At 71.7% G+C, this 216202-nt stretch carries 187 protein-coding genes and 1 riboswitch; of the genes, 106 read left to right on the top strand and 81 right to left on the bottom strand.

Annotated features, from left to right (window positions below):
- The first annotated feature begins 706 nt into the window (after nucleotides 1-706).
- Genes Acy02nite_RS03615 through Acy02nite_RS03600 form a run of 4 tightly spaced genes read left to right on the top strand, consistent with a single transcriptional unit; the run spans nucleotide 707 to nucleotide 3574 of the window.
- Complete coding sequence (locus Acy02nite_RS03615; protein ID WP_203738324.1) at nucleotides 707-1213, top strand: hypothetical protein; 507 nt, start codon at nucleotides 707-709, stop codon at nucleotides 1211-1213.
- On the top strand, nucleotides 1201-2085 hold the full coding sequence (locus tag Acy02nite_RS03610; protein ID WP_203738323.1) for an SCO6745 family protein: 885 nt from the start codon (nucleotides 1201-1203) through the stop codon (nucleotides 2083-2085). The genes Acy02nite_RS03615 and Acy02nite_RS03610 overlap by 13 nt, the downstream gene beginning before the upstream one ends.
- A gap of 48 nt (nucleotides 2086-2133) precedes the next feature.
- Nucleotides 2134-2907, top strand: a complete 774-nt coding sequence (locus Acy02nite_RS03605; protein WP_203738322.1) for a hypothetical protein — start codon at nucleotides 2134-2136, stop codon at nucleotides 2905-2907.
- A 55-nt stretch (nucleotides 2908-2962) separates the two neighbouring features.
- Nucleotides 2963-3574, top strand: coding sequence for a hypothetical protein (locus tag Acy02nite_RS03600; RefSeq protein WP_203738321.1), 612 nt, complete (start codon nucleotides 2963-2965; stop codon nucleotides 3572-3574).
- 1 nt (nucleotide 3575) lies between these two features.
- Here Acy02nite_RS03600 and Acy02nite_RS03595 read toward each other — a convergent pair whose 3' ends face one another.
- From Acy02nite_RS03595 to Acy02nite_RS03565, 7 genes are read right to left on the bottom strand one after another with little or no spacing between them, the layout of a single operon-like run.
- Complete coding sequence (locus Acy02nite_RS03595) at nucleotides 3576-4703, bottom strand: ABC transporter substrate-binding protein (RefSeq protein ID WP_203738320.1); 1128 nt, start codon at nucleotides 4701-4703, stop codon at nucleotides 3576-3578.
- A 13-nt stretch (nucleotides 4704-4716) separates the two neighbouring features.
- Nucleotides 4717-5472: an ABC transporter permease gene (locus Acy02nite_RS03590; protein ID WP_203738319.1), complete on the bottom strand. Its 756-nt coding sequence runs from the start codon at nucleotides 5470-5472 to the stop codon at nucleotides 4717-4719.
- Complete coding sequence (locus tag Acy02nite_RS03585; protein WP_203738318.1) at nucleotides 5469-6215, bottom strand: ABC transporter ATP-binding protein; 747 nt, start codon at nucleotides 6213-6215, stop codon at nucleotides 5469-5471. The genes Acy02nite_RS03590 and Acy02nite_RS03585 overlap by 4 nt, the downstream gene beginning before the upstream one ends.
- Complete coding sequence (locus Acy02nite_RS03580) at nucleotides 6212-7054, bottom strand: ABC transporter permease (RefSeq protein ID WP_203738317.1); 843 nt, start codon at nucleotides 7052-7054, stop codon at nucleotides 6212-6214. The genes Acy02nite_RS03585 and Acy02nite_RS03580 overlap by 4 nt, the downstream gene beginning before the upstream one ends.
- A complete protein-coding gene (locus tag Acy02nite_RS03575; protein WP_203738316.1) occupies nucleotides 7051-8046 on the bottom strand; it encodes a TIGR03842 family LLM class F420-dependent oxidoreductase in 996 nt (331 codons plus the stop codon). Before Acy02nite_RS03575 ends, Acy02nite_RS03580 begins: the two co-directional genes overlap by 4 nt.
- 11 nt (nucleotides 8047-8057) lie before the next feature.
- Nucleotides 8058-9458 (bottom strand): dihydropyrimidinase, encoded by a 1401-nt coding sequence (hydA, locus tag Acy02nite_RS03570; RefSeq protein WP_203738315.1) that lies wholly within the window; start codon nucleotides 9456-9458, stop codon nucleotides 8058-8060.
- Nucleotides 9455-10297 (bottom strand): nitrilase-related carbon-nitrogen hydrolase, encoded by an 843-nt coding sequence (locus tag Acy02nite_RS03565; RefSeq protein ID WP_203738314.1) that lies wholly within the window; start codon nucleotides 10295-10297, stop codon nucleotides 9455-9457. Before Acy02nite_RS03565 ends, hydA begins: the two co-directional genes overlap by 4 nt.
- Before the next feature lie 200 nt (nucleotides 10298-10497).
- On the opposite strand from Acy02nite_RS03565, the gene Acy02nite_RS03560 reads away from it, so the two are divergent.
- The 7 genes from Acy02nite_RS03560 (at nucleotide 10498) to Acy02nite_RS03530 (ending at nucleotide 19671) form a co-directional block, all read left to right on the top strand.
- Nucleotides 10498-11862 carry an aminotransferase-like domain-containing protein gene (locus Acy02nite_RS03560; protein WP_203738313.1) on the top strand — a complete coding sequence of 455 codons (1365 nt, stop codon included), beginning with the start codon at nucleotides 10498-10500 and terminating at the stop codon, nucleotides 11860-11862.
- A 10-nt stretch (nucleotides 11863-11872) separates the two neighbouring features.
- Nucleotides 11873-13168, top strand: a complete 1296-nt coding sequence (locus Acy02nite_RS03555) for an aspartate aminotransferase family protein (RefSeq protein WP_425548206.1) — start codon at nucleotides 11873-11875, stop codon at nucleotides 13166-13168.
- 149 nt (nucleotides 13169-13317) lie between these two features.
- Nucleotides 13318-14223 carry a sugar phosphate isomerase/epimerase family protein gene (locus Acy02nite_RS03550; protein WP_203738311.1) on the top strand — a complete coding sequence of 302 codons (906 nt, stop codon included), beginning with the start codon at nucleotides 13318-13320 and terminating at the stop codon, nucleotides 14221-14223.
- Nucleotides 14223-16295 carry a PQQ-dependent sugar dehydrogenase gene (locus Acy02nite_RS03545; RefSeq protein ID WP_203738310.1) on the top strand — a complete coding sequence of 691 codons (2073 nt, stop codon included), beginning with the start codon at nucleotides 14223-14225 and terminating at the stop codon, nucleotides 16293-16295. Before Acy02nite_RS03550 ends, Acy02nite_RS03545 begins: the two co-directional genes overlap by 1 nt.
- A gap of 66 nt (nucleotides 16296-16361) precedes the next feature.
- The gene (locus Acy02nite_RS03540) at nucleotides 16362-17792 is read left to right on the top strand and encodes a hypothetical protein (protein WP_203738309.1); all 1431 of its coding nucleotides are present in this window, start codon (nucleotides 16362-16364) and stop codon (nucleotides 17790-17792) included.
- 286 nt (nucleotides 17793-18078) lie between these two features.
- On the top strand, nucleotides 18079-19350 hold the full coding sequence (locus Acy02nite_RS03535; RefSeq protein WP_203738308.1) for an inorganic phosphate transporter: 1272 nt from the start codon (nucleotides 18079-18081) through the stop codon (nucleotides 19348-19350).
- Between the two features lie 12 nt (nucleotides 19351-19362).
- The gene (locus Acy02nite_RS03530) at nucleotides 19363-19671 is read left to right on the top strand and encodes a hypothetical protein (RefSeq protein ID WP_203738307.1); all 309 of its coding nucleotides are present in this window, start codon (nucleotides 19363-19365) and stop codon (nucleotides 19669-19671) included.
- A 413-nt stretch (nucleotides 19672-20084) separates the two neighbouring features.
- On the opposite strand, the gene Acy02nite_RS03525 is transcribed toward Acy02nite_RS03530, so the two are convergent.
- Together Acy02nite_RS03525 and Acy02nite_RS03520 are read right to left on the bottom strand one after the other, a co-directional pair.
- Nucleotides 20085-21188 (bottom strand): glycerophosphodiester phosphodiesterase, encoded by a 1104-nt coding sequence (locus Acy02nite_RS03525; protein ID WP_203738306.1) that lies wholly within the window; start codon nucleotides 21186-21188, stop codon nucleotides 20085-20087.
- Nucleotides 21189-21332: 144 nt separating this feature from the next.
- On the bottom strand, nucleotides 21333-23921 hold the full coding sequence (locus Acy02nite_RS03520; protein WP_203738305.1) for a DUF6493 family protein: 2589 nt from the start codon (nucleotides 23919-23921) through the stop codon (nucleotides 21333-21335).
- A 66-nt stretch (nucleotides 23922-23987) separates the two neighbouring features.
- Between Acy02nite_RS03520 and Acy02nite_RS03515 the strand changes: the two genes are divergently transcribed.
- From Acy02nite_RS03515 to Acy02nite_RS03505, 3 genes are all read left to right on the top strand, one after another.
- Complete coding sequence (locus tag Acy02nite_RS03515; protein ID WP_203738304.1) at nucleotides 23988-25088, top strand: sensor histidine kinase; 1101 nt, start codon at nucleotides 23988-23990, stop codon at nucleotides 25086-25088.
- Nucleotides 25085-25735, top strand: a complete 651-nt coding sequence (locus Acy02nite_RS03510; RefSeq protein ID WP_203738303.1) for a response regulator — start codon at nucleotides 25085-25087, stop codon at nucleotides 25733-25735. Before Acy02nite_RS03515 ends, Acy02nite_RS03510 begins: the two co-directional genes overlap by 4 nt.
- 96 nt (nucleotides 25736-25831) lie before the next feature.
- Nucleotides 25832-26491, top strand: coding sequence for a DUF2306 domain-containing protein (locus Acy02nite_RS03505; protein WP_203738302.1), 660 nt, complete (start codon nucleotides 25832-25834; stop codon nucleotides 26489-26491).
- A 71-nt stretch (nucleotides 26492-26562) separates the two neighbouring features.
- Here Acy02nite_RS03505 and Acy02nite_RS03500 read toward each other — a convergent pair whose 3' ends face one another.
- Complete coding sequence (locus Acy02nite_RS03500) at nucleotides 26563-29496, bottom strand: glycine--tRNA ligase (RefSeq protein WP_203738301.1); 2934 nt, start codon at nucleotides 29494-29496, stop codon at nucleotides 26563-26565.
- 257 nt (nucleotides 29497-29753) lie between these two features.
- Here Acy02nite_RS03500 and Acy02nite_RS03495 point away from each other — a divergent pair, with 257 nt between their 5' ends.
- On the top strand, nucleotides 29754-30896 hold the full coding sequence (locus Acy02nite_RS03495; RefSeq protein ID WP_203738300.1) for an acyl-CoA dehydrogenase family protein: 1143 nt from the start codon (nucleotides 29754-29756) through the stop codon (nucleotides 30894-30896).
- Nucleotides 30897-31651: 755 nt separating this feature from the next.
- Here Acy02nite_RS03495 and Acy02nite_RS03490 read toward each other — a convergent pair.
- Together Acy02nite_RS03490 and Acy02nite_RS03485 are read right to left on the bottom strand one after the other, a co-directional pair.
- Nucleotides 31652-32332, bottom strand: coding sequence for an HAD family hydrolase (locus tag Acy02nite_RS03490; protein WP_203738299.1), 681 nt, complete (start codon nucleotides 32330-32332; stop codon nucleotides 31652-31654).
- 85 nt (nucleotides 32333-32417) lie between these two features.
- Nucleotides 32418-32930, bottom strand: coding sequence for a hypothetical protein (locus Acy02nite_RS03485; protein WP_203738298.1), 513 nt, complete (start codon nucleotides 32928-32930; stop codon nucleotides 32418-32420).
- A gap of 147 nt (nucleotides 32931-33077) precedes the next feature.
- On the opposite strand from Acy02nite_RS03485, the gene Acy02nite_RS03480 reads away from it, so the two are divergent.
- The 3 genes from Acy02nite_RS03480 to Acy02nite_RS03470 all read left to right on the top strand — a co-directional run bounded on the left by Acy02nite_RS03480 (nucleotide 33078) and on the right by Acy02nite_RS03470 (nucleotide 37490).
- Nucleotides 33078-34601 (top strand): sensor domain-containing diguanylate cyclase, encoded by a 1524-nt coding sequence (locus Acy02nite_RS03480; RefSeq protein ID WP_203738297.1) that lies wholly within the window; start codon nucleotides 33078-33080, stop codon nucleotides 34599-34601.
- A 186-nt stretch (nucleotides 34602-34787) separates the two neighbouring features.
- Nucleotides 34788-36560, top strand: a complete 1773-nt coding sequence (locus Acy02nite_RS03475) for a glycoside hydrolase family 6 protein (RefSeq protein WP_203738296.1) — start codon at nucleotides 34788-34790, stop codon at nucleotides 36558-36560.
- Nucleotides 36561-36749: 189 nt separating this feature from the next.
- A complete protein-coding gene (locus Acy02nite_RS03470) occupies nucleotides 36750-37490 on the top strand; it encodes a PP2C family protein-serine/threonine phosphatase (protein ID WP_239174152.1) in 741 nt (246 codons plus the stop codon).
- A 327-nt stretch (nucleotides 37491-37817) separates the two neighbouring features.
- On the opposite strand, the gene Acy02nite_RS03465 is transcribed toward Acy02nite_RS03470, so the two are convergent.
- Together Acy02nite_RS03465 and Acy02nite_RS03460 are read right to left on the bottom strand one after the other, a co-directional pair.
- On the bottom strand, nucleotides 37818-38411 hold the full coding sequence (locus Acy02nite_RS03465) for a DUF3455 domain-containing protein (protein WP_203738294.1): 594 nt from the start codon (nucleotides 38409-38411) through the stop codon (nucleotides 37818-37820).
- A gap of 113 nt (nucleotides 38412-38524) precedes the next feature.
- Nucleotides 38525-39322 (bottom strand): hypothetical protein, encoded by a 798-nt coding sequence (locus Acy02nite_RS03460; protein WP_203738293.1) that lies wholly within the window; start codon nucleotides 39320-39322, stop codon nucleotides 38525-38527.
- A gap of 376 nt (nucleotides 39323-39698) precedes the next feature.
- Here Acy02nite_RS03460 and Acy02nite_RS03455 point away from each other — a divergent pair, with 376 nt between their 5' ends.
- Nucleotides 39699-41462, top strand: a complete 1764-nt coding sequence (locus Acy02nite_RS03455; protein ID WP_203738292.1) for a translation initiation factor III — start codon at nucleotides 39699-39701, stop codon at nucleotides 41460-41462.
- On the top strand, nucleotides 41459-42937 hold the full coding sequence (locus Acy02nite_RS03450) for an NADH-quinone oxidoreductase subunit NuoF family protein (RefSeq protein ID WP_203738291.1): 1479 nt from the start codon (nucleotides 41459-41461) through the stop codon (nucleotides 42935-42937). Before Acy02nite_RS03455 ends, Acy02nite_RS03450 begins: the two co-directional genes overlap by 4 nt.
- Nucleotides 42938-43040: 103 nt before the next feature.
- On the opposite strand, the gene Acy02nite_RS03445 is transcribed toward Acy02nite_RS03450, so the two are convergent.
- Together Acy02nite_RS03445 and Acy02nite_RS03440 are read right to left on the bottom strand one after the other, a co-directional pair.
- Nucleotides 43041-43313 (bottom strand): hypothetical protein, encoded by a 273-nt coding sequence (locus Acy02nite_RS03445; RefSeq protein WP_203738290.1) that lies wholly within the window; start codon nucleotides 43311-43313, stop codon nucleotides 43041-43043.
- Nucleotides 43314-43323: 10 nt separating this feature from the next.
- Entirely contained in the window at nucleotides 43324-43581 is a 258-nt protein-coding gene (locus Acy02nite_RS03440) for a PspC domain-containing protein (RefSeq protein WP_203738289.1), read from the bottom strand.
- 225 nt (nucleotides 43582-43806) lie between these two features.
- Between Acy02nite_RS03440 and Acy02nite_RS03435 the strand changes: the two genes are divergently transcribed.
- Entirely contained in the window at nucleotides 43807-45651 is a 1845-nt protein-coding gene (locus Acy02nite_RS03435; protein WP_203738288.1) for a serine/threonine protein kinase, read from the top strand.
- Nucleotides 45652-45694: 43 nt separating this feature from the next.
- Here Acy02nite_RS03435 and Acy02nite_RS03430 read toward each other — a convergent pair whose 3' ends face one another.
- Nucleotides 45695-48166, bottom strand: coding sequence for a Tex family protein (locus tag Acy02nite_RS03430; protein ID WP_203738287.1), 2472 nt, complete (start codon nucleotides 48164-48166; stop codon nucleotides 45695-45697).
- Between the two features lie 234 nt (nucleotides 48167-48400).
- On the opposite strand from Acy02nite_RS03430, the gene Acy02nite_RS03425 reads away from it, so the two are divergent.
- The 3 genes from Acy02nite_RS03425 to Acy02nite_RS03415 all read left to right on the top strand — a co-directional run bounded on the left by Acy02nite_RS03425 (nucleotide 48401) and on the right by Acy02nite_RS03415 (nucleotide 52100).
- Complete coding sequence (locus Acy02nite_RS03425) at nucleotides 48401-49120, top strand: PP2C family protein-serine/threonine phosphatase (protein ID WP_203738286.1); 720 nt, start codon at nucleotides 48401-48403, stop codon at nucleotides 49118-49120.
- A 36-nt stretch (nucleotides 49121-49156) separates the two neighbouring features.
- Complete coding sequence (locus Acy02nite_RS03420; protein ID WP_203738285.1) at nucleotides 49157-51448, top strand: discoidin domain-containing protein; 2292 nt, start codon at nucleotides 49157-49159, stop codon at nucleotides 51446-51448.
- Nucleotides 51449-51560: 112 nt separating this feature from the next.
- Nucleotides 51561-52100 (top strand): GNAT family N-acetyltransferase, encoded by a 540-nt coding sequence (locus tag Acy02nite_RS03415; protein WP_239174161.1) that lies wholly within the window; start codon nucleotides 51561-51563, stop codon nucleotides 52098-52100.
- Nucleotides 52101-52386: 286 nt separating this feature from the next.
- Here Acy02nite_RS03415 and glgB read toward each other — a convergent pair whose 3' ends face one another.
- From glgB to Acy02nite_RS03390, 5 genes are all read right to left on the bottom strand, one after another.
- Nucleotides 52387-54537, bottom strand: a complete 2151-nt coding sequence (gene glgB / locus Acy02nite_RS03410; protein WP_239174150.1) for a 1,4-alpha-glucan branching protein GlgB — start codon at nucleotides 54535-54537, stop codon at nucleotides 52387-52389.
- Between the two features lie 24 nt (nucleotides 54538-54561).
- Nucleotides 54562-55875 (bottom strand): maltokinase N-terminal cap-like domain-containing protein, encoded by a 1314-nt coding sequence (locus Acy02nite_RS03405; protein ID WP_203738283.1) that lies wholly within the window; start codon nucleotides 55873-55875, stop codon nucleotides 54562-54564.
- On the bottom strand, nucleotides 55872-57629 hold the full coding sequence (gene treS / locus Acy02nite_RS03400) for a maltose alpha-D-glucosyltransferase (RefSeq protein WP_203738282.1): 1758 nt from the start codon (nucleotides 57627-57629) through the stop codon (nucleotides 55872-55874). Before treS ends, Acy02nite_RS03405 begins: the two co-directional genes overlap by 4 nt.
- Before the next feature lie 11 nt (nucleotides 57630-57640).
- Complete coding sequence (locus tag Acy02nite_RS03395; protein WP_203738281.1) at nucleotides 57641-59605, bottom strand: alpha-1,4-glucan--maltose-1-phosphate maltosyltransferase; 1965 nt, start codon at nucleotides 59603-59605, stop codon at nucleotides 57641-57643.
- A gap of 153 nt (nucleotides 59606-59758) precedes the next feature.
- Nucleotides 59759-60520, bottom strand: coding sequence for a spermidine synthase (locus Acy02nite_RS03390; protein ID WP_203738280.1), 762 nt, complete (start codon nucleotides 60518-60520; stop codon nucleotides 59759-59761).
- A gap of 94 nt (nucleotides 60521-60614) precedes the next feature.
- On the opposite strand from Acy02nite_RS03390, the gene Acy02nite_RS03385 reads away from it, so the two are divergent.
- Nucleotides 60615-61229 carry a hypothetical protein gene (locus tag Acy02nite_RS03385; protein ID WP_203738279.1) on the top strand — a complete coding sequence of 205 codons (615 nt, stop codon included), beginning with the start codon at nucleotides 60615-60617 and terminating at the stop codon, nucleotides 61227-61229.
- Nucleotides 61230-61479: 250 nt separating this feature from the next.
- Here Acy02nite_RS03385 and Acy02nite_RS03380 read toward each other — a convergent pair whose 3' ends face one another.
- Together Acy02nite_RS03380 and ppgK are read right to left on the bottom strand one after the other, a co-directional pair.
- Nucleotides 61480-61947, bottom strand: a complete 468-nt coding sequence (locus Acy02nite_RS03380; RefSeq protein ID WP_203738278.1) for a PPOX class F420-dependent oxidoreductase — start codon at nucleotides 61945-61947, stop codon at nucleotides 61480-61482.
- Nucleotides 61947-62789, bottom strand: coding sequence for a polyphosphate--glucose phosphotransferase (ppgK, locus tag Acy02nite_RS03375; RefSeq protein WP_203738277.1), 843 nt, complete (start codon nucleotides 62787-62789; stop codon nucleotides 61947-61949). The genes Acy02nite_RS03380 and ppgK overlap by 1 nt, the downstream gene beginning before the upstream one ends.
- Nucleotides 62790-63119: 330 nt before the next feature.
- Between ppgK and Acy02nite_RS03370 the strand changes: the two genes are divergently transcribed.
- Nucleotides 63120-63908, top strand: coding sequence for an RNA polymerase sigma factor SigF (locus Acy02nite_RS03370; RefSeq protein WP_203738276.1), 789 nt, complete (start codon nucleotides 63120-63122; stop codon nucleotides 63906-63908).
- Between the two features lie 742 nt (nucleotides 63909-64650).
- Here Acy02nite_RS03370 and Acy02nite_RS03365 read toward each other — a convergent pair.
- Both Acy02nite_RS03365 and Acy02nite_RS03360 read right to left on the bottom strand, forming a co-directional pair.
- Nucleotides 64651-65235: a YflT domain-containing protein gene (locus tag Acy02nite_RS03365; RefSeq protein ID WP_203738275.1), complete on the bottom strand. Its 585-nt coding sequence runs from the start codon at nucleotides 65233-65235 to the stop codon at nucleotides 64651-64653.
- Nucleotides 65232-66137 (bottom strand): phosphatase PAP2 family protein, encoded by a 906-nt coding sequence (locus Acy02nite_RS03360; RefSeq protein WP_203738274.1) that lies wholly within the window; start codon nucleotides 66135-66137, stop codon nucleotides 65232-65234. Before Acy02nite_RS03360 ends, Acy02nite_RS03365 begins: the two co-directional genes overlap by 4 nt.
- A gap of 164 nt (nucleotides 66138-66301) precedes the next feature.
- Between Acy02nite_RS03360 and gsmA the strand changes: the two genes are divergently transcribed.
- Together gsmA and Acy02nite_RS03350 are read left to right on the top strand one after the other, a co-directional pair.
- Nucleotides 66302-67444 carry a sporangiospore maturation cell wall hydrolase GsmA gene (gene gsmA / locus Acy02nite_RS03355; RefSeq protein ID WP_203738273.1) on the top strand — a complete coding sequence of 381 codons (1143 nt, stop codon included), beginning with the start codon at nucleotides 66302-66304 and terminating at the stop codon, nucleotides 67442-67444.
- Between the two features lie 61 nt (nucleotides 67445-67505).
- Nucleotides 67506-69824: an ATP-binding protein gene (locus tag Acy02nite_RS03350; protein ID WP_203738272.1), complete on the top strand. Its 2319-nt coding sequence runs from the start codon at nucleotides 67506-67508 to the stop codon at nucleotides 69822-69824.
- 9 nt (nucleotides 69825-69833) lie between these two features.
- Here the strand turns inward: Acy02nite_RS03350 and Acy02nite_RS03345 are convergent, their stop codons facing one another.
- Nucleotides 69834-70214: a response regulator gene (locus Acy02nite_RS03345; RefSeq protein WP_203738271.1), complete on the bottom strand. Its 381-nt coding sequence runs from the start codon at nucleotides 70212-70214 to the stop codon at nucleotides 69834-69836.
- Nucleotides 70215-70336: 122 nt separating this feature from the next.
- On the opposite strand from Acy02nite_RS03345, the gene Acy02nite_RS03340 reads away from it, so the two are divergent.
- The 4 genes from Acy02nite_RS03340 (at nucleotide 70337) to Acy02nite_RS03325 (ending at nucleotide 76606) form a co-directional block, all read left to right on the top strand.
- Nucleotides 70337-71386 carry an LCP family protein gene (locus tag Acy02nite_RS03340; RefSeq protein WP_203738270.1) on the top strand — a complete coding sequence of 350 codons (1050 nt, stop codon included), beginning with the start codon at nucleotides 70337-70339 and terminating at the stop codon, nucleotides 71384-71386.
- 59 nt (nucleotides 71387-71445) lie between these two features.
- Nucleotides 71446-75360, top strand: coding sequence for an ATP-dependent RNA helicase HrpA (gene hrpA / locus Acy02nite_RS03335; RefSeq protein WP_203738269.1), 3915 nt, complete (start codon nucleotides 71446-71448; stop codon nucleotides 75358-75360).
- Between the two features lie 83 nt (nucleotides 75361-75443).
- Entirely contained in the window at nucleotides 75444-75809 is a 366-nt protein-coding gene (locus tag Acy02nite_RS03330) for a DUF6401 family natural product biosynthesis protein (protein WP_203738268.1), read from the top strand.
- A gap of 98 nt (nucleotides 75810-75907) precedes the next feature.
- A complete protein-coding gene (locus Acy02nite_RS03325) occupies nucleotides 75908-76606 on the top strand; it encodes a LamG-like jellyroll fold domain-containing protein (protein WP_239174148.1) in 699 nt (232 codons plus the stop codon).
- A gap of 403 nt (nucleotides 76607-77009) precedes the next feature.
- On the opposite strand, the gene Acy02nite_RS03320 is transcribed toward Acy02nite_RS03325, so the two are convergent.
- The 6 genes from Acy02nite_RS03320 to Acy02nite_RS03300 all read right to left on the bottom strand — a co-directional run bounded on the left by Acy02nite_RS03320 (nucleotide 77010) and on the right by Acy02nite_RS03300 (nucleotide 84243).
- Nucleotides 77010-78059, bottom strand: coding sequence for a cobalamin B12-binding domain-containing protein (locus Acy02nite_RS03320; RefSeq protein ID WP_203738266.1), 1050 nt, complete (start codon nucleotides 78057-78059; stop codon nucleotides 77010-77012).
- Nucleotides 78060-78075: 16 nt separating this feature from the next.
- Nucleotides 78076-79758 carry a PP2C family protein-serine/threonine phosphatase gene (locus Acy02nite_RS03315; RefSeq protein ID WP_239174146.1) on the bottom strand — a complete coding sequence of 561 codons (1683 nt, stop codon included), beginning with the start codon at nucleotides 79756-79758 and terminating at the stop codon, nucleotides 78076-78078.
- A gap of 96 nt (nucleotides 79759-79854) precedes the next feature.
- The gene (locus tag Acy02nite_RS03310) at nucleotides 79855-80628 is read right to left on the bottom strand and encodes an exodeoxyribonuclease III (RefSeq protein ID WP_203738265.1); all 774 of its coding nucleotides are present in this window, start codon (nucleotides 80626-80628) and stop codon (nucleotides 79855-79857) included.
- A gap of 7 nt (nucleotides 80629-80635) precedes the next feature.
- Nucleotides 80636-80761, bottom strand: a complete 126-nt coding sequence (locus Acy02nite_RS47130; RefSeq protein ID WP_264653230.1) for a hypothetical protein — start codon at nucleotides 80759-80761, stop codon at nucleotides 80636-80638.
- A 283-nt stretch (nucleotides 80762-81044) separates the two neighbouring features.
- The gene (locus Acy02nite_RS03305) at nucleotides 81045-83375 is read right to left on the bottom strand and encodes a putative bifunctional diguanylate cyclase/phosphodiesterase (protein ID WP_203738264.1); all 2331 of its coding nucleotides are present in this window, start codon (nucleotides 83373-83375) and stop codon (nucleotides 81045-81047) included.
- 40 nt (nucleotides 83376-83415) lie between these two features.
- The gene (locus Acy02nite_RS03300) at nucleotides 83416-84243 is read right to left on the bottom strand and encodes a universal stress protein (protein ID WP_203738263.1); all 828 of its coding nucleotides are present in this window, start codon (nucleotides 84241-84243) and stop codon (nucleotides 83416-83418) included.
- A 183-nt stretch (nucleotides 84244-84426) separates the two neighbouring features.
- On the opposite strand from Acy02nite_RS03300, the gene Acy02nite_RS03295 reads away from it, so the two are divergent.
- From Acy02nite_RS03295 to Acy02nite_RS03265, 7 genes are all read left to right on the top strand, one after another.
- Complete coding sequence (locus tag Acy02nite_RS03295; protein WP_203738262.1) at nucleotides 84427-85710, top strand: citrate synthase; 1284 nt, start codon at nucleotides 84427-84429, stop codon at nucleotides 85708-85710.
- A gap of 170 nt (nucleotides 85711-85880) precedes the next feature.
- Nucleotides 85881-86189, top strand: a complete 309-nt coding sequence (locus Acy02nite_RS03290; RefSeq protein WP_203738261.1) for an ArsR/SmtB family transcription factor — start codon at nucleotides 85881-85883, stop codon at nucleotides 86187-86189.
- The gene (locus Acy02nite_RS03285) at nucleotides 86186-86692 is read left to right on the top strand and encodes an SRPBCC domain-containing protein (protein WP_203738260.1); all 507 of its coding nucleotides are present in this window, start codon (nucleotides 86186-86188) and stop codon (nucleotides 86690-86692) included. The genes Acy02nite_RS03290 and Acy02nite_RS03285 overlap by 4 nt, the downstream gene beginning before the upstream one ends.
- Before the next feature lie 649 nt (nucleotides 86693-87341).
- A riboswitch (cobalamin riboswitch) is annotated at nucleotides 87342-87453 on the top strand.
- A 9-nt stretch (nucleotides 87454-87462) separates the two neighbouring features.
- Complete coding sequence (locus tag Acy02nite_RS03280; RefSeq protein ID WP_425548179.1) at nucleotides 87463-89718, top strand: VWA domain-containing protein; 2256 nt, start codon at nucleotides 87463-87465, stop codon at nucleotides 89716-89718.
- 160 nt (nucleotides 89719-89878) lie between these two features.
- Entirely contained in the window at nucleotides 89879-90478 is a 600-nt protein-coding gene (gene cobO / locus Acy02nite_RS03275) for a cob(I)yrinic acid a,c-diamide adenosyltransferase (protein ID WP_203738258.1), read from the top strand.
- Entirely contained in the window at nucleotides 90472-91827 is a 1356-nt protein-coding gene (locus tag Acy02nite_RS03270) for a cobyrinic acid a,c-diamide synthase CobB (RefSeq protein WP_203738257.1), read from the top strand. Before cobO ends, Acy02nite_RS03270 begins: the two co-directional genes overlap by 7 nt.
- An 11-nt stretch (nucleotides 91828-91838) precedes the next feature.
- Entirely contained in the window at nucleotides 91839-92213 is a 375-nt protein-coding gene (locus tag Acy02nite_RS03265) for a cobalamin biosynthesis protein (protein WP_203738256.1), read from the top strand.
- A gap of 297 nt (nucleotides 92214-92510) precedes the next feature.
- On the opposite strand, the gene Acy02nite_RS03260 is transcribed toward Acy02nite_RS03265, so the two are convergent.
- From Acy02nite_RS03260 to Acy02nite_RS03250, 3 genes are all read right to left on the bottom strand, one after another.
- A complete protein-coding gene (locus Acy02nite_RS03260; protein ID WP_203738255.1) occupies nucleotides 92511-93989 on the bottom strand; it encodes a glutamate-cysteine ligase family protein in 1479 nt (492 codons plus the stop codon).
- A 186-nt stretch (nucleotides 93990-94175) separates the two neighbouring features.
- Nucleotides 94176-94697 carry a hypothetical protein gene (locus Acy02nite_RS03255; RefSeq protein WP_203738254.1) on the bottom strand — a complete coding sequence of 174 codons (522 nt, stop codon included), beginning with the start codon at nucleotides 94695-94697 and terminating at the stop codon, nucleotides 94176-94178.
- 3207 nt (nucleotides 94698-97904) lie between these two features.
- Entirely contained in the window at nucleotides 97905-98642 is a 738-nt protein-coding gene (locus tag Acy02nite_RS03250; RefSeq protein ID WP_203738253.1) for an ATP-binding protein, read from the bottom strand.
- Between the two features lie 172 nt (nucleotides 98643-98814).
- On the opposite strand from Acy02nite_RS03250, the gene secA2 reads away from it, so the two are divergent.
- The 5 genes from secA2 to Acy02nite_RS03225 all read left to right on the top strand — a co-directional run bounded on the left by secA2 (nucleotide 98815) and on the right by Acy02nite_RS03225 (nucleotide 104339).
- Entirely contained in the window at nucleotides 98815-101106 is a 2292-nt protein-coding gene (secA2, locus tag Acy02nite_RS03245) for an accessory Sec system translocase SecA2 (protein ID WP_203738252.1), read from the top strand.
- Nucleotides 101107-101482: 376 nt separating this feature from the next.
- A complete protein-coding gene (locus Acy02nite_RS03240) occupies nucleotides 101483-101944 on the top strand; it encodes a winged helix-turn-helix domain-containing protein (RefSeq protein ID WP_203738251.1) in 462 nt (153 codons plus the stop codon).
- A 163-nt stretch (nucleotides 101945-102107) separates the two neighbouring features.
- Nucleotides 102108-102740: a nucleoside/nucleotide kinase family protein gene (locus Acy02nite_RS03235; protein ID WP_203738250.1), complete on the top strand. Its 633-nt coding sequence runs from the start codon at nucleotides 102108-102110 to the stop codon at nucleotides 102738-102740.
- Between the two features lie 187 nt (nucleotides 102741-102927).
- Nucleotides 102928-103350 carry a TraR/DksA family transcriptional regulator gene (locus Acy02nite_RS03230; protein WP_203738249.1) on the top strand — a complete coding sequence of 141 codons (423 nt, stop codon included), beginning with the start codon at nucleotides 102928-102930 and terminating at the stop codon, nucleotides 103348-103350.
- 95 nt (nucleotides 103351-103445) lie between these two features.
- Nucleotides 103446-104339, top strand: a complete 894-nt coding sequence (locus Acy02nite_RS03225; protein WP_203738248.1) for a DUF72 domain-containing protein — start codon at nucleotides 103446-103448, stop codon at nucleotides 104337-104339.
- Nucleotides 104340-104368: 29 nt separating this feature from the next.
- On the opposite strand, the gene Acy02nite_RS03220 is transcribed toward Acy02nite_RS03225, so the two are convergent.
- Nucleotides 104369-105199 (bottom strand): DUF72 domain-containing protein, encoded by an 831-nt coding sequence (locus tag Acy02nite_RS03220; RefSeq protein WP_239174144.1) that lies wholly within the window; start codon nucleotides 105197-105199, stop codon nucleotides 104369-104371.
- A gap of 329 nt (nucleotides 105200-105528) precedes the next feature.
- Here Acy02nite_RS03220 and Acy02nite_RS03215 point away from each other — a divergent pair, with 329 nt between their 5' ends.
- The 3 genes from Acy02nite_RS03215 to Acy02nite_RS03205 all read left to right on the top strand — a co-directional run bounded on the left by Acy02nite_RS03215 (nucleotide 105529) and on the right by Acy02nite_RS03205 (nucleotide 106910).
- A complete protein-coding gene (locus tag Acy02nite_RS03215; protein WP_203738247.1) occupies nucleotides 105529-106122 on the top strand; it encodes a hypothetical protein in 594 nt (197 codons plus the stop codon).
- A 120-nt stretch (nucleotides 106123-106242) separates the two neighbouring features.
- Nucleotides 106243-106431, top strand: coding sequence for a hypothetical protein (locus Acy02nite_RS03210; protein WP_203738246.1), 189 nt, complete (start codon nucleotides 106243-106245; stop codon nucleotides 106429-106431).
- 308 nt (nucleotides 106432-106739) lie between these two features.
- Nucleotides 106740-106910 (top strand): hypothetical protein, encoded by a 171-nt coding sequence (locus Acy02nite_RS03205; protein ID WP_203738245.1) that lies wholly within the window; start codon nucleotides 106740-106742, stop codon nucleotides 106908-106910.
- Between the two features lie 25 nt (nucleotides 106911-106935).
- Here Acy02nite_RS03205 and Acy02nite_RS03200 read toward each other — a convergent pair whose 3' ends face one another.
- The 5 genes from Acy02nite_RS03200 to Acy02nite_RS03180 all read right to left on the bottom strand — a co-directional run bounded on the left by Acy02nite_RS03200 (nucleotide 106936) and on the right by Acy02nite_RS03180 (nucleotide 112801).
- Nucleotides 106936-107637, bottom strand: a complete 702-nt coding sequence (locus Acy02nite_RS03200; protein WP_203738244.1) for a hypothetical protein — start codon at nucleotides 107635-107637, stop codon at nucleotides 106936-106938.
- A 112-nt stretch (nucleotides 107638-107749) separates the two neighbouring features.
- Nucleotides 107750-110464 (bottom strand): FtsK/SpoIIIE domain-containing protein, encoded by a 2715-nt coding sequence (locus Acy02nite_RS03195; RefSeq protein WP_203738243.1) that lies wholly within the window; start codon nucleotides 110462-110464, stop codon nucleotides 107750-107752.
- A gap of 42 nt (nucleotides 110465-110506) precedes the next feature.
- On the bottom strand, nucleotides 110507-111433 hold the full coding sequence (locus Acy02nite_RS03190; RefSeq protein ID WP_203738242.1) for a hypothetical protein: 927 nt from the start codon (nucleotides 111431-111433) through the stop codon (nucleotides 110507-110509).
- A gap of 4 nt (nucleotides 111434-111437) precedes the next feature.
- On the bottom strand, nucleotides 111438-111698 hold the full coding sequence (locus Acy02nite_RS03185; protein WP_203738241.1) for a hypothetical protein: 261 nt from the start codon (nucleotides 111696-111698) through the stop codon (nucleotides 111438-111440).
- A gap of 710 nt (nucleotides 111699-112408) precedes the next feature.
- The gene (locus Acy02nite_RS03180) at nucleotides 112409-112801 is read right to left on the bottom strand and encodes a PIN domain-containing protein (RefSeq protein ID WP_203738339.1); all 393 of its coding nucleotides are present in this window, start codon (nucleotides 112799-112801) and stop codon (nucleotides 112409-112411) included.
- Between the two features lie 225 nt (nucleotides 112802-113026).
- On the opposite strand from Acy02nite_RS03180, the gene Acy02nite_RS03175 reads away from it, so the two are divergent.
- From Acy02nite_RS03175 to Acy02nite_RS03165, 3 genes are all read left to right on the top strand, one after another.
- A complete protein-coding gene (locus Acy02nite_RS03175) occupies nucleotides 113027-115627 on the top strand; it encodes an ATP-dependent Clp protease ATP-binding subunit (RefSeq protein WP_203738240.1) in 2601 nt (866 codons plus the stop codon).
- Between the two features lie 131 nt (nucleotides 115628-115758).
- A complete protein-coding gene (locus tag Acy02nite_RS03170; protein ID WP_203738239.1) occupies nucleotides 115759-117006 on the top strand; it encodes an FAD-dependent oxidoreductase in 1248 nt (415 codons plus the stop codon).
- A gap of 8 nt (nucleotides 117007-117014) precedes the next feature.
- Nucleotides 117015-117491 carry a MarR family winged helix-turn-helix transcriptional regulator gene (locus tag Acy02nite_RS03165; protein WP_239174142.1) on the top strand — a complete coding sequence of 159 codons (477 nt, stop codon included), beginning with the start codon at nucleotides 117015-117017 and terminating at the stop codon, nucleotides 117489-117491.
- 481 nt (nucleotides 117492-117972) lie between these two features.
- Here the strand turns inward: Acy02nite_RS03165 and Acy02nite_RS03160 are convergent, their stop codons facing one another.
- Both Acy02nite_RS03160 and Acy02nite_RS03155 read right to left on the bottom strand, forming a co-directional pair.
- A complete protein-coding gene (locus Acy02nite_RS03160) occupies nucleotides 117973-118947 on the bottom strand; it encodes a LysR family transcriptional regulator (RefSeq protein ID WP_203738237.1) in 975 nt (324 codons plus the stop codon).
- Nucleotides 118948-119075: 128 nt separating this feature from the next.
- Nucleotides 119076-119633 (bottom strand): hemerythrin domain-containing protein, encoded by a 558-nt coding sequence (locus Acy02nite_RS03155; RefSeq protein WP_203738236.1) that lies wholly within the window; start codon nucleotides 119631-119633, stop codon nucleotides 119076-119078.
- Between the two features lie 111 nt (nucleotides 119634-119744).
- Between Acy02nite_RS03155 and Acy02nite_RS03150 the strand changes: the two genes are divergently transcribed.
- Both Acy02nite_RS03150 and Acy02nite_RS03145 read left to right on the top strand, forming a co-directional pair.
- Complete coding sequence (locus Acy02nite_RS03150; protein WP_203738235.1) at nucleotides 119745-121052, top strand: M20/M25/M40 family metallo-hydrolase; 1308 nt, start codon at nucleotides 119745-119747, stop codon at nucleotides 121050-121052.
- 22 nt (nucleotides 121053-121074) lie between these two features.
- Nucleotides 121075-121743 (top strand): hypothetical protein, encoded by a 669-nt coding sequence (locus tag Acy02nite_RS03145; RefSeq protein WP_203738234.1) that lies wholly within the window; start codon nucleotides 121075-121077, stop codon nucleotides 121741-121743.
- Between the two features lie 83 nt (nucleotides 121744-121826).
- Here Acy02nite_RS03145 and Acy02nite_RS03140 read toward each other — a convergent pair whose 3' ends face one another.
- Both Acy02nite_RS03140 and Acy02nite_RS03135 read right to left on the bottom strand, forming a co-directional pair.
- On the bottom strand, nucleotides 121827-122018 hold the full coding sequence (locus Acy02nite_RS03140; protein WP_203738233.1) for a DUF5703 family protein: 192 nt from the start codon (nucleotides 122016-122018) through the stop codon (nucleotides 121827-121829).
- 403 nt (nucleotides 122019-122421) lie between these two features.
- Nucleotides 122422-123417: an aldo/keto reductase gene (locus Acy02nite_RS03135; protein WP_203738232.1), complete on the bottom strand. Its 996-nt coding sequence runs from the start codon at nucleotides 123415-123417 to the stop codon at nucleotides 122422-122424.
- Nucleotides 123418-123589: 172 nt separating this feature from the next.
- Here Acy02nite_RS03135 and Acy02nite_RS03130 point away from each other — a divergent pair, with 172 nt between their 5' ends.
- From Acy02nite_RS03130 to Acy02nite_RS03105, 6 genes are all read left to right on the top strand, one after another.
- The gene (locus Acy02nite_RS03130; protein ID WP_203738231.1) at nucleotides 123590-124642 is read left to right on the top strand and encodes an LLM class F420-dependent oxidoreductase; all 1053 of its coding nucleotides are present in this window, start codon (nucleotides 123590-123592) and stop codon (nucleotides 124640-124642) included.
- Nucleotides 124642-125334, top strand: a complete 693-nt coding sequence (locus tag Acy02nite_RS03125; RefSeq protein ID WP_203738230.1) for a histidine phosphatase family protein — start codon at nucleotides 124642-124644, stop codon at nucleotides 125332-125334. The genes Acy02nite_RS03130 and Acy02nite_RS03125 overlap by 1 nt, the downstream gene beginning before the upstream one ends.
- Nucleotides 125335-125443: 109 nt before the next feature.
- Complete coding sequence (locus Acy02nite_RS03120) at nucleotides 125444-126034, top strand: DUF3090 domain-containing protein (protein ID WP_203738229.1); 591 nt, start codon at nucleotides 125444-125446, stop codon at nucleotides 126032-126034.
- Nucleotides 126031-126846: an SCO1664 family protein gene (locus tag Acy02nite_RS03115; RefSeq protein ID WP_203738228.1), complete on the top strand. Its 816-nt coding sequence runs from the start codon at nucleotides 126031-126033 to the stop codon at nucleotides 126844-126846. The genes Acy02nite_RS03120 and Acy02nite_RS03115 overlap by 4 nt, the downstream gene beginning before the upstream one ends.
- A gap of 445 nt (nucleotides 126847-127291) precedes the next feature.
- Nucleotides 127292-128530 carry a cysteine--1-D-myo-inosityl 2-amino-2-deoxy-alpha-D-glucopyranoside ligase gene (mshC, locus tag Acy02nite_RS03110; protein ID WP_203738227.1) on the top strand — a complete coding sequence of 413 codons (1239 nt, stop codon included), beginning with the start codon at nucleotides 127292-127294 and terminating at the stop codon, nucleotides 128528-128530.
- A 281-nt stretch (nucleotides 128531-128811) separates the two neighbouring features.
- Nucleotides 128812-129186 (top strand): hypothetical protein, encoded by a 375-nt coding sequence (locus Acy02nite_RS03105; protein ID WP_203738226.1) that lies wholly within the window; start codon nucleotides 128812-128814, stop codon nucleotides 129184-129186.
- 29 nt (nucleotides 129187-129215) lie between these two features.
- On the opposite strand, the gene Acy02nite_RS03100 is transcribed toward Acy02nite_RS03105, so the two are convergent.
- Nucleotides 129216-129812: a GNAT family N-acetyltransferase gene (locus Acy02nite_RS03100; RefSeq protein WP_203738225.1), complete on the bottom strand. Its 597-nt coding sequence runs from the start codon at nucleotides 129810-129812 to the stop codon at nucleotides 129216-129218.
- Between the two features lie 49 nt (nucleotides 129813-129861).
- On the opposite strand from Acy02nite_RS03100, the gene Acy02nite_RS03095 reads away from it, so the two are divergent.
- Nucleotides 129862-130434: a TetR/AcrR family transcriptional regulator gene (locus tag Acy02nite_RS03095; protein ID WP_203738224.1), complete on the top strand. Its 573-nt coding sequence runs from the start codon at nucleotides 129862-129864 to the stop codon at nucleotides 130432-130434.
- Nucleotides 130435-130528: 94 nt separating this feature from the next.
- Here the strand turns inward: Acy02nite_RS03095 and Acy02nite_RS03090 are convergent, their stop codons facing one another.
- Together Acy02nite_RS03090 and Acy02nite_RS03085 are read right to left on the bottom strand one after the other, a co-directional pair.
- The gene (locus tag Acy02nite_RS03090; RefSeq protein ID WP_203738223.1) at nucleotides 130529-131284 is read right to left on the bottom strand and encodes a response regulator; all 756 of its coding nucleotides are present in this window, start codon (nucleotides 131282-131284) and stop codon (nucleotides 130529-130531) included.
- Nucleotides 131272-132429 carry a sensor histidine kinase gene (locus Acy02nite_RS03085; RefSeq protein WP_203738222.1) on the bottom strand — a complete coding sequence of 386 codons (1158 nt, stop codon included), beginning with the start codon at nucleotides 132427-132429 and terminating at the stop codon, nucleotides 131272-131274. Before Acy02nite_RS03085 ends, Acy02nite_RS03090 begins: the two co-directional genes overlap by 13 nt.
- A 110-nt stretch (nucleotides 132430-132539) precedes the next feature.
- Here Acy02nite_RS03085 and Acy02nite_RS03080 point away from each other — a divergent pair, with 110 nt between their 5' ends.
- Nucleotides 132540-133937 (top strand): alpha/beta fold hydrolase, encoded by a 1398-nt coding sequence (locus tag Acy02nite_RS03080; protein WP_203738221.1) that lies wholly within the window; start codon nucleotides 132540-132542, stop codon nucleotides 133935-133937.
- Between the two features lie 75 nt (nucleotides 133938-134012).
- On the opposite strand, the gene Acy02nite_RS03075 is transcribed toward Acy02nite_RS03080, so the two are convergent.
- Nucleotides 134013-134804, bottom strand: coding sequence for a GntR family transcriptional regulator (locus Acy02nite_RS03075; RefSeq protein ID WP_203738220.1), 792 nt, complete (start codon nucleotides 134802-134804; stop codon nucleotides 134013-134015).
- Nucleotides 134805-135208: 404 nt separating this feature from the next.
- On the opposite strand from Acy02nite_RS03075, the gene Acy02nite_RS03070 reads away from it, so the two are divergent.
- The 3 genes from Acy02nite_RS03070 (at nucleotide 135209) to Acy02nite_RS03060 (ending at nucleotide 136857) form a co-directional block, all read left to right on the top strand.
- Nucleotides 135209-135628 carry a DUF6232 family protein gene (locus Acy02nite_RS03070; RefSeq protein WP_203738219.1) on the top strand — a complete coding sequence of 140 codons (420 nt, stop codon included), beginning with the start codon at nucleotides 135209-135211 and terminating at the stop codon, nucleotides 135626-135628.
- Nucleotides 135629-135695: 67 nt separating this feature from the next.
- Nucleotides 135696-136613, top strand: a complete 918-nt coding sequence (locus Acy02nite_RS03065; RefSeq protein ID WP_203738218.1) for a helix-turn-helix domain-containing protein — start codon at nucleotides 135696-135698, stop codon at nucleotides 136611-136613.
- A gap of 55 nt (nucleotides 136614-136668) precedes the next feature.
- Nucleotides 136669-136857 (top strand): DUF397 domain-containing protein, encoded by a 189-nt coding sequence (locus Acy02nite_RS03060; protein WP_203738217.1) that lies wholly within the window; start codon nucleotides 136669-136671, stop codon nucleotides 136855-136857.
- A 46-nt stretch (nucleotides 136858-136903) separates the two neighbouring features.
- Here the strand turns inward: Acy02nite_RS03060 and Acy02nite_RS03055 are convergent, their stop codons facing one another.
- A complete protein-coding gene (locus Acy02nite_RS03055; protein WP_203738216.1) occupies nucleotides 136904-137773 on the bottom strand; it encodes a PAC2 family protein in 870 nt (289 codons plus the stop codon).
- A 115-nt stretch (nucleotides 137774-137888) separates the two neighbouring features.
- On the opposite strand from Acy02nite_RS03055, the gene Acy02nite_RS03050 reads away from it, so the two are divergent.
- Genes Acy02nite_RS03050 through Acy02nite_RS03040 form a run of 3 tightly spaced genes read left to right on the top strand, consistent with a single transcriptional unit; the run spans nucleotide 137889 to nucleotide 139271 of the window.
- Complete coding sequence (locus Acy02nite_RS03050; RefSeq protein WP_239174140.1) at nucleotides 137889-138443, top strand: hypothetical protein; 555 nt, start codon at nucleotides 137889-137891, stop codon at nucleotides 138441-138443.
- 58 nt (nucleotides 138444-138501) lie between these two features.
- Entirely contained in the window at nucleotides 138502-138831 is a 330-nt protein-coding gene (locus Acy02nite_RS03045) for an ArsR/SmtB family transcription factor (RefSeq protein ID WP_203738215.1), read from the top strand.
- The gene (locus Acy02nite_RS03040) at nucleotides 138828-139271 is read left to right on the top strand and encodes an SRPBCC family protein (RefSeq protein WP_203738214.1); all 444 of its coding nucleotides are present in this window, start codon (nucleotides 138828-138830) and stop codon (nucleotides 139269-139271) included. The genes Acy02nite_RS03045 and Acy02nite_RS03040 overlap by 4 nt, the downstream gene beginning before the upstream one ends.
- Nucleotides 139272-139582: 311 nt before the next feature.
- Here the strand turns inward: Acy02nite_RS03040 and Acy02nite_RS03035 are convergent, their stop codons facing one another.
- Entirely contained in the window at nucleotides 139583-142117 is a 2535-nt protein-coding gene (locus Acy02nite_RS03035; protein ID WP_203738213.1) for an ABC transporter permease, read from the bottom strand.
- Nucleotides 142117-142884, bottom strand: coding sequence for an ABC transporter ATP-binding protein (locus Acy02nite_RS03030; RefSeq protein ID WP_203738212.1), 768 nt, complete (start codon nucleotides 142882-142884; stop codon nucleotides 142117-142119). Before Acy02nite_RS03030 ends, Acy02nite_RS03035 begins: the two co-directional genes overlap by 1 nt.
- Before the next feature lie 216 nt (nucleotides 142885-143100).
- Here Acy02nite_RS03030 and Acy02nite_RS03025 point away from each other — a divergent pair, with 216 nt between their 5' ends.
- Both Acy02nite_RS03025 and Acy02nite_RS03020 read left to right on the top strand, forming a co-directional pair.
- Nucleotides 143101-143793 (top strand): neutral zinc metallopeptidase, encoded by a 693-nt coding sequence (locus tag Acy02nite_RS03025; RefSeq protein ID WP_203738211.1) that lies wholly within the window; start codon nucleotides 143101-143103, stop codon nucleotides 143791-143793.
- Nucleotides 143794-143889: 96 nt separating this feature from the next.
- A complete protein-coding gene (locus Acy02nite_RS03020; RefSeq protein ID WP_264653231.1) occupies nucleotides 143890-144525 on the top strand; it encodes an HAD family hydrolase in 636 nt (211 codons plus the stop codon).
- On the opposite strand, the gene Acy02nite_RS03015 is transcribed toward Acy02nite_RS03020, so the two are convergent.
- From Acy02nite_RS03015 to Acy02nite_RS02995, 5 genes are all read right to left on the bottom strand, one after another.
- Nucleotides 144478-144648: a hypothetical protein gene (locus Acy02nite_RS03015; protein WP_203738210.1), complete on the bottom strand. Its 171-nt coding sequence runs from the start codon at nucleotides 144646-144648 to the stop codon at nucleotides 144478-144480. The two genes, Acy02nite_RS03020 and Acy02nite_RS03015, sit on opposite strands and share 48 nt — an antisense overlap.
- A complete protein-coding gene (locus tag Acy02nite_RS03010; protein ID WP_203738209.1) occupies nucleotides 144648-145544 on the bottom strand; it encodes a DUF4097 family beta strand repeat-containing protein in 897 nt (298 codons plus the stop codon). Before Acy02nite_RS03010 ends, Acy02nite_RS03015 begins: the two co-directional genes overlap by 1 nt.
- 20 nt (nucleotides 145545-145564) lie before the next feature.
- Entirely contained in the window at nucleotides 145565-146134 is a 570-nt protein-coding gene (locus tag Acy02nite_RS03005; RefSeq protein WP_239174138.1) for a hypothetical protein, read from the bottom strand.
- Nucleotides 146135-146191: 57 nt separating this feature from the next.
- Entirely contained in the window at nucleotides 146192-146863 is a 672-nt protein-coding gene (locus Acy02nite_RS03000; protein ID WP_239174137.1) for a LuxR C-terminal-related transcriptional regulator, read from the bottom strand.
- 219 nt (nucleotides 146864-147082) lie between these two features.
- Nucleotides 147083-148387 carry a RecB family exonuclease gene (locus tag Acy02nite_RS02995; protein WP_425548178.1) on the bottom strand — a complete coding sequence of 435 codons (1305 nt, stop codon included), beginning with the start codon at nucleotides 148385-148387 and terminating at the stop codon, nucleotides 147083-147085.
- A gap of 125 nt (nucleotides 148388-148512) precedes the next feature.
- Between Acy02nite_RS02995 and Acy02nite_RS02990 the strand changes: the two genes are divergently transcribed.
- From Acy02nite_RS02990 to Acy02nite_RS02980, 3 genes are all read left to right on the top strand, one after another.
- Nucleotides 148513-149661, top strand: coding sequence for a site-2 protease family protein (locus Acy02nite_RS02990; protein ID WP_425548180.1), 1149 nt, complete (start codon nucleotides 148513-148515; stop codon nucleotides 149659-149661).
- Between the two features lie 78 nt (nucleotides 149662-149739).
- The gene (locus tag Acy02nite_RS02985) at nucleotides 149740-150696 is read left to right on the top strand and encodes a tRNA (adenine-N1)-methyltransferase (RefSeq protein WP_203738206.1); all 957 of its coding nucleotides are present in this window, start codon (nucleotides 149740-149742) and stop codon (nucleotides 150694-150696) included.
- An 80-nt stretch (nucleotides 150697-150776) separates the two neighbouring features.
- Entirely contained in the window at nucleotides 150777-151367 is a 591-nt protein-coding gene (locus tag Acy02nite_RS02980; protein WP_203738205.1) for a hypothetical protein, read from the top strand.
- 40 nt (nucleotides 151368-151407) lie between these two features.
- Here the strand turns inward: Acy02nite_RS02980 and Acy02nite_RS02975 are convergent, their stop codons facing one another.
- A complete protein-coding gene (locus Acy02nite_RS02975) occupies nucleotides 151408-151698 on the bottom strand; it encodes a ferredoxin (RefSeq protein WP_203738204.1) in 291 nt (96 codons plus the stop codon).
- Between the two features lie 174 nt (nucleotides 151699-151872).
- Here Acy02nite_RS02975 and arc point away from each other — a divergent pair, with 174 nt between their 5' ends.
- From arc to Acy02nite_RS02935, 8 genes are all read left to right on the top strand, one after another.
- Entirely contained in the window at nucleotides 151873-153654 is a 1782-nt protein-coding gene (gene arc / locus Acy02nite_RS02970; RefSeq protein ID WP_203738203.1) for a proteasome ATPase, read from the top strand.
- A 61-nt stretch (nucleotides 153655-153715) separates the two neighbouring features.
- On the top strand, nucleotides 153716-154969 hold the full coding sequence (locus Acy02nite_RS02965) for an acyltransferase family protein (protein ID WP_203738202.1): 1254 nt from the start codon (nucleotides 153716-153718) through the stop codon (nucleotides 154967-154969).
- Nucleotides 154970-155017: 48 nt separating this feature from the next.
- The gene (gene dop, locus Acy02nite_RS02960) at nucleotides 155018-156535 is read left to right on the top strand and encodes a depupylase/deamidase Dop (RefSeq protein WP_344819621.1); all 1518 of its coding nucleotides are present in this window, start codon (nucleotides 155018-155020) and stop codon (nucleotides 156533-156535) included.
- An 81-nt stretch (nucleotides 156536-156616) separates the two neighbouring features.
- Nucleotides 156617-156832: a ubiquitin-like protein Pup gene (locus Acy02nite_RS02955; RefSeq protein ID WP_203738201.1), complete on the top strand. Its 216-nt coding sequence runs from the start codon at nucleotides 156617-156619 to the stop codon at nucleotides 156830-156832.
- Between the two features lie 238 nt (nucleotides 156833-157070).
- Entirely contained in the window at nucleotides 157071-157913 is an 843-nt protein-coding gene (prcB, locus tag Acy02nite_RS02950) for a proteasome subunit beta (protein ID WP_203738200.1), read from the top strand.
- A 32-nt stretch (nucleotides 157914-157945) separates the two neighbouring features.
- The gene (gene prcA, locus Acy02nite_RS02945) at nucleotides 157946-158740 is read left to right on the top strand and encodes a proteasome subunit alpha (RefSeq protein ID WP_203738199.1); all 795 of its coding nucleotides are present in this window, start codon (nucleotides 157946-157948) and stop codon (nucleotides 158738-158740) included.
- Nucleotides 158741-159631: 891 nt separating this feature from the next.
- The gene (gene pafA / locus Acy02nite_RS02940; RefSeq protein ID WP_203738198.1) at nucleotides 159632-160990 is read left to right on the top strand and encodes a Pup--protein ligase; all 1359 of its coding nucleotides are present in this window, start codon (nucleotides 159632-159634) and stop codon (nucleotides 160988-160990) included.
- A gap of 27 nt (nucleotides 160991-161017) precedes the next feature.
- Nucleotides 161018-161209, top strand: coding sequence for a hypothetical protein (locus Acy02nite_RS02935; RefSeq protein ID WP_203738197.1), 192 nt, complete (start codon nucleotides 161018-161020; stop codon nucleotides 161207-161209).
- Between the two features lie 382 nt (nucleotides 161210-161591).
- Here the strand turns inward: Acy02nite_RS02935 and Acy02nite_RS02930 are convergent, their stop codons facing one another.
- Nucleotides 161592-162584, bottom strand: a complete 993-nt coding sequence (locus tag Acy02nite_RS02930) for a hypothetical protein (RefSeq protein WP_203738196.1) — start codon at nucleotides 162582-162584, stop codon at nucleotides 161592-161594.
- A gap of 53 nt (nucleotides 162585-162637) precedes the next feature.
- Between Acy02nite_RS02930 and Acy02nite_RS02925 the strand changes: the two genes are divergently transcribed.
- A complete protein-coding gene (locus tag Acy02nite_RS02925) occupies nucleotides 162638-163288 on the top strand; it encodes an O-methyltransferase (RefSeq protein WP_203738195.1) in 651 nt (216 codons plus the stop codon).
- 36 nt (nucleotides 163289-163324) lie between these two features.
- Nucleotides 163325-164764, top strand: a complete 1440-nt coding sequence (locus tag Acy02nite_RS02920; protein WP_239174135.1) for a GGDEF domain-containing protein — start codon at nucleotides 163325-163327, stop codon at nucleotides 164762-164764.
- 13 nt (nucleotides 164765-164777) lie between these two features.
- On the opposite strand, the gene Acy02nite_RS02915 is transcribed toward Acy02nite_RS02920, so the two are convergent.
- Both Acy02nite_RS02915 and Acy02nite_RS02910 read right to left on the bottom strand, forming a co-directional pair.
- Nucleotides 164778-165845, bottom strand: a complete 1068-nt coding sequence (locus Acy02nite_RS02915; RefSeq protein ID WP_203738194.1) for a DUF3866 family protein — start codon at nucleotides 165843-165845, stop codon at nucleotides 164778-164780.
- Nucleotides 165846-165856: 11 nt separating this feature from the next.
- Nucleotides 165857-166864, bottom strand: coding sequence for a cation diffusion facilitator family transporter (locus tag Acy02nite_RS02910; RefSeq protein WP_203738193.1), 1008 nt, complete (start codon nucleotides 166862-166864; stop codon nucleotides 165857-165859).
- Nucleotides 166865-166932: 68 nt separating this feature from the next.
- On the opposite strand from Acy02nite_RS02910, the gene Acy02nite_RS02905 reads away from it, so the two are divergent.
- The 7 genes from Acy02nite_RS02905 (at nucleotide 166933) to Acy02nite_RS02875 (ending at nucleotide 171819) form a co-directional block, all read left to right on the top strand.
- Complete coding sequence (locus Acy02nite_RS02905; RefSeq protein ID WP_203738192.1) at nucleotides 166933-167928, top strand: helix-turn-helix transcriptional regulator; 996 nt, start codon at nucleotides 166933-166935, stop codon at nucleotides 167926-167928.
- Nucleotides 167925-168875 (top strand): helix-turn-helix transcriptional regulator, encoded by a 951-nt coding sequence (locus Acy02nite_RS02900; protein WP_203738191.1) that lies wholly within the window; start codon nucleotides 167925-167927, stop codon nucleotides 168873-168875. Before Acy02nite_RS02905 ends, Acy02nite_RS02900 begins: the two co-directional genes overlap by 4 nt.
- A gap of 30 nt (nucleotides 168876-168905) precedes the next feature.
- Nucleotides 168906-169148 carry a hypothetical protein gene (locus tag Acy02nite_RS02895; protein WP_203738333.1) on the top strand — a complete coding sequence of 81 codons (243 nt, stop codon included), beginning with the start codon at nucleotides 168906-168908 and terminating at the stop codon, nucleotides 169146-169148.
- A 136-nt stretch (nucleotides 169149-169284) separates the two neighbouring features.
- Nucleotides 169285-169662, top strand: a complete 378-nt coding sequence (tatA, locus tag Acy02nite_RS02890) for a Sec-independent protein translocase subunit TatA (RefSeq protein WP_203738190.1) — start codon at nucleotides 169285-169287, stop codon at nucleotides 169660-169662.
- A gap of 9 nt (nucleotides 169663-169671) precedes the next feature.
- Nucleotides 169672-170640 (top strand): twin-arginine translocase subunit TatC, encoded by a 969-nt coding sequence (gene tatC, locus Acy02nite_RS02885; RefSeq protein ID WP_239174133.1) that lies wholly within the window; start codon nucleotides 169672-169674, stop codon nucleotides 170638-170640.
- 36 nt (nucleotides 170641-170676) lie between these two features.
- On the top strand, nucleotides 170677-171576 hold the full coding sequence (locus tag Acy02nite_RS02880; protein ID WP_203738189.1) for a diacylglycerol/lipid kinase family protein: 900 nt from the start codon (nucleotides 170677-170679) through the stop codon (nucleotides 171574-171576).
- Nucleotides 171577-171618: 42 nt separating this feature from the next.
- Nucleotides 171619-171819: a hypothetical protein gene (locus tag Acy02nite_RS02875; protein ID WP_203738188.1), complete on the top strand. Its 201-nt coding sequence runs from the start codon at nucleotides 171619-171621 to the stop codon at nucleotides 171817-171819.
- Nucleotides 171820-171856: 37 nt separating this feature from the next.
- On the opposite strand, the gene Acy02nite_RS02870 is transcribed toward Acy02nite_RS02875, so the two are convergent.
- Nucleotides 171857-172582 (bottom strand): HAD family hydrolase, encoded by a 726-nt coding sequence (locus tag Acy02nite_RS02870; protein WP_239174131.1) that lies wholly within the window; start codon nucleotides 172580-172582, stop codon nucleotides 171857-171859.
- Nucleotides 172583-172668: 86 nt separating this feature from the next.
- Between Acy02nite_RS02870 and Acy02nite_RS02865 the strand changes: the two genes are divergently transcribed.
- The 3 genes from Acy02nite_RS02865 (at nucleotide 172669) to Acy02nite_RS02855 (ending at nucleotide 177181) form a co-directional block, all read left to right on the top strand.
- Nucleotides 172669-175428 carry a DEAD/DEAH box helicase gene (locus Acy02nite_RS02865; RefSeq protein WP_203738187.1) on the top strand — a complete coding sequence of 920 codons (2760 nt, stop codon included), beginning with the start codon at nucleotides 172669-172671 and terminating at the stop codon, nucleotides 175426-175428.
- A 572-nt stretch (nucleotides 175429-176000) separates the two neighbouring features.
- Nucleotides 176001-176831, top strand: coding sequence for an ATP-binding protein (locus tag Acy02nite_RS02860; RefSeq protein WP_203738186.1), 831 nt, complete (start codon nucleotides 176001-176003; stop codon nucleotides 176829-176831).
- Entirely contained in the window at nucleotides 176828-177181 is a 354-nt protein-coding gene (locus Acy02nite_RS02855) for an STAS domain-containing protein (RefSeq protein ID WP_203738185.1), read from the top strand. Before Acy02nite_RS02860 ends, Acy02nite_RS02855 begins: the two co-directional genes overlap by 4 nt.
- Before the next feature lie 93 nt (nucleotides 177182-177274).
- Here the strand turns inward: Acy02nite_RS02855 and Acy02nite_RS02850 are convergent, their stop codons facing one another.
- Both Acy02nite_RS02850 and Acy02nite_RS02845 read right to left on the bottom strand, forming a co-directional pair.
- Nucleotides 177275-177655 (bottom strand): VOC family protein, encoded by a 381-nt coding sequence (locus Acy02nite_RS02850; RefSeq protein ID WP_203738184.1) that lies wholly within the window; start codon nucleotides 177653-177655, stop codon nucleotides 177275-177277.
- Nucleotides 177656-177665: 10 nt separating this feature from the next.
- Nucleotides 177666-179432, bottom strand: a complete 1767-nt coding sequence (locus Acy02nite_RS02845; protein WP_239174129.1) for an AMP-dependent synthetase/ligase — start codon at nucleotides 179430-179432, stop codon at nucleotides 177666-177668.
- A 73-nt stretch (nucleotides 179433-179505) separates the two neighbouring features.
- On the opposite strand from Acy02nite_RS02845, the gene Acy02nite_RS02840 reads away from it, so the two are divergent.
- Nucleotides 179506-180303: an inositol monophosphatase family protein gene (locus Acy02nite_RS02840; protein ID WP_203738183.1), complete on the top strand. Its 798-nt coding sequence runs from the start codon at nucleotides 179506-179508 to the stop codon at nucleotides 180301-180303.
- A gap of 165 nt (nucleotides 180304-180468) precedes the next feature.
- Here the strand turns inward: Acy02nite_RS02840 and Acy02nite_RS02835 are convergent, their stop codons facing one another.
- The 3 genes from Acy02nite_RS02835 to Acy02nite_RS02825 form a co-directional block, all read right to left on the bottom strand.
- On the bottom strand, nucleotides 180469-181848 hold the full coding sequence (locus Acy02nite_RS02835; protein WP_203738182.1) for an MFS transporter: 1380 nt from the start codon (nucleotides 181846-181848) through the stop codon (nucleotides 180469-180471).
- A gap of 186 nt (nucleotides 181849-182034) precedes the next feature.
- Entirely contained in the window at nucleotides 182035-182868 is an 834-nt protein-coding gene (locus Acy02nite_RS02830; RefSeq protein WP_203738181.1) for an alpha/beta fold hydrolase, read from the bottom strand.
- A gap of 103 nt (nucleotides 182869-182971) precedes the next feature.
- A complete protein-coding gene (locus Acy02nite_RS02825; protein WP_203738180.1) occupies nucleotides 182972-185203 on the bottom strand; it encodes an ATP-binding protein in 2232 nt (743 codons plus the stop codon).
- Nucleotides 185204-185323: 120 nt separating this feature from the next.
- On the opposite strand from Acy02nite_RS02825, the gene Acy02nite_RS02820 reads away from it, so the two are divergent.
- Entirely contained in the window at nucleotides 185324-185845 is a 522-nt protein-coding gene (locus tag Acy02nite_RS02820) for a snapalysin family zinc-dependent metalloprotease (protein ID WP_203738179.1), read from the top strand.
- Here Acy02nite_RS02820 and Acy02nite_RS02815 read toward each other — a convergent pair.
- From Acy02nite_RS02815 to Acy02nite_RS02780, 8 genes are all read right to left on the bottom strand, one after another.
- Nucleotides 185826-186473, bottom strand: coding sequence for a double zinc ribbon and FHA domain-containing protein (locus Acy02nite_RS02815; RefSeq protein WP_203738178.1), 648 nt, complete (start codon nucleotides 186471-186473; stop codon nucleotides 185826-185828). The two genes, Acy02nite_RS02820 and Acy02nite_RS02815, sit on opposite strands and share 20 nt — an antisense overlap.
- Nucleotides 186470-187735 carry a vWA domain-containing protein gene (locus Acy02nite_RS02810; protein WP_203738177.1) on the bottom strand — a complete coding sequence of 422 codons (1266 nt, stop codon included), beginning with the start codon at nucleotides 187733-187735 and terminating at the stop codon, nucleotides 186470-186472. Before Acy02nite_RS02810 ends, Acy02nite_RS02815 begins: the two co-directional genes overlap by 4 nt.
- A gap of 10 nt (nucleotides 187736-187745) precedes the next feature.
- Nucleotides 187746-189161 carry a PP2C family protein-serine/threonine phosphatase gene (locus Acy02nite_RS02805; RefSeq protein ID WP_239174127.1) on the bottom strand — a complete coding sequence of 472 codons (1416 nt, stop codon included), beginning with the start codon at nucleotides 189159-189161 and terminating at the stop codon, nucleotides 187746-187748.
- Between the two features lie 16 nt (nucleotides 189162-189177).
- Nucleotides 189178-191538 (bottom strand): serine/threonine-protein kinase, encoded by a 2361-nt coding sequence (locus tag Acy02nite_RS02800; RefSeq protein WP_203738175.1) that lies wholly within the window; start codon nucleotides 191536-191538, stop codon nucleotides 189178-189180.
- Nucleotides 191535-192650: a hypothetical protein gene (locus Acy02nite_RS02795; protein ID WP_239174125.1), complete on the bottom strand. Its 1116-nt coding sequence runs from the start codon at nucleotides 192648-192650 to the stop codon at nucleotides 191535-191537. The genes Acy02nite_RS02800 and Acy02nite_RS02795 overlap by 4 nt, the downstream gene beginning before the upstream one ends.
- Before the next feature lie 62 nt (nucleotides 192651-192712).
- Nucleotides 192713-193678 (bottom strand): glutamate ABC transporter substrate-binding protein, encoded by a 966-nt coding sequence (locus Acy02nite_RS02790; RefSeq protein WP_203738173.1) that lies wholly within the window; start codon nucleotides 193676-193678, stop codon nucleotides 192713-192715.
- A gap of 67 nt (nucleotides 193679-193745) precedes the next feature.
- Complete coding sequence (locus Acy02nite_RS02785) at nucleotides 193746-195056, bottom strand: GlnX family signal transduction membrane protein (protein ID WP_239174123.1); 1311 nt, start codon at nucleotides 195054-195056, stop codon at nucleotides 193746-193748.
- Nucleotides 195057-195411: 355 nt separating this feature from the next.
- Nucleotides 195412-196959, bottom strand: a complete 1548-nt coding sequence (locus Acy02nite_RS02780; RefSeq protein WP_203738172.1) for a long-chain-fatty-acid--CoA ligase — start codon at nucleotides 196957-196959, stop codon at nucleotides 195412-195414.
- A 160-nt stretch (nucleotides 196960-197119) separates the two neighbouring features.
- Between Acy02nite_RS02780 and Acy02nite_RS02775 the strand changes: the two genes are divergently transcribed.
- Nucleotides 197120-198337, top strand: coding sequence for an EAL and HDOD domain-containing protein (locus Acy02nite_RS02775; protein ID WP_239174121.1), 1218 nt, complete (start codon nucleotides 197120-197122; stop codon nucleotides 198335-198337).
- Between the two features lie 95 nt (nucleotides 198338-198432).
- On the opposite strand, the gene Acy02nite_RS02770 is transcribed toward Acy02nite_RS02775, so the two are convergent.
- Nucleotides 198433-200769: an FtsX-like permease family protein gene (locus Acy02nite_RS02770; RefSeq protein WP_203738171.1), complete on the bottom strand. Its 2337-nt coding sequence runs from the start codon at nucleotides 200767-200769 to the stop codon at nucleotides 198433-198435.
- Entirely contained in the window at nucleotides 200766-201485 is a 720-nt protein-coding gene (locus Acy02nite_RS02765; protein WP_203738327.1) for an ABC transporter ATP-binding protein, read from the bottom strand. Before Acy02nite_RS02765 ends, Acy02nite_RS02770 begins: the two co-directional genes overlap by 4 nt.
- A 215-nt stretch (nucleotides 201486-201700) precedes the next feature.
- On the opposite strand from Acy02nite_RS02765, the gene Acy02nite_RS02760 reads away from it, so the two are divergent.
- Together Acy02nite_RS02760 and Acy02nite_RS02755 are read left to right on the top strand one after the other, a co-directional pair.
- A complete protein-coding gene (locus Acy02nite_RS02760; RefSeq protein ID WP_203738170.1) occupies nucleotides 201701-202981 on the top strand; it encodes a sensor histidine kinase in 1281 nt (426 codons plus the stop codon).
- A gap of 49 nt (nucleotides 202982-203030) precedes the next feature.
- Complete coding sequence (locus tag Acy02nite_RS02755) at nucleotides 203031-203705, top strand: response regulator transcription factor (RefSeq protein WP_239174119.1); 675 nt, start codon at nucleotides 203031-203033, stop codon at nucleotides 203703-203705.
- A 172-nt stretch (nucleotides 203706-203877) separates the two neighbouring features.
- On the opposite strand, the gene Acy02nite_RS02750 is transcribed toward Acy02nite_RS02755, so the two are convergent.
- Nucleotides 203878-204516, bottom strand: coding sequence for a peptidase associated/transthyretin-like domain-containing protein (locus Acy02nite_RS02750; protein ID WP_203738169.1), 639 nt, complete (start codon nucleotides 204514-204516; stop codon nucleotides 203878-203880).
- A 69-nt stretch (nucleotides 204517-204585) separates the two neighbouring features.
- Nucleotides 204586-205431 (bottom strand): DUF1028 domain-containing protein, encoded by an 846-nt coding sequence (locus Acy02nite_RS02745; protein WP_203738168.1) that lies wholly within the window; start codon nucleotides 205429-205431, stop codon nucleotides 204586-204588.
- A 155-nt stretch (nucleotides 205432-205586) separates the two neighbouring features.
- On the opposite strand from Acy02nite_RS02745, the gene Acy02nite_RS02740 reads away from it, so the two are divergent.
- From Acy02nite_RS02740 to Acy02nite_RS02730, 3 genes are read left to right on the top strand one after another with little or no spacing between them, the layout of a single operon-like run.
- Nucleotides 205587-205916, top strand: a complete 330-nt coding sequence (locus tag Acy02nite_RS02740; protein WP_203738167.1) for an ArsR/SmtB family transcription factor — start codon at nucleotides 205587-205589, stop codon at nucleotides 205914-205916.
- Nucleotides 205913-206401 (top strand): SRPBCC family protein, encoded by a 489-nt coding sequence (locus Acy02nite_RS02735; RefSeq protein ID WP_203738166.1) that lies wholly within the window; start codon nucleotides 205913-205915, stop codon nucleotides 206399-206401. The genes Acy02nite_RS02740 and Acy02nite_RS02735 overlap by 4 nt, the downstream gene beginning before the upstream one ends.
- Before the next feature lie 21 nt (nucleotides 206402-206422).
- Complete coding sequence (locus Acy02nite_RS02730) at nucleotides 206423-207538, top strand: 5-methyltetrahydropteroyltriglutamate--homocysteine S-methyltransferase (RefSeq protein ID WP_239174117.1); 1116 nt, start codon at nucleotides 206423-206425, stop codon at nucleotides 207536-207538.
- Nucleotides 207539-208046: 508 nt separating this feature from the next.
- On the opposite strand, the gene Acy02nite_RS02725 is transcribed toward Acy02nite_RS02730, so the two are convergent.
- Entirely contained in the window at nucleotides 208047-209510 is a 1464-nt protein-coding gene (locus Acy02nite_RS02725; protein WP_203738164.1) for a GGDEF domain-containing protein, read from the bottom strand.
- Nucleotides 209511-209677: 167 nt separating this feature from the next.
- Between Acy02nite_RS02725 and Acy02nite_RS02720 the strand changes: the two genes are divergently transcribed.
- The 7 genes from Acy02nite_RS02720 (at nucleotide 209678) to Acy02nite_RS02690 (ending at nucleotide 216171) form a co-directional block, all read left to right on the top strand.
- Entirely contained in the window at nucleotides 209678-210148 is a 471-nt protein-coding gene (locus Acy02nite_RS02720; protein ID WP_203738163.1) for a hypothetical protein, read from the top strand.
- 72 nt (nucleotides 210149-210220) lie between these two features.
- Nucleotides 210221-210838 (top strand): MBL fold metallo-hydrolase, encoded by a 618-nt coding sequence (locus Acy02nite_RS02715; protein ID WP_203738162.1) that lies wholly within the window; start codon nucleotides 210221-210223, stop codon nucleotides 210836-210838.
- Between the two features lie 81 nt (nucleotides 210839-210919).
- Complete coding sequence (locus Acy02nite_RS02710) at nucleotides 210920-211936, top strand: LCP family protein (protein ID WP_203738161.1); 1017 nt, start codon at nucleotides 210920-210922, stop codon at nucleotides 211934-211936.
- A 291-nt stretch (nucleotides 211937-212227) separates the two neighbouring features.
- Nucleotides 212228-213595 carry a ferredoxin reductase family protein gene (locus Acy02nite_RS02705; protein WP_203738160.1) on the top strand — a complete coding sequence of 456 codons (1368 nt, stop codon included), beginning with the start codon at nucleotides 212228-212230 and terminating at the stop codon, nucleotides 213593-213595.
- A gap of 10 nt (nucleotides 213596-213605) precedes the next feature.
- A complete protein-coding gene (locus Acy02nite_RS02700; RefSeq protein WP_203738159.1) occupies nucleotides 213606-214016 on the top strand; it encodes an FMN-binding protein in 411 nt (136 codons plus the stop codon).
- Nucleotides 214017-214045: 29 nt separating this feature from the next.
- Nucleotides 214046-214747: a response regulator transcription factor gene (locus Acy02nite_RS02695; RefSeq protein WP_203738158.1), complete on the top strand. Its 702-nt coding sequence runs from the start codon at nucleotides 214046-214048 to the stop codon at nucleotides 214745-214747.
- A complete protein-coding gene (locus tag Acy02nite_RS02690) occupies nucleotides 214744-216171 on the top strand; it encodes a HAMP domain-containing sensor histidine kinase (protein ID WP_239174115.1) in 1428 nt (475 codons plus the stop codon). Before Acy02nite_RS02695 ends, Acy02nite_RS02690 begins: the two co-directional genes overlap by 4 nt.
- Nucleotides 216172-216202 lie beyond the last annotated feature (31 nt).

The raw sequence follows: 216202 nt of genomic DNA, 5'->3' as shown, positions 1-216202 counted from the left end.
CTCAGCCCGCAAGGGCGGCCTCCGTCGCGGCGCACGCTCAGAGCACCAGACCCGTCCACGGGCGTCCGCCGTCCACGGGCGCCCGCTGTCCACGGATGCCCGCTGTCCACGGGTGCCCGCCGTCCACGGATGCCGGCCGTCCATGAGTGCCCGCCGTGCACGGGTGCCCGCCGGCCGGGCGAGTCCCGCCGGCCGGAGCCCGCGAGCTGGGCGGTGGGTGGCGGAGGCAGCGCGACTCACGCTTCCGGCTGGTTCTCATGGGCGTTATTCGGGACGAATAACGCCCATGAGAACCAGCCGGGACCCCCGGGCGCGCTGCGGCCGGGACCACCAGCCCGGTCGCGGACTCCGGCGGCGCAACTCGGCGGCAGACGCACGCGTCGACGGGTTCTCTGCTCCGGCCGGATCACCCGCAGACGCGGGCGTCGACGGGTTCTCTGCTCCGACCGGGATCGCGGCTGATGATGTGTCCGGCGGCCTATCCGTCGGTGAGCGGGGTCGGCGCGATCACCCACGGGACCCGCCGGTGGGGTTTCTGCCCTGACCGTGCCCCGCCGGGGAGATCGCCCTGGAGGGTTTCGCGTTCTGGGCCGGCCACGGCCCTGCGAAGCCCGCAAGGGTCCCCGCGGGAGCAGCGGACCTCGACCACGGCGGACGTGGGACAGGAAGAACTCGATCGTGATCGTGGGCCGATAAGGTACCTGCGATGGACACCGCGGACGACGGCACGAGCACGGCGGGATCCCTGGCGGCGTGGCTGGCGGGGGTCGCGTTCGCGGACCTGACCGAGGCCGAGGCGACCGGGCGGATCGTCGACGCGATCGAGGAGTGGGCCGGCTCGCAGGGCTGGCGGGTCTACCGGCGGGCGCCCAGCGTCTTCCCGTTGCCGGCGCCGCTGCGGGGCAGCTCGGTGCTCGACGTCGCGTGTGCCCGTCCGGCCGGCGCCGCTCCCGTCGCGATCGAGGTGGACCGGTCGGATCGTCAGCGCACTGTCGACAAGCTGCTCGCCGAGGCGGCCGCGGGGCGGGTCGCGATCTGGGTCCGGTGGGGCGCGGGGCCGTTCCCGCCACCGCCGCTGCCGGTGCACATGGTGACCAGGGAGGCGGCGCGGCGTGCGGGCAGGTGGCATACCGTGTCGGAGCGGCCCGCCCCGGAGCACTCCGGCGCCCCGCCCGTCGTCGCCGAGGTCGAGGAGCTGCCGTGGGAACCGTGACCGAGAGCCCGTCCCGCCTGGCCTGGCGGGTCACCGAGCCGCTGCACGCCCTGGTCTACCTGGTGCCGGAGGCGTCGGAGGTCTACGCGCGGCTCGGGCTCGACCCGATGGCGGGCTACTTCGCGGCGCGCGGCGCGGCGTTCGGCGAGGCCGGTCCGGCGCTGGTGGCCGCCACGTTCTACAACTTCAACCCGGCGATGGTCGCCCGGGCGCTGCCCGCGGCCTGGCGGGTCGTCACCCCCGAGCAGATGATCGCGGCCCGGCTGGAGATCGCCGGCGAGGCGCTGACCCGCGCGCTGGGTGCCGGGGTCGTGACGTCCCGGGAGGTCGCCGAGGCGGCCGAGCTGGCCCGCACCGCGGCGCTGGACGCGGCGGCGATGCCGCACGGGCGGCCGCTCTTCGCCGCGCACACGGAGCTGCCCTGGCCGGACGAGCCGCACCTGCGACTCTTCCACGCGCAGACGCTGCTGCGCGAGTTCCGGGGCGACGGGCACATCGCGGCCCTGCTGGAGGCCGGGATCAGTGGGCTGGAGTCGATCGTCCTGCACGTCGCGACCGGTGCGATCGACGGGCGGTTCCTGAAGATCACGCGAGGCTGGAGCGATGCCGAGTGGGCAGCGGCGGCCGAGGGGCTGCGGTCGCGGGGCCTGATGGCCGGGGACGAGCTCTCCGAGGAGGGCCGGCGGGTCCGCGAGTCGCTGGAGGCGGCGACCGACAGGCTGGCCGAGCCGGCGTACCGGGCTCTCGGTGAGCGGGGCTGTCTGCGGCTGGCCGAGCTGACCCGGCCGCTGAGTCGCACCGTCGTGAAGGCCGGCATGATGAACCCGGCCGCCCTGACCGAGGCCGCGAGTGAGCGCCAGCACGCAGGGTGATGCTCGAATCACTTGTCGTAACGTAGCTGGCAGGTCACGCTTGGTAGCGTGATTCGACAGCAGCGGCACCCGGCATCGTGGTGGGACCAGTTCCAGCAGGCCTCGGAGAAGTTCGATCTCGCCATCCTCACCGAGCATCTGGGCGACGAGATCGTCCCCAAGATCTCCTCGCCGCTGCTGCGCCGGGAGGCGGAGATCGCCCTGGAGGTGATGGTCCGCCACCTGAGCAAGCCGGCCAGCGAGGAGCTGGCGGAGCGGGCCCGCAAGGCCGTCGAGCGGATGATCGCGACGGTGGCCCGGCTCGAGGAGCGGTCCGGTGAGGGGTTCGAGCTGCGTGAGGTGCATGCCCTGATCCACCTGCTGGAGGGCAAGACCGGCGACGCGGCGCACGAGGCCGAGGAGTTCGTGAAGACCCAGGCGATCCTGCGGTGCTTCGTCGGCGCGCTGCGGCTGGAGCGCTTCGACAGCAACCTCGCGGTGAAACTGCTCGCGGCGGGTCAGGAGCCGGTGACGGCGCTGCACTCCGGCCAGGTGATCGGGAAGTATGCGTGGTGGCCCAGCTGGCTCCTCAAGGTCGTGACCGAGCGTGCGCTGGCCGGGCGGCTCGACGCCGAGACGGTGGCCGCCCTCGATCGCTGTGCGTATGCGGAGCTGAGCCCGGCCCAGGCGCGCATCGCCAAGCGCCTGCTCGACGGCGAGGAGGCGTTGATCGACGCGTCAGCGGTCCGGCTGGAAGGCCTGGGTGAGGCGCACGCCGCGGAGAAACTGCGCAACGGGGACCTCGCGACGGTGGCGCTGGCCGCGCGGCTGATCCCGATCTAGGCCGTGCCCTGGACCTGCTGTAACACGTCGGAAACAGGGGACCTAGGCTCAGCGGGTGACATTGCTCGACGTGGTGGGGTGGGCCGGCTCGGCTCTGCTCGTGTGGTCGCTCCTGCAGGCCAGGCTGTTGCGCCTGCGGGCGTTGAACCTGGCCGGCTGCTTGGTGCTGATCGGCTTCAACGCGGCGCTCGGGGTCTGGCCGATGGTCGGGCTGAACGTGGTGCTCACGATCATCAACGTCTGGTATCTGTGGCGGATGCTGGTGACCCGGCACGACGACAAGGCGTACCAGGTGGTCGAGGTGCGCCCCGACGACGAGTTCCTGGGGCACACGCTGCGGCTGCACCACGACGACATCGTGCGCTTCAACCCCGGGTTCACCGGGATCGCGCCGGGCGCTGCCGCGTTCCTCGTGGTCAACGGGGACGAGGTGGTCGGTGTCGTGGTGTTCCGCGGGGACGGCGACGGGGTGGCCCGGGTCGAGCTCGACTACGTCACCCAGCGCTATCGGGACTTCACGCCGGGGGAGTTCGTCTACCGGCAGAGCCGGTACTTCGCCGACCGCGGGTGCCACACCGTGATCACGCCGCCCGGGATGCGGGCGCCGTACTACGACCGTCTCGGCTTCCGGCGCGAGGGCGAGTCGTACGTGATGGAGCTGGTCTGACTCAGGCGCCGCCCTCGGTGAGGGTGACCGTGGCCGGCTGGAAGCTCGTGCCGTTCACGTCGACGCCGTCGGCCTTGGCCTTGTCGATCGCCTGCTTGATGTAGTCGTTGGTGTAGGCGAGGCCTTCGGGCGCCTTCTTCAGCACGGTGTCTCCGGTCTGGTTCTTGGTGGTCAGCGAGATGTCGACGGTCTGCTTCCAGGCCGTCTCGTCGACCACACCGACCCCGCCGGGCGCCGGCCACACCAGCTTGTTGACCTCGTTCATCTGCCACAGCTGGTGGCTCTTGCCGAGCTTGGAGCCCTTGGCGACGACCAGGTCACGGCATTTCTCGGCGTTGTCGCGGCAGAACGCCCAGCCCTTGATCGTGGCGGTCAGGAACTTCACGGTCTGCTGCTGGTACGCCGGGTCGCTGAGCTTTTCGGTGTTCGCCCACACCGCGTCCTGCAGCATCGACGATCCCTCGGTCTTCCAGTCGAGGATCGAGAAGTCGTCGGCGGTGTAGAGCTTGCCGGTCGCCGGGTTCTTCGCCTCCAGGAGCTGCGCGTACTCGTTGTAGCTCATCGCCTGGGCGGCGTCGATCTCCTTCTTCAGCAGCGCCTGCATGTCGAACTGCTGCTGGACCAGCGTCACGTCCTTGCCGGGGTCGATGCCGGCCTTGGTCATGCCGGCGAACAGCTCGAACTCGTTGCCGAAGCCCCAGTTGCCCACCTTCTTGCCCTTGAGGTCGGCCGCGGTCCTGATCCCGCTGTCCTTCCAGGCGACCTGGTACGTGCCGGAGCGCGCGAAGATCTGCCCGACGTCGGTGATCCCGGCGCCCTGCTCGCGGGAGGCCAGGGCTTTCGGCACCCAGGCCACCGCGTAGTCGGCCTTGCCCTGCGCGAGCACGGTCTGCGGCACGATGTCGACGCCACCCTCGAGCAGCTGCACGTCGAGGCCCTGCTCTTTGTAGAAGCCCTGGTCGGCGGCGGCGATGTAACCGGCGAACTGGGCCTGGTAGAACCACTGCAACTGCAGCTTGATCGGGGTCAGGGCGCCGTTCGCGCCGGGGGCCGGGGTGCTGGGGGTGTCGGCGGTGCCGCAGGCGGCGAGGGCGAGAAGGGAGGCGACGGCTATGCGGGAGATCTTCAATGCGGACTCCTGACTAGCTGATCAAACTTCGTTTCCAGGGCATGGTCAGTCGCTCCAGCAGGAGCGTGACCAGGTAGAAGGTCAAACCCAGAAGGCAGGCCCCGACAACGAAGGCCCAGGCCCGGGGGTACGCCGTGAAAGCGGCCGCCGAGGTGATCCGTGACCCGAGCCCGTCCTGGAGCCCGCCGAAGTACTCGGCCACGACGGCCGCGATCACGGCGAGGGACGACGCCTGCCGCAACCCGGTGAACAGGTGGGACAACGCGCCCGGCAGCCGCACCTTGACCGCGAAGGTCCAGCCGCTCGCGGCGTACGTCCGCATCAGCTCTTGATGGGTGGGGTCGATCTCGCGCAGGCCGCGCAGCGTGTTCAGGAAGACCGGGAAGAACACCACGATCGCCGTGACGAGCCGGCGCGGGATGCTGCTGGTCGACTCGAACATGTTGTTGAGGACCGGGGCGAGCGCGATGATCGGCAGCGCGTTGACCAGCGCCGCAAACGGCACCGAGACCTCGCCGAGGGCGGTGAACCGGCTGGCCGCGAGCGCCGCCAGGATTGCGGCGACGGTCCCGGCGATCAGGCCGATCAGCGCGTTGGCGCCGCTGGCCAGGGCCGCGTCCCAGACGTTGCCGCGCTGCTCGGCGAGCTGCGCCCCGATCGCCGAGGGAGCCGGGAGGATGAACGGCGCCACCCGCCCGAGCTTCACGAACAGCTCCCAGAGGATCAGCGCGAGGATGCCGGTGATCAGCGGCGGCAGCAGGCGCCTCATCCGCGCAGCGCCTTCCGCACCTCGGTGATCTTGTCGAAGAACGCCGGGGACTGCCGGCCGGCGTCGTCGCGGGACGGCAGCTCGACCTCGATCGAGGCGGTGATCCGGCCGGGGCGGGCGGACATCACCACGACCCGGTCGGAAAGGAACACCGCCTCGGAGATCGAATGTGTGACGAAGACTGTGCTGGTTCCCGTCTTGGCGCAGATCGACAACAGCTCGGACTGCAGGCGTTCCCGGGTCATCTCGTCGAGCGCCCCGAACGGCTCGTCCATCAGCAGCAGCGGCGGCTGGACGGCCAGGGCGCGGGCGATCGCGACGCGCTGCTGCATGCCACCGGAGAGCTGACCGGGGTAGTGGCCGGCGAAGTCGGCGAGCCCGACCAGCGTCAGCATCTCCTCGGCGCGGGCCTTGCGCTCGGCTTTTCCGATGCCGCGCAGTTCGAGGGGGAGTTCGACGTTCTTGCGGACGGTGCGCCACTCGAAGAGGCCGGCCTGCTGGAAGGCGAGGCCGTACGCCTGCTCGCGTCGTGCCTGCCCGGCGGGTTTCCCGGCGACCGTCACGGTGCCGGTGGACGGCTCGATCAGGTCGGCGATCAGCCGGAGCAGGGTGCTCTTGCCGCAGCCGGACGGCCCGATCAGCGACACGAACTCCCCGTCGCCGACGGTGAGATCCACATCGGACAGCGCCTGAGTCCCCGTGTTGAAGACCTTCGACACTCCCGAGATGTCGACCGCGCTCATAGCGTCACCACCTCCACGTGGCGGCGGTGGCGCATCAGCGGCACCTCCAGCAGACTGACGGCGCCCGCCACGAGCAGGCCGAGCAGCGCCGCTCCGAGCATGGCCGTGTAGACCTTGGCGGGATCCGAGGTGGCCTCCCGGGAGTACTCGATGATCAGCCGGCCGATCCCGCCACGGGTGCCGGTGGAGATCTCGCCGACCACCGCCCCGACGACGGCGGCCGCCCCGGCCAGGCGCAGCGCCGGGAACAGGTACGGCAGCGCCGCCGGGAACCGGAGTTTGACCAGCGTGCGCCACCAACCGGCGGCGTAGCTGCGCATCAGCTCCGCGCCGCTCGCGGACGGCGACTGCAGACCGCGCAGCATGCCGACCGCGATCGGGAAGAACGCCAGGTACGCCGCGATCACGGCCACTGTCGCCCAGGCCGGCATGATGCTGCCGCCCCAGCCGGCCACCAGCGGCGCGAGCGCCACCAGCGGCACGGTCTGGGACAGGATCACGTACGGCAGCAGCCCGCGCTCGACGATCCGGAACCGTTGCATGGCCATGGCCAGGAGCAGCCCGACCACGGCGCCCGCCACGAACCCGGCGGCGGTGATGCCGAGCGTGAACAGGCAGGCGCGCAGCACCACCAGCCACACCGGGTCACCGCCGGCCAGCTCCGGACGGCCGAGACGTTGCGCGACGGTCCACAGGTGCGGCATGGACAGGTCGTCGGCGCGCGGCAGGATCCGTACCCCGAACAGCACCGTCCCGTCGGGACTGCCGACCGCCTTGTAGCCCTCCCACAGCGCGACCGCCACGATCAGGCCGGCCAGGATCGCGAGCGCGCGCCTCATGCGAACGCCGGGATGATCTTCTCGCCGTACGTGGCGAGGGTGTTCTCCTTGTCGTCGTGCTGCAGATACACCGCGAACTGGTCGACGCCGAGCGACTTCAGTTCCTCCAGGCGCTTGAGGTGCTGTGAGGCCGGGCCGAGGACGCAGAACCGGTCGACGATCTCGTCCGGCACGAACGTGGTGTGGCTGTTGCCGGCCCGCCCGTGCTCGGCGTAGTCGTAGCTCTGCCGTGCCTTGATGTAGTCGGTCAGCGCCTGCGGGACCGCCCCTGACGAGCCATACCGCGCGACGATGTCGGCGACGTGATTGCCGACCATGCCGCCGAACCAGCGGGTCTGTTCGCGCTGGTGAGCGAGGTCGTCGCCGACGTAGGCGGGGGCGGCCACGCAGAACTTGATGGCATCCGGGTCCCGTTTGGACAGAACCGCGGCTTTCCGGACCGCCTTGATCATCCACTCCGCGATGTCCGGGTCGGCGAGCTGAAGGATGTATCCGTCGCCCACCTCACCGGTGACGGCGAGCGCCTTCGGCCCGTACGCCGCGACCCACACCTCCAGGCGGCTCTGGGCGGCCCAGGCGAGCTGGATCTCCTGACCGCGAACGGTCACCTTCTCGCCGTTGCCGAGCCCCTTGATCGCCAGCACGCTCTCGCGCAGCTGACCCAGGGTCTGCGGGGTGAGCCCCAGAACGCGCAACGCGGAGTCACCCCGGCCGATGCCGCACACGGTCCGGTTGCCGTACATCTCGTTGAGGGTCGCGAAGGTCGACGCCGTGACGGTCCAGTCCCGGGTGCCCGGGTTCGTCACCATCGGCCCGACGACGATCCGCTCGGTGGCGCCGAGGATCGCCGAGTAGACGACGTACGGCTCCTGCCAGAGCACGTGCGAGTCGAACGTCCAGAAGTGACTGAAGCCGGCGGCCTCCGCCTTCTTCGCCCAGTCCACCAGCGCGAGGGCCGGTGGGTCGTTCTGCAGAACCACTCCGATGTCCATGTGCGCCCGCCTCAGACCAGGTAGTCCGAGAGCCCGCGCGGCACGTACTTCCCGCGCCCCGGACGGCCGGTGTACTCGCCGTTGCGCGAGATCACCTCGCCGCGGGAGATGACGGTGTCGACCTTGCCGTCGATCTCCCAGCCCTCCCACGCGGAGTAGTCCATGTTCATGTGGTGCGTCTCGACGCTGATCCGGGTGCGCCCGTCCGGGTCGTAGAGCACGATGTCGGCGTCCGAGCCGGGCGCGATGATGCCCTTGCGCGGGTACATGCCGAACATCCGGGCCGGCGTGGTCGCGATCGTCTCCACCCAGCGGGCCAGGGACAGCTTGCCCTCGACCACGCCCTGATAGAGCAGGTCGACGCGGTGCTCGACGCTGCCGATGCCGTTCGGGATCTTGGAGAAGTCGCCGATCCCCATCTCCTTCTGGTCCTTCATGCAGAACGGGCAGTGGTCGGTCGACACCACCGACAGATCGTTGGTGCGCAGGCCCTGCCACAGGTCGGCGCGGTGACTCTCCTTGCCGCTGCGCAGCGGGGTCGAGCAGACCCACTTGGCGCCGTCGAAGCCGGGCGCGCCGAGCTGGTCCTCCAGGGTCAGGTAGAGGTACTGCGGGCAGGTCTCGGCGAACACGTTGCGGCCCAGGTCGCGGGCGTTACGGACCTGTTCCAGGGCCTTCGACGCGCTCAGGTGCACGATGTAGAGCGGACAGTCCGCGGCGACACTGGCCAGCCAGATGGCCCGGCTGGTGGCCTCCGCCTCCAACTCCTGCGGGCGGGTCAGCCCGTGGAAGACGGGATCCGTCTCCCCACGCTCGAGAGCCTGCTTCACCAGTACGTCGATGGCCGGCCCGTTCTCGGCATGCATCATGATCATGGCGCCGTTGTCGCGGGCCTTCTGCATCGCGCGCAGGATCTGCCCGTCGTCGGAGTAGAAGACGCCCGGGTACGCCATGAACAGCTTGAAGCTGGTGATCCCCTCGCTCGCCACGAGCTGGTCCATGGCCTTGAGCGACTCGTCGTCGACCCCGCCGACGATCATGTGGAAGCCGTAGTCGATGTGGCACTGATCGGCCGTCTTGCCGTGCCACGCGGCCAGCCCGTCCTGCACCACCTCGCCGTACCGCTGGATGGCGAAGTCGATGATCGTCGTGGTGCCGCCGATCGCCGCGGCCTTCGTGCCGGTGTCGAACGTGTCGCTGGCCTCGGTGCCGCCGAACGGCATCTGCATGTGGGTGTGCGCGTCGATCGCGCCCGGGATCACGTACTTCCCGGTCGCGTCGATCACCTCGGGACCCTCCGGCGCGCTGCCGGGCGCGAAGAGCGCCACGATCCTCTCGCCGTCGATCAGCACATCCGCGGGCGCGGCACCGGTCGGCGAGACGACCGTCCCGCCCTTGATCAGGGTGCTCATGGCTGGACCAGGCGGTCGTAGGAGTCCGGCCGGCGGTCGCGGTAGAACTGCCAGCGGTCGCGCACCGTCTTGAGCAGGCTCAGGTCCAGGTCACGCACGATCAGCTCGGGGTGGTGGGTGTCCGCGACGTCGCCGACGAACTTGCCCTCCGGGTCCACGAAGTACGTCTGCCCGTAGAAGTCGTTGTCGCCCAGCTCCTCGACCCCGACCCGGTTGATCGCGCCGATGAAGTACTCGTTCGCGACCGCGCTCGCCGGCTGCTCCAGCTGCCAGAGGTACGACGACAGGCCGCGGCTGGTGGCCGACGGGTTGAAGACGATCTGCGCCCCGTTCAGGCCCAGCGCCCGCCAGCCCTCCGGGAAGTGCCGGTCGTAGCAGATGTAGACCCCGACCCGGCCGACCGCGGTGTCGAACACCGGGTAGCCGAGGTTGCCGGGACGGAAGTAGAACTTCTCCCAGAAGCCCTTGACCTGCGGGATGTGGTTCTTCCGGTACTTGCCGAGGTACCTGCCGTCGGCGTCCACCACCGCGGCGGTGTTGTAGAGCACGCCCTCCTGCTCCTGCTCGTACATCGGCAGGACCATCACCATGCCGAGCTCGGCGGCGAGTGCCTGGAAACGCTCGGTCGTCGGGCCGGGGATCGACTCGGCGTACTCGTAGAACTGGGCGTCCTGCACCTGGCAGAAATACGGCCCGTAGAACAGCTCCTGGAAGCAGATCACTTTTGCGCCCTGGGCGGCGGCGTCACGGGCGTAATCCTCGTGCGCCTTGATCATCGATTCCTTGTCGCCCGTCCAATTCGTTTGGACGAGGGCGGCGCGGACGACTCCGGTCGTCATTTGCGGCCCCTCTCATTCGATCTTTCTCGGATGGCCAGCACGCGCAGTGCGCCAGGACGGCGCCTGTGATCGTGTGTCTACTCCCCGCAGTAACCGCAGCGCTAGACCTTGCTTCGTAGCGCCTGATGCCGTAGGACCTTAACGACACACATTCGAGCGAACAATTGCTGATACGTAACCGATTGTTTCGGAGAGGTAATTTGCTTCCGCTGATCACGGGGGCGGTCGAGGACCGCAGCGCCCGGGGAATCGCCGCGGCCGTGAGCCGTTTGATCACCGCCGGCCGATTGCCGGCGGGCGAGCGGCTGCCCACCGTGCGCGCCGTGGCCGGGTCACTGCGGGTGAGCCCGACGACGGTCAGTGAGGCCTGGCGCAACCTCACCCTCGCCGGGGCGATCCAGACCAGGGGCAGATCCGGCACGTACGTCGCCGGCCCGTCCCCGCCGCGGTTCACCCGGCTCGGCCGGCCGCCCGTCACCCTCGCGCTCGACCTGTCCACCGGAGTGCCCGACCCGGCGCTGCTGCCCGACCTGAGTGACGCGTTGCGCCGGGCCGGCGACGGTCGCTGGGCCGGCAGCTACCTCGACGAACCGGTCCTGCCCGGGCTGGAGGAGGTGCTGCGCGAACGGTGGCCGTTCCCGCCGGAGAGGCTGACGGTGGTCGACGGCGCCCTCGACGCGCTGGACCGGATCGTCGCCGCGACCCTGCGGTACGGCGACCACGTGCTCGTCGAGAATCCCACCTTCCCGCCCCTGCTCGACCTGCTCCAGGCCGCCGGCGCGACGGTGCACGGGGTCCCGCTCGACGAGTCCGGGATGGACCCCGTGGTGCTGCGCCGGCTGGTGGCCGAGCGGCGGCCCGCGGCGCTGTTCCTGCAGCCCCGGGCGCAGAACCCGACCGGTGTCAGCATGACCACGAAACGGGCCGCGGCGATCGCCCGGATCCTGCGGGACGCCCCGCACGTGCTGGTCGTCGAGGACGACCACGCCGGGGACATCGCGAGCGCGCCGCCGATCAGCCTGGGCTCCTACCTGCCCCGCCGGGTCGTGCACGTGGCCGGCTTCTCCAAGTCGCACGGGCCGGATCTGCGGCTCGCCGCGATCGGCGGCCCGGCCACCGTGGTCGAGCAGGTGATCGAACGGCGGCTGATCGGGCCGGGCTGGACCAGCCGGCTCCTCCAGGGCGTCCTGCTGGACCTGCTGACCTCGCCGGAGGTCGCGGACCGGATCGCGGCGGCCCGCAACGCCTACGCCGAGCGACGGATCACGCTGCTCGCCGCGCTCGCCGAGCGCGGCGTGACGGCCTCCGCGGCCGACGGCATCAACCTGTGGATGTCCGTTCCCGATCAGCAGAACGCGATGGTGACGCTGGCCGCGCACGGCATCGGGGCCGCGCCCGGAGCGCCGTTCCTGGTCACCCCGCTCGGCACCGACCACCTGCGGATCACCGCGGGGCTGGTCGCCGGCGGCCACGACGACCTGGCCGGTGCCCTGGCGTCGGCCGCCGTCCAACTCGGCCGGGGCAGCGGGCCCCGGGGCCGCGGCCACCCCCGCGGACTGATGTGAGGTGAGTGCGATGTCCCTGCTGGACCGTCATCGAGCTGTCATGCCGGCCTGGATGCCGGTGTACTACGGCGACGACGCGCTGGAGATCGTCTCCGGCTCCGGCCGCCGGGTCACCGACGCGAACGGCCGCTCCTACCTGGACTTCTTCGGCGGCGTGCTGACCACCATGATCGGTTACGACATCGCCGAGATCAGCGACGCGGTCCGGGCGCAGGTCGCCACCGGCGTCGCGCACACGTCCACGCTCTACCTGATCCGCCGGCAGGTCGAGCTGGCCGAGAAGATCGCCCGGGTCTCCGGCATCCCCGACGCGCGCGTCTTCTTCACCAACTCCGGGTCCGAGGCCAACGAGTCCGCGCTGCTCTTCGCCACGAACGCGCGCCGCTCGAACCAGATCCTCGCGATCAAGAGCGGTTACCACGGGCGCACCTTCGCGACGATGGCCGTCACCGGGCACCGCAGCTGGTCGTCGAGCTCGCTCAGCCCGCTCGTCGTGCACTGGCTCGCCGCGCCCGACCGGCTGCGCGGGCGCATGGCCGGGATGTCCGACGGCGATCTGCTCGACGCGGCCGTCGACGACCTGCGGGAGGTGCTCGCGACGGTCACCGCCGGTGACGTGGCCGGGCTGATCGCGGAGCCGATCCAGGGCGTCGGCGGGTTCGTTTCCGGGCCCGACGGGCTGCTCGGGGCGTACCGGAAAGTCCTCGCCGAACACGGCATCCTGCTCATCGCCGACGAGGTGCAGACCGGCTGGGGCCGGACCGGCGACCACTTCTGGGGCCATCAGGCGCACGGCGTCGTCCCGGATCTGATCACGTTCGCGAAGGGCATCGGCAACGGGTTCGCGCTCGGTGGCGTGGTCGGCCGGGCCGAGATCATGAACGCGGTGCCGGCCACCAGCTTCTCCACGTTCGGGGGCAACCCGGTCAGCGCGGCGGCCGGGAACGCGGTGCTGGACTACGTCCTCTCGCACGACCTGCAGGAGAACGCCCGCCGCGTCGGAGCGCTGCTGATCGAAGGACTGCGCAATCTGCCGTACGGCATCCTGGCCGACGTCCGTGGCCGCGGCCTGATGATCGGGCTCGAGTTCGTCCGCTCCGGCACCACCGAGCCCGACCCGGCGGTGACGACCCGCGTCTTCGACCTGTGCCGGCGCAACGGTCTGCTGGTCGGCAAGGGCGGCCTCTACGGCAACGTGCTGCGCATGGGGCCACCCCTGACCCTGACCGAGCCCGAGGCCCGCGAAGGCCTCGCCATCCTGACCGACGCGATAGCGACCGCCGACGCCGAGTCCCGCATCGCCTGACCCCGCCGCCGGCCGCGGTGGGCGCTTCAGTTTTGTCGTCGGCTCGCGAACTTTCGCTCGTTCTGAAGAAACTTGGCTTCACGGCGGACGAAACCTCTGGGTAACGTCGCTCAGGCATCCATCTCGATGTATCGATTGAGGGGGCCGCAATGAAGCCGTCACTCAGCCGCCGCCAACTTCTCGGCGCTGCCGCCGCTGCGGGCGCCGCCACGACCATCACCGTTCCGTCCGCGGCCACCGCGCACGGGGGCGGCACGCTGCACCGGGTTCCGAGGGACCAGATCAGCGTGCAGCTCTACACGCTGCGCGACCAGCTCGCCGTCAACCTGGAGGCGAGCCTCGCCGAGCTCGCCGCGATCGGTTACACCCGGGTCGAGCACGCCGGATTCGTCGGCCGCACCGCCGCGCAGTTCCGCGCCGCCCTGGACGCGGCCGGCCTGCGCGCCACCTCCGGCCACGCCGGCATCCCGCAGCCGTTCGCCGCCGCCACCTGGCAGCGGACGCTGGAGGACGCCGCGATCGTCGGCAACAGGTTCATCGTCCACCCGTTCTTCGGGCAGGGCGCCACCGGGCCGGTCCGGGACGCGGCCGTCTACCGCGCGTTCGCCCGCGACCTGAACAAGGCCGGTGAGCTGGCCCGGCGCGCGGGGCTCAGCTTCGGATACCACAACCATCAGGCCGAGTTCCTCCGGCAGGACGGCACGAAACTGACCGGGTTCGACATCCTCACCCGGGAGACCGACCCGCGCCTGGTGCACCTGGAGGTGGACCTGTTCTGGGCGTTCCGCGGGGCGCACGACCCGGTGGACCTGATCGCCGAGCACCACGGGCGGATCAAGCAGGTGCACGTCAAGGATCTGAACGTGGCCGGCAGTTTCGCCGACCCCGGTGACGGTTTGATCGACTTCGGGCGGATCTTCGCACGGTCGCGCGAGGCCGGCCTGGTCGAGTACATCGTGGAGCGTGACGACGCCGGCACGCCGCCACGGACTCCGGCGGATGCCCTGGTCACGGCTCGGCGCGGATACGCGTACCTAGCAGGCCTGAGATTCTGATGTCGTCCTTCGGTGCAAGACTGATCAGCCTTGCCGGGATCGCCGTGCTGGCCACCCCGGCCGTGGCCGTGGCCCATCCGGGTCACGAGTTGCCGCCGTCCTCCGACTTCCAGAAGGTCACCCTCGACGACTTCCCGGGCGAGCCGATCGCGCTCGCCGTGCTGCCCGACCGGCGGGTGCTGCACACCGCCCGCTCCGGCGAGGTCCGCATCCACGAGCCGTCCACCGGCCGTAACGTCCTGGCCGCGAAGATCCCCGTCTATCTGCACGACGAGGAGGGTGTCCAGGGCGTCGCGATCGACCCGGACTTCCCGCACAACAACTGGGTCTACCTCTACTATTCGCCGGTTCTGAACACGCCCGTCGACGACCCGGCGACGCCGGCCGTGAACGAGGGCGACGCGCCGTCGGAGGGCACGGCTGCCGACTTCGCGCCGTTCAAGGGCGTGATGCGGCTGTCCCGGTTCAAGCTGAGCGGCAACACGCTGCGGCTGAACACCGAGCAGAAGATCATCGAGGTCGCGACCGATCGCGGCATGTGCTGCCACGTCGGCGGCAAGATCGACTTCGACCGGTCCGGGAACCTGTTCCTGTCCACCGGCGACGACACCAACCCGTTCTTCTCCAGTGGATTCGCGCCGCTCGACGAGCGGGCGAACCGCAACCCGGCCTTCGACGCCCAGCGCACCGCCGGGAACACCAACGACCTGCGCGGCAAGCTGTTGCGGATCAAGGCCGGCCGCAACGGCGGCTACACGGTTCCGCGCGGCAACCTGTTCCGGCCGGGCACGCCGAAGACCCGCCCCGAGATCTACGCGATGGGGCTGCGCAACCCGTTCCGGTTCACGCTCTCGCCGACGTCGGACACGGTCTACCTGGCCGATTACTCGCCGGACGCACGGACCGCCGACCCGGCGCGCGGCCCGGCCGGGCACGGGCGCTGGATGGCGATCGACAGACCGGCCAACTACGGCTGGCCGTACTGCGTGGCGCCGGACATGCCCTACGTCGACTACGACTTCGCCACCGGGGTGTCGGGCGCGCCGTTCGACTGCGCCGCGCCGGTGAACGATTCGCCGCACAACACCGGCCTGCGCCGGCTGCCCCCGGTGGAGAAGGCCGAGATCATCTACTCGTACGGCGTCAGCTCCGCCTGGCCCGAGCTGGGCACGGGCGGCATCGGGCCGATGGGCGGGCCGGCCTACCGGTACGACGCGCGCTCCCGGTCGCCGTTCAAGTGGCCGGCCTCGTTCGACGGGCTGCCGCTGTTCGCCGAGTGGACCCGCGACTACGTCAAGGCGTTCCACCTCGACCGGCGCAACCAGGTCACCCAGATCGACCCGGTGCTGCCGGAGATCGTCTTCGACAACCCGATGGACCTGGAGTTCGGGCCGGACGGGGCACTCTACGTCCTCGAGTACGGCGACGGGTACTTCAGCGAGAACCCGGACGCGCAGCTGGCCCGGATCGACTACGTCCGCGGGAACCGGACGCCGATCCCGCGGGCCAGCGCCAACCCCGGCAACGGGCAGGCGCCGCTGACCGTGCAGTTCTCCAGCGCGGGCACGGTGGACCCGGACGGGGACCCGCTGCGGTACGCCTGGGACTTCGACGCCGACGGGCGGGTCGACTCGACCGCGCCGAACCCGGTCCACACCTACACCGTGAACGGCAACTACCGGCCGGTTCTCAAGGTCACCGACAGCACCGGGCGGTCCGCGTCCGCCGAGGTGATCCTGCCGGTGGGCACCGCCGCGCCGCAGGTCACGTTCGTGACGCCGGTGGCGGGTCAGCCGTTCGCGTTCGGCCAGACCGTGAACTACGAGGTCACGGTCGGCGATGACGCGCCGGTGGACTGCGCGCGGGTGACCGTGACGTACATCCTCGGCCACGATCAGCACGGGCACCCGCTGTCGACGTCCTCGGGCTGCACCGGCTCGATCACCACGTTCGTCGACGCCGGGCACGCCGGAGCCGACAACCTCACGGCGGTGTTCGTCGCGTCCTACACGGACACCGGCACGCCGCCCCAGACGGGTTCCGCCACCGTCGTCCTCACCCCGACCGCCTGACCCCGTCCGTCACTGGGAGGCATCGACCGATGCCTCCCAGTGACATGTATGGCTATCTTGTCCTACATGGACGTGGGAGATCTGACCGAGACCGAACGCCTGGTCTGGGATGCGTTCGCGGTCGGGGAGAGGATCGATCTGGCTGCTCGGCCGGACCGCCGCGTCCGGGCCGAGGTGCTACGGGCCCTGGCGCTCGGCGCCCGGCCGGCCGAGCCCGGCTGCCTGCCGGCGTTGCGGATCGCCGGGGCGGTCGTCACCGGATCGCTGCGGCTGGCCTATGCCGACGTCAGCGTCCCGATCACCATCTGCGACTCCCAGGTCGGGGAGCCGATCCTGATCTACGGCGCCCGGTTGCGCCGGTTGACCCTGAGCGGCTCCGACCTGGCAGGGGTCGAGGCGCAGGGCGTGGTGGTCGAGAGCGGCATCGACCTCACCGGCGCCGTGTCGACCGGTCCGATCACGCTGACCGGCGCGCGCGTCGACGGTGTCCTGCTGCTCGACGGCGCGCGGCTCAGCGGCGGTCCGGTGGCGCTCGACGCCACCCATCTCACGGTGAGCCGGTCGATCCTGGCCCGCAAGGGCTTCGAGTGCCACGGAGAGATCCGTCTCGGTGGGGCCGAGATCGCCGGCTCGGTCCGGTTCGACGGCGCCTTCCTGGACAATCCCGGTGAGTGGGCGATCCAGGCCCAGGGTCTGCGGGTGGGGGCGGTGCTCGACTTCTCCGGCGGCGCCCGGGTGGCGGGCGGCATCCGGCTGAGCAACGCGGTGGTCGCCAGTGTCCTGACGCTGCGCGGCACCGTGCTGACCGAGCCTCGTCGCGGCGAGTCCCTCGACCTGCGCAACCTGGCGGCCGCCGAGGCGATCATGCAGTACGGCGCGCCGGTGCCGGGCCGGGTCGATCTGCGGTACGCCCGCATCGGGCTGCTCCGTGACGACCCGTCGTCCTGGCCGGTCGAGATCAGCCTGGACGGCTTCGGCTACGAGATGATCGCCGGGTCGGCGCGGGTCACGGACCGCCTGCGCTGGCTGCGGCTGGACCCGGGAGGTTACCGGCCGCAGATCTACGCCCGCCTCGCCGCCGTCTACCGGGCAGCGGGGCGGGACGACGACGCCCGCGTCGTGCGGCTGGCGGGCGAGCGCCGGCTCCGCGAGTCGTTGCCGCGGACGGGCCGGCTGTGGGGCTGGTTGCAGGATCTCACCGTGGGCTACGGTTACCGGCCGCGCCGGGCCGGCGCCTGGCTGGTCGCGCTGCTCGGGCTCGGCTGGGCGGTCTTCGCGGCGGTGCCGCCCCGGGCGGCCGAGGCGTCGAAGGCTCCCGAGTTCCACGCCGTCGCCTACGCCGCTGACCTGCTGCTTCCGGTGGTGGACCTGGGGCAGCAGTCCGCCTACCTGCCGCGGGGCTGGACGGCCTGGATCGCGTACCTGCTGATCGGCGCCGGGCTGTTGTTCGCGACGACCGCGGCCACCGGGATCGCCCGCCGGCTGCGCCGCGACTGACCCGGACGCGCGTCAGGCTCCGAATGCCTCAGACCGGACGAAAACGGCACGACGTCAGCGATGCCGGGGAGTTTACACGCCCGACATGATGCCCTGGTTGTCCGAATTGAGGAGTGTCTATTATCCGCGGATTGTTCACCAATCCTTGGTTGACAAGTACGGAGAGTGGCGTTGGAGTTACTCAAAGCGAGGTTTTGGGAAACAACAGGTTAACGAGGGCGGAATCTTATACATGTTGCGTTCGCGCTATGGCAGGGAAGCCTGTTGACCATTCACGATCAGCCGCGTGACAGATACATCCGTGATCCTCGCGCTGGTGGTCGTTACGGCACTCGCCTTCGACTTCACCAACGGGTTCCACGACACGGCGAACGCGATGGCCACCTCCATCGCCACGAAGGCGCTCCGGCCCCGAACGGCCGTGGCCCTCTCCGGTGTTCTCAACCTGATCGGCGCCTTCCTCTCCGTCGAGGTCGCCCTCACCGTGACCAACGCGGTCGTGAAGATCCAGGACAAGTCCGGCGCACCCAAGGCCGAACTGCTTGCCCACGGCGGGTCCGGCCTCCTGCTGATCGTCCTGGCCGGCCTGGTCGGCGGCATCGTCTGGAATCTGCTCACCTGGCTGGTCGGTCTGCCGTCCAGCTCGTCCCACGCGCTCTTCGGCGGCCTGATCGGCGCGACAGTGGCCGGCCTCGGCTGGGCCGGCGTCAACTGGAACGGCGACGGGTCGAAGCTCGACGGCGTGGTCGGCAAGGTGTTGCTGCCCGCCGTGCTGTCCCCGCTGATCGCCGCGCTCGTCGCCGCGGGCGGCACCTGGCTGATCTTCAAGGTCACCAACGGGATCGCGGCCCGGTTCACCGAGCGGGGCTTCAAGTGGGGCCAGATCGGCTCGGCCTCACTGGTCTCGCTCGCCCACGGCACCAACGACGCGCAGAAGACGATGGGCGTCATCACGCTCGCCCTGATCGCCAGCGGCGACTGGAGCGACACCAAGAACATCCCGCTCTGGGTGAAGGTGGCCTGCGCCCTCGCGATCGCGCTCGGCACCTACCTGGGCGGCTGGCGGATCATCCGCACCCTCGGCAAGGGCCTCACCGACATCAACCCGGCGCAGGGCACCGCCGCGCAGTCCGGCGCGGCCGCGGTGATCCTGGCCTCCAGCCAGCTCGGCTTCGCGCTCTCCACCACGCACGTCGCCACCGGCTCGGTGCTCGGCTCCGGCCTCGGCCGGCCCGGCGCGGCGGTGCGCTGGGCGGTCGCCGGGCGGATGGTCGCGGCCTGGCTGATCACGCTTCCCGCGGCCGGCCTGATCGGCGCCGCGATGTGGTGGATCGGTCACCTGATCGGCGGCCTGGCCGGCGCGGTCGTGGTGTTCCTGCTGCTGGTCGCCGCCTCGGTGGCGATGTGGCTGCGCTCGCGTACCCAGCAGGTCTCCGCGGAGAACGTCAACGACGACTGGGACGCCCGCCCGGACGCCCCCGTCGCCGGGCACAGCGCGGACACCGTCCTGGCGGAGTCAGCGGTCACCGAGCCGGCCCCCGTGGCCGCGGCGAACTGAGCGGAGACGATCATGCACAACTTCGGATTCGCGCTGGACGGCGCGTGGCGGGTGCTGGTCGCCGGGCTCGTGCTCGGCGCCGGGCTCCCGGTGTTGTTCGCCCTCGGCATCCGGTCGCTGGCCTGGGGTGCGGGGGAGGCGTCGGTGAACTCCTCGGGCGTCACCGCCGGGACCCGCCGGCCGCTCGGCACCGCGCTCGGCTACCTGCTCTTCGCGATCGTCGTGGCCGGGGTGCTGCTCGGGCTGACGTTCATCGTGGCGTCCGGCTTCGGCAACAAGCTCAGCTTCGAGCACATCTACCCGACGATCGTCCCCAAGTAAGCCCGTCCGGCTCACGCCGGTTCTCGCGCGGCGTCCGCTGTGGCCCGCTCGGGCTGCCGCGTCGCGACGCTCCGGCTGGTTCTCATGGACGTTATGAGGCACGAATAACGTCCATGAGAACCAGCCGGGACCGTCCGGCGCGTGGCGACCGGGACCGGCTGCGGAGGCCGCGCGTGATCCGCGCGGGGCTCGGCCGGCCGGGGGCGCCGGAATGCCGTACGGCGGCATGATCTTGATGGTGAAGGTGCGGCCCGGCGGCGAACCGCCGGGCCGTCTGCGTGCCGGATGAGGAAACGCCGGGCCTCGGGCCGGGATGGGCCTCGGGCGAGGCCGCGTGCCGGGATCGGTCTCAGGGGAGGCCGCGTGCCGGGATCGGTCTCAGGCCAGGCTGCGGGCCAGGACCCGGAATCGGCTCAGGCCAGGCTGCGGGCCAGGACGCCGATGTCGGTCTGGTCGGTGAAGAGGCCGTCGATCCCGGTGCGCAGGAAGGTGATCTGCTCGGCGATCGCCTTGCCGTACGCGGCCGGGTCGGTGCCGGTCCGCAGCTCCGCCGGGAGGAACGTGTTCTCGGCGCGGAACGTGTACGGGATGACCTTGAGGCCGGCCCGGTGCGCGTCCCTGACCAGGCTCGTCGGGGTGCCCAGGGTGCCGTCCGCGGTGCGCGGGATGATCTGGCTCTTGTCCGGGCCGAGGCCGTCGGCGTACTCCGACAGCTCCTCGAGGCCGGCCGGGGTCAGGTAGTCCGCGTAGGTGCGGGTGTCGCCGAACGGCGTGCCGGACGCGCTGGTCAGGAACACCAGCGGAACCTCGACGCGGTAGTGGTCGGCGAGGGTCTTCAGGTTCTTCGCCTCGAAGGACTGGATGAAGACCTTGGCGCCGCGGCGGTCCAGGCCGTTGCGGCGCAGGATCTTGACGAGCGGGGTCTCCAGCTCCAGGCCGATGCTGCGGAAGAACGAGGGGTGCTTGGTCTCCGGGAAGACGCCGATGTCCCGGCCCAGCTCCTTGACCAGGCGCTTGCGCAGGTCCAGCACCTCCTGGAAGGTCGGCACCTCGAACAGGCCGTCGAAGAGCGTGTTGTGCTGGCGGGTGCCCGGGATGCGCTCGGTGGCGCGCAGCGTCTTCAGCTCGGCGAGCGTGAAGTCCTGGGTCCACCAGCCGGTGACGCTCACGCCGTCGAGGACGACGGTCCGCTTGCGGGCGGCGAACTCCGGGTGCGACGCGACATCCGTGGTCCCGCCGATCTCCGGCTCGTGGCGGCAGACCAGGACGCCGTCCTTCGTGCTGACCAGGTCCGGCTCCATGTAGTCGGCACCCATGCGGGCGGCCAGCTCGTACGACGCCAGGGTGTGCTCCGGCCGGTATCCGGAAGCGCCCCGGTGGCCGACGACGAGCGTCTGCCTCGCCGGGTGGCTGCCCGGCTTGTCGTGGGCGAGGGCGGGGGAGGCGACGGCCCCACCCAGCGCCGGCGCGGCGGCGGCCACCGCGCCGAAGCGCAGCACCTGACGGCGATCTGCCACTGTGTTCCTCCACGGCTCCTGAATCCGGCCTCGATGACCGGATTCACCGAGAGGCAGTCCAGGTGACGCATTCGTCGTGAGGGAGACGATCTCGTGGCCTGTCCGCGAACGCCCGGCCAATGGTCGTGGACCGGGCGACAGAACTCAGGTCAGGACCTCCGCCAGGCGGCGGGCCTCGCGGACGAGACGGGAGGAGCCCTTGCGGGCGGCCACGGCGGTCAGCTCGGGGATCGCGGCCTGCGCGCCGATCGCCGCGGCGGCCTGGGTGGCGACCTCCAGCAGGTCGGGCAGCCCGCGCGGGGCGGCCGGGAGCAGGATCGGCAGGGCGGTGGCGAGTACCTCCCAGACGGCCGCCGCGGCCCCGGCGCGGTGGGCGTCGGCGAGCGCGGACGCCACCCGGGACAACTTGATCACGTCGTCCCGGCCGAGCGCGCCCAGCTCGGCGCCGACCGTCGCGGCGAACGGCTCGGGCCGCGCGGCCAGGGTGAGGAACGCGTCCACGGCCGCGATCCGGTCCGGCTCGTGGCGGGCGGCCAGCGTGTACACCACGGCCAGGGACATCGCGGGGCCGATCGGGCCGGACGCCTCGGCGAGCAGCGGGACCAGCGACGCGTCCCGGCTGTCCTGGTCGGCGAGCGCGGCGAGACCGGGCAGGGCCCAGGCCGCGGCGACCTCACGGTGGTGGGGGAGCACCATCGCCAGGATCTCGCCGGAGAGCTCGTAATCGCTCTCCCAGCCCGGCCGCGGCGAACGCGACAGCGTGGTGATCGGGGTTTCCAGGATCAGGCCGCGATCGTCGGCCCGGGCCGGGTCGAGGTTGGCCACCACGCGCTTGACCGCGCCGCCCTCCTGCTCGAAGCGGGTGCTGATCGGGACGGGCAGACCGCCGTCCGCCAGCCACGTGGCGAACTGCCGGCCCCGGGCGGACGTCAGCCTCTCCGCGGCGGGCCGGGCCGCTGGGTCGATCACCACGCGGAGCAGCGCCTGCTCGTAGTCCAGCGGCCACGGCTCCCGGCCCTCGGCCTCGGCCCGGGCCAGGCGCGCTGCCAGGACCTCGGCGTCCAGGCTCCCGTCGCTGCCGGTCGGCGTGGCCAGCAGGGTCGTGACCGGGGCGGCGCACCAGCGCTGGGCGATCTCGGCAATCCGTAGTTTCAGCACGTCACCCGGGGTGTGGATCAGGGACGCGTCGTCGCCGGCGTAGACCGCCTCCCACCGGACCCGTCCGGCCATCGGGCCTTCGGCGCCGTCGAGGATCGCCCGGGTCGCCTCGCCGAGGAAGCGGACACGGGTCCAGCCGTAGCCGGCGAGCCGGTCGGCGTGGCGGGCCAGCACCGGGGCGAGCGCCTCCGCGGCGCCCGGACCGAGAGTGATCAGGGCGGCCAGGACCCGTTCCCAGCGGACGGCCGTCTCCTCGTGCAGCAGCGTGCCGAACTCCTCGGCCAGCTCCGCCGCGCTCGCGATGGGAGGTGGCATCGGCGCCGCCCGCGGTGTCCCGGCGATCGTGGCGCCGGAGGACGTGGCGGCCCCCGATGCCGGCGTCTCCGGACTCACCAGGGCGATCGCGCGGGCGTGCAGGGCGCCGGCGAGCGACCCGGCCGCGCCGAGGATCGCGGCACGATCGCCGGGGCCGAGCCGCGGTGCCAGACGCCCGATCGCCGCGAGCGCCTGATCCTGCACGTCCAGCGAGGGGTGGCCGAACGCGACGGCCATCGCCCCGGCGAGCGCACCGGCCCGGCCGGGCTCACGCGCCGCGACCCGTTCCAGCCAGGACAGCTGGGCCCGGGCCAGACCCTTCTCCTTACGGGCCAGCAGACCCGCGCTAGCCTCGGCCAGCACCGCGGGGTCCAGCCGGCCGGCGTCGTCGACCGCCTGCAGCGCCCGCTGGGCGAGACCGGCCACGGTGGACGACGCCACGCCGAGCATGTGCGCATAGTCCGCCGCGTGGCGCGTCATCTCGTCCACAGTCGGCGCCAGCTCGTCGTGCAGCAGCAGGAACGGCCGCAGGGAAGCGGGCCGGTCGGGACGTGCCAGCCGGTCCACGGTCGCGGCCACGATCTCCTCGCGGTCGAGAGCGCCCTCCTCGGCGAGCCGGGCCACGGCCGTGCCGAAAGCCGGGGACCTGGTCCACTCCGACCCGTCCCACCACTGCCAGAACAGCTCGCCGCCGAGCCCGTCCAGCGCGAAGACGGCCGGCAGCAGCGCCGCCCGCCACGGATGCTCCCGCAGGCGATCCAGGACCGCCGGCGGGGTGTTCCCGTCGTGCTCGTGCAGCTCCCGCAGCCAGCCCCGGACGAACCCCGCGGTGGCGGGTGGCGCCGCTCCGCCCTGAAGGACCAGCGCGCTGACGAGCCGCCACTCGGCGAGGCCCGGACCGGTGGGGCGGATCCGGCCGGCCAGGCGCAGCCCGAGATCGCCCAGCCAGGTGAGCCGCCGGGCGCCGGCGATCCGCAGGAACTCGCCGGCCGGGACGCCCGGCGACTCCAGCAGATCCGGCCGGCCCAGGACCGCCCCGGCCTTGGCGGCGGTCGGCAGGCAGGCGATCGCGGCCAGCCCGATCACCGGGCCGGGCGACGGCGTCTCCCACCAGTCGCCGGCGCGCATCGCCCTGACCCGGGCGGTCAGCTCGGGCCCGAAGGCGAGCCGCTCCTGCTCCGGGGTGGCGAGCAGCAGCGGGACCAGACCGGCCGGGTGGCCGGCGTGCTCCTGGATCAGCGACCAGGTGAGTGCGGGCATGCCGGTCACCTTAGGGTCTGCCCGGCGGATCACCCAGAGCTGCGCCGGCGCTCGTACCATCAGGGCGTGCCCGGCTCCCTGCGCTCGCTGCTCGCGGAACCGCGCCCACCCGGCGCCCCGCCCCTGGGCCCGCGGGACTGGGCGCTGGCCGCGGCGTGCGCGCTCCTGGCCGTACTGGAAGGAATCGTTCGTCGCGATCTTCCGGGCGGGGCGGTCGCGCCGGTGCTCGCGGTCGTGCTCGTCCCGACGCTGCTGATCCGGCGCAGCCGGCCGCTGCTCGCGGTGAGCGTCGCGTTCGGCGCCACCCTGGTCGCGCCGGTCCTCACCGGCAACGTCCCGCCGGAGGAGTACGCGCTGGGCTACCTGCTGCTCCTGCTCTACGCGCTGTTCCGCTGGGGCTCCGGCCGGGAGGCCGCGCTCGGGCTCGCGGTGGTCGTCGTCAAGCAGCTGGTGTCGTTCGGGCTCGGGCAGGTCGGCGCGAGTGACACGGCCGGCGGGACGGTGCTCGCGCTGGCCGTGCTGGCGATCGGCGCGGCGGTCCGGTTCCGGAGCGGTGCGCGGGCCCGCGAGCTGGAGCAGGTCCGGCTCCGGGAACGCGAGCGCCTGGCCCGGGACCTGCACGACACGGTGGCGCACCACGTCTCCGCGATGGCGATCCGCGCGCAGGCGGGCCTGGCCACGGCCGGTGCGCATCCGGACGCGGCGACCGACGCGCTGCGCCTGATCGAGAGCGAGGCCAAGCAGGCGCTGACCGAGATGCGCACGGTCATCCGGGCGCTGCGCACGGACGAGCCGGGCACGCCGAACCTCGCCGACCTGCCCGGTCTCAGCGCCGGCGCGGGGCCGGAGGTCGCCATCGAGGTCGGCGGTGACCTGGGCGCGGTTCCTCCCGCGGTGGGCGCCGCGATCTACCGGATCGCTCAGGAGGCGGTCACCAACGCGCGGCGGCACGCGCGCGGCGCGACCCGCATCATGGTGCTGGTGAAGTCCGAAGAAGATCAGGTGCGGCTGTTGGTCACCGACGACGGCGTGACGGTGAAGGACAAACCGATTTCCGGGTACGGTGTCAGCGGCATGCACGAGCGCGCGGAACTGCTCGGCGGCACGTGCACGGCCGGCCCCGGCGCCGAGCGCGGCTGGCACGTGGAGGCGGTGCTGCCGGCGTGACCGTGCGGGTGCTGGTCGCCGACGATCAGGAGATCGTCCGTACCGGATTGACCATGATCCTGAATGCCCAGCCGGGCATCACGGTGGTCGGTGAGGCGGCGAACGGTCACCAGGCCGTCGAGCTGGCCCGTCGCCTGCGCCCGGACGTGTGCCTGCTCGACATCCGGATGCCGGGCGTCGACGGCATCCAGGCCACCCGGGAGCTCGCCGGGCCGGGGGTCGCCGACCCGATCGCCGTCGTCGTGATCACCACGTTCGACCTCGACGAGCACGTGTACGGGGCGTTGCGCGCCGGCGCCCGCGGATTCCTGCTCAAGGAGGCCGGGGCGGAGCTGCTCGGGCAGGCCGTCCGGGCGGCGGCCGCCGGCGACGCGCTGATCGCGCCGGTGGTGACCGCGCGGCTGCTCAGGACGTTCGCCCGCAACGGCTCGCCCGGGCCGCCGCGGCAGCCGGCCGAGGCGCTGACCGAGCGGGAGGAGCAGGTGCTCCTGGCCGTCGCCGGTGGACGGACGAACAGCGAGATCGCCGCCGGCCTGCACATCAGCCTCAGCACCGTGAAGACGCACGTGGCCGGCCTGATGGCCAAGCTCGGTGCGCGGAACCGGGTGGAGATCGCCATCTGGGCATACGAGAGCGGGCGGCGGTAACCGGCCGGAAGTACGGTTCCCGGACCCTTCCAAAGTACGGTGCGGACCGGTCTTCGGACCGGTGTGGCAGGCCCGCGCGGCAAGCACCATCGACGCATGACGACGAACACGGTCCGTCCGCGGCGCACCGCCTGGCGGATCCCGGCAGCGCTGATCGCCCTGAGCCTGGTGCCCTCGATCGCCGGGGTCGCCCGGCTCGGGCAGCTCGCCACGAACGCGCCGGTCACCGCGGAGAACGCGCGCTTCTTCGACATGCCGCTGCCGGTCGTCGCGCACATCGTCGCCGCGATCCTCTACAGCGTGCTCGGGGCGTTCCAGTTCGCCCCGGCGTTCCGGCGGCGCCGGCCGCGCTGGCACCGGGTCGCCGGCCGGATTCTGGTCGCGGCCGGGGTGATCCTCGCGGTCAGCGGCCTGTGGATGGCGGTCTTCTACGACGTGCCGCCGGTCGACGGCGCGGTCGTGGAGATCGAGCGGCTGATCGTCGGGACCGCGATGCTCACGTCGCTGGTCCTGGCCGTGGCGGCGATCCGCCGGCGGGAGATCGCGACCCACCGGGCCTGGATGATCCGGGCCTACGCGCTGGCTCTCGGCGCCGGCACGCAGGTCTTCACCCACCTGCCGTTCGCCGTCGCCGGCGTGACCCCGGGGGTGAGCGGTCGCGCGGCCGCGATGGCGGCTGGCTGGATCATCAACCTCGCCGTCGCCGAGTGGATCATCCGTGGCCGCCCGGGCCTCCGCGCTCCCCGCCCGGCGTGACGCGGGCCGCCCGGGCCTCCGCGCTCCCCGCCCGGCGTGACGCGATGAGCCGGGCGGAGAGCAGGCGGGGCTCAGAGCCGCAGCTGCGGCCAGTCGAGCAGGCCCTCGCCGAGATCCCGGACCGCGGCGAGCAGCCCGAGCCGGGCCGCCCGCAGCTCCGGGTCCTCAGCCATCACCAGCACGTCGTCGAAGAACGTGTCGACCGGCCCGACCAGCCCGGCGGTCGCCGCCACGAACTGCGGGAGGTCCGGGGTGGCCGGCAGGGTCACGCCGCTGACCGCCTCGTGCAGCGCCAGCTCGGCCGGCTCCTTGAGGACGCTCACGTCGTAACCGGCGGGCGTCCCGTCCGGCACGATGCGCCGCGCCCGCTGGATCGCCGCGGCGACCGCGGTGAACCCCGGGTCGCCGACAGCGGTCGTGAGCTGCCCCAGCAGGGTGTCGGCGACCGACGGCCGGGCGAAGTGCGGCAGCACCGCCCGCACCCGGTCCACCGGCTGGCCCTCCTCGGTCAGCGCCTGCTCCAGGCGCTTCGCCAGGAAGTCGCCGACCGCCGCGAGCACCTCCGCGGAGACCGGCACCGGCTGCGTGGCCAGCGCCAGCGCGTCGACGAGCGACAGGGAGGCGAACTCCGGCGTCGACCGGTGCACCGCCAGCAGCCCGAGCACCGCCCGCCGGACGGCGAACGGGTCGCTCGACCCGGTCGGCAACCCGACCGTCGCGGCCAGGCCGGCCACCAGGTCGAGCCGGTCCGCCAGGGAGAGCAGAGCGCCCGGCAGGGTCCGTGGCAGCGAGTCGCCGGTGTTGCGCGGCAGCTCCGCCTCGAACACCGCCTCGGCGACCGCCCGGGACTCCCCGGCGCGCACCGCGTAATCGCGCGCCATCACCCCGGCCAGGCTGGTCATCTCGGTCACCAGCTGCGACCCGAGGTCGAACTTGACCAGCTCGGCGGCGCGCGTCAGAGTCGGGGACGAGAGCCCGAGCCGCTCACCCAGGGTGAGGGCCAGCGCGGCGATCCTGCCCGCCCGGTCGGCCATCGAGCCGAGCTTGTCGGTGAACGTGAGCCGGGTCAGCCGGGCCTTCATGTCGGCGAGCGGCGTGTCCAGGTCGGCGCGGTAGAAGAAGCGCGCGTCCTCGTAACGGGCGCGCAGTACCGCCTCGTTCCCGGCGCGGACCAGCTCGACGTCGACCGGCCCGTTCGCCACGGTGACGAACATCGGCAGCAGCTTGCCGTCCTCGTCGCGTACCGGCAGGTAACGCTGGTGCTTGCGCATCACCGTGGTCAGCACCGCGTCGGGCAGCGTCAGGTAACCCTCGTCGAACGTGCCGAGCAGCGGCAGCGGCTGCTCCACCAGGTCGGTGATCTGGTCGATCAGCGCTGCCTCGCCCGCCACGTCCACCCGCCCGTCGGGGTAGACGAGGTCCTGCGCGCCGATCACGATCAGCTCGCGGCGGTCCTCGTGGTCGGCGACGATGCCGTTGACGCCGAGCGTCTCCAGGAAGGTCTCGGCCGACGCGATGTCGACCACCGGCGGGTTCGCGGTGCGCAGCAGCCGGGTCTGCCGGCCAGCGGCCAGCGTGGAGACCGTGACCGGCACCACGTCGTCGCCCCAGAGCGCGGTCAGCCAGCGCAGCGGGCGGCTGAAAGCCAGCTTCGGGTCGTTCCACCGCATGTTCTTGGCGGCCCGCAGCCCGCCCGCGACCTTCGCCAGCACCTCGGCGAGCACCTGCGGCGCGTCCCGCCCGGTCTCCTGCTTGCGCAGCACGTAGTGCTCGGCGCCGTTGATCTCCTCGGTCGCCAGCTCGTCGGCGGTGACGCCGTGCCCGCGCGCGAAACCCTCGACGGCCTTGGCCGGGGCCTGCGTCTTCGGGCCGCGCACGGTCCGCACGTGGTCCTCCTCGCGCGCCGCCACCTCCGGCACGACAGCGATCAGGCGGCGCGGCGTCCCGAAGACCCGGACGTCCCCGTGCGCCAGCCGCGTCCCGGCCAGCCCCTCGGTGACCAGCCGCAGGACCTGCTCCCGGGCGTTGCGCAACTCGGCCGGCGGCAGCTCCTCGGTGCCGATCTCGAAGACCAGCGTGCGCGGCCGGTCACCGGTCTGCACGGTCGACGCGGGCCGGGCCGGCGCCTTGTCGGCGACCAGGCCGAGCGGATGGTCGAGCTCCGCGCGCCGGGACACCCACAGCTTGGCGACCTCACCGGCGAGCCGGCGCATCCGGCCGAACTCGGCGGCCCGCTCGGCGGTGGAGACCGCGCCGCGCGAGTCGAGCACGTTGAACGCCTGCGAGCACTTCAGCACGTAGCTGTGGGCGGGCACCGGCAGCCCCGCGTCGATCATCCGCTGCGCCTCACCGGCGTAGAGGTCGAGCAGCTTGCGGTTCGCCTCGATGTCGGCGTCGTCGAGGTAGTAACGGGACATCTCGTACTCTGCCTGGCCGAAGACCTCGCCGTAACTGACGCCCGGCGCGTACTCGATCTCCTTGAAGTGCTGCTTGTCCTGCAGCGCCATGATGATCCGCTCGATGCCGTACGTGATCTCCACGGACACCGGGTCGAGGTTGATCCCACCGGCCTGCTGGAAGTAGGTGAACTGGGTGATCTCCAGCCCGTCCAGCCACACCTCCCAGCCCAGGCCCCAGGCGCCGAGCGCGGGCGATGCCCAGTTGTCCTCGACGAACCGCACGTCGTGCGCGCCCACGTCGATCCCGATCGCGGCCAGGCTGCCGAGGTAGAGCTCCTGCGGGTTGCCCGGGTCCGGCTTCAGGATCACCTGCAGCTGGGTGTGGGTCTGCAGCCGGTTCGGGTTCTCGCCGTACCGCGAGTCGTCGGGGCGCACCGACGGCTCGACGTAGACGACCCGCCACGGCTCGGGACCGAGCACGCGCAGGAAGGTGGCCGGGTTCAGGGTGCCCGCTCCGACCTCGGTGTTCATCGGCTGGACGATCAGAGCGCCGTGCTCCGTCCAGTAAGCCGTCAACCGGGCCAGAGCCTCCTGCATGGTGAGCATGCCGGGAAGTCTAGGGGGCGCCCCTCGACGCACGGTAAGCGATTACTTCCGGCGAGTCCGTCACCACACCAAGATCAAATGCTTTCCTTTCCTCTGTCCGCCGTGGTCCCTCGCCGTCGCTCCCGCGGGGACCCTTGCGATCCGGGCAGGGCGCGGGGCGCCCAGAACGCCCGGATCACAAGGGCGGCCTCCGCGGGTGGGCACGGTTACCCCGGAAAAGCACTTAACTTTCCACCTTCCGGGGAATGTAGGCAGCCATGCTCGCCGGAGATCTATACGCGTTTCAGGGACTGCTGTCCGACGACGAGGCCGCGACCGTGCAGCGGGTCCGCGACTTCCTCGAGGCCGAGGTCGTGCCGATCGCCAACGACTACTGGGCGCGGGCCGAGTTCCCGTCGCAGCTGGTCAAACGGTTCGCCGGGCTGGAACTGGCCGGGCGCGAGCGATCCTCGCTGCTCAACGGCTGGCTCGCGCTGGAGATGGCGCGCGCCGACGCGTCGATGGCCACGTTCTACGGCGTGCACGCCGGGCTCGCCATGGGCAGCATCCAGACCTGCGGCTCGCCTGAGCAGCGGGAGCGCTGGCTGCCCGCGATGGCCGCGTTCGATCAGATCGGGGCGTTCGCCCTGACCGAGCCGACCGGTGGCTCCGACGTCGCCGCCGGGCTGCGCACCACCGCCCGCCGGGAGGGCGACACCTGGGTGCTCGACGGGCAGAAACGCTGGATCGGCAACGCCACCTTCGCCGACCTCGTCGTGGTCTGGGCCCGGGACGTCGAGGACAACCAGGTCAAGGGCTTCGTGGTGCCCGGCGACGCGCCCGGCTTCACCGCCACCAAGATCGAGAACAAGATTGCGCTGCGGATCGTGCAGAACGCCGACCTCACGCTCACCGGCGTGCGCGTGCCCGAGACCGACCGCCTGCAGAACGCGAACTCGTTCAAGGACACCGCCAAGATCCTGCGCCAGACTCGCAGCGGCGTGGCGTGGGAGGCGGTCGGGGTGATGCTCGCCGCCTACGAGATCGCGCTGAAGTACGCGGGCGAGCGGGAGCAGTTCGGCCGTCCGATCGCGAAGTTCCAGCTCGTCCAGGACCTGCTCGTGCGGATGGTCGGCAACGTGACCGGCGCGCTCGGCATGTGCGTGCGGCTGGCCCAGCTGCAGGACGCCGGGCAGTACCGGGACGAGCACTCGGCACTGGCCAAGGCGTACTGCACGACCCGGATGCGCGAGGTCGTCGGCTGGGCGCGCGAGCTGCTGGCCGGCAACGGCATCGTCCTGGACTACGACATCGGCCGCTTCGTCGCGGACGCCGAGGCCCTCTACTCCTACGAGGGCACCCGCGAGATCAACACCTTGATCGTCGGCCGAGCCGTAACCGGCCACAGCGCCTTCGTCTGACCCACCACCGCCGCAGCCCCCTCGTCTGGCCCACCACCGCCGCAGCGCCCACGTCTGGCCCACCACCAGCCGCAGCGCCCACGTCTGACCACGCCCACCGGGCAGTCCGCGCGGGTGGACGCCCCGTCTGCGGGGTTGGGCGTTCCGCTCGCGGGGTTGGGTGCCCCGTCCGCGCGGGTCAGGCGCCCCGCACCCGCCCGTCCGCCTGGCCGGCCGCGCCGACCGGCGCCGCGAGCTACGCCGTGGTCCGGCGCGGGCGCGGGCGCGGCCTTCCGGCTGGTGCTCATGGGCGTTATCCGGCCCGGATAACGCCCATGAGCACCAGCCGGAACCGCAAGCCGCGTCGCAACCTCGCCTGTCGCTGATGTCGCGGTCTCGGCTGGCGCTGGTGGTTGTCAGGAGCCCGGATAACGACCGTGAGTGCCAGCTGGGGCGGGAACCCGCGCGGCGAGCCTGCCCATCACGGTGCGCGCGGGTGCGGCTGGTGCTGGTGGTTGTTATGAGGGACGAATAGCGACCACCAGCACCACTTGGGACCTTGGCCGCGCGGTGGCCGGGAGTGGTCGCGGCATCGCGTGCGGGATCCGCGGGTGCCGGGTGCCGGAGTCCCGGCCGTGACCGGGTCTTGTGCTCTGACCGTGCCCCGCCACGGAGGCCGCCCTTGGGATGCGAGCGTTCTGGCCGCGCCAGCGGCCTGCTCGGATCGCAAGGGTCCCCGCGGGAGCGACGGTTCGGACCACAGCGGAGCGGGGACCTCAGGAATTTGATCTTGATTTGGATCTGGTGGCCCGGGCCAGGACCTCGGACAGGATCGTCGTGGCGGCGCTGGGGAGCAGCACGTCGGCGTGGGCGTAACGGGCCTCCGGCGTGAACGCGTTGGGGATCGCGACGCAACGCAACCCCGCCGCCTGGGCCGCTTCGACGCCGTGCGGGCTGTCCTCGAAGGCGACGGCCCGTGAGGCGTCGAGGCCGAGCCGGGCCAGCGCCAGGCGGTAGACCGCCGGGTCGGGTTTGTGCGCGGCGACCTCGTCACCGCAGGCCACGACCTCGAAGCGGGACAGGTCGCCGGTGCGGGCCAGGTGCGCGCGGACCCAAGCGGAGCCGGAGCTGCTGGCCACGGCGAGCCGCAACCCCTGACGGGTGGCCTCGCCGAGCCAGGCGGCGATGCCGGGGGACAGGCCCAGCCCGGCGTGGACCCGCTCGCGGTACGCCGTCCGCCGCGCGTGGCTGGCCGCGCGGTCGAAGCTCGCGCCGACGGCCGCGGCGAGCGCGGCGTAACGGGCCTCGCTCACGTCACCGCCGTGGTCGGCGAAGAACCCGGTCTCGTCCAGCTCCAGGCCGTGCTGCCGCCACTCCCAGCGCCAGCTGTCGAGCAGCGTGGTCTCGGTGTCCATCAGCAGACCGTCGAAGTCGAAGATCAGCGCCTCGATCGCCACCGACGAAGTATCGCCGTCGACGAAGTGCGGCCACCGGCGGGGTGCCCCACCGGCGGGGGTATCGCCACCGGCGGAGTACCGGCGATCAGCGGGGCGGATCGAGGCGGCGGGGGACACAGTGCGACGCGGGCACCGTCCGGCACCAGGAGGTCACGGCGGCCTGGTCGGCGAAGTCACCCAGCGCGACGGTCAGCCAGCTGCCCACCTCGCCCTCGGGGTGCCGCAGGTCGGTGCTGCGGAGCAGGAGCACCGGATGTTCGTCGCTGGCCAGGAGGCGCCGTAACCGCTGGTGCTCGGCGAGGGCGACGGCCGCGGCGGCGCGCGTGTCGGCGAGCTCGGCCGCGTACTGCCCGGTCAGGTCGAGGGTCGCCAGGTCGTCGCGGTGGGTGAACTCCAGCGCGGCCTGTGGACCGGACGCGTCGGGCCACGGCTCGGGTCGCAGGCCGAGACCGGTGTGCGGCGCGGCTGCGGGGGCGAGCGACGCGCCGGCGGGCGCGCGGCTGACCCGGGACAGGGCGACGGCGGCCACGGCGGCCGACAGGAAGAACGTGACCGCGGCGACGGTCACGGTTGTCCGGTACGCGGTCACAGCGCTCACCTCGCCCACGACGGTAACCGCCCACCGAGTGGAGGACCAGGACATACGGCGTTTTCAGTCGCACGGGAACCGGGCCGCACCCGAACTGCGACCACGCACACCGCCGCCCCGGCTCAACCCGGTCCCGCAACTGCCGAACCTGGGGCCATGAGCGTGGGCACCGGATTGCACACCGCCGGATCTTTGACCGAGGGTCCCGGCGGCATCGCCGTGGAGCCGGATCGGCAGGTGCTGCTGCTGGCGGAACTGGTCGGCTTCATGACCAAGGACACTCCGTCGGTGCAGCACGTGCTCGATCTGATGACCCCGCACCTGCGGGAGATCGCCGGGTTGACCGCCGCCACGGTCTTCGAGCTGGACTCGGAGAGCGGGCTGATGGCCGCGACCGCGCAGTTCGGCGAGCCGGGCCGGCGTGACCAGCTGGTCGCCGGCAAGGTGTTCCGCGCCGCGGCCGGTGGTCCGCCGGTGGTCAGCGGGCAGCAGATGGCGATCCGGCTGCGCATCGGCGGCCAGACCGTCGGCGTGCTGCTGCTGACCGGGGAGGCGCTGGCCGAGCTGCGGCCGGAGACCACCTCGACGATCGCGCTGCACTTCGCCACCACGCTGCAGGGGCTGTTCGCGGAGAAGGCCCGCCAGTTCGTGGCGCACACCAGCGCGACGATCCAGGAGCTGTTCGAGAAGGGCATGACCGCGGGCAGCGTGGAGGAGGCGGCGGAGCTGCTGACCCACTCGTGCGCCACGGCGTTCCGCACCGAGCACGCGGGCCTGCAGCTGATCGACAACGACGGGCGCATCCGGTACGTCTACGGCGTCGGCTGCCCCGACGAGCGCCTCGACCAGCTGCGGTCGAACCTGGTCGGCAGCCCCGCGATCGAGTCGCCCATCTGGCGCACCGCGATCGAGTCGGGTGAGCCGGTGCTGGTCGGCAACGTGTCGATGACGAAGACCCGGGCGGGTGGCATGGCGCAGACACTCGGGCTGGGCTCGTTCATCGCGATGCCGTTGATGACCGGGTTCGGGCCGGTCGGCATGGTGATGTGCGGCAACTCGTCGGGCACGCGGGAGTGGAGCGGGCGGGACCGGATCCTGGCCCAGCAGCTCGCCGCCGAGGGTGCGCTGATCATGGACAGCGCCCGGATGCGCCAGGCCAACCAGCAGCACATGCAGGAGCTGACCCGGCAGGCGTTCCACGACTCGCTGACCGGTCTGCCGAACCGCAAGGCGTTGCTGGACCGCGGGGAGCAGGCGGTGGAGATCGCCATGGCGACCGGCACCCGGATGGCGCTGCTGCTGCTCGACCTGAACGGGTTCAAGCAGGTGAACGACACGATCGGGCACCACGCCGGTGACGTGCTGCTGCAACTGGTGGCCAGGCGCCTGGAGGACCTGATCCACAAGCCGGACATGGTCGCGCGGCTCGGCGGCGACGAGTTCTCGGTGCTGGTCACCGCGAACCCGGACGATGACGGCGCGGTCCGGGTCGGCGAGCGGATCTGCGAGCGGCTGCGTGAGCCGTTCGAGATCGACGGCCGGCCGGTGCGGATCGGGGCGAGCATCGGTGTCGCGCTGTTCCCGCGGCACGCGATCGAGTTCGGCGCGCTGATGAAGGACGCGGACGCTTCGATGTACGAGGCCAAACGCGGTGGCGGGGGAGTACATCTGACCGCGTGAGCGCAGGACGGTGACCAGGGCTCGGCCTCACGGCCGGGCCCTGTTGCGTTTCTGTTTCCGGATCATTGCGCTGGGAGCGCTCCCATGTAATGCTGGGCTGGTCGGCCAACGATCCCCACCGATGTTTCGGCCGTCGCTCCCATTGGCGCTGATCACTGGCGCCGCCGCACGTCTCGAGGAGTCCTGATGAGACCCATCTCCACCCGCGCCCGGGCGCTCACGGCTGCCGCCGCCGTGAGCGTCGTGGCCGGTGCCGGCGCGGTCGCGATGTCGACCGAAGCCAGCGCGGCCGCCGGCTGTCGCGTCGACTATTCGGTGAACCAGTGGTCGACCGGCTTCACCGGCAACGTGACCGTCACCAACCTCGGTGAAGCGATCTCCGGCGGATGGAACCTGACCTGGGCCTGGTCCGGGAATCAGACGATCACGCAGGGCTGGAGCGCCACCATCACCCAGTCCGGGGCGAACGTCACCGCGGCGAACCCGTCGTGGGCGGCCTCGCTCGGCACCGGCGCCACCGCCAACTTCGGCTTCAACGCGAACTACTCGGGGACGAACACCGCTCCCGCGACGTTCAAGCTGAACGGCACCGCCTGCACCGGCACCGTCCCGTCCGGCTCGGCCTCGCCGTCGGCCTCGGTGTCCACCTCGCCGTCGACCTCGGTCAGCCCGTCGGTCAGCCCCTCGACCTCGACGAACCCGGGCGTGAAGGTCGACAACCCGTACGCGGGGGCCAAGGGCTACGTCAACCCGGAGTGGAAGGCGAAGGCCGACGCCGAGCCCGGCGGCAGCCGCATCTCCAGCAACCCGACCGCCGTCTGGCTGGACCGGATCGCCGCGATCGAGGGCACCGACAGCAGCAGCTCGAACGGCTCGATGGGCGTCCGTGACCACCTGGACGCCGCGCTCGCCCAGGGCGCCGGCTACATCCAGTTCGTGATCTACAACCTGCCCGGCCGCGACTGCGCCGCGCTCGCCTCCAACGGTGAGCTCGGGCCGAACGACCTGCCGCGGTACAAGAGCGAGTACATCGATCCGATCGCCGCGATCGAGGCCGACGCGAAGTACAAGAACCTGCGGATCATCAACATCGTCGAGATCGACTCGCTGCCGAACCTCGTCACCAACACCTCCGGCCAGGCCGGCGGCACGGCGATGTGCGACACGATGAAGGCCAACGGCGGGTACGTCCAGGGCATCGGTTACGCCCTGAACAAGCTCGGCGCCCTGAGCAACAGCTACAACTACGTGGACGCCGCCCACCACGGCTGGATCGGCTGGGACTCGAACTTCGGCCCGACCGCCGACATCATGCTGGAGGCCGCGAAGGCGTCCGGCAGCGTCAACAACGTCACCGGCTTCATCACCAACACCGCCAACTACTCGGCGCTGCGGGAGCCGTACATCCAGCCGAGCGTCACGGTCGGCGGCCAGAGCATCCGCCAGTCCAAGTGGATCGACTGGAACCAGTACAGCGACGAGCTGACGTTCGCCCAGGCGTTCCGCACCAAGCTGGTCTCGATCGGCTTCAACAACAACATCGGCATGCTGATCGACACGTCCCGCAACGGCTGGGGCGGCTCGGCCCGGCCCACCGCGGCCAGCACGTCCACCAACGTCGACACCTACGTCAACGAGTCGCGGATCGACCGCCGCATCCACGCCGGCAACTGGTGCAACCAGTCCGGTGCGGGCATCGGCGAGCGGCCCAAGGCGGCTCCGGAGGCCGGCATCGACGCCTACGTCTGGGTCAAGCCCCCGGGCGAGTCGGACGGCTCCTCGACCCTCATCCCGAACGACGAGGGCAAGGGCTTCGACCGGATGTGCGACCCGACCTACACCGGTAACGCCCGCAACGGCAACAGCATGAGCGGCGCCCTGCCGAACGCGCCGATCTCCGGCGCCTGGTTCTCGGCGCAGTTCCAGCAACTGATGACGAACGCCTACCCGGCGCTCTGATCAGCTGAAAGACCGGACCCCCGCCCCGTTCATGCCCGGGGCGGGGGTTCCTTTCCGTCGTCCTCCGGCCGACCGGTCACCAGCCCGTGGTGCTCCGGCCGGCCGCGAGTCACGCCCGGCTCGCCCCGGTGGCCTCCGTCCCGCATGATGGCTGCGGCGGCAGACGGTGCCGGCTCGACAGGGGGAGACGTGAGCGGCGAGACCGCATGGCGGATCGGGGAACGCACGCTGCGGGGCGCGGCCGGGAGCGTGACCGGCAACCGTTACGACCGCAACTACGACGTGCTGCACCTCGACGGTGACCGGCCGCTCGCGATCATCGCCGACGGGATGGGCGCGGGGGAGGGCAGCGCGGCCGCGGGCCGGCTCGCCGTCGACACCTTCGCGAGGGAGCACACCGGTCCCTCCCCGGCCGCGCTGCGAGCCGCTGTCGATCAAGTGCATTCCGCCGTACGGCGTAGATCCCGCACCCTGGACGGCCTGACCGGCTGCACCCTGACCGCCCTGACCGGGGCCGGCGACGACGGCGAGGCGGCCGTGCGGATCACCCAGCTCGGCGACTCGCGGGCGTACCGTCTCCGCGGTGGCCTGCTGGAACTGCTCACCGTCGACCACACGGTCGCCTGGCTCGGCCTGGTCCACGGCTGGTATGCGGCGTCCGACGCCCGGGCGCACGCCGACGGCTACCGCCTCACCCGGTACGCCGGTCACCCGGACCACCCGGCCCCCGACGTCCTGGACGTCGCGCTCCTGCCCGGTGACCGGCTGCTGCTGTGCACGGATGGGGTGTCGGGGCAGCTCGACTACCAGACCCTGTCCCGCCTGCTGGCCGCCGGGACCCCGGCCGCCGTGGTCCGTGCCCTGCTCGACGCCACGCTGACCGCGGGCGGCCAGGACAACGCCACCGCCATAGCCCTGACCGTCACCTGACCGGTCCCGGCCACGCTGAGCGCGGGGCGGTCAGGGCAACGCCACGGCACAGCCCTGGCCGCCTGAGCGGGCACCAGCCGGAAGAGTGACGCGCGCCGCCGGCTCGACCGGGCGGCCTGGCCGCGAACGCGCGGGCTCGGGGCCGCTGCAGCTCCAGGCGGATGGTGTTGTCCGCGCCGTTCGCGGTGTGCGCGGCGAAGAGCGGCCGCCCGTGCGGCATCGCCGCCGAGCCCAGCGTCGCGGTGGCGTGCGGCGGGGCCGATGGCTCACGGGAACGGCTTCCGGATCACCGTGACACCGGCGACGGCGATACCGGCGGGCGCGCGCCTACGGGGACGGCTTCTTGGTGAAGAAGCGGAAGACGGCTCGGAACGGGACCGCCACCGGGTCGTTGCCGCCGCAGGACTTCGACGGGGCGACGCCGCCCTGCAGGTCGATGCGCTGGATGTAGGTGACCGCGCCGAACAGGCCGCCGCCGCGGTTGCCGGTGGCCTTGTAGAGCAGTTGGGACGTGTCGGGCGCGGTGATCGGGTCGGTGCCCTGGACCATCGAGCCGTCCTGGTCGGAGACCCACGCCGGGCCGCGGAAGTGGACGGCGGTCACCTTGCGGACCGGGCTCATCGTGACGCCGGTCAGCGACGCGGCCGGCTCCAGCGGCTGCCACATGCTGCGTTTGCACTCGTAGATCTGCACGCCGCGGGCCTTGAGCACGGCGTGCAGCACGTTGCCGGCCGGCGGCTGGAGGGCCGCCGGGATCTGCGGCACGCCACCCAGGAAGCTCTCCTCCTGGGTGGAGGCCGGGCGGGAGGCCGGCTCCGGCGCCCGCTGGTCGGTGCCGGCGAACGACACGCCGGCCGGCACGGCGACGGTGACCAGGGCGAGCGCGCCGACCGCGCCCGAGATTCTGGCGGTACGAGCCACGAGGTCCTCCCCTATGGACGGTGACGTTGTGGATCACGGTAAAGGCACCGTAGACCCCAAAACGCCCGTCAGGGCGGAAATCACCCAGAAGGAGAGGGGATGGACCGCGCGGTTCACGGCATCGTGTAGAAACCGGTCGGCAGCGTCCCGGCCTCGCGGCGCGCCTCCTTCGTCCGCGCGCGCAGTCGCAGTAGGAGCAGCAGGCCGAGGAAGAAGAACACACCGCCGACGATCAGGCCCGGGCCGAGCAGGTTGCTCTGACCGGCGGAGGCCGGGACGAGCGCGGTGGCGCTGGTGGTGTTCACCGGGGGCTTGACGGCCGCCTCGGTCGGCTCGTCCTCCGCCTCCTCCTCGGTGGGTTCCGCCGAGGGGGAAGCCGTGGTGCGGCTCGGCTTCGGCGTGGGCGAGGCGGTGGCGACCTTCGTGGTCACCTCGGTCGTCGCGGTGTTCGAGGTCAGCTGCGTGTTCACGGCGTCCGCCGCGCGGACCTCGAGGCCGACCTCGCCGCCGTCGTTGCCGCTGACGCGCAGCTGCCACTTGCCGGTGACGGTGCGGTTGCGGCACAGCGTGCCCGGGTCGAGCTGCTGGTCGACGATGGTCGCGGTGTCGCCGTTCACGCTGACCTGGGTCGGGAACTCGCCGGAGTCCTCGACCCGGGTGACCCCGATCCGGTTCAGCGGGACCTCGCCGCCGCGGACCACCAGCGTCCAGCGCACCTTGCGGCAGCGCGCCTGGTCCGAGGTGGCGACCGCGGTCACCGTCTTGGCGTTGCCGCCGGCCTGGAACGTGGCGGGTGCGGTGATGCTGAGCGCGAACCCCGGCACGTCGGCCCGGGCCGGCGCGGTCAGGCTGCTCGCGCCGAGCGCGGCCCCGGCGAGCGTGGCCGCGAACAGCGCGGTGAGATGCCGCACGTCGATCCCCCTTCTCGTACGTTCCCTTCACCAGTAAGTTCGCCCAGCCGGGCCGAATGGTTCACCGGGTGGCGGCGGTCACTCCATGGCGCACCTTATTTCTTGCTTAAGAACCCGGGGAAAACGTCATTCCCGCAGCTCAGGTGGCATGTGCGAACGGTAGCGACGCGATCACTTAAAAGAGTCGCCCAGAAATTTCGCACGCGTTCATCCGAAGCCCCGTCCGCCACGTAATCCGGGGAGGACACGGCCGGGGCATCGCAGGGGAAAGCAACGCCGCGGACGGGTCCGGGAGAACTTGAGCACGGGGCGTTCCCCACGAACGCCGGCGTCCCACCGCCCACGGGACGTGACCGTTGCGGAAAACGAGGAGTCAATGGCCCGGTCGAAGAACAAAGAAGGCGCCGCGAGTAGGGTCGCGGTCGACATCGGCTCCACCGGCAGCCGTTCCGTGCCCCCGGGAGCGGTTGTCCTGCTGGTGGTCTGCGTCCTGGCGGCAGTCTGGGCGGTCGCGATGATGACCGCGCCCGGCCGCGTGGGATACGTCTACTTCTTCATGTACGCGGAGTACTACATGGGTGTTCTCACCCTTGTGTCGCTCTCGATCACCATCATGGTCGGCCTGGTCTCGACCGACCGCCTGGTCCTCACCATCAGGCAGCGCGTCCTTCTGCAGTCCACCCACCGGACCACGGGCGTGATGGCGATCGCGTCACTCGCCTTCCACCTGTGGACCAAGACCGTCGAGTCCCACATCCGGGTCATCGACATCTTCATCCCGTTCATCACGCCGACCAACACGCTGTACATCGGCCTGGGACAGCTCTCCGGCTACATCATGGTGCTGGTGATGTGGAGCGGGCTGGCGCGGGCCCGGTTCATCGGCCGCGGCAAGCCGTGGATGTGGCGCGCGATCCACTCGGTGTCGTACCTGATGTGGCCGATCGCCCTGGTCCACGGCCTCAGCGCCGGCCGCGCCGCGGCGACCTGGGTGATCGTCAGCTACGTCGTCTGCGTCCTGCTCGTGCTCATCGGCCTCGCCGTCCGGCTCTCGGTCAGCCTCAACCGCCGCAAGGACTTCGCGTCCCCGGCCGGGGTCGGCGCGGCCAAGCCGAGCACCAGCGCGGTGGTGCCCACCACCAGCGCCCCGCGCAACCGGTGGGGTGGTGGCGGCGGCCGTGACCGCGAGCAGCTCGGCGCCGACCTGGTGCAGGCCGCTCCGCCGGTGAGCAGCTGGGTGCCGGCCGCGGCCCCGCCGGCCGTCGCGCCGATCAGCCCGGCCGTGGCGCCGATGATGCCCGAGCCCGAGCCGGAGCCGCGCGGGATGCGTGAGATGCGTGAGCTGGAGGCTCCGGCACCGGCCCCGCGTCAGCGCCGCTCGGACGAGGACCGTTTCGACGAGCCGACCCGCGCGGTGTCGCGCCGCGACTTCGACGACGACCGGTACGAGGAGCCGGTCCCGCGCTCCCGCCGCCGCGACGAGGAGTACTACGACGACGGGCCGCGCCCGCGTGGCCGCCGGTTCGCCGACGACGAGGTGGTGGAGGAGCCGCGCCCGCGCCGGTCCCGCACCTCGATGGAGGACACCGGCACGCGGCTGCGCCCCGACGAGACCGGTACCCGGATGCGCCGTGACGAGCTGACCGAGACGGGCACGCGGATGCGCCGTGACGAGCCGGCCGACACGGGCGCCCGGATGCGGCGTGACGAGCTCGCCGAGACCGGCACCCGGATGCGGCGTGACGAGCTGACCGAGACGGGCACCCGGATGCGGCTGGAGGACAGCCAGACCCGCATGCGCCGGTACGCCGCCGACGACGACTACTACGAGGACGACCGGTCCCGTGGTGGCCGCCGCCGCGCCGAGGACGACGAGCCCCCCCGCTACGACGACGTCCCGCGGCAGCGCACCCCGCGCTACGACGAGGACGACGAGCCGCGCAGCGGTGGACGCCGCCGCGCCGACGACGGCCGGCACAGCCGCAGCCAGTTCGTCGACCTGGCCGACGGGCAGTACGCGGACGACGACACCCTGGTCGACGCCCGCCGCTCCCGCCGCGCCGCCGCCGAGGCCCCGCGCGGCCGTGGCCGCGACGACGACGAGTCCTACTTCTCGCAGCTGCGTGGTGACCGGAATTGAGTACCGCACAGGTTCCCCCCGTCACGTCGATCGGCGTCCCGCGGATCACCGCGGGCTACGACGAGTACGGCCGGCTCGACCTCGCCGCGCACCAGGAGGTGCACGGCGGGTTCGCGGCCCTGTCCTCCGGTGAGCTGATCGGCCTCACCGACCGCATCGAGCTGCGCGGACGCGGCGGCGCGGGCTTCCCGTTCGCCCGCAAGGTGCGCGCCGTGATCGACTCCTGCAAGCGTCAGGACCTGCCCCCGGTGATCGTGGTCAACGCCACCGAGGGTGAGCCGCCGTCCTGGAAGGACAAGGCGATCCTGACCCGCAGCCCGCACCTCATCCTGGACGGCGCGGCGCTCGCCGCCGCCGCCCTGGACGCCGAGGAGATCGTCATCGGCGTGGCCGACGACGGCATCGGGCAGAACTCGCTGATGGCCGCCCTGGCCGAGCGGAAGATGCCGTGCCCGACCCGGATCGTGACGGTCCCGCACCGGTTCATCTCCGGTGAGGGTGGCGCGCTGGTCCGCGGCATCAACGGCGAGGCGCACATCCCGCCCGGCCGCAAGGTCCGGTCCAGCGACAACGGCGTGATGGGGCTGCCGACGCTGCTCTCCAACGCCGAGACGTACTCACAGCTGGCGATCGCGGCCCGGCTCGGGCCGTGGGAGTACAACTCGGTCGGCATCCCGGAGGAGCCGGGCACCGTCATGCTGACCGTCGGCGGCGCGTCCAGCGCACCGGCCGTGGTCGAGGCGCCCAGCGGCACCCCGCTGATGGACGTGCTCACCATGTGCGGCGCGGACATCGGCCCGGGCCTGCTGGTCGGCGGTTACCACGGCAAGTGGATCACCGCGGAGCAGGCGCAGACCGTGACGATCTCCCGCAAGGGGTTCGCCAAGGTCGGCGGCACGCTCGGCGCCGGCATGCTGATCCCGATCGGCTCCAAGACGTGCGCGCTCGGCGAGGTCGCCCAGGTCGTGCAGTACCTGGCCGGTGAGTCGGCCGGCCAGTGCGGCCCGTGCCGGCTCGGCCTGCCCGACCTGGCCCGCGCGGTCACCCTGGTGTCGCTCGGCGGCTCCGCGCTGGAGCAGGTGCGCCAGGCCGCCGGTCTGGTCAAGGGCCGGGGCGCGTGCAGCCACCCGGACGGCACGTCACGGTTCGCGCTCTCCGCGCTCGAGGTGTTCCACAAGGACGTCGAGGCGCACGCCAACGGGGAGGGCTGCGGCAAGCAGACCAAGGGCATCCTGCCGCTGCCCTACACCGCCGAGCGAGGGGCCAGGAAGCTGGCACTGGACTGGTCGCGGTGCGACGGGCACGGGCTCTGCTCGGCGGTCGCCCCGGAGATCATCCGGCTGGACCACAACGGCTTCCCGGCGTTCCCGCAGACGCCGCTGCCGCCGTGGCTCGAGGACGGCGCCCGCAAGGCGGTCAACGTGTGCCCGGCGCTCGCCCTGCGCCTGATCGACCCGGCCACGGCCGCGCACTGACGATCGTCGGCCGGCGGTCCACCCGGACCGCCGGCCACGGCGAGGCGTCAGCGGGGTGCCGGGTGGACACCGCCGCGCGTGGGGCGGCCCCACGGCGTACCCCTCAAGCGGGGTCGATCTCCGTGAGGTGCAGCTTGCCGGCGGCGTCCCGCTCGACCCGGACCCGGGTGGTCAGGCCCGGCCCGAGCCGCACCGGCAACGCCGCGCCGCCGCCCGCCTGAACCGAGTGCAAGCCCGGCGCGAGCGCCAGCGAGAGCCGTTTCCCGGCCCGGACCTGGCCCTTGACCGCGCCGTCCACGGTGATCGGGACGGCGCGGGCGAGAGTGGTGAGGGACCGTGGGGGTCCCTCGACGACGAGTGTTCCGACGACGGTCATGACGGGCGGGTCACCAGGTCGTCGGCGGGGCCGGCGGGGTCTGCGGGCTGTAGACGGTCTCCTCCGACGGCATCAGGAGCCAGAGGACCGGGTAGATCAGGATCTGGCTGCCCGGGATCACGAACAGGATCACCACGAAGAGCAGGCGGGCGATCCACGGGTCGAGCCCGAATCGGCGGCCCAGCCCGGCACAGACGCCACCGAGCATGCGGCCGTCACGCGGGCGAACCAGGCCTTGGCGGGCCATCGTGTCGTGCACGGCGTTCATGGCGGGTCGCTCACTTTCCTTGGTAGCCCTCCTCGGTGAGGAGGTGATGTCTCAAGAGTGCTACCCGGGTACGACACTTTCCATCCGGCGACGCCCGGATCCGACCCGGATCCGGCGTCTCAGGGTTGTCCATGACGGTTACGTTCCAACCCGGCACCGGGACTGCTCGGGGTCGAAGCTCCCCGATACAGTTCTGCGAGCGAGAACCTGGGGGGCAGGAAGAGCATGGTCGACAGCACGGTGCCGGGCGAACGGACGCAGCCGCTGCGTCCGCACGATCCGCGCGAGCTCGGCGACTACGAGGTGCTCGGCCGGCTCGGCGAGGGCGGCATGGGCACGGTCTACCTGGGCCGCAAGAGGAACAGCGAGATCCTGGTCGCGGTGAAGGTGGTGCGCCTCGACCTGGCGCACGACGACGAGTTCCGCCGCCGGTTCCGCAGCGAGGTGGAACGCGCCCGTCAGGTGCCGCCGTTCTGCACGGCCGAGGTGCTCGACGCCGACCCCGATCATGACCAGCCGTACCTGGTGGTCGAGTTCGTCGACGGGCCGACCCTGGCCGACGTCGTCGAGCAGCGCGGCCCGCTGACCTCGGCGAACCTGCACAGTGTCGCGATCGGCGTGGCCACCGCGCTCACCGCGATCCACGGCGCCGGCGTGATCCACCGCGACCTCAAGCCGCGCAACGTGCTGCTCGCGCCGGGCAGCCCCAAGGTGATCGACTTCGGGATCGCCCGGGCCATGTCGGCGACCAGCGGGAACACGCGGCCCGACCAGATGGTCGGCACGGTGGCCTACATGGCGCCGGAGCGGTTCGACACCGACGCGGACACGCCGGTGATCACCCCGGCCGCTGACGTGTTCGCCTGGGGCGGCGTGGTGACGTATGCGGGGACCGGCAAGACCCCGTTCTACGCCGACTCGCCGACCGCCACCGCGGCCCGCATCCTGACCAGGCCCCCGCGCCTGGACGGCCTGTCCCAGCCGCTGCGCGACCTGGTCGCGCACGCCCTGGAGAAGAACCCGGCGAACCGGCCCAGCGCCCGGGAGCTGCTCGACCTGCTGCTCTCCGGCGACCGGCCGGTGGCCGTCGCGGACGCTCTGGCCGACCAGCCCGACCTGCAGGCCGCCGCGGCCGAGGCGCAGGCCGTGACCGGTTACGCGCCGGCGCCGGACAGCGGACCGTCCGCGACCCGGGTCGCGGCCGCCGCGCTCGCCCCGGCGTCCGCCCTGGACATTCCGCCCGGTCTCGTCGGCTACAGCGAGAACGCGATCGTCACGATCCCGATCGAGGCGGTGCCGGACGCCACGCCGCTCGGGCCGCCACCGGCCGGCCGGCCCCGGTGGTCGGTGCTGCCGGTGCTGCTCGCCGCGCTGACCGTCCTGATCATCGCGGCCGGTGTGGCGATGATCGGCTTCCTGCTGCGCGACAGGTTCGGCCACGGCACGGCCGCCGCGCCCTCGGCGAGCGCCGGGTCGCCGGCGGCGGAGGGCACGTCCGCCACGCCGCGACTGGCCGACAAGCTCGCGGCGCCCGGCCTCTGGCAGCCGACCTCGCAGGCCGACGAGGGGGCGAGCTGCGGCTTCGCCGGGCGGGCGCTGGTGGCCCGCCGGGAGTCCGCCGGCACGTTCCGCTGCCGCGGCCCGAAGGACGTGATGACCGACTTCACGACGGAGGTCGGCGTGCGCCTCGCCACCCCGGGCAGCTGCGCGGCGATCTGGTTCCACTTCGACGACAAGGCGTTCGACGGCAAACAGGGCGGCTACCAGCTGCGGGTCTGCGAGAAGTCGGCGTTCCTGAGCGTGCACACGAACGACGCCGTGAACCTCAAGGACAAGCTGCGGCTGAACAAGCCGATCGGGAACCTGGCGACGCCGGCCCGGATCGGCCTGCACGTGGTGGGGGACTCGCTCGAGGTGCGGCAGGACGGGCAGCGGGTCGGGATACTGGCGCTGACCGAGCCGGCGCTCGCCCGCGGGCGGATCGTGCTCGGCGTCTACAACGACGAGACGACGGCTGCCGGGACCGGGCCGTTCGAGGTCGCTTTCACCGACATCAAGCTCTGGTATTGACGGGTCAGGGCCTCCCGCGAGGCCCTGACCCTCCTGCCGGTCGTCAGTCCTTGGCGAGGCCGGCCCGGCGCAGGGCGTCGGCCATGGCGCTGTTGCCGAAGGTGTTGCCGCCGCCGCCGCCACCGCCACCGCCGCGCTGTCCGCCGCCCTGACGCGGCTGACCGCCCTGAGCGCCGCGCTGACCGCCCTGACCGCGCTGTCCGCCGCCGCCCTGACCGCCGCGCTGGCCGCCCTGGCCTCCGCCGCGCTGTCCGCCCTGAGCGCCGCGCTGACCGCCGCCCTGGCCGGCGCCGCCCTGGCCACCGCCGCCCTGACCGGCGCGGTCCTCGCGCGGCGGCCGGTTGCGGTTCGGCTCGTCGGAGAGGCGCATGGTCAGCGAGATCCGCTTGCGGACCGGGTCGACCTCCAGGACGCGGACCTTCACCACGTCACCGGACTTGACCACCTCGCGCGGGTCCTGCACGAACTTCTCCGACAGCGCGGAGACGTGGACGAGCCCGTCCTGGTGGACACCGATGTCGACGAACGCGCCGAACGCGGCCACGTTCGTGACCTGGCCCTCCAGGACCATGCCGGGCTTGAGGTCGGCGATCTTCTCGACCCCCTCGGCGAACGTGGCGGTGGTGAACGCCGGGCGCGGGTCACGCCCCGGCTTCTCCAGCTCCTTGAGGATGTCGGTGATCGTCGGCAGGCCGACCGTGTCGGTGACGAACTTGTCCGGCCGGATGGCCTTGAGCAGCGGGCTGTTGCCGATCATCGTCTTGACGTCCGAGCCGGCGTCCGCCGCGATCGTCCGGACCAGCGGGTACGACTCCGGGTGCACGCTGGAGAAGTCCAGCGGGTCCTCGCCGTCACGGATCCGCAGGAAGCCGGCGCACTGCTCGAACGCCTTCGGGCCGAGCCGCGCGACCTTCTTGATCTCGTTGCGGTTCTTGAACGGGCCGTTCTGGTCGCGGTGCAGCACGATGTTCTCGGCCAGCCCGGCGGTGATCCCGGAGACCCGGGTGAGCAGCGGGGCGGACGCGGTGTTGACGTCGACGCCGACGCCGTTCACACAGTCCTCGACGACCGCGTCGAGCGAGCGGGCCAGCTTGACCTCGGAGATGTCGTGCTGGTACTGCCCGACGCCGATCGACTTCGGGTCGATCTTGACGAGCTCGGCGAGCGGGTCCTGCAGGCGGCGGGCGATCGACACCGCGCCGCGCAGCGACACGTCCATGCCGGGCAGTTCCTGCGACGCGTACGCCGAGGCGGAGTAGACCGACGCGCCGGCCTCGGAGACGACCACCTTCGTCAGCTTCGCGTCCGGGTGCCTCTTGATCAGCTCGGTGGCGAGCTTGTCGGTCTCCCGGGACGCGGTGCCGTTGCCGATCGCGATCAGCTCGACGTTGTGCTTGCTGGCCAGCGCGGCGAGCTTGTGGATCGACTCGTCCCACTTGTTCTGCGGCACGTGCGGGTAGATCACGGCGGTGTCGACGCACTTGCCGGTGGCGTCGACGACGGCGACCTTCACGCCCGTACGGAAACCGGGGTCCAGGCCCATCGTGGCGCGAGTGCCGGCCGGAGCCGCGAGCAGCAGATCGCGCAGGTTCGCGGCGAAGACGCGGACGGCCTCGTCCTCGGCGGCCTCGCGCAACCGCAGCCGCAGGTCGGCGCCGAGGTGGATGAGGATCCGGGTGCGCCACGCCCAGCGGACGGTGTCGACCAGCCACTTGTCGCCGGGACGTTTCAGGTCGGTGATGCCGTTGCGCCCGGCGATGCGGCCCTCGAAGTAGCCCTCGTCCTCCTCCGGGTGCGGCTCCATGGTGAGGTCGAGGACCTCCTCCTTCTCACCGCGGAGCATGGCCAGGATGCGGTGCGAGGGCAGCTTGGAGTACGGCTCGGCGAAGTCGAAGTAGTCGGAGAACTTCGCGCCGTCGGTCTGCTTGCCGTCGCGCACCTTGGCGACCAGCCGGCCCCGCGTCCACATCTGCTCGCGCAGCTCACCGATCAGGTCGGCGTCCTCGGCGAAGCGCTCGATCAGGATGGCCCGGGCACCGTCGAGGGCGGCCTGGGCGTCGGCGACCCCCTTCCCGGCGTCCACGAACGCCTCAGCGGCCGCTTTCGGGTCGACGGTGGGGTCGCCCAGCAGTCCGTCGGCGAGCGGCTCCAGGCCGGCCTCACGGGCGATCTGTGCCTTCGTGCGCCGCTTGGGCTTGAACGGGAGGTAGATGTCCTCCAGCCGGGCCTTGGTGTCGGCCTCGAGGATCTGCTGCTCCAGCGCGTCGTCCAGCTTGCCCTGGGCGCGGATCGACTCCAGCACGGCGGCCCGGCGCTCCTCCAGCTCCCGCAGGTAGCCCAGGCGCTCCTCCAGCGTGCGCAGCTGGGCGTCGTCGAGCGTGCCGGTCACCTCCTTGCGGTAGCGGGCGATGAACGGCACGGTGGCCCCGCCGTCGAGCAGCTCGACCGCGGCGGTGACCTGCCCTTCACGGACCCCGAGCTCGGAGGCAATGCGCTGATGGATCGCTGTCGTCACGCCGACGATTGTTACCGAGGCCGCGGTGCCTTGTCGCGCCGCCCCGCACACGCCGCGGCAGATGATCACCCGTGGGCCGCGTGCGACGCGCCCAGCCGGTGTCTGGCCCACGGGTGAACCGCCCGGCCGGGTGCGCCGCCGCGACCTGCGGAAACGCGTTCGTTCACGCCGCCGTTCGCGGGGAGGTGGACGTTTACTAGAGACAACCCTTGGAGGCTTTGGCATTGTTGCTACATGACGCTTGCTGTCCGGGCGGTCGCCGCCACTGATCAGGGCCTGGTCCGGTCCAACAACGAAGACTCGGTTTTCGTCGGAAATCGCCTCTTCGTGGTCGCGGACGGCATGGGCGGTCTGCCCGCCGGTGAGCTGGCGAGCGACATCCTCGTGCAGGTCCTCGGCGAGGTCGACCAGAAACCGGACAACGGCGAGCCGCTCCAGGATCTGATCGAGGCGCTCCAGGTCGCGAACAAGCAGATCGAGAAGTCGGTCGCCGAGGACGACGCCCGGGACGGCATGGGCACGACGGTGACCGCGCTGCTGCTCTCCGGGGACCGGCTGGCCGCGCTCAACGTCGGGGACTCTCGCTGCTACCTGCTCCGCGACGGCGAGTTCCAGCAGCTCACGCGCGACGACACGTACGTGCAGGCCTTGGTTGATCAGGGTGTGCTGACGCCGGACGACGCGCGGCGGCACCCGCAGCGGGCGCTGGTCACGCAGGCCGTGCAGGGCGGCCCGTTCCGGCCGGCCGGGCGGATGATCCCGGCCAAGGTCGGCGACCGCTACCTGCTCTGCTCCGACGGTCTCTCGGACTACGTGGAGGACGCGGTGATCGCGCAGACGCTGCGCGACAACCCGGACCGGCGCACGTGCGCGGCCGAGTTGATCAACCGCACCCTGGAGAACGGCGCTCCGGACAACGTCACCGTGATCATCGCGGACGTGGTGGAGGTCTGATCGCCGTCCGTCGATCGACTCCCGTAGATTGTGATCATGTCACGCAGAATCACGGGAGCCTTGACTGCCGGGGTGGTCGCGGCGGTGTCCGGCTGGATGACGTTGTCACCCAGCCCGGCCCAGGCCGCGACCTCGAACGACACGACCTGCAAGACCCCTGTCAACGGTTCGCCCACCACCGACGTCGGACCCAGCGCCACCGGCTACGTGCTCAACGTCGGCAGCGGCGGTGAGCTCGGCACGGTCTTCACCGACGGCGCCCAGGCGGCGTTCCCCAAAGTCAGCGCCCGCGACGAGGTGAACACCGACGGCACCCCTCGCCGGACGGTGACCACGACGTTCAGCCGGGGCCTCGACGTGGGCTCCGACCGCACCCCGCCCGCCCAGGTCACCTCGACCAACGGCGGCCAGACGTTCCCCGCCTCGACACTCACCCAGACGCCGGGCGTGCCCACCACCCAGCTGCGTGACGGGACGCTGCTCGGCATCGACTTCATCCCGACGTCGACCACCACGAGCAGCGCGACCTTCCAGGTGTACCGCTCCACCGACGGCGGCACGACCTGGGTCACCTCGCCGACGATCATCCAGCTCGGCATTCCGCTCGACGGCGGCATCCGCACCCACGGCGCCCCGTTCCAGCTCGGTGACGGCACGGTGCTGATCAGCTACTACATCCAGTTCGGCGGGAGCCACCAGGCGCCGGGCCGTTACCAGCAGATCTCGTCGTTCGTGGCGGCCAGCACCGACGGCGGTGGCAGCTTCACCACCCGCGGCACGATCGCCTACGACAGCACCGGCGCCAACAGCTACCCGGAGGCCGCCGTCGCCGCGCTGCCCAGCGGCAAGCTGCTGTCGGTGGTCCGCCACCACGTGTGGAACGGCACGAACTTCAACGAGCTCGACACCCCGCGCTGGACCACCTCCGCCGACGGCGGCGTCACCTGGGCGGCCCTGCAGAACCTCGCCGTCTCCTTCCCGAACGGGTACGACAACTACGACGACGCGAAACCGGAGCTGCTCGGCGTCTTCCCGCAGCTGCAGCTGATGCCGAACGGTGTCATGGTGCTCAGCGCCGGCCGGCCGGACAACTGGGTCGCGATCTCCACCAACGGGCAGGGCACCGGCTGGGTCGGCCAGCTCACCTACCGCAACTGCCCGACCACCGGGTACCGCTTCCACGGCTCCACCGGCAACACCGCGCTGGCCTCGGTGGAGAGCAACCGCGTGCTGCAGGTCGGCGACAACTGCGACATCACCTGGTCCTGCCCGGCCGGTGACAGCGGCTACACGGTCGACAACGGCCGGCGGATCTGGCGCCGCTTCGCCGACGTGCTCACCCCGGACGTCGGCAAGATCGACCTGGCCACCAAGTACCGGCTCGGCCAGATCCAGGTCAGCACCGACATGACGGCCACGCCGGACGGCCGGCCGCGCACCGGCCCGGCCGGCGCGTTCGACGGCAGCACCGACTACTGGTCCAGCGCCGCCCGGACCGACGGCGCCGGCACGTACACGATCACGCTCGACCGGGAGTACCAGCTGACCCGGCTCGGCCTGAGCCTGCGCAACGGGACGCTCGCCTCCGGCCGGGTCTACGCCTCGGCCGACGGCGTGAACTGGGGCAACCCGATCGTCGACGCGGCCAACCGGACCCACCTGGCTCTGGAGTACTTCACGGTCACGGCCAAGGCCCGCTACCTGAAGGTGGAGGTCGACGCGGGCGCCGACGGGGCCGCGTTCCTCAACGAGCTGGAGCTGTACTCGACCGTCAACTCGTTCGAGAACGACCCGGTCAACAACCGCCCGCGCGGCTTCAACCAGCTCTCCCAGACCTGGGTGACCCGCAGCGGCGTGGACGGCAGCAGCCGGGCCCTGCGCCTGAACGACACCGCCACCGACGCGATGGCCAAGGCCGCGTGGCCGGTCAGCACCACCTCGGCGACCCGGACGCTGGAGTTCCGGGCCAACCCGGTCACGCTGCCCAACGCGTTCCTCTTCGACGTGCAGGGCAAGGCCGCCGACGGTACGACGGTGGACGCCTACCACTTCGCGGCCCGCGCCGACGGCAGCCTGGCCCGCTACACCGGCTCGGCCTGGGTCGCGCTCACCGGGGCGGGCGCCGTCCCGGCCGGCAGGTGGAGCACGATCAAGGTGCAGGCGAGCACGACCAGCGCCACGGTCAGCGTCGGCGGCACCGTGGTCGCCACGTCGGTCCCGCCGACCAAGGCGGGCACGACCGGGCTGCTCGGCTACTCGTTCGCGAGCAGCGGCACCGCCCCTGTCGGCGACCAGGTGGTCTTCGACGACATCCTGTTCAGCTCCTGACCGATACCGATCACCGGCGGGCCGGGGCGTTCACGCCCCGGCCCGCCGTTTCCGTCACCTGTCCTGCCCCGGAGGGCGCCCACCCGGGGTGACATATCCTCGGCGGGTGCTGATGGCGACGGAACGGCTGATCCTGCGGCGCTTCCGGGCGTCCGACGCGCCGACCCTGGCGGAGTACCGGTCGGATCCCGCGGTGGCTCGCTACCAGTCCTGGGATGCGCCGTTCCCCCTGGAGAAGGCCGAGCTTGCCGTACGGAACTTCGCCGCCAGTTCGCCCGACGAGCCCGGCTGGTTCCAGTACGCGATCGAGCACGCCGCCGAGCGGACACTGGTCGGCGACGTCGGGGTCCGGCTGCACGACAACCTCAAGCAGGCCGAGATCGGGTTCACGCTCGCTACGGCGTACCAGGGGAAGGGTTTCGCGACCGAGGCCGTGAGTGCCGTGCTGGATCGGCTGTTCCGTCTGCAGGGCGTGCACCGGGTGATGGGGGAGTGCGACGCGCGGAACACGCGGTCGGCGGCGCTGATGGAGCGGCTGGGGTTCACGCGCGAGGGCCTGCTGCGGCAGCAGACGTTCATCAAGGGTGAGTGGACCGACGACCTGCTCTTCGGCATCCTCGCGTCCGAGTGGCTCGCCCGCGACCGCGCCTGATCCGGTCCCTCGAGCCGGGTTCCTCCCGGCACAGCTCTCACAGCGCCTGCCGCGCCTGGCCGGCTGGTGATCACGAGTGTGTCGAGCCTGTCGAAGCACCCGTGAGTGCCAGCCGAGGCCGGTCGGCTGGTGGTGAGGGGTGTGTCGGGCCTGTTGAAGCACCCGTGAGTGCCAGCTGGGGCCTGGTGGCGCATGGTGAAGCACCCCCGAGCGCCGGCTGCGGACAGCTGGCGCTCAGGGGTGCGACGGTGAGGGGGACGGGCCGGAGCCCGCCCCGATCAGGGTGTCACTTCTCGAGCTTGAGCCAGAGGGCGCCGAGCGGCGGCACGCGCAGCGCCGCCGAGTGGTCGAAGCCGTGCCACGGGATGTCCTCGGCGTGAACGGCGCCCAGGTTGCCGACGCCCGAGCCGCCGTAGAGCTCGCTGTCGGTGTTGACCGCCTCCAGCCAGCGGCCGGCGCGGGGCAGGCCGATGCGGTAGTTCTCGTGCGGGACGGCGGCGAAGTTGACGATGCACGCCATCGGGTCGCCGTTCGGGGCGAAGCGGACGAACGAGAACGTGTTGTGCTGCGAGTCGTCGCTGGTGATCCAGCGGAAGCCGGACGCCTGCGTGTCCTGCGTCCAGATCGCCGGCGTCTCCTTGTAGACCCGGTTCAGGTCGGTGACCAGGCTCTTGACGCCGCCGAACTGCGGGTCCTCGAGCAGCCCCCAGTCCAGGCCGCGTTCCTCGCTCCACTCCCGCAGGTCGCCCATCTCGGCGCCCATGAAGAGCAGCTGCTTGCCGGTGAACGCCCACATGAAGCCGAGCAGGGCCCGCGTGTTCGCCAGTTTCTGCCACAGGTCACCGGGCATCTTGCCGGTCAGCGAGCCCTTGCCGTGCACCACCTCGTCGTGGCTGATCGGCAGGACGTAGTTCTCGCTCCACGCGTACACGGTGGCGAAGGTCATCTGGTGGTGGTGCCACTGCCGGTAGATCGGCTCCTTCTCCATGTAGGAGAGGGTGTCGTTCATCCAGCCCATGTTCCACTTGAAGCCGAACCCGAGCCCGCCGAGGTGGGTGGGCCGGGTGACGCCGGGCCACGCCGTGGACTCCTCGGCGATCGTGACGACGCCGGGGTGGTTCTTGTAGACGGTCGCGTTCATCTCCTGCAGGAAGCTGATCGCGTCGAGGTTCTCCCGGCCGCCGTACTGGTTGGGCGTCCACTCCCCGTCCTTGCGGGAGTAGTCGAGGTAGAGCATGGACGCGACGGCGTCGACCCGCAGGCCGTCGGCGTGGAACTCCTCGCACCAGTAGAGGGCGTTCGCGACCAGGAAGTTGCGCACCTCGGTGCGGCCGAAGTCGAAGACGTACGTGCCCCAGTCCGGGTGCTCGCCGCGCCGCCAGTCGCCGTGCTCGTAGAGCGGGGTGCCGTCGAAGCGGGCCAGCGCCCACGCGTCCTTGGGGAAGTGGGCCGGCACCCAGTCGAGGATCACGCCGATCCCGGCCTGGTGCAGCTTGTCCACCAGGTAGCGGAACTCGTCGGGGTTGCCGAAGCGGGAGGTCGGGGCGAAGTAGCCGGTGACCTGGTAACCCCACGAGCCGCCGAACGGGTGCTCCATGACCGGCATCAGCTCGACGTGCGTGAAGCCGGTCTCGACGACGTAGTCGACGAGCTGCTCGGCTAGCTCGACGTAGGAGAGCCCCGGCCGCCACGAGCCCAGGTGCACCTCGTAGCAGCTGACCGGCTCCTCGTGCCACGCCTTGGTGGCGCGCGAGCGCATCCACGGCTCGTCGTGCCACTCGTACGACGACTGGAACACCACCGAGGCGGTGGCCGGCGGCACCTCGGTGTGCTGGGCGAGCGGGTCGGCGTGCTCGCGCCACTGCCCGTCCCGCCCGAGGATCTTGAACTTGTACTTCGTGCCGACGTGCGCGGACGGCACGTAGATCTCCCAGACCCCGCTGGAGCCGAGCGAGCGCATCGGCCACCCGTCGTACGGCCCCCAGCCGGCGAAGTCGCCGATCACCTGCACGCCGCGGGCGCCCGGGGCCCACACCGCGAACGCCACGCCGGTGCCGCGCGGCTGGGCTCCCAGCACCTTCCACAGCTTCTCGTGCCGGCCCTCGCCGATCAGGTGCAGGTCCAGCTCGCCCAGCGTGGGCAGGTGACGGTACGGGTCGTCGCACTGCGTCCCGTCCACCTCGAGCCGGTAGTCCAGGACCGTCCCGGGCAGCTCGGCCGCGAAGATCCCGTCCGGGTGGACCAGGGTCGTCTCGTACCGCTGCTCCTCGTGCAGCACGGTCACCTGCTTGGCGCCCTTGCGCAGGGTGCGGACGACGGTGTGCCCCCCGCCGGGGTGTGCCCCGAGGACGGCGTGCGGATCGTGCGTGTCGCCGGCGATCACGGCGTTCATGGCCCGCTCGTCGGCGGCCAGGCGGGAGGTGGTGTGCCCGATCATCTTCGCTTCCTCTGACATTGGTGGTCAGCCGGCCAGCCGGGCGATGGAGCGGAGGGGGATCCGCAGCCATCCGGGCCGGTGCCGTGCTTCGTACGCGGTCTCATATACCGCTTTGTCCAGTTCGTACGCCGCCAGCAGGGCCTCTTCGGAGCGCGGGTCGAGACCCGAGGCGTGCGCGTAGCCGTCGCAGAACGCGGCCCGGTTGCGGTCCACCCACTCGCGGGCGCGGGCCGCCAGGTGCTCGTCGTCGTCCTGGTCGACGAGCAGCTGGTACGCCGCGTACTCGTACGACCGCAGCACCCCGGCCACGTCGCGCAGCGGGGAGTCGGGCAGGCGCCGTTCGTCCAGCGGCTGGCCCGGCTCGCCCTCGAAGTCGATCAGCAGCCAGGCCTCCGGGGTGCGCAGCACCTGCCCGAGGTGCAGGTCGCCGTGCACGCGCTGGACGGTGACCTCCTTCCCGGTCAGGCTCTCGAACCGCTCGGTGATGGCCGGCAGGTACTGCTGGAGCTCGGGCACCGCGTCGGCGGCGGTCCGCAGCCGGGCGAGCATGACGTCGACCGGGAACGGCGACGGCCCGGCGCCGAGCTCCTCGGCCAGGGTCAGGTGCACCGACGCGACCGCCTCGCCGAGCCGGTACGACTCGCCCTGGAAGTCCCCGCCGGCCTGGTCGGCGCGGAACTCCGCGTCGGCGAACAGGTCGCGGGCCGACGCGGTGGCCATGGCCCAGCCCTCGGCCGAGTTCGCGGCGTAGGCGGTGACCATGCCGAGCGCGCACTGGCCGGCGTCGTCGGTGGTCTCGAACGAACCGAGCAGCTTCGCGACGTGCGGGTTCTGCGCCCGCCCGAGCACCCGGTTCAGCTCGATGTCCGGGTTGATCCCGCAGGTGACCCGGCGGAACACCTTGAGGATCGCGTCCTGCTCGAAGATCACGCTGGTGTTGCTCTGCTCGGCGTCGAACACCCGCGGCCAGAGGTCCCGGGGCAGCTCGGCGCCCGGCTCCTTCTGGAACGTGAGGTCACCGACCGGCTCGGACGCGTCCACCAGGCCGAGCAGGTACCGCGCGGCCTCGGGGGAGTAGAGGGCGTCGTACGCCGGGCGCCCCTGGTCGTCGGTGCCGATGGTGGCGACCGTGCTGTACTCCGGCAGCAGCTCCGCGCCCCGGCCGACGATCAGCTGGTAGCGCTCGGAACTGCCGTCGGTGTACGAGACGTCGATCAGCACCAGTTCCAGATCCTGGCCCAGCGGGGTGGCGGACGCCTGTTTGACGTCCGCGAGCACCCGGCTGCGCCCGGCGTACCAGCGTTGTTTCGGTAACCACTCGGCATAGGGCAGCGTCATTGCTTCTCCTCGGACCCGCATAGCTGGAACCAATAGAAGCCGTGGCCCGGAAGGGTGAGAAGGTACGGCAGCTGGCCGATCCGCGGGAAGTTCACGTGGCCGGTCAGCTCCACCGGGGTGTACCCGTTCCAGTGCTGCAGGTTGAGCTCGATGGGCTGCGGGAAGCGCGACAGGTTGTTGACGCAGAGCACCACGTCGTCGCCGTACTCCCGCAGGTAGGCCAGCACCGAGGGGTTCGAGCCGCCGAGCTCGCGGAACGTGCCGACGGCGAAGGCCTCGTGCCGGCGGCGCACCGCGAGCATCGTCCTGGTCCAGTTCAGCAGTGAGGTCGCGCTGTCCCGCTGGGCCTCCACGTTGACCGCCTGGTATCCGTAGACCGGATCCTGGTTGACCGGCAGGTACAGCCGGCCCGGGGTGGCGGTGGAGAAGCCGGCGTTGCGGTCCGGCGTCCACTGCATCGGTGTGCGCACGCCGTCGCGGTCGCCGAGCCAGATGTTGTCGCCCATGCCGATCTCGTCGCCGTAGTAGAGCACCGGCGAACCGGGCAGCGACAGCAGCAGCGCGGTGAACAGCTCGATCTGGTTGCGGTCGTTCTCCAGCAGCGGGGCCAGCCGGCGGCGGATGCCGACGTTCGCCTTCATCCGCGGGTCCTTGGCGTACTCGGAGTACATGTAGTCGCGCTCTTCGTCGGTGACCATCTCGAGCGTGAGCTCGTCATGGTTGCGCAGGAAGATGCCCCACTGGGTGTTCTCCGGGATGGCCGGCGTCTGCGCCAGGATCTCCGAGATCGGAAAACGCGACTCCCGCCGTACGGCCATGAAGATGCGCGGCATCAACGGGAAGTGGAACGCCATGTGGCACTCGTCGCCGCCGGACTTCGCGTCGCCGAAGTACTCCACCACGTCGGCCGGCCACTGGTTCGCCTCGGCGAGCAGCACGCGCCCGGGGAACTCGTCGTCGATCACCTTGCGGCAGTGCTTGAGGAACGCGTGGGTCTGCGGCAGGTTCTCGCAGTTGGTGCCCTCCTCCTCGAAGAGGTAGGGGACCGCGTCCAGCCGGAAGCCGTCGATGCCCAGGTCCAGCCAGAACCGGAGCACGTCCAGCATGGCCTCCTGCACCTTCGGGTTCTCGTAGTTGAGATCCGGCTGGTGGGAGAAGAACCGGTGCCAGTAGAACTGCCGCCGCACCGGGTCGAACGTCCAGTTCGACTCCTCGGTGTCGACGAAGATGATCCGCGCGTCCTGGTACTTCTCGCTGGTGTCGTTCCAGACGTAGAAGTCGCCGTACGGCCCCTCCGGGTCGTGCCGCGACGCCTGGAACCACGGGTGCGAGTCCGACGTGTGGTTCATGACCAGGTCGGTGATCACCCGGATGCCGCGCTTGTGCGCCGCGTCCAGCAGCGCCACGAAGTCGTCGACAGTGCCGAACTCCGGCAGCACCTTGTAGAAGTCGCGGATGTCGTAGCCGCCGTCGCGCAGCGGCGAATCGTAGAACGGCGGCAGCCAGAGGCAGTCGACGCCCAGCCACTGCAGATAGTCCAGCCGCTCGATCAGGCCGCGCAGGTCGCCGCCGCCGTCCGACCCGGAGTCGTAGAACGCCCGGACCAGCACCTCGTAGAAGACGGCGCGCTGGAACCAGGTGCGGTCCGCCGGGAGGGCCCGCGCGTGGCCGAAGTCCTCCGAGGACGGGTGCTCCACCACGCCGTCCTCGTTGTGACTTCCCTGCGCCGGGTCGTGCTCGCTTGCCAAGTCCATCAGGTGTCCCCTTACCCCGCCTGCACCACGAAGATGTGCGCCGGCTCGACGTACGGGTCGATCCGGACCGCGTTGTACTGCCCCCACTCGTACGTCGCCCCGGAGATCTGGTCGACCACGGTGAAGCGGTCGTGCCAGTCGAACCCGAGGGCGGCCATGTCGAGAGTGGTGTTGCCCCACTGCACGTTGGTGGAGTCGAACGAGACGATGACCAGCACGGTGTTGCCGGTGTCGGCGTCGCGCTTGGAGAAGCACAGCAGCGCGCCGTTGTCGATCTCGTGGAAGCGCAGGTTGCGGAGCCAGTGCAGGGCGGGATTCTGCTCGCGGATCCGGTTCAGCGTGGTGATGTACGGCGCGAGCGAGCGACCGGCCCGCTCGGCGGCGGCGTAGTCGCGGGGCTTGAGCTCGAACTTCTCGTTGTCGATGTACTCCTCCGCGCCGGGGCGGGGAACGTGCTCGAACAGCTCGTAGCCGGAGTACATCCCCCAGGACGGGGTGAGCATGGCGGCCAGCACCGCGCGGATCTTGAACATCGGCGGGCCGCCGTGCTGCAGCGACTCGTGCAGGATGTCCGGGGTGTTGGGCCAGAAGTTGGGGCGCATCCAGTCGATCGAGGTGAGCAGCTGCCCCATGTACTCGCGCATCTCCTGCGCGGTGGTGCGCCAGGTGAAGTACGTGTACGACTGGGTGAAGCCGATCTTGCCGAGCCCGTTCATCATCGCCGGGCGGGTGAACGCCTCGGCGAGGAACAGCACGTCCGGGTGGGTCTCCTTGACCTTGGGGATCAGCCACTGCCAGAAGTTGACGGCCTTGGTGTGCGGGTTGTCGACCCGGAAGATCCGCACGCCGTTGTTCACCCAGTGCATGACGACGCGGTAGACCTCGTCACGCAGCGCGCGGTAGTCGTTGTCCCAGTTGATCGGGTAGATGTCCTGGTACTTCTTGGGCGGGTTCTCGGCGTACGCGATGGTGCCGTCGGCCTTGGTGGTGAAGAACTCCGGGTGTTCCTTGACCCACGGGTGGTCCGGCGCGGCCTGCAGCGCGAGGTCGAGCGCGACCTCCATGCCCAGCTCCTCGGCGCGCTCCCGGAAGGCGACGAAGTCCTCCAGGGTGCCCAGTTCCGGGTGGATCGCGTCGTGGCCGCCCTCGTCCGAGCCGATCGCCCACGGCGAGCCGACGTCCACCGGCCGCGCGACCAGGGTGTTGTTGCGGCCCTTGCGGTTGATCTTCCCGATCGGGTGGATCGGGGGGAGGTAGACGACGTTGAAGCCCATCTCCGCGATCGCCGGGAGACGATTCATCGCCGTACGGAAAGTGCCGTGTTTGATCGGGGTGGCGTCCGGGCCGACCTCGGCGCCCTCGGAGCGCGGGAAGAACTCATACCACGCCGAGTAGAGGGCACGCTCGCGATCCGCCCAGACGGCGAACGATCGCGTGGTGGTGACCAGCTGCCGGACCGGGTTGTGCCAGAGCAGCTCCTCCAGGTCGAGCGCCGGGGTGACCCGGGAGAACAGCGACCGCTGCTCGTCGCGCAGGGCGGCAGCCGCGTCGCGGACCCGCTCCTCGTGCTCGGCCGGCACGATCTTGGTCGCCAGGTCCAGCACGTCGGCGCCCTCGGCGAGATCGTTCGCCAGGTCCTCGGCGCCCTGGCCGGCGCCGATCTTCTTCACGACGGCGTCGCGCCAGGTCCGGTACGGGTCATCGAACGCCTCGACCGTGAACGTCCAGCGACCGACCTGGTCCGGCCGGATCGTCGCGTGCCACTGGTCCAGGCCCGGCGTGCCGGGGGTCATCCGGGTGAACGGCTTGGTCTCCCCGTCGGGGCCACGCCATACCACATTGACACCCAGGGCGTGGTGTCCTTCGCGATAGGACACCGCGGAAACCGGCACCAGTTCGCCGACCACCGCCTTGGCGGGGTAACGGCCACCGGAAACGGCCGGCGTCACGTCTTCGATGGGGAAGCGACCGGTCATGATCTCCACCGTAGTCAGAGGGGCTCAGGAGGACTCGGCGACCGGAAAAACCACCGCCGTCGTCCTATGACTCCCCGGAGTGGAGGATCTGAAACTTGGAGGGCGCCGCGAAACGGCCGATCGCCGATGCACTCTCAACCTACCGGACCGTCCCTACGCCTTCGCATCCGTACGGGGCCGCGCGCCGCTGGAAAACACGACAAGTTCACCTTCCCGCAACAGGCGCTCGCCGCGCCTCACCCTCAGCGAGGGAATCGCTCCGGCGAGCATGATCAGATTGCCGGCCCGGCGCCCCCGCAGCACATCGTTCTCACCGAGCAGCGCGGTCCCGGTCTCACCGAACACGGCGGCCACAGTGGCCACCTGAATCCTCGTGAAGGCCATCGGCGGCACGTCCGTCACGTTGATCACCGCCAGCCCGTCCGGCCGCAGGACCCGGCGCAGCTCCCGCGCGAACTCCACGGTGCCCAGATGGGCGGGCATCGCGGCGCCGTCGAAGACGTCCACGACGATCACGTCGTACGAGCGATCGGGGGTCGTCCCCACCACCTGCCGCGCGTCGCCGGCGACGAGCTCCACCGGGAACGCCGGCGGGATCTCCCGCAGGACCAGGTCCATCAGCTCGCCGTTGATCTCCACCACGGTTTGCGCGACCCCCGGCCACCACCGGGCCGCCAGGCGCGGCACGGTCATCGCGCCCCCACCCAGATGCAGGATCCTTCCCGGTACGGACCTGCGGGCGCGCACCGAGCGGGCGATCAGCTCCACGTAGCCGAACGCCAGGTGCTCCGGATCCGCCACGTCCACGTATGACTGCGGGACCCCGTCCACCAGCAGCGTCCACCCGCCCGGCCGAGCGGGGTCGGGAAGCAGCTCCAGGCCCTCGGGTGTGCCTCGGTTGCCGTGCGTTGCCATCGAGGAACCTTACTCAAGGCCCCGCCCCGGCGACCGAGTTATCCCTTCGACGCCAGCCGAACACCGGCCCGGCGCCTGAGGCAAGGAGAACGTCGTGGCCGGACCGTCGACCGCACTGTCCCCGGTGATCGCCGCCAGCACCCACTGGCTGGCCCGGGCATACCCCGGTGGGGAGTCGAACACGGTTGCGCACACGCTCTCCGAGCTGCAGGCCCGGCAGGCCGTCACGGTCGCCGCCTGGCTGCGCTACCCGACCGAGATCGACGCCGCGCTCGTCGCGATCGCCGGCCCCGGCGGCTCCGCGCTGCTGGACTGGAAGGCCGGCAGCGAGCCCGAGGACGAGTTCGCCGACGGCGAGGGCTGGCGCACCTGGGTCGACGAGGTCGTCGTCAGCTGGGCCGCGTGCCTGCTCGCCGACCCGATGCTGGCCCGCCGCGGCGTCGACGCGGTGATCGCGGCCGTGCCGGCGCCCACCCCGGCGCCGGAGCCCCGCCCGCGCCCGCACGGCCGCCGGACCGGCGGACTGCCCAGCGAGTTCCGCCGGCTGCTCGCCCCGGACGCCCGCGACCGCGAGGCCGCGGCGCTGCTGCGCCACCCCGACCTGCTGGACCCGATCGCGTCGATGCACCGCGACACCCTGCTCTACCTGCTCGACGCCGAGACTGTGCCTGATGGCCTCGCTCCGCTCGGCGGGGATCGCGCCCTTTGAGTCGTTGTCGAGGGCACCGAAATCGACCACGGCTTCGCCTAGCCGATTTCGGCACCCTCGACAACGACGGGCGCGATCCGTGGTGGCTGAGGTGACACCACTCCGAGTCTTTGCCCGCCCTCTTCGTTCCGGCCCGCTGGGGCGTCCCCCGACGCCCGCCGGACAGCGCGCCTGACCCCCTGCGAAGAGGGATGGAATCGCACGGCCGGCACCCCGTTGTCCTCCTGGGGGTGCCGGCCGTGCGGTCGTCTCAGCTGTCGGCTAGCCGGGCCGGGAAGCCGCCGGTCGCGATCGGGCCCCAGGAGTCGATCGTGACGCGGATCAGGCACTTGCCCTGGTCGACCATGGCCTGCCGGTACTCGTCCCAGTTCGAGTGCTCGCCGGAGATGACCCGGAAGTACTCCACCAGGGGCTCCACGGCGTCGGGCAGGTCGATCACCTCGGCCGTGCCGTCGACCTGGACCCACGCGCCGTTCCACTCGTCGGAGAGCACGCAGACCGTGACCTGCGGGTTGCGCCGGATGTTCGTGACCTTCGCCCGCTCCGGGTAGCTGGAGATCACGATCCGGCCCTCGGCGTCGACGCCGCACGTGTTCGGCGAGGACTGCGGGCGCCCGTCCTTGCGGACCGTCATCAGGATCGCGTGGTGCCGTGGCCGCAGGAACTCCAGCAGCTCCTCGCGGCTCGCGTGCGTGTTCGTGGCGATCGTGCGGGCCATCAGCGCGCCTCCCCGGCGTTCACCGAGTGTGCCTCGGCGGCCCCCGGCGTGCCCGGCCGGCTCGCGTCCACCGGGATCGAGCCCGGGTGCTGCCCGCCACGACCGGTCGTGGCCTGCTCGGCGGAGACCGCGGCGCCGATGATGCCGGCGTTGTTCAGCAGCGTCGCCGCGACGACCGGCGTGCGGATCTCCAGCAGCGGGAAGTACTTGTCGGCCTTCTTGCTGACCCCGCCGCCGATGATGAACAGCCGCGGCGAGAGCAGCATCTCGACGTGACGCAGGTACTTGCTGACCCGATGCGCGAACTTCTCCCAGCTCAGATCCTCCGCCTCGCGGACCCGGTCGGAGGCGATCAGCTCGGCGTCCTTGCCGTCCAGCTCCAGGTGGCCGAGCTCGGTGTTCGGCAGCAGCACGCCGTCGAGGAACAGCGCGGTGCCGATGCCGGTGCCCAGCGTCACCATCATGATCAGGCCGGACTCGTCCCGCCCCGCCCCGAACGCGACCTCGGCCGCGCCCGCCGCGTCCGCGTCGTTGAGCACCGTCACCGGCTTGCCCAGCCGGTCGGTGAACAGCTGCGCGGCCGGCGCGTCGATCCACGACTTGTGCACGTTCGCCGCGGTCCGCGTCACCCCGTCGACGACCACACCGGGGAACGTCACCCCCACGCTGTCGAACCCCTCGAACGTGGCCGCCACCTCGGCGACCGCGTCCACCACGCTCTCCACGTCGGCCGGCTGCGGGGTGGGCACGCGGAACCGCTCGCCGAGCAGCTCGCCGCGCACCGTGTCGACCGGCGCGCCCTTGACGCCCGAGCCGCCGATGTCGATGCCGAGGATGGTCATCCGTGTCTTCCCGTCTTCCCGCTGGTCACTACTGCCGTGCTGGTCCACTGCTGCCGTGTTGGTCCATCACTGACGTGCTGGTCTGTTACTGCCGTGCTGTCTACCACGAAGGTGCGACACCGTAACCGGGCGGACACCCCCGGGGGAATTCGATCCGTAGTTCCCCCATTCACGTGGAGTCACTCATACTTTCGGCTAGGCAGCGCTAGTCTTGTCGGCTAGCGTGACAAGTCAGGACGGTTTCATCGAACGGCTCAATCGAATCGAACGGCTCAATCGGACGGTCGCCGCGTGCGGGCACGGCTCTCTGCCCGCTGATGGAGGACCAGCATGACAGTCATCGAGGCAGACAACAGGCAGCCGCTGGGCGCCCCCGAGACCACCGCGAGCGATCTGCTCGCCGCCATGGCGGTGACCGCGCCGGGCCCCGCGCGGGCGCGACTGAGGGACAGGGCGATCGAGGCGTGGCTGCCTCTCGCCCGGCACCTGGCCAACCGCTACTCCGGCCGTGGCGAGCCCACCGACGACCTGATCCAGACCGCCACCGTCGGTCTGATCAAGGCGGTCGACAAGTTCGATCCCGAGCGCGGGGTCGACTTCGCGGGCTACGCCATCCCGACGATCATCGGCGAGATCAAGAGACACTTCCGCGACCGTACGTGGTCGGTGCGCGTCCCCCGTCGCCTGCAGGAGCTGCGTCTCGCGATCACCGAGGCCAACAGCACGCTCACGCACCGCCTCGGCCGTTCCCCGACCGTCCCGGACATCGCCGGGCACCTGGGCATCGGCGAGGAGGAGGTGCTCGAGGGCCTGGAAGGCGCCCGCGCCTACAACGCCACCTCGCTGTCCACCCCGATCAGCGCCGACGGCTCCACCGAGCTCGGCGACACCCTGGGCGGCGAGGACCACGAGTACGAGCTCGCCGAGACCCGGGTCGCCCTCGGCCCGGCCCTGGCCACCCTGGACGACCGCGAGCAGCGGATCCTGACCCTGCGCTTCTACGGCAACCTGACACAGTCGCAGATCGCCGACCAGATCGGGATCTCGCAGATGCACGTGTCGCGCCTGCTGACCAAGGCCCTGGCCAAGCTCCGCTCCCAGCTCGCCGCCGACCTGTAACCACCCAGCGACACCCCACCCCTCAGCGCCCGCCGGTCCCGCCCGGCTGGTGCTGACGGGTGTTTCTGGCCCGCTTCACAGCCGTGAGTGCCAGCTCGCTGTGTCCGGCTGGCGTTGAGGGGTGCTTCGGGCCCGGGTTGCACCCGTGAGTGCCAGCTCGCTTCGTCCGGCCCTGGTGGTGAGGGGTGCTTCGGGTCTGCCGGGCAGCCCTCAGCGCCGGCTCGTCGGGGCCGGCTGGTCCCGGCTCCGGCTCGCGGTGCGCTCGTGCTGCTCAGCTGGTTCTCATGGACGTTATGAGGGACGAATAACGTCCATGAGAACCAGCTGGGACCGGGGCCGCGTCTCGGCGGTGACCCGATGCGGGCCTCGCGTGTGCCCGGGTCGCGCACCAGGCCACGGACGTCGCCTCCGGTCGCGGGCCGCGTCTGATCACGGGCGTGTGGTCGCGGGCCGCGTGTGGTCACGGGTCGCGTGTGGTCGCGGGGCGCCTTCGGCGGTCTTTGGTTTGAGCGTGCCCAGCCGCGGAGGCCGCCCTGGAGGGCTTTGCGTTCTGGGCCGGCCACGGCCCTGCGAAGCCCGCAAGGGTCCCCGCGGGAGCGACGATCCGGACCACAGCGAAGGCAGGATATGAAGATCTTGACTTTGGTGGAAACGCCGCCCACCTGACTGAACGTTCAGGTGGGCGGCGGGATGCCCGGCCACCGGGAAGGCGGCCGGATCATCGGCAAGAACGGGGCGCGGCTTACTGTGCGCCGCTGGTCTGCCAGTTCAGGCGGACCAGCAGGGCCTTGGCCTCGTCGGCCACCTCGGCGTCGGCGAGGACCGCGTACTGGGCGGCCTGCAGCGAGCTGCGCGAGGTGAAGTCGCGCCGGCCGCCGGTCGCGGCGTGGGCGATCGCGCCGAAGATGGCGCCCCAGACCGCGCCGATCAGGACCGTGGTGAGGATGACCGCGAACCAGTTGGAGTCGCTGAACAGGCCGAACAGCACGCCGATGAAGAGACCGAACCAGGCGCCGCTGGCCGCGCCGGCGAGGGCCGCGCGGCCGACGGTGAGGCGGCCGAGGACGTTCTCGACGAGGCGCAGGTCGGTGCCGATGATCGAGGTGCGCTCGACCGGGAACTTGTTGTCGGAGAGGTGGTCGACGGCCCGCTGGGCGAGCGCGTACTCGGGGTAGCTGCCGACGACGACGGTGGGACCGGCCGGCCCGGGAACGCCGAGGGTCTGCGCGGGCAGCTGGGGGACGCCGGCCGGGCCGGGCGGGACGGTTCCGGCGGTCTGCGGCGCCGCGGCGGCCGGGTCGTCCTGCGGAGTGGTGGGGTTGGTCATCGGACTTTGCCTCCCTGCTCGGGCAACGGGTCACCGGCGGTGAGCCGCACCCAGAAATAGAACGTTCCGGCAGTCGCGGCCATGATCGCCACCACACCGGTCAGGAACGCGAAACGGCCGGACACCAGATCCGGCATGACCCGCTCGGACATGGCCACCGCGGCGAGGCCGAACACGCAGGCCGCGGTGCAGATGGCGCCGACCAGAGCGAGGGGCAGCGTGGCGACGCGGGCGGGGGTGATCGACGCGCGCGGGCCGGCCGAGCGGCGCAGCCGGATCACCCACATGATCAACGAGCCGCAGGCCAGGACGATGAGCAGCGCCGCGATGGTGTCGCTGGGGCGGTGCCACTCGGCCCACACGGTGGCGACCGCGACGACCGCGACGTAGGCCGCGCCGAGCAGGCCCATCGCGCCGCGCAGCGCCCGCGGGAACGCCATGACCAGCACGAACGCGACCGATGCGGCGGCCGCCGTGTGCCCGCTGGGGAACGAGTTGGACATCGCGGTGCCGTCCAGGTCGGGGCGGTCCAGGTGGGCCTTGAGCTGCTGCGCCGCGACGTTCGCGGCGACGACCAGCACTGCGACGCCGATCGACAGGTCGACACGCCTGCGCAGGATGCCGACGACGGCGGCGATCACGCAGACGATCCCGAGGATGACGAACTGGGTGGCGTTGAGCGTCCGGCTGAGCACCTCGCTGACCTGCGGGTGGTGTATATCACCACCGCGCATGGCGGCGCTATCTATCGTCTGGCCGAGCCCTGTACGGATGAAGACGCGGTAGACCAGGAACGCCCCGGCCGCCGCCAGCAGTGCTGTGACCAGCGGAGATATGGCGTGCCATCCACCGGTCGCCGAGCTCTCGCCGGGTCGTGCTGCACGTGTTGCGACCGCCGTCATGCCTCTCCCTGATCTTGCCCGTTGGTCTGGGTGTGGACACGCCCTTTCCCCGTCCCGCGATTTTCCAAGCGTGGCAACCCACGCGCACCCGGACACGTCCCTGTTCCGCAACGGCCCGATCGCACTGTCATACGGACGCCGACCGGAACGAAGGGGACGTTTACATGAGGCACAGCTCCCGACGACTGCTCACCGGCACGCTGCTGGTGCTTGCCGCCGGGGCCGGGCTGGGCGCTGCCCCGTCGGCCGCCCAGGCAGCCGGCGTGACCGCCGTCGTCGACGTGAACAGCCAGCTCAAGGTGCGGGCCACGCCGTCGCTCGCGGCCGCGATCAAGGGAACTCTGCACGACGGGCAGAAGGTGACCGTGGTCTGCTCGGTGACCGGCCAGAACGTGCGCGGCAAGCTGCGCACGACGGCCACCTGGGACCGGCTGACCAACGGGTACTACGTGTCCGACTCGTACCTCACGAGCGCCAAGAAGATCCCGTCCTGCGGGGCGGCGCCGGTGGCCGAGAAGGTCAAGGCCAAGCCGGTGGTCAAGGCGACGACCCCGGCCTACGTCGCCGGCAAGGTCCGGACCGCTGACGGCCCGGTGAACGTGCGGACCACGCCGTCGGCGGCCGGGGTGCCGGTGCGCAAGGTCGTCAACGGGGCCGCGGTGCAGCTGGTCTGCACCGTGCCCGGGTCCGGCGTGAAGGGCACCGTCCGCACCACGAACCTGTGGGACCGGCTCAGCGACGGACGGTACCTCTCGCACGCGTACGTCGTCTCCGCCGACCTCAAGCCGTGCGCGCCGTCGTCCACGACCGCGCCGTCCACGCCCACGGCGACCCAGGCCCAGTTCATCGCGGCGGCGGTGTCCGGGGCGCAGGCCGGCTGGCGTCAGTACGGCGTCCCGCCGTCAGTCACGATCGCCCAGGCCATCCTGGAGTCCGGCTGGGGCCGCAGCGGGCTCGCCGCGGTGGACCGGAACTACTTCGGGATCAAGTGCCAGAACGGTGCGTACGGCACGCTGGCGAACGGCTGTCACGTCTACGCGACGACCGAGTGCGACAAGGCCGGGAAGTGCTTCCCGATGTCGGACGCGTTCCGGACGTACGCCACGATGGCCCACTCGTTCCGGGACCACGGCAACTTCCTGAAGGTCAACAAGCGGTACACGCCGGCGTTCGCCTACACCAAGGACGCCAACAACTTCATCTGGCAGGTGTGGAAGGCCGGGTACGCCACCGACCCGAACTACTACACCAAGGTCACCGGCATCATGACCGCGTTCAACCTCTACAAGTACGACACCTGGAAGTGATCGCACAGCCCCCGTTGGCCGAAGTCCGGCCGACGGGGGCGTTTTGCGGCTTACGCTCCTTATGGTGAAGTGGAGGGACGTCCGGTACACCGGCCCGGCGCTGGCCACGGCCGTGGTGCTCTGCGGCCTGCTGGCCACGCTGCTGACCGTGGCCGGCCTGCGCGCCGCCCAGCGGGAGAACACCCGCCGGGTGATGGACCAGCGCGCCCAGATGGCCGTCGCCGCGGTCCACAAGGAGACCGACCGCTACCGGATCCTGCTCGAGACCGTCGCCGCCGGCCTGGCCACCGACGACGAGGTCACCTGGGACGACTTCGATCGGGCGAGCTCGCCGCTGGAGTCGGCCGACCTGCTCGGGGTGGTCGCGGTCGCCTACGTCGTCCCGGTCACCACCCCCGGCGTCCCGGCCGCCCAGCAGCGCTGGCGCGCGGCCGGCGCGAACGGGCTGACCCTGAACCCGGACCGGGGCGCGGACGAGCACTACTTCGCGGTCCTCACCCGGATGCTCAACGACCAGGACGCTCCCACCGCCTCGGCCGGCGCGGACCTGGGCGGGGTGCCGCAGCCCGCGGACGCCCTGCGAACCGCGCGGCAGACCGGCGCGAGCACGGTCTCCGACACGTACGTGCTGCTCCGCGACCGTAATCGGCCCGCCGGCGAGCGCCAGCACTCGTTCCTGTTCGCGGCCCCGGTCCTGACCCGTGCCAACGATCCGGTGTTCCACGGCTGGGTGGTCCTCGGCATGCGCGGCGGCGACTTCCTCTCCGGCGTGCTGAAGACGGTCAGCCAGGGCCAGCTCCAGGGCAGCCTGGTGGCGCTCAACAGCGACGGCGGTCGCGCCGAGATCGCCCGGCTGCACGTGCCCGGCGACCCGGACCTGAGCCGCTCGGTGACGATCCCCGTCGCCGACCACGTGTGGGAGCTGAGCCTGCAGGCGGACTCGGGCCGGCTCCCGGGCGCCGGCGGCCACCTGCCGGGCATCGTCCTGGCCGGTGGGTTCGTCCTCACCGCGCTGTTCGCCGGGCTGGTCTACGTGCTGGCGACCGGCCGCGCCCGGGCCCGTGAGCGGGTCGAGCAGGCCACCGCCGAGCTGCGCGGCGCCGAGGCGGAGAGTCACAAGCACGCCGCGCTGCTCGGCGCGATCATGACGACGATCGGGGACGGGGTCAGCGTCGTCGACGGCAGTGGCCGCGTCCTGCTGGAGAATCCGGCCGCGCAACGACTGATGGGCGTGACCGAGTCCAGCGACGACCCGCAGACGTGGCAGGAGCACTACGGCGCGTTCCGGGCGGACGGCGTCACGCCGATGACGATCGACGAGATGCCGCTGATCCGGGCCATGCGCGGCGAGCCGGGAGTCACCGGTGAGGTGCTCATCCGCAACGCCGGGCGGCCCGACGGCGTGCTGCTCGGCATCGACGCGCGGCCGCTCGACCCGAGCGCCGGGCAGCGCGGGGCGGTCGCGGTCTTCCGGGACATCACCGACCTGCGGCAGTACGAGAAGGACCTGGCGATCTTCGCCGGCGTGGTGGCGCACGACCTGAAGTCCCCGCTGGCCATCGTGCGCGGGCACTGCGAGCTGGCCCTGGACGACCCGGGCGACGTGGCCGAGGTGCGCGCCGCGCTGACCCGGATCGTGCGCGCGGTCGACCGGATGGACACCCTGATCGAGACGCTGCTGGCGTACAGCACCGCCCGGGACGCCCCGCTGAACCTGACCGATCTCGACCTGGAGCCGCTGGTCCGCGACGTGCTCCAGGAACGGGCCGCGAGCCTGCGCAGCACCGGCGGGCCCGAGCCGGAATGGACGGTCGGGCCGCTGCCCGCCGTCCACGCCGATCCGGCGATGCTCCGGCACGTGCTGGACAACCTGATCGGCAACGCCTTCAAGTACGTGCGCCCGGGCACCGTGCCCCGCGCCGGCGTCACCGCCGAGGAGGCCGCGCCCGGCTGGGTGCGGATCCGGGTGACGGACGCCGGCATCGGCATCCCGGACGTGGACAAGGCCCGCGTCTTCGACTCGTTCCACCGGGCGCCCGGCTCGGCCGGTTACGCCGGAACGGGCCTGGGCCTGGCCATCTGCCGTCGCGTCGTGGAACGGCACGGCGGGGAGATCGGCGTCGAGGACGACCCCGGTGGAGGCAGCCGCTTCCACTTCACCCTGCCGGCCGCAGTCGACCAGGAGGAGACCGACATGAAGCACATCCCGACCGAGCCCGTGGAAGAGGACGACGCGCAGGTGCGTGCCGCGCTGGAACGGGCGCTCGCCGAACGTGCCGCGATCATGGACAGCCGGCTGCCCGGCCTGGCCGCGCTGCCCGCCGCCGAACCATCGGCCCACGATCCGGCGGCGGCACGCCTGCGCGCGCCCGTGGATTGAGCCGGCGGGTCAGGTGGTCGCGCCGTCGGGGGTGGCCCGGGGGAGCAGGGCCGCGATCAGGTCCAGCAGTTGGGCCGGGAGGAACGGCTTGAGCAGCGTGGCGGACGCCCCGGCCTCGCTGGCCTGGGAGTCGCCGGGCATCAGGGAACCGCTGGCCACCACGATCGGGATGTGTCGCAGGTCGTCGTCGGCCCGGATCGCCCGGCACAGGTCGAGACCGGTCATCCGCGGCATGTCGACGTCCGTGACGACCAGATCCGGACGATGCTCACGGACCGCGGCCAGGGCGCTCGCCCCGTCGGCGGCGACCACCACCCGGTGCCCGGCGCGTTCCAGGGAACGCTTCAACACGTACCGGATGTCGTCGTGGTCCTCTGCGACAACGATCACCCTCGACCTCGATTCGGTTATCTGGATCCCGTCAACCGGGATACCGATTCAGCCGTCCTGAGGACACGGGGTCGATCCGTTCGGATGATCTGTCCATCTTGACCTTTCGGCACAGTGGCCGGATGGAAGAAGTGGATCAGGGCGCTCCCGAGCCGCGGCGCCGTGGGTGGTACAAGCGCCGGCCCGCGTGGCAGAAAGCCCTGATCATGCTCGGGGCGCTGGTCCTGATCGTCTCGTCGGGTGTGGCCGGTGGCGGTTACTACCTGGTCGACCGGTACTCCGACAAGGTGGACCGCGCTTCGTTGCTGCCCCCGGCGGCGCCGGAGGAGGCCGAGCAGTCGAAGAGGAACTGGGAGTCCGGCCCGCTGAACCTGCTGCTGCTCGGCAGTGACTCGCGGGCCGCCGTGCCGGGCGGGACGAGCCCGATCGGGGAGCGCTCGGACACCATCATGCTGGTGCACATCGCGCGCGGCCGGGACCGGGCGACGATCATCTCGATCCCGCGCGACAGCTACGTCGACGTGCCCGCCGGTGGACCCTGGAAAGGCGGGAAGAACAAGATCAACTCCGCTTTCGCGTACGGCGGAGCCGCGCTGACCGCCACCACGGTGCGTCACCTGACCGGCATCCCGCTGGACGGCGCCCTGATCGCGAACTTCGCCAGCATCCGGGACCTCGTCGACGCCGTCGACGGGGTGAACGTCTGCGTCCCGTACGACGTGAGGTCGACCTTCTCCGACCGGGAGTGGAAGCAGGGCTGCCACGACATGAACGGCGAGGTTGCCGAGGAGTTCATGCGGCAGCGCTACGACGTGCCCGGTGGCGACTTCGGCCGGATCAAGAACCAGCAGCTCGTGGTCCAGTCCGTGATCAGGAAGGTGGCCGAGCGGAACCTGCTCTACAAGCCGCTCGAACTCGACACGCTGCTCGGCATCGCGGCCGAGTCGCTGACCGTCGACGAGAATCTCGACCTGCGTGACCTGGCCTTCGCCGTCCGTGACATCCGGCCGGGCAGCATCGGGTACGCGACCGTGCCGTACACCTCGGCGGACCTGAAGACCCCGGCCGGTGCCGCGGTCCAGCTCGACACCGCGGCCGCCACCGCGATGTTCGCCGCGGTCAGGAACGACACGATCGACCAGTGGCTGGCCGACAACCCGCCCGCCCCGTAACCGGGGCGGCGTTAATCACCAGGCGTTTCTGGCCGGATCCGCCTATCCTTGTGCGCGCCATGTCGACATCGCCTTCATCAGAGCTCCGCAGCCGGATCTCCCAGCTCCTTCCCCGTGACGAACACCGGCTCGGCCGCCGCCTCGAAGGCACCAGACGGATCCGCGACGACGGTGCGAAAGCCGCCGCCCTCGCCGAGATCACCGCCGAGGTCGAGGCGGCCGAGTCGCGCCGCGAGAGCCGGGCCGCCGCCGTGCCTCCCATCACGTACCCGCAGGCATTGCCGGTCAGCGCCCGCAAGGACGACATCGCCGCCGCGATCCGCGACCACCAGGTGGTGGTCGTGGCCGGCGAGACCGGGTCGGGCAAGACCACCCAGATCCCGAAGATCTGCCTCGAGCTGGGCCGCGGGGTGCGCGGCCAGATCGGGCACACCCAGCCACGCCGGATCGCGGCGCGCACGGTCGCCGAGCGCATCGCCGAGGAGCTGGACCGGCCGCTCGGGTCCACGGTCGGCTACAAGGTCCGCTTCACCGATCAGGTCGGCGACGACACGCTGGTCAAGGTGATGACCGACGGCATCCTCCTCGCGGAGATCCAGACCGACCGGATGCTGCGGCGCTACGACACCCTGATCATCGACGAGGCGCACGAGCGCAGCCTCAACATCGACTTCATCCTGGGCTATCTGCGGGACCTGCTGCCCCGGCGGCCCGACCTCAAGCTGATCATCACGTCGGCGACGATCGAGACGCAGCGCTTCGCCGAGCACTTCGCGGACGCGGACGGCAAGCCCGCGCCGGTGATCGAGGTCTCCGGCCGGACCTATCCCGTGGAGGTCCGCTACCGCCCGCTGGTCACCACCACCGTGATCGACGATGACGAGGTCCGCGAGGAGCCGATCGACCAGACCGAGGGCATCTCGGCCGCCGTCGACGAGCTGCCCACCGACGGCGACATCCTGGTGTTCCTCTCCGGCGAGCGGGACATCCGGGACACCGCCGACGCGCTGGAGAAGAAGAACCTGCGGAACACCGAGATCATCCCGCTGTACGGCCGGCTCTCCGCGGCCGAGCAGCACAAGGTCTTCGAACGCCACGCCGCCCGGCGGATCGTGCTGGCCACCAACGTCGCCGAGACGTCGCTGACCGTGCCCGGCATCCGCTACGTGATCGACCCCGGCACCGCCCGGATCAGCCGCTACTCCCACCGGCTCAAGGTGCAGCGACTCCCGATCGAGGCGGTGTCGCAGGCCAGCGCGAACCAGCGCAAGGGCCGCTGCGGGCGTACGTCGGACGGCATCTGCATCCGCCTCTACTCCGAGGAGGACTTCGAGGGCCGCCCCGAGTTCACCGAGCCGGAGATCCTGCGGACGAACCTGGCCTCGGTCATCCTGCAGATGACCAACCTGGGCCTGGGCGACCTCGGGAAGTTCCCGTTCATCGACCCACCGGACAAGCGCAACATCACCGACGGCGTCAAGCTCCTGGAGGAGCTCGGCGCGCTCACCGGCGGCAAGCTCACCCCGATGGGCCGCCAGCTCGCCCAGCTCCCGGTCGACCCGCGCCTGGCCCGCATGGTCATCGAGGCCGACAAGCAGGAGTGTGTCGCCGAGGTCATGGTGATCGCGGCCGCGCTGTCGATCCAGGACCCGCGCGAGCGTCCCGCCGAGAAACAGCAGCAGGCCGACGAGAAGCACTCCCGGTTCGTCGACAAGGAATCGGACTTCTTCACGTACCTGAACCTGTGGCGCTATCTGCGGGAGAAACAGCGGGAACTGTCCGGGAACCAGTTTCGCCGGCTGTGCCGTTCCGAATTCCTGAACTATCTGCGGGTCCGGGAATGGCAGGACATCTACACGCAGTTGCGGTCGGTCGTCCGTACGCTCGATCTGTCCCTGAAAGAGGACTGGGAAGCGGGAGTCGCGCCGCAGCCGGTGCACACCGCATTGCTCGCGGGCCTGCTCAGCCACATCGGGTTCAAGGACCCGGAGAAGCGGGAGTACCTGGGTGCCCGCGGCGCGAAGTTCGCCGTCTTCCCCGGCTCGGTGCTCTTCAAGCGGCAGCCGAAGTGGATGATGTCGGCCGAGCTCGTCGAGACCAGCCGCCTGTGGGCCCGGGTCAACGCGCGGATCGAGCCGGAATGGGCCGAGAAACTCGCCCCGCACCTGGTCAAGAGCTCCTACAGCGAGCCGCACTGGGACCGGAAGATGGGCGCCGTGATGGCCTTCGAGAAGGTCATGCTCTACGGCTTGCCGATCGTCCCGCGACGGCGCGTGCAATACGGAAGAATCGACCCGGTCGTCGCCCGCGAGCTGTTCATCCGGCACGCGCTGGTCGAGGGCGACTGGGAGACGCACCACAAGTTCTTCGACGCGAACCGGCGGTTGCTGAAGCAGATCACCGAGATCGAGAATCGTGCCCGGCGGCGGGACATCGCGGTCGACGACGAGACGGTCTACGCCCTCTACGACGCGCGCATTCCGGCCGATGTCGTCTCGTCGCGGCATTTCGACGGCTGGTGGAAGAAAGCCGGCCGGGAGAATCCGGAACTGCTGCATTTCACCCGTGAGGATCTCGTCAACGCGGGCCGGGACACCATCGACCCGAACGCTTTCCCGGACGCGTGGCTGGCGGCCGGCGTGAAACTGCCGCTGACCTACGAGTTCGAGCCGACGTCGCACGCCGACGGCGTCACCGTCCGGATCCCGCTCGACCTGATCAACAAGGTGAGCGCGGACGACTTCGGCTGGTCGGTGCCCGGCTTCCGCAAGGACGTCGTGATCGCGCTGATCCGCGCCCTGCCCAAGGCGCTGCGCACCAGCTTCGTCCCGGTGCCGGACTGGGCCGAGGCGGTGCTCGCCCGGATCCCGGCACGCCGCGGCGCGCTGCCCGACGCGGTCGGCGACGAGCTGCGGCGGCTCACCGGGACGATCGTGCCGCGCGACACCTGGCGTCCCGACCAGGTCCCCGAGCACCTGCGGATGAACTTCCGGATCGTCAACGAGGCCGGCGAAGTCGTCGGCGAGGGCCGTGACCTGGAAGTGCTGCGCCGCCAGCTCGCGCCGAAGGTGCAGGCCACCATCTCGCGCGCGGCCGGCGCCCTGGAACGCACCGGCATCACCACCAACGACTTCGGCGCGATCCCGCGCCGGGTGGTGCAGAACCGCGGGGGGTACGACGTCAACGTCTGGCCCGCCCTGGTCGACGAGGGCACGAGCGTCGGCGTCAAGGTGTTCGAGACCGAGCCGGAGCAGCGCATCGCGATGCGGGCCGGCACCCGTCGCCTGCTGCTGCTCACGTTGCCGCCGGCCGCGCGATTCCTGCAGGGGCGCCTGGACAATCGCGCGAAACTGGAGCTGTCCCGGGCCAACCCGTACCGGTCGATCGCCGACCTTCTCGACGACTGCGCGGGCGCGGCGGTGGACCGGCTCGTCGCCGACGCGGGCGGCCCGGTCTGGTCGTCGGTCGAGTTCGCCTCGCTGCGCGACACCGTCCGGGAGGACCTGGTCGACGCGGTCGCCAACGTCGTCACGCAGGTGCAGGCCGTGCTCGCCACGGCGTACGAGGTGGACCAGCGGCTGCGCGCCTACAAGGACCCGATGCTGCTCGCCTCGCTCTCCGACATCCGGGTACAGCTCAAGGGCCTGGTGTACCCGGGGTTCGTGACCGAGACCGGGTGGAAACAGCTGCACCACCTGCCGCGGTACCTGCGCGCCGTCTCGTACCGGCTGGACCGGCTCGGCGGCGGCCTCGGGCGCGACCGGCAGCTCACCACCCAGATCCACGAGATCGAGGCGGAGTACCGCGAGCTGAAGGCCGAGGCGCCGCGGGGCGGGCCGGCCGAGGACGGGTTGCGGGAGATCCGCTGGATGATCGAGGAGCTGCGGGTGAACTTCTTCGCGCAGACCCTCGGAACCGCCTACCCGGTCTCGGACAAGCGCATCTTCAAGGCGATGGACGCCCTGCCGCTCTGAGAAGAGTTGCAGGTCGGTGCGCCTGCGGTGCCGTTGGGTCACACCTCTGTCGTGGCCCGGCGGCGCCGTTTAGGTTTCTCCGCATGACGAACGAGAGCATCGCCTTCGCCGCCGCCACTGTTTCCGCCGACACCTACCTCGACGAGATGATGGCCCGCGTCGGGGTGGACGGGCTCACCGCCGCGCTCGCCGCGCCCGGCCTGCTCGCGCTCGTCGACCAGCACGCGGCCGCCGTCCGGGAGGCCCTGCTCGGAGCCGGGCGCGGGATCGACGCCGAGGGGCTCGCGGCGTACGCGCGCAGCATCGTCGCCGGGTCGGTCCGGATGCGCCGTCCGCTCCCGGCGCCGGGCTGCGCACCGACCACCGTCGAGGGCTGGGCGAACGCGGGGTGGCCGCTGCTGCGACTCGTCGCGGTGTGCCTGATCGCGGAGTCGGCGGGACTTCTCTGACCCGTACGATCTACTTGAGCGCGTTGATTACCCCCCAAACCGGCATGATCGGGCATGTTTGGGGCATGAACTTGCTCAAAATCTCTGCACTTGGTCTCTTGGCGATCCCGGCCCTGGCCGCCCCCGCGGCCGCCGCGCCGCGCGAGGCAGCGCCGCCGGCCCTGGTCGCCCGCTACAACTTCGACGGCGGCGCGACCGCCGGGAAGATCTCCGACCTCTCCGGCAAGGGGACGAACCTGACCGTCCGCGGCGCCGACAACGGCACCGTCGCGATCAACACCGAGGGCGCCGGCCGCTACGCCGCGTTCCCCGTCCCGTGCGCCACCACCGCCCCCTGCGCCCGCGCGATCCTGGAGGCGCCGAACAGCCCGGACCTCAACCCGGGCGTCCGCACCTTCCGCTGGGCCGCCAGCGTGCGGGTCACCGCCGCCCAGATGAAGGGCAAGGCGAACATCATGCAGAAGGGCCTGGCCGGCGCCGAGAGCGTCTGGAAGATGCAGCTCACCGGCAAGACCGGCCGCGCCCAGTGCGCGATGACCGGCAAGGGGACGACGCAGGCCTTCACCGCGACGTCCGCCAAGCCGATCGCCGACGGCGCCTGGCACAAGATCGTCTGCGAGCGCACGGCGACCACGCTGAGCGTCTCCGTCGACGGTGTCCCCGGCACCAAGGTCACCATCCCGGCGACCCTGTCCGTCGACAACACCATGCCGCTGCGCATCGGAGGCCCGAACTTCGGCGCGTCCAGCGACATGTACCACGGCCAGCTCGACGACGTCTACATCCAGGTCGGCTGAGCTCCGCTTTCCTGTCACGGGCCGGCTTCCCCGCCGGCCCGTCCGCTTTTCCCGTACGTCGTGAGCCCGCAAGTAATTCGCTGGCGTGCCCGCCGGTGCGGGCATAGGTCCGGATCTCCGGCGGGCCCGCGCGGGCCGCGTCGCCGGTGCCCCGTCCAGTCGCACCTACGCCTTCCGCCGAAGCTGACCGAACACCGCCGGCGCTGCGGTCCGCACTCCCGCTCGCGGCTCGCGGTAGCCGGCTGGCGCTCACGGTCGTTCGCGAGCCCGAAAACAACCGTGAGCGCCAGCCACTCCCCGTGACGGCTGCGGCCGCGGTTCGGGGTGGCCGGCTGGTGCTGAGGGTTGTCTTCGGGCCCGAAAACAACCCTCAAGACCAGCCGGGGGCGGTGAGCGGGGCTGGTCAGGGAGTGGGGAGAGTCTCCAGGGACCGGTTCAGGGTGGCGGTGGCCTTGGGGAAGTCGATGAGCTGGTCACGGACCAGGCGCAGGCCGGCCGTCAGCGCGGCGATCGGCACGCCACGAGCCGTGAGGACCCCGGCGGTCCAGGTGGTGAAGTCCAGGAAGATCTGCGGCTCGTCGACGTAGAGCGACGCGGCCAGGAAGTCGGCGATGTGGCCGAAGTCCTCCATCGTCGCTTCCCGCTGCTGCTCGTCGTAGTCCTGGACGGCCGGGACCACCACCGCCAGGCGCTGCATCGCCGTCTCGATCAGCTGCGGGCGGGACCGGACGAGATGCGTGTACTCCTCGTCGCCGAGGAAGTCCGCCAGGTGCGACGGGAAGTCCGGGGCCGGCGGCGGTGGCCAGTCCGACGCCAGGCGGATGACCGCCTCCTCGGCAGTGGCCGCCCAGGCGTCAGCGCCGAGGCGTTCCGCGTAGCGGCTGCCGGCGCCGAAACCGCGGCCACCGGCGATCACCGGGACCCCGGCGGCGCGGCAGGCGGTGATGGCGGCGTGGGCGCGGGGGAGCCGGGTCGGGATCATGCAGCTGAGGGCCACCGCGTCCGGCCCGGTCTGGTGCAGGTGGGTGATCAGGTGCGGGCCGGGGACGCTCGCCCCGAGGAAGTCGACCCGCCAGCCGTCCATCCGCAGCAGCTCGGCGAGGATGCGCGCGGGCAGGCCGTGCCATTCGCCGTCGACGCAGGCCAGGGTGATCCGGCCACGGCGGGCGGTGGTGCGCAGGCGTCCGGCGACCACGGCCAGGACACGTTCGTTGACAGCGGTGGCGGCGTGCTCGCGGGCGACCGACCACTCGTTGGCGGCCCACAGCTCACCGACCCGGCCCTGACTGCCGCCGATCAGGTCGACCATGATCCGTTGCGCGGGCACGCCCTGGTCGAGCAGGGACACCGCCAGATCACAGGCGCCCTGCTCGTCACCGTCCCCGATCAGGTGCAGGTACCGCTCGACGAGGTCGGGATCGTGGAGGGATCGGGTCGGAGCCGACGTGATCATGCCAGGGACATACCCATCATGCGCGTGGCCGGACCCTGCGATCGCCACCCCGGGCGGCCGTCAGGTACGGCGACTGGTTGCGCGCACCGCCCCCGCGCAGGGTCAGCGGTGTCCGGGTGTGCGCGCGGACGGCCAGCATGGCGATGTCGTCGGTGACCCCGCCGTGCACCCAGTCGGAGACGAGCTGGCGCAGCCGCTCCAGGGTGACCGCGCCGGGCAGCCCCGCGCACTCGGCGAGGGCACGCCGCAGCCGGGCCTCGCCGAACTGCTCGGCGCCGGACGGGCCGCCCCGGGCCTCGGTGAGCCCGTCGCTGTAGAGCAGGCACAGCTCACCGGGCGCGAGCTCGACGGTGGCGGGCCGCACCGACGTGTGCGGCATGACCCCGATCAGCGTGCCGGTGGCCGGGACCTCCTCGACCGTGCCGTCGCCGCGCAGCACCAGCGGGGGCGGGTGACCGCCGCTGGCCAGCTCGAGCCGGATCCGCCCGTGGTCGGCCCGGGTCACCGAGCCGATCACCAGGGTGACGAACCGCTGACGCCGGCCGGACTCGGTCAGCGCCTGGTTGAGCACCCGCAGCATGGTTTCCGGACCGGCCTTGAGCACGCGCAACGCGCGCAGCGTCTGGCGCACCTTGCCGGTCATCACGGCCGCCTCGGGCCCGGTGCCGCACACGTCGCCGAGCGCGACGACAGTGTCCGGGCTGGTCTCGGACGGGCCGAAAGCCTCGTAGAAGTCGCCGCCGACCAGCATCGTCTCGCGGGCCGCCTGGTAGGACCCGGCGAGCTCGAAGCCCTCGGTCTGCGGCAGCTCGGGCGGCAGCAGGTCGGCCTGCAGGACCGAGGCCGTGTCGACCTGCTCCTGGTAGAGGGTGGCCGCGGCGAGAGCGGCCCCGGCCCGGGTCGCGAAGACGCGGGCGAGCGCCTCGTCCTCCGGGGAGAAGGTGGCGTGCTCGCCGGCCTTGGCCAGGATCAGCACGCCGGCCGGCTCGGCGTTGCCCGGCAGCGGGGTCACCAGCAGCGCGCCGATCGGCCCGAACGCGGCCGGGAAGAGCCAGTCCGGCGCCTGCGACGCGTCCAGCCAGCGGCTCGGGATGGGCGGGAAGCCGTCGATCACCTCGCGCAGGCCCGGCACCTCACCGAGCCGGTGCTCGCCGAGCGAGCCCTCCTCGATCGTGTGACCGGGCAGTGCCCGGGTGAAGGCGCTCTGACGTTTGTCCGGCGGGAGGATGACGACGGCCGCGTCGGCCAGGTGCTCGACGGCGAGCTGCACGGTGGTGCGGCGCACGCGACGCAGGTGCAGCGAGGCGGAGAGCCGGCGGCCGGCGTCGGCGAGGAACGCGGCGCGGGCCCGCTCGGCCTCCAGGGCCGCCGTCCGCTCGTGCTCGTCGGTGTGGTCCCGGAAGAACCACGCGTAGTGGTCGTCGTCGAGCGCGCGGCGCAGCCCGTACAGAAATCGGCCCTCGTGCTCGGACCGGAAGGAATCGATGCCGGCACTCGCGGCAGCGGCCAGCTCGGGCAGCGGCGCCGCGGTCAGTCGATCTCCCGGCCGCAGGCCCGGGATCAGGCCGAGGGCGGCCGGGTTCGCCAGCAGGACCGTGTCGTCAGCGGCGGAGCAGAGCAGCATCGCCTCGGTGGCCGCCGTGAAGGCGGCCTCCAGCAGGAACGGTGTGACCACGGCACCCGGCACATGCGAAGCCAAGGGTCCCTCCCGTCTCCCCGCCGAGTCGTGCAGAACTACACCAGCCTACGGGGTTCATCGGTGAAACGGGCATCGCGTCTGCCCCGGCGACGCCGTTCAGCGTCGCAGATCGACGACGATCGGGGCGTGGTCGGAGGGGCCCTTGCCCTTGCGGGCCTCGCGATCCACCACGGCATCCGTCACCGCGGCGGCCAGCCCGGCGTCGGCGTAGACGTGATCGATCCGCATGCCCTTGTTCTGATGGAACATCCCGGCGCGGTAATCCCAATAGGTGAACGGGTGGTCGCCCTTCATGGCGCGGGCCGGCACGTCGGTGAGCCCGAGGTCGCGCAGCGCGGCGATCGCCTCCCGCTCCGGCGGCGTGACGTGGGTCGACCCGGCGAACACGGCGGGGTCCCAGACGTCGGCGTCGGCGGGGGCCACGTTGAAGTCGCCGGCGACGATCAGGGGACCGGCTGCCAGGTCCTCGGCGAGCGTCTGGCGCAGGGCGCGCAGCCACTCCAGCTTGTAGGTGTAGTGCGGGTCGTCCGGGGTGCGGCCGTTGGGAACGTACACCGACATGAATCTGATCTTGTCGCAGACGGCCGCGATCGCGCGCGCCTCGGGATCGGGGAAGCCCGGCTCCCCGGGGAATCCGCGCCGGACCTCGGAGAGCCCGACACGGGAGAGGATCGCGACACCGTTCCAGCGGCCCTGCCCGTACGCGGCGGTCTCGTACCCCAGCTCGGCGACCTCGGCGGACGGGAAGGCGTCCTCGCCGACCTTGGTCTCCTGCAGCAGCAGCACGTCGGGGACGGTCGTCGCGAGCCAGTCGAGCAGGCGGGGCAGCCGGGCCTTGACGGAGTTGACGTTCCAGGTGGCGAAGCGCATCAGCCCATTATCGGCGTGGTGGCAGCCCACCGCGGGACGCGGCGACCAGTGCCACGGCGAGTCCGCTGACCAAGGCGAGCAGCAGGGCGGCGAGCCAGAGCGCGTGGCCCTCGGCGCCGATGAGATCTGACATGCGCCACCTCCTCAGGTGATCGGGATCACCCCCGGCAAATCCGTGAGCGCATAATGCCGGACTTGCCGGCGCGGCACCAGTGGGGCTGACAAGTTTGTTCTCGGAGCGGGACGACACGACGGGGGCGCGGGGACCAGCACCAGTTGCCCCGGATGATCGGCCTGATCCTGAGCCGGATCTCCGGCAAGGCCGTGCTCACCCGCCTCGACGCCGGCCGCCAAGGGCGCAATGCCCGCGAGCCGGAGGCGACGCCGGTAAGCACAGCGACGCCGGTAAGCACAGCTCAATCGCGGCGGTGGCGGCCCGAGTTGGTGATCGTCGTGACCGGCAGCGGAACCTCGGGGAGCGCCGCCGTCAGGTGCCAGCGTTCGGCGAACTCCTGCGCCGGGACCGCCTTGCCCCACAGCCAGCCCTGCCCGTTGACCACACCGACGTGGTAGAGCGCCTCCCGCTGCAACGGCGTCTCGACGCCTTCGGCGATCACGCTGAGGCCGAGCGCGTGGCTCATGGCGACGACCGCCCGGACGATCTCGTCGTCCTGGTCGTTCTTGCCGAGCCCGGTCACGAACGAGCGGTCGATCTTGACGCCGGTGACCGGGAACTGGCGCAGGTAGCCGAGCGCCGAGAAGCCCGTGCCGAAGTCGTCGACCAGCAGTTTCGCGCCCAGCTGCCGCAGCTCGTGCAGGACCCGGGCGGTGACGCTGGAGCCGTCCACCATCACCGACTCGGTCATCTCCAGCGCCACGCACTGCGCCGGCACCCCGAACCGGAACAGCTCGCCGGAGATCACCAGTGGCAGGTCCGGCTCGCTGAGCTGGCGGGGTGACACGTTGACCGACAGGTAGAAGCTCTCCGAGACCACACCCTGGGAGCGCCAGACGCCGAGCTGGCGCAGCGCCTCCGTACGGACGAAGGTCCCGATCTCGGAGATGAGCCCGGAATCCTCGGCGATCGGGATGAACAGCATGGGCGGGATCGAGCCGCGCTCCGGGTGTTCCCAGCGCACCAGCGCCTCGGCGCCGACCGGCATCCCGGTCTCCAGGCGCACGATCGGCTGGTACGCCACGTGCAGCTGGTTGCCGGCGAGCGCCTGGCGCAGCGCCACCTCCAGCTCGATCCGCTCACGGACCTGCTCGTGCATCGACGTGTCGAAGATCGTGGACCGGCCCGGCCCCTCGCTCTTGGCGCGGTACATCGCGGTGTCCGCGTCGCGCATCAGCGCCTCGGCGGTCACTGCGGACCGGACCGGGTCGCCGCCGGCGTGCGCGATGCCGATCGACGCGCTGATCACCACCTCGGTGTCGCGGACCGGCAGCGGCCGGGCGAAGCAGCCCCGGATGTCGTCGACCAGGCGCAGCGCCCCGGCCTTGTCGCCGACGAAGGCGAGCAGGAACTCGTCGCCGCCGACGCGGGCCACCGGCACGGTCTCCGGCGCCTGGGCGCGCAGCCGCCGGCCGACCTCGATCACCAGCTGGTCGCCGGTGTCGTGGCCCCACGAGTCGTTCACCCATTTGAAGCCGTCGAGGTCGAGCATGTAGACCCAGACCCGTTCCGGCCCGTGCGAGTCGACGGTGGTGACCAGCCGCTCGATCAGGGTGGACATGGACTGCCGGTTCGGCAGCGATGTGAGCGGGTCGTGGGTGGCCTGGTGCTCGGAGTGCAGCTGGGCGGCGACCTGCGCCTGGACCGCGGAGATCGCCCGGAACAGCAGCAGCACCACCATCAGGGCGCCGGAGACCGCGATGAGCAGGCGGTGCGTGGCGGCACCGCTGCCGGTGGCCAGCAGCAGCCCGAACGGCAGGATCAGGGCCGGCACCAGCACCGCCAGCCGCTGCCAGGACCAGGCCTGCACCGGCAGCCGGCCGGCGCGGCTCATCTCCACCACCGACGGGTGCAGGGCGGCCACCCCGATCGCCGCGAAGGCCGGGACGTACGGCACGTTGAGCAGCGGGGACGCGTAGATGTGGCCGCTCACGCCGACGATCGCGTACGCGGTGTCGCCGACGAACAGCCCGACCATCATCACCAGCAGCCCGATCATGCTGACCGGCCAGGTCTTGGTGGTGAAGGCCAGGTTGATCACGAGCAGGGCGAGCACCACGTCGAAGAGCGGATAGGTGCCCTGGATGATGGAGAGCAGCGCGGGCCGTCCGGCGATCGCCGCGGCCGGCACGGCGAGCAGCAGCGTGCTGGCCAGCCCGGCGGCCACGCACACGATCAGCCCGTCCAGGACCGCGTGCCGTTCCAGGCTCCGGCGTGCCCGCAGGAGCACGAACAGGAACGCGCCGAGCAGCACGTATCCGCTGAAGCTCGCGACGTCGGCGAGCAGCGGCAGGGGCATCGCCAGGTCGGTGACGGTCGGCCGGATCAGCAGGCCGATCAGGAAGAGCAGCGCGGCCACGGCCATCATCAGCCACGCCGCGGGCGGCTCGGCGCCCCAGCGGCGCGGCCCGAGGAAGCACGCCACCACGGTGAGCACGCCGAGCACGACCAGGCTGACCGATGCCAGGGGCGACGTCGACCAGGCCGTGTAGATCGCGGTCACGACGACCCCGATGGCGGTCATGATCTGCCATTGGCGGCGGGCGACGGCGGGCGGGAGCACGGAGGGCACCGGCCATTCCTCCCGTTTTGCCCTAAGACTTAGCTTTTGCTCACCGTAGCAATGGGGGCAGGTCGCGTGGCCTGTTTTCTCGTCTTTGCCGCATCGCGCCCTTCTCCGCGACCGGCTCCCGGCGGCCATGGGCGAAAACGGTCGGACAACCGCCGTGTCGCAGCACCTCGTAGGCCACCGAGCCGAATCGCGCGGCGCCACCGGCCCCGCGCGGCCCGAGCGCGATCAGGGCGGACCGCCGCGACGCCCGGACCAGCGCCTCGGCCGGCGTGCCGGTCAGCAGGCGGCGGCGCAGCGGCGGCAGGCCCGGCACGCCGGCGATCACGTCGTCGAGCGTCTGCCGCGCGCGGTCCTCGCCACCGGCGCCCGGCACGATCGCCACGTCCAGCGGGCAGCCCTGGCGCCGGGCCGTCTCCGCGGCGAACCGCAGGGCCAGGACGGACGGGCCGGAGCCGTCGACGGCGGCCAGCACCCGGCCGGCCGGCGGCCGCGGGCCGCGGGCGACCACCACCGGGCACCAGGCCTGGGTGACCACGGCGAGCAGGGCCGATCCGGTCACGTCACGGTCGCCGACGACCAGGATCGCCGCTGTCCGGCTGAATCTGCGCAGCACGTCCGCGGCCGGTCCATCCACGAGTTGCCCCTGCACGCCGACGCCGGGTGTGGAACGCTGGGCGGTGCGCACCGCCTCCTCGACGAAGCGTGAGGCGGCCTGCCGTGCTTCCGCCGCGTCCCAGGTGAAAGCGTGCACGACCGACAGCGTGGTTCCGCGGGAGACCGCCTCCCGCGCGGCCAGGCGCACGGCGGCCAGTCCGGCCGCGGTCCCGTTGACCCCGACCACCACGGGCGGCCGATTCGGGATCTGCATCGGTCCGACCTCCGCTCCCCGTAACGTTCTCGCAATATACCGATCATTATCTATGGCGCAACGGTCCATAGGGACTGGTGACCAATGCCTCAACGGGTGGCCACCTGATGACCCATTCAGGTTGAGGGTTTACGGTGAACGGCAAAATCTGTGGGACATCTGCCGGTGAAGTGAGGGAAATACATGACGGATGTCAAGCTCGACCACCCCGGTGGCCAATTGTCGATGGGTGTACGCGAGGCCGTCGACGGGCCGGGCGGCATCGACGTCAGTGCTCTGCTGAAGGAGACCGGCTTCGTCACTCTCGACGTCGGTTTCGTCAACACCGCGTCGACCACGTCGGCGATCACCTACATCGACGGTGACGCCGGCATTCTCCGCTACCGCGGATATCCGATCGAGCAGCTGGCCGAGAAGTCGACGTTCCTGGAGGTCTCGTACCTCCTGATGAACGGCGAGCTGCCGACCGAGGCCCAGCTGCGCGATTTCGCCGACAAGATCCGCGTCCACACCCTCCTGCAGGAGGAGATGCGGACGTTCTTCTCGGGCTTCCCGCGGGACGCGCACCCGATGGCGGTGCTCTCCTCGGCGGTGACCGCGCTGTCCACGTTCTACCAGGACGCGCTCGACCCGCTCGACGACGAGCAGGTGGACATCTCCGCCATCCGGCTGATGGCGAAACTTCCGACGATCGCGGCGTACGCGTACAAGAGGTCGATCGGCCACCCGCTGCCGTACCCGGACAACTCGCTCGACTACGTCGAGAACTTCCTGCGTCTGACGTTCGGCCTGCCGACCGTCAACTATGACGTCGACCCCAAGGTCGCGAAGATCCTCGACATGCTGTTCATCCTGCACGCCGACCACGAGCAGAACTGCTCGACGTCCAGCGTCCGGCTGGTCGGCTCGGCGCAGGCGAACCTGTTCGCGTCGGTCTCGGCCGGCATCAACGCCCTCTCCGGCCCGCTGCACGGCGGCGCCAACGCGGCGGTGCTCGAGATGCTCGAGCAGATCCGCAAGGACGGCGGCGACGTCAACTCCTTCGTCACGCGAGTGAAGAACAAGGAGAAGGGCGTCAAGCTGATGGGCTTCGGCCACCGGGTCTACAAGAACTACGACCCGCGCGCCGCCATCGTCAAGAAGGCCGCCCAGGAGGTCCTGGCCACCCTGGACAACCCGGACCCGCTGCTCGAGATCGCGTTCCAGCTCGAGGAGATCGCGCTGAACGACGAGTACTTCGTGTCCCGCAAGCTGTACCCGAACGTCGACTTCTACACCGGCCTGATCTACAAGGCCATGGGCTTCCCGACGAAGATGTTCACGGTGCTGTTCGCCATCGGGCGTCTTCCGGGCTGGATCGCTCAGTACCGCGAGATGATGCACGACCCGGCCAACAAGATCGGCCGCCCGCGGCAGATCTACACGGGCTCGGCGGTCCGCGACTTCACCCCGATGTCGCAGCGCTGAGAATTCCCGGATTCGTCCGAACGGCCCGGCACGAACTCGGAGGCGGAGTTCGACGCCGGAAACTGGCGGAAAGACTTTTCGAAAGCGCGCCCCACCGGAATCCCGGTGGGGCGTTTTCCGGCCCGTAACATGCCTTGACAGGTATATAACCGAAGTGGCATGGTCGGGTGATGGACGTCCTGGAGGTGCTCGCCGAACCGGCCCGCCGGCGCATCGTCGACGCTCTCCTGACCCGCGAGGCGAGCGTGTCCGACCTGGTCAGCGCGCTCGGCATGAGCCAGCCGGCGATCTCCAAGCACCTGCGCGTGCTGCGCGAGGCCGGCGTCGTCACCGCGCGGGCACAGGCCCAGCAGCGGATCTACCGGCTCGAGCCGGGCCCGTTCCGCGAGCTCGACGCGTGGCTGTCGCCGTACCGCAAACTCTGGAACCTGCACCTCGACGCCCTCGAGGAGCACCTCAGGCAAGGGGAGGAACCATGACACACACCGACGCGGAAGTGGTCGCCGACGGTGACCGCTGGACCCTGATCCTCATTCGCGAACTGCGCCAGCCGCCCGAACAGGTGTGGCCCGCACTCGTCGACCCGGCCCGGCTGGACCGGTGGGCGCCGTTCTCCGCCGGCCGATCATTAGCGGACACCGGGGCCACGACGCTCACGACCGTCGACGGTGACGAGCGGAGCACGCTGCCCGCCGTCGTGCACCGCGCCGAGCCGCCGCACCTGCTGGAGTACAGCTGGGGTGAGGACCTGCTGCGCTGGGAGCTGGCCCCCTCCGGCACCGGCACCCGGCTGACGCTGCGGCACACCCTGGCCGACCGCGACATGGACGCGATGGTCGCCGCCGGCTGGCACCTCTGCGGCGACGTCCTGCAACGCCTGCTCGACGGCGAGCCGGTCACGGCGATCCGCGGCCGCGACGCGATGAACCACGGATGGCCTGAGCTGCGCGACCGCTACGCCGCGACGTTCGCCCGACCCTGAACGGGCCTTTCCACCCCAGGATCAAACTCTTCATTGCCTGTCTTTGCTGTGGTCCTTCTCCGCTGCTCCCGCGGGGACCCCTGCGGGCTTCGCAGGGCGCGGGGCGCCCAGAACGCGAAGCCCTCCGGGGCGATCTCCGTGGCGGGTTGCGGTCACCCCGCAAAACCCGCCGTCCAGCGCCCGCCCGCAGACGAGCCCGCCCCTGACGACCCACCCCGCCCGTGACGACCCACCCGCCGGCTGAGTCGTCGCGCCCGCGCCCGGCCGAGTCGTCACGCCGCGCCGGGTGAGTCGTCACGCCCGCTCCGCCCGTCGGAGTCCGCGACCAGGATGCCGCTCACGGCGGTGGCGCGGCCGGGCGTGCCGGCTGGCGCTCATGGTCGCTACCCGTGCCTCATAACGACCGTGAGCGCCAGCTGGGGCCGCGAGGTGGGCTGGGCCCGGGGTCGCGGCGCGGCGGGGGGTTCCGGCTGGTGCTCACGGTTGCTGTCCGTGCCCCATGACGACCGTGAGCGCCAGCCGGGGGCGGGACGCGCGCGGCGGGCTCGAGTGGCTGCCTCGTCGCGGGGCGCGGCGGGCGTGTGATCTGCCTGCTCGCTGTTTGACGGGCGTACCGGCGGTAGGAAAGAGTGATCGTCGAGCGGTAGCGGAGGAACCCGGTGCGAATCCGGGACGGTCCCGCCACTGTGACCGGGGAGCGATCCACACACGCGGCAGCACGTCACGACGCGGGGAGCGGCGATCCGGGAGTCAGGAGACTCCGGCCGCTCGTGACAGCCGACGTGCGGGCGTGGACACCCGCCGGGAGGGAACATCCTGTGACGACTCCGTACCCGTTCTCGGCCGTGGTCGGCCTGGACGATCTGCGCCTCGCCCTGCTGCTGACCTCGGTGTCACCGGCCGTGGGCGGGGTTCTGGTCCGCGGCGAGAAGGGCACCGCCAAGAGCACCGTCGTGCGGGCGCTCGCGAGCCTGCTGCCGCCGGTGACCGTGGTTCGTGGCTGCCGGTTCGCCTGCGACCCCGCCGCGCCCGACCCCGAGTGCCCGGACGGGCCGCACGCCGCCGACACCCCGGCCACGTACCGGCCCGCGACGCTGGTGGAGCTGCCGGTCGGCGCCACCGAGGACCGGGTCGTCGGGACGCTCGACATCCAGCGTGCGCTGGCTGACGGGGTGAAGGCGTACGAGCCGGGTCTGCTCGCGGCCGCCCATCGCGGCGTGCTCTACGTGGACGAGGTCAACCTGCTGCCCGACCACCTCGTGGACCTGCTGCTCGACGCGGCGGCGATGGGCCGGGCGCACGTCGAGCGGGACGGCGTCTCGGTCAAGCACGCGGCGCGGTTCCTGCTGGTCGGGACGATGAACCCGGAGGAGGGTGAGCCCCGGCCGCAGCTGGTGGACCGGTTCGGGCTCGTGGTCACGGTCGCGGCGCCGCGGGACGCCGGGCTGCGGGCCGAGGTCGTCCGGCGCCGGCTGGCCTACGAGGCGGATTCGGAAGCCTTCGCCGCCCGGTTCGCCGCCGACGAGCGGGAGTACGCGGCGCGGATCGCCGCCGCGCGGGCGGTGCTGCCGGCCGTCGAGCTGCCGGATGCCGAGCTGGACCGGATCGCCCGGATCTGCCTGGCGTACGGGGTGGACGGTATGCGCGCGGACATCGTCGTGGCGCGCTGCGCGGTGGCCATGGCGGCCTGGCACGGGCGTGATCGGGTGACCGCCGCGGACGTGGCGGACGCGGCCCGGCTGGCGCTGCCGCACCGGCGGCGGACCGATCCGCTCGACCCGCCCGGCACCGACGAGGAGAGGCTGGACCAGGCACTCGAGGAGGCTGAGCGGCAGGCGCAGGAGGAGGCCGCCCAGGAGCCGGAAGGGCCGGAGGGCGACGACGGCCCGGACAGCGGCCCGGACGGCCCGGACGGCAGCCCCGACGGTGGGCCGGACGGCGGCGGCCCTGGCGGCGGGCCGGGAGGTGGGCCGCTGCCGGGGGATCCGCAGACCGGCGGTGACGCGCCCGGCCCGGTCGAGGAGAGTGACGCGCCTCAGGGGAGTGGTCCGGGCTCGGCAGCCCCCGCGCAGGCGGGCCCCGCGTTCCGGCCGCGAGCGCTGCGGATCTCCGCCCGGGGGGAGGGCGGGCATGCCGGGAAGCGGTCACCCGCGTACGCCCGCCGGGGCCGGGTGGTGGGCTCGCGTAAGCCGGTCGGCAAGCTGGCCGGGGCGCCGCACCTTCCGGCGACGCTGCGGGCGGCGCTTCATCGTGGGGCGCTCCAGGGCGCTGCTCGGGAGCTGCCTCCAGGCGCTGCCCGGGAGCTGCCTCCGGGCGCCGGCCGGGAGGTGTCCCAGGGCGCCGCGCTGCCGGCCGCGTTCCCGTCGGAGCGGGAGTCCGCTGCGGCCGTACCGGGAAATGCCTTGATCGGTGGTCGCGGCGGCATGCGTGTCGAGCCGCGTGACCTGCGGGAAGCGATCCATGTGGGGCGTGAGGCGAACCTCGTGCTGTTCGTCGTGGACGCGTCCGGGTCGATGGCGGCCCGCAAGCGGATGACGCTCGTCAAGACCGCCGTGTTGTCGCTGCTGCGGGACGCCTACCAGCGGCGGGACCGGATCGGGATGATCACGTTCCGGGGCAGTGACGCCGATGTCGTGCTGCCGCCGACGTCGAGCCACGAGGTGGGCGTGATGCGGCTCGCCGCGCTGCGGACCGGTGGGCGGACGCCGCTGGCCGCGGGGCTGCGTGCCGCCGCCCGGACGATCGCGACCGAGCGCCGCCGTGACCCGCGGCGGCGTCCGCTGCTGATCGTGGTCACCGACGGCCGGGCGACCAGTGGGCCCGATCCGCTGAAGCTCGCGCCGGCGCTGTCCGGGGTGCCGGCCGTGGTCGTCGACTGCGAGTCCGGGCCGATCCGGCTGGGGCTGGCGCGCCGGCTCGCGGCGGCCCTGCAAGCCGATGTCATGCCACTCGAGCAGCTGGAAGCCGCCACCGGGCGGGCCGTTCCGGCGGCCTCCGGCGATCGCTCCTACCGCCGCGCGGCGTGATTGGCGAAACAGTCGCCGGGCGGGCTTGACTCTGCCCCTGGGGCAGACCGGAAGGTTGTCCCAGCGGCAGGAGCGAGGCGACACAGGTTCTGAACGAGGCTGACTGGTCGTGGTCAGCAGACGCCGCGCGGGGCGGAACGTGTACGGGAGAGGGTTGAAGATGCCGCAGGGGAAAGTGACGACCGTGCCCGACGACGGGCTGACGACGCGGCAGCGGCGGCGGCAGGCGGTCTTCGCCGTGCACACCGGGCCGGGCAAGGGCAAGTCGACGGCCGCGTTCGGCATGGCGCTGCGCGCGTGGAGCGCCGGCTGGCCGATCGGCGTGTTCCAGTTCGTCAAGTCGCAGAAGTGGAAGGTCGGGGAGGAGACCGCCCTCAAAGCGCTCGACGGCGTCAACGGGACACCGGTGACCTGGCACAAGATGGGCGAGGGCTGGTCCTGGATCCAGCGCGCCGGGACGGAGCGGGATCACGCCGCCGAGGCCGCCGAGGGCTGGGCGCAGATCAAGCGTGACCTGGCGGCGGAGACGCACAAGTTCTATGTGCTGGACGAGTTCACCTATCCGATGAAGTGGGGCTGGGTGGACGTCGCCGACGTGATCGCGACGCTGAACGACCGGCCGGGGACGCAGCACGTCGTGATCACCGGGCGGGACGCGCACCCCGACCTGATCGCGGCGGCCGACCTGGTCACCGAGATGACCAAGGTCAAGCATCCGATGGACGCCGGTCGCAAGGGACAGCAGGGCATCGAATGGTGACGACTCCACGGGTGGTGATCGCCGCGCCGGCCTCCGGGCACGGCAAGACGACGGTGGCCACCGGGCTGCTCGCGGCGTTCGCCCGGCGCGGGGTGCCGGTGGCGCCGTTCAAGGTCGGGCCGGACTACATCGATCCCGGCTACCACGCGCTGGCCGCGGGCCGTCCGGGGCGCAACCTGGACCCGGTGATGGTCGGCGAGCACCTGATCGGCCCGCTCTTCGCGCACGGCGCGCAGGGCGCCGAGCTGGCGATCGTCGAGGGCGTGATGGGGCTCTACGACGGGCGCACCGGTGCCGGCGAGACCGGGTCCACCGCCCAGGTCGCCGCGCTGCTGCAGGCGCCGGTGATCCTGGTGGTCGACGCCGCCGCGCAGGGGCGGTCGATCGCCGCGGTGGTGCACGGGTTCCGCAGTTTCGGGACGGTCCGGCTGGCCGGGGTGATCCTCAACCGGGTCGGCTCCGACCGGCACGAGCAGATCCTGCGCGACGCCTGCGAAGAGGTCGGCACGCCGGTGCTGGGGGCGCTGCGCCGGGCCGACGCGGTCGCCGCGCCCAGCCGGCACCTCGGGCTGGTGCCGGCCGCCGAGCGCCGCGCGGAAGCCCTGGCCTCGGTCGACGCGCTGGCCACGCTGGTCGCCGCCTCGGTCGACCTGGACGCGGTGGCCGCGGTCGCCCGGTCGGCGCCGCCGCTCGCCGCGGAGCCGTGGACGCCGCAGGAGGCCGAACCGGTGGCGGGTCGTCCGGTCGTCGCGCTCGCGGGCGGGCCCGCCTTCTCCTTCGCCTATGCGGAGACCGCCGAGCTCCTCGCCGGCGCCGGCGCCGAGGTGGTCATCGTGGACCCGCTGCGCGACGAGTCCCTGCCCGACGGGGCCCGGGCGCTGGTCGTCGGCGGCGGGTTCCCGGAGGTGTTCGCGGCGGAGCTGTCGGCGAACGAGCCGCTGCGCACCTCGGTGCGGGAGCTGGCGGCGGCCGGGCACCCGATCGCCGCCGAGTGCGCCGGGCTCCTGTGGTTGTGCCGGACGCTGGACGGCGCGCCGATGTGCGGGGTGCTCGACGCGGAGGCGGCGATGACCCCGACGCTGACCCTGGGCTACCGGGACGCGGTGGCGCTGTCGGACAGTCCGCTCGCGCCGGCCGGGACCCGGGTGACCGGGCACGAGTTCCACCGGACGACGGTGCATCCGCGGTCGGGGGTGCTGCTGTCGCCGGCTTCCGGGGCGGCATGGGCGTGGCGCGGGGCGGATCCGGAAGGGTTCGCGTCGGCCGGGGTGCACGCCTCCTACCTGCATCTGCACTGGGCGGGGCAGCGTGGGTTCGCGTCGCGGCTGGTGCGCACGGCCGCGGGGTGATCGCCGTCGGCGTGGGGGCTCGCCCGGGCACCGGCCCGGCGTTGCTGGCCGGTGCGGTGGAAGCGGCGCTGGTCGCGGCCGGGGTGGAGCGGTCGCGGGTGAGCGTCGTGGCGACTCTGGACCGGCGGGCCGCCGAGCCCGGCATGCGGGTGCTCGCCGGGAGCTTCGGGTGGCGCTTGGCCGCGTTCAGCGCCACCGAGCTGGCCGGGGCCGCAGCGGGGCATGACCTGGCGGCGGTGAGCGGGCGAGTGGCCGCGGCGGTCGGCACCCCGAGCGTTGCCGAGGCCGCGGCGCTGCTCGCGGCGGGGGCGCAGGCGTCGCTGCTGCTGCCCAAGCGGATCGTCGACGGGGTGACGGTGGCGATCGCGGGCCCGGCGGGGAGCTGAGCGACGGTGCGGGGTGACGGCGTGGGGCGACCACGTGGGGCGACGACCCGGGACGGCGACGCAGGGCGACGACGTGACGCGGCGGCGCGGGACGGCGACGTGCGACGACCCGGGACGGCGACGCAGGGCGACGACGTGAGGCGGCGGCGCGGGATGGCGGCGTGCGGCGGCGGGGGATGGCGGCGTGCGGCGGCGCGGGACACGGCGGCGTGGAGTGACGACCTGCCGGCACGGCGCGCGGGCTTTCACGCCGTACCGGGAAATCGTGGTGAGCTCAGCCAGGGGCGGCCGTGCGGGTCAGGCGGAGATCGGCCACTCGTGGACCGGGATGTTCTCGTGCATCAGCGGGAGGTAGCGCCGCAGCATCTCGTGCAGCGCCCGCTGCCGGTCGGCGCCCTGCTTCTCCAGCTCGTGCAGCGTGTCGACCTGCCACGACGCGCCGTTCTGCTGGCGCAGGCAGCGCTGCTCGACGATGCCGAGCAGCCGGTCGCGCTGGGCCGGCGAGACGCCCCAGCGGTCGAGCCCGTCCGCGGCTTGCGGGAGCAGGCGGCGCAGCACCAGCTCGGTCACCGGCACCGTGCCGACGCCGGGCCAGAACACGCTGGCGTCGATGCCGTGCCGGGCGCAGGCGTGGAAGTTCTCCTCGGCCGCGCGGAAGCTCAGCTGCGTCCAGACGGGCCGATCGGCCTCGGCCAGGCTGCGCACCAGCCCGTAGTAGAACGCTGCGTTCGCGATGGTGTCGGCGACCGTCGGCCCGGCCGGGAGGACGCGGTTCTCCACGCGCAGATGCGGCCGCCCGTTGACCACGTCGTAGATCGGCCGGTTCCAGCGGTAGACCGTCCCGTTGTGCAGCCGCAGCTCGCTCAGCGCCGGGATCTCGCCGCGTTCCAGGAGGTCGGCGGGGTCGTCCTCGTCGCAGATCGGCAGCAGCGCCGGGAAGTAGCGGACGTTCTCCTCGAACAGGTCGAAGACGCTGGTGATCCAGCGTTCCCCGAACCACACCCGCGGGCGTACGCCCTGAGCCCTGATCTCCTCCGACCGCGTGTCGGTGGCCTGTTCGAACAGTGGGATCCGGGTCTCGCGCCACAGCTCACGCCCGAACAGCAGCGGCGAGTTCGCGCCCAGCGCCACCTGGATCCCGGAGATCACCTGCGAGGCGTTCCAGTACGCCGCGAACTGCGCCGGGCTGACCTGCAGATGGAACTGGGTGCTGGTGCACGCCGCCTCGGGCGCGATCGTGTCGGTGGTGACCGCGAGCCGGTCCACCCCGTCGATCCGGATGTCCAGGTCCTCGCCCCGGGCCGCGAAGATCTGCTCGTTGAGCAGCGAATACCTCGGGTTCTCGGAGAGCGCGTCGCTGGTCAGGTGCTCCCGGCGCAGCGTCGGCAGGATCCCGATCGTCACCATGTGCACGCCGACCGTCCGGGCCTTGCCCTCGGCGTGGTTGAGGCTGGCCCGCAGGCTCTTCTCCAGGTCGGCGATGTCGTCACCACCGAGCCGCCGGGGTGGCAGGTTGATCTCGATGTTGAACTGGCCCAGCTCGGTCTGGAAGTCCGGGTCGGCGATCGCGCCGAGCGCCTCGGAGTTCCGGAACGCTGGGTCGGCGTTGCCGTCGATCAGGTTCAGCTCGATCTCCATGCCGGTCATCGGCCGCTCGAAGTCGAAACGTGACTCGCGCAGCATCGTCGCGAACACGTCCAGACTGCGGCGGACCTTCTGCCGGTACCGGGTCCGGTCCTCCCGGGAGAATTCCGTCTTCTCGACTTTTTCGCCCACCGGGCACCACCTTCTTCAGCCGTCAGCGGTGAGGGAGAACGGGCGTCGTCGCGGCGGTCCCCCCGGAACCATGATTACCGCTGTCGATGCGTTCTCTCATCCTCGGAGAGCGGCATTTACGGGTGGTGGTTAACCGTGCGTCGAACATGGACGCCCCGGTACCCGATCCTCTCGGTTCCTACGCGTTCAGCGGAGGATGACGAACACGAGCGCGGCGACCACGACGAGACCCGCGGTGGCCTGCAGCAGCATCGCGGGGCCCAGATGTGACCAGCGGGTCGGGATGCGCGGGGTGAGCGGTTGCATCGTGGTCAGGTTCACCACCTGCATCAACTTCACCGGCAGGGTGCGATCACTCTGCGGTTCCGTGCGCACCTGCACGAGGTCCCCGCGGTGCAGGGCCGACTGGGGCAGTTGGCCGTGCATCTCCACCTCGTAGGTCTGGCCCAGGTCGTCGCGCAGCCGGACCGGCGTGACCAGGAACTCCGGCCCTTTGCGCAGGTCCCTCAGGCTGCGCCGGGCCGGTTTCATCCGCAGCAGCGAGGCCAGTAGCTGGGCGATCCCCGCGGTGATGAACACCGCGATCGCCAGGGGCCGCCCGACCCGCACCTCACGCGTGTAGGAGGCCTGGAAGCCGATGAACCGGCCAGTGATGATCGGGCTGACGTGCCGGAGGATCCGCTCGCGCTGCAGCTCGGTGTCGTCCATGGGGGGTCACCTCCTGGATGTTCTTCAATGTTACGGAGTGGACTCGGCTGCGCACCGTGAGTGAATCGTGAAATCCTGATCGTCTTCTCCTTACCAACCGGTGACCCGGTCCGCGCCGGATACCGGGCAATTCCCGCCGACAACCCACCGATCTGCGGAAACTCGCCCTGCCGGAGTACCCGTCGGGGTGAACTGGACGGCGAGTCTCGCGAAAAGTGCGGGCAGGGGGCGGGGACCAGTGGCACCGACGAACTACGTCAATCCGGACAGCGTTCTGGCGCGCACCGCGCGCGAGATGGTCCGGGCGCACACCGTCGACGAGGGGCTCACCCGCTGCCCGGCCTGCGGCGAGGAACCACCGTGCCGATCGGGGCAGGCCGCGGCGGAAGTCCTCGCGGCCGCCGGGCTGATGGAGGCCTCCGGGCTGATCGCGGCGACCCGGGTGGCGTTCGCGCCGCAGCCGGGGACACCGGCCTTCCTGCCGGATCCGCCCTCGAGCGCGCCGTCGTGGACCGAATCGCGGCTCAGCGGCCTGGTGCGCAACGCCGGGCCCGCCGCCAGGGGCCTTGCGGGCGGCGGGGGACCGGGTGGCAACGCCGGCGCCGGCTTTGTTTCGCAAACACCGGGCAACGGTACGAACGGGGCACCGGCCGCGAGTGGTCTGACGCCGCCCGGGCCGCTGGGGGAGTCGCTCGCGCAGCTGGGGGAGTCGCTCGGGCAATCGGGGGAGTCGCCCCGGAAGCAGGGGGAGTCCCTCCGGGCGGGCGGACGGCACGCCGGTCCGGAGGTCGACGGCGAACCGGCGTGGAGCGGGCAGCCGGAGAGCACCGGCCCGAGTCGTGGGGCCCATGCTGCGCCGTCGTCGCCCGCGCCCTGGGCCGCCGGGGACCCCGCAGGATCGTGGCCTTCGGCGGGGAGCGAGCCTGATGCGGGTGGCGGCCGGCGGTCCTGGTCGCTGGCCGGCGGTGGGCAGCTGTCCTGGTCCGGGGCGTCGGACCGGTCCGACGGGAGCGATTCCGCGGGGGGAAGCGGGTTGAGCTCCTGGCTGCCGTCCGAAGGCCGATCCGGCGGTGGAGGCCGGGACTGGCCTTCCGATGAGCAGGAGACCGGCCAGAAAGCATGGCAGGTCACCGAGCCGCCGCCGGCCGGTGAACTGAAGTCGTGGTCCGCGTCGGAGCCGGCGGCCGGTGCAGCGCCGGTGAGCAGCGGTCTGAAGCCCTGGCCCGCGTCGGAGCCGGCGGGTGGTGAAGCGCCGGTGAACAGCGGCTTGAAGCCCTGGCCCGCTTCAGAGCCGGCCGGAGGTGTGCCGGGCTCCGGGCTTTCGGCGGAGCCGGGCGGCGAGACGGCGGTCGGTGGCTTGAAGGCGTGGCCCGCGGCGGAGCCGGCTGGTGGTGAGGCTGCGGGGAGTGGCTTGAAGGCATGGCCTGCCGCGGAGCCTGCTGGTGGCGCGGGGGAGAGCGGCCTGAAGCCGTGGCCTGCCGCCGAGCCTGCTGGTGGCGCCGGGGAGAGCGGTCCGAAGGCGTGGCCGGCGGCGGAGCCGGCCGGTGATGCGGCGGGTGCGGGTAGCGGCCTGAAGCCCTGGCCTCCGGCGGATGACTCCTCGGGGGAGGGGCAGGCGGGGGTGTCCGGTGGGCCGGGCGGTGCCGTGGGAGCGGCTACCGGCCACGCCGAGGCCGTCGGGATGGCCGGACTGGAGGGCGGTTCCGGGCTTCCGGGCGCAGGGTTGAGCGGGCTCGGGAAACAGCCCGGTGCCGGTCCGGTCGAGCAGCCGGGGGTAGCTCAGGGCGTCGGACCTCGGGCCGCGGCCGGAACCGCGGGGAATGCGCAGCCGGCCGGGGGCGTGCCGGGCACACAGCCGTGGGTTGCTGCCGAGGCAGTGGGAGCGGCACAGCAGGTCGGAGCGGTGCCGGGCAGTCCGCCCTGGGCTGCCTCCGCGCCTGCCGAGACGCAGGCCGATCAGTCCTGGCCGGCGCCGCAGCCCGAACCGATGACCGCCGCGAGTGCGGGGCAGGTCGCCGCTCCGGCGGAACCCGGTGGAGCAAGCACTCCGCCCTGGACCGCGGCGCCGGCGGTGGGTGAGGCGTTTGCCGCTGCTGTGCCGCAGGGTGGCGTACTGCCGGGGGCCGGTGACGGCGCCGCGGGGCCGATGCCGGCAGCCTACAGCCAGCAGAACAGTCCTCTGGACGCACCGCGGTTCACCCGATCCGCACGGCCGGCCGGTGGGATGGTTCAGCCCGGTTTCCCAGTGGCGAATCAGGCTTACGGTCCTGGGACGGTCCAGCCTGGGATGCCGGGTGGTCCTGGGATGGGGCAGGCCGATGCTCCCGGGATCGGGCAGCCTCCGGTGCCGGGAATGGTGCCGTCCGCAGGGCAGCCCGGGATGCAGCCAGGGGCGCTGCCGGGAGGTCCGGAGGCGGTGCCGCACCCGGCCGGTGGCGACTACCTGCCGTCAGCGGCGGTGATGACCGGCGAGGCGCAGCAGGCTCCGGCCGGTCAGATTCCGACGGGTCAGGCTCCGCTAGCGGGTCAGGCTCCGCTGGCTGGTCAGGCTCCGCCGGCTGGGCAGCCGCAGGCTGGGCAGGCTCCTGGGATGGGGCAGAACCGGCCGGGGCTGCAGCCGCCGGACATGGGTCAGCACAATCCACCGGCGGTGGCCGCGCGATCGGGGCTGCAGCCGCCGGACATGGGCCAGCACAATCCGCCGGCGGCGGGTGCGCGGCCGGGGCTTCAACCGCCGGACATGGGGCAGCAGAACCCGGCGGGGACGGGGCGTCCCGGGCTGCGGCCGCCGGACATGGGGCAGCACAATCCGCCGTCCGCCGGCCCGAACCCCGGCGTGGCTCAGGCGGGAACTTCCGGTGCGCCGGTCGACGAGGCGAGCGCGCCCTCCGGACTTCTGGGGCGCGGTGCGCCGTCCGCTGCCCGGCCGGCCAACCTTCCGGACGATGACGCCGCTCCGGACGACCCGACGGCCGCGCCCAGCGGTCTGCCGCGGCGATAGGCAAGGTGCCCTGCCGCGCGGTGGAGCCGGTGGACGGGCCCTCCTGCGCGGTGGAGCCGGTTGGCGGGCCGGCGGGGAGAGTTTGCAGCTGGGCGGCCGGGTGTGGGCGGCTGATTCGCAGGGGCGTCGGTCCCGTGCCCGCGCAGGGGCGTTTCACGTTCGTACCGGAAAGTGATTTTGATCGGGAAGTGCACGCCGGGGCGTGGTCAGGTCAGGCCGGGGATCAGGTGGGTCCAGACGACTTTGCCGTCGCTGACCGGGAGGACGCCCCAGTTCTCCGAGAGCTCGCGAACCAGTCGCAGGCCGCGCCCGCCGGCGTCGGTGAGGCCCGGCTGGAGGGCTTTCGGCAGGTGGCGGCTGCCGTCGCGGACCGCCATCGTGATCCGGCCGTCGCGGTGGCCGAGGGTGAACTCCATGGTCGTGTGCGCGTGGCGGACGACGTTGGCGACGAGCTCGGTGGCGATCAGGGCGGCGGTCGCGGTGAACTCGGAGCGGTGCCAGCCGGCGCACGCCTGATCGACCAGGTGGCGGACCTGGCGGCAGGCCTCCGGGACGGGGCGCAGCCGGACCCGGATGCGGTCGGGACGCGGCACCCGGCCGGCCTCGGCGAGCGCGGCGGCGCAGTCGTCGGCGGTCTCGACGGTGGCGCAGTCCGGGATCGCGGCCAGCGCGGCGGAGGTGCCCGGGTCGGCCCCGCAGACGACGATCGGCACGTTCGGGAACTCCGCGGTCTGGCAGACCACCGAGCCGAACGTGCCGAAGGCGAACGGGTCGGCGACCCTTAATCGGCTCACGTCGAGCAGCAGTTTCACCGGTTGCACGGCGAGGCTGCGGCGGACCGCGACGCCGAGCGCGTCGCCGGTGAGGCTGTCCAGGGTGCCGCTGACGTTCAGGACGGCCACGGGGAGGTCCCGCTCGGGCCGGCAGACGAGCTGGCTGGGCATCGAGGCCTCCTTCCGGCGAGGGCGGATCCCGATGGTTCCGGCGGAGTCGGGTCCCGACAGCGATGCCCGGCGTCGTGGCAGGGCAAACCACCGCTGGTGGGCGAATCTCGTCCGGGCGGCGCGCGGGAGTCCGGCGGATGGTCAACAGCGAAATAAAGTACCGTTGCGCGCCATGGGTGTGTCGCAGCGTTTGAAGAACCGATTCCGCAAGTTTTTGCAGCGTCCCGGCACGACTGTGGACCTCGGCCCGCTGTCGAAGCGCCTGGACGCGATCGAGGCCCGCGAAGAGGCTCTGAAGGAGTTGGACGACGCGGCGCTGACCGACGCCGCGCGGGAGGCGTCCGACTTCACGGAGATCTGCGCGGTGGGCCGGGAGGCCGCCCGCCGGGCGATCAGTCAGCGGCCGTACGACGTTCAGCTGCTCGGCGCGATGGCCCTGCTCTCCGGGCGGGTCGCCGAGATGGCCACCGGTGAGGGCAAGACGCTCACCGCCACGATCGCCGCGTACGGGCACACCCGCCTGGGCAACGGCCCGGTGCACGTGCTGACCGTCAACGACTACCTGGCCAAGCGCGACGCCGAGTGGATGGAGCCGATCTACACGCTGCTCGGCCTGACCGTCGGCTCGGTGACCGAGGCGATGACCCCGGAGGAGCGCCGGGAGGCGTACGCGGCGGACGTCACCTACGTGTCCGTCTCCGAGGCCGGCTTCGACTACCTGCGCGACCAGCTGGTCACCGACGTGGCCGACCGGGTGCAGCGCGACCTGGCGACCGCGATCGTCGACGAGGCCGACTCGATCCTGATCGACGAGGCGCGCGTGCCGATGGTGCTGGCCGGCTCGACGAACACCGAGAGCGACCCGGTCCACGAGGCCGCCGAGCTGGTCAAGACCCTGCGCAACGGCAAGGACTACGAGGTCGCCGAGGACGGGCGCAGCGTCGCCTTCACCGAGGCCGGCCTGAAGAACGTCGAGGAGAAGCTCGGCGGCATCGACCTGTACGCCGACGACCAGGTCGAGCACCTGTCCGCGGTGAACGTCGCCCTGCACGCGCACGCCCTGCTGCGCCGCGACGTGGACTACATCGTCCGTAACGGCGGGGTCGAGCTGATCGACGAGATGCGCGGCCGGGTCGCCCAGCGCCGCCGCTGGCCGGACGGGCTGCAGGCGGCCGTCGAGGCCAAGGAAGGGCTGTCCGCCACCGCCGAGGGCGAGGTGCTGAACACCGTCACGGTGCAGGCGTACATCGCGCTCTACAAGACGGTCTGTGGCATGACGGCGACCGCGGTGCACGTCGGCGAGCAGCTCCGGGAGTACTTCAAGCTCGAGGTGGCGGTCGTCCCGTCGAACACACCCAACATCCGTGAGGACGACCCGGACCGGATCTACTCGGCGCACGACACCCGCGACGAGGCGCTGGTCGAGGAGATCAAGATCGCGCACGACAAGGGCCGCCCGGTCCTGATCGGCACCCTCGACGTGAAGGCGTCCGAGCGGCTGGCCGAGCAGCTCGCCGAGGCCGGCGTGCCGTGCCACGTGCTGAACGCCAAGAACGATGCCGAGGAGGCGTCGATCATCGCCGAGGCCGGTGCGGTCGGTGCGGTCACCGTCTCCACCCAGATGGCCGGCCGTGGTGTCGACATCCGCCTCGGTGGCAGCGACGAGAAGGACCGCGACAAGGTCGTCGAGCTCGGCGGGCTGTACGTGATCGGCGCCGGCCGCCACGACAGCCGCCGCGTCGACGACCAGCTGCGTGGCCGGGCCGGCCGCCAGGGCGACCCGGGCGCCTCGGTCTTCTTCGTCAGCCTCGAGGACGAGCTGGTCTCCCGGCACGCGGGCGACATCCTGCCGGCGTCGCCGCGGATGGACATGGACGGCGTCGTGCACGACCCGCAGGTGGACTACGCGGTCGAGCACGCGCAGCGGGTCGCCGAGGGCGTCAACCACGAGATCCACCGCAACACCTGGCGCTACAGCGTGGTGATCGAGCAGCAGCGCCTGCTGCTGGCCGAGCGCCGGGAGCGGCTGCTCACCTCCGAGGTGGCCGCGATCATGCTGCTGGAGAAGTCGCCGGAGAAGGCGAAGGAGACCGACGAGGACGTGCTCTCCGACGCGGCCCGGGCAATCGCGCTCTTCCACCTCGACCGGCTCTGGGCGGACCACCTGGCGTACCTGTCGGAGGTCCGTGAGGGCGTGCACCTGCGGGCCCTGGGCAAGCTCGACCCGCTCGACGAATTCCACCGCTCCGCGGTTCCGGCGTTCCAGGATCTGCTCACGAAGGTCGAGGAGCGGACCATCGAGACGTTCGAGGAGGTCGATCTCACCGACGGCTGGGAGCCGGACCGGGCCGAGATCGTCCGGCCGAGCGCGACGTGGACCTACCTGGTGCACGACAACCCGTTCGGCTCCGAGCTGGACCGGTTGATCGCGGCTGTCGGCCGCCGTCTCACGTCGGGTGGCTGATTTCACGTTTTTTTAGCATGTAGGGGGCGTCGCTCGAGCGTGACGCCCCCTACATGCTGTTCCGGCCCAGGTCAGACGCATGGGGTTCGGCAATGCTTAATGCAGCTGACAGAAAGCGTTACCGAATGCATTCGTGTTACCGGGAACAATGTGGAACGTCTTTCTCACACTGTGGATGGCGACTTGACCCGCAAAGCGGCCGACCGGAAATATCAGGCGCGCATTAACGCACAGTGATCACTCATATTCGTTTGCCGCAACAAATTTCCTGGGGGATCAATCAATGCCGGTCAGCGCATTGTCGCCGCGAGCCGATCGACGTTCTGCCGGACCGGGCCGCGGCCCAGGCAACCGGCGCTCCGAACCGGCGCTGACCGTGACGCTCGCCATTCCACTCACCGGCGACGCGGTCTCCCCGCAGGCGCACCGCCTGCTCGCCGCAGTCCGTGAGCTCGTCGAGCTCAGCCGCGGGACGGTCACCGTGGAGTCGGCTTCGCTGCCGGCCGAGCCGGAGCCCGAGCCCGCTCCCAGTGGCCCCGAGGTGCGGCTGCTGACCGGCTCCCGCCAGGTGCTGCTGGAGGGTGAGGCGGTCCCGCTGACCCGTCTGGAGTTCGACCTCCTGCTCTACCTCGCCGAGCGGCCGCGCCGGGTGTTCAGCCGGGCCCAGCTGCTCGCCGGCGTGTGGGGTTACGAACGGGCCGGGGAGCGCACCGTCGACGTGCACGTCCGGCGGCTGCGGCTCAAGCTGGGCGCGAGCGTGCCCGCCGTCACCACCGTCTACGGCGTGGGCTACCGGCTGGCCGACGACGCCCGGGTCACGATCATGCCGCACGATTGAGCGTCTGTGCGCGGGCCGACGGCGCCCGGGTGACGACCATGCCGCACATCTGGGCGCCTGTGCGCGGGCCGATGGTGCGCGGGTCACGATCCTGCCGCACATCTGGGCGCCTGCGCGCGGGCCGATGGCGTCCGGGTGACGATCATGCCGCACGATGGAGCACATGCGTGTGCGTCCCGTCTCGTTCGCCGTCCTCGTCCATGATCTGACGCAACGGCTGGCCGGTCGGGAATCCGACAGTAGGGTCCGGGTGGCCGTGGACGGCGCGGACGCGGCCGACCCGGGCCGGCTCGCCGACGCCCTGGTCGACCCGCTTCGGGTCCTCGGGCGACCGGCCGTGCGCGTCGACACCAGGGATTTCCTGCGGCCGGCGTCCGTCCGGCTGGAGTTCGGGCGGGAGAATCCGGACTCTTTCTACACCGGCTGGTTCGACGAGGCGGGCCTGATCCGCGAAGTGCTCGACCCGGCCAGGCCCGGCGGCTCCGGGCGCATCGTCACGCGTCTGTGGAACCCGGACACCGACCGGGCTGCCCGCGAGCCCTACCGCGACCTCCCGGAGAACGCGATCGTGCTGGTCAGCGGGCCGTTGCTGCTCGGCTCCGGGCTGCCCTTCGACCTCACCGTCCACCTTGAGATGTCGGCCGCCGCGCTGGAACGGCGGACACCCGGCGAGACTCGGTGGACGTTGCCGGCCTTCGCCCGATATGTGGACGAGGTCGCCCCCGCGACGTTCGCCGACGTGGTCGTCCGGCTGGACGATCCGCAGCGTCCGGCCCTGGTCACAGCGGTGGAGTGACCCGCAGGGTGATGGTCGGCACAAGACCCGTATGCCGAGTCCGTGGCGGAACCCACCACTGACAGTTATGCTCCGGTTACTTTTTTGCGGGGGTCTCGTTTGGGACCTCCGGCGGTGGGTATCAGGCGGCTCCACAAGCCGGTCCGGGGACCCACCGGCTGGGCTGAGGGAAGGGCAGGGGGACTGCATGCTCGTCAACGGAGCGGTTGTGGCCGGTAAGGGCGGTAGCGCGGTGAATCGACGTTCGTCCGAGGAGGTCGACCAGATCCGGGTGCTCCTGCGGGCCAGGTTCGAGGAGCTCGACGCGGAGTACGAGGAGGCTGTCGCGCAGAGCCATCGGCTGCGGCTGGTCGAGATCGGCGACTCGGCCGGGGACGACCAGGCCGACAGCGGGTCCAAGACGGCCGAGCGGGACGCTGCCGGGTCGCTGCTGCGGACGCTGCTCGACCGCCGGACCCAGGCGGAGTATGCGATGCAGCGGCTCGAGGACGGGACGTACGGGAACTGTGAGGGGTGCTCCAACCCGATTCCGGTGGAGCGGCTCGAGGTGTTCCCGTCGGCGACCACGTGCGTGAACTGCAAGCAGGTCCGGGAGCGCCGGGCCAGCTGAGGCGTTTCGGCGTCGTTCGCGGCGCCGGCAGGTGCCTGTTCCGGGCGCCGGTGGGTGCCCGTTTCCGTGGGGGCGGGAGCGGGCACCAGGCAGACATGGGACGGATCAGGATCGGGACCTGTGGCTGGACCGACAAGACGCTGATCGAGTCGGGGTGGTACCCGGCGGCGGCCGACAACCCGGAGAAGCGTCTGGCCTACTACGCGCGGCAGTTCCCGGTCGTCGAGGTCGACTCGACGTACTACGGGCCGCCGAACGAGCGGACCACGCGACTGTGGGCCGACCGCACGCCGGACGGCTTCATCTTCAACATCAAGGCGTTCAGTCTGCTGACCGGGCATCCGACCAGGGTTTCCGCGCTCTACAAGGACCTGCGGCCGGAGACGGCCAAGAAGAACGTCTACCCCCACGATCTGCCACCGCAGACGTACGAGGAGGTCTGGAGCCGCTTCCTGACCGCGCTCGACCCGCTGGCCTCGGTCGACAAGCTCGGGGCGCTGCTGTTCCAGTTCCCGCCGTGGTTCGGCATCAGTAGGTCCAACAAGGAATACCTCCTGGAGGTTACGGCCCGGTGCAAGCCGTTCCGGCCGGTGTTCGAGTTCCGCAACGCGAGCTGGTTCGAGGGCGGGAATCAGGGCGAGACGCTGGATTTTCTCCGGGCGCACCGCCTTCCGTACGTCGCCGTGGACATGCCGCAGGGACACAAGTCGTCGGTGCCGCCGGTGCTGGAGGCGACGGCCGATCTGGCGGTCGTGCGATTTCACGGGCACAGCGACAAGTGGACGAGCAAGGACATTCAGGAGAAGTTCGGGTATCGCTATTCCGACGAGGAACTTGCCGAGTGGGCGCCGAAACTGCGATCCCTCGCCGCTCAGGCGAATAGCACACATGTGCTGATGAACAATTGCCTCGGCGATTATGCGCAGCGGAACGCGACGACCCTGATCGATCTGCTGGGCGAGACCGCCGAATCCGCGCCCGGTTCCTGATCGGTGCTCGACGAAGAAGCGCGCCCCGCTCAGCCTGTGGCGGCCGGGCGGGCGTGGACGTCCGGCACGCGGCTGACCTCCAGCCCGCGTCGCGCCGCCATCCGGGCCAGGACACCGGCGTCGATCACGGCGGCGCCACCGGGGTCATTGTTGAAGAAGACGAACCATTCCCGTACGCCATCGGCCTCCATCCGATCCAGCCACGTCCCCAGCGCCGACCGCCCGTAGCGGGGCCACGGCCGCGCCGCCCCCTCGTGGAAGCGCAGATAGCCGAAGTCCGCGGTGCGCCACAGCGGTGTCACCGGCCGGCCCTTGCGATCCGCCCAGCACAGCGCCGCCCCGTACCCCCGGAGCAGTTTCTCGCAATCGGTGGTGAACCAGCTCTCGTGCCGCGGCTCGACGGCGACCCGCACCCCGGCCGGGAAGAGGGACAGCGTCTCGTCCAGCGCGCCGAGATCCGCCCGCAGGTTCGGTGGCAGCTGCAGCAGCACCGGGCCGAGCTTGTCGCCGAGCCCCTCGGTCCGGCCCATGAACCGGGCCACCGGCTCGGCCGGCTCCCGCAGCCGCTTGATGTGCGTCAGGTAGCGGCTCATCTTGACCGCGACGACGAACCCCTCGGGCGTCCGCTCGCGCCACGCGGCGAACGTCTCCCGCTCGGGCAGCCGGTAGAACGCGTTGTTCACCTCGACGGTGGCGAACCGCTCCGCGTAATGCTCCAGCCAGAGCCGCTGCGGCAGCGACGCCGGATAGAGGAACCCCGTGTCGCCGGCGCCCTTGGGCGGGCGCCAGTCCTTGTACTGCCAGCCGGACGTGCCGATCCACAACACATCGCTCGCATACCCATCCCCTTCCGGTTCCATCCGCGGCATCTGCGCCGCTGCAACCCAGGCTGGGCTTTGCCCCAGGGGCAGAGTCAACCCCTCGTCATCCGGGTCACACCGAGCCCGAGCCGGCGTAGGCCGGTGCCGCCGACGGCGTAAGGGCTGGCCGCGGTGCAGGGCTGGCCGCGGTGCAGGGCCGGCACGAAGAGCGGCCCGTGACCCGCGCCGGTGCCGCCTCCGGCCAACGGTGACCTCCCTCCAGCGGGGGAGGCGAACCCCTCGCCACGGGGATCAATCGTCGTCGAACTCCGACGAGTCTGGACCGCGAAGGCGCCACCACCGTGGCGGCGCCCACCGGAGGGACGACGATGAGAAACACGGTTCGATGGGTCGCCGCAGCGGCGGCCACGATCACGATCGCCGGCGGGGCCGTCCCGGCCTCCGCGAACGACCCGGTCTCCCGGGTCACCGGCACCGCCGAGTTCCGGTTGCCTTTCGCGCCCGACAACGACGTACGCCAATTCAGCTTTGATGTGAAAGCCGACCCCTTCACCCGTCCGCTGCCGGGTCGCCCGCAGGGTCTGCCGATGGACGCGACCGGCACCGTCCGGGTCTCGCACCACGTCGCCACGTCGAACGTCACCGTGACGTTCGAGGCCGCCGTCGACTGCCTGATCACCAGTCCCGGGTACGCCGCGATGACCGCCGTCGTCACGCGAGCCGACACCCCGGTCGCGGACTGGGTCGGCAAGCGGGTCGGTTTCAGTGTCCAGGACGGCGGCCGTGGCGGTCACGGCGACCGGGCCGGGTACAGCTGGTCGATGAGCGCCGACCAGGAGGAGGACGGCACCTGGGTGCAGGCCCGGGTCGGCACCTGCCTGGCACCGGCCCCGTTCGGCCCGGTCACACGCGGTGACTTCCGGGTCCGCCACGTGGAGTTGCGGGAGGATCCTCAGCCGTGACCGGGGCGGGGCCGCCGCACGGGGAGCGGCCCCGCCCACCCCGTTCCGCTGAGTCCGCGGGCCCGGGACGAATGCGCGGTAACGCTGGTTCCGGGGCCCGCCGGAGGGTAGAACGAGAACATGACCGATGCGCACGACGAGCTGGACGCCCGCCCGCCGCAGCCGGGCGACACGACCGGTCCCGAGTTCGACACCGCCGGTGACCTGGAGTATGACGAGGCCCATGGGGCCGGCCAGCACCTGGATGTTCCGGAGGCGCTGGTCGAGGAGGCCGAGCGCCGGCGAGCCGCGGCCCGGCCACGCTCCTGAGCTCGGTTCGCGGCCGGCCGGACTCCGGGATGCGGGCCGGCGGGAGTTTTCCACACCGGCGCGTTGTCCACAGGCGGCCGGCATGATCTTGGGCGTCGGGACGATACTGGTCAGCGGGGGCTCCCCCTTGGGAGGGTGGGTCCTGTGATGACGGGCGGATTGGCCGTGTGACGACGGACCGCCGCTGACAGCGGATCGGGATGTCGTCGCCCCGGGAGCCCACCGCCATCCGTCTCACGACAGGCGGGTGCGTCGTGTCACGACTCCGGCTGTGCATTCACGGCGTCTGATGGGGTACGCACCCACTCATGACCGACCCGAATGACGACCTCGACAGCATCGCCGATTCCGGAGTCCCGGAGCAGGACGACGAGTACCAGGACGAGAACCCCGATCACGACGAGAGCCGGCGTGGCATCCCCGGGGCCGCCGTGGACAGCCCCGCCGCTCAGGGCAGCCCTGTCGGCCCGCCCGATTGAGATCAACCCAGGTGTGCGTACGCCGTCAGGAGCCGGCGTATTGCACCGCCGTGAACAGCAGCATCGCGGTCACCAGCCCCGTGCCGAGCACGGTCACGACCGCAGCCGTGTCGAGCCCGGTCTTCCGCCGGTCCGCGACGAGTTTCGCCGCGACCACCGCGAGGACCGGGCAGGCGAGCAGCACCAGCAGCGCGACGACCGGGGCGGCCTGGTGCCAGTCCCCGATGGCCGCCGCTCCGGTCTCACGCAGCACCTGGTTGCCGATCGCCCCGAGGATCCCGCCCACCAGCCCGAAGATCACGAAGAGCACCTTGACGCCGAACGTGATCGGCCGCGCCGGCGGCGTCCACTTGATCCGTTTCTCGACCTCGGCCAGGTATTCGCCGGGTGGCCGCTCGTCGGCGCGCTGCCGGGGGATGCCGGCCGGCGGCAGTTTCCCGAAGCGTTCGGCGACCGCCCCGACCCGGTGCACGTACTCGGCCCAGAGCCCGGCCGCCCGCGCGTCGACCTCCTCGAGGTCGCGCCGCGCCTTCTTGACCGCCTGCCGGGCGGCCCGCACCTGAGTCTCGGCGTCCCGCACGGCCTCGGCGGCGGTCGCGCGCTGGTCGGTGTGCCACTGTTCGGCCTCGGCGCGCAGCCGGGCGGCCCGCTGGTCCAGCGTGGTCAGCCGGCGCAGCACGGTCCGGTAGTCGGCCCGGTCGAAGTCGGCCGGTTGCAGATCGCTCATGCCGCCACCTCCGCTGCTCTCCGGCGTTGCCATGAGGCCAATACCGAGCCTGATGACTCACTCGCAGCTCGATCACGCCGCCAGGAGTTCAGGACCGAGCCCGAGGATTCGCTCATGAGGCACCGTACGGAATGATCACTTCGGCGCCGCGGTGCACCGAGCGGTCGAAGTGGAGCGCCCGCCAGGGCCGCGGGTACCAGTTCGGCGCCCCGGTCCCCGGGTAGAACGGCGCGAGCTCGCTGCCGTGCACGTCCAGCGCCACCCACGCGCCGATCGGGTCGGTGCGCGAGCCCGGCCCGCCGAGCGTGTCGCGCAGCAGCCCGGCGCCGCGCCACCAGCCGAGCACGTGCAGCCGGCGTTCCGGGCCCTGTCGCAGCACGGTCCGCAGGTGGTCGAGGGTCGCCTTGCCACCGGGGAGCGCGTCCGCGGCGTACAGCAGGATGAAGTGCGGCCGGTCGGCGGGCCACGCCGCGGTGGACTCGGCGGCCGCGTCCTCCAGGAGCCAGTCGACGTTCGACGCGTCGTACCATCCACAGTCCGGGATCCGGGCGTGCAGCGCCTCGGCGGCGGGCCGCGCGTCCGGGTCGAAGCAGGCGATCGAGAAGCGTGCCCCGTCCCGGCTGAACTGGGCGGCGAGCGAGCGCCCGGCGGTCGCCAGCACCGCGCAGGCCTCCTCGACGCGGGTGCCGAGCACGGCCAGGTTGCGGCCGGGCGCGCGGCGCAGCACGGTCCGCCCGGAGCGGGACATCACGTCGATCGTTTCGCCGAGCAGCGCCACCGGGGCGGGGGAGTCCTCGGCGACCAGCGCCCGGAAGTCGGGGCTGCTGTCGAGCTTGGGCTGCACGTCGCCGTCGAAGAGGCGGGGCGGCAGCTCGCCCGGGGGCAGCCGGCGCCACAGCCGGTGCTGCAGCGCGCTCCACTGCTCGCGGTCCCCGGCGGCCGGCACCCGCACGATCTGGTTCGCGTCGGTCGCCCCGGAGTCGGAGTTGACCACGGCGTGGTAGCGGGGCAGCGACTCGGCGGCGGTGTTCTGCTCGGCGAGCACCCGGCGGGCCCGGGGCAGAGCGATCCGCAGCGTGAACTGGGCTACCAGCGCCGGGCGGCCCCACAGCGCCTCGATGCCGGAGATGTCCTGGCTGGCCAGGATCAGGTGGATGCCCTGCGAGCGGCCGCGGCGGGCCAGGTCCTCCAGCAGGTCGACGGCCTCGGTGGTGACCGCGTCCCGCCCGGAGAGCAGCACCTGGAACTCGTCGACGACGGCGACGATCCGTGGCCAGACGCCTTCCGGGTTCTCCGCGCGCAGCTCGGCCAGGTTCGTGACCTCGTGCTGTTTCGCCGCGTCGGCCCGCCGTCGCAGCTCCGCGCCGAGGAAGCGCAGCAGCGCCAGGCCGAACTCACGGTCGGTGTTGACGTTCACCCCGACCAGCCGGACGTGCGGCAGCCAGCTCTGGTCCCGGCGGCCGGGCGCGAAGCGGGCGAACGACACGCCCTCCTTGAAATCGAGCAGGTAGAAGGCCAGCTCGGCGGGGGAGTAGCGGGCCGCCAGCGCGCCCATCCACGCGTAGATCAGGTTCGTCTTGCCGGTGCCGGACGGCCCGGCGATCAGCGCGTGCGGCGGGTAGTCGCTGAGCGTGACCTGCACCCGGGTGCCCTGCGGACTGTCGCCCAGTGGCGCGGTCAGCCCGTTCGCCGAGCTCTCCCGCCATTCCTCGCTCTCGTCGGGCAGCAGGCTGTCCAGCGCGACCGGGGCGGGACCGGCCGCGACGGCCTCGGCGATCTGCCGGCACGTGGCGGTGAGCACGGCCGGCGGCGGGCCGGGGTCGAGACGGATCAGCAGGTCACCGCCGCTGCTCATCCGCGCGTCGTTGCCGGGGGCGGCGGTGACGCACTCGATCCCCGGCCCGGGGTCGACCCGCAGCCCGTGGACGATCAGGTGCACTCCGCAGGCCGCACCCGTCCGCAGCAGGCGTTCCAGCTGGGTACGCTCGTGCCGGTTCAGCTCGCCGGCGCCGAGCAGCACCGCGACCCGCCACGGCTCCGGCCGGCGCTTGGTGGCCGCGTGCAGCTCGCGCAGCGAGGAGTACTCCCCGGCCAGCACCGTCTCGTTGATCCGCCGTACGTGCCCGACCAGGTCGTCGAGCAGCTGGGACAACGCGTTCGGCGCGACGAACGTGAGCACCCGCGGCGGGGCGAGCGCGGCGAACCCGGCCAGCCCGCCGCCGAGGTGCTCCGGGTCGTACCCGATCACCTGCACCGTGCCCGGCACACTCGTCCCGAGCGCACGCAGCAGCAGACCGGCCACCACGTCGTCGCCGAGTTTCCGGTCGCCCTGCACGACGACGTGCCCGTGGTCGAGCAGCTGCACCAATGCCGGCACCTCGGGGGACTCCGGCGGCGGGGACACCGTCGCGTCCTCGTCCCACGGCCAGGGGCGGCCCGGCTCGGCCGGGGCCGCCGGCGCGGGGGCGGCCGGCAGCAGCAACCGCCCGATCCGCAGCTCGGCCGGCTTCGCCAGCGGGGTCGGCTCCCACGAATGCCACGGCTCGCCGGCCGCGCCGGGCGCCGCCCGGTCAGCCGCGCCGGCTGCCGCCCCGGCCAGCGCGCCGAGCTCGGTGTCGTGCCACTCGTCGATCGAGCGCAGCCGCTCGTCGCGCGCGGCGGCCAGTTTGCGTTCCCGGCTCTGTGCCGCGGCGCGGATCCGCTCCCAGCGCGTGGTCGCTTCGCCCGCCTCGTGCTCGGCGTCGGCGAGAGCGTGCCCCGCGGCGCCGAGGGCGTGGGACAGCCCGGTCCGGATCTCCACGACCTGCTGTTTCGTGGACTCAGTCATGGCCCGCCGGAATCGTCGTCGTTACCCTGCCCCGTGAGATCATCAAGCCTGCTCACCGGCCTCTTCCCGAGGACGCACGGGTTCCGGTGCGCTCGGGTCCAGCGCGTCCGCGTCCCGGCCGAGCCGGGCCAGCAGCACCCCGGTCAGCACGCTCGCGGTCACCGCGCTGTCCGCCGGGTGCGGGGCCGGCCGGTCGCCTCGCTCGGTCGCCGGCACCCGGCAGATCCGGTCGATCAGCGTCTCCAGCACGGCCGGCGAGGTGCCCGGCAGCAGCGACCGGACCCGGCCCTCGGCGGCGCTGCGCAGCCGGGGCACGTCCTCCGGGCGCGGCTCGTGCCCGAGCAGGTCGCCGGCGAGCCGGTGCAGGACCGGCGGAGTCATCGCGGACAGCCCGAGGCCGGTCGCGGCGTTCACGCCGTGCAGCTCACGGCCGAGGCGGGCCCGGTCGCCGGCGCGGACCCCGGCCGCCACCCGGCGCAGCAGATCTGCGGTGCCGGTGGTCCCGGCCCGCTGATCCCCGCCCTGTTGATCCCCGCTCGGCTGGTCGCCGCTCCGCTCCGGGGCCGGCTCGCCGGTGAGCTCGGCGACGCGCGCCTGCCACCAGGGACCCAGACGCTCCGGCGTCTCCGGCCGCGGCCCGGACTCCGCGGGCTCGCGCGGCTCGTCGGGCCGCACCGACTCGCGCCACTCCTGGCCACGTGGCGCGCCGGGAACCCCGCCGAGACCGAGCACGGCAAGATAGGCCTCGATCGCGTCCTCGGCGAGGCGCAGCGCGGCGGCCGCCCGCTCGGCGTGCTCGGTCGCGTTACCCAGCTCGGGCACGCCGATCTTCTGCTCGGACGCCTCACGCACCCAGTTCAGCAGCTCGGTGGCGGCGCGCAGTTTCTCCATGGCCTTGACGACCAGCCCGTCGGGCAACTCGCCCGAGGCGGCCCGGAGCTGGGCGCCGAGATCTTCCAGGACTGACATCGCGTCAGAGCATCGCCGTGTAGTTCTGGGCGGCCTCGATCGCGACCTGGGTCGCGCTGAAGCACTCCTCGAGCTGCTGGTCGGCCTGGGAGAGCGAGGCCTGAGCGGTGCCGACGGCCTCGTGCGCGCCACCCTCCAGCGCGGCGGCCAGGCTCTGCTGAGCCTCGCCGAGCTTCTCCCGAGCCGCCTGTATCGCCGCCTGCCCCTCGTTCACCTGCTGGACAGCGGCATCCACGGCCGCTCTGAGCTCGGCGACACTGGCCACCCGTTCGGCCTCCTGTAACTCAACCCACTTGCGACTCCAGCGTAACGCCCAGCCCGGTCCGTGTTCCCCTCGGCCGCGCCTTTTCGCACCTTACGGAGCAAAAAGACGCACCAGCAGTCCGACGATCGACAGGGGTGATCGCGCAGGTGGGACACGATTTCCGGCGACGTCCATTGTGGATCATGCCACCTTTGGCCCGGCAGCCGACCCCCACCCATACTCTTACCCCCATTCAAGATCACAATCATCATTTCCCACGTCCGCCGTGGTCCGGATCGTCGCTCCCGCGGGGACCCCTGCGGGCTGAGCAGGGCGCGGGGCGCCCAGAACGCTCACCCCTCCGGGGCGGCCTCCGCCGCGGCTCACGGTCAGAGCAACAGATCCACCCACCCCTACCCCTTCCCGAGAAGCCCCGCCCGTCGAGGTCCGCGACGTCCGCCGTGGTCACGCCAGCAGCGCGCCCGCGCTCCCGGCTGGTTCTCATGGGCGTTATGAGGCACGAATAACGCCCATGAGAACCAGCCCGAACCGTGACCCGCGCCAGAAACCGTGACGCAGCGCTGACCGGGCGGCCCGTGCCCGCTGGCGGCTCCCGTCGGGCGGGCCGCTCACGCGGGGTGGGTGACCGGCGCCGGGCGGGCGGCTCGGGCTCGGTGGGTGACCGGCGTCGGGACCTCGGCCGGCCTGGGCTCGGCGGCCGGGGTGACGGGTCAGCGGGGCACCGCGGACGGCCCGAGGATCTCGGCGCCGAGGGCCACGGCACGGTCACGAAGGCCGCGGTCGGCGGTGACGACGACGATGCGGCGGGGGCGGGGCTCACCCCGTACCAACTCGATGATCTTGTCGTCGCCGGAGCCGGAAGCGCGCTCGATGCGCACGCCGGGCGGGCCCTGCGGGATGTCCCGGGCCTTGCCCTCGACCACCAGGATCACCTCGACCGGCGCCGGGATGCCGCCCAGCCCGGTGGCCGGCAGCGCCGCCAGACGGTCCCGCAGCCGGACCGCGGCACCGGCCCGATCGCGCCACCAGCCGTCCGGGACCGAGCCGACCACGTTCGCCCCGTCCACGACGATCAGCGGCGGAGACTCCGGTTCACCGGACACGGCCGCCTGTGATGTGGCTACCTGAAACGGGGACTCCGGTGACGTGGGCACGGCTTCGGGGAAGGCGGGTTCCCGGAAGGCGGGCGTCAGGGGGTCGGACATGAAGTTGAGCGTACCCCTGTCAACTTTTTGCGAGGAACGGGAATCAGCGTCCCGTCTCATGCGCTTCTAACAGTCGGTGGCGGGTATTGAGCCGCCGGTGGAGTACCAGGGGAAGAGGGACTGATGAGCATCGGACCGTTGGGGCCGGGTGGCCCCGGTCAGTGGGACGACCTGTTGGCGCGCTTCTTCGGTGCGGCCGAGCCGCGCCGGGCGTCGCAGCGGATCGACATCGCCCGCTACATGAGCAACGACGCACGCCAGGTGCTGGCCGACGCCGCCCGGCGCGCCGCGGACCTGGGGGCCGGCGACGGCGGACTCGCCGACCTGGACACCGATCACCTGCTCTGGGCCGTCCTGCAGCAGGAGCCGATGAAGCAGACCGTGCGCCGGGCCGGCGTCGACCCGCAGGTCCTGCTCGGCGAGCTGGACACGCGCCTCGGTGGCGCCGACGACGCGGCCCGGACCGCCGCGGCGAACCGGCGTGCCGACATGGGAGCGCCCGGCCGTGACCACCCCGAGCAGGTCGCGCTGACCCCGGCTGCCAAGCGCGCGCTGCTGGACAGCCTGCAGATCTCCCGCGCGGTGGGCGCGTCCTACATCGGGCCGGAGCACATCCTGATGGCGCTCGGCCTGAACACCGACTCGGCCGCCGGGCGCCTGCTGGCCGGCCGTCTCGACCCGCGCGCGATCCCGAACCCGGAGACCCCGGCCGGCCCGACCGGCGGTGGGCAGGGCGGGTCCCGCGGTGGCGGGCGCGGCAGCAACGCGGCGACGCCGACGCTGGAGCAGTTCGGCGTGGACCTGACCGAGGTGGCCCGGCGCGGCGAGATCGACCCGGTGATCGGCCGGGCCGACGAGATCGAGCAGGCCATCGAGATCCTGTCCCGGCGCACCAAGAACAACCCGGTCCTGATCGGTGAGGCCGGCGTCGGCAAGACCGCGATCGTCGAGGGCCTGGCCCAGCGGATCGTGGACGGCGAGGTGCCGCTGACCCTGCAGGACAAGCGGGTCGTCCAGCTGGACCTGGCCGGCCTGGTCGCCGGCACGCGGTACCGCGGCGACTTCGAGGAGCGGCTCCGCAAGATCATCGACGAGATCCAGGCGTCCGGGGACGATCTGGTCGTCTTCATGGACGAGATCCACACCCTGGTCGGCGCCGGTGGTGGCGGCGAGGGCGGCGGGATGGACGCCGGCAACATGCTCAAGCCGGCCCTGGCCCGCGGCAAGCTGCGGGTCATCGGCGCGACCACCCTCGACGAGTACCGGAAGAACATCGAGAAGGACGCGGCGCTGGCCCGTCGCTTCCAGCCGGTGCTGGTCGGCGAGCCGACCGTGGAGGACGCCGTCGCGATCCTGCGCGGGCTGCGGGACAACTACGAGGCGCACCACCAGGTGCGGATCACCGACGAGGCGCTCGACGCCGCCGTGGTGCTCTCCGACCGGTACATCACCGACCGGTTCCTGCCGGACAAGGCGATCGACCTGGTCGACCAGGCCGGCGCGCGGGTGCGGCTGCGCGTCAAGACGCCCGACGCCAACCTGCGTGAGCAGGAGCGTGAGCTGGAGCAGCTCACGCGGGACCGGGACCAGGCCGTGCACGCGGAGAACTACGAGGTCGCGTCGCAGCTCAGGGACCGGATCAACGAGCTGAAGGCGCAGATCGCCGGCGCCGGGGCGGGTGCCGACGGGGTTCCGCGGGTCACCGAGGCGGACATCGCCGAGGTGGTCTCCCGGGCCACCGGCATCCCGGTCGCGCAGCTGACCGAAGCCGAGCGGGACCGCCTGCTCCGGCTGGAGCAGCACCTGCACGAGCACGTGATCGGCCAGGAGGACGCGGTCAGCGCGGTCGCCGAGGCGGTTCGCCGCTCGCGTGCCGGGCTGGGCGACCCGGACCGGCCGGTGGGCAGCTTCCTGTTCCTCGGCCCGACCGGGGTCGGCAAGACCGAGCTGGCGCGGTCGCTCGCGGAGGCGCTGTTCGGTGACGCCGACCGGATGATCCGGCTCGACATGAGCGAGTTCCAGGAGCGGCACACGGTGTCGCGCCTGGTCGGGGCGCCGCCCGGATACGTCGGCTACGACGAGGCGGGGCAGTTGACCGAGGCGGTGCGGCGCAGGCCGTACAGCGTGGTGCTCCTCGACGAGATCGAGAAGGCCCATCCGGACGTGTTCAACATCCTGCTGCAGGTGCTCGACGACGGGCGCCTGACCGACAGTCAGGGGCGGACCGTCAGCTTCAAAAACACCGTCCTGATCATGACCAGCAACCTCGGGTCCGACCTGATCAGCGGCACCACCCGCAGCGTCGGGTTCGGTGGCGGGGAGGCCGGCGACGAGCTCCACGACCGGATCGACCGGCGGCTCAAGGAGCAGCTGCGGCCGGAGTTCATCAACCGCATCGACGAGATCATCATCTTCCGGCAGCTGGAGACCGACCAGCTCCGGAAGATCACCGAGATGCTGCTGGAGTCGACCCGGCGGCGGTTGCACGCCCAGGACGTGACGCTGGAGATCACCACGGCGGCGGTCGACTGGCTGGCGGACCGGGGGTACCAGCCCGAGTTCGGGGCCCGGCCGCTGCGCCGGACCATCCAGCGGGAGCTGGACAACCGGCTGTCGAAGCTGCTGCTGGCGGCGGATCTGGCGCCGGGGCAGACCGTGCGGGTGGACGCCCGGGACGGGGCGCTGACGTTCGACGTCGAGTCGGCGTCGCTGAGCGCGCGGTGAGGTAATCACCGGGAACGGCGCCGGGCCTTCGGGTCCGGCGCCGTTGTCGTCGTCGCCGTGCCCGTCGGCGACCTTGCCGATGACCTTGCGGGCGGCCTTGTCGAAATCATCTTAGTCATTAAGATAACCGCATGGCCATATCGACGGACTTCTCGGTGGCAATCGCCGGGGCCGGACTCTCCGGCCTCTGCCTCGCCCAGTACCTGATGCGCGCCGGCATCGACGTGCATGTCTACGAGCGGGACCCCGGCCCCTTCATCAGGCAGCAGGGCTACCGGATCATCCTCGACCGGTACGGGCTGGAGGCGCTGCGCGAGAGCCTGCCCCGCCCGCTGTACCGCCTGGCGCTGGCCACCGGCGACGAGCCCGGCGGGCACCTGCGCTTCACCGACAGCCGGCTGCGCGACGCCTTCACGATCACCTTCAAGGACGAACCGCACGCGACCCGCCAGGTCGACCGGCTCACCCTGCGATCGATCCTGATGTCCGGGCTGCACGGGCGCATCCACTACGGCAAGGCCGCCGTCGGGGTGGACCACGGCGGCCCGGCCGGGCTGCGGCTGCGGTTCGCCGACGGCGGGGCCGTCACGGCGAGCGTGGTGGTGGGCGCCGACGGGGTCGGCTCGGCACTGCGCGCGCAGCTCACCCCGGACGCGGAACCGGAGAACACCCCGATGGCGGGCGTCTACGGCCGGTCGCCCCTGCGGCGTGACGGCCGGAGTGTCATCCCGGAGGCGCTGCGCACCAGCGGGGTCCTGGCCATCGCCGACGAGGTGGGCCGCGCCTTCTTCTTCACCTCCATGTGGTTCGGCGAGCGCCCGCGGGAGGCGTTCGCACGCCTGGCCCCGGGCAGTTACGCGCCCACCGGCGACGACTACGTCATGTGGGGACTGCTGCTCCGGCAGGAGGAGGTGCCGGTCAGCGTCCGCGGGAACCTGCTGGCGATGCGGGACCTGGCCGCCCGGATGAGCGCCGACTTCCACCCGGTCGTCCGGCGGCTGGTCGACACGGCCGAGCTGGACGCCACGGTGCTCAACCTCTTCGCCACCGGCCGGCGCCCGCGGCAGTGGGCGGTGCCCCGGGCCACGATGATGGGCGACGCCGTCCACGTCATGCCGCCGTTCGGCGCGCACGGCGGCAACACCGCGCTGCGTGACGCCGCCCTGCTCGGCCACCGGCTCGTCGAGGCCCGCGCGAGCGGCACTCCGGTGGAGGAGGCGATCGCCGCTTACCAGGACGAGATGGTGCCCTACGCCTTCCGGGCCGTCGACACCGCTGCCGGGCTGATGCGCCGCCTCACCGGGGGCGCGGCCGCACCGCACTGGGTGCTGACCAGGGTGCTACCTCGGCTGCACCGGGTCACCGTGCCGGAGGCATGATTGCGCGCATGTCCCACGAGCCGGCCCGGGCCTCCGCGATCGCCGACCTGATGCGCGCCGGGCGGGAGAACTCGCGGCTGTCCATGGTGTTCCGGTACGCCGTCGCGGACCGGCTCGGCCTGACCGTGAGTGACCTGGAATGCCTGGACCATCTGGCGGACGTGGGATCCGCCACCGCGGGACAGGTCGCCGAGCGGACCAACCTCACCACCGGGGCGGTAACCAGCATGCTGCGCCGGCTCCAGCAGGCCGGCTGGGTCACCGCCGAACGGGACCCGGCGGACCGGCGCCGGGTGATCGTCACCCTGCGGGCGGAGCGGGCCGCCGAGCTGGAGCAGCCGTACGAGCGGTTCGCCGGGCGGGCGAAGCAGCTGATCGAGGGCTACAGCGTCGACGACCTCCGGCTGCTGGTCCGGCACTTCGATCACCTGCAGGCGCTGTACCTCGCCGAGCTGGACCGTCTCCGCGGCGGCGACACCGCCTGACGCGTGGCCTCGCGGCAGCTCGGCTGGCGCTCAGGGTTGTTTCCGGGGCCGGAAGCAACCCTGAAAGCCAGCCCGTGGGCGTGGGCTGGCCCTCACGGTTGTTATCGCGCCCGATAACAACCGTGAGCGCCAGCCGGGGGCGTGACGCGCGTTGGGGGCCGGGGTCGCGGGCGGTGGCGGCTTCCGGCTGGTGGTGAGGGTTGTTATGCAGCCCGATAACGACCGTGAGCACCAGCTGGGAGGGCGCGGCGTGGGCGGGACCGGGCTGGGGCTTGCGGGTGGCGTGGCACGGGGGTGGGCGGAGGAGGTCGGGGGCGTCGACTGGTCTTGTGCAGTGACCGTGCCCCACCATGGAGGCCGCCCTTGCGGGCTGAGCGTTCTGGGCGCGCCAGCGCCCTGCTCAGCCCGGAAGGGTCCCCGCGGGAGCAGCCCAGAGGGACCACGGCGGACGTAGGACCTGAAGATTCTGATCTTGAGGGGCTCAGGCGGCGGCGAGGTGGGTGCCGCCCAGGTTGGGGTGATCGCGGGTCCAGGCGACGTAGTCCTCGTTGCGGGAGATGACGTCCTGGTAGGCGTCGCGGGCCAGCTCCAGGACCTTCGGCGCGGACCGGGCGGCGGGGGAGTCGGGGTGCCAGCCGAGGATCAGGCGCCAGCGCAGCGGGGCGCCCTTGAGCGGGCGGGTCGTCAGGCCGGCGGGTGGGCGGAACGTCGGCTGGCACAGGCCGATCGCGACGCCCAGCTCGACCATGTCGATGCAGGCGCGGACGTCGGTCTCCAGGACGCGGCGCGGCGCGAAGCCGGCCCGGGCACAGGCGGCGGCGAAGCAGGTCTCGAAGCAGCCGTCGCCCGGGGCGGCGGACCACTGCTCGTCGGCGAGCTCGGCCAGGTCGACCTCGGCGCCCTTGGCCTGCGGGTGGTCCTCGGGCATCAGGACGCAGACCGCGTCGACCGCGATGGTGTCCCAGACCAGGCCGAACTCGGCCGACGGCAGGGCGTCGCCGCAGACGCCGACCTGGGCGAAGTCGAGCTTGCCGTTGAACGCCATGGTGGCCAGCTCGTCGACGGAGTAGGACGCGTAGGTCGAGATCTGCGACTCCGGCTGCGCGGCGGAGAGCCGGTGCAGCAGGTGCGCGAAGACCGGCCCGCCGATCGCGCCCATCCGGTACCGCGTCATCCGGGACGTGCCGCCGGCCGCCAGCCGGAGCGCCTCGTCCTGCAGGCCCTTCATCGCCGGCAGCAGCACCCGGGCCCGGGACAGCACCAGCTCGCCGAGCGCCGTGGGCCGGGCGCCGCGCCTGTCCCGGTCGAAGAGCGGGCCGCCGAGTGTGCGCTCGATCCGCTGCAGTTGGGCGGTGAGCGCTGGTTGGGCCAGGCCGAGTTGTGACGCGGCCTTGGTGACGCTGCCGGTCTCCGCGATGGCGCAGACCACCTTCAGATGCCGCAGCTCCAGGTTCATAGCGTGACGTTAGGACTAGAAACGTATCGAAGGCTAGCCCTGAACTGTGTGCGAAGATCGGTACTTTGTGTCAAACCGGTTAAGTAGCGGGATGTTCCCGACTAAACGGTAGTTAAGTCAACGTGCATTTACAGATTGTGCGTGTACGTCGTGCGCCCGGTCGCCACGTCGCGCAGCTTGTCGACCATGCCGACGAGCGGGTCGACGACCTTGTTCCACGGCGGCGTGACCGGGGTCGACAGGTGCGGCCGGGTCGGCGCGGCCTCCTGGGCGGTCTCCACCCGGTTGCCCAGCCGGATCATGTCGTCCGCCGGGACCATCTGCATCAGCAACGGGAACAGCTCGCTGCGATCCGCGTCGACGTGCCGGCGCACCGCCTCGCCCAGCTCGTCCAGGCGCGACCGGTCCCGCAGGAGCGTGAGCAGCTCACGGTCCTCGGCCAGCTCCCGGTCGGCGATGCGGTCACCGTCCGGGACGGCGGTGCGGACGGCGGGGTAGAGATACTGCTCCTCGGCGGAGAGGTGCCGGGACAGGGTGGCGACGAGAACCTCGTACGCCTTGTCGGACATCTCGCCGGCGAACAGGCCGAGGATCTCGCGGTGCTGCTCGTCCAGGACATCGACGACGTTGCGCCCGGACACGGCGCCCTCGACCGGCGGGAGCGGGGGAAGATTCACGTCAGACATGACCGCGCCGGTACCCGGTATGCCGTTCCTCTCAAACCCGTCCGACCGCCCCGCCCGCCACCCGAAGATCGGAATTGAAGGCCAGCAACACTTTGCTGGTAAGAAGGGCGGATGAACACCTCCGCCGTGGACGAGGTCATCACCCTCTGCCAGGACCTGCTGCGCATCGACACCACCAACACCGGAGACCCGCGGACCACCGTGGGGGAGCGGGTCGCCGCCGAGTACGTCGCCGAGAAGCTCGCCGACGCCGGCATCGAGTCCCGCCTGCTGGAGTCGGCCCCCACGCGCGCCAACCTGGTCGCCCGGATCCCCGGCGCCGACCGCACCCGCGGCGCGCTGCTGGTCCACGGCCACCTCGACGTGGTGCCGGCCGACAAGCGCGAATGGTCCGTCGACCCGTTCTCCGGCGAGATCAAGGACGGGTACCTGTGGGGCCGCGGCGCCGTCGACATGAAGGACTTCGACGCGATGGTGCTCGCCGTCGTCCGCGAGTGGCAGCGCGTCGGATACACCCCGCCCCGGGACATCGTGCTGGCGTACACCGCCGACGAGGAAGCCGGGATGGAGTACGGCTCGCAGTGGCTGGTGCAGAACCACCCCGGCCTGTTCGAGGGGTGCACGGAGGCGATCGGCGAGGTCGGCGGGTACTCGTACACCGTCAACGACGACCTCCGGCTGTACCTGGTGCAGACCGCCGAGAAGGGGCTCGACTGGCTGCGCCTGCACGCCAACGGCCGGCCCGGGCACGGCTCGTTCATCCACGACGACAACGCGGTGACCGCGCTGGCCGAAGCGGTCGCGGCGGTCGGCCGGCACAAGTTCCCGGTCGTCGTCACGCCGACCGTGCGCGCGTTCCTCGAACAGGTCGGCGAGGCACTGGGGATCGACATCGACCCGGCCGACCCGGAGATCGCGATCGCCAAGCTCGGCCCGATCGCCAACCTGATCGGCGCGACCATCCGCAACACGGCCAACCCGACGCGTCTCGAAGCCGGCTACAAGGACAACGTGATCCCCGGCAAGGCGTCCGCCACCGTGGACTGCCGCACCCTCCCCGGCCAGGCGGAATCGTTCCTCGCCGAGCTCCGTGAGATCATCGGGCCGGACGTGGAGATCGAGCACGTGCACCGGCAACCGGCCGTGGAGACCGAGTTCGGCGGGCCGCTGGTGGACGCGATGGGCGCGGCGCTGCGCGCCGAGGACCCCGGTGCGCGTACCGTGCCGTACCTGATGTCCGGGGGAACCGACGCGAAAGCGTTCAGCACCCTGGGCATCCGATGCTTCGGGTTCGCCCCGTTGCAACTTCCGCCCGACCTGAACTTCGCCGCCCTGTTCCACGGCATCGACGAGCGCGTGCCCGTGGAGGGTCTAAAGTTCGGCGTGCGTGTTCTCGACCGACTGCTTCGGAACAGCTAGATCCGGAAGGACCCCCAACAACATGAGCGACCAGAACGCGGAGCTCGACGCCGCCCTCGAGCGGGTGGTGGAGGCGGCGCGCGCGCACCTCACCGCCGTGAAGGCTGCCGCGGGGCGCATCGACGACGACGACGTCTGGCAGGCGTACGTCGATCTCAACAACGCCTCCTTCGCGTACGACGAGAAGCTGCTCGACGCCTTCGGCGAGGTCACGCCGTGGGACGTCGAGTCGATCGACCCGGACGAGGCGGACCAGCGCTTCCTCGCAGACCAGGCCGGCGACGCCGGGGCCGGTGACCCGTACCCGCAGGTCATCTCGGTCCGGCAGCGCCGCGACTACCGGGTGCCCAGCGTCTCCGCCCTGCTGAAGGTCGCGGAGAACGCCCGGCGCGGCTCCGTGCCCGAGGACGAAGAGGTCGGCCCGGTCGAATCGGTCGGCGAGGCTGTGCTGGAGCTGCTCCAGGCCGGCGACGGGTCGCTCTCGTCGCTGGACGTGCCGGAGCTGGAGCCGCTCGACGGCCTGCTCACCGTGACCGAGGTCGACGAGCCGCTGGACCTCGAGGCGTTCGACGACGCCGACGGCTCCGGCCCGTTCGCGCCGGCCGAGGGCGACCAGCTCGTCGGACGTCTCGACGAGCACCCGTTCCTGCCCGAGGACGAGGACGACCACGCCGGGCACAACCATTCTTGATTGCCTCGCTCCGCCCGGGCGCCATGCGTGATGGGCGCGGTCACAGAGAAAAGCCCGCTCGGCTCAGGCCGGGCGGGCTTTTCTCAGTAACTGAGGCCGGGCTGGGGGGTCGGCTGGATCCGCCGGCGGAGCATCACCTTGCGGGTGCCGTCCGCGAAGAGCTGGACCCTGGCGAGCTCCCACCCCGAGAACTCCGCCTGGATCGCGAGCCGCGCTGCCACGGTCAGGCGATCGACGTTCGAAGGCAACCGCAGGGGCGCATATTCGTAGTCCATGCCGACCAGAATGCCTCTCCGCCGGGACCTTCGACAAGCGTTGACCAGCGGCTCCTGATGATCATTCCCGGACGGCTCAGGCCCGGGGATCGTCCTCGAGCGTCCGTCGAGCACTGCGCGCGCCATGCCCGGGTTGGCGGTCATCCGCCCCTACTGCTCACACGTGTGCCGGGCTCGTCGAACGTGATCTCCGCGAGCGGAACACTGGACAGGTCGCCGCCCTGGCCGGCATGCCTCCGAGGCCGGCGACCAGCAGCACGAGCGAGCCGTCGCGCCTCGATAGCGGGTGGCACGGACACAGCGGAACTCCTCACGTCGACAGGCAACGATATGAACGCCGGCCGGCCCCGGCAGGTTCAGCCGCGACGTGCCACGTGGACGCGAGGTGGCGGAGGACGTCCGGTCAGAGGATGCCGTGGGGGTCGCCGGCGCCCTCGCGCTCCGGGTAGCCGACGTCGATCGCCGACACGTCCTCCAACGCGAACGCGATCTCGGCCGGCAACGTCAGATCCTCGCTGCGCAGCGCGCCCTGCAACTGCCCGGCGGTGCGGGCGCCGAGGATCACCGCGGCCAGGCCGGGACGGTCGCGGACCCAGGCGAGCGCCACCTCCAGCGGTGACACGCCGAGGCCGCCGGCCGCGATCACGACCGCCTCGACGATGCTGGAGCTGCGCGGCTCCAGATAGGTCTGCACGAACGGCGCGTAGTGCTCGGACGCGGCCCGCGAGTCGAGCGGCCGGCCGTTGCGGTACTTCCCGGTCAGCACGCCACGGCCCAGCGGCGACCAGGCCAGCACGCCGAAGCCGAGCGCGGCCGCGGCCGGCAGCAGCTCACGCTCGATGCCGCGCTCGAGCAGCGAGTACTCCATCTGGGCGGCGACGATCGGGGCGCGATTCGGGTACGCCGACTGCCAGGTCGCGGCGCGTGCGGTCTGCCACGCCGCGAAGTTGGACACGCCGACATAGCGCACCTTCCCGCTGGTCACCGCGTGATCGAGAGCGGACAGCGTCTCCTCGAACGGGGTCTGGGAGTCGTAGCCGTGCACCTGCCACAGATCCACGTAGTCGGTGCCGAGCCGGCGCAGCGACGCGTCGAGCGACCGCAGCAGGTTGCCCCGCGAGCCGTCGCGGGCCCGCCAGCCGTGCGGGGTCAGCCCTGCCTTCGTGGCGATCACCACCTCGTCGCGGGGGACGAGGTGGTCGAGAAGGGAACCGATCACCGCCTCGGCGTCGCCGTTGCCGTACACGTCGGCGGTGTCGATCAGAGTGCCGCCCGCCTCGAGGAACAGCTTCATCTGCTCGGCCGCGTCGTCGGGGTCGGTGTCGCGTCCCCAGGTCATGGTGCCGAGCGCGAGCCGCGAGACCGCTAGCCCGCTTCGGCCGAGCGGTCGCTGGTGCATGTAGTGAACCTTATTCAGACCTGCTCGACAAAGAAATCCTCCGGCTCGACCGGGTGCGTCGGTTACCGGACGGAAACGTGACGGGTTCCCATCAGTAGGCTTGCGTTCGTACCACCAAGATCTTGTCTTTCAGGTTTGTCTCGTTCACGTCGGTCTCGCGAAGGGCAGGGCAGTGCGGCTCGGACTCAGCCTCGGCTATCAAACGGCGTGGAGCACGCCCGCCGACCATCTCGCCATGGCCCAGGAGGCCGACCGGCTCGGATACTCGGTGGTCTGGGCCGCCGAGGCCTACGGGTCGGACACGGTGAGCATGCTGGCCTGGATCGCCGGCCAGACGGAGAAGATCGACGTCGGGTCCGCGGTGCTGCAGATCCCGGCGCGCACCCCGGCGATGACCGCGATGACCGCGGCGACGCTGGACACGCTCTCCGGCAGCCGCTTCCGGCTCGGGCTCGGCGTCTCCGGCCCGCAGGTCTCCGAGGGCTGGCACGGCGTCAAGTTCGCCAAGCCGCTCGCTCGTACCAGGGAATATGTCGACATCGTCAAGATGGCGCTGCGCCGCGAGCGGGTGCAGTACGACGGCGAGCACTACCAGCTGCCGATGCCCGGCGGCGCAGGCAAGGCGATCAAGCTCGGCTTCCACCCGCCGCGCACCGAGATCCCGATCTACCTGGCCGCGGTCGGCCCGAAGAACCTGGAGCTCGCCGGCGAGATCGCGGACGGCTGGCTGGCCATCTTCTTCGCCCCGGACGCCGCCGACGACCAGCTGCGGCACATCGCGGCCGGCCGCGCCAAGCACGGCCAGGGGCTGACCGGCTTCGACGTCGCCCCGAGCGTGCCGGTCGTGGTCGGCGACGACGTCGCGGCCTGCGCCGACGTCGTGCGGTGGTATGCGGCGCTCTACATCGGCGGCATGGGCAGCCGCGAGCAGAACTTCTACAACCAGTTGGCGGTACGGATGGGGTACGCCGACGCCGCCAAGAAAGTCCAGGACCTGTACCTGAACAAGCAGGTCGCCGAGGCCGCCGAGGCGGTGCCCCAGGAGTTCATCGAGCGCACCTCGATCATCGGGGACAAGGCCCGGATCACCAAACGGATCAAGGAGTACGCCGCGGCGGGCGTCGGCACGTTGTCGATCAGCCCGTACGTCGGCGACCTGCAGTCCGGCCTGGAGACGCTGCGTGTCGTGGCGCAGGCGTACGACGAGTCCGGCGTGGCGCGCTAGTGGCGACCGTTCTTCTCCTGCGGCACGGCCGCACCACCGCGAACGCGACCGGTGAACTGGCCGGCCGCCGTCCCGTCGAGCTCGACGACACCGGGCGCGTCCAGGCCGCCGGGGTCGCCGGCCGCCTCGCCGGGATCCCGCTGGCCGCGGTCGTCTCCAGTCCGCTGATCCGCTGCCGGCAGACGGTCGGGCTGGCGCTGCCCGGGATCGAGCCGGTGATCGACGAGGGGCTGACCGAGTGCGGGTACGGCGAGTGGGAGGGCCGCCCGCTCAAGGAGCTCGCCAAGGAGCCGCTCTGGCCGGTCGTCCAGCAGCACCCGAGTGCCGTCACGTTCCCCGGCGGCGAGTCGATGGCGGCGATGTCGGCGCGCGGGATCGCGACGATCCGTACCTGGGACGAGAAGGTGACCGCCGAGCACGGTCCGGAGGCGATCTGGCTGGCGTGCAGCCACGGCGATGTGATCAAGGCCATCGTGGCCGACGCGATGGGACTGCACCTCGACCAGTTCCAGCGGATCGTGGCCGATCCAGCATCGATCACGGTGATCCGGTACACGCCGACCCGGCCGTTCCTCGTGCGCGTGAACGACACGGGTGAGCTGGCTTCGCTCGTACCGAAGAAGTCCGCCGGGGAGAAGCCCGCCGAAAGCAGTGACGCGGCCGTCGGCGGGGGTGCCGGAGGCGGCGTCTGACGACCCTGGGTGACCGACGGATGGGCGATGAGTGCACCCAGTTGCGCCCAGGGCGAACCGGGGTCGTCGGGCCGCGCGATGACGGCCGGGGATGGATAGGGTTGGCCCCATGACCCACCAAGTGCATGCCTTCGAGCCGCCGGAGCGGTTCGTCGCCGGGACGGTGGGCGAGCCCGGGGACCGGACTTTCTTCCTCCAGGCACGCGGTGGCGGCCGGGTCGTCAGCGTCGCCCTGGAGAAGGTTCAGGTGTCGCTGCTCGCCGAGAAGCTCGAGGAGTTGCTGCTCGAGGCGAACAAGCGGTTCGGTGTCACGCTGCCGGAGGTGCCGCTGCTGCCCGTGCACGACAACGAGCCGCTGGACACGCCGGTCGACGAGGAGTTCCGGGTCGGGACGCTGGGGCTGGCCTTCGACGTCGACACCGCCACGGTCGTGATCGAGGCGATCGAGGCCGGTGAGGCGGAGGTCGAGATCTCCGGTGACCCGCTCGCCGAGGACGACGACGAGGGCGAGAGCGACGACGAGGAGCCGGATGACGACCTCGACCGTCTCCGGGTCCGGCTGACCCCCGAGGCGACCAGGGCATTCATCGACCGGGCCCGTCGCGTGGTCGCCGCGGGACGGCCGCCGTGCCCGCTCTGCGGTCAGCCGCTCGACCCGGGCGGTCACCTCTGCCCCCGGCACAACGGCTACCACCGGTGACAGCCGAGCCGACCGAGGTGCTCGCCGAGGCCGACGCGCTGGAGTTGCTGGGGCGCGGCCAGATCGAGATCGAGGGTCGCCTGGTCGACGCCTCGAACACCACGCTGCGTGCCGAGATCACCCTGAGCGGGGTGACCCGGCGTTGTGTGTACAAGCCGGTGCGCGGCGAGCGCCCGCTGTGGGACTTCCCGGACGGGACGCTTGCCGGCCGGGAGGTGTCGGCGTATCTGGTGTCGCGCGCGACCAGGTGGGGCCTGGTGCCGCCGACGATCCTGCGGGACGGGCCGCTCGGGCCGGGAGCGCTGCAGCTCTGGATCGACGAGCCGGAGGCGGCCGAGGGGCTGATCGGGTTCGTCCCGGCCTACGACGTGCCGCAGGGCTGGTTCCCGGTGGCGGCGGCCCGCGACGACGACGGCGACGCGTTCGCCCTGGCCCACGCCGACGACCCGCGGCTGGCCCGGCTGGCGATCTTCGACGCCGTGATCAACAACGCCGACCGCAAGGGCGGCCACGTGCTCTACCCCGCCACCGGCTCGATCCACGGGGTCGATCACGGTGTCAGCTTCCACGTGGAGAACAAGCTGCGCACGGTTCTGTGGGGCTGGACCGGGAGGCCGCTGCCCGACGAGGCGGTCGCCGTGCTGGAGGAGGTGCGGGCCGGGCTGGGCGGGGCGTTGGGGGAGGCGCTCGGGGAACACCTGACGATCTCCGAGGTTCAGCACGTCGGACTGCGGGTGAAGCGGCTGTTGCGGGCCGGGCGGTTCCCCAAGCCACCGACTGACTGGCCGGCCATTCCGTGGCCGCCCATCTGACCTCCTTCCTTCCTGGCCGGTCTCCCGGCGCACGTTGTCTCCCGGCGCACGTTGTCTCCCGGCGCACGTTGTCTCCCGGCCCGTGTGGTGCCCGGCCCGCGTACTCCGCCGGGGCCTGTTTGCTGCTTCGTGCCCGGTTGCTTCCCGGCCCGCGTCTTCTCCCGGCCGGCCTGTCCTCCCGGCCCCGCCTCACTCCTCCGCGCTGCCTCCCCCTCCGCGCTGCCTCCCCCTCCGCCTTGCTTTCCCTCGGCCTCGCCGCTTCCGGGCCCGCCTTGCCCCGCCGCTGGAACCAGCCTGAGGTCTGCCCCAGGGGCAGAGTCAAGCGGTGCCGACCAGCTTCGTCCGTTTGTCCGGCCCGCGGCCCGATGACCGTTGCGCCGAGCTGATCCAGAGGTTTAGGTCACGCCCCGGAGCCTGTGTGACAAGTGCTGGATAGGCTCCGAGCATGGACGCTTGGACCGGGCATGACGTGCCGACCCTGCCGGGGGACGCCCCCACGCTGAAGCTCTACGACTCGGCGCGCCGGTCGGTGCAGCCGGTCACCCCGGGTGACACCGCGACGATGTATGTCTGCGGCATCACCCCCTACGACGCCACCCATCTCGGCCACGCCGCCACGATGATCGCGTTCGACCTGGTCAACCGCCTGTGGCGGGATGCCGGCCGCACGGTCACCTATGTGCAGAACGTGACCGACATCGACGATCCGCTGCTGGAGCGCGCCGAGCGCGACGGTGAGGACTGGGTGGTCCTCGCGATGCGCGAGACGGCGCTGTTCCGGGAGGACATGGAGGCGCTGCGGATCATCCCCCCGGCGCACTACGTGGGCGCGGTCGAGTCGATCCCGTCGATCGTGGCGCACGTGCGTGAGCTGGTCACCAGGGGCGCGGCGTACCGGCTCGACGACGGCACCGGGGATGTGTATTTCGACATCACCAAAGCACCCCGCTGGGGGTACGAGTCGAACCTGTCCCGCCCGGAGATGATCCAGCTCTCCGCGGAGCGCGGCGGTGACCCGGACCGCGCCGGCAAGCGTGACCCGCTCGACCCGCTGCTGTGGCGCGGCGCGCGGGAGGGCGAGCCGGTGTGGGACGGTGGCGACCTGGGCCCCGGCCGCCCGGGCTGGCACATCGAGTGCGCCACCATCGCGCTCAACCTGCTCGGCGACACGATCGACGTCCAGGGCGGTGGCAGTGACCTGCTCTACCCGCACCACGAGTGCTCCGCGGCGCACGCCGAGGTGCTGACCGGCGCCGCGCCGTTCGCTGGGCACTATGTGCACGCCGGCATGATCGGGCTCCAGGGCGAGAAGATGTCGAAGTCCAAGGGCAACCTGGTCTTCGTGTCCCGCCTGCGGGCCGACGGCGTGGACCCGATGGCGGTCCGTCTCGGCCTGCTCTCCGGGCAGTACCGTTCCGACCGGGAGTGGACGGACGACGTCCGTAAGGCCGGTGAGCAGCGCCTTTCCCGGTGGCGCGAGGCGGCGGCCGCTCCGTCGGGCCCGTCCGGCGCCGGCCTGCTCGATGCCGTGCGCGAGGCCTTGACCAACGATCTGGACGCTCCCGCGGCGCTGGCGGTCGTGGACGCGTGGGCCGAGGCGACGCTCTCCGGCGCGGGGGACGACGCCGACGCCCCGGCATTGATGGCTCGCACGGTCGACGCCCTTCTCGGTATTCGCCTCTGACGTCCGGTTCGCGGAGCAGTCACCGGAGATCTCACGCGCCGAGGGCGCACGACGACAGGGCGGTCCCGCACGGGGCCGCCCTGCTGTCGTACACCGGAAAGGATCTGATCGTGGAATGGGGTCACAGCTCGCCGCTCTCGACCTTAGTCCCTGGTCAGGACGGGTGTGGCCACTTCGCGCAAATACTGCGCCTTGCGGTGTTATTAGGTGGAAATCCGTGCATTCTGGGCGCGGGCGCGACATGCTTGCGGAGGTCAAACCAACGTCCGAAAGGAACCATCATGCGTCGTCCGGCTATGTACGCTGCCGGCCTCTTCCTGGCCACCGGCGCGAGCCTCGCCCTCGCCGCCGGGCCCGCCGCTGCGGCCGTCTCCAACTGCAAGAAGCACGGCAGCGCCGCGTCCGTGCACTCCACCGGTCACGCCTCCGGCCACGGCCACCGTGGCGCGGCCGCCGGCGACAGCTGGTACCCGGTGCCGGTCCCGGTCGGTTACCCGGCCGGCTACTACGGTGGCGTCAACGGCTTCGGCAATGGCTTCGACAACGACTGCAACACGTCGATCGCCCAGCGCAACACCCAGATCGGTCTGATCAACCTGAACGGCATCGCGAGCGGCGGCAACGGCGGCGGCCTCTTCGGCCTCGGCGGCTGCTGAAGTCCGATTTCGTGGTGATCGCTCACCGGTCATGACGGGTTGAGCGGTAGCTGATCACAGACCCGAGGTAGCCGCGAGGCTCCTCGGGTCTGGGCTTTCCCGGGGCTTTGCGCGGCCCGGGTGAGCCGCTGACCGGCGGTGGCGAACTCCCGCAGATACGTCTGCCCCACCAGATCCGCCCCGAACGCGCGCTGCGGCTCCTCCCGGATCAGCGCGAATCCCCGCCGCAGGTACACCTGCCGTGCCCTGGTCAGGGGGTCGGTGGTCCACAACCGCATCCGCTCGTACCCCGCGCCCGCGGCGAACGCCAGGCACTCGTCGACCAGCCGCCCGCCCAGCCCGAGGCCTCGAGCCGACGGGTGCACCAGCAGCACGCGCAGCACCGCCGTGCCCGGCTCGTCCCCGGCCACGCAGAGCACGCTCCCGGCCCGCCGTCCGTCCGTCTCCGCGATCCAGCCGGCCTCCCGCGCCGGGTCGTGCTCCGCGGCGTAGTCCGCCATGATCCGCGCGACCAGCGCTTCGAAGCTGGTGTCCCACCCGTACTCCTCGGCGTAGACCTCGCCGTGCGCCTGCACCACCCAGCCCACGTCGCCGGGCTGCCCGAGTTGCCGGATCGCCACGTCCATCACACCGCCTCCGCAACTGAAACACTCGTTTCAGTCGGATACTAACCCGATGGCGGACACCACGACGGCACCCTCGGCACGCCGGACCGAGCTTCTCGAGCTCGCCTACGCCTACGTGCGCCGCAACGGCCTCACCGAGTTGTCGCTGCGACCGCTCGCCGCGGAGATCGGCTCCAGCCCCCGCGTGCTGCTGTTCCTCTTCGGCAGCAAGGACGGACTGGTCCGGGCGTTGCTGGCCCGCGCCCGCGAGGAGGAGATCGCCCTGCTCCGCCGACTGCGCGAGGGGACGCCGGCGCCGTCCGGCCTGCCGGCCGCAGGCGAGCACGTCTGGACCTGGCTGAGCGATCCCGCTCACCGTCCGCTGTTGATCCTCTGGCTCGAGGCGTACGCCCGTTCGCTGCTCGACCCCGGCGGGCCCTGGGCGAACTTCGCCGCCACCACGGTCACCGACTGGCTCGACGTGCTCGCCACCGCCCAGCCCGAGTCCGAGCGCGACACGCCGGAGGGCCTGACCCGCCGCACCGCCCTGCTCGCCGTCCTCCGAGGGGCGCTGATCGACCTGCTGGCCACCGGCGACGAAGCACGGACCACCGCCGCGGTGCGCCGGCATCTCCACGGCTGAGCCCAGCCTCCCGGCTGACCCGGGCTTCACCGCCTGCCGCCGGTCGGCCGCCGCCACGGTCGCACGTGCTCGCAGCGACTCGGCATCGTGACTCTCACAGCAGCTCGGCATCGTGGACCAGCAGGGCGATCTGCACCCGGTTGTTCAGGTCCAGCTTGGTCAGCAGCCGGGAGACGTGTCCCTTCGCCGTCGGCAGGCTCATCACGAGTTCCGCGGCGATCTCCGCGTTCGAACACCCGCGGCCGACCAGCACCGCCACCTGGGTCTCCCGCTCGGTGAGCGCGGTCAACCTGGTCTGCGCCCGCGCCCGCCGGGTGCCCGCTGCCGGATCGGCCACATGGTCGATCAGCCGCCGGACCGCGCTGGGGGAGAGGATCGCCCTGCCCGCGGCCACGGCCCGCACCGCCGCCAGGATCTCCAGCGGTGGCGTGTCTTTGAGCAGGTAACCGCTGGCCCCGCCGCGCAACGCCTCCAGCACGTAGTCGTCCGCGTCGAACGTGGTCAGCATGATGATCTGAGGCGCCTCCGCCCGCTCCCGGATGCGCCGGGTGGCGACCAGCCCGTCGACCCGCGGCATGCGCACGTCCATCAGCATCACGTCCGGCCAGTGCGCCGCGGCGACCCGGACCGCCTGGTCACCGTCCCCGGCCTCGGCCACCACCTCGATGTCCGGTGACCCGCCGACCAGGATCCGCAGCCCGGCCCGCACCAGCGCGTCATCGTCCACGATCGCCAGCCGGACGGGGCGCCGCGCACTCCCGCCGCCGGCGCTGTCATCCGATCCGCTGTCCGGGGCGGTGTGACCGATGCCCGGCCCCACGCCGGAATCAGCGTCGTTCAGGCCGGCCATGGCAGCTCCGCCTCCAACCGGAAGACGCCGTCGACCGGGCCGTAGCGGACACTCCCACCGGCCAGGCTCACCCGCTCGCCGATGCCGACCAGGCCGCGTCCGCTGCCGGACGGGACGACATCCCCCGTACGGCGAAAGGGATTGCTGATCGTGATGTGCAGGCCCTGACCCGCGGCGCCCTGCAGGCACACCGTCGCCGCCGCGTCCGATCCGTGCTTGCGCGCGTTCGTCAAACCCTCCTGCACGATCCGATAGGCCGTCCGGCCGAGCACCACCGGCGGCCCGTCGACCGGCACCGCGCTGTCGAACCCGACCGTCATCCCGGCCGCCCGCACGCTCGCCACCAGGTCGCCCACGTCGGCGAGCCCGGGCTGGGGCGGCTCGGGGCGCCCCCGCGGCACCCCGAGCACCGAGCGCAACTCCTCCAGCGCCTCGTGCGCGCTCGTGCGGATCGCGCCCGCCGCCAGCGACAGCTCCTCCGGCGGCAGCGACCCGCGCACCTCGAGCGCCCCCGCGTGCAGGCTGATCAGCGACATCCGATGGGCCAGCACGTCGTGCGTCTCCCGGGCGATCCGCGCCCGCTCGGCGAGTCTCGCCTGCTCCTCCCGCAGGTGCTGCTCGGCCTCCAGGCGCGCGGCGTGCTCGCGCAGCGAGGTGGTCAACTGCCGGTAGGCCCGCACGAACGACCCCCAGCCCAGCGCCGCCGTGGTGATCACGCCACGGACCACGAAGTCGACCCACACGTCGTAGACCGGCCGGTCCTGCAGCAGGTAGTAGATGCCTCCGGTGACCACGTTGCCCGCGCCGAGCAGGAGCAGCAGCGGGAAGCGCAGCCGGATCGCGGCGGTGAACAGCGCCACCAGGATCGGCCCGGTCACGGTAACCGAGACGGCCCCGAACGGGAGCAGCGCCACGAGGAGGGCCAGCGGATGTCGCCGGCGGACCAGGAGCGCGGCGGCGCCCGCCACACCCAGGGCCAGATCGGCCGGCCACGGGATCGCCGCGCCGGGCCGGGTCGCGTCACCGATCAGCATCATCGTCACCCCGTACAACAGCGCGAGGACGATCGCGATGGCGTCGGCCAGCCGGTCCCGCAGAACGGCCCGGGGGCTGCCGGGCTCGGGCACCAGCAGAAGGAGAAGCATGCCGCCGAGCCTAGGTCGCCGCCGAGGGCCCGGCACCCTTCCAAAGTAGGGTTCGGAAACAGTTCTTCCGGCCGGTGCGGCGGCCGTCCTTCGTGGAGGAGTCTCGCCGCATGCCGATTCCCGCGATCACCCGCCACCTCCGGCCACGCCTCCTGACCGTGCTGCTCCTGGCCGCGGCCTGGGGCGCCGCCGTCGCCTTCTGGACCCCTCGCGGCCCACTGACCAACGCAGAGGCGCTCTGGTCGATCGCGATCAGCGCCGGCCTGGGCTTCGGCGCCGGGCGCCTGCTGCGCTCACGCCGGGCTGTCCTTCTGACCCCTTTGGCGTACGTCGTGAGCCTCGAACTCTGCCGGCTGAGCGTCTCCGGTCCCTCGGTCGATCCACCGCACCCCAGTCTGTTCGGCGCTGTCGCCCTGGTCACCGGGCGGGGCGTGCACGGCCTGCTGTCGGTGCTCCCGATGGCGCTCGCCGCGGCGTACGGGTGTGGCCGCCGCCGCCGCAGTCGCGTCCTCGCCGGCGTCGGGACGGTGGCGCTCGCCCTGGTCACGGCGGCGGTCGCCGTCCCCGCCCGGACCGAGGCGATCCCCGGTGGTGTCGCCGAGCTGGCCCACGTCGACGTGGGAGGTCACCACCTCGGCCTGATGATCCGCGGCCGCGATCCGGCCAGGCCGGTGCTGCTCTTCGTCCCTGGCGCACCCGGCGGCTCGGAGACCGGCGCGATGCGGGCCCACCTCGCGGCCCTGGAGTCCCACTTCGTCGTGGCCACGCTCGACCGCCGGGGCGGTGGCGCGTCGTATGCGGCGCTCGACCCGACGTCCACGATGACCCCCGCGGAGAACGTGGCGGACATCCTGGCCGTCACCGACTACCTGCGCTCGCGGTTCCGGCACGACAAGATCGTCCTGCTGGCGCACTCGGGCGGCTCGCTGCTCGGCGCCCTCGCGGCCCACCAGCACCCGGAGAAGTTCTCGGCGTATGTCGGCACCGGTCAGGCCGTCGACGTCGAGGCCAGCGACCAGCTCTTCTACGACGACATCCTGGCCTGGGCCCGGGCGAACGGGAAGACCGACGTGGCCGGCAAGCTGGAGAGACAGGGCCGGCCGCCGTACCGGAGCTTCTGGCAGTACGAGACGTTCATGCTGTACGAGAACCAGGCCTACGCCCAGCGGGCCGCCCCGCTGGAGATCGCCGGCCCGGAGTACACAGTGCTCCAGAAGGCGCACACGCTCACCGCGATCATGGACACGTGGGACGCGTTGTACCCGCGAGAGCAGGACATCGACCTGCGCCGGGACGTGCCGGAGCTGCAGGTGCCGGTCTACTTCGTCCAGGGCGGCAACGAGATGCGCGGCCTGAGCGTGCTCTTCGACGAGTGGTACGCGGGATTGCGCGCGCCGGCCAAGCAACGGGTCACGATCCCGGGCGCCGGTCACCGCGCGATGTTCGAGGAGCCGGACCGCTTCGTCGCCGCTCTGACCACCTTCCTCGGCCCGACCGCCCGCCCGTGACCGCCCGCCCCTCCCGTCCCGGTCTTGCGCCGGGTCACCGAGAGCGCGGCCGGCGATGGGCCCGGCCGCCCCGGCTCAGGCGAGGGCCAGCCCCGGGTCCGGGTCGGGCTCCGGGGACGGGCCCGGGATGCGGTACTCCTCGGTCAGCGTCGTCATCGGCCCGGGCCAGGTCGCCTGCGCCACCTCGATCGGCTTGCGCGTCTCGTCGAAGGCGACGTGCAGCAGGTGCAGCACCGGGGTGTCCGGGCGGATATGCAGGATCTCCGCCTCCTCCCGGCTCGGCTGCCGCGCGGTGATCGTGTCGGTCGCACTGGCGTAACGCCGCCCGAGCACCTCCTCCGCCTCCTGGTAGAGCGGGCGCCCGAAGGACTCGGCGCGCTCCAGGCTCGTCCCGGTCGCGTCGGTCACCCGGAACCAGGACGCGCCCAGCTCCACTGTCGCGTCGTCGGTGCGCACGATGTGCCGCCGCACCAGCATCTCGGTGCCGTCGCGCACCCCGAACGCGTCGGCCACCTCGGGCGGCGCGGCCTCACGCCCCACCCCGACGAGCTGCTGGCGATAGCGCGCGGCGAGGTCGGCGTGGTAACCGCGGTGCGAGCCGTACCGCCCCCGCGACAGGCGGTTCAGCCGGCGGCGGGTGCCGCGGACGTACGTACCGGAGCCGGGTTTGGTGATCAGCACCCCCTCGACCCGCAGCTGATCGACGGCCCGCTGCACCGTCTGCTTCGCCACCCCGAACATCTCGGCGATGGCCGGGATCGAGGGCAGCCGCTCACCGGGCTGCCACTCCTGGCGGCGCACCCGTTCCTTCAACTGGTTCGCGATCTGCCGATGCGGAAACTCGGCAGCTCCGGGATTGATCGTCACAGCACCCTCCACGCCGCTGTCGTTCCAGCTAGGTTCCTAGGATGCCAGAACTGGGGTGACGGGTCGGGGTGCGGCGCGCCGACAGATGCCTTCTGGTGCCGGTGCTCTGCAGTTCGGCACGCGGCCGCGGTGGTTAATCTGCTATATAGCAGGTATGAACATGTCAGGACCAGGATGCGGCGCGGTTGCTGGGGACTTATGGCTCATAAGTCACCATCGCCGGAACATCGGACGGCCCATGCGATCGTCACGTTTTCGCGCTATCAGCTATATAGCTGTCGGCGTCCTTGTGATCGGGATCGGGCTGCTAGATAGTCAGGTGGCAACGGGACCGCGATCGGCCGTCGTGGCCGGTGTGACGCTGATCCCGTTACTGGCCTGGCAGTACAGCGTGGAGGTGGCACATGCCGGTCTACTATCGCGCATCCGACGCAGTCGTCGATCACCTGTCGATCGACGTCAAAGTGTCCACGGTCCGCAGATTTCCGCACCACGATCTCTCCGGCCTGCACATCGTGGTCCCGGGTGGCGGCGTCGAGGGCGGCGTGCGGCTGCTGGGAGTGTCCTCACTGGTCGCCGTTCCGATGACAATACCGGTCATCGGCCACGTCTCGGGACTGCTGGCGGCATCGGTGGTGGTGGGCGAGGTGTTCGTCGCAGTGGCCTGCTTTCGCGCCCGGCCCCGGCAGGTGTGGCAGCTTCGTGCGTGCTATCAGGGCCGGGTCGTGCGGGTGTATTCGTCGTCCGACAGGCAGGTCTTCGCAGCGTTCTGCCGGGCCGTCTCACGTGCTCGCGAGTCCGGCGTGGAGCACCGTTTCCGGTGACGCGGGCGGGCCTCGATCGCGGGCGCCCCAGCCAGCACGGCGGGCGTCAGAACGAGGTGATGGCCGGATGAGCGCCGAAGGCCTGCCGGCCGTGGCCCGGCGCCGGGTCCGCAACGCCCTGCGCGCGGCCCGGGAGGCGAGCGGCCAGAGCCAGGCAGCCGTCGCCGGCGCGCTCGGATGGTCGATGTCCAAACTGCAGCGGATCGAGCTGGGCGAGGTCACGGTGTCGCCGGACGACCTGCGAGTGATGCTCGAGCACTATCGGATCCCTGACGAGGAGTGGGCGGATCTCGTCGAGGACGCTCGGATCGCCCGGCGTGAGCGTTACTGGTCCGCGGAGCACAATTGGGAGCTCATCCCGGCCGGTTTGCGGCACCTTCTTCAGTTCGAGACGGCAGCGACCAGAATGACGATCTTCCAGCCCCATGTGCTGCCGGGCAGTCTGCAGACGCCGCGCACCGCCGAGGCCATTCTCGAGGGTTGGCAGCCGGAGCGGGACGCCGAGCAGGCGCAAGCAATTCGCCGGGCACGTGCGCAGCGTCGCGAAAGGGTGACCGGTGACGCGGCCGTTCCCGATTTCCGGCTGATGCTGGACGAGTCGGTGCTGTGGCGGGTGGTCGGTGACCGGTCGGTCACGGCGGAGCAGTTCCTTGACCTGGTCGAGGTGGCCGAGCGGCCCAACGTCCGGGTCCGCATCCTCCCGTTCGACCGGGGTGCTCTCGCCGGCACGATGGGTGGCTTCACGCTGATCCAGTTCGATCCCGATGATCCGGCGGACACCGTTCTCTACCGGGAGCGGTTGTTGCAGGACGAGGTCGTGGACGGCGGTGCGGAAGTGGCCGTGTTCCTCCGGTACTTCGACCGGTTCTGGTCGGAGGCGATGGACGAGGGCGTGACGGCTCACGTCATCCGGGCTCGTGCCGCGCAATTGTCGGCCGAGGCGGCGCAGGAAGTGTGGCGGACGGGCCTGGGTCCCCATAGATGACCCGGACGCAGGGCTGTCTCGCCATGGTTCGAACCAATGAGAGAGGTTTGCACTGATGGAAACTCATAGCAGTGAGTGGAGCAGGAGTTCCTTCTGCGGGAACAGCGCCTGCGTCGAGATCGCCCTGTGCGGGGAGGACGTTCTGGTACGGGACAGCAAGAATCCGGGGCAGCCGCATCTGAGCTTCTCCCGCGGGGATTGGAACAATTTCCTCGATCAGGTGGCAACCGGTCAATGCTTCTGACGCTACCGGGGCCGCCGGCATCGCCGGTGGCCCCGATAGGCGACGTTCACCAGGAGCCGGCGGTCGGGCCGGCCGATCCACCCCGCCGCCGCAGGTACTTCTCGAACTCGCTGGCGATCTCGTCGCCGGTCAGCGGCTGGATCCCCGCATCCCCCACCCGCTCCTCGAGCTCCCGGACATACTCCCCGAGCTCGGCGTCCTGCTCGGCGGCGACCCGGACCCGCTTCTCCCACTCGTCGGCCTGCTCGGCGAGGTCGGCCATCGGAACGGGCAGGTCCAGCACGTCCTCGATCCGGCTGAGCAGGGCCAGCGTCGCTTTCGGGCAGGGCGGGTTGTTCGCGTAGTGCGGCACGTGCACCCAGAACGACAACGCGTCCAGCTCGGCGCGGGTGGCCGCTTCCTGCAGCACCCCGACGATGCCGGTGGGCCCGTCGTAGCGGGTCGGCACCACGCCGTACTTCTCGGCGGTGGTGCTGTCCGAGGCGCTCCCGCTGATCGGCAGCGGCCGCGTGTACGGCACGTCCGCCAGCAGCGCCCCGAGCAGCACGATCCGGTTGACCTCGAGGCTGTGGCAGATCTCGAGCACCGACTCGCAGAACGTGCGCCACCGCATGCTCGGCTCTATCCCCCGGATGAGCACCACGTCCCGGTCGCTGCCGGGCGGGCTGGCCACCATGAACCGGGTGGTCGGCCACTCGATCTTGCGGGTCTCCCCTTCGGCCATCGCGATCGTGGGCCGGCTCACCTGGAAGTCGTAGAAGTCCTCGGGGTCGATGCTGGTGACCTCACGGGCCTCCCAGACCTGCTCGAGGTGTTCCACGGCCGCGGTGGAAGCGTCCGCAGCGTCGTTCCAGCCCTCGAAGGCGGCGATGGCCACGGGGGAGCGGAGCAGCGGAAGGCCGTCGAACTCAGTCATGGGAGACAGCCTACGTGCGGGGCCGGAACCGCACCCGGTGGCCGCGCCGTGGCCCTCCCCGGGTCGTGAGCGGTTTTCGTCATGAAACCCCGCATAACCCAGCATAATCTCCAGGGTGACCAGCCACGTGGATCAGGTGCTCGGACCGTCCGACGACACGGTGTCCTTCATCCAGCCGCGCGCGATGTTCTACGTCACCGTGCTCTGGGTGGTCGCTGCCGCGTGGGTCGCGATGCTCGCGGTCTACCTGGTCATGGCGGTCGTCTTCGGGGCACGTCCACAGCCCGCGGACATCGTCGTCTACGTCGAGATCGCGATGATCGTCCCGGTGATCGCGGCAGCGGTGCCGCTGCTGTTGCTGTACCGGCGGCTGGGCTGGCTGCACACGTCGGTGCACGGCATCGACTTCGCCGCGACCGGGCGCAAGGCCGTGCATCTGCCCTGGTCGGGGATCGCGTCGGTGGGCCTGCACGGGTGGGGGCCGTTCACCGAGCTCGTGGTGACGCCGATCGGTGCCGACTACGCGCGGGTCATCGACGGCCCGGGCTTCGCGCCGCGGACGCGTCATCGGGGCGAGGAGATGTCGTACGTCGTCGACGTGGGTCTGATGTCCCCGGGTCCCGAGGTCCTCCTGGCTGAGCTTCACCGCAGGATTCCGTCGAAGGTTTGACGTCCGCCCGGAGGAAGGCTACGGTCTTAACCGCTCCGTTAATTAACGGGAGGGTTAAATGACCGACCGGCTCAGCGTGATCTTCGCGGCGCTCGCCGACCCCACGCGCCGTGCCATCCTGGCCCGGCTCGCCGAGGGGGAGGCGACCGTCACCGAGCTCGCCGAGCCGTTCGACATCAGCCTCCCGGCGATCTCTCGTCACCTCAAGGTCCTGGAGAACGCCGGTCTCATCTCGCGCAGCCGTTCCGCGCAGTGGCGCTCCAGCCGTCTCGAGGCCGGGCCGCTGCGCGAGGCCACCGCGTGGATGGAGCGGTACCGCCGGTTCTGGGACGAGAACTTCGCACGCCTCGACGCCCACCTCAAGCGCCTGCAGGAGGAGAAACCATGACCGACCTCGTCATCACCCGCGTTTTCGACGCGCCCCGTGAGCTGGTCTACCGCGCTTTCACCGACCCGGATCAGATCGCCGCGTGGTTCGGCCCGATCGGCTGGTCGGTGCCCCGCGACTCGATCGACATCGACGCGCGTCCCGGCGGCAAGCAGGCCTTCACCATGGTCAACGACGACGACCCGTCGATGTCCTCGCCGGTCAACGCCACCTTCACCGAGGTGATCGAGAACGAGCTGCTCGTCGGTGAGGAGAACGTCAGCCACATCCCGGACTTCGGCGCCGACAAGATGGTCATGCGCATCGAGCTCTTCGACGAGCCGCCCGGCCGCACCCGCCTGGTCCTCACGCAGAGCCCGTTCCCGGAGGCGATGGCCGGCGGCGCCAAGGAGGGCTGGGGTTCCAGCTTCACCAAACTGGACAAGATCCTCAAAGCCTGAACCCCTTCGACGGTACGACCGAGCCCCACCCCCGGAAGCACAGCCCACCCCCTGGTCCGATCTCGCGACCCCCGCCGGCCACCGGGTCGCCCGGCGACCATCCGGCGTTGGTGCCGTCCCCGGGCTCGCCGCCCCGCTGCCACTCACCCTCCCCGCGCGGCTCCCGCATCGCCGGCTGGTGCTCACGGTCGTATTCGTGCCTCATAACAACCGTGAGCACCAGCCGGGAACCGTGACGCGCGTCGAATGCTCGGCTTCGTTCGGCCTCGCGCGGGGCGCTGGGTGTGCGGCTGGTGCTCACGGTCGCGGGGTCAGTCGTGGGCGATGGCGCCCAGGACGTTGAGGCGGGCTGCCCGGATGGCCGGGACCACCGCCGCGACCACGCCGACCAGGGCGGCCAGCGCCAGGTATGTGCCCATCCGGCCCCACGGGAGGACCAGCTCGGTGATGCCGTCGTTCTCCAGGGCGCGGGTCACGGCCGTGCCCATGCCGGCGCCGACCACGACGCCGAGCAGCGCCCCGAAGACCGAGATCACCACCGCCTCGACCGTGATCATGCGCATGGTCTGCGCCCGACCGAGGCCGACCGCGCGGAGCAGTCCCAGCTCACGGGTGCGTTCCAGGACGGACAGCGCCAGGGTGTTGACCACGCCGAGGACCGCGATCAGGATCGCCAGGCCGAGCAGGATCTGAATCATCGTGATCACCTGGTCGAACTGCGCGGCCTGATCGTTCGCGAAGGTCGCCGCGTCGGTCGCCGACACCTCGGGACTGTCCGCGAGCAGCTGCTTGACCTGCGGCAGCACGGTGGAGACCGCGACGCCGTCGTCGAGCCGGACGAACCCGAGGACCGGCTGGGTCAGCCCGAAGTCCTTGATCGCCGCGTCCGGCAGGATCACGCTGCCGGGCAGCGCGTTCTCCGCGAAGATCTGGGCGACGGTGTACGTGTGCGGCTCGCCCCGTGCGCCCTGGATCGTCACCGTCCGGCCGACCTGCCAGTGCTGCTCGTCGGCCTCGGCCTGATCGATCGCGATCTGGTTGCCGGTCAGCGGCGTCGCGGTCGTCCCGAACGCCTCGGCGAGCACGCTCAGGTCCTTGGCCGCGGTCACGTACTGCGACTTGCCGTCGATCAGGACCTGGTCGTTCCACATCCCGGCCGCGGCCCGCACGCCCGGCATCGCGGCCGTCTTGTCGATCACCGCCGGGTCGAACGTCGGCGGCCGCGCCCCGGTCTGGTCCCCGCTGATCAGGATCTGGGCCTTCACGGTCTCCGCCACCTGCGCCTTGAGGCTGCTCTTGGCCGAGTCCATGACCACGGTGACGCCGGTGACCAGCGCGATGCCGACCATCAGCGCGGCCGCGGTGATCGCTGTCCGGCGCGGGTTGCGTCCCGAGTTGAGCCGGCCCAGCCGGCCCGGCAGCGACCAGGAGAAGAGCCGCCCGAGCAGGCTGATCACGGGCTTGCTGATCAGCGGCGTGAGCAGGGCGACGCCGATGAACGAGACGAGCACCCCACCGAGGATCGACCACAGGGTCGCGTCGCCGCTCAGGTCGGCGAACAGGCCGGTGCCGAGCGTCGCCGCGCCGGCCGCGAGGACCACGCCGCCGAACACGCTGAGCTTGGTGAGCGGCCGGTCCGGGATGCTGACCTCCTGCATCGCGGCGACCGGCGCGATCCGGGAGGCGCGCAGCGCGGGCAGCACCGCGGCCACCACGGTCACCACCAGGCCGACGACGAACGCGCTGATCACCGCGGAGAGCGGCACGCCGATCGAGGCGAGCTTCAGGTCCGCGAACTTACCGAACAGCGCGGCCAGCCCGGCGCCGGCCCCGACGCCCGCGGCCAGGCCGAGCACCGCCGCGACCAAGCCGATCATCACGGCCTCGACCAGGACCGATCCGATCACCTGGTTGCGGCTCGCGCCCATCGCCCGCAGCAGCGCCAGCTCCTTGGTCCGCTGCGCCACGATGATCGAGAACGTGTTGAGGATCAGGAAGATGCCGACGAACAGCGCCACCCCGGCGAAGCCGAGCAGGATCTGGTTGAAGAACGCGAGTCCCTCCTGAATGCTGTCCGCGCTCTCCTTCGCGAGCTGGTCGCCGGTCTTGACCTGGTAGTCCGCGCCCATCGCGGCGGAGATCCGGTCACGCAGCTGCGCCGGGGTCACGCCGTCGGCGGCGTCGACGGTCACCGAGGAGAACGAGTCCGCCTGGCCGAGCATCAGCTTCTGCGCGACCGGGGTGGTGAACGCGACCTCCTGCACGCCGCCGATGCTGTCGCGCCCGCCGGTGTAGCCCCAGATGCCGACGAGCGTGAACTGCTGCTTCGGTTCCAGCGTCAGCACACCCACCTTGTCGCCGATCGTGAGGCCGGCCAGCTCGGCGGTGTTCGCGTTGACGGCGATCTCCCCGGCGGCCGACGGGCCACGGCCGGAGCGCATCTCCATCAGGCTGTCGGTGCCGGTCCAGTTCTCGCCCAGTCGCGGCGGGCCCTGGGACGTGAGCACCTTGCCGTCGCTGCCGATCACGCGAGCGCCGTCGACGTCGATGCGACCGGTCGCCGCCCGTACGCCGGCAATCGTCTTGATCTTCTCGACCGCCGAGGCGGGCAGTGGCGCGGCGACCTCCTCACCGTCCAGCTCGGAGACCGCGATCTTGGGTTTGGCGCTGACCGAGACGTCGGTGGCGCCGAAGGCGTCGGCGAAGATCGAGTCGAAGGTGCGGTTGAGCGTGTCGGTGACCACGAAGGACCCGGACACGAACATCACGCCCAGCACCACGGCCAGACCGGAGAGGATCAGGCGCAGCTTGCGGGCGAGCAGGCTCTTCAGCGTGGCGCGCAGCATCAGAGCATCACCGGGTCGCCGTGCTTGTCCAGGCGCTTCATGGTGTCGAGAACGGTCTCCGCGGTGGGGTTCGCCAGCTCGTCGACGATGCTGCCGTCGGCCAGGAAGACCACCCGGTCGGCGTAGCTCGCGGCGACCGGGTCGTGGGTGACCATGACGATCGTCTGGCCGTGTTCGCGCACCGACGAGCGCAGGAAGCCCAGCACCTCGGCGCCGGACCGCGAGTCCAGGTTGCCGGTCGGCTCGTCCGCGAAGATCACGTCGGGGCGGCCGACCAGCGCGCGGGCGCAGGCGACCCGCTGCTGCTGGCCGCCGGAGAGCTGGCTCGGCCGATGCGACAGGCGGTCCCGCAGGCCGACCGTGTCGATCACGGTGTCCCACCACTGCGGATCGGGCTTGCGGCCGGCGATGTCCAGCGGCAGCCTGATGTTCTCCGCGGCGCTCAGCGTCGGCAGCAGGTTGAACTGCTGGAAGATGAAGCCGATCCGGTCGCGGCGCAGCCGGGTCAGCGCCTTGTCGCCCAGCTTGCTGATCTCGGTGCCGCCGATGTGCGCGGTGCCCTTGTCCACCGTGTCCAGGCCGGCCAGGCAGTGCATGAGTGTCGACTTGCCGCTGCCGGAAGGGCCCATGATCGCCGTGAACCGGCCGCGCCCGAACTCGGCGCTCACCCCGGCCAGCGCGGTGACCCGGGCCTCGCCGGTGCCGTAGACCTTCCAGATCTCGTCCGCACGTGCCGCTACCGGGCCGCCGCCATTCGTCGCAGTCACCGTTCGTCTCCCCCAGGAAATGGTCCGCCGGGCACAGTGCTCCGGCAGGCCTGCTCAGTGTCGCGGCGCAAACCGCCGGTGACGTCCGTCCGGCGGCGTAGGCCGACGCTGAGAAATCACTGGGGGACGTCACGTAGGCATCGTCAGGGTTGCCCCTGAGTGGTAGCGGGCATTGACGCTCTACCGTGGAACTCCCGGCCCTTCAGGAGGTCCGTCATGCGTGCCCGAATCGTCGCTCTCCTGGCACTCCTGCTGCTCGTGGGCTGCGGTGGGCTGCCGCTCCCGGACGAGCCCACTGATCCGGCGCCCGCAACCACCAGCTCCGGCGAGCTCGACGGCACCGACACTCCCGAGGAGTTCGCCCGCGACATCAAGTCCGCGCAGACCGTCGCCGAACGGTACTGGAAGGGTGTCTTCGCTCAGGAGGGCCAGCGGTTCCAGCCGGTGCGCGAGGTCTTCCCGTACGAGCGGGACGGCGAGGTGGACTGCGGGCGGGACGCGCTGCCCCGCAACAACGCCGCCTACTGCTCGGCGGGGGATTTCATCGCGTACGACGTGAACTGGGCCTTCGGGGTCTTCGGTCAGATCGGTGACGCCTTCGTCTACTACCTGCTCGGCCACGAATACGCCCACGGCATCCAGGCCCGGCTCGGCATCCAGAAGCAGTTCACGATCCAGCAGGAGCTGCAGGCCGACTGCATGGCCGGCGCGTTCATCGGCGACTCGGCGCGCATCGGGCAGCTGTCGCTCGACAAGGGGGACACCGACGAGCTGGCCCGCGGGCTGGAATCGGTCGGCGACGATCCCGGCCAGCCGTGGTTCGCGGAGGGCGCGCACGGCACCGCCGAGCAGCGGATCAACGCGTTCGCCAACGGATATCAGGACTCGCTGAAGGCCTGTGACCTCTGAGACAAAGGTTCGATTCTGGCGGCGCGGTCGGCGGAGAATGGCGCTTTACCGCACTGACCTGGGGAGATTCTGCTGAGCGCGACACGACCGGCCGCGGTGCTCTTCGACATGGACGGCACGCTGGTGGACAGCGAGAAGTTGTGGGGCATCGCGCTGGAGGAGCTCGCGGTTCGCGCCGGCGGCAAGCTCTCCGAGGAGGCGCGGCTAGCCATGGTCGGCACCAGCATGCCGGTCAGCATGGCGATCTTCCGGGACGACATGGGCCAGCCCGACCGGCCCTCCGCGCCTGACGTCGACTGGATTCACGACCGGGTCACCGAGCTCTTCGCCGAGGGGCTCGTCTGGCGGCCCGGCGCTCGGGAGCTGCTGCTCGCTGTTCGGGAGGCCGGCCTGCCCACGGCCCTCGTCACCTCGACGGCTCGCCGGCTGGCCGAGGTGGCGCTGAAGACGCTGGGCGCGGAGAACTTCGACGTGCTCGTCTGCGGCGACGAGGTGCGGCGGGCGAAACCCGACCCGGAGCCCTACCTGACCGCGGCCGGGCTGCTCGGGGTGCCGATCGCGGAGTGCGTGGCGATCGAGGACTCGCCCAGCGGGGTGGCCAGCGCGGTCGCCGCCGGGGCGCGGGTGCTGGCGGTGCCGTCCGACGTCGAGTTGCCCTCGCACGACGGGATCCTGCTGCGGGAGTCACTGGCCGGCGTCGACGTGCCCTTCCTGGCGGCCATGTTCTCCTAGCGCGGCGAGGTCTTCCTGGTTCGTGGTCCGCTCGCAGCGGGCCGGGATCGCGGTGGCCGCGGACCGGATCAGCGAACGGGCCAGGCCCGGCAGGAAGTGCCGGGCCACGGTGAGGCCGGGCATCAGGCGGCGTCCGACGCTGTCATGTTCGCGGCCGGCGCCGCCGTGCCGGCGGCATACGGGCCTGGGGCGGACGCCCGGTGGATGCGGATGTTGCCGCTCGCGGAACGGGCCCTCACGTCCAGGCCGGTGGTGACCGGGACGCTGTCCCCGTGCGACGGCAGGCCGGTGGTGACCGGGACGCTGTCGCCGTGCGATGTCAGGTCCGTGACGGTGGCCCCGCCGACGGTGCTGAGGTCCAGCCACACGCCCGTGCCGGGGGCGATGCCGACGGTGATGTCGCCCGACGCGGTCCGGAGCCGCGCCCTGCCCCGCCACAGCGAGCCGACCGTGACGTGGCCGCTGGCCGTCCCCGCGTCCACCGAGCCGCCACCCGACCCGATCCGGATGTCACCGCTCGCCGTCTTCGCGGTGACGTCACCCATGACGTCACCGGTGCGGATCGTGCCGGAGGCGCTTTTCAGGTACGCCGAGCCGGCCACCCGGCCGACCGACAGCTCACCGCTCGCCGAGCTCAGGTGCAGGTCGCCGAGCAGATCGCCGAGGTGGCAGGCGGCCGACGCGAGCTTGAGATGCACGTCGCGGAACAGCCCGGTGGCCCGCACCTCGGCGGCTGAGCTGTCGCCGCTCACGCTGCTGCCCGCCGGGACCCGGACGGTGATCCGCAGCGCCGGGGCGCGCCGCAGACGCCAGCGCTCCGGCGACGGCACGGCCACGACCAGGGTGTCGCCGTCCAGGACGACCCGGGTGCTCTCCGCGGTCTGGCGTGCGGCCGGGCTGTCGCCGAGCGGCACGACCTCGACCCGGACGGTGTCGTCACGGCCGGCGTCGATCTCGACGATGCCCGCCACGGCGCGCAGGGCGAGGGTGACCGGTTCGGTGCGATCGAACTCGTACATCAACTGCTCCTCGTTTCCGGTCAGGCCTGGAAGTAGCCGGTGACCCGCTTGGCGGACCACCCCGCACCGCCCGGCGGCGCGGGAGGCGGCGGGGGCGGGGGTGTCGCGGGCCGGCCGGTGACGGCGGCGGTGACCGTGCGGACCAGCCAGGCGTTGACCGAGACGCCCTCGGCGGCCGCGGTCTGCTCGACGTGCGTCTTCAGTGATTCCGGCATCCGCACGGTCAGCCGGGCCAGATCACCGCCACCATCGGCCGGCGGCTGCGACGACGGTGACGACGACGGCCATGGCAACGGGGACGATGGCAATGGCGGCGGGACGGAAACGGCGGCCGGCGGGTCGAGGGCCGGGATCCGCGTGACGACGAGATCCGCTTCGCGGCCACGCAGGCACACCTCGACGGTCGCGTCGGTCAGCCCGGTGGTGATCTCCGCGGCAGCGTCCGAGAGCGCCTCGAGCAGTGCCAGCCGCGCCGACGGCTCCAGTGAGTTGCTCAGCAGCTCCGCGGCGCGGCTGACCTCCGGGCCGCCGGGAGCGGCCACGGCGGCGAGGTCGGCGCGCAGCGCTTCCAGGTACGGCGTCAGGTCCATGACCTCACTATGACGCCATGGGTGACGTCACGCAAGAGCAATCTGACGCCATCGGGGTCAGGTGCCCGGTTTGATCAGGCCTGTCTCATAGGCGAGGACCACCGCCTGGGTACGGTCGCGCAGGCGCAGCTTGCCCAGCATGTGACCGACGTGGGTCTTCACGGTGGTGTCGCTGACCTGCAACGCCTCGGCGATCTCAGCGTTGGTGTGGCCGCGGGCGACGTGGATCAGGACCTCGCGTTCGCGGCCGGTCAGGGCACTCAGGTCGACGGTCACGGCGGTGTCCGGGGCGGAGGCGGCCGCCACGAAGCGGGGGAGCACCCGGGCCAGCACCCGCGGGGTGATCACCGCGCCGCCGGACGCGACGGTGCGGATCGTGGTGACGAGCTCGTCCTGCGGGGCGTCCTTGCACAGGTACCCGGTGGCGCCCGCGGCGATCATCTCGATCAGCTCGTCGTCGCTGTCCCGGGCGGTCATCACCAGCACCCGCACGGGCAGCCGGGCGGCGGTGACCGCCCGCGCGACCGCGGCGCCGTCCGACCGGGGCAGGGCCGCGTCGGCGACGAGCACGTCGGGAAGCAACCGGCGGGCCAGGTCGACCGCCTCACCGCCGTCACCGGTCTCACCGGCGATGACCAGGTCGCCGCCGCCGCTCTGGGCCAGGACCGCCCGCAGGCCGGCCCGTTGCAGCGCCGAGGCGTCCGCGAGCAGCAACCGGATCGGCTTCACCGGGCCCCGCCCCCGCCCACTGTTCCCGGCCCCGGCCTCGCATCGGCCGAGAGCCAGCGGGAACCGGCACGCCGAATCGGCCGGCCCAGCCTCGCACCACCTCGCCATGTGCCCCGGGGCGGGGAGGGCGGCGAAGGGACGGCTCGGGACGAGGCAGGGCGGCCGCCGGTGTCGTTCCGGGCGGGGCCGGATCGGGCGTGGGCCGCAGACGGCGGGTGCTCAGGCAACGGCGTCGTTCCGGGCCGGAGCGGAGAGTTCGACCGGGGTGGAGAGGCGGTCCGGGGTGGAGAGGCGGTCCGGGGTGGAGAGGCGGTCCGGGGTGGAGAGGCGGTCCGGCTCCGCGTCGGAGGGAGGGCCGACGCTCGGGGCGGTCGGGAACGGCGGCGGGGTGCCGCCGAACTCGGGGCAGAAGGCCTGGTGGCTGCACCAGCCGCAGAGACGGCTGGGCTTCGGGCGGAAGTCCTGGTCCCGCTTGGCGCGCTCGACGGCGTTGGACAGGGCGATCAGGGTGCGCTCGAAGCGTTCCAGCTCTTCCGCGTCCGGGCTGTAGTCGAGGACCTCGGCATCCTTGAGGTAGAGCAGGCGCAGGACACGCGGGACCACGCCGCGGGTGCGCCACAGGACGAGGGCGTAGAACTTGAGCTGGAACAACGCCCGGCCCTCGAACGCCTCGCGGGGCGCGCCACCGGTCTTGTAGTCGACGACGCGCAGGTCGCCGGCGGGGGAGACGTCGAGACGGTCGATGTAGCCGCGGATCAGCAGCTCCTCGTCGATCGTCGTGGAGACCAGGGTCTCGCGCTCGGCGGGCTCCAGCCGCTGCGGGTCCTCGACCGCGAAGTAACCGGTGAGCAGCTCCCGGGCACTGCCGAGGAACGCGGCCAGCCGGGCGGCCTCCTCGGCGCCCGCCGGAGCGTCGACGAGGGCGAGCTGCCCGGCCGCGTCAGCCTCCGCGGCCACCGCGGCGGGGTCACGAACGAGCGCAGTGGCGTGTCCCACACCGGCGCTCTCAGCGGGCGCCACCCCGGCGCTCGCAGCCGGACTCACCCCGGCGCTCTCACCGGGCGCCGGCCCGGCGGTGTCAGCGGGCGCCGGCCCGGCGGTGTCAGCGGGCGCCGGCCCGGCGGGGGCGGTGGCCGGCACCGTACCCCGAAGGGGGTGGGAAGCTGGCGGCGAAGCGGGAGCCGCGCCGGGAGCGAACAGCGCGGCAAGCTCCGGCTCGTTGCCGACCAGGCGCTCCCACTCGGGCATGACCAGCGCGGCCGCCGCCTCGGGGGTGCGGGACTCGGCGGGCAGGTCGAACAGACGCTCCAGCACCGCGTGCACGAGCGTGCCCCGCACCTGGTCGGCGGAGGGCTGCTCGGGCAGCTTGTCGATGGTGCGGAAGCGGAACAGCAGGGGGCAGGTCTTGAAGTCGGCGGCACGCGACGGGGACAGCGACGGCCCGGCCGGCCGGTCGCCCAGGCCAGGGCGCCCGGCGGAGGTGGCGGGGGAGGCCGAGGCCTGTGGGGGAGAGAACGCCGTCATGCCAGCCAGGCTAGGGCAGGGGTACGACGAAACCGCCGGGACACCCGCCGCGAACCGTCGACCGGAGCGCCGCGACGCCTCGCCCGGGAAATCAAGATCCACGCGGAACTCGACAGGTCCGTAGCATCGAACGGATGGAGGACAGCGCGACGCCCGGGCCCCGTGGCCGCCCGGTGGGGCATGTGCTCGGCATCCCGGTGCACGCCAACGGCTCGATGGTGCTGCTCGCGCTGCTGGTGACCGTCGTCTACGGCAACTATGCGAGCGCCGAGCTCGGTCTGGGGCAGCCCTGGGCGTACCTCATCGGCCTGGGTTTCGTGGTGTGCCTGCTCGGTTCGGTGCTGCTGCACGAGCTGGGGCACGCGGTGGTCGCCCGCCGCAACGGGATCGGCGTGCGCCGGATCACCCTCGAGCTGCTCAGCGGCTGGACGGAGATGGAGAAGGACGCCCCGACGCCCCGGGTGGACGCGGCCGTCTCGCTGGCCGGTCCGCTGGTGTCGCTGCTGCTCGGCGGGGTGGCGACGGGTGCGGCGCTGGTGCTGGCGAAGGACACCGTGCCCGGGCAGATCGCGTTCCAGCTGGCGGTCAGCAACGTGCTGGTCGCGGTCTTCAACGTGTTGCCGGGTCTGCCGCTGGACGGCGGGCGGGCGCTGCGCGCGGCGATGTGGGCGCTGCTGAAGGACCGCAACCGGGCGACGGTGGTGGCCGGCTGGGCGGGCCGGGTGCTGGCGTTCGCCACGGCGGTGGCCGTGCTGGGCGCGTACCAACTCGGGCTGCTCACTCTTTTCGGGGTGGTTTTCGTGCTCCTCGTCACGCTGACGCTGTGGCACGGCGCCGGGCAGTCGATCCGGCTGGGCCGGATGACCGGGCGGTTCCCGCTGATCGATCTGGGCCGGATGGCGCGCCCCCTGTTGAAGGTGCCGGCGGGCACGCCGCTGGGTGAGGCGCAGCGGCGCCGTGCCGAGGACCCGCGGCCGGACGTGGTGCTGGCCGTCGCCGACTCGGGGGGTACCCTCACCGCTCTGGTCGATCCGGTCGCCGCCGAGCGCGTGCCGGTCGACCGGCGGCCCTGGGTGAGCGTGGAGAGCGTCTCCCGCTCGCGGGACGCGCTGACCAGCCTGCCGGTGAGCCTCACCGGTGAGCAGGTGGTGCGGGCGCTGCAGGCCCACCCGGGTGCGCAGTACCTGGTGACGGCAGGCGAGGATGTCGTTGGCGTCCTGCGGGTCGCCGACGTCGCGGCGGTCCTGGAGCCGAAGCGGGCGCAGCGGACCTGACGCCGAGGCGCGCGCCACGACCGGGACGCCGCACCGCGCACCGCACCTGATGTAGACCCTGAAGTGAGAGAAGAGTTAGTGACCACGACCCCGGCCACCGCTGTCGACGAGCACGTTCCCGCCCACCGCGGCCCGTTCCGGGTGGGTGACCGCGTCCAGCTGACCGACCCGAAGGGCCGGATGCACACGATCGTGCTGGAGCCCGGCAAGGCGTTCCACACCCATCGCGGCGCGCTGGAGCACGACGAGCTCATCGGCCTGCCGGACGGCAGTGTGATCACCGCCACCAGCGGCACGCAGTACCTGGCGCTGCGCCCGCTGCTCAGCGACTACGTGCTGTCCATGCCGCGCGGCGCGCAGGTGATCTACCCGAAGGACGCGGCGCAGATCGTCGCGATGGGCGACGTCTTCCCGGGCGCGAAGGTGCTCGAGGCGGGCGCCGGCTCGGGCGCGCTGACCTGCTCGCTGCTGCGCGCGGTCGGCGAGACCGGCGAGGTGCACAGCTACGAGCTGCGGCCGGATTTCGCGGCGATCGCCCGGAAGAACGTCGAGGCGTTCTTCGGCGGCCCGCACCCGGCGTGGCACCTGCACGACGGTGACGTCGCGGACAACGGCATCGAGGGTTTCGACCGGATCGTGCTCGACATGCTGACCCCGTGGGAAGCGCTCGACATGGTGGAGAAGTCGCTGATCCCCGGCGGTGTCTTCATCGGGTACGTGGCCACCACGCCCCAGCTGTCCGAGCTGGTGGAGGCGCTGCGCGAGCGGGGCGGCTGGACCGAGCCGCGCGCCTGGGAGTCGCTGATCCGGGACTGGCACGCCGAGGGCCTGGCCGTGCGACCGGATCACCGCATGATCGCCCACACCGCGTTCCTGGTGTCCTCCCGCAAGCTCGCGCCCGGGGTCACCGCGCCGGCGCGCCGCCGCAAACCGAGCAAGGGCGCCGAGGCGTACGCGTTGAAGCGTGCCGCCCAGGCCGCCCTCGCCGCCCAGGTCGCCGAGCACGAAGAGCAGGAGGACACCTCCGGGGAGTGACCGGGCTCGCCGAGTCCGGTAGTTTTTCGCAGGGGCATCGGGCAGGGGCATCGATGGGGAGGACGACAGGAGTGGGCGCAATGAGTTCTCCACCGTTCGGCGGCAGCAACGAGATGCCGGCGGTGTTCCCGGACTGGTCGCCCTACCCGGATCTGGACTCCGCGGCCCGTGCCTACCTGCGCGATCCCGAGGTGGCCCTGGAGGCGCTCTTCGGGGTGCTGCGCGGCGCCTCGGTGCTCTGCTTCACGCTGGAGCGTTTCGTCAACGAGGTGAACGGGGTGTGGCAGGAGGTCGTCGTCTGCGACGGCAGCCGGCTGGTGCTCTGGCACGGCGAGGACGTGGCGCCCGGTGACGGCCCGGTCGGCTCGATGACCTCGTCGCTGCGGGTGGTGCCGCTCTCCACGATCACCGAGGTGGGCTGCCGGCGCCGGCTCACCCGCACCTCGACCGGGCAGGCCCGGGTCGACAGCATCGACGTCTACCTGCTGCTGAGCTCGGTGGACGACGCGGTGCCGCCGCCCGGCCTGGCCGAGGAGGACGGGCGGGCGCCGATGCGCCACGACGCGCTGCGCTTCGGCAAGACGCTCGACGACGGCGGGCCGGGGCAGATCGCCCGGCTGGAGGAATTCTCCCGGGTGGTCGCGTCCCTGGTGGGCCGCCCCACTCTCTGAGCCGGGACGGAACCGAGGGGCCGGGACGCGGCCCCCACGGTCACTCAGGCGCGTCCGGGCCGGCCACTGCCACGTCATCCTGGGTGCGGACGACGTGGATGCAGTCGCCGGGACACTCCTTGGCCGAATCGATGACTTCGAGGACCAAGTTTTTCGGTACGTAGGTCCGTACGCCCGGATTTTGGAGCAACTCGCCCGAATTGTCCTTGACATACGCCAAGCCGTCGATGTCCAGCTCGAAGACCTCCGGCGCGTATTGGACGCAGAGTCCGTCACCGGTGCACAAGTCCTGATCGATCCAGACCTGCAGCTCATCAGTGTCTGACGACACCCCTACCTCCCACAACTGGTTGCGGCCGACGGTACCCGAACCCTGACCGAGAGGCTCATGGGCGGTCGCACCAATCGATCAAGAGTCGGTGACGAGGGTGTTGCATGGGATGAAATCCGGCCCGCAGCGGCTAATGTTGAGCCAGGACGTTCAAGCCCCCCGGGGAGGTGGGACGTGGCACGTAGCGACGAAGCGGACTCCCGCGCCGCACGATGGGAGAAAGAGGCCAACGATCTCTCCAGCCAGGTCGCGTTCCTGCAAGAGGAACTCGCGCTGGTTCGGCGGAAGTTGACCGAGAGCCCCCGACACGTCCGGCAGCTCGAGGAACGGCTTGCGGCGACGCAGGCGCAGCTCTCCCGAGTGACCGAGAACAACGAGCGGCTCGTGGCGACCCTGAAGGAAGCCCGCGCCCAGATCGTCACTCTCAAGGAAGAGATTGACCGGCTCGCCCAGCCGCCCAGCGGCTACGGCGTTTTCCTGGCAGCCCACGAGGACGGCACGGTGGACGTGTTCACCGGTGGCCGCAAGCTGCGGGTGGCGGTCTCGCCGTCGCTCGCGGCGGACGAGCTCCAGCGGGGCCAGGAGGTCCTGCTGAACGACGCGCTCAACGTCGTCGACGCGTTCGGGTTCGAGCGCACCGGCGAGGTGGTCCTGCTCAAGGAGGTCCTGGACAACCCGTCCGGCGGCCCCCGCGACCGGGCCCTGGTGGTCTCCCACGCCGACGAGGAGCGCATCGTGTTCCTCGCCGACTCGCTGGAGATCACGAAGTTGCGCGCCGGCGACTCGCTCATGATCGAGCCCCGCTCTGCGTACGCGTATGAGCGGATCCCGAAGAGCGAGGTCGAGGAGCTCGTCCTCGAGGAGGTCCCCGACGTCGACTACACCGACATCGGCGGCCTGCACTCGCAGATCGAGCAGATCCGCGATGCGGTGGAGCTGCCGTTCCTGCACGCCGACCTGTTCCGGGAGCACCAGCTGCGCCCGCCGAAGGGCATCCTGCTCTACGGCCCGCCCGGCTGCGGCAAGACCCTGATCGCCAAGGCGGTGGCCAACTCGCTGGCCAAGAAGATCGCCGAGCGCCGGGGTGAGGAGAAGCACACCAGCTACTTCCTCAACATCAAGGGCCCGGAGCTGCTGAACAAGTATGTGGGTGAGACCGAGCGGCACATCCGCCTGGTCTTCCAGCGGGCTCGGGAGAAGGCCGGCGAGGGCACCCCGGTGATCGTGTTCTTCGACGAGATGGACTCGATCTTCCGGACCCGTGGCTCGGGTGTCTCCTCCGACGTGGAGAACACGATCGTTCCCCAGCTCCTCAGCGAGATCGACGGCGTCGAGGGCCTGGAGAACGTGATCGTCATCGGCGCGTCGAACCGGGAAGACATGATCGACCCGGCGATCCTGCGCCCCGGCCGTCTCGACGTGAAGATCAAGATCGAGCGTCCGGACGCCGAGGCGGCGAAGGACATCTTCGCCAAGTACATCCTTTCCGACCTGCCGCTCTCCGAGGACGACCTCGGCGAGCACGGCGGCAACCGGGACGCGACGGTCGCCGCGATGATCGAGGCGGTCGTCCTGCGGATGTACACGGAGTCCGAGGAGAACCGCTTCCTCGAGGTCACCTACGCCAACGGTGACAAGGAGGTCCTGTACTTCAAGGACTTCAACTCCGGCGCGATGATCCAGAACATCGTCGACCGCGGCAAGAAGATGGCGATCAAGGAGTTCCTCACCTCCGGGACCAAGGGCCTGCGACTCCAGCATCTGCTGGACAGCTGCGTCGACGAGTTCCGGGAGAACGAGGACCTCCCGAACACCACCAACCCGGACGACTGGGCCCGCATCTCCGGCAAGAAGGGCGAGCGGATCGTCTACATCCGCACGCTCGTCTCCGGCGGCAAGGGCGCCGAGGCCGGCCGGTCCATCGAGACCGCGTCGAACACCGGTCAGTACCTGTAACGCGATGTAGGGGCGAGGGTGGCGGGGTTTCCCCGTCGCCCTCGCGCTCGTTGCGCCCTGTGTGACCCGATCCCGCCTGGCCTGGCTCGACGCGCTCCGCGGGTTCGCCGCCGCGGTGGTCGCCCTCTTCCACCTCGGCCCGACCGTGCTCGGCACGGAGCGGCACCTGGCGATCTACCGGCACTTCGACTTCGGCCGGTACGGCGTCCTGCTCTTCTTCCTGGTCAGCGGTTACGTCATCCCGATGTCGCTGGAACGGCACGGTTCGCTGCGCCGCTTCTGGGTGGGCCGGATCTTCCGGATCTACCCGGCATACCTGCTCGCGACCGCCGCCGGGCTGCTGCTGATCACGGCCGGGTGGCAGCGGCGGCAGAACGGCGACCCGGTCGCGGTGGCGCTGGGCCACGTCACGATGCTGCAGGACCTGCTCGGGCTCAGCGGCGTGGTCCGTCCGTTCTGGACGCTCACCTACGAGATGATCTTCTACCTGATCGTCGCGGGACTGTTCGCGCTGCGGCGGCACCGGGACAGCGCGTGGTGGGCGGGCGGTCTGGCGCTCGTGGCGCTGCTGGCCGGCCGTCACCTGCCGGACGCGCTGCTCGGCGGTTCCCGGATCGTCGCGCTGGCGCTGACCGGGCTGGTGGGGTGCGGGCTCACGGCGTACCTCATCGGCAATCGGATCTTGATCGTCGGTTCCGCGCTGGCCGGGATCGGCACGGTGCTGCTGCCGATGCTCAACGGCCAGGCCGGGCGGTACGCGATGCCGGGCAGCTCGAGCTGCGCGGTGCTCCTGCTCGCCGTGATGTTCGCCGGCACTGTCGTGCACCGCGCGCAGCACGGCCGGCTCCGTCGCGGCGTCGCAATCGGCGTGCTGATCCTGGTCCTGGTCGCCACCGGGATGAACCAGTGGCTGCTCGACGGCACCCGGCTGGTGCGCGACCTCAGTGTGGCCGTGGCGGTCGCCGGCACCTTCGCGGTGGCGTTCCTGATGCGACAGCGGGCCGTCCCGGGCTTCCTGACCTGGCTCGGCACGATCAGCTTCTCGGTGTACCTCTTGCACATTCCGGTGTTGGTGGTGGCCGTGCACCTGCTGCGCGGGCATCCCGCGGCGATCGGCGCGACCTTCGTCGCGGGCACCCTTGCGGTCGCCTGGATCAGCTTTCACCTGGTGGAACGGCCCGGGCAGAGGCTCGGCCGCCGGGTGACGGGGTACCTCGACGCCCGGCTCGGCACGGACTCCCCGGTGATCATCCCCACCACGGAAGGTGGCACGCCGAGCACGGGCAGCTTCGGAAAGCGCCGTGAGAGCGTCTAGGCTCGATGCCATGAGCACGCTTGGCTTCGTGGCGGACAGGGTGGTCGCATGAGCGTTCGACGGATTATGGGCACCGAGGTGGAGTACGGTATTTCGGTCCCCGGCCAGCCCGGCGCCAATCCGATGGTCACGTCCTCCCAGGTGGTCAACGCCTACGGCGCCCGCCCCGAGCTCAACCGCAACGGCCGTGCCCGCTGGGACTACGAGGAGGAGTCCCCGCTGCGCGACGCGCGCGGGTTCACCTACTCCGGCGCCGCCTACGACCCCGCCGAGGCCCTGGCCGACGAGGACCTGGGCCTGGCCAACGTGATACTGACCAACGGCGCCCGCCTCTACGTCGACCACGCCCACCCGGAGTACAGCACGCCCGAGTGCACCAACCCGCTCGACGTGGTCAAGTGGGACAAGGCCGGCGAGCGCGTGATGGCGGAGGCGTCGCGGCGGGCCGCGTCGATCCCCGGCACGCACCGCATCCAGCTCTACAAGAACAACACCGACAACAAGGGCGCGTCGTACGGGTCGCACGAGAACTACCTGATGCGCCGGCAGACCCCCTTCGCCGACATCGTGGCGCACCTGACCCCGTTCTTCGTCACCCGGCAGATCTTCACCGGGGTCGGCCGCGTCGGCCTGGGGCAGGACGGTTCGGGCTCCGGGTTCCAGATCTCCTCGCGGGCGGACTTCTTCGAGGTCGAGGTCGGCCTGGAGACCACCCTCAAGCGGCCGATCATCAACACCCGCGACGAGCCGCACTCCGACGCCGACAAGTACCGCCGCCTGCACGTGATCATCGGTGACGCGAACCTGTCCGAGATCGCGTCGTACCTGAAGATGGGCACCACGGCCCTGGTGCTCAACATGATCGAGGAGAAGGTGTTCACCGGCGAGCTCGGCATCGCCGACCCGGTGAGCGAGCTCAAGTCGGTCAGCCACGACCCCTCCCTCAAGCACCTGATGCGGCTGCGCGACGGGCGCCGGCTCACCGCGCTCGATCTGCAGTGGGCGTACTTCGAGCGGGCCAAGGCGTTCGTCGACGAGCGTTACGGCGCCGACGTCGACGAGCAGACCGCCGACGTGCTCGCCCGCTGGGAGGACGTGCTCGACAAGCTCGGGCGTGACCCGATGCTCTGCTCCGACACGCTGGACTGGGTGGCCAAGCTGCGGCTGCTGGAGGGTTACCGCGAGCGGGAGAACCTGAACTGGTCCTCGCCCAAGCTCCAGCTCGTCGACCTGCAGTATGCCGATGTCCGCCCGGAGAAGGGGCTCTACCACCGCCTGGTCGCGCGCGGGTCGATGAAGACCCTGCTGGACCCGGAGGAGACCCGCCGCGCGATGTACGAGCCGCCGGACGACACGCGGGCCTACTTCCGCGGCCGCTGCCTCGCGCAGTACGCCTCCGAAGTGGTCGCCGCCAGCTGGGACTCGGTGATCTTCGATGTCGGGCGGGAGTCTCTCGTCCGGGTGCCGATGATGGAACCGGAGCGTGGCACGAAGAAGCACGTCGGGGCGCTCTTCGACACCTGCGAGAGTGCGAAGGATCTGCTCGAGGTGATCACCAGCCGGTGATGTGTTTTGTCATGGGCGCGAGGTAGGTTTTCCGTACCCGATGTTGGTTGAGACTTCGGGTGGCTGAGAAGGGGGACATCCATGGCAACCCGAGACACAGGTGGTCAGTCGCAGAGCGGCAAGAGCTCCAGCGATCAGGAGATCGAGGACGTCACCGTCGAGGCCAACCCTGAGGTAGCCGAGCGGCACGCGGAGATCACCGAGGACGTCGACGACCTGCTGGACGAGATCGACTCCGTCCTGGAGGAGAACGCGGAGGAATTCGTCCGCGGTTACGTGCAAAAGGGCGGCCAATAGCCCTGAATTGTCCGATTCGCCGGGCGTCCGTAATGGGCGCCCGGCTGTCGTAGGCGGTGTTTCGTAGCGCGCCCGATGTCAGGCGCGCTCCGGGCCCCGGCCGCACTACAAACGCGGCCTGCGCGGCGCGACACGAAAATGAGAGATCATCGCACTGGATGGGTGTGCGGGATATGGTGCTTCAACCGCAGCGGCGGCCCTTCCGCGCCGTTGCGATCACGTATCTGAAAGGAACCACGTGGCGACGGGCTTTGATCCATCCGGGCGACTTCCGGATTTCTTTCTCAACACGGGGACGTCCTCCTTCACGCAGTTCCTGAGCGCGGCGCACCCCGAACTCCTCCCGGGCCGGCGGCCGCTGCCTCCCGGCCTCAACGCGGGCGACGTCGCGCCGCACGGCACCACGATCGTGGCGATCGCGACGGCCGACGGTGTCGTGATGGCCGGTGACCGCCGGGCGACCATGGGCAACCTGATCGCCAGCCGGGATATCAAGAAGGTCCACCCCGCGGATGCCTACTCCCTGATCGGCATCGCCGGGACCGCCGGCATCGGCATCGAGCTGATCCGGCTGTTCCAGGTGGAGCTGGAGCACTACGAGAAGACCGAGGGCGCCATGCTCTCGCTCGACGGCAAGGCGAACCGGCTGGCCGCCATGGTTCGCGGCAACCTCGGCGCGGCGATGCAGGGCCTGGCCGTGGTCCCGCTCTTCGCCGGCTTCGACCTGGCGCCGGCCGCGGGCGTGCACGCCGGGCGCATCTTCAGCTTCGACGTGGCGGGCGGCCTCTACGAGGAGACCGGCTACGAGGCGATCGGCTCCGGCTCGCTGTTCGCCAAGTCGGCGCTGAAGAAGAAGTACCGTGCGGGCGTGAGCACCGAGGACGCGATCAGGCTCGCCGTCGAGGCGCTCTACGACGCCGCCGACGACGACACCGCGACCGGTGGTCCCGACCTCACCCGCAAGATCTTCCCGGTGGTGATGACCGCGACGGCGAACGGCACCCACCGGCTCAGCGACGAGGACATCACCGCGGTGGCCGAGCAGGTCGTCACCGGACGCATGGAGAACCCGGGCGGTTGATCCGCTACACGCGAGAGAGGAAGTAGCCACCCGTGGCCATGCAGTTCTACGCATCGCCCGAGCAGGTCCAGCGCGACCGCTCGGAGTACGCCCGCAAGGGCATCGCCCGCGGCCGGTCGGCCGTGGTCCTGTCGTACGAGGGCGGCATCCTGCTCGTCGCCGAGAACATCACCACCCTGCGCAAGATCAGCGAGATCTACGACCGGATCGCGTTCGCCGCCGTCGGGCGGTACAACGAGTTCGAGAGCCTGCGCCGGGCCGGTGTCCGGATGGCGGACACCATCGGCCTGACCTACGACCGGCGCGACGTGACCGGGCGGGCGCTGGCCAACGCGTACACGCAGACGCTCGGTGCGATCTTCTCGGAGACGCAGAAGCCGTACGAGGTGGAGATCTGCATCGCGCAGGTCGGTGCCACCCCGGAGCAGGACGAGCTCTACCGCATCATGTACGACGGCTCGGCCCTGGACGAGCCCGGCTTCATGGCCATGGGCGGCCAGGCCGAGGCGATCGCCACCGTGCTGCGCGAGCGGCATGACGTCAACGCCGACCTGAACACCGCCCTCGGCCTGGCCGCCGAGGCGCTGGGCAGCGTCGGCGGGGAGAACGGGCAGACCCGCACCCTCGGCGCCAAGCAGCTCGAGGTCGCGGTGCTGGACCGTCGTCGCACCGGCCGCACGTTCCGCCGGCTCGCCGACGCGACGCTGACGACGCTGCTCGGTCACGAGGAGGTGGCGGACGCGGATCTCGGTGAGACCGACGCCGCCCCGCCGGCGCCGGCCGACAGCAAGCCCACCGAGTCGGCCGCCTCGCAGGACACCGAGTAGGGGCGCTCGTTCGACGCTGAGACGGGCACGGCTGTCGGAGCCGTGCCCGTTCGCGTTTCCTCGGCGCGTGCGGGCCGACCCGCGCGCTCGCCCGCGGTGGCCCCGGCCGGCCCGCGCGTTCGCCTGCGGTAGCCCCGGCCGGCCCGCGCGTTCGCCCGCGGTGGCCCCGGCCGGCCCGCGCGCTCTGCCGTGGCCCCGGCCCACCCGCGCATACTCTGCCGAGGCCCGGCCGAGCCGCGCTCTCTCTGCCGTGGCCCGGGCTGACCCGCGCTCTCCGCCGTGGTTCGGGCCGCTGCCGCGCCGCGCGCGTCCGGCTGGCGCTGAGGGTTGTTTCCGGCGTCTTGTGTGACCCGTGAGTGCCAGCCGGGGCCGCGAGCTGTGTTGGTGGTCGGGTTGGTGGTGCGGCGCGGGGTGGCCCGGCTGGCGCTGACGGTTGTTTCCGGCGCGTTGTGCGACCGTGAGGGCCAGCCGGGGCCGCAGCCGGCTGCTGGTGTGGCGTGTGGCGGCCGGCTGGTGGTGAGGGTTGTTCACGGCGGGTCTGAGGACCGTGAGCGCGGGCCGCCGACCGTGAGCGCGGGCCAGCGACCGCGAGTGTCAGCCCGCGAACCGTGCGTGCCAGCCGGCGACCGTGCAGCCAGCCGTCGACCGTGCGGGCCAGCCGTCGATCGTGCGGGTCGGCCGTCGATCGTGCGGGTCGGCCGGGGATCGTGCGGGTCGGCTGGGGACCGTGAGCGGGGCTGAAGACCCGGCCGGTGGCGCGCCGCACGACCCGAAGCGCGGTCGATCTCGTCGCAGCTCGTGGCCGGGTAAGCACCACAAGCGATGACGAGCCTGATTCTTAGAGCCCCGTGGTAGCTGCCAATGCGCCCCGGATGCGGCTAGTGTTTCGTCATGGAACGGCGAATTTTCGGCCTCGAGACCGAGTACGGAGTCACGTGCACCTATCGGGGACAGCGGCGGCTGTCGCCGGACGAGGTGGCCCGCTACCTGTTCCGCCGAGTGGTGTCGTGGGGTCGCAGCAGCAACGTCTTCCTCCGCAACGGCGCCCGTCTTTACCTCGATGTCGGTTCCCACCCTGAGTATGCGACGCCCGAGTGCGACTCCGTCACGGATCTGGTCGCCCACGACCGGGCCGGCGAGCGGATTCTCGAAGGCCTGCTCGTCGACGCGGAGAAGCGTCTGCACGACGAGGGCATCGCGGGCGAGATCTACCTGTTCAAGAACAACACCGACTCCGCCGGCAACTCCTACGGCTGCCACGAGAACTATCTGGTCAGCCGCCACGGTGAGTTCGGCCGCCTGGCCGACGTGCTCATTCCGTTCCTGGTCACCCGGCAACTGATCTGCGGCGCCGGCAAGGTGCTGCAGACCCCGCGCGGCGCCGTCTTCTGCCTCTCGCAGCGCGCCGAGCACATCTGGGAGGGCGTCTCCAGCGCCACCACGCGCAGCCGCCCGATCATCAACACCCGCGACGAGCCGCACGCCGACGCCGAGCGGTACCGGCGGCTGCACGTCATCGTCGGCGACTCGAACATGAACGAGGTCACCACGCTGCTGAAGGTCGGCAGCGCGGACATCGTGCTGCGCATGATCGAGGCCGGCGTCGTGATGCGCGACCTCTCGCTGGAGAACCCGATCCGCGCCATCCGTGAGGTCAGCCACGACATCACCGGCCGCCGCAAGATCCGCCTGGCGAACAACAAGGAGGTCTCCGCGCTGGAAATCCAGCAGGAGTACCTGGCGAAGGCGACGGAGTTCGTCGAGCGCCGCGGCGGCGACCCGGTCGCCAAGCGCGTCGTCGAGCTGTGGGGCCGCGTCCTCAACGCGATCGAGAGCGAGAACCTCGACCCGGTCTCGCGCGAGATCGACTGGGTCTCGAAGTACAAGCTGATCGAGCGCTACCAGGCGAAACACGAGATCCCGATGTCGCACCCGCGGATCGCGCAGCTCGACCTGGCGTACCACGACGTGCGTCGCGGCCGTGGCCTCTACGCACTGATGGAGAAGCGCAAGCAGGTCGACCGGATCGCCAACGACCTGCAGATCTACGAGGCCAAGGAGACCCCGCCGCAGACCACGCGGGCCCGCCTGCGCGGCGAGTTCATCAAGCACGCCCAGGAGAAGCGCCGCGACTTCACCGTCGACTGGGTGCACCTCAAGCTCAACGACCAGGCGCAGCGCACGGTCCTCTGCAAGGACCCGTTCCGCGCCTACGACGAGCGCGTGGAGAGGCTCATCGCGAGCATGTGACGCCGCCGGGAGTAGGCTGGCCGGGCTATGACGACCCATCCCGGCCAGCCCGATCCCGAACAGATCCGGCAGCTCAGACGCCCCGACCGCCGCCGCGAGCGGATCCGCCGCCAGGTCCACCAGGCGCGCCACGGCCGCCAGATCGTCCCGACCTGGCTGATGGCGGCGATCCTCGGCCTGATCCTGGCCGGCTGGCTGTACTTGATCATCACCAAGTAGCGCACCAAGAAGATCAACTTCAAGATCTTCCTGTCCTGCGTCCGCTGTGGTCCGGATCGTCGCTCCCGCGGGGACCCTTCCGGGCCGAGCAGGGCGCTGGCGCGCCCAGAACGCTCAGCCCGCAAGGGCGATCTCCGCGGGTGGGCACGGTCAGAGCAGCAGACCCGCCGACGGCCGGCACCGATTCCGTCGGTGGCCGTGGCAGTCAACTCCAGTAGCGTGCCCGCTATCCCGAAACACCCGTCACGACCAGCCGGGCCGGCGCGGCTGGCTTTCCGGGGTGTGTCACGGGCGTGAAGGGCCTCTCACGGCCAGCCGGGTTGGTGGGGTTGGCTTTCCGGGGTGTGTCACGGGGTTGAGGGACCCCTGATGACCAGCCGGATCAGATGTCGTCGTCGGTCTCCGGATAGCCCGGATCACCCGGCTGAAGATCGTCCTCGGCCGGCAGCGGATACCGCGCGGCGATCGCGCCGATCTCGTCCCCGCGACCGGTCAGCGAGTAGTGCACCAGGATCGTGTGCCGTAGCCACCTGACCGCCTCGAAGTCCGGCGACGGCGCGGCGAACGCCGGCCCGATCCACTCCTCGGCGAGCGCGACCCCGGCCGGATCCCCGTGACCGCGGGCGCGGACCACCTCGACCCGGGCCCGGGTGGTCGCCGGGTGATCGGTGCCCAGGAGCCGTACATGGTCGGCCAGGATCCGCTCGGCCTCCCGCACCCGTTCGCCCTCCTGCCCGCCGAAGGCCTCGGCGAGGTCGGCGCGGAACTGGCGCGCGTCGACGGTCGAGGGATCCACCGGCCCGAGCCGGCTGTCGCGCTCGGCCGCGATCCGCTCCCAGCCGGCGATCGCCAGGCGACGATGCTCCCGGGCCCGCGCCGGATGATCCTTCTCGTACATGTGGCCCAGCCGGAGCCGGACCCACAGGGCGTCGGGCTCGGCGGCGAGCAGCGCTTCCAGGCCGCTGACGCAGCGATCGCGCAGCTCCGATCGGCCCGGCTCGGGCGTGAGCGCGGACAGCCGGGAGACGGCGTCCAGGGTGTCCCGGTGGAGCGGGCCGAGGACCCGCTCCCGTGTCGCCAGGGTCTCCTCGGCATCGGCCACCCACTCCGCCGGCGTGACGTCGTCACGCACCGCGAGGATCGCCGAGCGGGTCCGGAGCAGGTCCAGTTCGCCGGTGCCGGGCGTGGACCGCTGGAGGGCCAGGATCCGGTGCAGCTCGGCCAGGGCCAGCGCGGTCCATCGCCGTACGTCGGGATCGCCGTGTTGATTGTCCAGATACTGCTCGACGAGGCGGCGGCGCGCGTCCAGGTCCCGCGGGTCGGCGGCGATCGTGGCCCGCAGCGCGCGGATGCGGTCGAGGCGGCTGCGCAGCATGAGGCGCAGCGTAATCCTGGCGGTCCTGACGGGTTTGGGGCAGGCTGCGTGGTATGACGCAGATTCTTGGGCCCGGCATCGGGGAGTACTTGCTGGCGCACAGCGAGCCCGCGGACGACCTGCTGCGGGAGCTGGCTGCCGAGACCCGCGCCTCGCTGCCGGCGGAGTTCGCCGGGATGCAGATCGGTGCGGACGAGGGTGCCCTGCTCACGTTGCTGGTGAAGCTGACCGGGGTACGGTATGCGGTCGAGGTCGGGGTCTTCACCGGCTACTCGTCGATCTGCATCGCCCGTGGCCTGCAGCCCGGCGGTCGCCTGCTGGCCTGCGACGTGTCTCCGGAGTGGACCAAGGTCGCCCGGGAGTACTGGGTGAGGGCGGGCCTGGACGACCGGATCGAGCTGCGGCTGGCCCCGGCGGTCGAGACGCTGCGCGCGCTGTCGCCCGAGCCGGTGATCGACTTCGCGTTCGTCGACGCCGACAAGATCGGTTACCCGCAGTACTACGAGGAGCTGGTCACCCGGTTGCGCCCGGGTGGGCTGCTCGCGCTGGACAACGTGCTGCGCGGTGGCCGGGTGCTCGCGCCCGCCGAGCCGGCCGACCGGGCGATCGCCGGGCTCAACGACCGGATCGTCCGCGATGCCCGGGTCGAGTCGGTGATGTTGCCGGTGCGCGACGGAGTCACTCTCGTCCGCAAGCGGGATTGAACCCGATTAGCAACTGAACTGTCGTCTCCTGGATCGGTGACCAGGGGACGCTTCGCCGTGATGGCGGCCATCGCGATTGTGGCGTACCAGTTCCTGCCGGACGCCGGGTGGTGGACGACGATCTGGCAGGTGACGCTCGGGTGGGCCGCGGCCGGCGCCGTGGTGCTCGGCGCCCGGCGTCAAGCGCGCGGCGACCGTACCCCCTGGTGGTTCTTCGCCGCCGGCATCTTCAGCAACGTCGCCGGCATCGCGGTCGCGCATGTCAGCGAGGCCTGGTGGGGCCTGGTCGACCTGCCCACCCCGGCCGATCCGTTCTTCCTGATGCTGTATCCGGCGTTCGCGATCGGGCTGGCGCTGCTGATCCGGCGCCGCGACGAGTGGCGCAACTGGACCGCGCTGGTCGACGCGACCACCATCACCACCGGGTTCGGCCTGCTCGCCTGGGTGTACGTGATCGACCCGGTCAACGTGGCCGCCCAGATGAGCCGGCTGGCGCACGCCACGCAGGTCGCCTACCCGATCGGCGACCTGCTGCTGATCGCGATGATGACCCGGCTGCTGCGCGGTGGCGGCAACCGCGGGCCGTCGCTGTGGTGGACGTCCGGCGCGCTGGTGGCGCTGCTCATCGGCGACAGCGCCTGGGTCGTGATGGACAACATGGGCACGACCGGCCTGATGCTGGAGGACTCGCCGTGGGTAGGCCGCCTCGTGGAGTCGGTGTTCCTGACGGCGTTCTGCTGTGTCGCGGTGGCGGCGCTGGACCCGTCCGCCGCGCGTCTGGCGCAGCCGGCCGCCGAGCGGAGCGCCCGGCTCGGCCCCGGCCTGCTGGCGCTGCTCACCGGCGCCTCACTGATCGCGCCGGGCTTGCTCGCGGTGCAGCTGCACCGCGGTAGCGTCGACAACGGCTGGAGCATCGTGATCGGCAGCACGGCGCTGTTCCTGCTGGTGGTGGCCCGGATGGCAGGTCTGATCCGGGAGGTGGAGCGGCAGGCCCGGCAGGTCCGTGAGCTGGCCCGCTCCGACGAGCTGACCGGGCTGCCGAACCGCCGCGCCTGGAACGACGAGCTGCCGCGCGCCCTGGAACGGGCCCGTCGCGACCACGAGCCGGTGGCAGTGGCGATCGTCGACCTGGACCACTTCAAGCGGTTCAACGACGCGTACGGGCACCCGGCCGGGGACCGCCTGCTCAAGGCGGCGAGCGCGGCGTGGCACGGCACGCTGCGCAAGGTGGACCTGATCGCCCGGTACGGCGGCGAGGAGTTCGTGGTGCTGCTGCCCGGGGCGGACGCCGCGCACGGGCACGAGGCGCTGACCCGGATGCTCGGGGCGACCCCGCAGGGGCAGACGTTCTCGGCCGGGCTGGCCGTCTGGGACGGCGAGGAGACCTCGGATGAGCTGCTGCAACGGGCCGACCGGGCGCTTTACGCCGCGAAGGAGCACGGCCGCAACCGGATCGAGATGCCCGCCGCCGCCTGACCGATGCCGCGGGCTAGAGCAGCGACGCGGCGTGCCGGCCGGCGGCGGCCGCGGCCAGGAAGTACTGGTGGTCCTGGTCCAGCTTGCGGCCCATCGTCGACAGCGGCACCGGCGACGCCCGCAGCGCCGCGTCCAGCCCGTCGACCGGGACGCTGATCACGCGGTGGCGATCGCTCAGGAAGTCCAGATCGGCGGCCAGCTCGGCCTCGAGACCCGCCGGCACGGGCAGGTCCGCCCTGGTCAAGGCGACTTTCCCGTACGCCGTGAGGCTGTGGTGCGACACCCCGCGATGCCGTGCCCGCCCGTCCGCCCCGGAGATCCGCAGCGACCCGACCGGCCGCCCGCCGAGCACCCCGATCGCGTTGACCGCCTCGCCCACCGCCACCCCGGAGAACCCCCAGGTGGTGCCGGTCCCGAGGTTGCCCGGCCCCTGCGCGACGATCGTGACGTCGGCGTGCAGCACGTGGCGGGCCGCGAGCAGCCCGGTGTGCACGGTGCTCGCCTCCAGGTCGCCGCCGAACGCCTGCCCGGTCGTGACCGTCCCGGCCAGGTGCCCGGCCAGCCCGTCCAGCGTGCGGGAGAACCAGGCCGGCAGCGCCCCGCCGTCGGTCATCACATACACCACCCGCGCGCCGGGCCGGTCGGCGTGCACCCCGGCCAGGATCGCCGGCAGCGCCGAGTGCAGGTCGGCCGTGACCACGGGCATGTCGTCGAGCGACTCGGCCGCCGCCATGACCGCCCGGTGCGGGGAGGCCTCCTCGTCCACGCCGAGCAGGATCGGCTGCAGCGGCGTGTACCGCGCCTTGACCAGGTGACCGGAGTCGCGCGTGGTCCCGTCGTCGGCCGGGTCGGCGGGCAGCCGGTCGGGCAGGGCCACGACCAGTGCGTACCCCCCGGTGCCCAGGCCCATCACGAGCGCACCGACGTTGAGCAGCACCCGGTCGCCCGGCTCGGGGTAACCGACCAGCTCGGGGTAGGCCAGCGCACGGGTCAGGCCGTCACCGGTCTCGACGTCCAGCTCGACGGCCCCGCGCCAGCCACGTCGCACCGAAAGGACCGTCCCGGACCGCCACCGCACCATGGGAGTGGACCCTATAGGTCGAGGCCACCGTCGAGATGGTCGCGTCCCGGCTTCCCCCGGGTCGGGTCGAGGAACACGTACCTGATCTCGGGGAACCGCTCCCGCAGCCGCCGTTCCGCCTCGTCGGAGGCCGCCTCGATGTCCTTGCCGAGCGCCTCGTCGTCGAAGTCGACCTTGGCCGCGACCAGGATGTCGCCCGGCCCGATCTGCATGGTCAGCAGCGTCGGGATGCCGGTGACGACCGGGAGGGCGCGCAGGTCGGCGGCGATCTGGTTGTGGATCCGGCGCGGCACCGCCCGCCCCACCAGCAGCGACACGTTGCTGCTGGCCAGCACGAACGCGACCACCAGCAGGAGCAGGCCGATCACCACCGAGGCCAGGCCGTCCCACACGCCGGAGCCGGTGAGCTGCGTCAGCCCCAGGCCGGCGGCCGCGACCAGCAGCCCGATCAGCGCCGCCGAGTCCTCGAAGTAGACCGCCTTCACCGTGGTGTCGGCGGTGAGCCGCAGGAACCGGGTCGGTGTCGTGCGCCATCGGCGCGACTCGTCACGGACCTGACGGCGGGCCTTGAGGAACGAGGAGCCCTCGGCCACGAAGGAGACCGCCAGCACGAGGTACGACGCGAGGTAGGCACCCCCCGACTCGCCCTCGACGATCGTGATCACGCCGTGGTAGATAGAGAACCCGGCCCCGCCGACGAAGGTGAACAGGGCCGCGATGAAAGCCCAGACGTAACTCTCCTTGCCGTACCCGAACGGGTGTTCCTCGTCCGCCGGTTTTCCCCCTCGGCGCAGAGCCACGTACAGGAAGACCTCGGTGACCGTGTCGGCGAACGAGTGGGCGGCCTCGGAGAGCATCGCCGCCGAGCCGGAGAAGAGACCGGCGACCAGCTTCGCGACCGCGATGACCAGGTTCGCCAGACCGGCGAGGACGACCGTGCCGACGCTCTCGCTCTCGCCGCGCGGCTCGGTGTCGGGCAGCCCGGTGGGAGCGAGGTCGGGCTCAGGTGCGATTGTCACGCCCCGCAACGTTCCCCGCGGCGGTCACGAATAACGGTCGGGGAGTGTGAGCTGCTAGGTTTCCTGTCGTGTCGCGCACTCGTACCGAGCGCCTGGTGAACCTGGTGATCTGCCTGCTGTCCACGCGACGGTTCCTGACCGCCGCGCAGATCGCCCTGACCGTGCCCGGTTACGAGCACGACCCCGAGGATCCCCGGGACCACGAAGCCTTCCAGCGCAAGTTCGAGCGGGACAAGGCCGAGCTCCGTGAGCTGGGCGTCCCGCTGGAGATCGGGACCGCCAGCATCTTCGACCAGGAGCCGGGCTACCGCATCGCCCAGCGGGAGTACGCGCTGCCCGACATCCTGCTCGAGCCGGACGAGGCGGCCGCTGTCGGCATCGCCGCCCGGCTCTGGCAGCACGCCGGTCTCGCCGCCGCCGCGTCGTCCGGGCTGGCCAAGCTGCGTGCCGCCGGTGTCGAGGTGGACCCGCAGGCCACCCTCGGGGTCGAGCCGGTGGTCACTGTCGACCCGGCGTTCGGGCCGCTCACCTCGGCCGCCCGGGAGCGCCGTGCGGTCGGCTTCAAGTACCGGGTGCCCGAGGTCGACGAGCCCAGCGCCCGCCGGCTGGAGCCGTGGGGCGTGGTCTGCTGGCGCGGCCGGTGGTATGTGGTGGGGCACGACAAGGACCGCGACGCCACCCGATGCTTCCGCCTGTCCCGGATCGTCGGGGACGTCCGCACGACCGGCCGCCCCGGCGCGTTCACCCCGCCCGAGGGTGCCGACCTGATCAGTCACGTCGCCCGCAGCTCCGGCCCGATCGCCCGGAACGGCCGCGCGACCGTCACTGTCCGTCATGGTCGTGCCGCCGGTCTGCGTCGCCTGGCCCGCGAGGTGATCCCAGGCGAGGAAACCGACAAACTGCTCATCTCGTACGGCGATCCGGAGTGGCTCGCGTCGCGGATCGCCGGCTACGGCCCGGACGCCCGCGTGGAGGGTCCCCCGGAGCTGCGGGACGCGGTCATCCAGCAGCTCAAGGAGCTCGTCGCGCGGCACGAGCCGGTCACCCCGGCGGTGGCGTCGTGACCACGCCCCGGACCTCCGCCGACCGTCTCGGCCGGCTGCTGAACCTGGTGCCGTACCTGCTGGCCCGCCCCGGGATCCCGGTCGCCGAGGCCGCCGCCGACCTGGGCGTCACCGAGAAGCAGCTGCGCGAGGACCTGGAGCTGCTCTGGGTGTGCGGCCTGCCCGGTTACGGCCCGGGCGACCTGATCGACATGGCGTTCGACGGCGACCGGGTGACGATCAGCCACGACGCCGGCATCGACAAGCCGCTGCGGCTCAACCCGGACGAGGCGCTCGCCCTGGTGGTGGCGTTGCGGATGCTCGCCGAGACACCCGGCATCGGCGCGCGGGACTCGATCGAGCGGGCCCTCGCCAAGATCGAGAGCGCGGCCGGTGACCTGGCGGACGCCCCGGTCGCCGTGAAGCTCCCGGCCAACCAGGAGAAGCTGAACCGGGTCCGGGCCGCTGTCGACTCCGGGAAGGCGCTGCACCTGACGTACTACACGCCTGCGCGCGACGAGATCACCGAGCGGGTCGTCGACCCGATGCGGATGCTGACCGTCGGCACGTTCGCCTACCTCGAGGCGTGGTGCCGCCGCTCCGAGGGCACCCGGCTGTTCCGGATCGACCGGATCGACGCGTTCACCCAGCTCGACGAGCCGTCCCGGCCGCCGGTCGAGGCGGTCCCGCACGACGTCAGTGGCGGCGTCTTCCGCCCCGGCCCGGAACTGCCGCTGGTCACCCTGCGAGTCGGCCGCGGCGGCCGCTGGATCACCGAGTACTACCCGGTCGAGCAGGTCGTCAAGGACTCGGGGGAATGGCTGGTCACCATGCGCGTGACCGACCTGGTCTGGGCGCGCCGCTTCCTGGCCGGCCGGCCGGACGTCACCGTGGTCGGCCCGCCCGAGCTGGTCGAGCAGATCCGGGCCGCCGCCCACGCCGCGCTGGACCAGTACGCGGCGCCGTGACCGCCGTTTCGATAGGGTGACGCGGTGCTGATGTGGGTCTGGATCGCCGTCGCCGCGATCGCGCTGATCATCCTCGTGACGGCCGCTGCGCGGCTCTTCGGGCGGTTGTCCGAGCTGCGCCGGGCGGCCGGGAAGCTGCAACGCCGGCAGGAGGAGGCGATGCGCCTGCAGGCCGGTGCGGCGCGGCTCGAGCAGACCGTGTTCGGCCTGCAGCAACGTGCCGAGAAGGCCCAGGAGCAGGTGGAACAGATAAAGGCCGGCTTCGGCAGGTGAACTGAGCCGTTCAGGCTGCGTTGTCCGGGATGTCATCGGCTTCCCTCAGAATCTCGCAGCTTCCTGGGTGCAACATCGCCGGAATTGACACGTACGATGGACCCCGCAACCTGATCCGACCGACTGGAGTCTCCCCATGGGCGCCCTCAAGCCATGGCACATCATCTTGCTCGTCGTCGTCCTCGTGCTGCTCTTCGGCGCGAAGCGGCTGCCTGACGCGGCGCGTTCCCTCGGGCGCTCGCTGCGGATCATCAAGGCCGAGACCAAGGGCCTCGTCGACGACAACAAGGACGACAACCTGGCGGAGAAGGCCGACGCGCAGTATTCGCGGCAGCCCCTGCAGGGCGACGTCCAGCAGCCCGGCTACCAGCCCGGCTACCAGCAGCCCGGGTACCAGCAGCAGCCGCCGCCGGCCCAGGGCTACCAGCCGCAGCCGCAGCCGGGTTACCAGCAGCCTCAGCAGCCGCCGGCGCAGCCCTACGTCGACCCGGTGCAGCGCACCAACGATCGCTGACCCAGGACGATGGCTTCCCTGAGCCTGCGCCGTAACAAGGGGCCGAGCAAGTTCGAGCAGGCGTCCGACGGCTCGATGACGCTCATCGAGCACGTCCGGGAGCTGCGGAACCGGCTGTTCATCGCGTCGATCGGTGTCGTGCTCGGCCTGATCGTCGGCTTCATCGTTTCCGACTGGGTCTTCGACCTGCTCAGCGGTCCTTACTGCAATCTCGACACGTCGTGGGTGCTGAACAACAACGGCGTCGCGGAATGCAAGTATCTGACGCTCGCGGCCACCGACGGTCTGATCATCAAGCTCAAGATCGCTCTCTGGGTCGGCCTGATCCTGGGTGCGCCCGTCTGGCTGTACCAGCTCTGGGCCTTCGTCGCGCCCGGCCTGCACCGCCACGAGCGCCGGTGGGCGTACGTGTTCGTCGGGATCGCGGCGCCGTTGTTCGCCGGCGGCGCGGTGCTGGCGTACTTCGTGGTCCAGCACAGCCTGCAGTTCATCATGGATGCCGGCGTCCTGCAGGGTTCCCAGCAGCTCGAGGTCACGGCGTACATCGGGTTCGTCACCACGATGATCCTGCTGTTCGGTGTGGCGTTCGAGTTCCCGCTGATCCTGCTGATGCTGAACTTCACCGGCGTGGTCACCGCGAAACGCCTGCTCAGCTGGTGGCGCGTCGTGGTCTTCCTGTGCTTCGCGTTCGCCGCTGTCGCGACTCCGGACCCGGGCCCGTTCGGCATGGCCCTGCTGGCCTCCTGCATGGCGCTGCTCTACTTCGTGGCCATCGGCGTCGCCTTCCTCAACGACAGGCGCAAGGGTGTCGGCAAGGAGATCTACGCCGGGCTGAACGACGACGAGGTCTCCACCCTCGAGGAGGAGCGGGTCCCGGTCGGCGCGTCCGACCCGATCGGCGCACCCACGCCGGTCGAGGCTCCGGCGCCGGTGGCGTCCCCGCGTCCGATCGAGCGTCGCTTCGACGACATGACCTGACGACCCGGCGGTCACCTCGCTGTACTCTCTGCGGCTGTGACGACGGACTTCATCGCGGTGCTGGCCAACCCCCGGGCGGGGCGCGGCCGGCACCGCGGTCTGCTTCCGGGGGTCCTGCACGCGCTCGGCGCGGCGGGCAGACCCGTGCGACTGCTGGAGGCGGAGACCGGCGTCGCCGCTGAACAGGTCTGTCACCGGGCCGTCGCCGACGGGGCCGTGGCGCTCGTGGCGGTGGGCGGGGACGGCACCGTGCACCGGGCGCTGCAGGCCGTCGCGGGACGGCCCGTGGGGTTCGGAGTGATCGCGGCGGGCACCGGGAACGACTTCGCGACCGCCGTGGCCGTACCGGCGGATCCTCTGCTGGCGGCAGCCGGGATCACCGCGGCCCTCGAAGCGGACCGGCACCACCGGATCGACGCCGCCCTGGCGGCGGATGCCGCCGGGCGCGAACGCTGGTTCTGCGCCGTGCTTGCCGCCGGGTTCGACGCCCTGGTCAACGAATGCGCCAACCGGATGGCGTGGCCGCGCGGCCCGCGCCGCTACGACCTGGCGATCATGCTGGAGCTGGCCCGGCTGCGGGCGCGCACCTACACGCTGGAGATCGACGGCGAGACGCGGACCGTGCGGGCGGAGATCGTCGCGGTCGGGAACGCGGCCAGTTACGGCGGCGGCATGCGGATCCTGCCCGACGCGGAGCCGGCCGACGGGCTGCTCGACGTGATCTACGCCAGCCCGCTCGGGCGCGGCGGGCTGACCCGGCTCAAGCCGCGGCTGCGGCGTGGCACGCACGTCACCGATCCCCGCGTCACCGTGCTGCGGGCCCGGCACGTGCGGGTGCACGCCGAGGGGATCGTCGGCTACGCGGACGGGGAACGGCTCGGCCCGCTGCCGCTCGACGTGAAGGTTGTCCCGGGTGCGATCCGGTTGCTCCGCTGACTTGGCCGTCAGTTTCCCCGGGGACGACCCGAATCAGAGGGCATGGCGATGAACACGGTCTCCGGTAACGCGTCCTCGGTTGCTTCCCTGGCCAGCTCGGTCTTCGGCAACGCCCGTGAGGCGCTCAAGGCGATAGCGGACGCGGCCGCCAACCCCGAGTCCGGCGCCGACAAGGCCGCCACCAACCCGCCGTCCGGCGGCAAGGGCGTCCGCCGCGGCACGGTCCTCGACCGCTACCTCTGACCAGCCCGGCAAGCGAGGTGGCCGGCGGTGGCGGGCGTCAGATGCAGCCGGCGAGCGCGAGCGTCGCGCCCAGGCCGTTGGCGTGTCCCGCGTCGGCGGCGGGCAGGACGAGAGCGGCGCACCCGGCCCTGACCGCACCGGCGTCGGCCGGGGTGTCACCGACCATCAGTGTCCGTTCCGGGTCAGCGCCGAGCATGCCGCAGGCGCGCAGGAAGATCGCCGGGTCGGGCTTCGTCCGGCCCACCTCGTAGCTCAGCGTGAACGCGTCGACCAGCCCGTCCAGCCCCCAGTGGGCGAAATGCGGCCGGATGTCGAATCCGATGTTGCTGACCACCGCGATCTTGATCCCGGCGTCGTGGAGTTTGCGCAGGGTGGGCTCGGTGTCCGGGTACGGCAACCAGCCGTCGGGCCGCAGCAACCGGTCGTAGAGCGCGTCGGCAAGCCCCTCCACGTCGGTGTGCACGGTCGAGGCCAGGCCCGTGAAGGCGGCGCGGTGACTGTGCTCGTAGAGATCACGATCGGCCCAGTGCTCGGCCAGCTGCGGTGGCACGCGATGCGGCAGCGGGCCACCGGCGCGCCCGGCGGTGACCAGGCGGTCCGCCAGAATCGTGGCCCTGCCCCGGTCGAGTGCGGCGCCGCAGGCCGCGGCGGCTGCCACGACCCAGGTCACCGGGTCCTCGACCTGGGCCAGAGTGCCGTGGAAGTCGAACAGGACGGCTTCCACGAGCCGCGCGGACTGGGGAGGTTCGGTGGCATGCGGCACTCGTGCACCTTACCGATGCCGGGTTTGCCTCCTGACGGCCACTACCGTGTCGCAAATTGTCACACCCGCGAACTAGGCTTCTGTTCATGACTAGTCCCGCCGAGAAGTATGCGGAATCCAAGCGGCGGGCGGCGCGGGTCGCCTCGTTCCCGGCGCTCGACGACTTCATGCTTGACGTGGGCTTCGATCTGGACGACTTCCAGCGCGAGGCGTGCGAGGTCCTGGAGCGGGGCAACGGCGTGCTGGTCTGCGCGCCGACCGGTGCCGGCAAGACCGTGGTCGGCGAGTTCGCGGTGCATCTGGCGCTACGGTCGGGGCAGCGCAAGTGCTTCTACACGACGCCGATCAAGGCGCTGTCCAACCAGAAGTTCCACGATCTCGTCGAGCGGTACGGGCCGGAGAAGGTCGGCCTGCTCACCGGCGACAACGTGATCAACGCGGACGCGCCGGTGGTCGTGATGACCACCGAGGTGCTGCGCAACATGCTCTACTCCGGCTCGACCCAGCTGAAGAACCTCGCGTATGTGGTGATGGACGAGGTGCACTACCTGGCCGACCGGTTCCGCGGCGCGGTCTGGGAAGAGGTGATCATCCACCTCCCGGCCTCGGTGACCCTGGTGTCGCTGTCGGCGACCGTCAGCAACTACGAGGAGTTCGCCGACTGGCTGGTCACCGTCCGCGGCGAGACCGAGGTGGTGGTCAGCGAGCACCGGCCGGTCCCGCTCTGGCAGCACATGCTGGTCGGGCGGCGGATGTTCGACCTGTTCCACGACGCGGACGCGGCCAAGAAACACGACGTGCACCCCGAGCTGCTGCGCTACGCCCGCGAGATGGAGCGCCGGCTGGAGATGGGCGCGAGCGCCGGCGGGTGGAACGGGCGCGGTGGCCGCGGCAAGCGCTGGCAGCCGCCGCCGCGCGCCGAGGTCGTCGACCGGCTGGAGCGGGCCGGGCTGCTGCCGGCGATCCTGTTCATCTTCAGCCGCGCCGGCTGTGACGCCGCTGTCCAGCAGATCCTCGGCGCCGGCCTGCGCCTGACCGACCCGGAGGAGCGCGCCGAGATCCGGCGGATCGCCCAGGCCAAGGTCGCCGGCATCCCCGCCGAGGACCTGTCGGTCCTGGGTTACTGGGAGTGGCTCGACGGGCTGGAGCGGGGCGTCGCCGCGCACCACGCCGGCATGCTGCCCGCCTTCAAGGAGGCGGTCGAGGAGTGCTTCGTCAACGGCCTGGTCAAGGCGGTCTTCGCGACCGAGACGCTGGCGCTGGGCATCAACATGCCGGCCCGCTGTGTCGTCCTGGAGCGCCTGGTCAAGTTCAACGGCGAGGCGCACGTCGACCTCACCCCGGGGGAGTACACGCAGCTCACCGGTCGTGCCGGGCGCCGGGGCATCGACGTCGAGGGCCACGCCGTCGTCCTCTGGAGCCCGGAGGTCGACCCGCGGCACGTGGCCGGTCTGGCCTCCACGCGCACCTATCCGTTGCGGTCGTCGTTCCGTCCGTCGTACAACATGGCCGTGAACCTCGTCGGCTCGGTCGGGGCGGAGAAGTCCCGTGAGCTGCTCGAGTCGTCCTTCGCCCAGTTCCAGGCCGACCGCTCGGTGGTCGGCCTGGCGCGCCAGGTGCAGCGCAACGTCGAGACCATGCAGACGTGGGGCGAGGACGCCGCCTGCCACCACGGCGACTTCGACGAGTATTTCGGGCTTCGCGTGGCGATCGCCGACCGGGAGAAGTCCCTGGCCCGGCAGGGGGTCGCGCAGCGCCGCTCGGCCGCCAACGACTCCCTGGCGAAACTCCGCGTCGGTGACGTGATCCGGGTCCCGCAGGGCCGCCGTTCCGGCCTGGCCGTGGTCCTCGAGCCGGCCGCCGGCGGGTTCGGCGAGCCGCGCCCGCTGGTCCTCACGCAGGACCGCTGGGCCGGCCGGGTCAGCCCGGCCGACTTCGGCGGTGAGGTCGAGGTGCTGAGCCGCCTGCGCGTCCCGAAGAACTTCAACCACCGCTCCCCGGGCGCCCGGCGCGACCTGGCCGCCCAGGTCAGCGGCACCGGGCTGGACCGGCACCCGGATCGTCGCCGTGGCGGCCGCAGCAAGGCGAACCCGGGGGAGGACGCCGAGATCGCCCTGCTCAAGGTCCAGCTGCGGCAGCACCCGTGCCACGCCTGCCCGGACCGGGAGGAGCACGCCCGCTGGGCCGAGCGCCGGCACCGGCTGCTGCGCGACACCGACCAGCTGCGCGACAAGGTGGCGGGCCGCACCGGCTCGCTCGCCCGTACCTTCGATCAGGTCTGCTCGGTCCTCACCGCGCGCGGCTACCTGTCGGGCGACGGCGAGGTCACCGAGGCCGGCCGGATGCTGGGGCGGATCTGGTCCGAGGCCGATCTGCTGGTCGCCGAGTGCGTGCGGCAAGGTGTGTGGGACGGGCTCGACCCGGTGGAGCTGGCCGCCGCGGTGTCCATGGTGCTCTACGAGTCCCGCCGTGAGGGGGAGGACCGGGCGTCGGTGCCGAAGGGCGCGATCAGCGGCGCGGTCGACGCCTGCGCCAAGTTGTGGACCGAGATCGCCGCCGAGGAGAGCGAGCACGGGCTGTCGCTGACCCGCGAGCCCGACCCGGGCTTCGTCTGGCCGATGTACCGCTGGGCGCGCGGGGAGCCGCTGGCCAAGGTGCTGGCGAGCGGGCACAACTACGACGCGGACATGCCGGCCGGTGACTTCGTCCGGTGGGCGCGGCAGGTGCTCGACCTGCTCAGCCAGATTCGCGAGGCGTCCGGCGCGTCGCCCGGCGTGAAGGAGACCGCGCGTAAGGCGATCACGGCCGTGAACCGGGGGGTGCTGGCCTACCAGAGCGGCATGTGAGCCGTTCGTTGAGCTGACCCCGGCCCGGGGCCGCTGAGGCGCGCCGGGCCGGGGGCGGACCGGTGCCGCGCGGGGTTCGGGCGGGGCCGGACCTGTGCCGCGTGAGGTACGGGCGGGAGCGGCGGGGCACCATGGGGGTGCGGGGTCGTGGGCGTTGGCCGGCTCCGCGTTCCCGGACGGGCCCGATGCGCTCGGGGAGGTCTCGGAGAACGGCCGTCGCGAGCCCACAATCCCGGCCGTCGCGGGCGCGCAACCCGGGCGTCCCGGGGCCCGCAACCCGGTCGTCGCGGGGCCCGCAACCCGGTCGTTGCGGGCGCGCAACCCGGGGCGTCGTGGGATCGGCTGACGCTTTTCGCAGTTCGGCGGACGCCGCCGGACCCGCGCGCCATAATCCATAGACATACGTCTATGTTTACTGCTGGGCCCTGTTTGATGGCCGGCGGGGGCGGGCGGCCCGCAGGTGCGGTCATCGGCGCATGGTGAATCTGCGTTGACGGTGTCTTTGGGACGATTCAAGAATTGCGGGCGATAGTGATGAATGTCGTTGCGTGCGTCTGCCGGAGGAAGGGGACATGGCCGCGGACTCGCCGCATCTGATCGGGTGGTCCGGAGAAGCAGTGGACGAGTCGGTGATGGCCGTCATCGATCCGGACACCGCGATCATCGAAGTGGCCCTCTCCGGCCCCTGGGACCGGTCGTTGTCCTGGCGGGCCCGGACAGTGCTGGACAAGTGCCTGGCCGAGCACCCCACCGGCCTGATCGTCGACCTGCACCGGCTCGACGACCGGCAGGCGGTCAGCGCGCCGCTCTGGCTGACCCTGTGCGCGCAGGGCGCCGCGATGCAGCCGCCGATCGCGATCGAGGTGTGCCTGCCCGCGGCGGTCCCGCTGGCCCGGCGGCTGCGGCGGCTCGGTGCCCGGGACTGGCTGGTCATGTACGGCTCGGTCCAGCAGGCCCGCACCGCCCTGGCGCACCGCCGCCCGCTGATCGACCGGATGCACCTGGCCCTGCCGCCGGACCCGGGTGCCGCGGTGCTGGCCCGTTCACTGGTCAGCGACGCGTGCCGCGGCTGGGACCTGCCGCACCTGCTGCAGCGCGGCCGGCTGGTCGCCTCCGAGCTGGTGGTGAACGCGGCCGAGCACGCCGGCACCGACATCGAGATGATCGTGTCGCCGCGCGGTGAGGGGGCGGGCGCCGGCCTGCACCTGGCCGTCTACGACGGGGATCCGGGGCTGCCCCGGGTGCGCGACCCGGTCCCCGGCCCGCTCGGCCCGTCGCTGACCGATCGCGGTCTCGGACTGCGGATCGTGGACGCGGCGGCGTCGGCGTGGGGTGCGCTGCCGGCGCGAGGCGGGAAACTGGTATGGGCGATCCTGCGCGACCGGCCGGAGGTTCCGTCATGACCCCTGATCCCAGCTTCGCGGGCACCAGGATCGCCGGCGCGCGCAACGGCGACCGGTTGATCATCCGCTTGCAGGGCAGCCTGGACGCGATGTCGGTGACGGCCCTGCAGACCCAGTTGTACGACCTGACCCGGGTGTACGACGTGCTCGGCCTGATGGTTCCGGTCCGGCAGATCCACATCGACGTCGCCGAGGTGGACTTCTGCGACGCGGCCGGGTTGCGGATGCTCGTCGCGGCGCGCCGGGTGGCCGGTGCGCGGGACGCGACGTGTCATCTGCGCAATCCGCAGCCGCATCTGCGCTGGTTGCTGCGCGCCACGCGGGCCGCCGACCTGTTCAGCCTGGAATGACGCGCCGCCTCAGCGGAAGCATGGAGTGACACGCCGCCTCGGCGGAGGCGTGGGGTGGCGCGCCGGGCCGGAAGGCGTGGCGGGGGCGAGCGTTTACGGCCAGGACTTGGCGTCGGCGTCGAAGACCTCCGACGGGCTCTGCACCGGCACCACGCACACCAGGTGACCGCCCGGCGCCCGCAGGATCTTGTGGCCGCCGTTGTCCGTGACCAGCGTCGCGCCGAGCGCCAGCAGCCGCTCCGCCTCCGCCTGCACGTCGTCGGTCTCGATGTCGAGGTGGATCCGCGCCTGGTCGTCGACGGACTGGACGACCATCGCGAAGCCCGCGACGGTCCCGGTGACCCGCGTGTACTCCGGCTCGTCCGCCGACTGCCTCGCCGACCCGCCCAGCGCCGCGGCCCAGAAGTCCGCGGCGGCGGCGGCCGAGGAGGCCGGGGTGTCGACGAGCATTCCGAACAATCGACTACGATGCATGCCCCCGACTCTACGCGTAGAGATCGTCCAGCACCGGGCCGTACCGTTCCTCGATCACCCTCCGGCGCAGCTTCAGCGACGTGGTCAGCTCGCCGTTCTCGATGCTCAGCGGCTCGTCGAGAACGGCGAACCGTTTGATGGTCTCCCACGGGTTGAGCGTCGCGTTGAGCCGGTCGACGTGCGACTGCAGCACCGTTCGCAGCTCGGCGGACCGGGCGACCGAGGAGGCGTCGAGCCCGTGCGCCGCGGCGAACTTCGCGGCCTCGTCCGGGTCGAGGTCGATCAGCGCGGTGATGTACTTGCGCTTCTCCCCGTGCACCATGACCTGCCCGGCGAGCGGGCAGATCGCCTTGAACCGCGACTCCAGGGTCTGCGGCGCCACGTACTTCCCGTTCGAGGTCTTGATCAGGTCCTTCTTGCGGTCGGTGATCCGCAGCGACCCGCCCGGCGTGATCTCTCCGATGTCCCCGGTGTGCAGCCACCCGTCGACCAGCGCCGACCCGGAGTCGATCCCGTGGTAGCCCTGCATCAGGCCCGGCCCGCGCAGCAGGATCTCACCGTCCTGCGCGATCCGGACGGAGGTTCCCGGCAGGGGCCTGCCGACGGTCCCGTACTCGGGGCGGTCCGGTCGGTTGAAGACCGTCGTGGCGCACGACTCGGTGAGCCCGTAACCCTCGGCGATCGGCAGCCCGATCGTCCCGAACCACCGCGCGATGTCGGGCGACAGCGCCGCCGCCCCGGAGATGAAGAACCGCATCCGCCCGCCGAACCGTGCCCGCACCCGCGCCAGCACGAGCCGGTCCGCGATCCGGAACCGCAGGCCGGACCTGCGCTGCTCAGCGACCTTCACGGCCCAATCCAACAGCTTCTTCTGTACGCCGTCAGCAGCGCTCACCGCCGCGTACACCTTCTCGAAGATCCGCGGCACAGCCGGCATGATCGTCGGCTGGACCTCACCGAGCCGTTGCACGATCCGGCTCACGTCGCCGTCCACCGCGAACGGGAAACCGGCCGAGATCTGGCAGCTCAGCAGCGCCTTGCCGAACGCGTGCGACAGCGGCAGCCACAGGTAGCCCAGGTCCTCGGGGTGCACGATGCCCATCGCCTGGATTGCGAGCCCCTGGTAGATCCACGCGCGGTGCGCCACCCGGACGCCCTTGGGCAGTCCCGTGGTGCCGGAGGTGTAGATCAGCGTCGCCAGGTCGTCCGGCCGCACCGCGGCGACCGCGGCGCCGACCGGCTCCGTCGTGCCGAGCTCGCGCAACTCGGCGAGGGTGAGCACGCGCGGGTCGTCGGAGGCGCCGGTGATCAGCACGGCGCGCTCCACGGTCGTACCGGGGAACAGGATCTTGGAAAGCGAATCGGGGCTCTCGACGACGGCGAAGCGGCTGCCGGAATCGGTCACGATGTGCGCGACCTCGTCGGGCGAGGACGACGGGTACACGGTGGTCGTGGCGCCGCCCGCGCACATCACGCCGAAGTCGGCCTCGATCCACTCGACGCGGGTGCCGCTCATGATCGCGACCCGGTCCTCGGGCCGCAGGCCCAGCGCGAGCAGCCCGGCTGCGATCTCGGTCACCGCCCGCGCGGTCTGTGCCCAGGTCTGCCCCACCCAGCCGTCCGGGCCCGGTCGCAGATAGGCGATCGATTCCGGGGTCTGGGCCGCACGCTGCAGGAACATCGCCCCGAACGACTCCGGCTCGTGCTCCTGGAGCCTCGCCAGCGTCGCCTCTTCGCCGGCCGGTGCCGTGCACGTCTGCGTCATTCTCTCCGCCATGTTCCGCCCACCTTCCCATGCCGTTTCGCCGTCACCCGACAAGTCCTTGCCGGGCACCAGGCAGGATGAACCGGTGGAGACAGATGTGGAACTGGCCCAGCGGGCCGCGCTGATCGGGGCCGCGGAGGCGCTTCGCCACTTCGCGGTGATCGCCGACCTGCCGCAGGAGCGCAAGAAGGACGGGTCCGTGGTGACCGTCGCCGACCGGGCGGTGGAGACCGTGATCCGCGACGTGCTGACCGCGGCGCGGCCGGACGACGCCATCCTCGGCGAGGAGCACGGCGAGACCGCGAGCGGCAACGGGCGGCGCTGGATCATCGACCCGATCGACGGCACCGCGCTGTTCGTGCGGGGGGACGACCGGTGGCTGGTGCTGATCGCCCTCGAGGTGGACGGTGTCGTGACCGCGGGCGTGCAGATCGTCCCGGCTCAGGGGCTCGCCTGGTGGGCCGGGCGCGGTCAGGGGGCGTACCGGGGAAAGGTCGTGAACGATCGTCTCGTCGACGCCGAGCGGATCCACGTGTCGGGCGCGCGGCCGGACGTGAGCTCGGCGCGGCTCGGCGTGGTGCCGATCGACTGGGGGCGCGAGGTCGCGGCGCCGCTGGTCGAGGTGGCCGCCGAGGAGCCGTGGCCGGTGCATCCGCCGCTGCTGGTGGCGCAGGGCGATCTCGACGTGGCGGTGCAGACCAGCGGGCAGATCTGGGACTTCGCGGCGAGCTCGGTGATCATCCCGGAGGCGGGCGGCGTGTTCCGCGGGCTCGACGGGCAGGAGCGGCCGGGCGCGGGGCCGTTCGCCTTCGCCAGCAACGCCGAGCTGCTGGAACAGGCGCTCGCCATCCTTCGCGGAGAGAATGCGCAAATGGTCCGATAAGCCGATCGATCGGTGCCCATGGTGGGTCTCCGCCCTGATGACCACGGTGGGCACCAGCTGAAAGCCGGGAGCTGGTGCCCACCGTCGTTGTGCGGGCCCGTTGACCACGATCGGGCCCAGCCGTGAACGACTCCGGACCGGTTGGCCCGGGAGGTCACGGGCGGCTCATGGCCGTACCCCCGAGGGGTGGGAAAGGGAAAGCGGACGCCAGGCCGCCGCGGTCACCGCGAGCATCGCGAAGGCCGCGACCCAGAACGGCGTCGTGACATCCCCGACCTGGGCGAGTGCCGCCCCGAGCAGCCAGCCGAGCGCGGCGCCACCGGTCTCCAGGAGGCCGAAGACGCTGCCGACGCGGCCGCGCAGGTGATCAGGAACGGTCCGCTGCCGGATGGCCGCTGTCAGCACGCCCCACACCATGGTGTGCGCCGCGAAGATCACGATGACCGCGCCGGCGATCAGCGGGTTCGTCGTGACGGCCAGGGTGAGGTGGGTGGCGATCTCGACGATCAGCCCGGCGCGCAGGACCGTGGCGGTGCCGAACCGCCGCGCCAGCCGGGCCGCCAGACCGGCACCGGCCAGGCCGCCCGCGGCGAACGAGGTGAGCAGGAAGCCGTAGCCGACATCGGACAGGTCCAGGCGTTCGCGGGCGTAGAGGACGAACACCGCGAAGGCCGCGCAGAAGGCGATGTTCGCGATCCCCATCGTGACGGCGAGCACCCGGAGCAGCCGCTGACCGCGCAGCCACCGCAATCCTTCGGCGATCTCCGTGCGCAGCCGGCCGCCGGTGGCTCGACCGCTGGACGGGCCGGGTCCGCTGGACGGGCCGGGTCCGCTGGACGGGCCGGGTCCGCTGGACAGGCCGGGTCCGCCGGACGGGTCTGGCTGGCTGGACGGGCCGGGTCCGCCGGGCGGTGTCTCGGCGGAGGGGGCCACGCGGGTGGGGTTCGAGGCCGGTGACTCTCCGCGCATCCCGGATCGTTGCGGTGCGGGCGCCGGCCGGGGAAGGCCCGCGATCAGCGCCGCCGCGGCGACGAACGTGGCGGCGTCCAGCCCGAACGGCACCGCCGCCGCGACCCCGTAGAGCCACGCGCCGAACGGCTTGGCGGCGAACTGGTTGGCGATCGTGAACGTGGCGCCCAGCCGCGCGTTCGCCCGCTCCAACTCCTCCGGCGCGACCACGGCGGGAAGCAGCGCCCCGTAGGCGGTGTCGGCGAGCGTCTCGCCGACCCCGAGCAGGAACAGCGCCGAGTAGATCAGCGGCACGGAGACGTGTCCGGAAGCGATCACGACGGCGAGCCCGGCGAGCACCCCACCGCGCAGCAGGTTGACGGTGACGACCAGGCGGCGGCGGTCGAGCCGGTCCACGACGGCACCGCTGGCCAGGGCGAACAGCAGCCAGGGCAGGTGGGAGGCGAAGGCCCCGCCGGCGATCACCGCGGGGGAGTCGCTGACGGTGGCGAGCAGCAACGGGCCGGCCACCACGGTGACGCCGTCGCCCAGATTGGAGACCGCTGCCGCGGTCCAGAGACGGTTGAAGGGATGCACAAAATGCTCCTCGGGCCTGGATGAACGGTCGGGGGAGACCGCTCGCGGCGAGGAGTCAGCGCCGGGCTTTGACTACAGGGCGCGCTCTCGCGGCGAGGCGGCGACCGTGTCCAGGTGAAGGCGCATGTCTGTCCCTTCGAGAAGATCGGCGTGCGGGAATGTCTCCCGCACGCCGACCAAACTACCTCAGGCGGCGTAGCTGTTCAGGAACTCCAGCAGGTCCTGGCCGAGCTGCTCCTTGTGCGTGTCGGTGATGCCGTGCGGCGCGCCGGCGTACACCTTCAGCTCGGCGCCCTTGATCAGCGCGGCGGACGCCTTGCCGCCGACCTCGAACGGCACGACCTGGTCGTCGTCACCGTGGATGACCAGGGTCGGGACGTCGAACTTGGCCAGGTCACCGCGGAAGTCGGTGGCCGAGAACGCGGCGATGCTCTCGTACGTGTTGTGGTGCCCGCCGGTCATGCCCTGCAGCCAGAACGAGTCCTTCATGCCCTGCGACACCTGCGCGCCGGGACGGTTCGCGCCGAAGAACGGGCCGGCCGCGAAGTCCTGGTACAGCTGGCCGCGGTCCTTCAGCGAGCCCTCGCGGATGCCGTCGAACACCGAGATCGGCAGGCCGCTCGGGTTGTCCGGGGTCTGCAGCATCAGCGGCGGGACGGCGGAGACGAGCACGGCCTGCGCGACGCGGGCGGTGCCGTAGTTGCCGATGTAGCGGGAGATCTCGCCGCCACCGGTGGAGAAGCCGACCAGCGTCACGTCCCGCAGGTCGAGGGTCTCGATGACAGCGGCCAGGTCCGCGGCGTACGTGTCCATCTCGTTGCCGGTCCACGTCTGGTCCGACCGGCCGTGACCCCGGCGGTCGTGCGCGATCACCCGGTAGCCGTTGCGGGCGAGGAACAGCTGCTGCGCCTCCCAGCTGTCCGAGTTCAGCGGCCACCCGTGGCTGAGGACGACCGGCCGGCCGGTGCCCCAGTCCTTGAAGTAGATGTTCGTGCCGTCAGAGGTGGTCACGTAACCCATGGGAGTCCCTTCACATCCGGCGCGCACCCCGTCGGCGCGGCCGTCGTGCTCTCATGCAACACCCGACAGGCGCACGCAGACCAGGCAGAACAATATGCAGAACTCAGAGAGCGGCCAGGTTCTGCCGCGCGATCTCGACACTGTCCCGGTACGCCGAGCCCTGCAACAGCTCCATGACCTTGTGGAACGCGGGCCGGGCCTCCTCACGCCGCCCGAGCGCCACCCGCGCCCGCCCGATCGTGAGGTGCAACTCACCGAGGTATCCGGCGTAGCCGAAGTCGGCCGCGTACGGCAGCGCCTGCTCCGCCTCGCGCAGCGCGTCCGCCCAGCGGCCCAGCCCGGCGTATGCCGCGGCCAGGATGCATCGCGCGCTGACCCGCCCGCTCAACGCCGGCCGGGCCGAGACCGGCCGGCTCGCCAGCTCGCGCAGCGTCGCCGCGCACTCGTCCATGGCCTCCTCGTGACGGCCCAGCCGGTTGAGGATCCGCCCGATGCCCGGCCCGGTCTGCACGTACCCGTCGTGATCACCGGCCTTGTCGAAGAGGTCCAGCGCCGCCCGGTACGTCGTGATGGCCCGCTCCAGCATGCCGTCGGCGTTCCGCATCGCGTCGCCCGCGTAACGGAGCGCCCACGCCTGCTCCTTGACGTCGCCCAGCTCGACGGCCACCCGGTGCGCGTCCATCGCGATCTCGGCGCCCTCATCCGGGCGGCCGGCGCAGTGCGTGGCCGCCCACGAGTAGTAGTTGATGTGCGTGACCTCCTGCCGCCGGTCGGGCAGTTTCGCGGCGGCGGCACGGGAGAGCCCGTAGACCTCGTACCAGTAATCGGATCTGACGTACTTGTCCGAGTACCAGTGCATCGCCTCGGCCACGTCCACCACCAGCTGGTGCTGCCCGTCGCGGGCGGCGGCACGCAGCGCGCCCAGCCAGCTCGCCCGCTCGGCCTGCAGCCAGGCGTCGGCCTCCTCCTCGTCGGCCGGCGCGACCAGCCCGGCCCACCCCTGCGGCAGCCGCCCGTAACCGGGCTCGAACCAGCGCCCGGCCACGATCGCGGTCTCCAGCAGCCAGTTCCCCATCGTCCGCGCGGTCGCCGCGCGGGTGCCGGCCGGTTCCTCGTTGCGCAGCCGCTCCTGCGCGAAGAGCCGCAGCAGGTCGTGGAAGCGGTAGCGTTCCGGCCCGGACTGCTGCAGCAGCCCCAGGTCGACCAGCTCGTCGAGGCCGTCCGCGGCGTCGTCGACGGACGCGCCGGTGAGCACCGACGCGATCGGGGCCGCGAAGTCCACCCCGGGCACGTGCGCGAGCCGCCGGAACAACTCCCGCCCCGGGATGGTCAGCTGGGCGTGCGACAGCGCGAACGCGGCAGCCACCCCGAGGTCGCCGGTGGAAAGGTTGGCCAGCCGCCGGTCCGCGTCGGCGAGCCGGGCGACCAGGTGTTCGACGGTCCACGCCGGCCGGGTGGCGAGCCGCGTCCCGGCGATCCGCAGCGCCAGCGGCAGCTGCCCGCAGAGCCGCGCGACCGCCTCCACCCCGGCGGCCGCGCGCGGGTCGGCGGCCTGCGCGGCGATCGCCCGCAGCAGCGTGGCCGACTCGTCCGGGGTGAGCGGCGCCAGGGCGATCCGCTCCACGCCCGGGAGCCCGGCGAGCACCCGCCGGCTCGTCACCACGGCCAGGCTCCGGCCCTCGGCGGGCAGCAGCGGCCGGACCTGTGCCTCGCTGCCGGCGTTGTCCAGCACCAGCAGGCAGCGGCGCTCACCGAGCACCGCGCGCAGCTGGCTGGACCGTTCGTCGTCGGTCTCCCCGATGCGCCGGGAGCCGACCTCCAGCGCGCGCAGCAGCCGCAGCAGGGCGTCGCCGGGAGTCATCGGCTCGGCGTCGGTGCCGCGCAGGTCGAGGTAGAGCAGGCCGTCCGGGTAGCGGTCACGCAGCTGGTCGGCGAGCCGGACGGCGAGGGCCGTCTTGCCCAGCCCGGGCTGCCCGTGGATCAGCGCGACCGGAGCCTGGCCGAGACCGGCGAGGGCGTGCCGGTGCAGCCGCTCCAACTCGCTGGCGCGACCCACGAAGTCGCCGACCGTGCGGGGGAGCGCGCAGAGCCGGGGCCGGCCGGCGGCCCGGGCGCGCTGCTCACGGACGGTGTCGGCGAGGTCGCCGAGCTCCTCCGGCGCCAGCCCGAGGCCGCCGGCCAGGGCGCTGAGCGTCCGCGCCTGCGGTGTCCGGCTGTGCCCGCGTTCCATGTCGCTGATCGCGCGGGCGCTCACCCCGGACGTCTCGGCCAGCTGTTCCATGGTGAGCCCCGCGGCCCGCCGCAACTCGCGCAGCCTGCTTCCGAAGTCCGACACGGCCACACCCAAACACATCGGTCCGCGGGCCCGCAGCGGCCGACATCACGCGAGTCGCAGGTATCAATCGGTATGGCTCATTGCATCGATATCGATCGTTGTCTTTCGTAGGGTCGACCCATGTTGATGCGAAGAGTTGCGGCCGCGCTGCTCACCATGGTGGCGCTGGCCGCGTGGGCCACCCCCGCCCACGCCGCGACCCGGGTCCTCTACTACGACGCGAGCCAGGCGCAGGAGTTCGTCGCCGTGGTCAACCAGGGCGCGCAGATCTGGAACAGCAAGGTCACCACCGTGCGGCTGGAACCCGTGCCGGCCGGCCGGACCCCCAACATCCGGGTATACGCCGACAACGGCTGGCCGCGCACGTACACCTCGTCGCTGGGCAACGGGTACTGGTACATGGGCCGGGAAGCGGTGAACGACGGCTACTCCAAGCCGCGGATCGCCGCGCACGAGTTCGGTCACATCCTCGGCCTGCCGGACCGGCGGACCGGTCTCTGCGCTGACCTGATGTCCGGCAGCAGCGCCCCGGTGAGCTGTACGAACGCGAATCCGAACAGCACCGAGGCGGCCACCGTCAACCGGCTCTTCGGCACCTCGGTCGCGGTGCCGGCCGGCTACTTCACGGAGCGTGCAGCGTAAGGGTGGTCCACACCCCGACGTGGACCTGATCGCCGTCATCGAGGGCACGTGACTGCCCCGCGGTCAGCGGCAGGTCCTCGTCGTTGATGTACGTCCCGTTCGTCGACCCCAGGTCGGTGACCAGCCACACGCCCTCGGTGTTCAGGGTCAGCAGCGCGTGGTTGTGCGACGCCCCCGGGTCGGAGTCGGCCAGGTCGATCTCGGGACTCGTCCCCTTCGTCGTGCTCTTGCGCCCGATCCGCATCTGCGGCGGGGTGAGCGTGACGATCCGTTCATCGGTGCCGGCCGGGAACGTCACGCCCTCGACCTCGTTGAGCGCGAAGTACGCCGCGTCGGCGATCATCGTGGCCGTCCACTCCCCGGCCGGCGCCTCCTCGGGCGCCGACAGCACCTCGGTGAGCTGTGGCATCTTGCCGGAGGTGTAGTCGTACCCGCAGTCCTCGCAGAAGCGGGCCTGCCCGGCGCGCGGCGTGCCGCAGTTCGGGCATTCCTCGCCCCGCGGCGTCTCGACCGGCGCCGGTGCCGTCTCGGGCACGGCCGGAGCCGCCCCGCCGATCTTGGCCCCGCACGTGTCGCAGTAGTCCGCCTCGGTCGAGGCGTGCCCGTTCGGGCAGGTGAACGTGCTCACTGCGACCGCCCGACACGCACTGTCTTGGTGCTCTGCGTGTCCAGCGCCATCTCGTCCTCGGCGTTGACCTTGCGCCGCAGCCGGACCGTGCCGGTCGCGGCGTCCTCGATCTCCACCACCTTGGCCAGCAACTCCTCGGTGGCCGTGTTGCCGCTGGCGTGCGCGAGCTGCGCGGCCCGGCCGAACTTGATCGTCGCGGTCCGGTCGTCGCCGGCGTCGCGGGCGGCGATGCCCTCCTGGATCGCGTCGGCCAGCTCGGCCTGCCCGGTGTAGTGCGCGACCTGCCGGTTGATCCGGGTGGAGAGCGCGGTGTCCTCGGTCCACACCGCCCGGACCAGGCTCTGCGCGTGCACGGTGTCACCCTCGACCACCGAGATCCGGGCGGCCAGCATCTCGTCGCCGGACTTGCCGGCCGGCACGTCGACGCAGACGTGGTAGTCGCGGCTCTCCTGACCCCACGAGCCGAGCGGGTACCGGCCGGCGCGCGGCCCGTCCTCGACCCGCTTGCCGGTCAGGTCCAGCACCTGCGGCTCGACCTGCTTGACGAACCGGACCGTGGCGTTGACCGGCGTCCACACCTTGAGCTGCACGTCCGCGCTGGTCTTGCCCATCGCGTTGGTGATCATCTGCTCGAACGCCGCGGTCAGCCCCTCCGGGTGGGCCACGATGTCGACAGTGCCCAGCATCGCCGTGGCGATCTTGCGCAGCTCGGAGACCTTCCAGTTCGTGCCGACCCCACGGCAGTCGCAGATGAACCGGCCGGCGATCTGCTGCAGCACGCTCTCCAGATATCCGTACCGCTCGCCGTTGTCGCCGTCGGTCAGCAGGATGCAGTGTTTGATGTCGCCCGGGCGCTGCTCGAAGAGCTGACCGGCGAGCAGCAGCCAGGCGCCCATCGCGGTGCCGCCGCTGGCCTGCAGCCGGTCGATCGCCCGCAGCGCGTCGGCCCGCGACTGCGGCGACGAGACGGCGAGCTGACCCGGGTCCGGGAAGAGCTGCTGGGCGGTGCTGACGCCGGCGATGATCGCGAACCGGACGCCGTCGTCGATCGCGTTCACCGCCGCCTTGGCGGCCTGCCGGGCGTTCGCCATCCGGCCTTCGGCCTGCATCGACCCGGACGCGTCCACGATGATGATCTCGGTGGCCCCGGCGGTCCGGCGACCGCCCTCACCACCCGACGAGGTGACCGTCACGATCGCGTTCACCTCGCTCGCCCCCATGGCGAGATACTCGTTCTGGAAAGCCTCGGCGCTGTAGGACACGGAGAACTCCTTATGCTTCGCTGGGCTCGTCGGCCGGGGTTCCGGCGTCGCCTTCGGCGTCCGCCTCGGTCTGCGGGTGTACGGGCACGATGGCCACGGTGATGTTGTCGGCGCCGCCCGCGGAATTGGCGTAGGTCACCAGCGCCCGCGCCGCCTCGAGCAGCGGCCGGGAGCCGGTCGCCAGGCCGAGCGCGGAGCGCACCGCCTCGCCGAAGTCCTGCGGATCGGTCAGGTAGTTCCACAGCCCGTCGCTGCAGAGCACCAGATAGCCGGGTGTTCGCGCGGTGAACGCGCCGAGGTGCGGGATGATCGGCCCGGCGTCGGCGCCCAGCCACGCGGTGATCGCGTGCGCCTTCGGGTCGTTCATCGCAACCCGTGGGTCGGCGCCCATCGCGATCACGTGCCGCGCCCAGGAGTCGTCCTCGGTGAGCTGCTCGGCGGGACCGCTGCCGGTCACCCAGTAGGCGCGGCTGTCGCCGACCCAGCCGAACCCGACGTGCGGCCCGCGCACCGCGGCGGCGACGATCGTGCAGGCCGGGTTGGACGCCGTCCGCCGCGGGTCCTCGCCGGTCACCAGCTCGGCGACGGCCTGACCGGCGCCCTGGATCGCGATCCCGACCACCTCGGCGATCGGCAGGGCCGGATCGGGCGGCGTCGTCCGTTCCGGTCCGCCGCCGGCTCGCGGCGCGGGCCTGCCCTGCTCTTCCGGCGAGGCCTGCGGTACGCCGTCGAGCGGCACCGTGGCGTCGGCGTCGTCCCCCGCGCCGGTCTCCGGTGTCACGTCCACCGTCGTGTCGCTCGCGGTGGTCTCGTCCGCCGCGGTGTCGCCGGCAGTGCTCGCGTCCGCCGTGGTCTCGTCGCGGGTGGCGTCGCTGTCCGGGTGCTGGGCGCGCGCCAGCAGCTCACCCGCCGTCTTCGCGGCGACGTCCGAGGCCACGTCCGGGTCGAACGACGACGAGACGCCGTCGCAGACCACCACGTCGGCCGCGTCCACCCCGACGGCCAGCCACATCGCGTCCTCGTTGCGGTGGTGCCGGCGTCCACGGTCGCTCACCGCGGCCGCCGCCACGTCACCGTCGGCCTCGGTGTGATCGCGGGGGCGCCCGGCGAGAAGGCCGCACTGCTCGCAGTACCCGTCGGTGTCGACAGCGCCGGTCGCGCCGCAGTGCGGGCAGTCACGTCCCGCCCGGCGGCTGCTTTCCGGGCCGGGGGCGGGGGTTCCGTCCGTACCCCCCGTCGCGCCGGCCTCGCCCGCGGCGGAGCCGTCACCGGGCAGCGGACCGTCACCACCGGTGGAGGGGCCGGCGGAGCCGACGGCCGCGGTCTCGCTCAGCTGGCGTCCGCAGGCCTCGCAGAACGAGGCGCCGGAGGCGCGCCCCTCGGCACAGGAGTCGCACTCGGTCAATATCAACTTGCCTTCTCTCACAGACGCCATCGTGCTCTCAGGTGCGCGTGCGCGGCCGGGCCGCGTTCGCCATGTCGACCAGGCGGATCCTGTCCGGCCCGTGCGCGGCGCGGGCCATCTCGCGGTACGCGTCCTCGAGCGCGAACCGCACGTCCTTCTCGCCGGTGTCACCGGTCCGGGCGCCCCCGAGCACCGCCGCCGGAATCGTGGAGCCGCCGCGCAGCGAGGTCAGCGCCTGCTCGAGCAGCTCGGCCCGCAGCTCGGCGAGCTGGGCCCGCTCCACCTCGAGCCGCTCGATCAGCGCCGCGGCGACGGTCAGCGACTTGACGTCGACCTGCGCGACCGGGTGCGCCCGGACCAGCGCCCGCACCGCGCCGACCTGCGAGATCGCGTACGCCGAGGAGGTGCCCGGCACACGCTGGTAGGCCTCCACCGCACCGGAGCGGTCACCGTTCGCGAGCCGGCAACGGGCCAGCCCGGCCGCGGCCGTCGTGTACGACGGGTCGGTCCGGCTGACCACGTCGTAGTACCCCGCGGCGGTCTTGTGCTGCCCGTCCAGCTCCTCGGCGAACCCGAGCGCGAGCTGCGGCGCGAGCTCGCCGGGCAGGGCCGCCCAGACCGCGTCGAACCGGGCCCGCGCGGTCGCGAAGTCCTTGCCGGCCAGCGCGAGCAGCCCGTCGTACCAGGCCAGGCGCCAATCCTGCCCGTCGATCGCGGCGAACCGGTCCCGGGCCTGCTGGGCCTCGGTGAAGACGCCGGTGCGCGCGCCCAGGTCGATCTGCGCCCGCAACGCCCGCAACCGCACCTCGGTCGTGTCCTGCGGGGCGTGCTTGAGCAGGGCCAGCACCTCGGCCGGGTCGGTCACCGTGATCGAGGCGAGGAAGCCGGCCGCCGGGTCGGTCAGGTCGATCAGCGGGGTCGGCAGGTCCTGCCAGCGCGGCCCCTCCGACTTCAGGTCCGTGCGCAACTCGCCGGTGAACACCTTGGACGGCGCCGGCTTCGGCGTGCCCTGCGCGGCCACGACCTGGCGCAGCACGCCGAGCATCTGCTCCTGCATCTCGGCCGAGTCCACGAACCGGTCGCCCGGGTGCGGGCGGGTCGCCCGGTCGACCAGGCGGTAGAACGACTCGTGCCGCTTGTAGAGGTCGAACGAGTCCCGGTCCGGCAGGCTCTCCTTGAACGTGCTCTGGTAACCGCGGAAGTCGGTGGTGAGCACGGCCAGGGTGCGGCCGATCGTGTACAGGTCGGAGGCGACCGACGGGCCCTCGGCCGCCATCTCCGGCGCCTGGTAGCCGACCGTGCCGTAGATCGCGGCCTCCTGGTCGTCGATGTGCACCACGCCACCGAGGTCGATCAGCTTCATCTGGTCGCCGGACTGGATCACGTTGTCCGGCTTGAAGTCGCAGAAGATCAGGCCACGCTCGTGCAGGTAGCTGAACGCCGGCATGATCTCGATCAGGTACTCCAGGGCCTGGTCGAGCGGCAGCGGGTCGGCGTCGCCACCGTTCTCCTCGCGGCGCTGCTTGAGCATGTCCTTCAGCGACTTGCCGCCGACATACTCCATGACGATGTAGCCGGCGCCGTCGTGCTCGACGAAGTTGTAGATCTTGACGATGTTCGGGTGCTCGACCTCGGCCAGGAACCGCTGCTCGGCCAGCGCCGCGGCCAGCGCGTCCTCGTCGCTGGAGTTGAGCAGGCCCTTCAGGACGACCCAGCGCTTCGACACGTTCCGGTCGACGGCCAGGTAGACCCAGCCCAGGCCGCCGTGGGCCAGGGCGCCGGCCACCTCGTACTGCCCGCCGACGACGTCGCCCTTGCCCAGCTTCGGCGTGAAGTTGAAGGCCTCGCCGCAGTGCGGGCAATAGCCGGAGGTGCGGCCCGGGCGGTCACCGTGGGAACGGCCCACCGGGTTGGTGCACTTGGCGCAGTAGCGCTTGGACTCCGGGACCTCCGGGTTCGCCATCAGCGTGCTGGCCGGGTCGACCCGGGCGATCGGGGCGATCTCGACCAGCCCGCTGCCGAAGCGGCGGCTCGAGCCCGTCCGGCCGCTTCCGCGGCGACTTCCGCCGGTACGTGTCGACAACGCCCCGGTGCCGGTGGTGCGCGACGAGCTCTGCGTGCCGGTGTTGGTCGTCTCCGTCCGCGGCTTCGGGATGTGCGCCGCTTTCCCGGCCGTGTTGCCGCCCGCTGTGCCGGTGGCCTTGGTGAGCGGAGCCAGTCCGCAGGTGTCGCAGTAACCGTCCTCGATCGTGCCGGCGCAACCGTCGCGCCGGCACCTGTCGTCATTCGCCGCGACCTGCGGCTTCGCTTCGATCGGCACCGACCTGGCGGGCGCCAGCCCGCACGTGTCGCAGTAGCCGTCCTCGATGGTCCCGGGGCAGTTCCGCTGGCATTTCATGACCGGGCATCCCTCGCGATCGTGGCGGTCAACATTTCCTGGTACGCGTCGACGGCCGCGCGAGCCTGCTCCAGCTCGCACGGCGCGGTGTGCAGCAGGGTCCGGGCCCGGTCGGCGAGCGGAGTCAGCCGGGGATGCTCGCCCAGCCCGTGACGCAGCGCCTTCGCCTGGTACGCGCTGAGCCGGCCACGCAGCTCGGCCCGGTCGGCGAGCAGCCGCTCGTTGTGCGTCCGGACGACGGCGAGCGCGGCCAGCCGCTCCTGCGCCTCCCGGCTCCACCGGGCCAGCCGCGGACTGATCAGCGCCCACTGACCGGCCGCCGCGAGCGCCTCGACCGCGGCCAGGTCCGGGCGCAGGCTCAGCGGGCGGACCGCGGCGACCTGCGACGGCGGGAACCGGCCGTCCACCCGCTCGCGGGCCTCCCGCGCCGCCTGCTCCGCGCGGTCCAGCTCGTCGGCCCGGTCACGGGCCTGCGACAACCGGCGGGTCAGCGAGTCACGCAGCTCGATCGCCGAGGTGCGCTCCGCGTCGGCGCGCGCGATCAGCTCCCGGACGCGGGCGAGAACCGACGCGTCGGCGCCGAGCGGATCGCCGGCCAGGGTGCCGGTCAGCTCGCCGAGCAGACGGTCGGCCTGGTTCAGCAGGGTGGCGGGAGAGCCGGCGTCCCGCGCCCGCTGCAGGGCGGCAGCGGCGTCGGCGGCGGCCGGCAGCAACGTCTGCCACGCGTCCGCCGCGCGGGTCGCCACCCCGATCGCGATCGTGAACGAGCGCTCCATCGCGGCCAGCAGCTCGGCCGGCGAGCACGTGGTGGTCACCTGACCGGCGCCGAGCAGGCCGCGCTGGGCGAGCGGCACGCTGGTCGTGGAGAGCAGGATCGACGGGCCGAGCACCTCGTGCACGAACTTCGCGCGGTCGCTGTCGCTGAGCCGCCGCTGCCCGCGCAGCGACTGCGCCCGTGCGATCGACTCGGAGAGCAGGCGGAAACCCTCCCAGAGGGTGGCCAGCGCGGCGCTCGCCTCCGCCCACTCGGCGGCGGTGCGGCCGGTCAGCGCCTTGCTGTCCAGGTCGTGGCGGGCCGGCAACTGGTCGAGCTCCACGAGGTTGCGCGACATCGCCTCCACCGCGGTCCCAAGTCGCGCCAGCTCGGCGTCGGCGGGAGCTACCGAAGGGGCCGTCATTGGTACTGCGCCACCGGTGGCTTCGGAGCCGTGCCGCCCAGCCACCTCTCGTAGGTCTTCGTCCACGTGCCGTCCTGCGCCGCCTTCACCAGCACAGCGTTGACGAACCGGGTGAACTCCGGGTGATTGCGGTTGATCGCCATCCCGTACGGCTCCTGGGTGAATCGGTCACCGATCACCATGGCGTACGGATCCTGGGCCGCCATCCCGGCCAGGATCGTGTCGTCGGTGGAGATGGCGTCCACCTCGTTCTGCTGGAACGCGACCAGGCAGTCACCGAAGGTCGGCTTCGCCACGGCGACCGGTTCGCTCTTCACCTTGCCGATGTTGTCGTACGACGTCGAGCCCGCCGCCGAGCAGATCTTCTTCTTCCCCAGATCCTCGATGCTCTTGGCCGTCGAGTCCTTTCTGACCAGCACCTTCTGCCCGGCCTCGTAGTAGATGACGGAGAAGTCGACGTCCTTCCACCGGTCACAGGTCGCGGTCATCGTGTCCGCCACCAGATCCACCTTGCCGAGAAGGACCTCGTTGACGCGCTGGTCGTACGCGATGACCTTGATCTCCAGCTTGTTCGGATCGCCGAAGATGGCCTGCGCGACCAGGCGGGCCATGTCGACGTCGAAACCCTCGATCCTGCCGGTGAACGGGTTCCGCGAGCTGAACAGCAGCGTGTCCTGACTGGTGCCGAGGATCAGGCGGCCACGTTTGCGGATCTCCGCCATCAGGGTGCCCGCCGGCATCTGCCCCGGCGCGGGCAGGGCGCCGTCCGGGCGCCGGCTGGCACGCGGATCGCAGTTCGCCGGGGTCGGCGCCGGCGCCGCGGACTGCCCGGCCCCCGGCTGGCCCGCGGTCGGCGCGGCGGTGGCCTCGTCGTAGCGCGGCGACGAATCGCCGGAGCACCCGGCCGCGCCGAGCAGCAGCGCCGCGGTGACGGCGATCGTGGCCAGGCGCGTCCGCGTCATCACCGGCACTCCTTCACATGGATGCTCATCAGAACTCGGGCAGCTGGGCGCTGCTCCACGGGGCGCCTCACCGGTACTCCTCGAGTCGGGCGCGGATGCCGAAGACCGCCAGCGCGCAGATGCCGAGCGCCAGCAGCGGGCCGATCAGGGTCAGCAGGTCGAGCCACTCGCCGGCCGCACCGATCTGCTCGGTGAACGCGGCCTCGCGGTTGTCGATCGCGCCCTCCAGCGTGGTCCGCAACTCGCCGAACTGCCGGGACGCCTGATCACCGACGGCCAGCGCCACCGCGCCGTCGTAGTCGCCGCCCTCGCTCAGCCCGCGCACCTGATCGTGCGTGGCGAGATAGGCGTCGTGCTGCTGCCTCGCGGCGACGGCGAACTCGTGCGCCGGCTCCAGGCGCGTGTCGCCGAAGTCGATCGTGGCCGTGGTCTGGTCGAAATCCTTCTCCCGGTCCGCGGAACCACGCGCGGCCAGGGTCAACGCCTCGTCGGCGCGCTCGGTCAGCACCGCGATGTGCAGCCGGGCGAACGTCGCCACCGGCTCCGAACCCTCCCGGGCGGCCTCGCCCAGATGGTTGCGCTGGTTCGCGAAGACCGTCACGGTCAGCAGGATCAGCAGCGCGAACAGGCCGGTAGCGGCGACCAGCGGGACGTTGAACGTGCGGTGCGTCGTCCGGCTCAGGTAGCCCTGGGCCCAGAGCAGCGCGACGCCGAGCGCCACGGCCAGCACCAGCATCGCGATCAGCCACCACGAGCTGTGCGCCGAGTCGTACCCCGCGTCGATCTCGTCGGTGGCGATCCGGAACAGCGCCTGCGCCTGCGGCTGCAAGGTGTCCCGGTTGAGTGTGGAGGCGGCGGTCAGGTACGAGGCGCCGAGCGGAAGCCCCTGCCGGTTGTCGGCGCGCGCCGTGGCGACCAGCGCCGCGTACTTCGCGAGGCCGACCGAGAGCCCGTCGATCGCCGTGGCGGCCTCGCTGCCGGCCGGCACCAGCCGGGCCGCCCCGGCCAGCGACGTGCCGGCCGCGGCCAGATCGGCGTCGTAGCGCTGGGTCAGCGTGTCCGGCTCCAGGCCCCCGGCCAGGAACGCCTGGGCCGCCGTGGTGTCCGCGTCGGCCAGCGCCGACCAGACCGATTCGGCCTTGACCAGCAGCGGCTGGGCGCGATCACCGAGCCCGGCGGTGCCGGAGCTGGCCGCGTGGGCGGTCAGCCCGGCGATCAGGCCGGTGAGCAGGCCCAGCGTGAGCAGGGCGGCGAGGATCAGCTGCAGACGGCCGGGGGAGGTGCGGCGCAGACCCGCAACCCGGTGCACGAGGCCCTCGGGCGGCGGCGTGTAGGCCGCGGCCGGTGATGGGGTCCGTCGCGCCAGGGCTGTCGTCACGCTTGCCTCCTGTACGGCGCGGGTGCCTGCCCGTCCACTGTGCGTCACGGATGCAAGCGATCACGGGCGGCTTCGCGGCCTCTTTTGTGGGTGCGAGTCTAGGGACCGGCGACGCTCGGCGGGATACCCGCCGAGCGTCGTTTTCGCGGCCGCGCCCCGCGCCGCCCGCGCCATCGGCCCGGCCGGCGCGTCCGCACCGGGTCGCACCGGGCCACCCGGCGTGTCCGCACCGGCCCGCGCCCAGGCCATCCGGTGTGTCCGCGTCGGGCAACCCGGCGAGCCCGAGCCCGGCCGCGCCCAGGTGACCCGGCGCGTTCGTGCGGGCCGCGCCCGGATCGCCCGGTCGTGCCGGTCGTCAGCTCAGCTCGCGCTTGAGCAGCTTGCCGGTCGCGGTCATCGGCAGCGACTCGACGATCTTCACGATCCGCGGGTACTTGTAGGAGGCCATCTGCTCCCGGCCCCAGGCCACCAGCTCCTCCTCGGTGACCGTCGCGCCCGGATGCAGGATCACGAACGCCTTGACCTCCTCGCCGTGGCTGGCGTGCGGCACCCCGATCACCGCGGCGAGCGAGACCGCCTCGTGCGTGATCAGCACTTCCTCGATCTCCCGCGGGTAGACGTTGAAGCCACCTCGGATGATCATGTCCTTGGCGCGGTCGACGATGTAGTAGAAGCCGTCCTTGTCGCGTCGTGCCAGGTCGCCCGTGCGGAACCAGCCGTTGTTCAGCACCTCGGCCGTCGCCTCCGGCCGGTTGTAGTACCCGTTCATGATGTTGTGCCCGCGCACCGCGATCTCGCCGATCTCGTCGGCGCCGGTCACCGTGTTCCACTCCGCGTCGATCAGCTTCACCTCGACACCCCAGATCGGGATGCCGATCGAGCCGGGGCGAGGCTCGCTGTCCGGGTCGCTGAACGTGGCGACCGGCGAGGTCTCCGACAGCCCGTACCCCTCGAGGATGCTGACCCCGAAGCGCTCCTTGACCGCTTTGATGATCTCGACCGGCAGGCTGGAGCCGCCGGAGACGGCGACCCGCATGTTCCGGGCGATCCGCTCGACGTCGACGTCGTCGCCGAGGGCGTTCAGCAGCCCCCAGTACATCGTCGGGACGCCGGCGAAGAACGTCACGTCCTCGCTCTGCAGCAACTGCACGGCTGCCTTCGCCTCGAAGCGCGGCAGCAGCACCAGGGTCGCCGCGACCGCGAAGCCGGCGTTCATGTTCACCGTCGAGCCGAACGAGTGGAACAGCGGCAGCACCAGCAGGTGGGTGTCGGTGCCAGGCTCGGATTTGAACAGCCGGTTGCAGGTCAGCGCGTTCAGCACCAGGTTCGAGTGGGACAGCTCGGCGCCCTTGGCCTGGCCGGTCGTGCCGCTGGTGTAGAGGATCACCGCGGCGTCGGTCTCGGAGCGCAGGACGGTCTCGAAGGCCGGGCCGTGACCGGCCAGCGCCTGCCCGAGCGTCTCCGCGCCCTCGATCGGCGACGCGGCCGCCGGGTCCGCGGTCACCAGGAAGAAGTGCTCGCAGTCCTCGGCGCCGCTGAAGCCGGCGTGGCCCTCGGCGCCCATCGGCAGCTCCGGCGTGCCCTGGAAGCAGAAGTACGCCTTCGCCTCGGAGTCCTTCAGGTGGTACGTGATCTCGCGGCCCTTGAGCAGCACGTTCAGCGGGACGACGACCGCGCCGGCCTTCAGGATCCCGTAGTAGATCACCGGGAAGTACGGCAGGTTCGGGCAGGACAACGCGACCTTGTCGCCCGGCTGGATGCCACGCGCCGCCAGCATGTTCGCCACCTGGTTCGCCGCCGCTTCGACCTGGGCGTAGGTCAGTCGTTGCGGACCGAGCACCACCGCGGCGCGCTCCGGGTAGCGGCGGGCGCTGTCCTCCAGCAGAACGGAGAGGTTGAGCATCCGGGGGAATCCCTTCAAATGGCGCTGTGACGGCGATCTCATCCCAACATGTGCGTCGCGTCGGCGGAACCCACCGTTTCGCCAAGGTTTCTTCGTGGCGACAGACCGTTTTCCTGCCCGGATTCGTCAGGTCGCCGCGTTTTATGCCGATGGCGTCGGCGTGGGAATTCCGGTGATGGATGCGGTGCACGTCGGTCGTCAACCGATCTTTGACGCCTCGGGCGCCGTCGTCGCGTACGAGCTGCTCTTCCGCGGCCGCATGGACGACGTGGCGTCCGGCCGGCAGGATACTTATGCCACCAGCACGGTCATGATCAACGCGTTCACCGAGTTCGGCATCGCCGAGGTGGCCGGGAATCGTCCGTGCTTCATCAACCTCACTCGCGAGTTCGTGACCGGGCGGCTGCCGTTGCCGTTCGGCCCCGAGCAGGTGGTGCTTGAGGTTCTGGAGACCGTCGAGGTCGACGACGAGGTCATCGAGGGCATCACCGCGCTGGCCGAGGCCGGTTACCGGATCGCCCTGGACGACTTCGTCTGGGGCTCCGGTCACGAGCAGCTGCTCGGGCTGGCCTCCTTCGTCAAGCTCGACCTGCTCGACGGCGACCTGAGCCGGCTCGACGAGATCGTCGCTGCCTGCCGTCAGTTCGCCGGGATCCAGCTCGTCGCGGAACGGCTGGAGACCGCGGAACAGATCGCGATCGCCGACCGCTACGGCATGGAACTGCGCCAGGGGTACGCGCTGAGCCGCCCCCAGGTGCTGACCGCGCCCAGCCTGTCCCCGTCGCGGCTGCGCCGCTTGGAGCTGGTCGCGGCCCTGATGTCCCCGGACGTCCAGCTCGAGAAGATCACCTCGATCATCGTCAGCGACCCGGCCCTGGCCATGCGTGTCCTGCGGGTCAGCAACTCGGTCGCGGCCGGCGTCGTCAGCCGGATCTCCTCGGTGCGCCAGGCCGTCATGCTGGTCGGTCTGACCCGGATCCGCCGCTGGGCGACGCTCATGGTGGTCGACGACGTCGCCGAGGCGCCCGAGGAGCAGCTGCTCACCGCGCTGACCCAGGCCCGCCTCTGCGAGAACCTGGCCCAGCGTTTCAGCGCCGACCCGGGCGCCGCCTTCGTGGCCGGCCTGGTCACCGGCATGGGCCGCCTGATGGGTTTCAGCCCGGAGCAGATGGTCGAGCACCTGCCCCTGACCGCTGACGTCTCGGACGCCCTCACCCACGGCACCGGCCGCCTCGGCAAGGTCCTGAACGCGGTCCGCGCCTACGAAGCCGGCGAACCCGGCTCCGAGGACCTGGCCGTCCCGGCCCTGGACGCCATGCGCTGGTCCACGCTCACCCTCACCGCCGCGCACCGCTTCAACCCCAAACGTCGTCGTTGATCACCCTGCCGGAGCCGCTTCCCGCACGCTCCGGCAAACCAGCGAGCAAGCCCACCTCACCGCGCCGCCGCAGCGGTCCGGCTGACCGCGCCGGGTCAGCGGGCGAGTTCGGTCCGGCGCAGCACCGGCACCGCCGTGGCGATCACCGCCAGCAGCGCGCACAGGGCGGTCACCCCGATCGCCGCACTCCACGGGAGGTGCAGGGCCACCTGCACGCCCAGCTCCTGCTCGACAGCGGCCCGCACCCCGGTCAGCGAGAATCCGCCGACCGCGCCACCCAGCAGCGCCCCCACGAACGTCGCGAGCAGCGCTTCCGCCGTGGTGACCCGCAGCACGTGCCCGAGCCCCGCGCCCGCCAGCCGCAACGCCCGGAACTCCGGCCGTCGCGCCGCCGTCGCCATCAGCAGCGTGTTCGACACGGCGATCGCCGTGTATCCCGCGGTCAGGCCGATCAGCACCCACAGGAACAGATCGACGAGGTCACCCTCCTCCGCCACCAGCTCCCGCGCGTAGTCACCGGCGGTCAGGGCCCTGGCCCCGGCAGCCGCCCGAGGCTCACCGCTCAGCATGACCACACCGGTCAGCGCATCCGGATCGTGCCGGCGCACCAGCTCCCGGGGAAGGACCACGGGGGCCGCGGCGTGCGCGTCCACCTTCAGTACCTCGACAGACGTGACCGTGCCGTCGGCCAGCCGCAAGCTGATCGGCGATCCGGCCGAAGCGCCCAGCCTCTTCGCCGCCTCCGGGGTGAGCGTGACCGGCGCGCCGTCGACGCCCGTCGCGTCCTCACCGGTGACGGCCGTCCCGTGCTCGACGAGCACCCGGGTGCCGAGCCGCGAACTGCCGGTCTGCGCACGAACCGCGGCCTCGCTCAGCCCGGGGGTGCCGTGCGGCGCCAGCACGGTCCCCGCCGGAATCTTCGCGGCCTCGTCGATCCCGGACGCCTCGTCGATGGTCGCCACCATCCCGGTCAGCAGCACCGTCATGCCGACCGTGACCAGCACCGGCGCGGCCGTCGAAGCGACGCGCCGCACCCCGGTCAGGGTGCCTTCCCGGACCACCATTCCGGTCGCCGAGCCGCGCCACGGGCCGGTCACCAGGCGCACCAGCGGACCGATCACCACCGGGGCGAGCAGCGCGCCCGCGGTCAGCAGCAGCATCGCCGCGCCCATCCCGGCGGTCGTCTTCACATTGGTGTCCATCGACGGCATCGCGACCAGCAGCGCCGCACCCAGGGCGACGCTGAGCAGGCCGAGAATCCACCTCGACGGCGTCATCGACCGGGTCTCGGCGGCCGCATCCCGCAGGGCCGCCAACGGCGGGACCCGGCTCGCCCGGCGCGCCGCCACGGCCACCCCGGCCAGCGCGACGACCAGCCCGAGCAGGACGGCGCCACCGGCGGCGAGCGGTTGCCAGGTCGCCTCGAAGCCGGCTGGCTCCAGGCCCAGATCGGTCATCGGGCCGGCCAGCAGCGGGGCGAGCGCGGCACCCAGCGGGGCGCCGGTCAGGCCGGCGAGCAGGGCGATGAGCGCCGTCTCCGCATACATCATGCGCCGGACCTGTCCCGGCGTCGCACCGCCCGCCCGCAGCAGGCCCAGCTCCCGCCGTCGCTGCGCGGCGGTCAGCGCGCACGTCGACGCGACCACGAAGACCGTGGCGAACGTGCCGAGGGTGACCATCGCGATCAGCAGCTGCCCGCCGAGCCAGCGGATCCGGGTGACGGCCGCCGGCTCCAGGGCGGCCCGGTCCGGCCCGGCGCGGACCGTGCCGGACGCTCCGAGCAGCGTCTGCGCCGCGCCGGCCACCTGCGCCTGGTCACCCTGCACGAGCAGACCCATCGCCCGTACGCCGGAAGCCCGCGCCAGCGCGTCACCCCCGGTCACGTAGTAGCCGGGCCCGTCGGTCGTCCCGCTGACGGTCCAGGTCTCCGGCCCGATCGAGGTCAGCACCCGGATCGTGCCGCCGGGCGTCACCTCCGCGCCGGTCGTGCTCCCCGGCAGTGTCCCGACCACCACCTCGCCCTTCTTCGCCGGTGCGGCGCCCGCGGTGAGCCGGTAACCACCGAGCGCGGCCGACGACCAGGAGTGGCCGTCCAGTTGTGCCGACCCGGGGTCCTCACTGCCCTGTCTCTGCACGTAGAAGAACGGATCGGGGATCGCCGCCGTGATCCGCGGATCCTGCCGCAGCGTCGCGGAGATCGTGGTCAGCTCGGCCGGAGTCCACGAGCGGATCTCCGGCTCGCCGTAGTTGTTGGTGCCCACCGACGGCGCCTGCACCATCACCGGCGACGCCCGGTACCGCTCGGGCGGCTGCGGCCGTGAGGACAGGTAGAGCGTCACCGAGCCGGCCACCACTGCCACACCCAGCGCGATCGCCACGAACGTGCCGGCGAAGCTCGCGAACCGGTGGCGGACCATCGCCCACGCGATCATCGGGCGGACTCCTCGAGCCGGGCGGTGTGCACGGCGATCTTCTCCGCGCCGACCGGACCGGCGAGGTCGTCGACGACCCTGCCGTCGGCCAGGAACAGCACCCGGTCGGCGTGCGCGGCGGCCACCGGATCGTGGGTGACCATCACGATCGTCTGGCCGTGCCGATCGACCGCGGCCCGCAGCAGGCGCAGCACCTCGGCTCCGGAACGGGCGTCGAGCGCGCCGGTCGGCTCGTCGGCGAAGATGACCGCCGGCCGGGTGACCAGAGCACGGGCGATCGCCACCCGCTGCTGCTGGCCGCCGGACAACTCCGCGGGCCGGTGCCCGGCCCGCTCGGCCAGGCCGACCTCGCCCAGCATCGCGGCCACCTCGCCGGCCCGGGGCCTGCGACCGGCCAGGCGCAGGGGGAGTACCACGTTCTGCGCCGCGGTCAGGGCCGGGATCAGGTTGAACGCCTGGAAGACGAAACCGACCCGCTTGCGGCGCAGGCGGGTCAGCGCCCGCTCGTTCAGCCCTCCGATCGGCACCCCGTCGATCAGGACCTCGCCGGCGGTCACCCGATCCAGACCCGCCGCGCAGTGCAACAGGGTGGACTTGCCCGAGCCGGACGGGCCCATCACCGCCGTGAAGGTGCCCGGGGCGAATCGTGCATCCACCGCGTCCAGGGCGGTCACCGTGTTGCCGCCCTGGCCGTAGCGCTTGGTGACCGCACGCATCTCCACGGCGGCTGTGTTAGCTACGGCGGCTGCGTTTGCTACGGCGGCTGCGTTTGCTACGGCGGCTGCGTTTGCCACGGCGGCTTTGTCTGCTCGCGTCGTCATGCGGATCAGCCAACCGGTTTCGGGAGCCCGGCACATTCACGCAGGGGTGAGTCCCAGAGGTAACGCCAGCACTACTGTCAGCGGCCCGCCCCGGCGGTACCGTGCCCCTCATGCCGGTCCGCAACGCGCTCGAAGCGCTCACGCTCCGGCCGACCGAGTTCCTGCGCTCGGCCTGGCCGTGGCGTTCACTCGTCTACCTGAGCGGGGGCGCGTTCCTGGGGTTCGCCACCCTGCTCGCGGTCATCGCCCTGATCCTGGTCGGCGCCGTGCTGTCGATCGTCGTGATCGGGCTGGCGGCCTATGTGGCGACGATCCTGTGCGGTGTCGTGGTGGCCCGCATGGAGCGCCGGCGCGTGCGCCTGGTCGACCTGGAGGAGCTGCCCGACCCGCATCGGCCGGTGCCCCGGCCCGGGATGCGGGCCTGGCTGGCCACCCGGCTGCGGGAGCAGGCCACGTGGCGTGAGCTGGGTTATGCGACGCTCTCGGCGAGCCTGCTCTGCTGGATGGACACGCTGGTCGTCGGCGGGGTCTTCTACGAGGTGCTCACGACCTTCGGGGCGCCGTTCTACATGAACGACGAGCCGATGACCTCGCGGCTCGCCCTGGCCGCGGTCGGGGTGCCACTGACCCTGGTGCTCGCCTGGCCGGTGACCGCCTGGGCCGGCGCGCGGGCCGCGATGGCCCGGGCGATCCTGGCCCCGCGGGCACACGACGCCGACGAGAAACTGATCGAGGTGACCCGCTCCCGGGCCCGCCTGGTCGACGCGTTCGAGGTGGAGCGCCGCCGGATCGAGCGGGATCTGCACGACGGCGCCCAGCAGCGGATGGTGGCGATGAACATCCAGCTCGGCATGGCCCGGCTGGAGTTGCCGCCCGACAGCCCGGCCATGTCCTACCTGGTCGAGGCACAGAAACTGGCGAAGCAGGCGCTGACCGAGATCCGCGAGCTGATCCGTGGTGTGCACCCGAAGGTGCTCACCGATCGGGGCCTGGCCGCGGCGGCCGGTGAGGTGGCGTCGACAGTGCCGTTGCCGGTCGACCTGAACGTCTCGCTGCCCGATCGCCTGCCGCCCGCGCTGGAGATCACCGCCTACTTCGTCATCGCCGAGGCGCTGGCGAACGTGACGAAACACAGCGGCGCCACCCGGGCGAGCGTCTTCGGCCGCGTCGACCAGGGACGCCTGATCGTCGAGGTCCGTGACGACGGCCGCGGCGGCGCCGACCCGGCCGCCGGCTCGGGCCTGCTCGGCCTGGTCGACCGGGTCTCGGTCGTCGACGGCACGGTCGCGATCGCCAGCCCGCCCGGCGGCCCGACGGCACTGCGAGTCGAGATCCCCGTCCCGGCCGGCGCGTGGAGAACGACGGTCTCCTCGTCCGGGAGACCGAGGTGACCGGTGGGGTCCGCGGCGAGCGGCAGCAGGTGCGGGACGGAGACAGGTCATGAGCAACGGCGGGGTCATGAGCAACGGCGGGCTGCGGGTCGTCATCGCGGAGGACGGGGTGATCGTCCGGGAGGGCGTCGCGGGCATCCTGCGGCACTTCGGGCACGAGGTGGTGGCCGCGGTCGGCAACGCCGAGGAGCTGATCGAGGCGGTCGCGGAGCATCAGCCCGACGTGGTGGTCACCGACGTCCGGATGCCACCGGGGCTCAGCGACGAGGGGCTGCAGGCGGCGCTCACCCTGCGGGCCGCGAACCCGCAGCTCCCGGTGCTGGTGCTCAGTCAGTATGTCGAGCAGACCTACGCCCGTGAGCTGCTCGACTCGGGGCCGTCCTCCGGCCTGGGCTACCTGCTCAAGGATCGGGTCGGCGAGGTGACCGAGTTCGTCGACGCGCTGAACGCCGTCGTCGCCGGGCGGACGATCGTCGACGCGGAGGTGGTCCGGCAGTTGCTGGCCCGGCGGCAGGGGCCGCTGGACCGCCTCTCCGCCCGGGAACGTGAGGTGCTGGGGCTGATGGCCGAGGGCCGGTCGAATGCCGCGATCGCGCGGGAGTTGGTGGTCACCGACGCGGCGGTGGCCAAGCACATCAACAGCCTGCTGACCAAGCTGGACCTGCCGCCGGATGCCGATGATCATCGCCGGGTCCGCGCGGTCCTGGCCTACCTGCGCGGTTGACGCGAGAGAGCGAGGCTCGAGGTTGCCCGTCGGCGGGTGGCAGGACGGCAACGATCCGCTCACGGGTGGCAGGACGGCAATGGTCAGCTCGCGGGTGGTGGGACGGCAACCGTCCGCTCGCGGGTGGCGGCTCAGTGTTCGGTGACAGCGCTGGTCCGCAGGCACTTGCGGCTCAGTGTTCGGTGACAGCGCTGATCGTGACGAGCAGGCCGGCGGTCAGGTCATAGCGGTCGCGCGGCACCACGTGGGCGATCCCGGCCGGCGTCGGCGGCACCACGTGAGGGATTCCGGCGGCCGGCGGCGGCAGCACGTGAGGGACCCCGGCGGACGTCGGCGATGGCGGCGCCGGGTTTCCGCGGTAGGCGGGCAGCCCCGCCACCTGGCTGGTCACCTGTGCCGGGAAGTGCAGCCGTCCGGTGTCCCGCGAGCCGGCCAGGTGCAGCGTCACGTCGATCCCGGCCGGGACGTCCGGCTCCCAGCCCGGGAAGACCGTCTTGAACTCGGCGTACCCGTGCGGATCGGTCACCTGCGCGCCGTGGAGCGCCGGGTCGGAGGCGCCCGGCGCCCGGTGGGAGATCTCCAGGACCGCGCCGGGCAGCGGCCGGTCCACCGCGTCCAGCACCCGCACGCGCAACATCATCGGGACCCCGGCCTGCGCGGGAGCGAGGTCGCGCCGCACCACGAATCGGCTCTCCGGGGCGGCATCCACGGGCTCGAGCCGGCAGACGGCCGGCACCGTACCCGGAAAATCAAGCGTGATGATGGCGCGCCGGTTCATCACCGGCGCGGTTGATCGATCCTCGAATCCCATTTGTCCCACCGTTCCCTGACCTTTACGTCCCCGTAAATGATCATTCCAGGACGGAAAGACTTGGATGCGCTATTTGCCGGAAACAGTGGCGGCGCGTAGTTGTGCCAGGACCAGCGGGTCGATGGATCCCGGAACGATCCGCATCTCCAGGTTCTCGATCCCGGCCCACGATGCCAGCGCCTCGTCGAGGTCGGGATCCTGATGGCCGAGGGAGGCCAGGCGCTCGGCGACCTCGGCGGCGACCGGACCCGTCAACGGGATCAGCACCGCGGGATCGGGCCGCTCGAAGTAGAGCGTGTGCATGGTCAGCAGCCGGGCCAACTCCGCGACCGGGTCGGGGTGATCGTCCACCCGCAGATCGACGAGGACGTCACTCGTGCCCCCGTACCCCAGTCCCTTGGCGACCACCAGCAACGCCGCGCTCTGCCGCCCGCGCCGGTCCCCGCCCGCCTTGTCCCCGGCGTGCAGCGCCTCCACCAGCCGATATGCCAGCCGTGACTCGCCGGCCGACGCCAGCCACGCGCTCTCCATGTCACCCACCACCGCGGCGCCGGCCAGCATGTTGCCCTGGATCGCATACCCGTCCCCGGCCGTCCCGCCGGCCCACGGGTGACAGTCGTCGCCGGTGAACGTCGCCCCGTTCCCGGTCGTGCCGACGACCCCGACCTGGCGGTGCCCGACCGGCCCGTCGTCACCGGCGATCAGTGCCCGGACCGTGAAGTCGGCCGGCACTCCGGACGAGAGCAGCGCGAGCCCCTGCGGGCGATAGGCGAGGTTCGCGTAGGACTGCGTCGCCACCGCGCCCACGTCGGCCAGCGCCGCCGGAACCGCCGCGCCGACTCCGAGGAATTTGCTGGCCACGGCGATGCCCAGGGCCGTTCCGTCCGCTGACCGGCCCACGATCGAGAACGTCATGAGCGCACGTTATCCGAAGGGCGTCAGCCGGTCGGACGCCGGATTCCGAAACGTACAATAGTTATTAAAAGGTACAAAACACGTACGAGCAAATGGGGTGGGGAAATGCGGTGAAGGGTTGTGATCACGGCAGGTCGCGACTAACGTACAACCACATGGTTGTAGGTGAGGGCAGTGAAGATCGCGTCTTCCACGCGCTCGCCGATGCCACCCGTCGCGACATCCTGGCCCGCGTGTTCGGCGCCGGGATGTCCGTCTCCGCCCTGGCACGGCTCTATCCGATGAGCTTCGCCGCGGTGCAGAAGCACGTCGCCGTCCTGGAGCAGGCCGGTCTGGTCACCAAGGAGCGGCGCGGCCGCGAGCAGATCGTCCACGGCGTCCCGGACACGCTGCGCGGCACCGTCGACGGGCTGATGAACGCGTATGAGCAGATCTGGCGGCAACGGGCCGGCCGGATCGCGAGAATCCTGGAGGAACAGTCATGACCGTCACCGGCACCACCCGGAACACCGAGGAGCTGACGCTCACCTTCGTCACCGAGTTCGACGCCACGATCGAGCAGGTCTGGGGCGTCTGGGCGGATCCGCGCAAGCTGGAGCGCTGGTGGGGCCCGCCGACCTGGCCGGCCACGTTCGTCCGCCACGAGTTCGTGCCGACCGGCTCCGCGCGCTACTACATGACCGGCCCGGACGGCACGAAGGCCCACGGCTGGTGGACGATCACGACGATCGAGGCGCCCTACCGCCTGGAGTACGACGACGGGTTCGCCGACGACAACGGCGAGCCGCTCGCCGGCGACGTGCCGGTGCACGCGGTCGTCACCCTCGACGAGGTCGGCGGGAAGACCCGCATGACCGTTGTCAATCACTTCCCGGACGCGGACACCTTCGACCGCCTGATCAAGATGGGCATGCAGGAGGGCATGGGTCTGGCGCTCGGACAGATCGATCGAGTTCTTTCCAATCTGTGATCCAGGGTGTTGAGTGGGGGGATGACGCCACCGTTCCGGGCGGATCATGTCGGGAGCCTGCTCCGCCCGCCCCACCTGCTCGAAGCCCGCACCAAGCGCGCCGCCGGCGAGATCACCGCCGAGCAGTTGCGCGCGATCGAGGACGACGCGATCCGGGATGTGGTCCGGATGCAGCGCGCCGCCGGCCTGCGCTCGGCGACCGACGGTGAGTTCCGCCGGACCGCCTGGCACATGGATTTCATCTATCGGCTCGGCGGCATCCGGCCGACCGACGAGAAGATCCAGGTCCACTTCCGGAACGCGGGCGGTGAGCTGGACTTCGAGTCCGCCGCCCTCGCCGTCGACGCGCCGATCCGGCTCACGGAGACCATTTTCGGTCAGGACTTCACGTTCCTCCAGGAAGCCGTCGGCGAGGGCATCACCGCCAAGCTGACCATCCCGTCGCCGAGCATGGTCCACTACCGCGGTGGCCGCGCGGCCATCGATCCGGCTGTCTACCCCGACGAGGAGCAGTTCTGGGCCGACCTCAGCGCCGCCTACGCCGAGCAGGTCCGCCGCGTCGCCGGGATGGGCTGCCGCTACCTGCAGCTCGACGACACCAGCCTGGCCTACCTCAACGATCCCGACCAGCGCCGCCAGCTCACCGAACGCGGCGACGACGCGGACCACCAGCACCTGCGCTACATCCGCCAGATCAACGCCGCGATCCAGGACCGCCCGGCCGGGCTGCGCGTCACCACGCACATGTGCCGCGGCAACTTCCGCTCGTCCTGGGCCGCCGAGGGCGGCTACGACTTCGTCGCCGAGGCGCTGTTCAGCGAGCTCGCCGTCGACGGCTTCTTCCTGGAGTACGACGACGACCGCTCCGGCGGCTTCGCCCCGCTCCGCTTCGTGCCACCCGGCAAGATGGTCGTTCTCGGTCTGGTCACCACGAAAAGCGGTGCCCTCGAATCGAAGGACACCCTGAAACGCCGCATCGACGAAGCCGCGAAGTACGTCCCGCTCGACCAGCTCTGCCTCTCCCCGCAGTGCGGCTTCTCGTCGACGGTCGAGGGCAACGTCCTCACCTACGACGAGCAGGTCGCCAAACTCCGCCTCATCGTCGAGACCGCCGCGGAGGTCTGGGGCGACCGATAAAGATCAGAATCTTGAGGTCCCAGGTCCGCTGTGGTCCCAGTCCGCAGCTCCCGCGGGGACCCTTCCGGGCTCCGCAGGCCGTGGCCGGCCAGAACGCGAAGCCCTCCAGGGCGGCCTCCATGGGTGGTCCCGCTCAAAAGGACCCCGCGATCTTGCGGCCACGGACGAAGCGGCGCGTCCCGCTCTTGCGGGCTGGTTCCGGCGGTGGTCATTCGTGCCTCGTGACCACCGCCGGAACCAGCCGGGACCGCGAACTCCGCACTCGCTCGGGCCGGCGACGCGCGTCACCCTCTCCGGCTGGTGCTCATGGGCGTTATTCGGGACGAATAACGCCCATGAGCACCAGCCGGAACCCGGACCCGCCCAGCGGCCCGGTGCGGGCAATCGGCCGCGTCCGTCGCGGCGGGCGGGGGCGCCCCTGCCGACCTGGAGCGCCTCGACGCCGCCCGATCGGCTGCACGGTCGCGGCCGATGGTGAGCGGCTGAGACTGCGCGGTTGCGGCCTTGGTCAGGCGGCGGAGGCGACGCGGTCGCGGCCGGCGTTCTTGGCGGCGTAGAGCGCCCGGTCCGCGGCCAGGACCAGCTCGTCCGCGTCGCGCAGGGCGGGCACGCCGGCGGCGCCGACCGAGACCGTGACGGCGCGGAGCACACCGTCGCTGACCGCGATCGGGGCGCCGCCGATGCCGCGCCGGATGCGGTCGGCAACCTCCAGGGTCTCCTCGGGCGTCGCGCCGGGCAGCAGCACCGCGAACTCCTCGCCGCCGTATCGCGCCGCCAGGTCGCCCGGCCGGACCAGGGCCCGCAGCCGGTGGGTGACCTCGATCAGCACCCGGTCCCCGCCGCCGTGGCCGTACGTGTCGTTGACCTGCTTGAAGTGGTCGATGTCGAGCAGCAGCAACCCGACCGGGTCGCCGTGCCGGGCCGCCCGGTCCACCTCGTGACGCAGGGTCTCCTCGAAGTAGCGGCGGCTGCGCAGCCCGGTCAGCCCGTCGGTGATCGCGGCCAGCCGCTGCAGCCGTACCAGTCCCGCCATCCGGGCCAGAACCAGCAGGAACAGCCCGATGCACACGACCGCGGCGACGACCACGTGCGGCCGCCGCCCACCGAGGTGCTGGATCAGCAGCGACGCCGGCGCCGTGACCGCGGCCACCGCCAGCACGACGAGGCGGCCGGTGGTCGCGTCGGGCGTGACGGCGTTCGACCGGGCGATCAGCTTCGGGGCTGACGGGTGCAGCACCGCGGCGGCGAAGAGGAAACCGGAGGTCATCCAGATCGCGTCCAGGTAGTTCGCGACGTGATAGGTGCCGGCGAGCGACTGGATGCTGTACATGGTGTCGGCGAACAGCACCAGCCCCAGGTAGCCGCCGATCAGGCGCAGCGCGGAGCTGCGCGGCCCGGCCCCGAGGATCAGCCGGGCCCCGACCATGATGAGCATCAGGTCGCCGACCGGGTAGGCCGCCGAGACCAACTGCGTGAACGTGCCGGAGGTGACCTGGATCGTCGGCGCGACGATGTGCTCGAAGACCAGATAGCCGACGCCCACCGCGACGATCGCGGCGTCGATGGCGCTGGCGCCGTCCCAGCCGGGCGTGCGCCGCCGGATGATCAGCAACAGCCCCGCCGCCATCAGCGGGTACGCCGCCAGATAGCCGACGTCGGCGATGCTCGGGTAGGCGACCTCCCCGTCCACCAGGGCCAGGAAGTAGAACGTGATGTCGGCCGCGACGCTCGCCAGCCCGGACGCAGCCAGCAGCAGCATGATCGGGCGCAGCTCGCGGTCGCGCCGGGCGACGACCAGGGCGGCACCCGCGAAGGCGGCGTTGGCGCTGACGTAGAGGGCGACCTGTGTGCCCGGCAGAATCCCGAGGTGGACGAGAAGGTAGTACGCGGCGATGGCGATCGGTGCGGCGCCCAGGCAGAGGTGCCATGCCGCGACACGCCGAGCCGCCACCGCGCTCACGGCGTTGCTCATGGCGCAACAGTGCCGAGCCGCGGGTGCGTGTCCGGAGCGGCTCGGGTGCGAATCAGGTGCCGGCCGCGTCCCCGAGGGACTCCGGTTGGCACGAAAGCGGTATATAAGCAGGAATCACGCTCGTTACGCTCGCCCCGCACAGCGACGTATTGAGTGTGAGGAATGTAGTGCGAAGCATTTACGGGGTAGCACTGTCAGCAGTTCTGGTCGTCACCGCGCTCACCGCGTGTGACCCGGCCACCGAGCCGAAGGCCGCGCCCGTCGCGCCCACGGCGGCGTCCGCTCCGGCGGCCGTCACGACCCAGGCATCCACGGCTCCGGCCGACGACGCCGTCACCAAGACAGCCTGCACCAAGCTGATCAAGGCGGTCAACGAGACGGCCAAGCAGGCGGCGGCATCGGAGAAGATCGGCCCGCCGGCCGGCTACATCGCGGTCTCGACCCAGTACATCGCCGGCTCGACCGCGATGTCGGCGTACTCCATCGGCGCCGCTCCCGACGTGGCGGCCGCGGCCGACAAGGTCAAGGGCGCGATGGACGAGCTGGACGAGGCCTGGAACGCCAACCCGAAGAAGGCGCCGAGCAAGGCGAAGCTGGACGCCGCGGTCAAGGAGCTCAAGGCCGCCTGCGCCGGCTGATTCCCGCCGGCCCGGCCGCCCCGCTCACGGGGCGGCCGGGCCGGGTCATCGCGGGCAGGGCAGAATCGGGGCATGCAGCGGGCACGGGTCGATCATGGTGTGGTCAGTGGGACGTTCAGCCTCGACGGGCAGACCTTCGACGTCGACAACAACGTGTGGGTGATCGGCGACGACACCGAGTGCGTGGTGATCGACGCGCCGCACGACGTCGACGCGATCCTGGCGGTCGTCGGCGACCGGCGGGTCACCGCGATCGTCTGCACCCACGCGCACGACGATCACGTCCGGGTCGCCCCGGCCCTGCGTGAGCGCACCGGCGCGCCGATCCTGCTGCACCCGGCCGAGCGGCCGCTGTGGGAGCTGACCCACGGCCCCGGCGTCAGCTGGGACAAGGACCTGGCCGACGGCGACCGCGTCGAGATCGCCGGGACCGCGCTGACCGTCCTGCACACCCCGGGGCACGCACCCGGCGCGGTCTGCCTGCACGCGCCCGAGCTGACCGCCGTCTTCACCGGCGACACGCTGTTCCAGGGTGGGCCGGGGGCCACCGGCCGGTCGTACTCGGACGCGGATCTGATCGTCGCCTCGATCCGGGCGACGCTGTTCGCGCTGCCGGGGGAGACGGTCGTCCACACCGGTCACGGCGCCGACACGACCATCGAGGCGGAGCGCGCCGCTCTCGGGGCCTGATTGCCGGAAAACGCCCATCGGCGCCCAAAAGCCGCGTAGCTTCGACAGGCGGCAGGTCGGGCGAAACCGGAGGTACGGGCGATGAGGCGACGGTTCTGGGCGTGGTTCGCGGTGGTGGCCGGGTGCCTCCTGGCAGCCCCGGCCGCGGTGGCCGCCGCCGTCCCGGCCGGCCCGGTGAACCTGCTGCTGGTCGGTATCGACCCGCGTAACGACTACACCGCGCCGCTCGCCGACTCGATCATCGTGGCGCACATTCCCGCCGACCGCAGCGGCGCCGTGCTGTTCTCCCTCCCACGCGACCTGGTGGTCCGGATCCCGGCGTTCGCGAAGTCCGGCAGCCCGGCCCAGCGCGCGAAGATCAACGCGGCGATGGCGCTGGGCAGCCGGATCGGCGAGCGCAAGTACAGCGCGGCCCAGGGTTTCGAGCTGCTCGCCCAGACGGTGAGCGAGGTGACCGGCATCCGGCGGTTCGACGCCGGGGCGGTGCTCAACTTCGGCGGCTTCCGGAAGTTCGTCGACGCGGTCGGTGGCATCAGCGTCCCGGTCGACCAGGACGTCGTCTCCGAGCACCGCAAACCGGACGGCAGCCTCCGCGACCGGATGCCGCAGTGCCCGGGACACGACAACTGCCACCGGCCGTACATCGGGGCGCAGAAGGCCTACCCCAGAAGCGACAATCCGGTGCACTTCACCGGCTGGGAGGCGCTCGACTTCTGCCGCCAGCGCTACGGGCTGCCGCGCTCCGACTACGACCGCCAGCGCCACCAGCGGCAGTTCGTGAAGGCGCTCGCGAAGAAGCTCAAGCGCACGGTGATCAGCGACCCGGCCCGGCTGGCGCAGGTCACGGCGTCGGTCGGCAGCTCGCTGACGTTCGTCGGCGGCGGCCGGGGGATCGCGGACTGGGCGCAGGCCATGAAGGTTCTGCGGATCAAGGACATGACCGGGGTCGGACTGCCCGGTTCAGCACTCTTCGAGGGCGGCGTCTACCAGGGCGAGCAGCTTCCCGGTACGGTCGGCCCGTTCTTCACCGCCGTCGCCGAGGACCGGGTCGCCTCGTTCCTGCGGGCCAACCCCGGCGTGGTCATCGCGGACCGCTGACCGTGCCCGCCCCGCCTTTCGGGCTGGTTCTCACCGTGGTCACGCGGGACGAGTGACCACGGTGAGAACCAGCCGGGAGCGGGAGCGCGGCCGGGGCGGGACCACCCGGGTGCTCGCGGACGGCGACCGGCACGGGCGTCGACGACGTGGTGACCGGGCTGACGCCGTCGACGGGGGCGGTCAGCGCGATCGCGCCGGCGGTGATCGCGCCGTACCCGGAACCGGCGTTCTTAGGGATTCCTTACGTTTCACCTGGTCCTGGTCTTAGGAGCGGTACCGAATCTGGTCGTCATGACCACGACAGCAGCGCCCCCGCAGACCGCCCCGCCCCGCTCCACGCCGCGGTGGTACGCCGACGTGGGCGGCGTCGCGGCAGCGGTCAGCCTGCTGATCGTCGTGGCGCTCTGGGTCGGCAACCGCGGCCTGCAGGACTTCGGGCTGACCTCCGCCGGCCGGCTCACCGGGCTGATCGCGTCCGACCTGCTGCTGCTCCAGGTGCTGTTGATGGCCCGGATCCCGCTGGTCGAGCGTGCGTTCGGGCAGGACCGGCTGGCCCGCTGGCACCGGTGGACCGGGTTCACGTCGTTCTGGCTGATGGTCGTGCACATCCTGACGATCACGCTGGGGTACGCCGCGGCGTCGCACGCCAACGCGGTCGCCGAGCTGGGGGACCTGATCCTGACGTACCCGGGCATGCTGCTCGCCACGGCCGGCACGGTGCTGCTGGTCCTGGTCGTGGTCACGTCGATCCGGGTGGCGCGGCGCAAACTGCGGTACGAGTCCTGGCACCTGCTGCACCTCTACGCGTACCTGGGGGTCGGGCTCGCCCTGCCGCACCAGCTCTGGACCGGCACGGACTTCGTCGGGTCGGCGGTGTCCCGGGCCTACTGGTGGACGCTCTACGCCGTGTCGGCGGGGGCCGTCCTCGCGTACCGGATCGGGCTTCCCGCCTGGCGCAACTGGCGGCACCGCCTCGTCGTCACCGACGTCGTCGCCGAGGGGCCGGGACTGACCTCGGTCCACCTGACCGGCCGGCGGCTCGGCGAGCTGCCGGCCCGGGCGGGACAGTTCTTCCAGTGGCGGTTCCTGGACGGGCCGGGGTGGACCCGCGCCCATCCGTACTCGCTCTCCGCCACACCGCACGGCGACCGGCTGCGGATCACCGTGAAGAACCTGGGCGACGGCAGCTCACGGGTCGGCGGCCTGCGACCGGGGACGAAGGTGCTGGTCGAGGGGCCGTACGGGAAGCTGACCGGGGAGACGTACACCGGCGGGCCGGTCGTGCTGATGGCCTGCGGGATCGGGGTGACGCCGCTGCTGTCGTTGCTGGGCGAGCTCCCGTACGCGCCGGGTGAGGCGACGCTGATCTATCGCGCCCGGACCGAGAGCGAGCTGGCGTTCCGCGACGAGCTGGAGTGGTTCGCCACGCATCGCGGGGTGCGGATCGTGACCCTGCTCGGGCCGCGCGGCGCCCAGCCCTCCTGGCTGCCGGGGACCCTCGCCGGGCACGACGGCGCCCTTCAGCGGATCGCGCCGGAGATCGCCGGCGCCCACGTCTACGTCTGCGGGCCCGAGGCCTGGACCGAGTCGGCCTGCGCCGCGGCGCAGGCCGCCGGGGTCCGCGCCGACCGGCTGCACACCGAACTCTTCTCCTGGTGAAAGGACTCTGATGCGCCGCATCACTCTGTGGATGCTCTCCACCGTCGCCGTGCTCGTGCTGCTGTTCAGCTACCGGACCAGCACGAACAGCGCGCCCGCGGCGGCCACGACCGCGGCTGTGTCGACGGACACAGGCGCAAGCGGGACCACTTACACCGGGGACACCGCGTCGACCCGCTGGGGCGACGTGCAGGTCCAGATCACCGTTGCCGACGGCAGGATCACCGCGGTCACGGTGCCGGTGTACCCCACCGAGAACCGCCGTGACCAGGAGATCAACGCCTCCGCGATCCCGACCCTGGTCCAGGAGACCCTGTCGGCGCAGAGCGCGAAGATCGACACCGTCTCCGGCGCCACGGTCACCAGTGACGGCTACCTCGAGTCGCTGCAGTCCGCGCTCGACGCCGCCCACCTGTCCTGATCGCCGGGGGTGCTGGCAGGGTGGAGGGCATGCGGATCCTGGTGGTGGAGGACGACGCGGCGGTGCGTGACTCGCTCGCGCGCACCCTGCGCTTCGAGGGATATCAGGTGGACATCGCCGGTGACGGGGTGCAGGCCCTCGACGCCGTCCGCTCCGGCGAGCCGGACGCGCTGATCCTCGACGTCAGCATGCCGCGGATGGACGGGCTGGAGGCCTGCCGGCGGCTGCGCGCCGACGGCGTGCTGCTGCCGGTGCTGATGCTCACCGCCCGCGACAGCGTCGGTGACCGGGTCGCCGGGCTCGACGCCGGCGCCGACGACTACCTGGTGAAACCGTTCGCCCTGCAGGAGTTGCTGGCGCGCATCCGTGCGCTGCTGCGCCGCTCGGCGCTGACCACGCCGGCCGGCGGCGTCCCGGCGGAGACCGAATGGCTCACCTTCTCCGACGTACGCCTCAACCCCCGCACGCGGGAGGCGCAGCGCGGCGGGCGACCCCTGAAGCTGACGCGGACGGAGTTCGACATCCTCGAGGCGTTCCTGCGCCACCCCCGGCAGGTGCTGACCCGGGCCGCGCTGTTCGAGCAGGTCTGGGGCTACGACTTCGGCGAGCAGTCCAACAGCCTGCACGTCTACCTCGGTTACCTGCGGCGCAAGCTGGAGTCGGACGGCGAGCCGCGGCTGCTGCACACCGTCCGCGGGGTCGGTTTCGTGCTGCGTGAGGAGCCGCTGTGACCCTGCTCCCGGGGCGCTGGTGGCGGGCGCGCACCCTGCACGCCCGCCTGTCGCTGCTGGTCACCGGCGCGGTCGGGGCCGCCGTGCTGCTCGTCGCGGCCGGCGCGTGGATCGCCGTGCGCGAGATCCAGCAGCACCAGGTCCTCCAGGAACTGAGCAGCGACGCCGCGTCGATCGCGGCCAACCCGGACCAGTGGCTGGCGACCGAGTCGTCCCGCACCCGCGACACCACCGGTCACCCGCCGTGGGGCCGGGGCGGCCCGGGCGGTCACGGCCGCGAGATCGGGCCGTGCTGGCAGATCCTCGACGCGACCGGCGCCGCGGCCGGTGGCAGCCGCACCACCCTGCCCGTGACCGACACCGCCAAGCAGATCGCGGCCGGTTCCGTCCAGCGGGCGGTGCAGGAGAAGATCACGCTCGGGCAGGACTCGTACGTGATGCTCACCCTCCCGCTCGCCGACGGCGGGGCCGTGCAGGTCGGGATGGACGAGGACTCCAGCTCACGGGTCCTGACCGCGTTCGCGGCGCTGCTCGCGCTCGGCTGTGCGGCAGGGATCGCGGGGGCGGCCTTCCTCGGGCGTACGGTGGCGCGCGCCGGCCTGGCCCCGGTCGAACGGCTCACCTCGTCCGTGGAGGACGTCGCCGTCACCCAGGACCTGGACCATCCGATCGCGGTGCAGGGCGACGACGAGATCGCCCGGCTGGGTCGCTCGGTGAACGCCATGCTCGCCGCGATCGACGCGTCCCGCCGCGCGCAGCGGACGCTGGTGGAGGACGCGGGGCACGAATTGCGTACGCCGCTGACCAGCATCCGCACCAATGTGGAGCTGCTGCTGGAGCTGGAACGCCGCCCCGAGCTCGCCCATCGGCTGCCGCCCGAGGAACGCGCCAAACTGCTGGCCGACCTCGACGCCCAGGTGCGGGAGCTGGCGACGCTCACCACGGAACTGGTCGAGCTCGCCCGTGAGGAGGCGACCCGCGAGACGGTCGAGCCGGTCGACCTCGCCGACGTCGTGTCGGCGGCGCTGGACCGGGTGCGCATCCGGGCGCCCGGCCTGACGTACGACGCGGCGCTCGACTCCGTCACCGTGTCCGGGCGCCCCGGCGAGTTGGAGCGGATGGTGGTGAACGTGCTGGACAACGCGGCCAAGTGGAGCCCGCCGGGCGGGACGGTCCAGGTCCGGCTCTCCGCGGCGGAGCCCGGCTGGGCGGAGCTGACCGTGACCGACAACGGCCCGGGGATCGCCGAGGAGGATCTGCCGTACGTGTTCGACCGCTTCTACCGCGCGACGGCCGCCCGTTCGATGCCCGGCTCCGGGCTGGGCCTGGCCATCGTGGCGCAGACGGCGGCCCAGCACGGTGGCACTGTCGCGGCAGCGCCCGCCACCCCCGGAACAGTCCTCACCCTCCGCCTCCCCACCTGAGCCCCGCCCGCCCGACAACAACAGCCTCGCC

It is taken from the genome of Actinoplanes cyaneus (genome assembly GCF_016862095.1).
Taxonomy (GTDB): Bacteria; Actinomycetota; Actinomycetes; order Mycobacteriales; family Micromonosporaceae; genus Actinoplanes; species Actinoplanes cyaneus.
This window is presented reverse-complemented; position numbering and strand designations above follow the sequence as displayed.

Coding starts and splice junctions, on each gene's coding strand:
- Acy02nite_RS02700 (WP_203738159.1), top strand. CDS start 213,606: ATGCGCCGCATCACTCTGTGGATGCTCTCCACCGTCGCCGTGCTCGTG.
- Acy02nite_RS03250 (WP_203738253.1), bottom strand. CDS start 98,642: ATGCCCAGCCAGCTCGTCTGCCGGCCCGAGCGGGACCTCCCCGTGGCC.
- Acy02nite_RS03480 (WP_203738297.1), top strand. CDS start 33,078: ATGAGCGTGGGCACCGGATTGCACACCGCCGGATCTTTGACCGAGGGT.
- Acy02nite_RS02855 (WP_203738185.1), top strand. CDS start 176,828: ATGACCCCTGATCCCAGCTTCGCGGGCACCAGGATCGCCGGCGCGCGC.
- pafA (WP_203738198.1), top strand. CDS start 159,632: ATGGAACGGCGAATTTTCGGCCTCGAGACCGAGTACGGAGTCACGTGC.
- Acy02nite_RS03370 (WP_203738276.1), top strand. CDS start 63,120: ATGACAGTCATCGAGGCAGACAACAGGCAGCCGCTGGGCGCCCCCGAG.
- Acy02nite_RS03340 (WP_203738270.1), top strand. CDS start 70,337: ATGGAAGAAGTGGATCAGGGCGCTCCCGAGCCGCGGCGCCGTGGGTGG.
- Acy02nite_RS03310 (WP_203738265.1), bottom strand. CDS start 80,628: ATGCGCTTCGCCACCTGGAACGTCAACTCCGTCAAGGCCCGGCTGCCC.
- Acy02nite_RS03475 (WP_203738296.1), top strand. CDS start 34,788: ATGAGACCCATCTCCACCCGCGCCCGGGCGCTCACGGCTGCCGCCGCC.
- Acy02nite_RS02790 (WP_203738173.1), bottom strand. CDS start 193,678: ATGACGCGGACGCGCCTGGCCACGATCGCCGTCACCGCGGCGCTGCTG.
- Acy02nite_RS03095 (WP_203738224.1), top strand. CDS start 129,862: ATGGCGGACACCACGACGGCACCCTCGGCACGCCGGACCGAGCTTCTC.
- Acy02nite_RS03395 (WP_203738281.1), bottom strand. CDS start 59,605: ATGACCGGTCGCTTCCCCATCGAAGACGTGACGCCGGCCGTTTCCGGT.
- Acy02nite_RS03100 (WP_203738225.1), bottom strand. CDS start 129,812: ATGGACGTGGCGATCCGGCAACTCGGGCAGCCCGGCGACGTGGGCTGG.
- Acy02nite_RS03155 (WP_203738236.1), bottom strand. CDS start 119,633: ATGTCTGACGTGAATCTTCCCCCGCTCCCGCCGGTCGAGGGCGCCGTG.
- secA2 (WP_203738252.1), top strand. CDS start 98,815: ATGGGTGTGTCGCAGCGTTTGAAGAACCGATTCCGCAAGTTTTTGCAG.
- Acy02nite_RS02935 (WP_203738197.1), top strand. CDS start 161,018: ATGACGACCCATCCCGGCCAGCCCGATCCCGAACAGATCCGGCAGCTC.
- Acy02nite_RS03540 (WP_203738309.1), top strand. CDS start 16,362: ATGGACGTGGGAGATCTGACCGAGACCGAACGCCTGGTCTGGGATGCG.
- Acy02nite_RS03285 (WP_203738260.1), top strand. CDS start 86,186: ATGACACACACCGACGCGGAAGTGGTCGCCGACGGTGACCGCTGGACC.
- Acy02nite_RS03495 (WP_203738300.1), top strand. CDS start 29,754: ATGCTCGCCGGAGATCTATACGCGTTTCAGGGACTGCTGTCCGACGAC.
- dop (WP_344819621.1), top strand. CDS start 155,018: ATGAGCGTTCGACGGATTATGGGCACCGAGGTGGAGTACGGTATTTCG.
- Acy02nite_RS03365 (WP_203738275.1), bottom strand. CDS start 65,235: ATGACCAACCCCACCACTCCGCAGGACGACCCGGCCGCCGCGGCGCCG.
- glgB (WP_239174150.1), bottom strand. CDS start 54,537: ATGATCGGGCACACCACCTCCCGCCTGGCCGCCGACGAGCGGGCCATG.
- Acy02nite_RS03440 (WP_203738289.1), bottom strand. CDS start 43,581: ATGAACGCCGTGCACGACACGATGGCCCGCCAAGGCCTGGTTCGCCCG.
- Acy02nite_RS02845 (WP_239174129.1), bottom strand. CDS start 179,432: ATGGCGGAGAGAATGACGCAGACGTGCACGGCACCGGCCGGCGAAGAG.
- Acy02nite_RS02750 (WP_203738169.1), bottom strand. CDS start 204,516: ATGGGATTCGAGGATCGATCAACCGCGCCGGTGATGAACCGGCGCGCC.
- Acy02nite_RS02715 (WP_203738162.1), top strand. CDS start 210,221: ATGCAGCGGGCACGGGTCGATCATGGTGTGGTCAGTGGGACGTTCAGC.
- Acy02nite_RS03060 (WP_203738217.1), top strand. CDS start 136,669: ATGGAAACTCATAGCAGTGAGTGGAGCAGGAGTTCCTTCTGCGGGAAC.
- Acy02nite_RS03045 (WP_203738215.1), top strand. CDS start 138,502: ATGACCGACCGGCTCAGCGTGATCTTCGCGGCGCTCGCCGACCCCACG.
- Acy02nite_RS03585 (WP_203738318.1), bottom strand. CDS start 6,215: ATGAGCGCGGTCGACATCTCGGGAGTGTCGAAGGTCTTCAACACGGGG.
- tatA (WP_203738190.1), top strand. CDS start 169,285: ATGGGCGCCCTCAAGCCATGGCACATCATCTTGCTCGTCGTCGTCCTC.
- Acy02nite_RS02705 (WP_203738160.1), top strand. CDS start 212,228: ATGACCACGACAGCAGCGCCCCCGCAGACCGCCCCGCCCCGCTCCACG.
- Acy02nite_RS03270 (WP_203738257.1), top strand. CDS start 90,472: ATGGTGACGACTCCACGGGTGGTGATCGCCGCGCCGGCCTCCGGGCAC.
- Acy02nite_RS02770 (WP_203738171.1), bottom strand. CDS start 200,769: ATGATCGCGTGGGCGATGGTCCGCCACCGGTTCGCGAGCTTCGCCGGC.
- Acy02nite_RS03405 (WP_203738283.1), bottom strand. CDS start 55,875: ATGACGCTGCCCTATGCCGAGTGGTTACCGAAACAACGCTGGTACGCC.
- Acy02nite_RS03135 (WP_203738232.1), bottom strand. CDS start 123,417: ATGCACCAGCGACCGCTCGGCCGAAGCGGGCTAGCGGTCTCGCGGCTC.
- Acy02nite_RS02765 (WP_203738327.1), bottom strand. CDS start 201,485: ATGCGTGCGGTCACCAAGCGCTACGGCCAGGGCGGCAACACGGTGACC.
- Acy02nite_RS02860 (WP_203738186.1), top strand. CDS start 176,001: ATGGCCGCGGACTCGCCGCATCTGATCGGGTGGTCCGGAGAAGCAGTG.
- Acy02nite_RS03215 (WP_203738247.1), top strand. CDS start 105,529: ATGAGAAACACGGTTCGATGGGTCGCCGCAGCGGCGGCCACGATCACG.
- Acy02nite_RS03330 (WP_203738268.1), top strand. CDS start 75,444: ATGACGAACGAGAGCATCGCCTTCGCCGCCGCCACTGTTTCCGCCGAC.
- Acy02nite_RS03150 (WP_203738235.1), top strand. CDS start 119,745: ATGAACACCTCCGCCGTGGACGAGGTCATCACCCTCTGCCAGGACCTG.
- Acy02nite_RS03290 (WP_203738261.1), top strand. CDS start 85,881: ATGGACGTCCTGGAGGTGCTCGCCGAACCGGCCCGCCGGCGCATCGTC.
- Acy02nite_RS03555 (WP_425548206.1), top strand. CDS start 11,873: ATGTCCCTGCTGGACCGTCATCGAGCTGTCATGCCGGCCTGGATGCCG.
- Acy02nite_RS03565 (WP_203738314.1), bottom strand. CDS start 10,297: ATGACGACCGGAGTCGTCCGCGCCGCCCTCGTCCAAACGAATTGGACG.
- Acy02nite_RS03235 (WP_203738250.1), top strand. CDS start 102,108: ATGCGTGTGCGTCCCGTCTCGTTCGCCGTCCTCGTCCATGATCTGACG.
- ppgK (WP_203738277.1), bottom strand. CDS start 62,789: ATGACCATCCTCGGCATCGACATCGGCGGCTCGGGCGTCAAGGGCGCG.
- Acy02nite_RS03380 (WP_203738278.1), bottom strand. CDS start 61,947: ATGGCCCGCACGATCGCCACGAACACGCACGCGAGCCGCGAGGAGCTG.
- Acy02nite_RS03035 (WP_203738213.1), bottom strand. CDS start 142,117: ATGCTGCGCGCCACGCTGAAGAGCCTGCTCGCCCGCAAGCTGCGCCTG.
- Acy02nite_RS03120 (WP_203738229.1), top strand. CDS start 125,444: ATGACCCACCAAGTGCATGCCTTCGAGCCGCCGGAGCGGTTCGTCGCC.
- treS (WP_203738282.1), bottom strand. CDS start 57,629: ATGGACTTGGCAAGCGAGCACGACCCGGCGCAGGGAAGTCACAACGAG.
- Acy02nite_RS03065 (WP_203738218.1), top strand. CDS start 135,696: ATGAGCGCCGAAGGCCTGCCGGCCGTGGCCCGGCGCCGGGTCCGCAAC.
- Acy02nite_RS02780 (WP_203738172.1), bottom strand. CDS start 196,959: ATGCTCAACCTCTCCGTTCTGCTGGAGGACAGCGCCCGCCGCTACCCG.
- Acy02nite_RS02995 (WP_425548178.1), bottom strand. CDS start 148,387: ATGACGGCGTTCTCTCCCCCACAGGCCTCGGCCTCCCCCGCCACCTCC.
- Acy02nite_RS03350 (WP_203738272.1), top strand. CDS start 67,506: ATGGTGAAGTGGAGGGACGTCCGGTACACCGGCCCGGCGCTGGCCACG.
- Acy02nite_RS03200 (WP_203738244.1), bottom strand. CDS start 107,637: ATGAGCGATCTGCAACCGGCCGACTTCGACCGGGCCGACTACCGGACC.
- Acy02nite_RS03190 (WP_203738242.1), bottom strand. CDS start 111,433: ATGTCAGTCCTGGAAGATCTCGGCGCCCAGCTCCGGGCCGCCTCGGGC.
- Acy02nite_RS03055 (WP_203738216.1), bottom strand. CDS start 137,773: ATGACTGAGTTCGACGGCCTTCCGCTGCTCCGCTCCCCCGTGGCCATC.
- Acy02nite_RS03040 (WP_203738214.1), top strand. CDS start 138,828: ATGACCGACCTCGTCATCACCCGCGTTTTCGACGCGCCCCGTGAGCTG.
- Acy02nite_RS02930 (WP_203738196.1), bottom strand. CDS start 162,584: ATGCTGCGCAGCCGCCTCGACCGCATCCGCGCGCTGCGGGCCACGATC.
- Acy02nite_RS03590 (WP_203738319.1), bottom strand. CDS start 5,472: ATGAGGCGCCTGCTGCCGCCGCTGATCACCGGCATCCTCGCGCTGATC.
- Acy02nite_RS03550 (WP_203738311.1), top strand. CDS start 13,318: ATGAAGCCGTCACTCAGCCGCCGCCAACTTCTCGGCGCTGCCGCCGCT.
- Acy02nite_RS03320 (WP_203738266.1), bottom strand. CDS start 78,059: ATGATCACGTCGGCTCCGACCCGATCCCTCCACGATCCCGACCTCGTC.
- Acy02nite_RS03295 (WP_203738262.1), top strand. CDS start 84,427: ATGACGGATGTCAAGCTCGACCACCCCGGTGGCCAATTGTCGATGGGT.
- Acy02nite_RS02755 (WP_239174119.1), top strand. CDS start 203,031: ATGAGCAACGGCGGGGTCATGAGCAACGGCGGGCTGCGGGTCGTCATC.
- Acy02nite_RS03505 (WP_203738302.1), top strand. CDS start 25,832: ATGACGACGAACACGGTCCGTCCGCGGCGCACCGCCTGGCGGATCCCG.
- Acy02nite_RS02925 (WP_203738195.1), top strand. CDS start 162,638: ATGACGCAGATTCTTGGGCCCGGCATCGGGGAGTACTTGCTGGCGCAC.
- Acy02nite_RS03225 (WP_203738248.1), top strand. CDS start 103,446: ATGGGACGGATCAGGATCGGGACCTGTGGCTGGACCGACAAGACGCTG.
- Acy02nite_RS03025 (WP_203738211.1), top strand. CDS start 143,101: ATGCGTGCCCGAATCGTCGCTCTCCTGGCACTCCTGCTGCTCGTGGGC.
- Acy02nite_RS02800 (WP_203738175.1), bottom strand. CDS start 191,538: ATGAAATGCCAGCGGAACTGCCCCGGGACCATCGAGGACGGCTACTGC.
- Acy02nite_RS02730 (WP_239174117.1), top strand. CDS start 206,423: ATGACGCCACCGTTCCGGGCGGATCATGTCGGGAGCCTGCTCCGCCCG.
- Acy02nite_RS03530 (WP_203738307.1), top strand. CDS start 19,363: ATGCACAACTTCGGATTCGCGCTGGACGGCGCGTGGCGGGTGCTGGTC.
- Acy02nite_RS03520 (WP_203738305.1), bottom strand. CDS start 23,921: ATGCCCGCACTCACCTGGTCGCTGATCCAGGAGCACGCCGGCCACCCG.
- Acy02nite_RS02875 (WP_203738188.1), top strand. CDS start 171,619: ATGGCGATGAACACGGTCTCCGGTAACGCGTCCTCGGTTGCTTCCCTG.
- Acy02nite_RS03390 (WP_203738280.1), bottom strand. CDS start 60,520: ATGGCAACGCACGGCAACCGAGGCACACCCGAGGGCCTGGAGCTGCTT.
- Acy02nite_RS03105 (WP_203738226.1), top strand. CDS start 128,812: ATGCGTCGTCCGGCTATGTACGCTGCCGGCCTCTTCCTGGCCACCGGC.
- Acy02nite_RS02725 (WP_203738164.1), bottom strand. CDS start 209,510: ATGAGCAACGCCGTGAGCGCGGTGGCGGCTCGGCGTGTCGCGGCATGG.
- Acy02nite_RS03175 (WP_203738240.1), top strand. CDS start 113,027: ATGAGCATCGGACCGTTGGGGCCGGGTGGCCCCGGTCAGTGGGACGAC.
- Acy02nite_RS02695 (WP_203738158.1), top strand. CDS start 214,046: ATGCGGATCCTGGTGGTGGAGGACGACGCGGCGGTGCGTGACTCGCTC.
- gsmA (WP_203738273.1), top strand. CDS start 66,302: ATGAGGCACAGCTCCCGACGACTGCTCACCGGCACGCTGCTGGTGCTT.
- cobO (WP_203738258.1), top strand. CDS start 89,879: ATGCCGCAGGGGAAAGTGACGACCGTGCCCGACGACGGGCTGACGACG.
- Acy02nite_RS03220 (WP_239174144.1), bottom strand. CDS start 105,199: ATGGAACCGGAAGGGGATGGGTATGCGAGCGATGTGTTGTGGATCGGC.
- Acy02nite_RS02955 (WP_203738201.1), top strand. CDS start 156,617: ATGGCAACCCGAGACACAGGTGGTCAGTCGCAGAGCGGCAAGAGCTCC.
- Acy02nite_RS03420 (WP_203738285.1), top strand. CDS start 49,157: ATGTCACGCAGAATCACGGGAGCCTTGACTGCCGGGGTGGTCGCGGCG.
- Acy02nite_RS03210 (WP_203738246.1), top strand. CDS start 106,243: ATGACCGATGCGCACGACGAGCTGGACGCCCGCCCGCCGCAGCCGGGC.
- Acy02nite_RS02980 (WP_203738205.1), top strand. CDS start 150,777: ATGAGTTCTCCACCGTTCGGCGGCAGCAACGAGATGCCGGCGGTGTTC.
- hydA (WP_203738315.1), bottom strand. CDS start 9,458: ATGAGCACCCTGATCAAGGGCGGGACGGTCGTCTCGCCGACCGGTGCC.
- Acy02nite_RS03580 (WP_203738317.1), bottom strand. CDS start 7,054: ATGAGGCGCGCGCTCGCGATCCTGGCCGGCCTGATCGTGGCGGTCGCG.
- Acy02nite_RS02865 (WP_203738187.1), top strand. CDS start 172,669: ATGACTAGTCCCGCCGAGAAGTATGCGGAATCCAAGCGGCGGGCGGCG.
- tatC (WP_239174133.1), top strand. CDS start 169,672: ATGGCTTCCCTGAGCCTGCGCCGTAACAAGGGGCCGAGCAAGTTCGAG.
- Acy02nite_RS03445 (WP_203738290.1), bottom strand. CDS start 43,313: ATGACCGTCGTCGGAACACTCGTCGTCGAGGGACCCCCACGGTCCCTC.
- Acy02nite_RS03300 (WP_203738263.1), bottom strand. CDS start 84,243: ATGCAGATCCCGAATCGGCCGCCCGTGGTGGTCGGGGTCAACGGGACC.
- Acy02nite_RS03615 (WP_203738324.1), top strand. CDS start 707: ATGGACACCGCGGACGACGGCACGAGCACGGCGGGATCCCTGGCGGCG.
- Acy02nite_RS47130 (WP_264653230.1), bottom strand. CDS start 80,761: ATGTCAGATCTCATCGGCGCCGAGGGCCACGCGCTCTGGCTCGCCGCC.
- Acy02nite_RS03085 (WP_203738222.1), bottom strand. CDS start 132,429: ATGCTTCTCCTTCTGCTGGTGCCCGAGCCCGGCAGCCCCCGGGCCGTT.
- Acy02nite_RS03575 (WP_203738316.1), bottom strand. CDS start 8,046: ATGGACATCGGAGTGGTTCTGCAGAACGACCCACCGGCCCTCGCGCTG.
- Acy02nite_RS03165 (WP_239174142.1), top strand. CDS start 117,015: ATGTCCCACGAGCCGGCCCGGGCCTCCGCGATCGCCGACCTGATGCGC.
- Acy02nite_RS03545 (WP_203738310.1), top strand. CDS start 14,223: ATGTCGTCCTTCGGTGCAAGACTGATCAGCCTTGCCGGGATCGCCGTG.
- Acy02nite_RS02820 (WP_203738179.1), top strand. CDS start 185,324: ATGTTGATGCGAAGAGTTGCGGCCGCGCTGCTCACCATGGTGGCGCTG.
- Acy02nite_RS02710 (WP_203738161.1), top strand. CDS start 210,920: ATGAGGCGACGGTTCTGGGCGTGGTTCGCGGTGGTGGCCGGGTGCCTC.
- hrpA (WP_203738269.1), top strand. CDS start 71,446: ATGTCGACATCGCCTTCATCAGAGCTCCGCAGCCGGATCTCCCAGCTC.
- Acy02nite_RS03140 (WP_203738233.1), bottom strand. CDS start 122,018: ATGGACTACGAATATGCGCCCCTGCGGTTGCCTTCGAACGTCGATCGC.
- Acy02nite_RS02740 (WP_203738167.1), top strand. CDS start 205,587: ATGGTTGTAGGTGAGGGCAGTGAAGATCGCGTCTTCCACGCGCTCGCC.
- Acy02nite_RS02850 (WP_203738184.1), bottom strand. CDS start 177,655: ATGCATCGTAGTCGATTGTTCGGAATGCTCGTCGACACCCCGGCCTCC.
- Acy02nite_RS02735 (WP_203738166.1), top strand. CDS start 205,913: ATGACCGTCACCGGCACCACCCGGAACACCGAGGAGCTGACGCTCACC.
- Acy02nite_RS02895 (WP_203738333.1), top strand. CDS start 168,906: ATGTGGGTCTGGATCGCCGTCGCCGCGATCGCGCTGATCATCCTCGTG.
- Acy02nite_RS02760 (WP_203738170.1), top strand. CDS start 201,701: ATGCCGGTCCGCAACGCGCTCGAAGCGCTCACGCTCCGGCCGACCGAG.
- Acy02nite_RS03070 (WP_203738219.1), top strand. CDS start 135,209: ATGCCGGTCTACTATCGCGCATCCGACGCAGTCGTCGATCACCTGTCG.
- Acy02nite_RS03455 (WP_203738292.1), top strand. CDS start 39,699: ATGGCCCGGTCGAAGAACAAAGAAGGCGCCGCGAGTAGGGTCGCGGTC.
- Acy02nite_RS03145 (WP_203738234.1), top strand. CDS start 121,075: ATGAGCGACCAGAACGCGGAGCTCGACGCCGCCCTCGAGCGGGTGGTG.
- Acy02nite_RS03160 (WP_203738237.1), bottom strand. CDS start 118,947: ATGAACCTGGAGCTGCGGCATCTGAAGGTGGTCTGCGCCATCGCGGAG.
- Acy02nite_RS03435 (WP_203738288.1), top strand. CDS start 43,807: ATGGTCGACAGCACGGTGCCGGGCGAACGGACGCAGCCGCTGCGTCCG.
- Acy02nite_RS03170 (WP_203738239.1), top strand. CDS start 115,759: ATGGCCATATCGACGGACTTCTCGGTGGCAATCGCCGGGGCCGGACTC.
- Acy02nite_RS03360 (WP_203738274.1), bottom strand. CDS start 66,137: ATGACGGCGGTCGCAACACGTGCAGCACGACCCGGCGAGAGCTCGGCG.
- Acy02nite_RS03425 (WP_203738286.1), top strand. CDS start 48,401: ATGACGCTTGCTGTCCGGGCGGTCGCCGCCACTGATCAGGGCCTGGTC.
- mshC (WP_203738227.1), top strand. CDS start 127,292: ATGGACGCTTGGACCGGGCATGACGTGCCGACCCTGCCGGGGGACGCC.
- Acy02nite_RS03015 (WP_203738210.1), bottom strand. CDS start 144,648: ATGCCCGGCCTCACCGTGGCCCGGCACTTCCTGCCGGGCCTGGCCCGT.
- Acy02nite_RS03090 (WP_203738223.1), bottom strand. CDS start 131,284: ATGGCCGGCCTGAACGACGCTGATTCCGGCGTGGGGCCGGGCATCGGT.
- Acy02nite_RS03005 (WP_239174138.1), bottom strand. CDS start 146,134: ATGGACCTGACGCCGTACCTGGAAGCGCTGCGCGCCGACCTCGCCGCC.
- Acy02nite_RS03255 (WP_203738254.1), bottom strand. CDS start 94,697: ATGGACGACACCGAGCTGCAGCGCGAGCGGATCCTCCGGCACGTCAGC.
- Acy02nite_RS02745 (WP_203738168.1), bottom strand. CDS start 205,431: ATGACGTTCTCGATCGTGGGCCGGTCAGCGGACGGAACGGCCCTGGGC.
- Acy02nite_RS02795 (WP_239174125.1), bottom strand. CDS start 192,650: ATGTCGCGCAACCTCGTGGAGCTCGACCAGTTGCCGGCCCGCCACGAC.
- Acy02nite_RS03500 (WP_203738301.1), bottom strand. CDS start 29,496: ATGCTCACCATGCAGGAGGCTCTGGCCCGGTTGACGGCTTACTGGACG.
- Acy02nite_RS02830 (WP_203738181.1), bottom strand. CDS start 182,868: ATGGGTTACGTGACCACCTCTGACGGCACGAACATCTACTTCAAGGAC.
- Acy02nite_RS03010 (WP_203738209.1), bottom strand. CDS start 145,544: ATGTACGAGTTCGATCGCACCGAACCGGTCACCCTCGCCCTGCGCGCC.
- Acy02nite_RS03205 (WP_203738245.1), top strand. CDS start 106,740: ATGACCGACCCGAATGACGACCTCGACAGCATCGCCGATTCCGGAGTC.
- Acy02nite_RS03415 (WP_239174161.1), top strand. CDS start 51,561: ATGGCGACGGAACGGCTGATCCTGCGGCGCTTCCGGGCGTCCGACGCG.
- Acy02nite_RS03230 (WP_203738249.1), top strand. CDS start 102,928: ATGCTCGTCAACGGAGCGGTTGTGGCCGGTAAGGGCGGTAGCGCGGTG.
- Acy02nite_RS03195 (WP_203738243.1), bottom strand. CDS start 110,464: ATGACTGAGTCCACGAAACAGCAGGTCGTGGAGATCCGGACCGGGCTG.
- Acy02nite_RS02915 (WP_203738194.1), bottom strand. CDS start 165,845: ATGGTGCGGTGGCGGTCCGGGACGGTCCTTTCGGTGCGACGTGGCTGG.
- Acy02nite_RS03080 (WP_203738221.1), top strand. CDS start 132,540: ATGCCGATTCCCGCGATCACCCGCCACCTCCGGCCACGCCTCCTGACC.